General features: G+C 59.7%; 220 protein-coding genes, 7 tRNA genes, 1 other RNA gene, 2 pseudogenes and 1 riboswitch (2 of these 231 cut by a window edge). Of the genes and pseudogenes, 68 read left to right on the forward strand and 162 right to left on the reverse strand.

The annotated features are described in order from the left end of the window. Nucleotides 1-4540, reverse strand: the 5' portion of a protein-coding gene (locus tag AAGW23_RS06880) for an NAD-glutamate dehydrogenase (protein WP_342405699.1). It extends 308 nt beyond the left edge of the window; only the first 4540 of its 4848 coding nucleotides appear in the window; its start codon is at nucleotides 4538-4540; its stop codon lies beyond the left edge, outside the window. Nucleotides 4541-4850: 310 nt separating this feature from the next. Between AAGW23_RS06880 and AAGW23_RS06885 the strand changes: the two genes are divergently transcribed. From AAGW23_RS06885 to AAGW23_RS06955, 15 genes are all read left to right on the forward strand, one after another. Continuing rightward, nucleotides 4851-5810: a MoxR family ATPase gene (locus AAGW23_RS06885; protein ID WP_342405700.1), complete on the forward strand. Its 960-nt coding sequence runs from the start codon at nucleotides 4851-4853 to the stop codon at nucleotides 5808-5810. Then, entirely contained in the window at nucleotides 5810-6781 is a 972-nt protein-coding gene (locus AAGW23_RS06890) for a DUF58 domain-containing protein (RefSeq protein ID WP_342405701.1), read from the forward strand. The genes AAGW23_RS06885 and AAGW23_RS06890 overlap by 1 nt, the downstream gene beginning before the upstream one ends. Next, nucleotides 6778-7278 carry a DUF4381 domain-containing protein gene (locus AAGW23_RS06895; protein ID WP_342405702.1) on the forward strand — a complete coding sequence of 167 codons (501 nt, stop codon included), beginning with the start codon at nucleotides 6778-6780 and terminating at the stop codon, nucleotides 7276-7278. The genes AAGW23_RS06890 and AAGW23_RS06895 overlap by 4 nt, the downstream gene beginning before the upstream one ends. Beyond that, complete coding sequence (locus AAGW23_RS06900; protein ID WP_342405703.1) at nucleotides 7271-8284, forward strand: VWA domain-containing protein; 1014 nt, start codon at nucleotides 7271-7273, stop codon at nucleotides 8282-8284. Before AAGW23_RS06895 ends, AAGW23_RS06900 begins: the two co-directional genes overlap by 8 nt. Next, nucleotides 8281-10008, forward strand: a complete 1728-nt coding sequence (locus AAGW23_RS06905; protein ID WP_342405704.1) for a VWA domain-containing protein — start codon at nucleotides 8281-8283, stop codon at nucleotides 10006-10008. Before AAGW23_RS06900 ends, AAGW23_RS06905 begins: the two co-directional genes overlap by 4 nt. Continuing rightward, nucleotides 10005-11627, forward strand: coding sequence for a BatD family protein (locus AAGW23_RS06910; protein WP_342405705.1), 1623 nt, complete (start codon nucleotides 10005-10007; stop codon nucleotides 11625-11627). Before AAGW23_RS06905 ends, AAGW23_RS06910 begins: the two co-directional genes overlap by 4 nt. A gap of 186 nt (nucleotides 11628-11813) precedes the next feature. After that, nucleotides 11814-13034 (forward strand): CmpA/NrtA family ABC transporter substrate-binding protein, encoded by a 1221-nt coding sequence (locus tag AAGW23_RS06915; protein WP_342405706.1) that lies wholly within the window; start codon nucleotides 11814-11816, stop codon nucleotides 13032-13034. 14 nt (nucleotides 13035-13048) lie between these two features. Further along, the gene (locus tag AAGW23_RS06920; RefSeq protein ID WP_342405708.1) at nucleotides 13049-13627 is read left to right on the forward strand and encodes an ANTAR domain-containing response regulator; all 579 of its coding nucleotides are present in this window, start codon (nucleotides 13049-13051) and stop codon (nucleotides 13625-13627) included. Nucleotides 13628-14204: 577 nt separating this feature from the next. After that, nucleotides 14205-15578, forward strand: coding sequence for a CmpA/NrtA family ABC transporter substrate-binding protein (locus tag AAGW23_RS06925; RefSeq protein ID WP_342405709.1), 1374 nt, complete (start codon nucleotides 14205-14207; stop codon nucleotides 15576-15578). 50 nt (nucleotides 15579-15628) lie between these two features. Continuing rightward, a complete protein-coding gene (locus tag AAGW23_RS06930; RefSeq protein WP_342405710.1) occupies nucleotides 15629-16618 on the forward strand; it encodes an ABC transporter permease in 990 nt (329 codons plus the stop codon). 9 nt (nucleotides 16619-16627) lie between these two features. Further along, the gene (locus tag AAGW23_RS06935) at nucleotides 16628-17422 is read left to right on the forward strand and encodes an ABC transporter ATP-binding protein (RefSeq protein ID WP_319297656.1); all 795 of its coding nucleotides are present in this window, start codon (nucleotides 16628-16630) and stop codon (nucleotides 17420-17422) included. Between the two features lie 38 nt (nucleotides 17423-17460). Continuing rightward, nucleotides 17461-18009: a hypothetical protein gene (locus AAGW23_RS06940; protein WP_342405712.1), complete on the forward strand. Its 549-nt coding sequence runs from the start codon at nucleotides 17461-17463 to the stop codon at nucleotides 18007-18009. Beyond that, on the forward strand, nucleotides 17934-18569 hold the full coding sequence (locus AAGW23_RS06945; RefSeq protein WP_342405713.1) for a methyl-accepting chemotaxis protein: 636 nt from the start codon (nucleotides 17934-17936) through the stop codon (nucleotides 18567-18569). The genes AAGW23_RS06940 and AAGW23_RS06945 overlap by 76 nt, the downstream gene beginning before the upstream one ends. 2 nt (nucleotides 18570-18571) lie before the next feature. Beyond that, nucleotides 18572-19267: a hypothetical protein gene (locus AAGW23_RS06950; RefSeq protein ID WP_342405714.1), complete on the forward strand. Its 696-nt coding sequence runs from the start codon at nucleotides 18572-18574 to the stop codon at nucleotides 19265-19267. A 118-nt stretch (nucleotides 19268-19385) separates the two neighbouring features. Then, entirely contained in the window at nucleotides 19386-19829 is a 444-nt protein-coding gene (locus AAGW23_RS06955) for a thioesterase family protein (protein WP_342405715.1), read from the forward strand. On the opposite strand, the gene AAGW23_RS06960 is transcribed toward AAGW23_RS06955, so the two are convergent. Further along, the gene (locus AAGW23_RS06960; RefSeq protein WP_342405717.1) at nucleotides 19798-20769 is read right to left on the reverse strand and encodes a 1-phosphofructokinase family hexose kinase; all 972 of its coding nucleotides are present in this window, start codon (nucleotides 20767-20769) and stop codon (nucleotides 19798-19800) included. The two genes, AAGW23_RS06955 and AAGW23_RS06960, sit on opposite strands and share 32 nt — an antisense overlap. Before the next feature lie 349 nt (nucleotides 20770-21118). Between AAGW23_RS06960 and AAGW23_RS06965 the strand changes: the two genes are divergently transcribed. Further along, the gene (locus AAGW23_RS06965) at nucleotides 21119-22330 is read left to right on the forward strand and encodes a nitrate/nitrite transporter (protein WP_342405719.1); all 1212 of its coding nucleotides are present in this window, start codon (nucleotides 21119-21121) and stop codon (nucleotides 22328-22330) included. An 86-nt stretch (nucleotides 22331-22416) separates the two neighbouring features. Further along, entirely contained in the window at nucleotides 22417-24090 is a 1674-nt protein-coding gene (locus tag AAGW23_RS06970; RefSeq protein ID WP_342405720.1) for a bifunctional protein-serine/threonine kinase/phosphatase, read from the forward strand. A 14-nt stretch (nucleotides 24091-24104) separates the two neighbouring features. On the opposite strand, the gene AAGW23_RS06975 is transcribed toward AAGW23_RS06970, so the two are convergent. Then, a complete protein-coding gene (locus AAGW23_RS06975) occupies nucleotides 24105-24425 on the reverse strand; it encodes a class I SAM-dependent methyltransferase (RefSeq protein WP_342405721.1) in 321 nt (106 codons plus the stop codon). Nucleotides 24426-24909: 484 nt separating this feature from the next. Here AAGW23_RS06975 and nirB point away from each other — a divergent pair, with 484 nt between their 5' ends. The 5 genes from nirB to AAGW23_RS07000 all read left to right on the forward strand — a co-directional run bounded on the left by nirB (nucleotide 24910) and on the right by AAGW23_RS07000 (nucleotide 31595). Further along, complete coding sequence (nirB, locus tag AAGW23_RS06980; RefSeq protein ID WP_342405722.1) at nucleotides 24910-27360, forward strand: nitrite reductase large subunit NirB; 2451 nt, start codon at nucleotides 24910-24912, stop codon at nucleotides 27358-27360. A gap of 49 nt (nucleotides 27361-27409) precedes the next feature. Continuing rightward, nucleotides 27410-27736 (forward strand): nitrite reductase small subunit NirD, encoded by a 327-nt coding sequence (nirD, locus tag AAGW23_RS06985; RefSeq protein ID WP_342405724.1) that lies wholly within the window; start codon nucleotides 27410-27412, stop codon nucleotides 27734-27736. Nucleotides 27737-27780: 44 nt separating this feature from the next. Continuing rightward, the gene (locus tag AAGW23_RS06990) at nucleotides 27781-30486 is read left to right on the forward strand and encodes a molybdopterin-dependent oxidoreductase (protein ID WP_342405725.1); all 2706 of its coding nucleotides are present in this window, start codon (nucleotides 27781-27783) and stop codon (nucleotides 30484-30486) included. A 65-nt stretch (nucleotides 30487-30551) separates the two neighbouring features. Then, a complete protein-coding gene (cobA, locus tag AAGW23_RS06995) occupies nucleotides 30552-31289 on the forward strand; it encodes a uroporphyrinogen-III C-methyltransferase (protein ID WP_342405726.1) in 738 nt (245 codons plus the stop codon). Between the two features lie 102 nt (nucleotides 31290-31391). After that, complete coding sequence (locus tag AAGW23_RS07000) at nucleotides 31392-31595, forward strand: hypothetical protein (RefSeq protein ID WP_200639397.1); 204 nt, start codon at nucleotides 31392-31394, stop codon at nucleotides 31593-31595. Between the two features lie 82 nt (nucleotides 31596-31677). Here the strand turns inward: AAGW23_RS07000 and AAGW23_RS07005 are convergent, their stop codons facing one another. From AAGW23_RS07005 to AAGW23_RS07040, 8 genes are all read right to left on the reverse strand, one after another. Beyond that, entirely contained in the window at nucleotides 31678-34032 is a 2355-nt protein-coding gene (locus AAGW23_RS07005) for an RND family transporter (protein ID WP_342405727.1), read from the reverse strand. Between the two features lie 12 nt (nucleotides 34033-34044). Beyond that, a complete protein-coding gene (locus AAGW23_RS07010; protein WP_342405728.1) occupies nucleotides 34045-35136 on the reverse strand; it encodes a WD40/YVTN/BNR-like repeat-containing protein in 1092 nt (363 codons plus the stop codon). 285 nt (nucleotides 35137-35421) lie between these two features. Continuing rightward, nucleotides 35422-38079: an aminopeptidase N gene (pepN, locus tag AAGW23_RS07015; RefSeq protein WP_342405729.1), complete on the reverse strand. Its 2658-nt coding sequence runs from the start codon at nucleotides 38077-38079 to the stop codon at nucleotides 35422-35424. Between the two features lie 238 nt (nucleotides 38080-38317). Then, a complete protein-coding gene (locus AAGW23_RS07020; RefSeq protein ID WP_342405730.1) occupies nucleotides 38318-39151 on the reverse strand; it encodes a DUF2797 domain-containing protein in 834 nt (277 codons plus the stop codon). Further along, on the reverse strand, nucleotides 39151-39426 hold the full coding sequence (locus AAGW23_RS07025; protein ID WP_342405732.1) for a YeaC family protein: 276 nt from the start codon (nucleotides 39424-39426) through the stop codon (nucleotides 39151-39153). The genes AAGW23_RS07020 and AAGW23_RS07025 overlap by 1 nt, the downstream gene beginning before the upstream one ends. 79 nt (nucleotides 39427-39505) lie before the next feature. Beyond that, the gene (locus AAGW23_RS07030) at nucleotides 39506-40372 is read right to left on the reverse strand and encodes a rhomboid family intramembrane serine protease (RefSeq protein WP_342405733.1); all 867 of its coding nucleotides are present in this window, start codon (nucleotides 40370-40372) and stop codon (nucleotides 39506-39508) included. Next, a complete protein-coding gene (locus tag AAGW23_RS07035; RefSeq protein ID WP_342405734.1) occupies nucleotides 40373-41332 on the reverse strand; it encodes a metallophosphoesterase in 960 nt (319 codons plus the stop codon). Further along, nucleotides 41332-42219, reverse strand: coding sequence for an NAD(+) kinase (locus tag AAGW23_RS07040; RefSeq protein ID WP_045426155.1), 888 nt, complete (start codon nucleotides 42217-42219; stop codon nucleotides 41332-41334). The genes AAGW23_RS07035 and AAGW23_RS07040 overlap by 1 nt, the downstream gene beginning before the upstream one ends. 212 nt (nucleotides 42220-42431) lie before the next feature. On the opposite strand from AAGW23_RS07040, the gene AAGW23_RS07045 reads away from it, so the two are divergent. Both AAGW23_RS07045 and chrA read left to right on the forward strand, forming a co-directional pair. Then, nucleotides 42432-43364, forward strand: a complete 933-nt coding sequence (locus tag AAGW23_RS07045) for a DUF1853 family protein (protein WP_342405735.1) — start codon at nucleotides 42432-42434, stop codon at nucleotides 43362-43364. A gap of 90 nt (nucleotides 43365-43454) precedes the next feature. Then, the gene (gene chrA / locus AAGW23_RS07050) at nucleotides 43455-44672 is read left to right on the forward strand and encodes a chromate efflux transporter (protein ID WP_342405737.1); all 1218 of its coding nucleotides are present in this window, start codon (nucleotides 43455-43457) and stop codon (nucleotides 44670-44672) included. 12 nt (nucleotides 44673-44684) lie between these two features. Here chrA and AAGW23_RS07055 read toward each other — a convergent pair whose 3' ends face one another. From AAGW23_RS07055 to AAGW23_RS07075, 5 genes are all read right to left on the reverse strand, one after another. Next, on the reverse strand, nucleotides 44685-45788 hold the full coding sequence (locus tag AAGW23_RS07055; RefSeq protein ID WP_342405738.1) for a cyclic nucleotide-binding domain-containing protein: 1104 nt from the start codon (nucleotides 45786-45788) through the stop codon (nucleotides 44685-44687). 24 nt (nucleotides 45789-45812) lie between these two features. Further along, complete coding sequence (locus tag AAGW23_RS07060; protein WP_342405739.1) at nucleotides 45813-46751, reverse strand: 1-aminocyclopropane-1-carboxylate deaminase/D-cysteine desulfhydrase; 939 nt, start codon at nucleotides 46749-46751, stop codon at nucleotides 45813-45815. A 19-nt stretch (nucleotides 46752-46770) separates the two neighbouring features. After that, nucleotides 46771-48132: a chromosome partitioning protein ParA gene (locus AAGW23_RS07065; RefSeq protein WP_342405740.1), complete on the reverse strand. Its 1362-nt coding sequence runs from the start codon at nucleotides 48130-48132 to the stop codon at nucleotides 46771-46773. A gap of 189 nt (nucleotides 48133-48321) precedes the next feature. Next, entirely contained in the window at nucleotides 48322-48762 is a 441-nt protein-coding gene (locus AAGW23_RS07070) for a nuclear transport factor 2 family protein (protein ID WP_342405742.1), read from the reverse strand. 64 nt (nucleotides 48763-48826) lie between these two features. Further along, nucleotides 48827-50857, reverse strand: coding sequence for an NADPH-dependent 2,4-dienoyl-CoA reductase (locus tag AAGW23_RS07075; protein ID WP_342405744.1), 2031 nt, complete (start codon nucleotides 50855-50857; stop codon nucleotides 48827-48829). 215 nt (nucleotides 50858-51072) lie between these two features. Here AAGW23_RS07075 and AAGW23_RS07080 point away from each other — a divergent pair, with 215 nt between their 5' ends. Beyond that, a complete protein-coding gene (locus AAGW23_RS07080) occupies nucleotides 51073-52083 on the forward strand; it encodes a carbon-nitrogen hydrolase (protein ID WP_342405746.1) in 1011 nt (336 codons plus the stop codon). Beyond that, a complete protein-coding gene (locus tag AAGW23_RS07085; protein WP_342405747.1) occupies nucleotides 52080-53117 on the forward strand; it encodes an AraC family transcriptional regulator in 1038 nt (345 codons plus the stop codon). Before AAGW23_RS07080 ends, AAGW23_RS07085 begins: the two co-directional genes overlap by 4 nt. Before the next feature lie 278 nt (nucleotides 53118-53395). Here AAGW23_RS07085 and AAGW23_RS07090 read toward each other — a convergent pair whose 3' ends face one another. The 5 genes from AAGW23_RS07090 to AAGW23_RS07110 form a co-directional block, all read right to left on the reverse strand. After that, entirely contained in the window at nucleotides 53396-53554 is a 159-nt protein-coding gene (locus tag AAGW23_RS07090) for a DUF2474 domain-containing protein (protein WP_342405748.1), read from the reverse strand. Between the two features lie 23 nt (nucleotides 53555-53577). Continuing rightward, the gene (gene cydB, locus AAGW23_RS07095) at nucleotides 53578-54585 is read right to left on the reverse strand and encodes a cytochrome d ubiquinol oxidase subunit II (RefSeq protein ID WP_342405749.1); all 1008 of its coding nucleotides are present in this window, start codon (nucleotides 54583-54585) and stop codon (nucleotides 53578-53580) included. A gap of 3 nt (nucleotides 54586-54588) precedes the next feature. Next, nucleotides 54589-56028: a cytochrome ubiquinol oxidase subunit I gene (locus tag AAGW23_RS07100; protein WP_342405750.1), complete on the reverse strand. Its 1440-nt coding sequence runs from the start codon at nucleotides 56026-56028 to the stop codon at nucleotides 54589-54591. A gap of 265 nt (nucleotides 56029-56293) precedes the next feature. After that, nucleotides 56294-57931, reverse strand: coding sequence for a methyl-accepting chemotaxis protein (locus tag AAGW23_RS07105; protein WP_342405751.1), 1638 nt, complete (start codon nucleotides 57929-57931; stop codon nucleotides 56294-56296). 387 nt (nucleotides 57932-58318) lie between these two features. Then, nucleotides 58319-58395: transfer RNA gene (locus AAGW23_RS07110), tRNA-Asp, on the reverse strand. Nucleotides 58396-58550: 155 nt separating this feature from the next. On the opposite strand from AAGW23_RS07110, the gene AAGW23_RS07115 reads away from it, so the two are divergent. Together AAGW23_RS07115 and gspD are read left to right on the forward strand one after the other, a co-directional pair. Beyond that, the gene (locus tag AAGW23_RS07115) at nucleotides 58551-59375 is read left to right on the forward strand and encodes a type II secretion system protein N (protein WP_342405752.1); all 825 of its coding nucleotides are present in this window, start codon (nucleotides 58551-58553) and stop codon (nucleotides 59373-59375) included. A 3-nt stretch (nucleotides 59376-59378) separates the two neighbouring features. Continuing rightward, on the forward strand, nucleotides 59379-61649 hold the full coding sequence (gene gspD / locus AAGW23_RS07120) for a type II secretion system secretin GspD (RefSeq protein ID WP_342405753.1): 2271 nt from the start codon (nucleotides 59379-59381) through the stop codon (nucleotides 61647-61649). A 93-nt stretch (nucleotides 61650-61742) separates the two neighbouring features. Here the strand turns inward: gspD and AAGW23_RS07125 are convergent, their stop codons facing one another. From AAGW23_RS07125 to leuC, 13 genes are all read right to left on the reverse strand, one after another. Beyond that, nucleotides 61743-62954, reverse strand: a complete 1212-nt coding sequence (locus AAGW23_RS07125) for an O-succinylhomoserine sulfhydrylase (RefSeq protein ID WP_342405755.1) — start codon at nucleotides 62952-62954, stop codon at nucleotides 61743-61745. A gap of 44 nt (nucleotides 62955-62998) precedes the next feature. Continuing rightward, nucleotides 62999-64504 (reverse strand): amidophosphoribosyltransferase, encoded by a 1506-nt coding sequence (gene purF, locus AAGW23_RS07130; protein ID WP_342405757.1) that lies wholly within the window; start codon nucleotides 64502-64504, stop codon nucleotides 62999-63001. 84 nt (nucleotides 64505-64588) lie between these two features. Next, a complete protein-coding gene (locus tag AAGW23_RS07135; protein WP_342405759.1) occupies nucleotides 64589-65101 on the reverse strand; it encodes a CvpA family protein in 513 nt (170 codons plus the stop codon). A gap of 115 nt (nucleotides 65102-65216) precedes the next feature. Beyond that, the gene (locus AAGW23_RS07140; protein WP_342405760.1) at nucleotides 65217-65846 is read right to left on the reverse strand and encodes an SPOR domain-containing protein; all 630 of its coding nucleotides are present in this window, start codon (nucleotides 65844-65846) and stop codon (nucleotides 65217-65219) included. Beyond that, nucleotides 65830-67134: a bifunctional tetrahydrofolate synthase/dihydrofolate synthase gene (gene folC, locus AAGW23_RS07145; protein WP_342405761.1), complete on the reverse strand. Its 1305-nt coding sequence runs from the start codon at nucleotides 67132-67134 to the stop codon at nucleotides 65830-65832. Before folC ends, AAGW23_RS07140 begins: the two co-directional genes overlap by 17 nt. Next, the gene (gene accD / locus AAGW23_RS07150) at nucleotides 67131-68024 is read right to left on the reverse strand and encodes an acetyl-CoA carboxylase, carboxyltransferase subunit beta (RefSeq protein WP_342405762.1); all 894 of its coding nucleotides are present in this window, start codon (nucleotides 68022-68024) and stop codon (nucleotides 67131-67133) included. Before accD ends, folC begins: the two co-directional genes overlap by 4 nt. 224 nt (nucleotides 68025-68248) lie before the next feature. Then, complete coding sequence (locus AAGW23_RS07155) at nucleotides 68249-68872, reverse strand: phosphoribosylanthranilate isomerase (protein WP_342405763.1); 624 nt, start codon at nucleotides 68870-68872, stop codon at nucleotides 68249-68251. A gap of 122 nt (nucleotides 68873-68994) precedes the next feature. Next, nucleotides 68995-69864 (reverse strand): tRNA pseudouridine(38-40) synthase TruA, encoded by an 870-nt coding sequence (truA, locus tag AAGW23_RS07160; RefSeq protein ID WP_342405764.1) that lies wholly within the window; start codon nucleotides 69862-69864, stop codon nucleotides 68995-68997. Between the two features lie 2 nt (nucleotides 69865-69866). Further along, a complete protein-coding gene (locus AAGW23_RS07165; RefSeq protein ID WP_342405766.1) occupies nucleotides 69867-72611 on the reverse strand; it encodes a FimV/HubP family polar landmark protein in 2745 nt (914 codons plus the stop codon). Between the two features lie 457 nt (nucleotides 72612-73068). Continuing rightward, nucleotides 73069-74181 (reverse strand): aspartate-semialdehyde dehydrogenase, encoded by a 1113-nt coding sequence (gene asd / locus AAGW23_RS07175; protein ID WP_159968191.1) that lies wholly within the window; start codon nucleotides 74179-74181, stop codon nucleotides 73069-73071. A 186-nt stretch (nucleotides 74182-74367) separates the two neighbouring features. After that, nucleotides 74368-75450, reverse strand: a complete 1083-nt coding sequence (gene leuB, locus AAGW23_RS07180; RefSeq protein ID WP_342405767.1) for a 3-isopropylmalate dehydrogenase — start codon at nucleotides 75448-75450, stop codon at nucleotides 74368-74370. Nucleotides 75451-75514: 64 nt separating this feature from the next. Next, nucleotides 75515-76162, reverse strand: coding sequence for a 3-isopropylmalate dehydratase small subunit (gene leuD, locus AAGW23_RS07185; RefSeq protein ID WP_148926235.1), 648 nt, complete (start codon nucleotides 76160-76162; stop codon nucleotides 75515-75517). 10 nt (nucleotides 76163-76172) lie between these two features. Further along, entirely contained in the window at nucleotides 76173-77600 is a 1428-nt protein-coding gene (gene leuC, locus AAGW23_RS07190) for a 3-isopropylmalate dehydratase large subunit (protein ID WP_342405769.1), read from the reverse strand. A 153-nt stretch (nucleotides 77601-77753) separates the two neighbouring features. On the opposite strand from leuC, the gene AAGW23_RS07195 reads away from it, so the two are divergent. Together AAGW23_RS07195 and AAGW23_RS07200 are read left to right on the forward strand one after the other, a co-directional pair. Further along, a complete protein-coding gene (locus AAGW23_RS07195) occupies nucleotides 77754-78620 on the forward strand; it encodes a LysR family transcriptional regulator (RefSeq protein WP_342405770.1) in 867 nt (288 codons plus the stop codon). 120 nt (nucleotides 78621-78740) lie between these two features. Beyond that, entirely contained in the window at nucleotides 78741-81635 is a 2895-nt protein-coding gene (locus AAGW23_RS07200) for a sensor domain-containing protein (RefSeq protein ID WP_342405771.1), read from the forward strand. 87 nt (nucleotides 81636-81722) lie between these two features. Here AAGW23_RS07200 and AAGW23_RS07205 read toward each other — a convergent pair whose 3' ends face one another. Beyond that, nucleotides 81723-82166 (reverse strand): Hsp20 family protein, encoded by a 444-nt coding sequence (locus AAGW23_RS07205; protein WP_342405772.1) that lies wholly within the window; start codon nucleotides 82164-82166, stop codon nucleotides 81723-81725. Between the two features lie 116 nt (nucleotides 82167-82282). Here AAGW23_RS07205 and AAGW23_RS07210 point away from each other — a divergent pair, with 116 nt between their 5' ends. Further along, on the forward strand, nucleotides 82283-83029 hold the full coding sequence (locus AAGW23_RS07210) for an SDR family oxidoreductase (protein ID WP_342405773.1): 747 nt from the start codon (nucleotides 82283-82285) through the stop codon (nucleotides 83027-83029). A gap of 7 nt (nucleotides 83030-83036) precedes the next feature. Here AAGW23_RS07210 and AAGW23_RS07215 read toward each other — a convergent pair whose 3' ends face one another. The 19 genes from AAGW23_RS07215 to AAGW23_RS07305 form a co-directional block, all read right to left on the reverse strand. Then, on the reverse strand, nucleotides 83037-84011 hold the full coding sequence (locus AAGW23_RS07215) for a tRNA-dihydrouridine synthase family protein (RefSeq protein ID WP_342405774.1): 975 nt from the start codon (nucleotides 84009-84011) through the stop codon (nucleotides 83037-83039). 347 nt (nucleotides 84012-84358) lie between these two features. After that, nucleotides 84359-84826 carry a sel1 repeat family protein gene (locus tag AAGW23_RS07220; protein WP_342405775.1) on the reverse strand — a complete coding sequence of 156 codons (468 nt, stop codon included), beginning with the start codon at nucleotides 84824-84826 and terminating at the stop codon, nucleotides 84359-84361. After that, a complete protein-coding gene (locus tag AAGW23_RS07225) occupies nucleotides 84827-85222 on the reverse strand; it encodes a hypothetical protein (protein WP_342405776.1) in 396 nt (131 codons plus the stop codon). Continuing rightward, nucleotides 85204-85530 carry a helix-turn-helix transcriptional regulator gene (locus AAGW23_RS07230; protein WP_342405777.1) on the reverse strand — a complete coding sequence of 109 codons (327 nt, stop codon included), beginning with the start codon at nucleotides 85528-85530 and terminating at the stop codon, nucleotides 85204-85206. The genes AAGW23_RS07225 and AAGW23_RS07230 overlap by 19 nt, the downstream gene beginning before the upstream one ends. Nucleotides 85531-85670: 140 nt before the next feature. Further along, the gene (locus AAGW23_RS07235; RefSeq protein WP_342405778.1) at nucleotides 85671-86138 is read right to left on the reverse strand and encodes a YkvA family protein; all 468 of its coding nucleotides are present in this window, start codon (nucleotides 86136-86138) and stop codon (nucleotides 85671-85673) included. A gap of 471 nt (nucleotides 86139-86609) precedes the next feature. Continuing rightward, the gene (locus AAGW23_RS07240; protein ID WP_342405779.1) at nucleotides 86610-86927 is read right to left on the reverse strand and encodes a helix-hairpin-helix domain-containing protein; all 318 of its coding nucleotides are present in this window, start codon (nucleotides 86925-86927) and stop codon (nucleotides 86610-86612) included. 126 nt (nucleotides 86928-87053) lie between these two features. After that, nucleotides 87054-88340, reverse strand: a complete 1287-nt coding sequence (flgL, locus tag AAGW23_RS07245) for a flagellar hook-associated protein FlgL (protein WP_342405780.1) — start codon at nucleotides 88338-88340, stop codon at nucleotides 87054-87056. Nucleotides 88341-88351: 11 nt separating this feature from the next. Further along, entirely contained in the window at nucleotides 88352-90424 is a 2073-nt protein-coding gene (flgK, locus tag AAGW23_RS07250; RefSeq protein ID WP_342405781.1) for a flagellar hook-associated protein FlgK, read from the reverse strand. 2 nt (nucleotides 90425-90426) lie between these two features. Continuing rightward, nucleotides 90427-91611 (reverse strand): flagellar assembly peptidoglycan hydrolase FlgJ, encoded by a 1185-nt coding sequence (gene flgJ / locus AAGW23_RS07255; RefSeq protein WP_342405782.1) that lies wholly within the window; start codon nucleotides 91609-91611, stop codon nucleotides 90427-90429. Nucleotides 91612-91622: 11 nt separating this feature from the next. Continuing rightward, nucleotides 91623-92726, reverse strand: a complete 1104-nt coding sequence (locus AAGW23_RS07260; RefSeq protein ID WP_342405783.1) for a flagellar basal body P-ring protein FlgI — start codon at nucleotides 92724-92726, stop codon at nucleotides 91623-91625. Nucleotides 92727-92739: 13 nt separating this feature from the next. After that, nucleotides 92740-93435 carry a flagellar basal body L-ring protein FlgH gene (gene flgH / locus AAGW23_RS07265; protein ID WP_342405784.1) on the reverse strand — a complete coding sequence of 232 codons (696 nt, stop codon included), beginning with the start codon at nucleotides 93433-93435 and terminating at the stop codon, nucleotides 92740-92742. 29 nt (nucleotides 93436-93464) lie between these two features. Further along, the gene (gene flgG, locus AAGW23_RS07270) at nucleotides 93465-94250 is read right to left on the reverse strand and encodes a flagellar basal-body rod protein FlgG (RefSeq protein WP_046162214.1); all 786 of its coding nucleotides are present in this window, start codon (nucleotides 94248-94250) and stop codon (nucleotides 93465-93467) included. A gap of 46 nt (nucleotides 94251-94296) precedes the next feature. Further along, entirely contained in the window at nucleotides 94297-95037 is a 741-nt protein-coding gene (flgF, locus tag AAGW23_RS07275) for a flagellar basal-body rod protein FlgF (protein ID WP_342405785.1), read from the reverse strand. 189 nt (nucleotides 95038-95226) lie between these two features. Continuing rightward, nucleotides 95227-96549: a flagellar hook protein FlgE gene (gene flgE / locus AAGW23_RS07280; RefSeq protein ID WP_342405786.1), complete on the reverse strand. Its 1323-nt coding sequence runs from the start codon at nucleotides 96547-96549 to the stop codon at nucleotides 95227-95229. 31 nt (nucleotides 96550-96580) lie between these two features. Then, nucleotides 96581-97261 carry a flagellar hook assembly protein FlgD gene (flgD, locus tag AAGW23_RS07285; RefSeq protein ID WP_342405787.1) on the reverse strand — a complete coding sequence of 227 codons (681 nt, stop codon included), beginning with the start codon at nucleotides 97259-97261 and terminating at the stop codon, nucleotides 96581-96583. Nucleotides 97262-97278: 17 nt separating this feature from the next. Beyond that, on the reverse strand, nucleotides 97279-97722 hold the full coding sequence (gene flgC / locus AAGW23_RS07290; protein WP_019342809.1) for a flagellar basal body rod protein FlgC: 444 nt from the start codon (nucleotides 97720-97722) through the stop codon (nucleotides 97279-97281). Between the two features lie 14 nt (nucleotides 97723-97736). Further along, a complete protein-coding gene (flgB, locus tag AAGW23_RS07295) occupies nucleotides 97737-98141 on the reverse strand; it encodes a flagellar basal body rod protein FlgB (RefSeq protein WP_342405788.1) in 405 nt (134 codons plus the stop codon). Nucleotides 98142-98343: 202 nt separating this feature from the next. Beyond that, the gene (gene cheR / locus AAGW23_RS07300) at nucleotides 98344-99168 is read right to left on the reverse strand and encodes a protein-glutamate O-methyltransferase CheR (RefSeq protein WP_342405789.1); all 825 of its coding nucleotides are present in this window, start codon (nucleotides 99166-99168) and stop codon (nucleotides 98344-98346) included. Between the two features lie 37 nt (nucleotides 99169-99205). Further along, a complete protein-coding gene (locus AAGW23_RS07305; protein WP_342405790.1) occupies nucleotides 99206-100138 on the reverse strand; it encodes a chemotaxis protein CheV in 933 nt (310 codons plus the stop codon). Between the two features lie 165 nt (nucleotides 100139-100303). On the opposite strand from AAGW23_RS07305, the gene flgA reads away from it, so the two are divergent. The 4 genes from flgA to AAGW23_RS07325 all read left to right on the forward strand — a co-directional run bounded on the left by flgA (nucleotide 100304) and on the right by AAGW23_RS07325 (nucleotide 102828). Beyond that, a complete protein-coding gene (gene flgA, locus AAGW23_RS07310) occupies nucleotides 100304-101056 on the forward strand; it encodes a flagellar basal body P-ring formation chaperone FlgA (protein ID WP_342405792.1) in 753 nt (250 codons plus the stop codon). A gap of 104 nt (nucleotides 101057-101160) precedes the next feature. Further along, the gene (flgM, locus tag AAGW23_RS07315) at nucleotides 101161-101490 is read left to right on the forward strand and encodes a flagellar biosynthesis anti-sigma factor FlgM (RefSeq protein ID WP_342405793.1); all 330 of its coding nucleotides are present in this window, start codon (nucleotides 101161-101163) and stop codon (nucleotides 101488-101490) included. Between the two features lie 44 nt (nucleotides 101491-101534). Next, the gene (locus tag AAGW23_RS07320; protein WP_342405794.1) at nucleotides 101535-102005 is read left to right on the forward strand and encodes a flagellar protein FlgN; all 471 of its coding nucleotides are present in this window, start codon (nucleotides 101535-101537) and stop codon (nucleotides 102003-102005) included. Between the two features lie 73 nt (nucleotides 102006-102078). After that, a complete protein-coding gene (locus AAGW23_RS07325; RefSeq protein WP_342405955.1) occupies nucleotides 102079-102828 on the forward strand; it encodes a flagellar brake protein in 750 nt (249 codons plus the stop codon). A 560-nt stretch (nucleotides 102829-103388) separates the two neighbouring features. Here AAGW23_RS07325 and AAGW23_RS07330 read toward each other — a convergent pair. Further along, a tRNA-Arg gene (locus AAGW23_RS07330) sits at nucleotides 103389-103465 on the reverse strand. A 500-nt stretch (nucleotides 103466-103965) separates the two neighbouring features. Between AAGW23_RS07330 and AAGW23_RS07335 the strand changes: the two genes are divergently transcribed. Both AAGW23_RS07335 and AAGW23_RS07340 read left to right on the forward strand, forming a co-directional pair. Then, the gene (locus AAGW23_RS07335; RefSeq protein WP_342405795.1) at nucleotides 103966-104148 is read left to right on the forward strand and encodes a PA3371 family protein; all 183 of its coding nucleotides are present in this window, start codon (nucleotides 103966-103968) and stop codon (nucleotides 104146-104148) included. A 215-nt stretch (nucleotides 104149-104363) separates the two neighbouring features. Then, nucleotides 104364-104690, forward strand: coding sequence for an Arc family DNA-binding protein (locus AAGW23_RS07340; RefSeq protein ID WP_342405796.1), 327 nt, complete (start codon nucleotides 104364-104366; stop codon nucleotides 104688-104690). Nucleotides 104691-104877: 187 nt separating this feature from the next. Here AAGW23_RS07340 and AAGW23_RS07345 read toward each other — a convergent pair whose 3' ends face one another. The 4 genes from AAGW23_RS07345 to mgtE all read right to left on the reverse strand — a co-directional run bounded on the left by AAGW23_RS07345 (nucleotide 104878) and on the right by mgtE (nucleotide 109657). Beyond that, nucleotides 104878-106014 carry a sodium ion-translocating decarboxylase subunit beta gene (locus tag AAGW23_RS07345; protein ID WP_342405797.1) on the reverse strand — a complete coding sequence of 379 codons (1137 nt, stop codon included), beginning with the start codon at nucleotides 106012-106014 and terminating at the stop codon, nucleotides 104878-104880. A gap of 10 nt (nucleotides 106015-106024) precedes the next feature. Next, nucleotides 106025-107806, reverse strand: coding sequence for a sodium-extruding oxaloacetate decarboxylase subunit alpha (gene oadA, locus AAGW23_RS07350; protein ID WP_342405798.1), 1782 nt, complete (start codon nucleotides 107804-107806; stop codon nucleotides 106025-106027). A gap of 22 nt (nucleotides 107807-107828) precedes the next feature. After that, nucleotides 107829-108071 carry an OadG family protein gene (locus AAGW23_RS07355; RefSeq protein ID WP_342405799.1) on the reverse strand — a complete coding sequence of 81 codons (243 nt, stop codon included), beginning with the start codon at nucleotides 108069-108071 and terminating at the stop codon, nucleotides 107829-107831. Between the two features lie 137 nt (nucleotides 108072-108208). Then, nucleotides 108209-109657 carry a magnesium transporter gene (gene mgtE, locus AAGW23_RS07360; protein ID WP_342405800.1) on the reverse strand — a complete coding sequence of 483 codons (1449 nt, stop codon included), beginning with the start codon at nucleotides 109655-109657 and terminating at the stop codon, nucleotides 108209-108211. A 316-nt stretch (nucleotides 109658-109973) separates the two neighbouring features. Here mgtE and AAGW23_RS07365 point away from each other — a divergent pair, with 316 nt between their 5' ends. Further along, entirely contained in the window at nucleotides 109974-110465 is a 492-nt protein-coding gene (locus tag AAGW23_RS07365; protein ID WP_342405801.1) for a DUF4124 domain-containing protein, read from the forward strand. Between the two features lie 47 nt (nucleotides 110466-110512). On the opposite strand, the gene AAGW23_RS07370 is transcribed toward AAGW23_RS07365, so the two are convergent. The 12 genes from AAGW23_RS07370 to rnd form a co-directional block, all read right to left on the reverse strand. Next, nucleotides 110513-110589, reverse strand: a tRNA-Arg gene (locus AAGW23_RS07370). 70 nt (nucleotides 110590-110659) lie between these two features. Continuing rightward, a tRNA-Arg gene (locus AAGW23_RS07375) sits at nucleotides 110660-110736 on the reverse strand. Nucleotides 110737-110846: 110 nt separating this feature from the next. Beyond that, nucleotides 110847-110937 (reverse strand) — tRNA-Ser (locus AAGW23_RS07380). 62 nt (nucleotides 110938-110999) lie between these two features. Next, nucleotides 111000-111185 (reverse strand): carbon storage regulator CsrA, encoded by a 186-nt coding sequence (gene csrA / locus AAGW23_RS07385; RefSeq protein WP_003283978.1) that lies wholly within the window; start codon nucleotides 111183-111185, stop codon nucleotides 111000-111002. Between the two features lie 179 nt (nucleotides 111186-111364). Continuing rightward, the gene (locus AAGW23_RS07390) at nucleotides 111365-112600 is read right to left on the reverse strand and encodes an aspartate kinase (RefSeq protein WP_342405812.1); all 1236 of its coding nucleotides are present in this window, start codon (nucleotides 112598-112600) and stop codon (nucleotides 111365-111367) included. A 151-nt stretch (nucleotides 112601-112751) separates the two neighbouring features. Further along, nucleotides 112752-115376, reverse strand: a complete 2625-nt coding sequence (gene alaS, locus AAGW23_RS07395; RefSeq protein WP_342405813.1) for an alanine--tRNA ligase — start codon at nucleotides 115374-115376, stop codon at nucleotides 112752-112754. Nucleotides 115377-115555: 179 nt separating this feature from the next. Next, entirely contained in the window at nucleotides 115556-116560 is a 1005-nt protein-coding gene (ltaE, locus tag AAGW23_RS07400; protein ID WP_342405814.1) for a low-specificity L-threonine aldolase, read from the reverse strand. Between the two features lie 60 nt (nucleotides 116561-116620). After that, the gene (locus AAGW23_RS07405) at nucleotides 116621-117847 is read right to left on the reverse strand and encodes a hypothetical protein (protein ID WP_342405816.1); all 1227 of its coding nucleotides are present in this window, start codon (nucleotides 117845-117847) and stop codon (nucleotides 116621-116623) included. Nucleotides 117848-117899: 52 nt separating this feature from the next. Next, nucleotides 117900-118349 carry a YcgN family cysteine cluster protein gene (locus AAGW23_RS07410; RefSeq protein ID WP_342405818.1) on the reverse strand — a complete coding sequence of 150 codons (450 nt, stop codon included), beginning with the start codon at nucleotides 118347-118349 and terminating at the stop codon, nucleotides 117900-117902. A 125-nt stretch (nucleotides 118350-118474) separates the two neighbouring features. Beyond that, on the reverse strand, nucleotides 118475-118885 hold the full coding sequence (locus AAGW23_RS07415; protein WP_342405819.1) for a hypothetical protein: 411 nt from the start codon (nucleotides 118883-118885) through the stop codon (nucleotides 118475-118477). 84 nt (nucleotides 118886-118969) lie between these two features. Continuing rightward, nucleotides 118970-119263, reverse strand: coding sequence for a YcgL domain-containing protein (locus AAGW23_RS07420; protein WP_342405820.1), 294 nt, complete (start codon nucleotides 119261-119263; stop codon nucleotides 118970-118972). Beyond that, the gene (gene rnd, locus AAGW23_RS07425; RefSeq protein WP_342405821.1) at nucleotides 119260-120384 is read right to left on the reverse strand and encodes a ribonuclease D; all 1125 of its coding nucleotides are present in this window, start codon (nucleotides 120382-120384) and stop codon (nucleotides 119260-119262) included. The genes AAGW23_RS07420 and rnd overlap by 4 nt, the downstream gene beginning before the upstream one ends. A gap of 146 nt (nucleotides 120385-120530) precedes the next feature. On the opposite strand from rnd, the gene AAGW23_RS07430 reads away from it, so the two are divergent. After that, on the forward strand, nucleotides 120531-121376 hold the full coding sequence (locus AAGW23_RS07430; RefSeq protein WP_342405823.1) for a sulfurtransferase: 846 nt from the start codon (nucleotides 120531-120533) through the stop codon (nucleotides 121374-121376). A gap of 174 nt (nucleotides 121377-121550) precedes the next feature. Then, nucleotides 121551-122873, forward strand: a complete 1323-nt coding sequence (locus tag AAGW23_RS07435; protein ID WP_342405824.1) for an OmpP1/FadL family transporter — start codon at nucleotides 121551-121553, stop codon at nucleotides 122871-122873. 38 nt (nucleotides 122874-122911) lie between these two features. Here the strand turns inward: AAGW23_RS07435 and AAGW23_RS07440 are convergent, their stop codons facing one another. After that, a complete protein-coding gene (locus AAGW23_RS07440) occupies nucleotides 122912-123460 on the reverse strand; it encodes a glutathione peroxidase (RefSeq protein ID WP_342405825.1) in 549 nt (182 codons plus the stop codon). Nucleotides 123461-123613: 153 nt separating this feature from the next. Between AAGW23_RS07440 and AAGW23_RS07445 the strand changes: the two genes are divergently transcribed. Genes AAGW23_RS07445 through modC form a run of 4 tightly spaced genes read left to right on the forward strand, consistent with a single transcriptional unit; the run spans nucleotide 123614 to nucleotide 126968 of the window. Then, nucleotides 123614-124426, forward strand: coding sequence for a TOBE domain-containing protein (locus tag AAGW23_RS07445; RefSeq protein WP_342405827.1), 813 nt, complete (start codon nucleotides 123614-123616; stop codon nucleotides 124424-124426). Between the two features lie 8 nt (nucleotides 124427-124434). Beyond that, entirely contained in the window at nucleotides 124435-125187 is a 753-nt protein-coding gene (gene modA / locus AAGW23_RS07450; protein WP_425540814.1) for a molybdate ABC transporter substrate-binding protein, read from the forward strand. Nucleotides 125188-125190: 3 nt separating this feature from the next. Further along, nucleotides 125191-125880 (forward strand): molybdate ABC transporter permease subunit, encoded by a 690-nt coding sequence (gene modB, locus AAGW23_RS07455; RefSeq protein WP_342405828.1) that lies wholly within the window; start codon nucleotides 125191-125193, stop codon nucleotides 125878-125880. Continuing rightward, nucleotides 125877-126968, forward strand: coding sequence for a molybdenum ABC transporter ATP-binding protein (gene modC / locus AAGW23_RS07460; protein WP_342405829.1), 1092 nt, complete (start codon nucleotides 125877-125879; stop codon nucleotides 126966-126968). Before modB ends, modC begins: the two co-directional genes overlap by 4 nt. Nucleotides 126969-126977: 9 nt before the next feature. Here modC and AAGW23_RS07465 read toward each other — a convergent pair whose 3' ends face one another. The 12 genes from AAGW23_RS07465 to btuB are packed head-to-tail and all read right to left on the reverse strand — an operon-like array spanning nucleotide 126978 to nucleotide 138283. Further along, nucleotides 126978-127709, reverse strand: a complete 732-nt coding sequence (locus tag AAGW23_RS07465; RefSeq protein WP_342405830.1) for an adenosylcobinamide-GDP ribazoletransferase — start codon at nucleotides 127707-127709, stop codon at nucleotides 126978-126980. Further along, the gene (gene cobC / locus AAGW23_RS07470; RefSeq protein WP_342405831.1) at nucleotides 127694-128287 is read right to left on the reverse strand and encodes an alpha-ribazole phosphatase family protein; all 594 of its coding nucleotides are present in this window, start codon (nucleotides 128285-128287) and stop codon (nucleotides 127694-127696) included. Before cobC ends, AAGW23_RS07465 begins: the two co-directional genes overlap by 16 nt. After that, nucleotides 128284-129333, reverse strand: a complete 1050-nt coding sequence (gene cobT / locus AAGW23_RS07475) for a nicotinate-nucleotide--dimethylbenzimidazole phosphoribosyltransferase (RefSeq protein WP_342405832.1) — start codon at nucleotides 129331-129333, stop codon at nucleotides 128284-128286. The genes cobC and cobT overlap by 4 nt, the downstream gene beginning before the upstream one ends. After that, nucleotides 129330-129851 carry a bifunctional adenosylcobinamide kinase/adenosylcobinamide-phosphate guanylyltransferase gene (gene cobU, locus AAGW23_RS07480; protein ID WP_342405833.1) on the reverse strand — a complete coding sequence of 174 codons (522 nt, stop codon included), beginning with the start codon at nucleotides 129849-129851 and terminating at the stop codon, nucleotides 129330-129332. Before cobU ends, cobT begins: the two co-directional genes overlap by 4 nt. Continuing rightward, nucleotides 129844-131316 carry a cobyric acid synthase gene (locus AAGW23_RS07485; protein WP_342405834.1) on the reverse strand — a complete coding sequence of 491 codons (1473 nt, stop codon included), beginning with the start codon at nucleotides 131314-131316 and terminating at the stop codon, nucleotides 129844-129846. The genes cobU and AAGW23_RS07485 overlap by 8 nt, the downstream gene beginning before the upstream one ends. Then, nucleotides 131313-132305, reverse strand: coding sequence for a threonine-phosphate decarboxylase CobD (gene cobD / locus AAGW23_RS07490; RefSeq protein WP_342405835.1), 993 nt, complete (start codon nucleotides 132303-132305; stop codon nucleotides 131313-131315). Before cobD ends, AAGW23_RS07485 begins: the two co-directional genes overlap by 4 nt. Beyond that, entirely contained in the window at nucleotides 132298-133209 is a 912-nt protein-coding gene (cbiB, locus tag AAGW23_RS07495; RefSeq protein ID WP_342405837.1) for an adenosylcobinamide-phosphate synthase CbiB, read from the reverse strand. The genes cobD and cbiB overlap by 8 nt, the downstream gene beginning before the upstream one ends. Next, nucleotides 133206-133856, reverse strand: a complete 651-nt coding sequence (gene bluB / locus AAGW23_RS07500) for a 5,6-dimethylbenzimidazole synthase (protein WP_342405838.1) — start codon at nucleotides 133854-133856, stop codon at nucleotides 133206-133208. Before bluB ends, cbiB begins: the two co-directional genes overlap by 4 nt. After that, nucleotides 133853-135148, reverse strand: coding sequence for a cobyrinate a,c-diamide synthase (locus tag AAGW23_RS07505; protein WP_342405839.1), 1296 nt, complete (start codon nucleotides 135146-135148; stop codon nucleotides 133853-133855). Before AAGW23_RS07505 ends, bluB begins: the two co-directional genes overlap by 4 nt. A gap of 43 nt (nucleotides 135149-135191) precedes the next feature. Continuing rightward, a complete protein-coding gene (gene cobO, locus AAGW23_RS07510; RefSeq protein WP_342405840.1) occupies nucleotides 135192-135803 on the reverse strand; it encodes a cob(I)yrinic acid a,c-diamide adenosyltransferase in 612 nt (203 codons plus the stop codon). After that, nucleotides 135800-136369, reverse strand: a complete 570-nt coding sequence (locus tag AAGW23_RS07515) for a hypothetical protein (protein ID WP_342405841.1) — start codon at nucleotides 136367-136369, stop codon at nucleotides 135800-135802. Before AAGW23_RS07515 ends, cobO begins: the two co-directional genes overlap by 4 nt. A gap of 39 nt (nucleotides 136370-136408) precedes the next feature. Continuing rightward, a complete protein-coding gene (btuB, locus tag AAGW23_RS07520) occupies nucleotides 136409-138283 on the reverse strand; it encodes a TonB-dependent vitamin B12 receptor (RefSeq protein ID WP_342405842.1) in 1875 nt (624 codons plus the stop codon). Nucleotides 138284-138393: 110 nt separating this feature from the next. Continuing rightward, nucleotides 138394-138611, reverse strand: a riboswitch (cobalamin riboswitch). A gap of 158 nt (nucleotides 138612-138769) precedes the next feature. Here btuB and AAGW23_RS07525 point away from each other — a divergent pair. Further along, nucleotides 138770-139573 (forward strand): metallophosphoesterase, encoded by an 804-nt coding sequence (locus tag AAGW23_RS07525; protein ID WP_342405843.1) that lies wholly within the window; start codon nucleotides 138770-138772, stop codon nucleotides 139571-139573. Nucleotides 139574-139622: 49 nt separating this feature from the next. Here AAGW23_RS07525 and nhaD read toward each other — a convergent pair whose 3' ends face one another. The 17 genes from nhaD to ffs form a co-directional block, all read right to left on the reverse strand. Beyond that, complete coding sequence (nhaD, locus tag AAGW23_RS07530; protein ID WP_342405845.1) at nucleotides 139623-140888, reverse strand: sodium:proton antiporter NhaD; 1266 nt, start codon at nucleotides 140886-140888, stop codon at nucleotides 139623-139625. A 160-nt stretch (nucleotides 140889-141048) separates the two neighbouring features. Then, entirely contained in the window at nucleotides 141049-141369 is a 321-nt protein-coding gene (locus tag AAGW23_RS07535) for a hypothetical protein (RefSeq protein WP_342405846.1), read from the reverse strand. Between the two features lie 104 nt (nucleotides 141370-141473). After that, nucleotides 141474-142004 carry a C40 family peptidase gene (locus AAGW23_RS07540; protein WP_342405847.1) on the reverse strand — a complete coding sequence of 177 codons (531 nt, stop codon included), beginning with the start codon at nucleotides 142002-142004 and terminating at the stop codon, nucleotides 141474-141476. Nucleotides 142005-142087: 83 nt separating this feature from the next. After that, nucleotides 142088-142735 (reverse strand): C40 family peptidase, encoded by a 648-nt coding sequence (locus AAGW23_RS07545; protein ID WP_342405848.1) that lies wholly within the window; start codon nucleotides 142733-142735, stop codon nucleotides 142088-142090. Between the two features lie 206 nt (nucleotides 142736-142941). Continuing rightward, nucleotides 142942-143268, reverse strand: coding sequence for a cyd operon YbgE family protein (locus tag AAGW23_RS07550; RefSeq protein ID WP_342405849.1), 327 nt, complete (start codon nucleotides 143266-143268; stop codon nucleotides 142942-142944). Beyond that, nucleotides 143234-143359: a cytochrome bd-I oxidase subunit CydX gene (cydX, locus tag AAGW23_RS07555; RefSeq protein WP_102836409.1), complete on the reverse strand. Its 126-nt coding sequence runs from the start codon at nucleotides 143357-143359 to the stop codon at nucleotides 143234-143236. Before cydX ends, AAGW23_RS07550 begins: the two co-directional genes overlap by 35 nt. A 56-nt stretch (nucleotides 143360-143415) precedes the next feature. After that, nucleotides 143416-144558 carry a cytochrome d ubiquinol oxidase subunit II gene (gene cydB / locus AAGW23_RS07560; protein WP_342405850.1) on the reverse strand — a complete coding sequence of 381 codons (1143 nt, stop codon included), beginning with the start codon at nucleotides 144556-144558 and terminating at the stop codon, nucleotides 143416-143418. 10 nt (nucleotides 144559-144568) lie between these two features. Continuing rightward, a complete protein-coding gene (locus AAGW23_RS07565; protein ID WP_342405851.1) occupies nucleotides 144569-146209 on the reverse strand; it encodes a cytochrome ubiquinol oxidase subunit I in 1641 nt (546 codons plus the stop codon). Beyond that, nucleotides 146206-146715 carry a cytochrome oxidase putative small subunit CydP gene (gene cydP, locus AAGW23_RS07570; protein ID WP_342405852.1) on the reverse strand — a complete coding sequence of 170 codons (510 nt, stop codon included), beginning with the start codon at nucleotides 146713-146715 and terminating at the stop codon, nucleotides 146206-146208. Before cydP ends, AAGW23_RS07565 begins: the two co-directional genes overlap by 4 nt. A 49-nt stretch (nucleotides 146716-146764) precedes the next feature. After that, nucleotides 146765-147319 carry a putative natural product biosynthesis protein gene (locus AAGW23_RS07575; protein WP_342405853.1) on the reverse strand — a complete coding sequence of 185 codons (555 nt, stop codon included), beginning with the start codon at nucleotides 147317-147319 and terminating at the stop codon, nucleotides 146765-146767. Between the two features lie 102 nt (nucleotides 147320-147421). Next, nucleotides 147422-147787 carry a DUF2946 domain-containing protein gene (locus AAGW23_RS07580; protein WP_342405854.1) on the reverse strand — a complete coding sequence of 122 codons (366 nt, stop codon included), beginning with the start codon at nucleotides 147785-147787 and terminating at the stop codon, nucleotides 147422-147424. A 149-nt stretch (nucleotides 147788-147936) separates the two neighbouring features. Then, a complete protein-coding gene (locus AAGW23_RS07585) occupies nucleotides 147937-148608 on the reverse strand; it encodes a DNA-3-methyladenine glycosylase I (RefSeq protein ID WP_342405855.1) in 672 nt (223 codons plus the stop codon). 96 nt (nucleotides 148609-148704) lie between these two features. Continuing rightward, nucleotides 148705-149775 (reverse strand): 3-deoxy-7-phosphoheptulonate synthase, encoded by a 1071-nt coding sequence (locus tag AAGW23_RS07590; RefSeq protein ID WP_342405856.1) that lies wholly within the window; start codon nucleotides 149773-149775, stop codon nucleotides 148705-148707. A gap of 271 nt (nucleotides 149776-150046) precedes the next feature. Next, on the reverse strand, nucleotides 150047-150175 hold the full coding sequence (locus tag AAGW23_RS07595) for a hypothetical protein (protein WP_342405857.1): 129 nt from the start codon (nucleotides 150173-150175) through the stop codon (nucleotides 150047-150049). Between the two features lie 379 nt (nucleotides 150176-150554). Then, on the reverse strand, nucleotides 150555-151121 hold the full coding sequence (gene efp / locus AAGW23_RS07600) for an elongation factor P (RefSeq protein ID WP_342405859.1): 567 nt from the start codon (nucleotides 151119-151121) through the stop codon (nucleotides 150555-150557). Nucleotides 151122-151254: 133 nt separating this feature from the next. Then, a complete protein-coding gene (earP, locus tag AAGW23_RS07605; protein WP_342405860.1) occupies nucleotides 151255-152430 on the reverse strand; it encodes an elongation factor P maturation arginine rhamnosyltransferase EarP in 1176 nt (391 codons plus the stop codon). Between the two features lie 283 nt (nucleotides 152431-152713). Further along, nucleotides 152714-152810, reverse strand: an RNA gene (gene ffs / locus AAGW23_RS07610) — signal recognition particle sRNA small type. Between the two features lie 303 nt (nucleotides 152811-153113). Here ffs and AAGW23_RS07615 point away from each other — a divergent pair. Then, entirely contained in the window at nucleotides 153114-154100 is a 987-nt protein-coding gene (locus AAGW23_RS07615; RefSeq protein WP_342405861.1) for an NAD(P)/FAD-dependent oxidoreductase, read from the forward strand. 75 nt (nucleotides 154101-154175) lie between these two features. Here the strand turns inward: AAGW23_RS07615 and AAGW23_RS07620 are convergent, their stop codons facing one another. After that, on the reverse strand, nucleotides 154176-155105 hold the full coding sequence (locus AAGW23_RS07620) for a ZIP family metal transporter (protein ID WP_342405862.1): 930 nt from the start codon (nucleotides 155103-155105) through the stop codon (nucleotides 154176-154178). 242 nt (nucleotides 155106-155347) lie between these two features. Here AAGW23_RS07620 and AAGW23_RS07625 point away from each other — a divergent pair, with 242 nt between their 5' ends. From AAGW23_RS07625 to AAGW23_RS07655, 7 genes are all read left to right on the forward strand, one after another. Beyond that, complete coding sequence (locus AAGW23_RS07625; protein ID WP_342405864.1) at nucleotides 155348-156532, forward strand: efflux RND transporter periplasmic adaptor subunit; 1185 nt, start codon at nucleotides 155348-155350, stop codon at nucleotides 156530-156532. A 5-nt stretch (nucleotides 156533-156537) separates the two neighbouring features. Beyond that, on the forward strand, nucleotides 156538-157758 hold the full coding sequence (locus AAGW23_RS07630; RefSeq protein WP_342405866.1) for an ABC transporter permease: 1221 nt from the start codon (nucleotides 156538-156540) through the stop codon (nucleotides 157756-157758). Next, nucleotides 157751-158482, forward strand: a complete 732-nt coding sequence (locus AAGW23_RS07635; RefSeq protein WP_342405867.1) for an ABC transporter ATP-binding protein — start codon at nucleotides 157751-157753, stop codon at nucleotides 158480-158482. Before AAGW23_RS07630 ends, AAGW23_RS07635 begins: the two co-directional genes overlap by 8 nt. A gap of 177 nt (nucleotides 158483-158659) precedes the next feature. Further along, nucleotides 158660-159523, forward strand: a complete 864-nt coding sequence (locus tag AAGW23_RS07640) for an MBL fold metallo-hydrolase (protein WP_342405869.1) — start codon at nucleotides 158660-158662, stop codon at nucleotides 159521-159523. Nucleotides 159524-159545: 22 nt separating this feature from the next. Continuing rightward, entirely contained in the window at nucleotides 159546-161294 is a 1749-nt protein-coding gene (locus AAGW23_RS07645; RefSeq protein ID WP_342405870.1) for a bifunctional protein tyrosine phosphatase family protein/NAD(P)/FAD-dependent oxidoreductase, read from the forward strand. Continuing rightward, the gene (locus AAGW23_RS07650; protein WP_342405871.1) at nucleotides 161291-163066 is read left to right on the forward strand and encodes a SulP family inorganic anion transporter; all 1776 of its coding nucleotides are present in this window, start codon (nucleotides 161291-161293) and stop codon (nucleotides 163064-163066) included. The genes AAGW23_RS07645 and AAGW23_RS07650 overlap by 4 nt, the downstream gene beginning before the upstream one ends. Further along, nucleotides 163063-163443: a rhodanese-like domain-containing protein gene (locus AAGW23_RS07655; protein ID WP_342405872.1), complete on the forward strand. Its 381-nt coding sequence runs from the start codon at nucleotides 163063-163065 to the stop codon at nucleotides 163441-163443. The genes AAGW23_RS07650 and AAGW23_RS07655 overlap by 4 nt, the downstream gene beginning before the upstream one ends. 84 nt (nucleotides 163444-163527) lie before the next feature. Here AAGW23_RS07655 and AAGW23_RS07660 read toward each other — a convergent pair whose 3' ends face one another. The 3 genes from AAGW23_RS07660 to AAGW23_RS07670 are packed head-to-tail and all read right to left on the reverse strand — an operon-like array spanning nucleotide 163528 to nucleotide 164598. After that, a complete protein-coding gene (locus tag AAGW23_RS07660; RefSeq protein ID WP_342405873.1) occupies nucleotides 163528-163728 on the reverse strand; it encodes a DUF2892 domain-containing protein in 201 nt (66 codons plus the stop codon). A gap of 13 nt (nucleotides 163729-163741) precedes the next feature. Then, the gene (locus tag AAGW23_RS07665; RefSeq protein WP_342405874.1) at nucleotides 163742-164161 is read right to left on the reverse strand and encodes a DUF6691 family protein; all 420 of its coding nucleotides are present in this window, start codon (nucleotides 164159-164161) and stop codon (nucleotides 163742-163744) included. Nucleotides 164162-164163: 2 nt separating this feature from the next. Next, complete coding sequence (locus AAGW23_RS07670; protein ID WP_342405875.1) at nucleotides 164164-164598, reverse strand: YeeE/YedE family protein; 435 nt, start codon at nucleotides 164596-164598, stop codon at nucleotides 164164-164166. Nucleotides 164599-164927: 329 nt separating this feature from the next. On the opposite strand from AAGW23_RS07670, the gene AAGW23_RS07675 reads away from it, so the two are divergent. Continuing rightward, a complete protein-coding gene (locus AAGW23_RS07675; RefSeq protein ID WP_342405876.1) occupies nucleotides 164928-165218 on the forward strand; it encodes a metal-sensing transcriptional repressor in 291 nt (96 codons plus the stop codon). A 195-nt stretch (nucleotides 165219-165413) separates the two neighbouring features. Here the strand turns inward: AAGW23_RS07675 and AAGW23_RS07680 are convergent. Next, nucleotides 165414-165489 (reverse strand) — tRNA-Gly (locus AAGW23_RS07680). 6 nt (nucleotides 165490-165495) lie between these two features. Beyond that, nucleotides 165496-165571: transfer RNA gene (locus AAGW23_RS07685), tRNA-Glu, on the reverse strand. Between the two features lie 214 nt (nucleotides 165572-165785). Between AAGW23_RS07685 and AAGW23_RS07690 the strand changes: the two genes are divergently transcribed. Then, nucleotides 165786-166553, forward strand: coding sequence for a hypothetical protein (locus AAGW23_RS07690; RefSeq protein ID WP_342405877.1), 768 nt, complete (start codon nucleotides 165786-165788; stop codon nucleotides 166551-166553). Between the two features lie 92 nt (nucleotides 166554-166645). Continuing rightward, nucleotides 166646-167329, forward strand: a complete 684-nt coding sequence (locus AAGW23_RS07695; protein WP_342405878.1) for a glutathione S-transferase family protein — start codon at nucleotides 166646-166648, stop codon at nucleotides 167327-167329. A gap of 223 nt (nucleotides 167330-167552) precedes the next feature. Here the strand turns inward: AAGW23_RS07695 and AAGW23_RS07700 are convergent, their stop codons facing one another. The 3 genes and pseudogenes from AAGW23_RS07700 to msrB all read right to left on the reverse strand — a co-directional run bounded on the left by AAGW23_RS07700 (nucleotide 167553) and on the right by msrB (nucleotide 169408). Then, complete coding sequence (locus tag AAGW23_RS07700; protein WP_342405879.1) at nucleotides 167553-168431, reverse strand: ATP-binding protein; 879 nt, start codon at nucleotides 168429-168431, stop codon at nucleotides 167553-167555. 61 nt (nucleotides 168432-168492) lie between these two features. After that, entirely contained in the window at nucleotides 168493-168975 is a 483-nt protein-coding gene (locus tag AAGW23_RS07705) for a glutathione peroxidase (protein WP_342405880.1), read from the reverse strand. Nucleotides 168976-169008: 33 nt separating this feature from the next. Next, a pseudogene (msrB, locus tag AAGW23_RS07710) lies at nucleotides 169009-169408 on the reverse strand (peptide-methionine (R)-S-oxide reductase MsrB). Between the two features lie 190 nt (nucleotides 169409-169598). On the opposite strand from msrB, the gene AAGW23_RS07715 reads away from it, so the two are divergent. The 4 genes from AAGW23_RS07715 (at nucleotide 169599) to AAGW23_RS07730 (ending at nucleotide 173008) form a co-directional block, all read left to right on the forward strand. Continuing rightward, a complete protein-coding gene (locus tag AAGW23_RS07715; protein WP_102836097.1) occupies nucleotides 169599-170810 on the forward strand; it encodes a pyridoxal phosphate-dependent aminotransferase in 1212 nt (403 codons plus the stop codon). Between the two features lie 6 nt (nucleotides 170811-170816). Next, the gene (locus AAGW23_RS07720) at nucleotides 170817-171260 is read left to right on the forward strand and encodes a hypothetical protein (protein WP_342405881.1); all 444 of its coding nucleotides are present in this window, start codon (nucleotides 170817-170819) and stop codon (nucleotides 171258-171260) included. 114 nt (nucleotides 171261-171374) lie between these two features. Further along, nucleotides 171375-172247, forward strand: coding sequence for a protease HtpX (htpX, locus tag AAGW23_RS07725; protein ID WP_102836095.1), 873 nt, complete (start codon nucleotides 171375-171377; stop codon nucleotides 172245-172247). Nucleotides 172248-172363: 116 nt separating this feature from the next. Next, on the forward strand, nucleotides 172364-173008 hold the full coding sequence (locus AAGW23_RS07730) for a DUF2959 domain-containing protein (RefSeq protein WP_342405882.1): 645 nt from the start codon (nucleotides 172364-172366) through the stop codon (nucleotides 173006-173008). 107 nt (nucleotides 173009-173115) lie between these two features. Here AAGW23_RS07730 and AAGW23_RS07735 read toward each other — a convergent pair whose 3' ends face one another. The 15 genes from AAGW23_RS07735 to ccmA form a co-directional block, all read right to left on the reverse strand. After that, complete coding sequence (locus AAGW23_RS07735) at nucleotides 173116-173778, reverse strand: thiopurine S-methyltransferase (RefSeq protein ID WP_342405883.1); 663 nt, start codon at nucleotides 173776-173778, stop codon at nucleotides 173116-173118. 67 nt (nucleotides 173779-173845) lie between these two features. Further along, on the reverse strand, nucleotides 173846-175252 hold the full coding sequence (locus tag AAGW23_RS07740; RefSeq protein ID WP_342405884.1) for a sigma-54 dependent transcriptional regulator: 1407 nt from the start codon (nucleotides 175250-175252) through the stop codon (nucleotides 173846-173848). A gap of 4 nt (nucleotides 175253-175256) precedes the next feature. Beyond that, nucleotides 175257-176447, reverse strand: a complete 1191-nt coding sequence (locus AAGW23_RS07745; RefSeq protein ID WP_425540816.1) for a sensor histidine kinase — start codon at nucleotides 176445-176447, stop codon at nucleotides 175257-175259. Between the two features lie 125 nt (nucleotides 176448-176572). After that, entirely contained in the window at nucleotides 176573-178042 is a 1470-nt protein-coding gene (locus AAGW23_RS07750) for a sigma-54 dependent transcriptional regulator (protein ID WP_342405885.1), read from the reverse strand. Between the two features lie 401 nt (nucleotides 178043-178443). Further along, nucleotides 178444-178740, reverse strand: a complete 297-nt coding sequence (fliT, locus tag AAGW23_RS07755) for a flagellar protein FliT (RefSeq protein WP_342405886.1) — start codon at nucleotides 178738-178740, stop codon at nucleotides 178444-178446. Nucleotides 178741-178866: 126 nt separating this feature from the next. After that, nucleotides 178867-179298, reverse strand: coding sequence for a hypothetical protein (locus AAGW23_RS07760; protein ID WP_342405959.1), 432 nt, complete (start codon nucleotides 179296-179298; stop codon nucleotides 178867-178869). Between the two features lie 27 nt (nucleotides 179299-179325). Then, nucleotides 179326-180543, reverse strand: coding sequence for a c-type cytochrome biogenesis protein CcmI (gene ccmI / locus AAGW23_RS07765; RefSeq protein WP_342405887.1), 1218 nt, complete (start codon nucleotides 180541-180543; stop codon nucleotides 179326-179328). Next, on the reverse strand, nucleotides 180540-181013 hold the full coding sequence (locus tag AAGW23_RS07770) for a cytochrome c-type biogenesis protein (protein WP_342405888.1): 474 nt from the start codon (nucleotides 181011-181013) through the stop codon (nucleotides 180540-180542). Before AAGW23_RS07770 ends, ccmI begins: the two co-directional genes overlap by 4 nt. Continuing rightward, nucleotides 181010-181540 carry a DsbE family thiol:disulfide interchange protein gene (locus tag AAGW23_RS07775; RefSeq protein WP_046162282.1) on the reverse strand — a complete coding sequence of 177 codons (531 nt, stop codon included), beginning with the start codon at nucleotides 181538-181540 and terminating at the stop codon, nucleotides 181010-181012. Before AAGW23_RS07775 ends, AAGW23_RS07770 begins: the two co-directional genes overlap by 4 nt. 1 nt (nucleotide 181541) lies before the next feature. Then, a complete protein-coding gene (locus AAGW23_RS07780; RefSeq protein ID WP_342405889.1) occupies nucleotides 181542-183515 on the reverse strand; it encodes a heme lyase CcmF/NrfE family subunit in 1974 nt (657 codons plus the stop codon). Continuing rightward, nucleotides 183512-183979: a cytochrome c maturation protein CcmE gene (gene ccmE, locus AAGW23_RS07785; protein WP_342405890.1), complete on the reverse strand. Its 468-nt coding sequence runs from the start codon at nucleotides 183977-183979 to the stop codon at nucleotides 183512-183514. The genes AAGW23_RS07780 and ccmE overlap by 4 nt, the downstream gene beginning before the upstream one ends. Beyond that, nucleotides 183976-184152, reverse strand: coding sequence for a heme exporter protein CcmD (ccmD, locus tag AAGW23_RS07790; RefSeq protein WP_102836083.1), 177 nt, complete (start codon nucleotides 184150-184152; stop codon nucleotides 183976-183978). The genes ccmE and ccmD overlap by 4 nt, the downstream gene beginning before the upstream one ends. Then, the gene (locus AAGW23_RS07795; protein WP_342405891.1) at nucleotides 184149-184904 is read right to left on the reverse strand and encodes a heme ABC transporter permease; all 756 of its coding nucleotides are present in this window, start codon (nucleotides 184902-184904) and stop codon (nucleotides 184149-184151) included. Before AAGW23_RS07795 ends, ccmD begins: the two co-directional genes overlap by 4 nt. Before the next feature lie 155 nt (nucleotides 184905-185059). Further along, nucleotides 185060-185731, reverse strand: coding sequence for a heme exporter protein CcmB (gene ccmB, locus AAGW23_RS07800; RefSeq protein ID WP_102836081.1), 672 nt, complete (start codon nucleotides 185729-185731; stop codon nucleotides 185060-185062). Continuing rightward, the gene (gene ccmA / locus AAGW23_RS07805; RefSeq protein ID WP_342405893.1) at nucleotides 185728-186363 is read right to left on the reverse strand and encodes a cytochrome c biogenesis heme-transporting ATPase CcmA; all 636 of its coding nucleotides are present in this window, start codon (nucleotides 186361-186363) and stop codon (nucleotides 185728-185730) included. The genes ccmB and ccmA overlap by 4 nt, the downstream gene beginning before the upstream one ends. Nucleotides 186364-186489: 126 nt before the next feature. On the opposite strand from ccmA, the gene AAGW23_RS07810 reads away from it, so the two are divergent. Both AAGW23_RS07810 and AAGW23_RS07815 read left to right on the forward strand, forming a co-directional pair. Continuing rightward, a complete protein-coding gene (locus AAGW23_RS07810) occupies nucleotides 186490-188013 on the forward strand; it encodes a flagellar hook-length control protein FliK (RefSeq protein WP_342405894.1) in 1524 nt (507 codons plus the stop codon). Next, nucleotides 188010-188333, forward strand: a complete 324-nt coding sequence (locus AAGW23_RS07815; protein ID WP_342405895.1) for an EscU/YscU/HrcU family type III secretion system export apparatus switch protein — start codon at nucleotides 188010-188012, stop codon at nucleotides 188331-188333. The genes AAGW23_RS07810 and AAGW23_RS07815 overlap by 4 nt, the downstream gene beginning before the upstream one ends. Here AAGW23_RS07815 and AAGW23_RS07820 read toward each other — a convergent pair. The 15 genes from AAGW23_RS07820 to flhA all read right to left on the reverse strand — a co-directional run bounded on the left by AAGW23_RS07820 (nucleotide 188314) and on the right by flhA (nucleotide 203122). Continuing rightward, nucleotides 188314-188754 (reverse strand): rhodanese-like domain-containing protein, encoded by a 441-nt coding sequence (locus tag AAGW23_RS07820; RefSeq protein ID WP_342405897.1) that lies wholly within the window; start codon nucleotides 188752-188754, stop codon nucleotides 188314-188316. The genes AAGW23_RS07815 and AAGW23_RS07820 overlap by 20 nt on opposite strands. Nucleotides 188755-188898: 144 nt before the next feature. Continuing rightward, nucleotides 188899-189312 (reverse strand): DUF2802 domain-containing protein, encoded by a 414-nt coding sequence (locus AAGW23_RS07825; RefSeq protein WP_342405898.1) that lies wholly within the window; start codon nucleotides 189310-189312, stop codon nucleotides 188899-188901. 3 nt (nucleotides 189313-189315) lie between these two features. Next, nucleotides 189316-189795: a chemotaxis protein CheW gene (locus AAGW23_RS07830; RefSeq protein ID WP_019340623.1), complete on the reverse strand. Its 480-nt coding sequence runs from the start codon at nucleotides 189793-189795 to the stop codon at nucleotides 189316-189318. An 85-nt stretch (nucleotides 189796-189880) separates the two neighbouring features. After that, nucleotides 189881-190702, reverse strand: a complete 822-nt coding sequence (locus AAGW23_RS07835) for a CheW domain-containing protein (RefSeq protein ID WP_342405899.1) — start codon at nucleotides 190700-190702, stop codon at nucleotides 189881-189883. Between the two features lie 86 nt (nucleotides 190703-190788). Beyond that, nucleotides 190789-191577: a ParA family protein gene (locus AAGW23_RS07840; RefSeq protein ID WP_342405900.1), complete on the reverse strand. Its 789-nt coding sequence runs from the start codon at nucleotides 191575-191577 to the stop codon at nucleotides 190789-190791. A gap of 90 nt (nucleotides 191578-191667) precedes the next feature. After that, the gene (motD, locus tag AAGW23_RS07845; RefSeq protein WP_342405901.1) at nucleotides 191668-192495 is read right to left on the reverse strand and encodes a flagellar motor protein MotD; all 828 of its coding nucleotides are present in this window, start codon (nucleotides 192493-192495) and stop codon (nucleotides 191668-191670) included. A 141-nt stretch (nucleotides 192496-192636) separates the two neighbouring features. Then, nucleotides 192637-193377, reverse strand: coding sequence for a flagellar motor protein (locus AAGW23_RS07850; RefSeq protein WP_342405902.1), 741 nt, complete (start codon nucleotides 193375-193377; stop codon nucleotides 192637-192639). Continuing rightward, a complete protein-coding gene (locus AAGW23_RS07855) occupies nucleotides 193377-194480 on the reverse strand; it encodes a chemotaxis response regulator protein-glutamate methylesterase (RefSeq protein ID WP_342405903.1) in 1104 nt (367 codons plus the stop codon). The genes AAGW23_RS07850 and AAGW23_RS07855 overlap by 1 nt, the downstream gene beginning before the upstream one ends. A gap of 49 nt (nucleotides 194481-194529) precedes the next feature. Further along, complete coding sequence (locus AAGW23_RS07860) at nucleotides 194530-196725, reverse strand: chemotaxis protein CheA (RefSeq protein ID WP_342405904.1); 2196 nt, start codon at nucleotides 196723-196725, stop codon at nucleotides 194530-194532. A gap of 11 nt (nucleotides 196726-196736) precedes the next feature. Continuing rightward, nucleotides 196737-197531: a protein phosphatase CheZ gene (locus tag AAGW23_RS07865; protein ID WP_102836070.1), complete on the reverse strand. Its 795-nt coding sequence runs from the start codon at nucleotides 197529-197531 to the stop codon at nucleotides 196737-196739. A 23-nt stretch (nucleotides 197532-197554) separates the two neighbouring features. Then, entirely contained in the window at nucleotides 197555-197929 is a 375-nt protein-coding gene (locus AAGW23_RS07870; RefSeq protein ID WP_172830728.1) for a chemotaxis response regulator CheY, read from the reverse strand. A gap of 116 nt (nucleotides 197930-198045) precedes the next feature. Then, a complete protein-coding gene (fliA, locus tag AAGW23_RS07875) occupies nucleotides 198046-198771 on the reverse strand; it encodes an RNA polymerase sigma factor FliA (protein ID WP_102836069.1) in 726 nt (241 codons plus the stop codon). 14 nt (nucleotides 198772-198785) lie between these two features. Further along, on the reverse strand, nucleotides 198786-199616 hold the full coding sequence (gene fleN, locus AAGW23_RS07880) for a flagellar synthesis regulator FleN (protein ID WP_102836068.1): 831 nt from the start codon (nucleotides 199614-199616) through the stop codon (nucleotides 198786-198788). 91 nt (nucleotides 199617-199707) lie between these two features. Beyond that, a complete protein-coding gene (gene flhF, locus AAGW23_RS07885; protein ID WP_342405906.1) occupies nucleotides 199708-200985 on the reverse strand; it encodes a flagellar biosynthesis protein FlhF in 1278 nt (425 codons plus the stop codon). A gap of 16 nt (nucleotides 200986-201001) precedes the next feature. Beyond that, complete coding sequence (gene flhA / locus AAGW23_RS07890) at nucleotides 201002-203122, reverse strand: flagellar biosynthesis protein FlhA (protein ID WP_342405907.1); 2121 nt, start codon at nucleotides 203120-203122, stop codon at nucleotides 201002-201004. Between the two features lie 203 nt (nucleotides 203123-203325). Between flhA and sodC the strand changes: the two genes are divergently transcribed. Then, complete coding sequence (gene sodC / locus AAGW23_RS07895) at nucleotides 203326-203847, forward strand: superoxide dismutase family protein (RefSeq protein ID WP_102836065.1); 522 nt, start codon at nucleotides 203326-203328, stop codon at nucleotides 203845-203847. 250 nt (nucleotides 203848-204097) lie between these two features. Here the strand turns inward: sodC and flhB are convergent, their stop codons facing one another. From flhB to fliE, 18 genes are all read right to left on the reverse strand, one after another. Further along, entirely contained in the window at nucleotides 204098-205234 is a 1137-nt protein-coding gene (gene flhB, locus AAGW23_RS07900) for a flagellar biosynthesis protein FlhB (RefSeq protein WP_342405908.1), read from the reverse strand. A 36-nt stretch (nucleotides 205235-205270) separates the two neighbouring features. Then, on the reverse strand, nucleotides 205271-206050 hold the full coding sequence (fliR, locus tag AAGW23_RS07905) for a flagellar biosynthetic protein FliR (protein ID WP_342405909.1): 780 nt from the start codon (nucleotides 206048-206050) through the stop codon (nucleotides 205271-205273). A 36-nt stretch (nucleotides 206051-206086) separates the two neighbouring features. Then, entirely contained in the window at nucleotides 206087-206356 is a 270-nt protein-coding gene (fliQ, locus tag AAGW23_RS07910) for a flagellar biosynthesis protein FliQ (RefSeq protein ID WP_045425749.1), read from the reverse strand. Nucleotides 206357-206374: 18 nt separating this feature from the next. After that, complete coding sequence (gene fliP / locus AAGW23_RS07915; protein ID WP_342405910.1) at nucleotides 206375-207151, reverse strand: flagellar type III secretion system pore protein FliP; 777 nt, start codon at nucleotides 207149-207151, stop codon at nucleotides 206375-206377. Next, complete coding sequence (gene fliO / locus AAGW23_RS07920; RefSeq protein ID WP_342405911.1) at nucleotides 207151-207570, reverse strand: flagellar biosynthetic protein FliO; 420 nt, start codon at nucleotides 207568-207570, stop codon at nucleotides 207151-207153. Before fliO ends, fliP begins: the two co-directional genes overlap by 1 nt. A 1-nt stretch (nucleotide 207571) precedes the next feature. Beyond that, on the reverse strand, nucleotides 207572-208042 hold the full coding sequence (gene fliN, locus AAGW23_RS07925; protein ID WP_102836059.1) for a flagellar motor switch protein FliN: 471 nt from the start codon (nucleotides 208040-208042) through the stop codon (nucleotides 207572-207574). Nucleotides 208043-208082: 40 nt separating this feature from the next. Further along, the gene (gene fliM, locus AAGW23_RS07930) at nucleotides 208083-209054 is read right to left on the reverse strand and encodes a flagellar motor switch protein FliM (protein WP_102836058.1); all 972 of its coding nucleotides are present in this window, start codon (nucleotides 209052-209054) and stop codon (nucleotides 208083-208085) included. A gap of 12 nt (nucleotides 209055-209066) precedes the next feature. Beyond that, a complete protein-coding gene (gene fliL / locus AAGW23_RS07935) occupies nucleotides 209067-209597 on the reverse strand; it encodes a flagellar basal body-associated protein FliL (protein WP_342405912.1) in 531 nt (176 codons plus the stop codon). 198 nt (nucleotides 209598-209795) lie between these two features. Beyond that, nucleotides 209796-211034 carry a flagellar hook-length control protein FliK gene (locus tag AAGW23_RS07940; RefSeq protein ID WP_342405914.1) on the reverse strand — a complete coding sequence of 413 codons (1239 nt, stop codon included), beginning with the start codon at nucleotides 211032-211034 and terminating at the stop codon, nucleotides 209796-209798. 123 nt (nucleotides 211035-211157) lie between these two features. Then, a complete protein-coding gene (locus AAGW23_RS07945; protein ID WP_425540817.1) occupies nucleotides 211158-211466 on the reverse strand; it encodes an Hpt domain-containing protein in 309 nt (102 codons plus the stop codon). 76 nt (nucleotides 211467-211542) lie between these two features. Then, entirely contained in the window at nucleotides 211543-213246 is a 1704-nt protein-coding gene (locus AAGW23_RS07950) for a fused response regulator/phosphatase (RefSeq protein WP_342405917.1), read from the reverse strand. Beyond that, the gene (locus AAGW23_RS07955) at nucleotides 213246-213551 is read right to left on the reverse strand and encodes an STAS domain-containing protein (RefSeq protein ID WP_342405918.1); all 306 of its coding nucleotides are present in this window, start codon (nucleotides 213549-213551) and stop codon (nucleotides 213246-213248) included. The genes AAGW23_RS07950 and AAGW23_RS07955 overlap by 1 nt, the downstream gene beginning before the upstream one ends. Before the next feature lie 174 nt (nucleotides 213552-213725). Continuing rightward, nucleotides 213726-214178: a flagellar export protein FliJ gene (fliJ, locus tag AAGW23_RS07960; RefSeq protein ID WP_102836052.1), complete on the reverse strand. Its 453-nt coding sequence runs from the start codon at nucleotides 214176-214178 to the stop codon at nucleotides 213726-213728. Between the two features lie 3 nt (nucleotides 214179-214181). Further along, nucleotides 214182-215540 (reverse strand): flagellar protein export ATPase FliI, encoded by a 1359-nt coding sequence (gene fliI / locus AAGW23_RS07965; protein WP_342405919.1) that lies wholly within the window; start codon nucleotides 215538-215540, stop codon nucleotides 214182-214184. Beyond that, on the reverse strand, nucleotides 215530-216318 hold the full coding sequence (gene fliH, locus AAGW23_RS07970; RefSeq protein ID WP_342405920.1) for a flagellar assembly protein FliH: 789 nt from the start codon (nucleotides 216316-216318) through the stop codon (nucleotides 215530-215532). Before fliH ends, fliI begins: the two co-directional genes overlap by 11 nt. Before the next feature lie 15 nt (nucleotides 216319-216333). Next, complete coding sequence (fliG, locus tag AAGW23_RS07975; protein WP_102836049.1) at nucleotides 216334-217350, reverse strand: flagellar motor switch protein FliG; 1017 nt, start codon at nucleotides 217348-217350, stop codon at nucleotides 216334-216336. Further along, nucleotides 217343-219130: a flagellar basal-body MS-ring/collar protein FliF gene (gene fliF / locus AAGW23_RS07980; RefSeq protein WP_342405921.1), complete on the reverse strand. Its 1788-nt coding sequence runs from the start codon at nucleotides 219128-219130 to the stop codon at nucleotides 217343-217345. The genes fliG and fliF overlap by 8 nt, the downstream gene beginning before the upstream one ends. Before the next feature lie 16 nt (nucleotides 219131-219146). Continuing rightward, nucleotides 219147-219476: a flagellar hook-basal body complex protein FliE gene (gene fliE / locus AAGW23_RS07985; RefSeq protein WP_073301514.1), complete on the reverse strand. Its 330-nt coding sequence runs from the start codon at nucleotides 219474-219476 to the stop codon at nucleotides 219147-219149. A gap of 302 nt (nucleotides 219477-219778) precedes the next feature. On the opposite strand from fliE, the gene AAGW23_RS07990 reads away from it, so the two are divergent. Beyond that, nucleotides 219779-220975 carry a benzoate/H(+) symporter BenE family transporter gene (locus AAGW23_RS07990; protein ID WP_342405923.1) on the forward strand — a complete coding sequence of 399 codons (1197 nt, stop codon included), beginning with the start codon at nucleotides 219779-219781 and terminating at the stop codon, nucleotides 220973-220975. A gap of 13 nt (nucleotides 220976-220988) precedes the next feature. Here AAGW23_RS07990 and AAGW23_RS07995 read toward each other — a convergent pair whose 3' ends face one another. Further along, entirely contained in the window at nucleotides 220989-221750 is a 762-nt protein-coding gene (locus tag AAGW23_RS07995; protein WP_342405924.1) for an SDR family oxidoreductase, read from the reverse strand. Here AAGW23_RS07995 and AAGW23_RS08000 point away from each other — a divergent pair. After that, nucleotides 221743-221934: a hypothetical protein gene (locus AAGW23_RS08000; RefSeq protein ID WP_342405925.1), complete on the forward strand. Its 192-nt coding sequence runs from the start codon at nucleotides 221743-221745 to the stop codon at nucleotides 221932-221934. The two genes, AAGW23_RS07995 and AAGW23_RS08000, sit on opposite strands and share 8 nt — an antisense overlap. A 30-nt stretch (nucleotides 221935-221964) precedes the next feature. Further along, nucleotides 221965-222969 (forward strand): NADP-dependent oxidoreductase, encoded by a 1005-nt coding sequence (locus AAGW23_RS08005; RefSeq protein WP_342405926.1) that lies wholly within the window; start codon nucleotides 221965-221967, stop codon nucleotides 222967-222969. A gap of 48 nt (nucleotides 222970-223017) precedes the next feature. On the opposite strand, the gene pyrF is transcribed toward AAGW23_RS08005, so the two are convergent. Next, entirely contained in the window at nucleotides 223018-223713 is a 696-nt protein-coding gene (gene pyrF, locus AAGW23_RS08010) for an orotidine-5'-phosphate decarboxylase (RefSeq protein WP_342405927.1), read from the reverse strand. Between the two features lie 161 nt (nucleotides 223714-223874). On the opposite strand from pyrF, the gene AAGW23_RS08015 reads away from it, so the two are divergent. Beyond that, nucleotides 223875-224042, forward strand: coding sequence for a DUF2897 family protein (locus AAGW23_RS08015; protein ID WP_064503180.1), 168 nt, complete (start codon nucleotides 223875-223877; stop codon nucleotides 224040-224042). A gap of 429 nt (nucleotides 224043-224471) precedes the next feature. After that, nucleotides 224472-224891, forward strand: a pseudogene (locus AAGW23_RS08020) (EAL domain-containing protein); the annotation flags it as partial. 15 nt (nucleotides 224892-224906) lie between these two features. Here AAGW23_RS08020 and AAGW23_RS08025 read toward each other — a convergent pair. After that, nucleotides 224907-225410, reverse strand: coding sequence for a hypothetical protein (locus AAGW23_RS08025; protein ID WP_342405928.1), 504 nt, complete (start codon nucleotides 225408-225410; stop codon nucleotides 224907-224909). 19 nt (nucleotides 225411-225429) lie between these two features. Further along, a protein-coding gene (locus tag AAGW23_RS08030) for a PLP-dependent aminotransferase family protein (RefSeq protein WP_342405929.1) crosses the window boundary here: on the reverse strand, nucleotides 225430-225887 show its 3' portion. Its footprint extends 973 nt past the window's final position; only the last 458 of its 1431 coding nucleotides appear in the window; its start codon lies off the right edge, out of view; its stop codon occupies nucleotides 225430-225432.

A 225887-nucleotide genomic window follows, 5' to 3' on the forward strand; every position in this document is an offset into this window, starting at 1 on the left:
GCAACTCCAGCGCACCGCCCACAGCGAAGTAAGCCGCTGCGACTTCAGCAGGTGGCTGCCCGGTTTCATCGGCGGCCTCCAGTATCGGCAACAACGTGTACAGATGATTGGTGCCCGCTACCATTCGGGCCAGCAACTCGGGCACCCCGGCGTCGGTGTAGCGCTCGTAGCGCGCTTGCCAAAGCTCGCGGGTTCCGCCCTGCAACAGCGCATCGAGTTTCAAACCGAGCGCTGCGACGCGCGGCCCGAAGTGCCCGACGTCACGTGCCGCATCCAGCTCACTGCGACGATTGCGCAGGAACCAGCGGGTCGCTCTCCGCCCCAGCCGCATCAGTTCATCCATGAGATTGAGCTGCAGTTCAGACGGAACCTTGTAGTCCAACGCTTCGATCTGGCGGAACCAATGTGGCAGATGGAAGATGTCCCGCACGATCACGTAAGCGCCCGCCACGTTCGCGGCACTCAGGCCGGTAGCCTCTCTGAGGCGCTGAACGAAGGTGATGCCCATGTTGTTAATCAGGTCGTTGGCGATCTGCGTGCTGACGATCTCGCGTTTGAGACGGTGCTGCAGCATCGCCGGGCGATACTGCTCGGCCAGCAGCTGCGGAAATGCGCTTTCCATTTCGCGCGCCAGGTAGGCATCGTCCGGCACGCGAGATTGCAGCAACGCCTCCTTCAGCTCGATCTTGCTGTACGAAATCAGCACCGACAGCTCCGGTCGCGTCAAGCCCTTGCCCAGATTCGCGCGCTCAGCCAGCATTTCATCGCCAGGCAGGAACTCAAGCGCGCGGTCCAGCAGACCATCCGCTTCAAGGGAACTGATCAGGCGCTTGTACTCACTACCCCCCTCATGAGCGCGATGCTCAGCCTGCGACAGCGCCTGGGTCTGCTTGTAATTGTCGTGCAGCACCAATTCGGCCACAGCGTCGGTCATCTCGAACAGCAACTGGTCACGCTGCTTGCCGGTCATGTCCCCGGCACTGACGATCTCATTCAGCAGAATCTTGATGTTGACCTCATGGTCGGAGCAGTTCACCCCGCCAGCGTTGTCGATGAAGTCGGTGTTGGCGGCGCCGCCATGCAAGCAGTACTCGACGCGTCCCAGCTGAGTGATGCCCAGGTTTCCGCCTTCGCCGATGACCTTTGCTCGCACCTCGTTGCCGTTGACCCGCAGGATGTCGTTGGCCTTGTCGCCCACGTCTGCATGAGTTTCCGCGGTGCTCTTCACATAGGTTCCGATGCCTCCGTTCCAGAGCAGATCCACCGGCGCCTTGAGCAGCGCGTGAATGAGCTCGGCCGGGGTGAGCTGATCCGCCTCGATCTCAAAACGGGCCTTCATCTGCGGCGTGATCGCGATACGCTTGGCCGAGCGAGGGAATACGCCGCCTCCAGCAGAGATCAGCGATGCATCGTAATCGGTCCAGGATGAGCGCGGCAGATCGAACAGGCGCTGGCGCTCGACAAAGCTACGCGCAGCGTCCGGATCGGGATCGATAAAAATATGCAGATGGTTGAACGCAGCCACCAGCTGCAAGGTTTCGGACATCAGCAAGCCATTGCCGAAAACGTCCCCAGCCATGTCACCGATGCCGATCACGCTGACGTTGTCGCGCTGCACATCGATGCCCCGTTCGCGGAAGTGCCGCTGCACCGAGACCCAGGCGCCCTTGGCGGTGATACCCATTTTTTTGTGGTCGTAGCCGGCCGAGCCACCGGACGCGAAAGCATCGCCCAACCAGAAGTCGTACTCCGCAGCGATGCCGTTGGCGATGTCGGAAAAGGTTGCGGTGCCCTTGTCGGCCGCCACGACTAGATAAGGATCGTCCTCGTCGTAGCGAAGCACGTTGGCCGGCGGTACGACGTTGCCATCCTTAAGATTGTCAGTGATGTCCAGCAGGCCGCTGATGAAGATTCGATAGCAGGCAATGCCCTCGGCCAGCACCTCGTCGCGGGAGCCGTTGGTAGGCAGACGACGTGGCACGAAACCACCCTTGGCCCCTCCGGGCACGATGATCGCGTTCTTCACCTGCTGCGCCTTGACCAGCCCCAGCACTTCGGTTCTGTAGTCCTCTTCACGATCAGACCAGCGCAAGCCACCGCGCGCGACCTTGCCGCCACGCAGATGAACGCCTTCGACGCGGGGCGAATATACAAAGATTTCGAATTTTGGCGCCGGACGCGGCATCTCGGGTATCGATCGCGGGTCGAGCTTGAAGCTGAAGTAGCTCTTCGGCTTGCCGACCGCGTCCATCTGGTAAAAATTCGTTCGCAGCGTCGCTTTGATCAGAGCCAGGTAGCGACGCAGGATGCGGTCTTCATTGAGCACGGCCACGTCATCCAGCGCCGTGATGATCGCCTGTTCGAGCCGCGCCTGCTTGTCGGCAAGGTCTTCTTCGCCGAGTTTGCGTGCCAGGTAGAAGCGCATCTTGAACAGCCGCACCAGCTCACGAGCGATGTCGGTGTGGTTGAGCAAAGCGCTGGCGATGTAGCCCAGGTCGAAGCCCATGCGGATCTGCTTCAGGTAGCGCCCATAGGCGCGTAACAAAGCAACCTCGCGCCAGGTCAGCCCTGCGGTCAGGACCAGCCGGTTGAACGCATCGTTCTCCGCCTGACAGTTGTTGATCGCGATGAACGCATCCTGCAGCGGCTCATTGATCTCCATCAGATCAATCTCGAGCCCCTCGGCGTAGGTGAACGCAAAGTCATGAATCCAATATTCCCGGCCATCCTTGCGCCGCAGGTGGAACGGAAACTCACCTAGCACACGTAGCCCGAGGTTCTCGAGGATCGGCAACATGTCAGATAACGGCAGCGGCGTGTTCAGGTGATAGAGCTTGCAGTGCAAGCGGTTCTCCACCGCCGTGATCGGCTGGTAGAAACTCATCACCAACGGGCGCTGCTCGCTGAGACTGAGCACGTGCTGCATATCCACAGCCGCCGAGTGCGGCGCGAAACGCTCACGGTATCCCGCGGGGAAGCCTTTCGGAAAATCAGCGAGTATCCCGGTGCCCTGGGCTTCGCCGAAACGCTCGATGACCACGCTCGAGTAGTCGTCCTGCCAGGTTCGGCAGGCCTGGACTACCTCGTTTTCCAACTGGACCGGATCGAACTGCACCTGTTTGCTCGGGTCCAGACGCAGCAGAAACTGCACGCGGATCAGTACGGACTCGGAGAAGTAGGTGGAAAACTCACAGCCGCTGGCTTCCAGTCGGTCTACCAGAACCTGCTGAATGCGCAAGCGGGTCTCGGTCGAATAACTGTCGCGGGGGACGTACGCCAGGCAATAGCAGAAGCGTCCATAGGGATCGATACGCAGGAACAGGCGCAGCTTGTTGCGCTCCTGGATCTGTACGATGGCGATGGCTGTGCTGAACAGCTGGTCGAGCGTCATCTGAAACAGTTCATCGCGTGGCAACACTTCGAGGACTTGAGTCAGCTCCTTGGCCAGATGCGCTGAATCATCGAAATGCGAACGCTGGATGACCTCTGCCACCTTACTGCGAATGTAGGGTATCCGACGCACGCTCTGGGTATAGACCGAGGAGGTGAAGAGCCCGAGGAAGCGGCATTCCCGGGTCACTCGACCCTGCTCATCGAATTCGCGTATGGAGACAAAATCCGGATATGCCGGCCGATGCACCCGGCTCGGAGTAGCCGCCTTGGCGAACGACAGCAGCAGCGGCTCCTGCAGATAGGCAAGCGCCGGCGGCATGATCAGTTGATCGTCTGCTTCAAGGCCGGTGCGCAGGTTTCTCGACAGCCCCAACAGGGACGCCTCGTCATAAATGATGCGGCCGCCCTCACCCTGTTCGACAACCGTGAATTCCTCGTACCCCAGGAAGGTGAAATGGTCTTCGGCCAACCAGCGCATGAAGTCCATGCTTTCAGCCAGCTGGGCGTGATCGGCCGGTTGCAGCATGGCCAGACGCGCATGATGCTCTTCGGCCTTCGCTTTCATCGCGGGAAAATCGCTGACGGTCAGGCGGACGTCAGCCAGAACGCCGTGCAGCGACTGCTCCAGTTCGTGCAAAGCCGCCGCACTGGCGCAACGATCGACCTCGACGAAGATCAGCGACTCGGCTCCGCTGCCTTCACCTGAGCTGCCCTTCGGCAGCAATTCGACCAAGCTGCCGTCACCGTCCCGGCGGACCTGCAATACGCTGTTCTGCAGGGTGTGAATGGCATAGCCACGACGGGTAAGCTCCATGCGCACCGAGTCGACGAGAAACGGCATATCCGGGTGCAGCACCTCGACCACGCTGTGGGTCGATTGCCAACCGTGCTTTTCATAATCGGGGTTGAATACCTGAACCACAGGACTGCTTGGATCGAAGCGCTCCAACAACCGCCAGCTGGCCAGCGTCGAGCCGACCAGGTCGGTCATGCGCCGCTGAGTCAGCTCGGGTAACGCGACGATTCCGAAAAACTGTTCGGCGAAGAGTCCCACTTGTGGCAGGAGTTTCTCGTCGACATGCTGTGCCAGGGCCACTTTCAGTTGTTGCTGAAAATCGGCTTTGCTGGCAGCTGTAAAGAACGCCATTTTTTCGCTCCATTCTGGCTTGGAATTCGACTAGGGCAGTCGCGGGACCTGACCGGCAACGCAACCTGTAAGTTCAACGTTAGTTCAGCGGACCGGGAATGCACCCCGTCAGGCCTCCTTAAGTCTGGCGCCGCCAGCGACCGAGCAGTCACATTTAATTGTGTTGCATGACCAAAAGAGCTTGGCGCCGGCCATCCCCAACGCTGCGTGACGAACTTGCCGAGCCGCGCATAGCCTGCCCCTCGCTAATGAATTAAAGTCGTGCTGGTCGAGCGCCCGCCCCGACACGCCCCTGCAGAAGAGCTCAGCGATGGACCACCGTGAAGCCATAGTCGCGCTGCGACAATTTCTTTCCACCCAGATTCTCGGCCAGGAACGGCTGATCGAGCGCCTGCTGATCGCTTTGCTCGCTGACGGCCACCTGCTCGTCGAAGGCGCCCCAGGGTTAGCCAAAACACGGGCAATCAAAGAGCTTGCAGGCGGCATCGAGGCGGAATTTCATCGCATCCAGTTCACGCCGGACCTGCTGCCCGCCGACATTACCGGGACTGAAATATACCGACCGGAAACCGGCAGCTTCGTCTTTCAGCAAGGCCCCATCTTTCACAATCTGGTGCTGGCCGATGAGATCAACCGAGCGCCTGCGAAGGTGCAGTCGGCGCTGCTCGAGGCCATGGCCGAACGGCAGGTCAGCGTAGGTCGCAGCACCTACGACCTGTCACCACTCTTTCTGGTAATGGCCACGCAAAACCCCATCGAGCAGGAGGGCACCTACCCTCTTCCCGAAGCGCAACTCGACCGCTTCCTGCTTCACGTAAAGCTCGGCTTCCCCGATGCGTCGGTGGAACGACGCATTCTGCAACAGGCGCGCGGCGAAGCGATCAACGGCGAAACCGCCCCGGAACACCGCGTCTCCCAACAAGCGATCTTCGCTGCGCGCAAGGAAATTCTCGGCCTGTACATGGCGGATGCGGTGGAGGAGTACCTGGTGCAGTTGGTCATGGCGACCCGCACCCCGGCCAAATTCGACGCTGAGCTGGCGGGTTGGATTGCCTACGGCTCCAGTCCGCGCGGCTCGATCTCGCTGGATCGCTGCGCCCGCGCTCATGCCTGGTTGGCGGGACGGGATTTCGTCAGCCCGGAGGACATTCAGGCGGTGCTATTCGACGTGCTGCGCCACCGTTTGATCCTCTCGTTCGAAGCGGAAGCAGCCGGTATCGATCAGGATCGCGTCCTGCAGCGCATTCTCGACGTGGTCGCGGTGGCCTGATGCAGCCCTCGCGGCCCACCGACAACGGTTCGGTGCATTCAAAGCCCGGCGATGGCGTCCGGGTAAGCCTCGCCGAGCTGATCGACATGCGTCATCGAGTCCGCGAAGTGCCCTTGTTTTCCAGCCCGCATCGGCGCAGTCAGTTGGTCGGCCTGCACCATTCGAAGTTGCGCGGACGTGGGGTGGATTTCGATCAAGTGCGCATCTACCAGGCCGGTGACGATGTTCGCACCATTGATTGGCGAGTCACTGCACGAACTCAGGAGCCGCATACCAAGCTATTCCACGAAGAACGTGAGCGACCCATTTATTTACTGGTCGAGCAGAGCCCGCGGTTGTTCTTCGGTAGTGCTCGGGCCTTCAAATCGGTGGTGGTTGCCCAAGCCGCCAGCCTGGTGGGATGGGCCGCGCTAAGCCACAACGATCGCGTCGGGGGCCTGGTATTCGGGCACGGCGATCAGCACGAGATCAAACCCCGGCGCAGCAAGCAAAGCCTTCTGCAATTGCTGGACCGTTTGGCGCGCGCCAATGCCGGCTTGCAAGCCGACCAGCCTGACGATCCAGAGGCCTTCGGCCTGGCCCTCAGACGCGCACGTGAAACGCTGCGTCCAGGTAGCCTGGCGGTCATCCTCTGTGATGAGCGCGCCCTGGGCGACGCTGCAGAACAGCAGATGAGCCTGCTCGCGCGCCACGTCGACTTGTTGCTTATTCCTGTCTATGACCCACTCGACCACGCGCTACCAGCAGCTGGATTGTTGCGCTTTGCGCAGTTCGGCGCTCGGCTCGAACTGGACACCCATGACGCCGCGCTGAGACAAGCCTACCGGCTGCAAGGCGAAGCCCGAAGTGCGCGCTGGAAGCGTCTGGCCGACCGTTTGCGCCTGCCATTGATGCCGCTTGATACACAGCGCGAACTGGTAGAGCAGATGCGTGAGCACCTCATCGGGCAGCACCAAGGCGCCCTCAGATGAATGCGCTCGAGCTTGAACCCCTGATCACCCCAGCGGCCGTGAGCTGGTGGCCACTGGCGGCTGGCTGGTGGTTTCTCGCTGCCCTTTTGCTCAGCCTCGTTCTGCTGCTGAAACTGCAGCCCTGGAAAAGACTTCAGCACGCTAAGCGAGAGGTGACCGCCCAAAACGAACAACTGCTCGACCCGCAGCGTCAGACGGCTCTGCTTGAACTCGCCCAGTTGAGCAAGCCATACAATGGCCAGCCAGCCAGTCACTGGCTGCAGCAACTCAATGCGCTGCTGAAACGCCTTTGCCGGATCCGCTATCCAGACGATCATCCCCATACATTGAGCGGGCGTGCCTGGCTGGCCTTTCTCGACAATCGGTGTCCGGCCGCGGGATTGACGCGCTGGATGGTACTGGTCGAAGGCGCCTACCGCGCCGAGTGCCGCTTGGACGACAAGGCCATCCAGGGCCTTGAACAGTCCGTGCAGATCTGGATTCGCAAGCATGTTTGAGCTGGCCTGGCCGTGGGTCTGGCTACTGTTGCCGCTGCCCTGGCTATTACGCTGGGTCTTGCCCGTATCGGAAAGCGGCGACGCGGCATTGAAGGTCGGCTTTCTGGCCGAGCTGGAAACGCTGGCTGGCCGCCGCGCCGCGATCGCCCTACCAGCCTGGCGGCAACAGCTCCCCTATCTGTTCATCTGGTGTCTGCTGCTGCTCGCCGCCGCTCGCCCGCAATGGCTCGGCGAACCGCTGCCGCTTCCTACCAATGGCCGCGACCTGTTACTGGCGGTCGACGTGTCCGGTTCCATGGACTATCCAGACATGCAGTGGCAAGGCGATGAGGTCAGCCGGCTGGAACTGGTCAAGCACTTGCTCGGCGACTTTATTGCCGGGCGAAGCGGCGACCGCGTCGGGCTTATCCTGTTTGGCAGCAAGGCCTACCTGCAGGCGCCGCTGACTTTCGATCGACAAACCGTTCGCACCTGGCTTGATGAAGCTGCGGTCGGCATCGCTGGAAGCAACACGGCCATCGGCGACGCCATCGGCTTGGCCGTCAAGCGCTTGCGCGAACGCCCAGCCAACAGTCGCGTACTGGTACTGATTACGGACGGCGCGAACAACGGTGGCGAAGTCGAGCCGTTGATCGCGGCTCGGCTCGCTGCGGCCGCAGGCGTCAAAGTGCATACCATCGGCATCGGTGCTGAAGCGGATGACAGGCTGCTCAACCGGTTCAGTTTCAACCCCGGCGGCGATCTGGACGAAACGACCCTTCGCGCGATTGCCTATGAAACCGGCGGCGAATACTTCCGAGCGCGTACAAATGAAGAGCTGGAAGCAATCGGCGCCGCCCTCGACGAACTCGAGCCGGCCGCCCAAGAGCCAGCTCAGGCACGCGTCGCCACAGCGCTTTACGCCTGGCCATTGGCTGCAGCACTTTTGTTCAGCTGGCTGTTGGTCGCGCGCAGCGTCTTGCCTTTGTCGCTGCGTCAACTGGGCGCTCGGAGCAAGCGATCATGAGCGAACTTCTGCCCTACTTGCTCAGACCGCTCTGGTTGATCGTATTGCCGCTACCGATATGGTTGATGTGGCGTTTATGGCATCGACAGCGCCAGACCGGTCGCTGGCAGCGCCTGTTGCCCGAAGCTTTTCATACCGCTCTGCTCACTCGCGGCAGGCTGCGTAACAGCAAGCTCCCTTGGATCCTGCTCGGCAGCGCCTGGCTGTTGGGTTGTCTGGCGTTGCTAGGGCCAAGCTGGCAGCAGGTCGAGCAACCCAGCCTGACACGCGCGGACCCGCTGGTCATCTTGCTGGAGACCACCCCGGCGCTGCTGGCAACCGACGTGCGGCCGAGCCGACTCGAGCAGGCCAAGCGCAAGATCCTCGATCTGCTGCAGACCCGCCAGGATGCCCAAACCGCTGTGGTGGTCTTCGCCGGCAGCGCTCACACCCTGGTGCCCTTGTCCAACGACATGGCCACCACGCAAAACCTTCTGGATGCATTGCAACCCGATCTCATGCCCGAACCCGGCCACCGGTCTGACCTCGCGGTAACGCAAGGCATCGCCCTGCTGCAACAAGGCGCCAATGGCGGTGGTCGCCTCCTGCTGATCGGCAGCAGCCTGAACGAGCCCGAGCGCGCATCGATTGAGCAGCAGTTGGAGGAAAACGAGCAGTCGCTGCTTCTGTTAGGCATCGGCACCGAGCAAGGTGCTCCTATTCCTCGTGAGGACGGCAGCTTCCTCAAGGATGAAAAAGGTTCCATTGTCATTCCCCGGCTGGACGACAATGCCATGCGGCGTTTCGCCAGCCAGATCGGTGGTCGCTATCAGCAGGCTCGAGTCGATGATGCGGACCTGCGCAACCTCGGCTTGCTCGAACGCAACGGACAGCTTGTGGCTCAAGACGAGACCACCCGTCTCGACGCCTGGCAGGACCAAGGCTACTGGCTGCTACTCCCTCTGGTGTTGCTCGCCGCCTTCGCCGGGCGCCGGGGTTGGCTGTTCTGCTTGCCGCTCGTCCTCTTCGTCCCGCAACCCGCCAGCGCCCTGAGCTTTGACGACCTATGGCTGCGCCCCGATCAACAGGGCATGCGCCTGCTGGAATCTTCTCGCCCAGGCGAAGCCGCGACCCGCTTCGAAGATCACCAATGGCAGGGCTATGCCCGCTACCAGGCCGGTGACTTTGCCGGCGCCGCCGAGCAGTTCGGCAAGGGCGACTCCGCAGCCGATCACTACAACCGAGGCAATGCCCTGGCCCGCAACGACGAGCTGCAAGCCGCCATCGAAGCTTATGAACAAGCCCTGGAGCTGGATCCGGGCCTGGACGTCGCGCGGCGCAATAAAACCAAAGTCGAAGAGGCCCTACGAAAAAAAGAGGCTCAAGCTGATGCCGATCCCGACGCGTCGCCACCCCAGGAATCGACATCCGAAGCCGAGCAGCGCAAGCAGCCTCGTGGAAGCAAAGCGCCAGACACCTCGTCGGACTCGACAGATCAAACCACGGCACAGGCCCCGCCCGAGCCAGCTGGCGAGGTGTCGAGCGAAACACTGAACGAGGGCCCTCCCGAGTCCGAGCCAGTCGCGACCGAACAGCAGATGGCACAGGCACAGGAAGTGCCGGTCGATCCCGAGCAGGATCAGGCAATGAACCAATGGTTGCGCAAGATCCCGGACGATCCCGGCGAGCTGTTACGGCGCAAGTTTCTTTATGAGCAACGCAAACGGCAGGAATTGAATCAATGATGCGCTGGATGACACTGGTGTTTCTGCTCCTGCTGGGCTTGCAAACCCACGCTGCTACCTTGGTAGCCCGGGTCGACCGTACCGAGCTGAGCCTGGACGAAACTGTGGAGCTGACTCTGGAAACGGCCGACGGCACCGCATTTGGCAAGCCCGACCTGCAGCCCCTCGACAGCCTGTTCAAAGTATCCGGGACACGTCAGAGCAACCAACTTGCCGGGACCAACGGCGATGCACAGGCGATTACCCAGTGGCAGGTCACGCTCCAGCCGCTGCAGACCGGCTATGTCGTCATTCCGCCGTTGCAGCTCGGCGATGCCCGTAGCGAGCCAATTACCTTGCATGTCACCGAGCCCAGCGCCAGCGACAGCGACCTGCTTGCCCCCATATTCATCGACGCCAGTCTTGATCAGGAGGTCGCCTACGTGCAGGCGCAGGTGCTGCTGACGCTGCGTATCTACCACTCCGTATCGCTGTACGACGACAGCACCCTTTCACCGCTGCAGATGAACGATGCGCTGGTGCAGCGGCTGGGCGAACCACGCACTTATGAAAAAGACATCAATGGCGTCCGTCACGGGGTGATTGAAATCCGCTATGCGCTGTTCCCGCAGAAAAGCGGCGAGCTGACAATTCCCGCACAACTGTTCAGCGCCACGGCCGTGGCACCGTCGACCGGTGATCAGTATGGCTCGAGGTTCGGACGTTCGACCCAGGTCAAATCACCCACCATCCCGTTAACTGTAAAGCCCAAGCCAGCTGACTATCCCGCCGACGCCGCCTGGCTGCCGGCCCGCAGCCTGACGCTGGTCGAAGCCTGGAGTCCGGAACCCGGGGATGCTCAGCTGGGCGAAGCCCTGACCCGCAGCTTGCTCTTGAAAGCTGACGGTTTGACCAGCAGCCAGCTGCCTCCAATCGCCTCAACCAAGCTACCGGGACTGCGCAGCTACCCCGACCAGCCGACCCTAAACAACGAAGTCACTGCCAACGGTGTCAGCGGCAGTCGCGAACAGCGCGAAGCCCTGGTCGCGACGCGCACTGGGGAGTTCCAACTCTCGCCCGTGGAAGTGGTCTGGTGGAACACCCTGGAAGATCGCCTGGAGCGCAGCACGCTGCCTGGTCGCAACCTGCAGGTCGCCGACAACCCGGACCTGCAACAGCCCGCCATCGAGACGGCGGACATGCCGGAACAGCGAGAGGCGAGACGGCTATGGCCCTGGCAGCTAAGCAGCGCATTGCTGGCATTGACGACCCTGCTCGGCTTTGGCTTGTGGCTGCATGCGCGCAGGCAGCCAGCGGTGATCCGCACAGTGCCGACCGGCCCGACTCCGCGCAGCCTGCTCGATGATCTGAAACGCGCCTGCTTGGCCAATGACACCCAGGCCACCCGCCATGCGCTCGATGCCTGGGCGCGGCAGCAGCCTGAAACGCTGGCCGATATGGCGGCCCGTTTCGAGCCGTTGTCCGATGCCCTCGATGGGCTTAATGGTGCGCTGTACAGCGAGACCGGTCAGCGCTGGCAAGGCGAAGCCTTGTGGCAGGCCATTCAGAACCTGCCCGCAGGTCAGGCTGGCGATGCCGAACGCGAAGCCAGCGCGCTGCCGCCGCTGTATCCGCGCTGAGCTGAAGGACTTCCCATATCCGGACGCGATCAGCCGTCTTGCCCTTTGCTGCGAGCTCGTGCACCAGTTAGAGGCGTCTTGCACCGTCCTTGGCATGTGGCTTGCTAACCCTGAACCAGACATCCCGCTTCGCACCGGTTCCCTCCCGGACGGTGCGCGCTTCGCATGGCAAAGGTTTTCCTCAGCATGACCGATCTCTCCCCTTCGCTCCGCCCTGACGCCAAAGCCTGGGTCGCCGGCAGCGACGCGCCAGAAAAGCACGTCGTGAACCTTGGTTTCATGGCGCTGACCGACGCCGCATCGCTGATCGTCGCCGCCACCCAGGGCTTTGCGCAGCCCTACGGCCTCACGCTCAACCTGCAACGGCAGAGCTCCTGGTCCAGCGTGCGAGACAAGCTTGTGGAAGGCGAACTGGATGCCGCTCACGGTCTGTACGGGCTGATATACGCCGTGCATCTGGGGATCGGAGGCAGCGCGCGTAAGGACATGGCCGTACTGATGGGACTGGCGCAAAACGGGCAGAGCATCAGCCTCTCCAGTGAGCTGAAAGCAGCCGGCGTGACCGATCCCGATGCGCTCGGCAAATGCGTGCGCCAGAGTGGTGCAAAACTCACGCTTGCTCAGACATTTCCCACCGGTACTCATGCGCTCTGGCTCTACTACTGGCTGGCCGCCCACGGCATCCATCCGCTGACTGACGTACGCACAGTGGTGGTGCCGCCGTCGCAGATGGTCGCCCATCTACGGGCGCGACGCATCGACGGCTTCTGCGCCGGCGAGCCCTGGGGCGCCCAGGCCATTGAAGAAGACATGGGTTTTACCATCGCAACAAGCCAATCGATCTGGGCCGACCATCCCGAGAAAGTGCTCGGCTGCACGCGCGAATTTGTCGACCAGTACCCCAACACCGCCCGAGCGCTGGTCATGGCCATCCTCGAGGCCAGCCGCTTCATCGATGAGAGCCAGGAAAATCGCCGCAGTACTGCACAGCTGATTGCCGGCAGCGACTATGTCAATGCGCCCGTTGCGTCCATCGAATCGCGCTTTCTGGGTCAATATGAGGACGGCCTTGGCCATGCCTGGCTGGACAAGCACCCGCTGCGTTTCTTCGGCAACGGCGAAGTGAACATGCCCTACCATTCCGACGGCCTCTGGTTCATGACTCAGCTGCGCCGCTGGGGTCTGCTGCGTGAAGATCCGGATTACCTTGCGGTGGCGCAGAGCGTCCAGCAGACCAGCCTCTACCGCGATGCAGCGAGCGCTTTGAGCATCGCCGTACCCGACTCCCCCATGCGCAGCGCCATGCTCATGGACGGCAGTCGCTGGGATGGCAGCGATCCGGCGGGATACGCGCGCAGCTTCGCGCTGCATGCCCTGGGCGACACCGCACCACACCCCAAGCCTTGAGAAGGGAGACAGTCATGCTTCGCGTTCTCCTGATCGACGACACCCCGCGCAAGGTTGGTCGCCTGCGCACCGCTCTGATCGAAGCCGGCTTCGAGGTGATCGAGGAATCCGGTTTGACCATCGACCTGCCCGAGCGGGTCGAGGCGATTCGCCCCGACGTGGTGCTGATCGACACCGACTCCCCCGGCCGCGACGTGATGGAGCAGGTGGTGATGGTCAGCCGTGACCAACCACGGCCCATCGTCATGTTTACCGACGACAGCAACCCCGACGCCATGCGCAGCGCAATCCGTGCCGGCGTCAGCGCCTATATCGTCGAAGGCATCCAGGCCCAGCGCCTGAAACCCATTCTCGACGTGGCCATGGCCCGCTTCGAAAGCGACCAGGCAATCCGCGCGCAGCTCCACGCACGCGACCAGCAACTGGTCGAACGCAAGCGCGTCGAACTGGCCAAGGGCATGCTGATGAAAATGCGCAGCTGCAACGAGGAAGAGGCCTACACCTTGATGCGCCGCCAGGCCATGAGCCGTCAGCAGAAACTGATCCAGGTTGCTGAACAGATCATTGCGATGAACGACCTGCTGGGTCAGTGATCCGAAAGTCTCAGCGCGCTGGTCTCGGCGAGGCCCAGACGGGGCTATTAGCCGAGCGGATGCCTGCTGTGAACCTTGCGGGACTCAAGTACCGATCGTTTTCGACTCTCGACCAGGCCCAACGAGCCTGTTGCTCGCCGACACAGCACGTTGCGCTAGCCACCTCCTAACCACTCCAGTCCGGCCTGAATGAAGGACGTAACCTGCGCCCGCCATTTCCAACTAGCTCTTCCCTGCAAACGAACCAAAACGGAGCCAAAGATTGAAATGGGTGCACGGCTATTGCACCGAGCAATCGCCAGGAGTGCCAAGCCCGCACGTCCAACGCATGTTCAGCCTGGCCGGTTGTTTCAGACGTAAGCCGTTGTATTACATAGATCTTCCTAAAACCCTAGTCGCCAAAAAAATCTCAGATTAAGAATTGGCAAGCCCCTTGCAATCCCTCTGCTACCACGTCTTCAGGTCGCCAACGGCGGTGATCGGGACGAATTGACAAAGGCGTCAACGGTGCTCGCTCTGCTCATGCAGAGGGTGCTTCCGTTACGCCTTTTTTCGTTTCGCGATTGAGGGATAGATCATGCGCAAGACCCGCCGTACCTTCTTGAAAACGCTGGTGGCCAGCATTGGCTGCTCTGCCCTGCTGCAACTGGTGCCGATGGCCGCCTGGGCGGCCGAGCCAGAGAAGGAGGAACTCAAGCTCGGCTTTATCAAGCTCACCGACATGGCGCCACTGGCGATTGCCTATGAGAAAGGCTTCTTCGAGGACGAAGGGCTCTACGTCACGCTCGAAGCCCAGGCCAACTGGAAGGTGCTGCTGGACCGCGTCATTGACGGCGAGCTGGACGGTGCGCACATGCTCTCCGGCCAGCCGATCGGCGCGACCATCGGTTTTGGTACCAAGGCCGACATCATCACGGCCTTCACCATGGACCTCAATGGCAATGCCATCACCATGTCCAACGCGATCTGGGAGCAGATGAAGCCCAACGTGCCGATGGCAGACGGCAAGCCGGTGCATCCCATCAAGGCCGATGCGCTCAAACCCGTGATCGAGCAACTCAACGCCAGCGGCAAGTCCTTCAACCTGGGCATGGTGTTCCCGGTCTCCACGCACAATTACGAGTTGCGCTACTGGCTTGCTGCCGGTGGCATTCACCCCGGTTACTACGCACCGAAGAAAGGCGACATCAGCGGACAGGTCGATGCCCAGGCGTTGCTCTCCGTTACGCCACCGCCGCAGATGCCTTCGACCATGGAAGCCGGCACCATCCATGGCTACAGCGTCGGAGAGCCATGGAACCAGCAGGCCGTATTCAAAGGCATTGGCGTACCGGTGGTGGCCGACTACGCGATCCGCAAGAACATGTCGGAAAAGGTCTTCGGCGTCTCCAAAGCCTGGGCCGAAGCCAATCCGGAAACCCACAAGCGTCTGGTCAAGGCGCTGATCCGCGCAGGCAAGTGGCTGGATGAAGACAACAACGCCAACCGCCAGGAAGCGGTGGAAATCCTCTCGCGACCGGAATATGTCGGCGCCGACGCCAAGGTCATCGCCAACTCCATGACCGGCACCTTTGAATTCGAGAAAGGCGACAAACGCGAGGTGCCGGATTTCAACGTGTTCTTCCGTTACAACGCGACCTACCCCTACTACTCCGATGCCATCTGGTACCTGACGCAGATGCGCCGCTGGGGCCAGATCGCCGAGGCCAAGCCGGACAGCTGGTACCTGGACATGGCCAAGCAGGTCTATCGCCCGGAAATCTACCGCGAAGCTGCAGCGGCACTGATCGAAGACGGGCTGATGACAGCCGAGGACTTCCCCCCAGCAGGTGAAGACGGCTTCCGCGAGCCACTGGCGGACACCATTGATGGCATCGCTTATGACGGCCACACGCCCAACGCCTATCTCGAACAGTTCGCGATCGGCCTGAAAGGCGATACCACGCTCTGATTCCGCCTACGGGAGCCATGCGCGGCTCCCACCTTTCGGAGGACATGTCGATGAGCAATCCAGCCGTCGTGCAGAACATAAATGAAACCCTTAGAGCTGGCCGTCAGGCCCGCATCAAGCGCTGGCTGCCGCAAGTGATCATGCCGTTGGTGGGCGTCTTTGCCTTCCTGCTGTTCTGGCAGTTGGTGGCCTCGAACATCCAGACCAGCCTCGGTCAGTTTCCCGGCCCGAGCCAGGTAGCCGAGCAGCTCAATGGGCTGGTCGATGCGCATATTCAGTCGCGGGAAAAAGCCGAAGCGTTCTACCAGCGTCAGGAGGACCGTAATGCCGCCAAACTGGCCAAGAACCCCGACGCCGAGGTGAAGATTCGCCCGTACACCGGCAAGCCGACCTTTTTCGAGCAGATCTTCACCAGCCTCTATACGGTGATGACCGGTTTTGCCATCGCCTCGCTGATTGCCGTGCCGCTGGGCATCGTCTGCGGGTTGAGCAAGACGGTGTATAGCGCGGTGAATCCGCTGATCCAGATCTTCAAGCCGGTGTCGCCGCTGGCCTGGCTGCCGCTGGTGACCATGGTGGTCAGCGCCGTCTACGTCAGTGACGACCCGCTGATGGCGAAATCCTTCGTCACCTCGGCGCTGACCGTAGCGCTGTGCTGCCTGTGGCCGACGGTGATCAACACCACGGTGGGCGTGGCCAACCTCGATAAGGATTTGCAAAACGTCAGCCGCGTGCTGCGCCTGTCACCGCTCAGCCATGTGCACCGGATCGTGCTACCCGCTGCGATTCCGATGATCTTCACTGGCCTGCGCCTGTCGCTCGCAACCGGCTGGATGGTGCTGATTGCTGCCGAGATGCTGGCGCAGAACCCCGGCCTCGGCAAATTCATCTGGGACGAGTTCCAGAACGGCAGCTCCAACTCGCTCGGCCGGATCATGGTTGCAGTGGTCGTCATCGGCCTGATCGGCTTCGCCCTGGATCGCATCATGCTGATGCTCCAGCGCCGCGTGAGCTGGGACAAGAACGCAGACCTGCGCTGAGGAAATCACATGAACAATGCCCATCTCGAACTCACCGGCGTCGGTATCAGCTTTCCCACTGACAAGGGGCTCTACTGCGCGCTACAGAACGTCAACCTGCGCATCGCCAAGGGCGAGTTCGTTTCGCTGATCGGCCACTCTGGCTGCGGCAAGTCAACGGTGCTCAACATCGTCGCCGGCCTCTATCAGGCCACCACTGGCGGCGTGATTCTCGACGGCCGTGAGGTCAACGAGCCCGGCCCGGAGCGCGCCGTGGTGTTCCAGAACCACAGCCTGCTGCCCTGGCTTTCCTGCTACGAGAACGTTGAGCTGGCGGTGCGGGAAGTTTTCAAAGGTCAGAAGAGCAAACGGGAGATGCGTGACTGGATCGAGCACAACCTCGAGCTGGTGCACATGACCCATGCCCGCGACAAACGCCCCAGCGAAATCTCCGGCGGGATGAAACAGCGCATAGGTATCGCCCGCGCGCTGGCCATGCAACCCAAGGTGTTGCTGATGGACGAGCCCTTCGGCGCCCTCGATGCGCTGACCCGCGCGCATCTGCAGGACTCGCTGATGGAGATCCACGCCGACCTTGGCAACACCGTAATCATGATCACCCATGACGTTGACGAGGCCGTGTTGCTCTCGGACCGCATCGTGATGATGACCAATGGCCCCTCGGCAACCATCGGTGAGATTCTGCCCGTCGAGCTCAAGCATCCTCGCGACCGCATGACCCTGGCCCACGACGCCCAGTACCACGCCTACCGGGCGCAGGTTCTGGAGTTCCTCTACCAGCGCCAGCAGCGGCCTGCGGCCTGACAGGCCACCAGGAAGCTAATCGAGAAAGGATCACGAGCATGGACAGAGCCTTGAACGCCACGCGCCCAACGCACGCCGTACAGCAAGCCACCACCGCGGCGCTGCAGTCGTACATGGATTGGCTATTGCTCGCCGCCTGGGCCATGGCCTGTATGGCTGGGCTGTGGCAGCAGCAACTGCTGTCGCTGGCCCTCGCCTGTATCGCCGCAGGTCTGCAACTGACCCAACAGCGCAAACACCGCGAGCATCAGCGCCACAGTGAGCATTTGCTCGCCGTGCTCGGCCAGCAGCAGGGGCTCAACGAGTCTCGTGAGGATCTGGTCGCCGCCTTTGGCGCTCAATCGCTGCGCAGCGAGCGTTTACGAAGTGAAGTGCAGTTCGCCAGCGATGCCCTCGAGCGCATGGCCGCAACCGCCGAGCACAGCAGCATCGGCCAGGGCGAGCGAGTGCTGGCGATGACCGAAGCCAGCAAGGCGCTGAGCCACAGGTCAGCACGCTGGGCCAGCAAGCCATGCAAGCCTTTGCCGACACCCACCGGCAAAGCCAGGCCGGCCGCGACAACGCGATGTCGGTCAGCACCCGCATGACCGAGGTACGCCAGAGCATGCAGCGCACCTCGGATGCGGTCGGCCAACTGTTGCAGGACACGGCTGCCGTCGGCAAAGCCGCCCTGAGCATCCAGAACGTCGCCAAACAGACCCAGTTGCTCGCCCTGAATGCGTCCATCGAAGCAGCGCGAGCCGGCGAGCACGGTCGCGGTTTCGCGGTGGTGGCCGACGAGGTCCGCCAGCTGGCGCTGACCAGCGACTGCGCCGCCCAGGACATCACCAGCGTGGTCGCCACGACCGGCAACGCAGTTCGCCGCGTAGAGGCTGAGGTCGTCCAGCACCAGCAATTGCTCGAGCAAAGCGGCGAGCAAAGCAGTGCATTAGCCGCCGAACTCGATCAGTTAGCGCGGCGCAGCCAGCTGAGCCTTGCCGAACTCGATCACCTGCAAACAGCCCTCGAAGAACAGCGACAGGGCAACCGCCTGTTGCGCGATCAGCTCAATCAGGTCGAGACCGGCGTCGAGCGCCAACGCACCCAGGCCGAAGAGCTGCACAGCCTGACCCTCTACCTCACTCGTCTCAGCCGTACGGAAGCCTGACCATGGAAGTATCGATCGCCCTGATCCTGGCCGCCGGCCTGGTGCTGCTCGGCAACCATCTCAGTGGCATTGCTGCCGAGCGACATCGCAAGCGTCTCAGCGCAACCGATGTCCAGGCGCTGCAGCATGCGCTGGAAGTTCTTCAATTCGTGCAGAAACACCGTGGCCTGGGCGGTCAACCTGATGCCGCAGCCGCCACGCAGCGGTTGGAGATTGCGAGCCATATCGATCGGCTCTGGCAGGAGTGGAAAGGTGAGGAAAACCGTCCGCCGATGCGCGCTTTGTGGCAGCAGATCCGCCGGACGCCAGCGGATTTCGAGCCGCACTGCATCCTGATCGAGCAATTGCTCGAAAGCATCCACGTGCTTGAGCTGCGCCTTGTCTTCCAGGGCAATCCGCAGGTATTCGGTATGTGCGAGGCCTGTCGCGCATTGGAAGACCTCGGACGTTTGCGCGGCCTGGCAGTGCGTGCAGCCAACTTCGAAAAGTGCCCTTTGGATATGCAGATCCAGATGCGCTATCTCTGCCTGCGCCTCACCGACCCGATCAGCGGCGACAGCCTGCGCAACCTCATCGAACACCTGGAGTGCAACCTGATCGACGCACCGCGGGTCAGCCTGGCGCCAGCCGAATGCTACGCGCTGATCACCCCGATCATCGATGAGCGCCTGCAAGGCATTCGCCATAGCATCGCCTGACACCGCGCACGCGATATCAACAGGCCGGATCAAGCTTGGTGCTGACGTGCAGAGGCGTACAATCCGCCTCCGCACGTCGCGCTGCCAACCAGCGCCAAACACAAGCAACGAGAGCATCATGGCCCGCCTGACCCTGCAGTTTCCCGAAGATCAGTTCTGCTTCAGCACCCAGCTGACCGTTCGCATCACCGATATCAACGCCGGCAACCATCTTGCCAACGACTCGATGATCTCGATGATTTCCGAGGCCCGTGCGCGCTTCCTGTTCGCCTATGGCATCGCCGAGACCAGCAAGGATGGCGGCGGCATCATCGTCACCGACCTGGCCACCACCTACAAAGCCGAAGCCCATGCACGGGACGCCCTACTGTTCGAAGTCGGCGTCATGGATTTCAACAAGTACGGCGGCGACATCACCTTTCGTATCACCCGGCCGGCGGACGGCACGCTGATCGCCATGGCCAAGTCCGGCTTCGTCTTTTACGACTACGTGCAGAGCCGCGTTGTCGCTATGCCAGAGGCATTTGCCGTCAAATTCCCGCGGGTGAACCGGATCGACTAGATAAACCGCTACCATCACCGAGCTGCAGCAGTCGCTGCACATCCTCGCAGTGGCAGAGCTCGGTACCGGGGCGCATCACGGTGGCGGCTCCGGCGGCGATACCGTAGCGCACGGCCTCGTCCAAGCTGCGCCCTTCGGCCAGCCCCAGCACGATGGCACCGAGCATGCTGTCGCCGGCGCCCACCGCACTGACCGCTGGAACCTGTGGCGAGCGCAGCCGCTGCAACTGCTCGCCGCAAGCGACCAGCGCCCCATCAGCGCCCAGCGACAGCACGATGATCTGCGCACTGCCCCTCGCCATCAGGCCGCGCAGCGCTTGCTCCTGCTCCAGTTCGCTGGTGATCGGGCGACCGACCAGGGTCGAAAGCTCGTTGAGGCTCGGTTTCAGCAGGTATGCCCCGCCCTGACGTGCCGCGTAGGCCAAGGGCTCGCCAGACAGGTCGACGACCAGCCTGGCGCCGATGCGGCGCGTCAGGCTGAGCAGATCATCGTAGAACGTAAGCGCCACACCCGGCGGAAAGCTCCCACTCAGCACCAGATAAGCCGGCACCGGGTCCAGCGAGGTCAGTGCATCGAGACAGCGGGCCAGCTCCTCGGAGGACAAGGAGGGCCCAGGCAGTACAAAACGGTACTGCAGCCCGGTCTCAAACTCGTCCACCGTGAAACTTTCACGGGTGTCGCCAGCGATCGGCACGGGTCGGTGCGCCAGGCCCAGCTCATCCAGCGCGCGCGTGAGCAGATCACCGAACGGACCGCCCGCGGGATAGACGGCCACCGCCTCGCCACCCAGCGTGTCGACCACCCGCGCGACGTTGATCCCGCCGCCACCCGGGTCGTGGCGCGGCAGCGAGCAGCGTAGCTTTTCGGTGCTGGTTACCCGCGCAGTGCTGACGGACAGATCCATTGCCGGGTTCAGGGTCAGGCTGGCAATAACGGGCATCAATCACTCCTAGAAGCTTGGCAGGTAAAGCCTAACAGCCGACGTCAGGACAAGGACAAGGACAATCGGCAAGACATTGCCCTGAAATGGCGCCCACCGCACAACGGCTGTGCACCCGACGTCGACCGTCCGTGCAAGGCCAGCGACACGAGCCGCATGAAACGGGGCCGCAGGCTGACTGGCACGTTAGATGCTTCGCAATCGACACGGTAGGCCAACGGCGGTCTCCACCCTAGACAAAGGCGTCGCACCATTCCTGCTCCGGCAGGCGTGATGCGGCGCCTTTTTGTTTTCGCCTCGAAGTTGGGGCGGCCTCTTTTGCACAAGACGAATGCCTGGAGCCCACCCGATGAATACCAGTTTCTGGAAAGCCGGCCACACGCCGACCCTGTTATCCGCCTTTCTCTATTTCGACCTGAGTTTCATGGTCTGGTACGTGCTTGGCCCGCTTGGCGTGCAGATTGCGGCCGACCTGGGCCTCACCACCCAGCAGCGTGCCTTCATGGTCGCCACGCCGATCCTTTCCGGCGCCGTGCTGCGCCTGGTGCTGGGCATGCTGGCCGACCGCACCTCCCCCAAGACCGCCGGGCTGTTCGGTCAGGTCGTGGTGATCGCTGCGCTGTTCGTGGCCTGGCTCCACGGCATTCACAGTTATGAACAAGCCCTGCTGCTTGGCCTTTTCCTTGGCATGGCGGGGGCCTCCTTCGCCGTCGCCCTGCCACTGGCTTCGCAGTGGTATCCACCGCAGCATCAGGGAAAGGCCATGGGCATTGCCGGTGCGGGCAACTCCGGTACGGTGTTCGCGGCGCTGTTCGCACCTGTGCTGGCGACGATGTTTGGCTGGAGCAATGTGTTCGGTCTCGCGCTGATTCCATTGGTCCTGGTGCTGATCATCTTCGCCACCCAGGCGAAGAATGCCCCGAATCGTCCGGCGCCCAAGTCCTTTACCGATTACATGAAAGCCCTGGGCGACCGCGACAGCTGGTGGTTCATGTTTTTCTACAGTGTCACCTTCGGCGGCTTCCTCGGTCTGGCCAGTACCCTGCCGGGCTATTTCCATGATCAGTACGCCTTCGACCCGGTCAAGGCCGGCTATTACACCGCCGCCTGCGTCTTCGCCGGCAGCATGCTGCGCCCGCTCGGCGGTGCACTGGCCGACCGAATCGGCGGCATCCGCTCGCTGCTGGTGATGTACACGGTTACTGCCGTGTGCCTGTTCGTCGTCGGCTTCAATTTACCGAGCTCGACAGCTGCACTGGCCTTGTTCGTGGTCGCGATGCTCAGCCTGGGAGCGGGCAACGGCGCCGTGTTCCAACTTGTGCCACAACGCTTTCACAAGGAAATCGGCGTGATGACCGGCCTGGTCGGCATGGCGGGCGGCATTGGTGGTTTCCTGCTCACCGCAGGGCTCGGCGCCGTCAAGCAGGCCACGGGTGACTATCAGATGGGTCTCTGGCTGTTCGCCAGCCTGGGTGCGCTGGCGTGGTTTGGCCTCTATGGTGTGAAGCGCCGCTGGAGAACCACCTGGGGTTCTGCCGCGATGACTGCCGCCCGCGTCTGAGTTCACCCAGGCAACACTTGGAAGGCAGGCCTCAGGGCCTGCCTTCGTTGTTCGTTTTTGCAGGCGCGCCAACTGGAGTTTCGCCCATGCCCTTGCAGCTGACGTTTGGTGAAGCCACTGCCACCGGCCCCCGCGAAGAAAACCAGGACGCCCTGCGGATCGTGACGCCGACCCCGACCCTGGCTGCCAGCAAGGGGGCGATGTTCGCCATCGCCGATGGCGTCAGCCACTGCGCTGACGGCGGCCTCGCCGCGCGGGCGACGCTGCAGGCATTGGCGACGGATTACTACGCCACGCCGGAAACCTGGAGCGTCGCGCAATCGTTGGACCGACTGTTGGTCGCGCATAATCGCTGGCTACAGGCCAATGGCGGCGGCCAGCCGCTGCTCACGACCCTGACCGCCCTGGTACTCCGTGGGCGTCGCTTCACCCTCGCCCATGTCGGCGACTGCCGTGCCTACCGCTGGCATGACGATGCACTACAGCGGCTGAGCGAAGACCACGTCTGGGAGCAGCCGAACATGCAGCACGTGCTCAAGCGCGCCATGGGGCTGGACCAGCACCTGGTGGTGGACTATCTCGACGGCGAGCTCAGACTCGGCGAATGCTTCGCGCTGCTGAGCGACGGCGTCTGGGCCAGCATCACCGAGGGCGATATCCAGAACATCCTGCAAGCTGAGCCGGATCTCTCGCGCGCCGCCCATGCGCTGGTCAATCTCGCCCACCAGACCGGCAGCCAGGACAACGCCAGCGCGCTGCTGCTACGGGTCGACGAGCTGCCGGAAGCAGCGCTGGCCGACTCCCTCGCGCAACTGGCGGACTGGCCGCTGCCGCCAAAGCTGCGAGCGGGGCAGCTGTTCGAAGGCTGGACCATCACCGCATTGCTGGCCGAATCGCGGCAATCGCTGGTTTACCGGGTCAGCGATCAGCAGGGGCAAACTTGGCTGTTGAAGACCTTGCCGCCAGGTCGTCATGATGAACCTGAAGCCGGGCCGGCACTGCTGCAGGAAGAATGGTTTCTACGCCGTGTCGCGGGTCGACACTTCCCGGAAACCCACGGCCTGCCGCAGCGCCAACACCTGTATTACGTACAGCGCGAGTACAGCGGCCAGACCCTCGCCCAGCAATTCACCCAGCAGGGCCCGATGGAGATGGTCGACTGGTTGCAGCTGACGCCCCGCCTGATTCGCGCGCTGGGCATGTTGCATCGGCGCAATATCCTGCACCGCGACATCAAACCGGAAAACCTGCACAGGGATGACGCCGGTGAGCTACGCCTGCTGGATTTCGGTCTTGCCTACTGCCCGGGCCTATCCCAGGATCAACCGCACACCCTGCCGGGTACGCCGAGCTATATCGCCCCGGAAGCCTTTGCTGGTGCACTGCCAAGCCGGGAACAGGACCTCTACGCAGCCGGTGTCACGCTCTATTATCTACTTACAGGCCACTACCCCTACGGCGAAATCGAAGCCTTCCAGCGGCCGCGTTTCGGCAACCCGGTGCCGGCCAGTCGCTATCGCCCCGACCTGCCCCAGTGGCTGGACGACATGCTCAAACGCGCCGTCGCGGCTGATCCCGCACAGCGCTTCGAAACGGCGGAAGAATGGCTGTTGACCCTGGAACAGGGCGAGCGCCTGATAGGCGCTGCACCCAAGTTGCCGCTGCTGGAGCGTGAACCCTTGAAGGTCTGGCGCAGCCTGGCCTTGTGCTCACTGCTGCTGAATCTGGTCATGCTCGTCTGGTTGGCGAAAGGCGCTTAGCGATCAACTCGCCGTCAAAGGCTGACGCGTCGGACGATCAAGCCTTGCCGAGAGACGCGCGTCAGCTGCCGCACACACTCCTCCAGACGCTCTGCGCTCGGCGCCTGGACCACCGCCAGGTCAAAACTGTTGGAGGCGAAGTGCGCCAGCGACTCATCAGCTCCGGTGAACTGAACGACAAAGGCGCGCGGCCTGCCCCAGCGCTGCGGCCAGCCGTCCAGATAGCGCAGAAGCGAGGGTTGATGGCTACCGCCAAGGAGGATTTTCGGATTGCTACGGACAAGCCCGCTAGTGATCGGGGCCAAGCGTAGAGGAGCGCGTTGCAGTGCATTCATTGGGAGAAGTCCCGCCTCAAGAATTCCGCTGGGCAGCGGTGGGAGGCGACACCGAACCAGCGCTTTAGCGGTATTTCGAAGCCTTCGGCTCCAGGCGCCCCGCAAGTAGCTGACTAAATCGGCGCATGGGCTGAACAATAGAAAAGCGGCACGCCGGCTGTCAACGGCCAATTTCCGGCAGGCTTGGGTGCCGGCCTGCACCAGTGCTGCGCAGAGCGCTTCATCGGGGTGCAATAAATCGCCAATTGCGTTCGCATAACGGCAGCTAAACCGCTGAAAACACTCAAAAGTCCGGTTGGCACAGCCTCTGCATTACCTGCCTTACATAGGCCAGACCTTCAACGTGGAGGGTCGGCTCCGAATACGGAAGCAAAGGACAAAGGCGTCCTCACTGGGAGATCAGTGGGACGCCTTTTTTCGTTTTGGATTTTTACAACGGCACGGCCAGGCAGTTATCGACTGGTCGGTCTGTGGGGAGAACGGCATGAAGAAACTCAAGCTGGTGATGATCGGCAACGGCATGGCAGGGGTACGCACCCTGGAGGAGCTGCTGAAACTTGCACCCGATCTTTACGACATCACCGTGTTCGGTGCCGAACCGCATCCCAACTACAACCGCATCCTGCTGTCCCCCGTGCTGGCCGGGGAGCAGACCTTCGACGAAATCGTCCTCAACGATCTCAAGTGGTACGCCGACAACAACATCCGCTTGATGCTGAACCGCAAGGTGGTCGAGATCGACAGGGTCAAGCGCCGTGTGATCGCCGAGGATGGCAGCGAGGCGGAGTACGACCGACTGCTGATCGCCACGGGGTCGAATCCTTTCATCCTGCCGGTTCCCGGCAATGATCTGGAGGGCGTAATCGGTTATCGCGACATCGCTGACACCCAGGCGATGATGGACGCTGCCAAGACCCACAAGCACGCCGTGGTGATCGGTGGCGGGCTGCTCGGACTGGAAGCCGCCAACGGCCTGAAGCTGCGCGGCATGGACGTCACGGTTGTGCACATCGGTGAGTGGCCAATGGAGCGTCAGCTCGACAAGACGGCCGGCACCCTCCTGCAGAACGCCCTGGAAAGCCGCGGTTTGAGCTTCAAGATGAAAAAGCAGACCGCCGAGCTGATCGGTAACGAAGCCGGCCGGGTCAAGGCCGTGCGCTTTGCCGATGACGAGGTCATCGACGCCGATCTGGTGGTGATGGCCGCCGGTATCCGACCCAACAGCGCGTTAGCCGAGAAAGCCGGCATCCCCTGCGACCGCGGCATTCTGGTCAACGACACCCTACAAACCTACGATCCACGGGTGTATGCCGTCGGCGAGTGTGCCAACCATCGCGGCACCGCCTACGGCCTGGTGGCGCCGCTGTTCGAGCAAGCCAAGGTTTGCGCCAACCACCTGGCGATGCTCGGTTTCTCCCGCTACCTCGGCTCGGTGACCTCGACCAAGCTAAAGGTCACCGGCATCGATCTGTTCTCCGCTGGCGATTTCCTCGGCGGCGAAGGCACCGAAACCATCACGCTCTCCGACCCCATAGGCGGGGTGTACAAGAAGCTGGTCATCAAGGACAACATCCTCGTGGGCGCCTGTCTTTACGGCGATACGGCCGACGGTGGCTGGTATTTCCGCCAGGTGCGCGAAGGCCATAACGTCAGCGAGATTCGCGACCATTTGATGTTCGGTGAGGGCGCCATCGGCGACACCGGTCATCAGGGCCAGAACAAGGCCATGGCGATGCCTGACAGCATGGAAGTCTGTGGCTGCAACGGTGTGTGCAAGGGCGACATCGTCAAGGCAATTCAGGAACACGGGCTGTTTTCCGTTGACGACGTGAAGAAGCACACCAAGGCGGCCAGCTCCTGCGGCTCCTGCGCCGGGCTGGTGGAACAGATCCTGATGAACACCGTCGGCGGCGCGGCGGACGTAAAGCCCAAGAGCGAAAAAGCCATCTGTGGGTGCACTGATCTTCCGCATGGACAGGTGCGCAAAGCCATTGTCGAGCAGCACCTGATCAGCATTCCGGAGGTGATGAACTACCTGAACTGGCGCACGCCCAACGGCTGCGCCACCTGCCGCCCAGCGTTGAACTACTACCTCATATCCTCCTGGCCGGGCGAAGCCAAGGACGACCCGCAGTCGCGCTTCATCAACGAACGCGCCCACGCCAATATCCAGAAAGACGGCACCTATTCGGTCGTGCCCCGCATGTTCGGCGGCGTGACCAACGCCGCCGAGCTGCGCCGCATTGCAGATGTTGCCGACAAGTATCAGGTACCGATGGTCAAGGTCACCGGTGGCCAGCGCATCGACCTGTTGGGCATCAAGAAAGATGACCTGCCGAACGTCTGGCAAGACCTGGACATGCCGGACGGCCACGCTTACGGCAAGTCAATCCGCACCGTAAAGACCTGCGTTGGCAAGGAATTCTGCCGTTTCGGCACCCAGAACTCGACCGCGCTGGGCATCGATCTGGAGAAAGCGCTGTTCGGCATGTACTCGCCGCACAAGGTCAAGTTGGCCGTCTCCGCCTGTCCGCGCAACTGCGCAGAATCGGGCATCAAGGATGTCGGCATCATCGGTGTGGACTCGGGCTGGGAACTGTATGTCGGCGGCAACGGCGGGATCAAGACCGAGGCCGGTGAGTTCTTCGTCAAGGTCAAGACCGCGGACGAAGTCGCCGAATACAGCTTCGCCTTTCTTCAGCTCTACCGCGAAGAAGCGTTTTATCTCGAGCGCACCGTGCACTACATGCAGCGTGTCGGCCTGGAATACATCAAGAAAATAGTTCTGGAAGACGAAGCCCGGCGCAAGGCGCTGGCCCAGCGGTTGATGTTCTCGCTGAGTTTCGAGGGCGACGGCTGGAAGAAAGCCATCGCCGAGCAGTCGCTGAAGAAAGAATACGAGACCCTGCAGTTGACCCCGATCGAGCCGGCATGAGTGGCCGCCGTCAGCTCCAGCCGATCACCCCATCGCGAGGAAACACTGCATGAAATGGTTCGATATCTGCTCCCTGGACGAGATCAATCCGCTCGGTGCACGCATCGTCGCCGGGCCGAAAGGTGACATCGCGGTGTTCCGCACCGCCGATGACCAGGTGTTCGCGCTGGATGACCGCTGCCCGCACAAGGGCGGCCCCCTGTCCCAGGGCATCGTATTCGGCAAGCAGGTCGCCTGCCCATTGCACAACTGGCAGATCAACCTCGACAGCGGCGAAGCCGCCGCGCCCGATGTGGGCTGTGCCCATCGCCATGAAGTCCGCGTCGAGAATGGTCGCGTGCTGCTTTCGCTGAACAGCGCAACCGACCGCACCTGAGTGATCCGGTTAGCGAAAATCATCCTACAAAACGGAGCGACGGCATGACCCGGCCGACCCAGACAATCGCCTCGACCTGCTGCTACTGCGGCGTGGGCTGCGGCGTGCTGATCGAGCACGACGGCGAGCGCATCCTTGATGTCACAGGCGACCCCTGCCACCCAGCCAACTTCGGCAAGCTGTGCAGCAAGGGCTCGACCCTGCACCTGACCGGCGACCTCGATGCCCGCGCGCTCTACCCCGAGCTGCGCTTGGGTAAAGGCCTGGCCCGTACACGTACTGGCTGGGACAGCGCGCTCGATCATGCTGCCAATGTATTCGCCGAGACCATCGCCGAGCACGGGCCGGACAGCGTTGCCTTCTATATCTCCGGGCAGTTGCTGACCGAGGATTACTACGCGTTCAACAAGCTGGCCCGCGCGCTGGTGGGCACTAACAACATCGACTCGAACTCGCGCCTGTGCATGTCCTCAGCCGTGGTTGGCTACAAGCGCAGCCTCGGTGCCGACGCGCCACCCTGCAGTTACGAAGACATCGAGCGAAGCGACTGCGTGCTGATCGTCGGCAGCAACATGGCCTATGCGCACCCGGTGCTGTTTCGCCGTCTCGAAGAAGCCAAAGCAAAACGACCCGAGATGCAGGTCATCGTGGTCGACCCACGTCGCACCGACACCGCCGAGTTGGCCGACCAGCATCTGGCGATTCTTCCGGGTACGGACGTCGCATTGTTCCACGGCCTCCTGCACATACTGCTGTGGGAGGGCTGGATCGACCGCGATTTCATCGAAGCTCACACCGACGGTTTCGAGGACCTGAAGCGCCTGGTACGCGACTACAGCCCGGCCCTGGTCGCGGACCTCTGCGGTATCAGCGTGGCCGAGCTGCAGGATTGCGCACGCACGATCGGCAGCGCGCCGAGCTTCCTCTCGCTCTGGTGCATGGGTGTCAACCAGTCCACGGCCGGCAGCGCCAAGAACAGCGCGCTGATCAACCTGCACCTGGCTACCGGGCAGATCGGCAAACCTGGCGCCGGCCCCTTCTCCCTGACCGGTCAGCCCAACGCCATGGGCGGCCGCGAGACGGGCAGCCTGTCCAACCTGCTGCCCGGCCATCGCGAAGCGGGCAATGCTGAGCATCGTGCCGAGGTCGCCAACTATTGGGGCGTCCCGGCGCTGCCGGAAACCGCGGGACTCTCGGCCATCGAGCTGTTCGAAGCGGTGCGCAGCGGAAAGATCAAAGCACTGTGGATCGCCTGCACCAACCCCGCGCAATCGATGCCGGACCAGCAGAAGGTTCACGAAGCCCTGGCGGCTTGCCCGTTCGTGGTGGTGCAGGAAGCCTTCTTTACCACTGAAACCTGCCGCTACGCCGACCTGCTATTGCCCGCCGCCAGTTGGGGCGAAAAGGAAGGCACGGTGACCAATTCCGAACGCCGCGTCAGCCATGTGCGCTCGGCCATCACCGCACCGGGTGAGGCGCGTGCCGACTGGTCGATCACCTGCGATTTTGCTCGGCGCCTGGAAAGCCTGATGCGTCCCGGTCAGGCCAGCCTGTTCGACTTCAACAACCCAGCCGCGCTGTTCGAGGAATACAAGCTGCTCACACAGGGCCGCGACCTTGACCTGTCCGGCCTCAGCCATGCCGTGATCGACCGTCTCGGCCCGCAGCAATGGCCCTTCCCCGCCGGTGCTCGGCAAGGCACGCCGCGACTCTACGAAGACGGCGTGTTCCCGACCGACAACGGCCGTGCACGTTTCCTCACCGAGCACTATCAGGCGCCGAAGGAGAAACGCGAGGCGCGCTTTCCGTTGACCCTGAACACCGGCCGCCTGCGTGATCACTGGCACGGCATGAGCCGCACCGGAACCGCCGCGCGCCTATTCGGCCACGTCGAAGAAGCACTGCTCAGCATGAACGGCGATGACATGCGCCGTCGTCGCCTGCTCGATGGCCAACTGGTCAAGGTGCGTAGCCGCCGTGGCGAGCTGCTGTTGCCGGTTCACAAGGACGACAGCCTACGTCCGGGCCAGGCTTTCCTGCCGATGCATTGGGGTGACCGCTTCCTCAAGGGCTTCGGCGTCAACAGCCTCACGCTGCCGGCCTTCGACCCGATTTCCAAGCAACCGGAACTCAAGCACGCCGGGGTCGAGGTGGAAAAGGTTGAGCTGCCATGGCAGTTCTTTGCCCTCGTCGAAGGCTCCGTGCAGAAACGCTTCGAAGCGCTGCGCCCGCTGTTCGAAGGCTTCGCCTACGCCAGCTTCAGCCTGACCGGCCGCGAGCGGCCAGCGCTGGTGATCAGCGCGGCATGCAACGAGCCGCCTAGCCGCACGCAACTGGCGAAACTTGAGCAACTGCTCGGCCTGGATGAAGGCCCTGTGCTGGTCTATGACGACCCGCGACGCAGCGTCGGCAAGCGGGTGCGTATCGAGGATGGCCGCATTGTCGCCCTCAGTCTGTCCGGCGAAACCGCCGCGCGCGACTGGCTCAAGCAACTCTGGCACGACGGCAAGGCCGACCAGGCACTGCGCCGCTGGTTGCTCGCGCCATTGAGCACGCCGCCAGGCGGCGACGTGCGCCGCGCCAAGACGCTGTGCAATTGCATGAACGTCAGCCAAGACGCGATCTGTTCAGGCATCGAGCGGGGCCTGGATCTGAATGGCTTGAAGCGGGAGCTGGGTTGCGGCACCAGCTGCGGCTCCTGTGTACCGGAAATCAAGCGGCTGTTGGTGAAACAACCGGCAGTGGCGTGAACATCAACAGCTGGCAATGCATGGCGCATCGCCGACGTGGTTACCGCAACAGGTGAGGTGGATACATGAGCGCAAAAGTCTGGCTGGTTGGCGCGGGGCCCGGTGATCCGGAGCTGCTGACACTCAAGGCGGTACGCGCCATGGGTGAAGCGCAGGTCGTACTAATCGATGACCTGGTCAATCCCGCCATGCTCGAACACTGCCCAAACGCGCGGGTGATCCCAGTGGGCAAACGCGGCGGTTGCCGGTCGACACCACAAGCCTTCATCCATCGGTTGATGCTGCGCTATGCGCGGCAGGGCAAATGCGTGGTGCGCCTGAAAGGCGGCGATCCGTGCATTTTCGGCCGCGGTGGCGAAGAAGCCGAATGGCTGGCCGAGCGCGGCGTCGAGGTCGAGCTGGTCAATGGCATCACCGCCGGCCTGGCCGGCGCCACACAGTGCGGTATCTCGCTGACCCAACGCGGCGTGGCACGCGGCGTAACGCTGGTCACCGCGCACACGCTCGACGGCAGCAGCCCCGAGTGGCATGCGCTGGCGCAAACCGGCACCACCCTGGTCGTCTACATGGGGGTGAGCAGCGTGCAGCAGGTTCAGCTCGGCCTCATGGAAGGCGGCCTGTCGGCCAGCACCCCGGTGGCGATGATCGAAAACGCCTCACTGCCCCAACAACGCGAATGCCGCTCGCAGCTCGGTGCAATGTGCAGTGACGCCGCAACTTTTCAGCTCAAAAGCCCAGCGATCCTGGTCATCGGTGAAGTTGCGGCGCAGGCCGTAACGCAGGTTTTGAGCCGAATCGCATAGCCTGCGTGCATTGGACTCACACAGGCGTTTGATTGGCTTGGCGGCCATGATGGCAATGTGATGATAGTTTCCGCGCCCCACATTTAGGCACGGAGCCAACCGATGAAAACGCCCGCATATTTCGCAGCCCTAGCTGCTGCAGCCTTGCTGACAGGCTGCGTGGTGCAAAGCACGTACACCAAGACCGTAACGGTGACAAAAGACCCGAGTGGAAAAGTGTTAAACATCACCGAGACCGAAACCGTGGTGCAGCCTGCCCAGGGCTATCCAGTCAAGTTGCAACTGATCAAGGACGTTCAGCCATAACTGGGTGCGTCATTTGCAGGTCCAGCGGGATATAAAAAAACCGCGACCCGGGGGTCGCGGTTTTTTTGTCACGGCTCGAGCATCACGCCTTCTGCCGCAGCTTCTCCGGTTTGATCAGGAAGCGCGCCAATGCAGGCAGCAGCCAGATCGCGCCGACCATGTTCCAGAGGAACATGAAGGTCAACATCAGGCCCATGTCAGCCTGGAACTTGATCGCCGAGAACACCCAGGTGAACACACCGATGGCCAGGCAGATGCCGGTGAAAACCACCGCCTTGCCTGTCGACTTCAGGGTTTCGTAATAGGCATCCTGCAGCGTCATGCCCTGGCGTAGGTAGGACTCCAGACGGCTGTAGATATAGATGCCGTAGTCCACACCAATACCCACCCCGAGCGCGATCACCGGCAGCGTCGCGACTTTTACGCCAATCCCCATGAAGGCCATCAGCGCGTTGCCTAGGATGGAGGTCAGCACCAGCGGCAGGACGATGCAAAGGGTCGCAGCGACAGAGCGGAAGGTCAGCAAGCACATGAAACTCACTGCGGCGTAGACCGCAATCAGCATGGTGGTTTCGGAGGCGGCGATGACTTCGTTGGTCGCTGCTTCAATACCAGCATTGCCTGCAGCAAGGACGAACTCTAGCCCTTCGCGGTTGTTTTCCTCAGCGAACTCGCGGGCCGCAGACACAACATGCTCCAGCGTCTCGGCTTTGTGGTCATTGAGGAACACCAGCACCGGCGCGAGCGAGCAATCGCTGTTGTACATGCCTTCGGCGCGAGCGATGGAGCTGTTCAGCACGAACTGGTTACGAGACAAGGTCTCCCACTTCAGGCTGCCCTCGTTCATGCCCTTGATGCTTTGCCGCGCCACGGTGACCATCGACACGGCCGACTGCACACCCTCGGTGTTCTCCATTTTCCACATCAGCTCGTCCATGGCGGCGAGCGTGTCGTAATGGGCGCAGCCTTCGGGGGCCGTTTTCACCATCACCACCAGCACGTCCGAACTGGTCGAGTAGTTGCTGATGACGAAGTCGTTGTCGAGGTTATAACGCGAGTCCGGGTGCAGTTCCGGTGCGCCCTGGTCGAGGTCGCCGATCTTCAGATTCTGTCCATACCAAAGTCCACCACCCACGGCGAGCAGCGCAATGACAATGGAAATCGGTGCGACGATCGGGTTGGCAAAGTTGGACAGCAGACGCCAGAACGGGTGGTTACGCGCGGCCTCCTCTCGAGCCTGCTTGACGGCCCGCTGACTGATGCCCATGTAGGAAATCGCCACCGGCAGCAGGATCAGGTTGGTCAGAATAATGACCGCCACGCCCAGCGAAGCACCGATCGCCAGTTCGCGGATGACCCCAATATCGATCAACAGCAGGGTCACGAATCCGACGGCGTCGGACGCCAAGGCCACCATGCCGGGAATGAACAGTTGGCGGAATGCCATCCGTGCTGCAGCTAACGGGTCGTCGGTTTCGCCGGAAGCCATGGCGATACCGTTGATCTTCTGCACGCCATGGGAGATCCCGATAGCAAATACCAGGAACGGCACCAGCATCGAATAGGGATCGAGCCCGAAGCCAAGGGTGTGCAGCAGACCAAGCTGCCAGGCCACGGCAATCAGGGTCGTCACCACTACCGCGATGGTGCTCTTGAAGCAGCGGGTGAACCACAACAGCAGCGCCAGCGTGATGCCAATGGCGACGAAGAAGAACAGCGCGACGCCGACCAGACCATCAATCAGGTCACCGACCTTCTTGGCGAAACCGATGATGTGAATCTCCACATTCGGGTTCTGCGCCTCGTACTTGTCGCGAATCTTCTCTTCCAGCTCGTGAGAGAACTTCTGGTAGTCGAGCTTAATCTGCTTGCTGCGATCTTCCGGATCCGAGTAGGACTCCATCAGCGGCACGTCGATGATGCTGGACTTGAAGTCGTTGGCGACCAGACGCCCAACCTGACCGGATTTGAGGATGTTGCTGCGAAGGTCATCGAGGCTTTCCGGCGACCCGTCATAGGTCTGCGGAATGACCTCACCGCCGGCGAAGCCTTGCTCGGTCACCTCGGTCCAGCGAACGCTTGGACTCCAGAGCGACTTCATGTTGGAGCGATCGACACCCTGGATATAGAACACTTCGTCATGGATCTGACGCAGCGTTTCCATGTAGTCCTTGGCGAAGATGTCACCGTCCTTGGCTGCCACGGAGATCCGCACCGTGTTGCCCAGGTTGGCCAGATCGTCGCGATGCTGGAGCATGTTCTGAATGTAGGGATGCCCCAGCGGGATCATCTTTTCGAAGCTTGTCGAAGGACGAACCTGGGCTGCTTGGTAGAACAGGAACACGCTGATCAACAGGCAGACAAGGATCACTGCCGGTCGATTGTTGAATATCAGGCGTTCGAGAAAGGACGCCGGCTTCTGCTGATGCTTGGTCATGTTGGCTCCGGCTTATTGTTGTTGTACAGGCAGGTTGGCGCCGGTCGGCGAAACGATCCTGACACCGCTCTGCCCGACGAGGATCAGGTTGCCGTCCGGATTGGACACGACGCCCGACAGGGAGCGTCGGTCAGGTCGGCTGAACAGCGTGAAGCTCTTTCCGTTGTCCTCGCTGCTGAGCACGGTGCCACCGTGGCCAACCACGACGATGCGTCCATCGGCCAGCCTGTTGCCATCAGCCAGTCCCGACTCGACGGTGTCACCATCGTCCAACAGCTCGATCGCTTGCCAGCTGTCGCCAAAATCGGTTGAGCGGAACAGGTTCCCGCGCAGGCCAAACACGACCACGACCCCCGGTTCGCCACCGCCAACGACGCCGAAGAACGAGCCCTGGTAAGGAGACTCGACGCGCTCCCAGGTCTCACCCATGTCGGCGGAGCGAAACATGCCGCCCATCTCGCCAACGATGAACAGGCCGGATCCAGGAATCTCGGCGATGGCATTGAGGTGGAAGCCATCCTCGTTGTCCAGGCGATCAGCAACGTCTTCCCAGTTCTTGCCGCCGTCGGTGGTTTCCAACAACACGCCGTAAGCGCCGGTGGCGAAACCGTGCTGGGCATTCTCGAACCAGACGTCAAGCAGCGGCACTTCACCCTCGCGGTTTTCGTACTGCTGCGTCCAGGTCTGACCGCCGTCCGTGGTGCCGAGAATCAGCGCGTCGTGGCCGACCGCCCAACCGTGCTGTTCGTCAGCGAAATACACCGCCGTCAGCAGCTGTCGAGTGGGGACCTTGGCCTGCGTCCAGGTGGCGCCACCGTCATCGGAATAGAGAATGTGTCCGCGATCACCGGCCGCTACCAGACGCTTGCCGGCGTGGGCAATATCGAGAAGCAAGCTGGTGGCGGCTTTCTGCGATTCGATCGCGTAACGAACGCCTGGCTCGGCAGGATTTTGGGCCTGAGCAGGCGCGGCTAGAAACAGGATGGAGAGAACACTGCAGAGCGAGAGCGTTCTTGCCAGCGGCGATTGACTACGGAACATCGGCGTGCGTGTCGTTTTTTCCACGCGGCCAACCGGTGTGCGCCACATGACGGGCTCACTCATACATACCCCCTTTATTCTTATTAGGTAAGGCCTGCGTAGGAAGGCAGGCCAGGCCATGCTATAGGGCTTTCGAAAGCGGCGGCAATTGGCTGGACGTTATGTTTTGTTAAGCATGGCTCAATGATGTTGCGTGATAGGTATGCCTTATGGCACGGCGCTTGGCGCTCTTCTCCTCCGGCACTGGAGGGGGATGCCTGATCGCGACCGGCTAGCACTTATGAAAACGAAAAATCCCGCGGCAAGCGCGGGATTTTCGACAGTCATTACCTCCAATCGCAACTCTGATCAGGCAAGGCTCTTGCTCACCACCTCGTAGACATCACTCGACAACTCCCCGGACGCCAGGATGCGCTCCAACTCTGATTTCATCAGGCCCTGACGACCAGCATCGTACTTGCGCCAGCGGGTCAGAGGCGCCAGCAGCCGTGATGCGATCTGCGGATTGAGCTTGTTGAGTACGATGACCTGGTCAGCGAGGAAGCGGTAACCCGCACCATCGCCCCGGTGGAAATTGACCAAATTCTGATTGGCGAAGGCGCCGATCAGTGCACGCACCTTGTTCGGGTTCTTCAGCGTAAACGCCGGATGCTGCATCAGCTGCTGGACGCGCTCCAAGCCACCCGGTTGCGTATTGCCGGCCTGGACGCTGAACCACTGATCCATGACCAGCGGGTTGTCCTTGAAGTGCTCGGCAAAGGCTTCCAGTGCCTTGGCGCGCTCGGCCTCGAAGTCCGAATTGACCAATACCGCCAACGCCGTCAGGCGCTCGGTCATGTTATCGGCCTGCTCGAACTGGTCCACGCACGCGGCCACCACGTCCGGCTTGCTGCTCAGCATCAGGTACGACAGCGCGATGTTCTGCAAGGCACGCCGGGCGAAGTGAGTGGCCTCGGCAACATAGGGCGTCTGACGCGACACCTCGCGATTGGCCTGATAGCGCTTCCAGAGCAGATCGAACAGCGCGCTCGTAATGCCCTGGCGGGCGAAATCTCGTGCTGCGTGAATGGCATCGACGTCAGCCACCTCACTGATTTCGGTGAGGTAGGCCTCACTCGGCAGTGACAGCATTTCGGCCACCATGGCCTGATCGAGACTCTCGTCCTCCAGCTGGCTGCGCAGCGCAGCAACGAGCCGTTGATCCAGCTGCAACGCTTCGCCGCGCTGGTGTTGACCGATCATCTCCTGCAGCACCTGAACCGACAGCTGCTGGCCCGCTTCCCAGCGGTTGAAGCCATCGGAATCATGCTGCATCAGGAACATCAGCTGATCGCGGCTGTAGGGGAAGTCGAGCTTCACCGGCGCGGAGAAACCGCGCAGCAGCGACGGCAGTGGCTGCTCTGGCACGTCGACGAAGGTGAAGGTTTGCTCAGGCTGGTCAACTGCCAGCACGCGGGTGGTGCCAACTGCAGCGTCTTCGCCTTGCAGGCTTAGCGGAATTTCGTTGCCCTGCCCATCCAGCAGGCCCAGCGAGACCGGGATCACGAAGGCCAGCTTCTCGCTCTGCCCGGGTGTCGGCGGGCAGCTCTGGCGGAACGTCAGGCTATAGGTATTTGCAGCAGCGTCATAGTGCTCGCTGACAGCCAGACGCGGCGTGCCGGCCTGGCTGTACCAGCGCTTGAATTGGGTCAGGTCGGCGCCGTTGGCGTCTTCCATGGCTTTGACGAAATCGTCGACGGTGACCGCTTGGCCATCATGCCGCTCGAAGTAGAGGTCGCTGCCTTTGCGGAAGCCCTCCTCGCCCAGCAGCGTCTGTATCATGCGAACCACTTCGGCGCCCTTCTCGTAAACGGTCAGGGTGTAGAAGTTGGAGATTTCGATGAAGGATTCCGGACGCACCGAATGCGCCATCGGGCCGGCGTCTTCTGCAAATTGATGAGTGCGCAGGTAGGACACGTCCTCCACACGCTTGACGGTCGGCGAGTTCATGTCCGCGGAGAACTGCGAGTCGCGGAATACTGTGAAGCCTTCCTTCAGCGACAGCTGAAACCAGTCGCGGCAGGTCACGCGGTTGCCGGACCAGTTGTGGAAATACTCGTGAGCGACGATGGCCTCGACGCGCTGATGGGCAGCGTCGGTGGCCGTTTCGGCGCGCGCCAGCACCGCGCTGGAATTGAAGATGTTAAGCCCCTTGTTCTCCATGGCGCCCATGTTGAAGTCGTTGACCGCGACGATCATGAAGATGTCCAGGTCGTATTCACGGCCGTAGGCTTCTTCGTCCCACTTCATGGACTTCTTCAGGCTGTCCATGGCGTGCTGGCACTTGTCGATGTTCTCCGGCTCGACGTAAATGCGCAGCGCCACGTTGCGCCCAGTCATGGTGGTGAAGCTGTCCTCAACGCACCAGAGGTCGCCCGCCACCAGGGCGAACAGATAGGCCGGCTTCTTGAACGGATCTTCCCAAGTTGCCCAATGTCGGCCGTCGTCTTCATCGCCGCTGGCCAGCGGGTTGCCGTTAGACAGCAGGATCGGATAGGCCTGCTTCTCGGCGCTGACCGTCGTGGTGAAGGTGCTCATCACATCCGGGCGGTCTAGGTAATAGGTGATCTTGCGGAAGCCCTCGGCCTCACATTGGGTGCAGAACATGCTGCCGGATTTATAGAGGCCCTCCAGCGCCGTGTTGCTTTCAGGGTGAATCACCACGGTGCTGTCGAGGGTAAAGTTCGCCGCATCGGGTTGTAGCGTCAGGCTTTCTTCGCCGATTTCATAATCACCCAGGCCGAGCTGACGGTCGTTGATTGACAGCGAGAGCAGCTCGAGATCCTGGCCATCCAGCCGCAGAGGCGGCAGGCCGGCACCGGCCTCCGGGTTGCGCCGCATGACCAACTGCGCATGGACCACGGTGCGGTCCTCGAACAGCTCGAAGGTCAGGTGGGTTTCATCGATCAGGTAATCCGGCACCTGATAATCCTTGAGATGAATGACTTTCGGTTGTTCGGTGCGCATCGGCTGGGCCTCTTCGAGGCAGCTAAAAGCGGCGAGCTTGAAGCTGCAAGTGAATAGCATTCGTTGGATGGATCGTCATGCATGATCCAACAAGTAGATGCATGATCGATCCGTAGGGTGGAGGTCGCTTTCTACATCCACCAATAATCTGCCGCTGTGTTCATTCGGGTGGATCGCCACCCGGTGGATCGCCACCCGGTGGATCGCCACCCGGTGGATCGGTGAAGCGTGATCCACCCTACGCCGCGCTGCTTGCAGCTACCTGATACGACGTGAACTTTCGAACGTTGATAACGCCGGTATCGAGAATCAGATATTGACCCTTGATGCCCCGCAGGGTGCCTTCGACCACCGGCGTCTTTTCCAGATCCAGACTGACGATCTTGGTGGGGTAGGCCTCAACGGGGTAGCGGATCTCCAGCACCTGGGCATCGGCCACTGGCTGGATCGCTTGTAGCCCGTAGCGCTGCTGCAGCTCCCGCAGCCCTTCGGCGCAGGCATCGAAGATCTGTTCACGGATCTCGATCAGATCGATGGGTTCAGCATCGCCCTTGAGCAGCGCGCGCCAGTTGGTGCGGTCAGCCACCTGACTGCGCAACAGGTCTTCGACCATACCCGACTGCTGGCGAGTCGCGACGCGCATGATCGGCAGCGCCTGGCTGGCGCCCTGATCGAGCCAGCGCGTCGGCAATTGTGTAGCCCGTGTGATGCCGACCTTGATGCCCGACGAGTTGGCGAGATACACCACGTGGTCGGTCATGCAGAAGTCCATGCCCCACTGCGGATCGCGGCAGGTGCCGAAGTCGTGGTGGCATTTTTCCGGGCTCATGATGCAGATGTCGCACTGCGGCAGTTTCTTGAAACAGGGATAGCAGTAGCCCTGACTGAAGCTCTTGTTGGTCTTGCGACCACAGTGGCTGCAATGGATGGCGCCCAGGTATTCCAGCCGAATCGTCTTGCCGATCAGTGGATTGACCGGAACAAGCGTGTCGTTCAGGCGGAAGGAATACTGGGCCTGATCACCCAACTGAATCGACATCTTGCTCAGCGCGCCGCGTCCCAGCTCGAGCATCAGTGCCGGGTCCCGGAAGCGGGTGCAAACAGGCTGGTATCGATAGGCGCCTTGTTCTTGTTCTTGGAGGCGCATTCCTGGCCACCCATGTAACCGGTGCGTTCCTCTTCCGGCAGATTCTTCATCTCCCAGGCAATCATTGCGCCGAGGCAGGTTTCTTTTTGCTCGGGCGTCAACTTGCGGCCGTCGCTCCACTTGCCCAGCTCGACGGCGGTCTTCAGGTTTTCGTAGATTTCAGGGGTGATGTTTTCGATGGCTTCGATAAAGGACGACATGACCGGCTCCCAGGGAAACGAGGGCGCATTCTACCGAGCGGCGCGGTTTTAGGGAAAACCGATCAGCCGTTGTGCTGCACTAGACCGCGGCCCTGCGGCGCGACAGCAGCCCCCCTAGAATGCCCGTCAAACAGCCAGCAACCAGACCGCCAACATGCGCCGCGTTGGCGATCGCCAAGGCACCGAAGCTGACCACTTCGATCACGCCCGTCAGGCAGATCACCAGCCAGACCAGCATCAGCACCACAACGCCCGGGGGCAACCGGTAGGCCTCGTCGGGCGACAGTTTCTGGAACAGCCAGCAATGCCCTAGCAGTCCGTACAAGACACCGGATAGGCCCCCAAATAGGCCCGGGCCACCGTAGGTGTATTGCGCCACATTGGACACGACACCGAAAACCAGCGTCAGGCCAAGCAAAATTAGCGCGCCTTGTCGATATTCGATACGCCGTCCAAGCTCCCAGTACCACATGGAGTTCATGGCCAAGTGCAGGAAGCCGAAATGTACGAAGATGGGCGTCACCAGTCGCCACCACTCCCCGGTGGCCAGCGTCTGCTCGAGGGTCGCAAAGTAGGCGTACTCACCGTCGATGCGGAAGTCACCGAAGCTGAACCAGCGGATGGTCTCGAAGTTTTCACCCAGCATGGTGATCGCGGCGGCAATCATCGTCAGTAGCAACACGGCTGCTGTCAGCGGGCTGTGACGAAGGCTGGCGACAAAACCGCCGCCCCGGCGTGCCGGTTGTTCGGCCACCACCGCGCCATCGCCCTGGGGATAGCGCTGATACAGCTCTCGAACCTGTTCCGCGGTTGCCGCCGGCACCCGCAGCACCTGCTCGCCGGACTCTTCAGAGACCCGGCAAGGGACCTGCAGGCGACGCAACAAGGCGATAAATCCGCTCAGGTCTTCTGACAATGGCAGGCGCAGCGCCTCAACGATGTTCATCTATCGCTCCACGTCTACCCAGACGAACTTCGCCGGGTCGAGTCTGGTTTCCTCATCGAGCCGGTAGGCGACGAGCTTGCCGTATTTCACCGCGCTGTAATCAAGACAGGCGAGGTTGGGCCGGATCGGCGCCGGCGTTCCGCTGCGCCAGTAATGCCCAACAAACAACAGCGGGTCATCGGGGCCATAGAGAAACAGCTGGCTCTTCTGGCTTTCGCTGAGCGGCATCCGCGCAGCTTTCTCCGGCAGCCCGTCGGGCTGAAAGACGATATCGCCGTAGGTCTGGGGGTTCTCTTCCCAGAATTTCGTCCGGAAAAAACTGCGAGTGAAGCCTTCAGCACTGGTCAAGGTCAGGCCTTCCGGCAGTGGCATGTCGGTGCCGCGCAGGAGCCGGTCCAGCGCCTTGGCAGCGAAGCCTTGGTTGAACGCGGCGTCACGCAGAAAATCCAGATCGACGCGCCCCTGGCTCAACCGCTGTCGCAGCTGACTGATCACGGCGTTGTCCCAGCACGCATGCACGACGCGAAAACGTTCGCTTTCGAGGTACAGCGGCAATGTCATGAACCATTCGCGGAAGGCGCGCCACTCTTCCGAATATTGCTCGAACTGCTGGAAAGTATGCTGCAACAGCATGGCGTAACGCGGCGTGTGCTCACGAACGAAGGTCTTGCCGCTCTCGGGCGGCGCCGGGGTATACCAGCCCAGCGCGTTGAATTCGTGATTGCCCATGATGCAATGGGCCTGCCCCGCTTCGACCATTGCATGGACCACATGCAGTGCCTCGCGAATTCGAGGGCCGCGATCGATGATGTCGCCAAGAAAGATCACTTGCCTGCGTGGATGTCGCCACACATCCCCGTGCTGGCGATAGCCCAGCTGCTCGAGCAGGCGGGTCAAGGTGTGGGCACAACCATGCACGTCCCCGATCAGATCGTAGCTGCGCTCCGGGTCGACAAACACTATTCCCCTCCACCGAGTCGGCTGCCCCAGCCAAGTTTGGTGCGGCAGACCTCGTAATAGTTGTGGTCAAGCGGGTGGATCAGGTGAAGCTTCTGCGGTTTCTTGCGCACCGTGACGGTATCGCCTGGCGCACAGGTGAAATGGTTCTGGCCATCACAGGAGACCTGCGGATAGATCTGCATGTTCGGTGAAACGACGATTTTCAGTTCGCTGTTGCCGTCCACCACGATCGGCCGGCTGGACAAGGTGTGCGGGTACATCGGAACAACCACGATCGCATCCAGGCGTGGGTGCATGATCGGCCCGCCGGCGGACAGCGCATAGGCCGTAGAACCTGTGGGAGTGGCAATGATCAGCCCGTCGGCCTTCTGACTGCAGACGAACTGGCCATCGATGTACAGCTCGAACTCGATCATCCGGGTCGACTTGCCGGGATGCAGCACCACGTCGTTGAGCGCGTCGCCTTCACCGATGGACTCTTCGAAGCGCCGCACCTGAGCTTCGAGCAGGAAGCGATTCTCCAGCGTGTATTGCCCACTGAGCACCTCGGCGACCTTCTCTTCCAGCTCATCAGGGCGAATATCGGTGAGAAAGCCAAGGCTGCCTCGGTTGATTCCCAGCACCGGGACCCGATGTTTGGCCAGCGCCCGCGCCGCGCCCAGCAGGCTGCCGTCGCCGCCGACCACAATCACCAGATCGCAGGAATCGCCGAGACGCTGCCGCGACGAGGTCTGCATGCCATGGCCAGGCAGCACCTCGGCAATGTTTTCTTCGAGAATCACGTGCAGGTGGCGCTCCACGAGGAATCTCTTCAACCGGCGAATGGTATCCAGCACCTGGGAACTGCCCAGGCGGCCGATGATGCCGATATTGCGGAACTGATCCATTGAAGCTCCCTGTAGGCGAGACGGGTGACAAGCAATTGCGCGACAGAAGAAACACCGACCGGCCGAAGCTTAACAGGCACTGATTTGGTGTCGCGCACGCGCGTTCAAGTTCAACACCCTGTGATGATCTGGATTCCCAGTCACGATGCAGCCGGCGAATTATGGGCGAAAGCTGGAAGTGGCAGCAAACCAACCTCGGCTATGCTGCTTGCATGAATCTTCCTTGTCTTGGTGATCTGCTTCCTAGCCTGCAGCACCCCGCCGTGCGAGATCTCGCGTGGGCGCTGCTTTCGCCACCATTGCTGAGCGAAGCCCCGGCACCGCAGCGGCACCCGCTCACGGCCAGCCGCTGGGCTGAGCAGCCCGATGAACTGACGGATTGGCTGCGCCTGCTTGACACGCAGCCGGGCGTTCTTGAGGCCTGGCTTGCACAGTGCAATGTTCGACGGCTGGGCCTTTATTACGAGCGGCTCTGGCAATTTGCGTTGTGCCAGGCGCCGGGTATCGATCTGCTGGTGGCGAACCTGCCGATCCGTCAAGGCGGCCAAACCCTAGGCGAACTGGACCTGCTCCTACGCGACCAGGAAGGCGTCCATCACTTGGAACTGGCCGTCAAGTTCTACCTTGGACTGGAAGGCGACAGCGCACGGCACGATCGCTGGCTGGGTCCCGGCAGCCACGACCGGCTCGATATCAAGCTGCGGCGACTTTGCGATCATCAACTACGGCTACCGTCGGAGCCCGCCGCGCAGCTGTTGCTCAGCGAGCTGACCAGTGCCCAGATCAGCAGCGCCCTGTGGCTGGGCGGCTACTTATTCCTGCCAGTGGCAAACGCGTGCTCTGCACCTGTTGGCGCCGACCCGAGGCACTTGGGCGGGCGCTGGCTGCGTCACCACGACTGGCCGAGCTTCGCTGGACATGACGACCGCGCCACCTGGCAACCGCTACCCCGACATGCTTGGCTGGCACCTGCGCAGATGCCGCCGGATGCCGTCTGGAGGCGGCCCAATTTCGATCGTTGGCTTAGCGAAGTTGAAGGTCAGCGCCAGGCGAAAATGCTGGTGCGCCTGGAGGCCCAGTCAAACGGACACTGGCTCGAACAGGAGCGTCTGTTCTTGGTTCCCCGCGCCTGGCCGGCCCACTGAGTCGCAGCTGACGTGAAAACGTCATCCGCATCCTGCAGACTCGAGCGGCGACAGCAGCGCCACCTCATTTCACCGCAAGGGTCAGCCTTGATGAGCTCGCACCAGCTCCATTCAATCGCCCCGGAGCACTCGAATCCATGGGCAATTTTTCTGTTATTCCTGCGTCTAGGCCTGACCTCATTCGGCGGGCCAGTGGCGCACCTGGGCTATTTCCGTGAAGAATTCGTTCACCGCCGGCGCTGGCTCGACGAGCAAGGCTATGCGGATCTGGTAGCCCTCTGTCAGTTTCTCCCCGGCCCGGCGAGCAGCCAGGTCGGGATCGCCATAGGGTTACTGAGGGGTGGCTATCGCGGTTCGCTGGCGGCCTGGACGGGATTCACTCTGCCGTCAGCGATCGCGCTGGCATTGTTCGCTCTGGGCGTCGGCCGCTGGGGGGACAGTCTGCCAGACGGATTCCTCCATGGACTGAAGATCGTCGCGGTCGCGGTCGTGGCTCAGGCGGTATGGGGAATGGCGCGCAATCTGTGCACCGATGGCCCGCGTATCGCTATCGCCCTGCTGGCTGCATGCGCTGTTCTGCTGTTGGCCAGTGCCTGGGCGCAACTTGTCGTCATTGCCATCGCCGGTCTGACGGGACTGCTGTTGTTTCGTCCAGCTTCGGCGTCCGGCCAGACGCCCTCGCAGCCTCGCGTGGGGCGGACAGCCGGCGTATTGGCGTTGCTGCTGTTCTTTGCCTTGCTGCTGCTGCTTCCAGCCTTGGCTGCTGTCTCGACCAACCAGCTGGTGGCGATGGTCGACAGTTTCTACCGCGCCGGCGCCTTGGTCTTCGGGGGAGGCCATGTGGTGCTGCCGTTACTGCAAGCCGAAGTCGTGCCCAACGGCTGGGTCAGCAACGACACTTTTCTGGCCGGTTATGGCGCAGCCCAGGCAGTCCCAGGGCCGCTATTCACCTTCTCTGCTTTTCTCGGGGCCTCAATCGGCGGCGGCGGCAGTCTGATCAACGCCGCGATGTGCCTGATTGCCGTGTTCACCCCGTCGTTTCTACTGGTATTTGGCGCTATGCCTTTTTGGGATCGGCTGCGCGCCAATCGACGGATGCAGGCTGCACTGGGCGGTGTGAATGCAGCGGTGGTCGGGCTGTTACTTGCTGCGCTGTACGATCCGGTGTGGACCAGCGCCATTTTTGGCCCGGGAGACATTGTCTTGGCAGCGACCGCTCTGGCAGCCCTGATGATGTGGAAGTTGCCGCCCTGGCTGGTGGTGATGGTGGGCGGCATCGGCGGCTGGCTACTTGTCATGCTGAGGTAGGATCACATCGACTTAGCCGCTGAGTTCGGTGCGCCCGCCGGAACGTGCGAGGTAACCGTTACCCTGCTCACAGAGCAACGTCGCGTAATCCTCCGCTGACAGCCCGTCGAGGCCACCCCGCAGCGGATAAGCGCTGAAACCCAACTGCGTCAGCAGAAACACCGCGCTGGCGCTGCGTTTGCCGCTGTCGCAGTAGCACAGGTACAACCGATCCTGCTTCAGCAATCGCGTCTTCAGCCGCAAAAGGTGCAGAGGCATCGTCAGCGCTTGCTGGGCATGCCCCTGTTCGTACTCTTCCAGCAGCCGCACATCCAGCCATTGAGCACCCTGTTCAATCAGCGCGTTGGCCTCCTCAAGACTGAGCTCGTCAACAACCGGCGCTTTCAATAGCGCAACGAAGTTCTCGCGTCCCAGTTTCAGCACGCAGCCATCCTCGATCAGCGTAACGGTGGCGTTGCGCGGTGCGTCGGTCAGCAGCGCCTCTTCCCCAAAGCAGGCTCCGACGTCGAGCTCCGCCACTACCTGGCTGTCGCTGCCAAGGCCAGTCATGACTTCGGCGCGGCCGCTCTTCAGAAAGTAGCAACAGTCGCCGGCCTCACCTTCACGCAGCAGCACGTGGCCGGCCGGAAGGTCGATGGTTTCGAGTCTGGTAAGCATGTCGCGTATGTTTGCTGGGGGCACTTTGGCGAACAGCGGATTTTCAAGCAGCGCTTCGAGCCAGTCGGTCAGCTCACCTGCCGTTGCCAACTCCAACAGCAGATCGGCGTTGGCATGCTGCCATGTCACAAGGCGCTCGAGCTGCGCGCTATCGATGCACAGCACGCTGGCATCCTCCAGGGCGAAGACTCTGCTCAGCCGTACGCCGGACGTGAAAACATGGCGACTTTCGGACGAGCCTGCAACCAAGGAACGCTCGCCGTCCGGCGTCAGCAGCGACAGGGTGCCGCTTAGCAGAAAATAGCTCAGACCCGACCGTGTCTGCTCATCGAACAGCATGTCGCCTGGCGCGAGGGCACGTGGTACCAACTGATGACGAATTTCCTGCAGATACCGATACGGCAGCGTGTTGAGCGGAACCAGGCGGTGGAGCAGATCCGAAACTAGCGGCTTGTTCATCCATGAATTCCAAAGGGCGAGAGGTCAGCGCAGCAGCACCTCCAGTTGCGCGTCGGCAGCTCTCCTGCCCTGCAGACCACCGGTGTGCACGAAGATGAGCCGCGTACCAGCGGCAAAATAACCGCCCTGCACATTAAGGCGCAATGCCATCATCGCCTTGGCCGTGTAAACAGGCTCCAGCGGCACCCCCGATATCGCTTCGGTCTCCAGCAGGAACCGAGCCAGCAGCTCGTCAAATCGACCGAAGCCACCGCGGCAAGCATCGATCAGCTGATACCCGGAATCAGCAGCGCTGGCGTCTCGCAGCAATCGACTCACCGCGTCCGCTACACCATGCGAAGGCGGGCCTGCCAGGGCGCCATGGACCGTTCTCCTGCGCTGCTGCGCCTCACCAATAACCAACCCGGCCAAGGTGGTACCGGTACCCGCGGCAAGCCACCAGCCGTCGTAATCTGCCCAGCCGAGGTCGGCCAGGCGAGTTTGCACGTGATTGACCAACGGAGCGCAACCCAGCGCACCAGCAAGCCCGCCGCCACCTTCAGGCACGCTGTAGTAGTCGGGATACCGATCGCGCCAGGTATCGAAGAAACCCGCGCGGTGCCGGTCGCGATAACCGCCATAACCCAGCCAGTGCAACTGCATGCCGAAGCGCTGCAAATCTTCGACAGTCGCTGTTTGCTGCGGATGGCCGCGCAGCAGCCCAACGCTGCCCAGTCCGTAACGCTTGGCCGCCGCCGCCAGCGCATGCAAGTGATTGGAATGAGGGCCGCCAAGGCTGATCAGCCCCGACGCGCCGCTTGCCTGTGCCGCAGCGAGGTGGTGGACGAGCTTGAACCACTTGTTGCCAGACAGCTCGGGGTCGATCAGATCCAGGCGCAGCACGGCAACCTGAACATCGGCTGCGTGCAGCCAAGGCAAATCCAGCCGCTGCAGCGGTACCGAGGCCAGGCTGGGGATGGACATAGAAATGATAGGGACTCTGTCAGCTACCTGTGCGCAGGCGATCCTGAGACCGGTGCCTGGCGCAACAGTTGGACTCGCCGATCACGAAGCGTGCAGGCGAATCGACCTTGTCCAACGGCATATTGCAGCGTTCGCCCGTCGAGAGACTGGCTACACAGGTTGGTTGCTGATAATGCTGAACCCACTTGCCGTATTGCTCCTCGGATACACCGCATTTGGCGGCGGCATAGGCCAGCGGATTTTCTTGATAACGCGCCATGTCCTGCAGCGCGATGGTCAGGTGCCCGGCGCCTGGATGATAAGCCATGAATATCACGCCGAGCCCCGACAGCCGTTCGAGCATCCGGTCACCAGTCTGCTCGGTCAACACCCCAACCTGCTTCTGCAGCGCTTCGATCTCATCCTGCAGTTGCGCGTCCAGTTCGTTGCGATAAGCCAGCTCGACGTCCCGAATAGCGACCTGCTCCTTGTATTCGGCCACCGCTGCGGCGACTTGCACCTGCACCTCGGTGCTGAAACGCGCCCTTGCAGCGTCAGCCTCGTCGCGACTGTTCTGCTCAACCGCACGCAACTGCTGGCTCATCTCTTCACGGGTCTTCTGGAAGCCCTCGGCCTGCTCTGCGAGCTGAGCGCGAAGTCTCACTGTCTGCTGCTCCTGCTCAAGCAACTGGCCGCGCAATCGAGCCACTTCCTTCTGCAGCGTTGCCTGCTGTTGAGCGGCCAGCTCTCGTAATTTGACAAGGTCGGCCTCACGCAATTGCTCCAGGCTGGCAATGCGCAAACGCTGCTGCTTGATTAACTGAGCAGCCTTGAGTCGTTGTTCCTTTTCAAGCTGCTCGGCGCGGCGAGTGGCGACCTGCTTGGCCGCGTCAGGCGCGTACCAGGTATCTTCGGCCACCATTTGCAGGCGCTCGGCGGGCACGGTTTGCGATGCCTCCTCTTCAACCAACAGCCCCAACTGGTTGCGCTTGATACGATCACGCAACATCACGAAGTGATTCTTGCCAGGCGTCAAGTCAGGGTCCCACAAATGCATCTGGTGCCAGGACACCGGGCATTGGCTACGACAGGCCAGACGAATCGGCCCGGCGCCGAGGTCCGGCCCGCGCCCGGTGCGTTCGGCAAGGCTGCGCAGCGGAATATTCCAGCCGCTGTCGGCTGATCCGTCCTCGTCGAAATCGAGATAAAAGAAAACCGCTGCGCGAATCTGCAGTCGAGGGTTAATCAGCACATACGCGACCCGCATCTGCTGATCGGCAAATTCCCGCATGCTCACCACCCCATCGAGCATGGCCTCGAACTCGGGGTAGAGCATTTCCTTGCAGACGCCGCCATCATTGAAGAACAGTACGGCCTCGACCGTCTGCGGTTTGATCTGCATGCTCGGCTTCCTCAACAACTTGAAACGGCCCGCGGGAATCCGCGCTGCGGGTTCGTGGCGCCCCGCTAGCCCATGGTTGGCGCAAAGTGTAGGGGAAAAAGCGAAACCGGCAATGTGACTGGGTTGGCAGCGACTTCGGCGCCAGGAGCCGCTGTCGAAACACCACCGGTAAAGTGTGAACGGGTCGGACTAAGCCGGTCGGCCTTTCAATGCCGCGAGTTGAGGTGCCAGGCGCCGGCCCATCTCCTCACCGAGCGCCTGCAGCCCGCTCATCGGCCGAACCATCACCTCGAAATCGGTGATCAGCCCCGCTTCATCGAAGCGAATCATATCGATGCCCTTGAGTTGGCGGTCACCGACGCGCGCGCTGAACTCCAGCACGACATCTGCCCCATCGGCGCTAGCCAACTCGCGGTGATAGGCAAAGTCTTCGAACACCGTTACGACTGTATTCAGGATCAGATTGACCGCTGCCGCACTCTCGTAGGGCACGAAAGCCATCGGCGAGCGGAATACCGCCTGCGGATGCAAGAGCTCCGGTAGCCGGCTCAGATCTCCGGCTGCAATCATCTGATGCCACCGCGTCAAGGTTTCGCCAGCGGCCGGTTGTAGCGCAAGGGATGTACTCACATCGTCGCTCCTATACGAAAAAGTCCCGCCAAACAGGCTGTATGAGAAGCGGGACTTGTCTGGATCAGACATCGGCGGCTAGCCGCGAACCCTGGTTGATGGCGCGCTTGGCATCGAGTTCTGCGGCGACATCGGCCCCACCGATCAGGTGAACCTGCCGCCCGGCCGCCTCGAGCTCGGCCTGCAATTCACGCAACGGGTCCTGACCGGCGCAGACAATGACCGTATCAACCGGAAGCACCTGGGGCTCACCATCGCCCACACGGATATGCAGGCCTTGATCGTTGACCGCCAGGTATTCGACGGCACTGATCATCTGAACGTGCTTGTTCTTCAGGCCCGTGCGGTGAATCCAACCGGTTGTCTTGCCCAGGCCATTGCCGACCTTGGATTTCTTGCGCTGCAGGAGATAAACCTGTCGTGCCGGAGCGTGCGGCTCCGGCCGAACACCCGCCACTCCCCCCCTAGCTTCCAGCGCGAGATCGATACCCCATTCACGCCAGAACGCCTCTCTGTCGAGACTGGTCGAGAGGCCGTTGTGTGTGATGAATTCCGACACGTCGAAGCCGATCCCACCGGCCCCGATCACGGCCACATGTTGCCCAACGGGCTTGCGTTGCAGGATTGCGTCGATGTAGCTGATCACCATTGGATGATCAATGCCCGGGATATCCGGTGTGCGCGGCGCAATACCGGTTGCCAGGATGATTTCATCGAATCCGCCGGCCAGCAGGTCAGCCGCACTGACGCGGGTATTCAGACGGACGTCGACGCCAGTGCTCTGCAGCTTGCCTTTGAAGTAGCGCAGGGTTTCGAAGAACTCTTCCTTGCCCGGCACAAGTTTGGCGATATTGAACTGACCGCCAATCTCACTCGAGGAGTCGAACAGCGTCACCTGATGGCCACGCTCCGCCGCTACGGTAGCAGCCGCCAAGCCAGCCGGGCCGGCACCCACAACTGCAATCTTCTTGATCATGGTGGTGGGGATGTAATTGAGCTCGGTCTCATAGCATGCCCGTGGGTTGACCAAGCAGGTGGTCAGTTTGCCGCTGAAGGTATGGTCCAGGCAGGCCTGGTTACAGCCGATACAGGTGTTGATGGTGTCGCTGCGGTCCGCCGCCGCCTTGTTGACGAAATCCGGGTCGGCAAGAAACGGACGCGCCATGGACACCATGTCCGCATCACCCTCTGCCAGGACCTGCTCGGCGACTTCCGGCGTGTTGATGCGGTTGGTAGTAACCAGCGGAATGCCAACTTCACCGCGAAGTTTTGCCGTTACCTTGGTAAAGGCCGCGCGAGGCACCTTTGTGGCAATTGTCGGAATGCGGGCTTCGTGCCAGCCAATTCCCGTGTTGATCAAGGTGGCGCCGGCTTGTTCAATGGCCTTTGCCAGCATCACTACCTCGTCCCAAGTGCTGCCGCCTTCCATCAGATCGAGCATCGACAGGCGATAAATGATGATGAACTCGGGACCGACCGCTTCGCGTACGCGACGGACAATTTCAACCGGCAGACGCATACGGTTTTCGTAGCTGCCGCCCCAACGGTCGGTGCGGTGGTTGGTGTGAGCTACCAGGAACTGGTTAATGAAGTAGCCTTCCGATCCCATGATCTCAACGCCGTCATAGCCAGCCGTCTGAGCCAGACCTGCGCAGTTGACGAAGTCACGGATCTGCTTTTCGATGCCCTCTTCGTCCAGCTCGCGCGGCGTAAAGGGGTTGATCGGTGCCTGGATGGCGCTAGGTCCTACCAGCTGCGGACTGTAGGCATAACGCCCGGCGTGGAGGATCTGCATACAGATCTTGCCACCCGCCTCGTGCACTGCCTGGGTGACCACCTTATGCTCTTCCGCTTCCTCCGGGCTCGATAACTTGGCTGCTCCGGCGCGTACCGAACCTTCCTCGTTCGGCCCGACCCCACCGGTGACGATCAGGCCTACGCCTCCACGGGCCCGCTCGGCGAAGAAGGCGGCCATCCGCTCGAAACCGTTGGGCATCTCTTCCAGGCCGGTGTGCATCGAGCCCATCAGTGTTCGGTTACGCAACGTGGTAAAACCAAGGTCTAGCGGAGCCAGCAGATGCGGAAAAGCAGTCATGTTCGTTCCTCGATCAGGCGGCACAGCCAGTGCCAGAAATACTTCGGTCGGTCGCCACGCCTCTGCTGGGCGCAGTCGCAATGCCGTGAAGATAAACAGCACCTGCCGCGCGCTCAATGACCGGAAATTACAACTATCTGACTGAAAAGCGCAAAACGCTTGGCAAACGGCAGCACGATGCTAGGCTCTGCCCTACACCTTCAGTTCTGTATCCCATGCGCCCCTATAGCAAATTGCTCGGCGTCGCCGTTCTCGCCCTGGCGGCGCTCATCATCTACCTCGACTGGACCCGTGATCGTCGCAGTGGACCTTTGCTGTCCGATCTGCGGATCTTGCCAATCGAGAGTCAGGGCCAGCCGAGTGAGACCGGCAACCTGCTCGGCATCGAGACCCGACTGATGCCGGCGGACTACCAGAGCCGCGAACGATTGCGGTTGAAGTTCGCCACCTACCTGGACCAAGCGCGAGGAGCCGGACTGCTGAATGACCGAACCGTCGTAATTCTGCCCGAGCATGTCGGCACCGGCTTGTTCGCCCTCGGCGAGAAGCCTGAAGTCCAGCAGGCCCGTACGCTACGCGACGCCATGCAATGGATGGCGCTAAGCAACCCCTGGGACTACCTGCGGGCATTGCTGGATAACGAAGGTGATGATCGCCGCACCGAAGCGGTTCTGAAGCTCAAGGCAGGGGAAATGGCCGATGATTATCAGGAAATTTTCGGAGGTCTGGCGAAAGCGTACGGCGTAACGCTCGTCGCTGGCTCGATCGTGCTGCCCGAACCCTATCTGGACAAGGGTCGCCTGCGGAGCGGTAGCGGGCCGCTTCGGCAGGTCAGCCTCACGTTTATGCCGGACGGCGATGTGCTGGGCCCGCTGCAGTACAAGAAGCATCTGAGTCGCTACGAGCGCCGTTACAGCGAAGCGCCTGTGTACCCTGAGCCATCGGTGCTCGAGACACCTGCTGGGCGTTTGATCGTGCTGCTTGGCTGCGACGGCTATACACGGCACGTCTCAGACGAAGCCGAGTTGCTGGCCGTACCGGGGGCACGTAACGACCCGCTGAAGACCTGCGGAGCGCACCTGAGCACAACGGCAACACTCGCGCGGATGGAGGTGCAAACCCTCGGGCTGCCCTGGAACCTCGTGGGTTCACCTCGCAGACCGACAAGACACCTTCATGGCGAGCCGGTGCGATTGAACAACCTGTGGTTGCCAAGTCGACCATGAATCGTCAACGGGTTCGCCTCGGTGATCTTTCGGTCGGCTTCGTGCACAGCCTGATCAGTGCCTTGCAGGAACAACACATCGACCCCCAACCGCTGCTGGATGCGTACGGCCTCGACCATGCGCGGCTGTCGGAGCCGCGAGCGCGACTGTCCATCCCCCGCTACATGCGGCTGGGTCATGCGGCTATGCAAATGGCGGGAGATCCTGGGCTTGGGCTGGAAATGGGGCGGCTACGCAAGGCCGGTCACCTTGGACTCGTCGGGGTGACCTCAGCCCAAGCCCCTACGGTGCGCGAAGCTGCACGTGCGCTGATTCGCTACGAGCCGCTCTATGCGAGCAACTACCGAGGCGCCTCAGGATTTCATGAGGATGCGACCGGCGCCTGGCTCAGGTTCTATTCGATCAGCCCGTACAACAGCTACAACCAGTTTGTCGTAGACACAGTATTGGCGAGCTGGGTTACGCAACTGGGTGCGGTCGCGAGCCAACCGCTCACTCCGGTTGCGGTACAGATCGAGTTTCATCGCCCCAACTACGCCGTGCGTTACGAAACGTTTTTCGGAAAACCCGTCGAGTTCGCAGCCGAGCACAATCAGCTGCGGCTGGATCAGGCGACGCTGGCGCTCCGTAACCCGGAACACTGCCCGGGCACCTGGCGCCAGCTTCTCGAGCTTTGCGAAGCTGAACTGGAGCTCCGCACCCGCACCCGCAGCCTCCGCGAGCGCGTGGCTCAGCTGCTCGGGCCAATGCTCAAGGGCCAGGAACCTGATCTGCAGCAGGTCGCAGGAAGGTTGCAACTGCCGCCCTGGACACTGCGAAGAAAGTTGGATGAAGAAGGCACCAGCTACCGCGCCATTCTCAATGACACTCGGCGAGATCTCGCAATGGCTTACATCCGCGACACCGAATCGGCGTTCGGCGAGATCGCCTGGTTACTCGGGTTTTCTTCCGCGGAAGCCTTTCAGCGGGCATTCAAACGTTGGAGCGGACAGACGCCGGGAGAGTACCGGCGCGCACAACGGCGAGCCGAGTGATCTGTCAAAGCTCGAACGCGTCGTCAGCAGGCTCTGGCCCATCCTGCTCAGATGCATGCAATTCGAGTATTTCGTCTTGATAGTCGTCCATAGAAACGATCCTCTTATCAGGTTTGCCTAGTTCTGCTTTTCAAAGTCCATGCCAGCGAAACTAACCTGCATACATGACGGAAACATGAAGCACTTCACAGCGCGGATGACCATTAAATAGCCTGAGCAGGCTGTAGCCACAACGCGCCATATCGCCGCACGTTCGCTCATAGGCTCTAGCTCGGTGATCAGGGCGAGGTCAAGCCCGCTGCAGTCATCGCCTGGCGCAGCAGCCAAGCCACTACTCCCAGGGCGAGTACGCTTGCTGACCAGATCAGAACCAACCAGGTCATGCGCTTCCACAGCGGCTTGGGCTCGGCTGCACCGCTTTCGTGCTTGTTTTGCATATATCGCTCCGTGACGGCCCGTTTCAGTGATAGCCGTCGTCTGCACTGACCTTTCCGCGAAACACGTAATAGCTCCAGGCGGTATACATGAGGATCAGCGGAATGATTAGCAGCGCCCCGACCAAGGTGAACCCCTGGCTCTGGGGTGGCGCAGCAGCGTCCCAGATGGTGACCGATGGTGGAATGATGTTTGGCCAGAGGCTGATCCCGAGTCCGCTGTAACCCAGAAAGATCAGCGCCAGGGTAAAAAGGAACGGAGAATAATGGGCATAACGCTTGATTGATCGCAGCAGTCCGAAGGTGCATGCCAGCACCAGAATCGGCACCGGCAGGAACAGGATCAGATTTGGCATGCTGAACCAGCGCTCAGCGATATCAGGATGGGTTAGCGGCGTCCAGATACTGACGATGCCGGTAACGGCCAGTACCGCCCAGACCAGCGGAATGCCGATGTCATGCATGCGTTTCTGCAGGTCGCCGGCGGTTTTCATGATCAGCCAGGTGCAGCCAAGCAAGGCATACGCAACGATCAGGGCCAGGCCGCAGAACACCGAGAATGGCGTCAGCCAGTCCAGCGGGCCACCGGCATAAGCGCGATCAGCCACAGGGAAGCCATGGATGAAGGCACCCAGTGCGACCCCCTGGAAGAACGTCGCGGCCAGCGAGCCACCAACAAAGGCCTTGTCCCAGACGTGCTGTCGGGCTGCGCTGGCCTTGAAGCGAAACTCGAACGCCACACCGCGAAAGATCAACCCCATCAGCATGAAGATGATCGGCAGGTACAGCGCCGAAAGCACGACCGAATAAGCCAGCGGGAACGCGGCGAACAGCCCTGCCCCACCCAAGACCAGCCAGGTCTCGTTGCCGTCCCAGATCGGCGCCACGGTGTTCATCGCGACATCGCGCTCGGAAGTATCGGCCAGAAACGGAAAGAGGATGCCAATACCCAGATCGAACCCATCCATCACCACGTACATCATGATGCCGAAGATGATGATGACGGCCCAGATCAGCGAAAGATCAATACCCATAACTCAGTTCCTCTCGCCCAGTTGGTCACCATGATCGTGAGGGATCGCCTCGTCTGCAGCGGACAGCGGCCGCATGGGTGTGCGCTTCTCTCCCGGCCCACCGGCGCCCTTCTCGTTGCCTTCATTGATGATTGGCCCTTTGCCGATCAGACGAAGGACGTAGACGAAACCAATGCCGAACACCGCAAAGTAGATCAGGACGAACATCGCCAGGGTCAGCCCCAGTTGCCCAGCGCTATGGTTGGATACCGCATCGGCGGTCCGCATGATCCCGTACACCACCCAGGGCTGTCGCCCAACCTCGGTGGTGAACCAACCGGCGAGAATGGCAAGGATCCCCGACGGGCCCATCAGCAATGCGAGACGCAAGAAGGGTTTGGAGTGAAACAGCCTGCCACTGCGGCGCAGCCAAAGACTCCAGAAACCGGTGAGAATCATCAGCAGCCCCAACGCGACCATGATCCGGAAGGTCCAGAAGACAATGGTTGAATTGGGCCTGTCCTCCTTAGGGAAGTCCTTCAGCGCGGGGATCTGCTCGGTCAGGCTGTGCTTGAGAATCAGACTGCCCAAATAAGGTATTTCGACCTTGTAGCGCGTTTCTTCCCGCTCCATGTCCGGCCAGCCAAACAACAGTAGCGGCGTTGGCTCACCTGAAGCGTTATCCCAGTGACCTTCCATAGCGGCGATCTTGGCGGGCTGATGCTCTAAGGTGTTGAGGCCATGGAAATCCCCCACCACTGCTTGGATTGGCGCAACGATCAGCGCCATCCACATTGCCATGGAAAGCATCTTGCGCACTGCGGGGTTGTCGTTGCCGCGCAGCAAATGCCAGGCGGCAGAGGCGCCTACCATGAAGGCCGTCGCAAGAAACGCGGCAATCGCCATGTGGGTCAGACGGTAAGGGAACGACGGGTTGAAAACGATGGCGAACCAGTCCACTGGAATCACGATGCCATCGATAATCTCGTGACCCTGCGGGGTATGCATCCAGCTGTTGGATGCCAGGATCCAGAAGGTCGAAATCAAGGTGCCGATTGCGACCATCAACGTCGAAAAGAAATGCAGCCCGGCGCCGACGCGGTTCCAGCCAAACAACATGACTCCGAGGAAACCGGCCTCGAGGAAGAACGCGGTGAGCACCTCATAAGCCAGCAACGGCCCCGTGACGCTTCCGGCAAACTCGGAATAGGCACTCCAGTTCGTGCCGAACTGGTATGCCATGACGATGCCGGAGACAACCCCCATACCGAAGTTGACGGCAAAAATCTTCAGCCAGAAATGGTAGAGATCTCGATAGACCTGACGCTTGGTTTTCAGCCACAAACCTTCCAACACCGCCAGGAAACTCGCCAAACCAATAGTGATCGCCGGAAAGATAATGTGGAACGAAATTGTGAAAGCAAACTGGATCCGCGCAAGCTCAAGCGCTTCCAAACCGAACATTAACCACCCCTCGTCAGTAAGCCACCAGCCCCTGGCTTGTTAGTCAAAGCACGCATTACTGACAGCATTAAACCGCAAGGGTGCGTCGATTACCCCGTTACAGGTTGACGCAGGTCAAGGTAACTACTCGAAGATTGTGGTCAGGACACCCACTGGCGCTTTGCTGTTCCGGCATGTGCAGCACCGATCACGCCTTGAATGGCAGCGCACCAGAACGTCGGAAAGCACGTCATGGTTTGCGTCAACAAGGCATCACCACCCAGCATCAGCCCCGGAAGTAACCCACCTTGCGATTCAACTCCTGAGCGAGCGTCGTGAGGTCTCGACTTGAGGCTGCGACTTGATTGGAGGCAGCAGAACTGGCGACGGCCGAATCATGGATGCGCGTGACGCTCTGGTTCACCTCCTCGGCCACCGCACTCTGCTCTTCAGAGGCCGTTGCGATCTGGGCGTTCATTTCGTTGATCGAGCCAACCTCTTGGCGAATCTTCGACAGCGCCCCCTCTGCCTCGTGGGTTTGCTCAACCGTCTGTTGCGCCATTCGCCTGCTGGCCTGCATCACCTCTGCCGCCTTGCCTGCTCCAGCCTGCAAGGACTCGATCATTTCACTGATCTCGCTCGATGACTGCTGAGTTCGGTTAGCCAGCGATCTCACCTCGTCAGCGACGACCGCGAACCCTCGGCCGTGCTCCCCGGCGCGCGCCGCCTCGATGGCAGCATTCAGAGCCAAAAGGTTGGTCTGCTCTGCAATGGCCGTGATGACCTGGAGAATTTTTTCGATGCTGCCGCTTTGCTCGGAAACCTGGCTAACCGTTTCGGTGGCCTCCTCAAGCACCTTGGCCAAATTGTGAATCGATATCGCCGTTTCACCCACCACACGGGTTCCAGTTTCGACTTGCTCGTCGGCACTTTTGGCTGCAGTCGCCGCGCGGGCAGCGAAGTTGGCGACTTCACTGACGGTAGCTGCCATCTGATTGATGGCGGTCGCCACCTGCTCGGCCTCAGCGGACTGCTGCTGGATCTGCTGATTGCTGTTGGACGATGAGGTCAGCAGTTCTCCTGACGCCACGCCAAGCCCGTCTGCGGCCGCACGAACTTCGGCGATGATGCCGGTCAATCGGCTGGCCATTTTTGCAGTCGCACCCATGACGCTGTCAGGATAGCGGGTGAGAATCACCTGGCCGAGGTCGCCATCGGCGAGATTACCGATCACTCGAGCCACTTCATCTGGTTCTGCACCAAGGGTTGATCGCAGCTTGCGGATGATCAGCGCTGCGATCGCCGTGCCCAACAGAATGGCTATGCCAGTGACAGTGACAATGAGCATGAGAAAGCCGCTAGCCGTATCTCGTACCACGGTCACTTGCTGATTGATGGACATCTCCTGATGATCGATAAAGGCATTGATCAAACGCAGCCACTCGTTGTAGCCGCCCGCGACGTTTTCCAGGAGAAAGGCGTAGGCTCGTTCCGAGCCTTGAGCGAACCGCATGTCGACGACTTGCCGGGTCAGGTCGTTGGTCTTCGCTTCAACCGCTTCGATCTGCCCCATCAGTTGAAGCTCGATGGGGTCAGCGCTGCGCTGGGCCAACATTGACTTCATCGGACCGGCCGAGTCGGCATACATTTTTGCAAGGCGGTCGATTTCAGCTACCCGATTACGCGCAAAACTCGGGTCTGCCGCGCTTACCGCGTCGCGCACTGCAATCGCCCGGTCATGAACGCTTCCTCGGAAGTTGATCGCGTAGCGCTGCTTCAAACCTGCCTGAGAACTGATGCTTTTCATGGTCTGATCAATGGTATCGACCTTCAACGCACTGATCATCGCGACAACCGCCATCAACGCGAGAACGACGAAAAAACCAAGACCGAGGCGCCTGGACACTGACATATGCTTGTTCATGATGAGTCTCTGTATGGGAGCTGTTAGGCAGCCGGCGATGTAGATCGTTACGGCGCTCCATCAGAAAACCTGAGCAGACCATAACCTGTACAGGAAGATGGCATATTGATATAGCCTTGTACAAGTATTTCGCTTTTTTCCACCCGAACGGACTTTGATGCAGCCTGTAAACAACATACTAAGCGCGCAAATCCTTCACGCAGCGCCTTGCATGTACAAGTTTTTTTAGAATTCAGCTTGAAACAATACGCGAGCAGGCCCACAGGGCAGATGCTTGCGCATGGGTGAGGCAGATGAAATGACAGAATTGAGCATGAGGAAGTTAGAAACGAAAAAAGCGGCCCTAAGGCCGCTTTTCGCGTGGCTTCCGCAAATGGGAAGCAGATGTGGCGCAGCGGACGGGACTCGAACCCGCGACCCCCGGCGTGACAGGCCGGTATTCTAACCGACTGAACTACCGCTGCGCGTCGGCCGGACTTTCGTCCGATTCGCAAAACTTCAACGTTCAACCGTTGTGACTAGTGGCTGATCGCCCTGCGAGGCGCGCAATTTACGCATCCCCCATAACCAAGTCAACACTGTGCCGCGATTATTTATAAAAAAATAACGGCGAACCTCAATGGTCACTGTAACTGACCGGCCGTTCGGCACCTTTTGCCTGAAAAACAGTCAGTTGCACTGGCATACTCAAGTGCTTGTTTGTCACGGTCTGGGTCTACACTGCCAGCCAGGCCCGCCGCTTGCAGCTTCCGGGATCCAAACAAGCGGTCACGATCATCAATTACTTGGTTTCATGGAGCGCCTAAGCTTGGCTTCCCCCGCTGCACTGCAGAAAGTTCGCCAGTACGCGCCCCTGGTCGTTAGCGCAGTCGTCGTCGTGCTATTCGGCCTCTATCTGGCAGGCCAGATCATGACCTGGCTCAGACTGACTCAAACGCCGCCTGCCGCTATGTTGGACGATCGCCGACCTGCCGGGGCCGCACTTGACCTCGAGCGAATGGAGCAGCTATTTGGAGCTCCTCCTTCAACCGGCCAGAGTTATAGGCCCAGCGAATCGAGTTCTAATCTAACCTTGCTAGGCAGCTTCGTTCATGCGGACCCGGCTCGGTCGACCGCAATCATTCAGCTGAGCAGCCAAACGCCACAGCTTTACCGTATTGACCAGGAGCTTGAATCAGGGGTGCGCCTGTACAGCGTTCACCCGGACAGAGTCGAAGTGAAGCGTGGTGGGCGTATCGAGAGTTTGTTTTTCCCAAGCGTTCGCTCCCCCACGGCCGCGCTCGATAGCCTGCCCGACTATAGTGAGCCAGCGGAGGAGGAAGTACTCGATCCGCAAGCAGAGATGCTTCAACAGCAGATGGAAGCACTCCGGCAACAAATGGAAGGGACGACAAGCCCGCCAGAAACCATGCCCTCCGACGAACAAACCACGGAAGACAACTGACCGATGCTGCCATTTTCCTCCCGCCCGCTTATTGCGTTACTCGCCGCCGGTCTGCTCTCCGCTCCCCTGCCTCTGTACGCCGCCGACCCAGGAATCGAGCCGAGCGAGACACAACAGGACGGCTGGACGATCAACCTCAAGGATGCAGATATCCGGGCCTTCATCGACCAGATAAGTCAGCTGACCGGGCAGACATTCATCGTCGATCCTCGAGTAAAGGGACAAGTGAGCGTCGTGTCGTCAACGACCCTCTCGCTTGAAGAAATCTACCAGCTCTTTCTTTCAGTCATGGCCACCCACGGCTTCAGCGTGCTCACTCAGGGTGAAGTCGCTCGAATTGTGCCCAATGCTGAAGCCAAGTCGGAGGCTGGCGGGGGGCCGACCGGTGGAGATCTACTGGAGACCCGCGTCATCCAGGTCCAGCACACTTCTGCCACTGAATTGATTCCATTGATCCGTCCCCTGGTGCCGCAATATGGACATCTTGCGGCTGTCAGCTCGGCCAACGCGCTGATCATCAGCGACCGCAGCGCCAACATCGCGCGCATCGAAGACCTGGTACGACAGCTCGACAAAGCCCAAAACGACGATTACTCGGTGGTGAATCTGCAATACGGCTGGGCCGTCGACATCGCTGAGGTTCTGCGTAATACCTTGGCGCGCGGCGAAGCCAAAGACACCGCCGGTGCACAGATCATTGCCGATTCGCGCACCAACCGCCTGATCTTTACCGGACCGGAACTGGCGCGTCAGAAGTTGGCCAGCCTGGCCAAGACACTCGATTCGCCCAGCACGCGCTCCGCCAATACACGGGTGATTCGCTTGCGCCACAATGACGCCAAATCGCTTGCCGAGACGCTCGGAGACATTTCCGAAGGGCTCGCCACGCCTGGGGATGGCGAAACCCAGAGTGGACGCCAGCAGAACATACTCATACGCGCAGACGAGAGCCTTAACGCTCTGGTCATGCTGGCCGAACCGGAACTGATCTCGACGCTCGAATCGATTGTTCGCCAGCTTGACGTACCACGGGCGCAGGTGATGGTGGAAGCTGCCATCGTCGAAGTATCAGGTGACATCACCGACGCGCTTGGCGTGCAGTGGGCCGTGGATGCGCGGGGAGGCACTGGCGGAGCCGGTGGCGTCAGCTTTGGCAACACAGGTCTCTCTATCGGTAGTGTACTGAACGCCATCAATGACAATGAGATCCCAAGCAATCTGCCTGACGGCGCCATCATCGGCGTTGGCACGCGTAGCTTTGGTGCACTGATTACCGCCCTGTCTGCCAACAGCAAGAGCAACCTGCTCTCCACACCAAGTCTGCTGACGCTAGACAATCAGGAAGCCGAGATTCTGGTTGGCCAGAACGTGCCGTTCCAAACCGGCACCTACACAACCGACGCGTCTGGCGCGAACAATCCGTTCACCACGATCGAGCGAGAGGATATCGGCGTCACACTTAAGGTGGTTCCGCATATCAACGAGGGCGCCACGCTGCGCCTGGAGATAGAGCAGGAGATTTCCTCAATTGCACCGTCCGCGAGCCTCTCAGCGCAGGCCGTGGATCTGGTGACCAACAAGCGATCAATCAAGAGCACCATCCTCGCTGAAGACGGCCAGGTTATCGTACTGGGCGGTTTGATTCAGGACGACGTGACCCGCACCGATTCCAAGGTCCCGCTGCTCGGCGATATCCCGCTGTTGGGTGCGTTGTTCCGCTCCACCCAGGAAAGTCATATCAAACGCAACTTGATGGTGTTTCTTCGCCCGACAGTGATTCGCGACCGTGCCGGCCTGGCCGCGTTGTCCGGCAAAAAGTACAGCGACATCCGAGTCATTGAGACCAGCCCAGGCAGCCCGAGTATCCTGCCAGCCACGCCAGAAGGTCTGTTCGATGGGCAGGGACAGCCGGCCCCGGCAATCGACCTGCGCTCCAACGAGCCCAGCCAGCGTAGCCGTATGCCCGCTACACCGGCAACACAGCGCGCGCCACAGAGCTTCACTCCACAACCGCAGCCCCAGGCTCAGGCGCCAGTTCGCTCAGGCTGGGCAGTGCAGCTGGCGAGCCTGCAAAATGGCGACAGTGCGCGGGCGCTGGAGAGCAAGCTGCGCGAGGAAGGTTTTGAGGTCTACCTGCGCATCACCGGGCGCACGCACCGGGTGTTCGTGGGCCCGATAGAAAGTCGGCAGGAAGCCAGCCGGATTCGGGACCAACTCGCGGTCGAACAGCGGCTTGATGGTTTCGTGGTGAATTTCGAACCGAAGAAGAACTGAACAACTGACACTCGACACCAAAGGTTGCCTCGGCCTCCTACACGCAATAAAAGAACCCCGCTTTAAGCGGGGTTCTTTTATTGCGGCATCGATCTAAAGCGCGGCCAATCCTCGCCCGAGATCGGCTTGCAGGTCAGACACGTCCTCAAGCCCCACAGCTACACGAATCAAGCTATCACGGATCCCTGCTTTGGCTCGGTCTTCGGCAGATAGCCGCCCGTGGGTGGTGGATCCGGGATGGGTAATGGTGGTTTTGCTATCACCCAAATTCGCCGTGATTGAGATCAAGCGAGTGGCATCGATGAAACGCCAGGCGCCCTCTTTGCCCCCGGTTACTTCGAAGCTCAGGACTGCGCCGAAGTCTTTCTGCTGACGCTTGGCCAGTTCGTGTTGCGGATGGCTAGGCAACCCTGCGTAATAAACTTTCTCGACGCCCGGTTGATGCTCCAGCCACTCCGCCAACGCGCGCGCACTGGCACAGTGGGCCTGCATACGCAGGCGCAACGTTTCCAAACCTTTGAGAAATACCCAGGCGTTGAACGGGCTCAACGTCGGTCCTGCTGTACGGAGGAACCCCACTACTTCCTTCATGTGTTCGGCGCGACCAGCAACCACACCGCCGAGACAGCGGCCTTGGCCATCAATGTATTTCGTGGCGGAATGAATGACGATATCGGCACCCAATGCCAGTGGCTGCTGCAAGATGGGCGTGCAGAAGCAATTGTCCACCGCGAGCATGGCATCATTGCTGTGACACAGCGCTGCCAGCTCGGCGATATCCACCAACTCGGCCAACGGATTTGAGGGGGACTCGACGAAAACCAATCTGGTATTGGGCTTGAATGCTGGCGCCCAGTCGGCAAGATCGGTAAGCGGTACATAATCGACCAGCAGACCGAAGCGCTTGAGGTATTTCTCGAACAACGAAACCGTAGCCCCGAAAACGCTGCGCGATACCAACACATGGTCGCCGGCAGAGCACAGGCTCATCACCATGGCCAGAATCGCGGACATCCCCGACGCGGTCGCTACGGCCTGCTCGGCGCCCTCCATGGCTGCAATACGCTCTTCGAATGCTCGCACGGTGGGGTTGGTATAGCGTGAGTAGACATTCCCCGGCACCTCACCAGCAAAACGCGAAGCTGCGTCAGCCGCACTTCGGAACACATAGCTGGACGTGAGGAACAACGCTTCGCCATGCTCCCCCTCAGGCGAGCGGCGCTGGCCCGCTCGAACAGCCAGCGTATCCATGCTCACACCGGACAAATCACTGTCCAGACGGCCTGCGTCCCAGTCGGTTGTCATAGTCATTTCCACCCTGGACCGTAGCGGCAAAGCCGCCGGGTCGATCAGTTGTTATACAGGTCGATGATGGCGCTGCCGGCGACACCCTTGCTCTTGCTCAGGTCATTGCGAGCCTGTTCGATCTTGTGCAGATAGACGTCATCGATGTCGCCGGTCACATACTTACCGTCAAACACTGCGCAATCGAAGTTATCAATCTTTACCTTACCGCCGCCAACAGCCTCGATCAGGTCCTGTAGGTCCTGATAGATGAGCCAGTCGGCCCCAATCAGCTCAGCGACCTCTTCGGTGCTGCGATTGTGCGCGATGAGTTCGTGTGCACTGGGCATGTCGATGCCATAAACGTTCGGATACCGAACTGCTGGCGCGGCAGAACAGAAATAGACGTTTTTTGCCCCAGCTTCGCGAGCCATCTGGATGATTTGCTTGCAGGTCGTACCGCGGACGATGGAGTCATCCACAAGCATTACATTCTTGCCACGAAACTCGAGGTCGATGGCATTGAGCTTCTGCCGTACTGACTTCTTGCGCGCGGCCTGACCGGGCATGATGAAGGTCCGACCGATGTACCGATTCTTGACAAAGCCTTCGCGAAACTTCACGCCAAGCCGGTTCGCCAGTTCCAAAGCAGCCGTGCGGCTGGTGTCGGGAATAGGGATGACCACGTCGATGTCGTGTTCGGGACGCTCCCGGAGGATTTTGTCAGCCAGTTTCTCGCCCATGCGCAGGCGAGCCTTGTATACCGACACGCCATCCATCAGCGAATCCGATCGCGCCAGATAGACATGTTCGAAGATGCAGGGGGCGTAGAGCGGGTTCGGCGCACACTGACGGGTGTGCAGCTTGCCATCTGCCGTGATGTAGACGGCTTCGCCTGGGGCGAGATCGCGAATCAGCGAAAAGCCCAGTACATCCAGCGCGACGCTCTCAGAAGCGATCATGTACTCCACACCCTGATCCGTGTGACGCTGGCCGAACACGATTGGCCGTATTGCATGCGGATCGCGAAAGCCAACGATGCCATAACCGGTGACCATGGCCACTACGGCATAGCCGCCCACGCAACGCTCATGCACCTTTGCAACGGCGGCAAAGACATCCTCCTCGGTGGGCTGCAACTTGCCCCGCACTGCCAGCTCATGGGCGAAAACATTGAGCAGCACTTCCGAGTCTGAATTGGTGTTCACATGGCGCAGGTCGGACTCGTAGATTTCCTTGGTCAACTGGTCGACGTTGGTCAGGTTGCCGTTGTGCGCCAGCGTGATGCCGTAAGGGGAGTTCACATAAAATGGCTGCGCCTCTGCCGAGCTCGAGCTGCCCGCGGTGGGATAACGCACATGACCGATACCCATGTTGCCTACCAGCCGCTGCATATGGCGCTGCTGGAAGACGTCCCGTACCAGCCCGTTGTCCTTGCGCAGAAACAGTTTGCCGCTGTCACTGGTCACGATTCCGGCGGCGTCCTGCCCACGATGTTGCAGTACGGTAAGCGCGTCATATAACGCCTGGTTGACGTTCGACTTACCGACAATGCCGACAATGCCACACATGCAAGGAACCTCTCAGTTGTTACAGGCTGATCCGGACATAGCACAGGCTTTAGCCTTGACACGTCCTTCTAATGATTGCTCGCCTCAGTTTGAAGCATCGAGCGAGCCGGCCACCCACTGACTTCCAAACCCGAGAATCAGGTTTTTCGACCAGTCAGCAACCAACAGAAAATGCGGTAGCAGTGTCGACTCTCGCCACCAGGGATCCTGCTGGACAGGGGCAAGACTGAGCAGGCCAACCAATACCACGACCAACAGCCCGCCTCGGGCCGCGCCGAATACCATGCCAAGGAAACGATCAGTACCGGAAAGGCCAGTGACCCGCACCAATTCTCCGATGAGGAAATTGACCAGTGCTCCAACTAACAAGGTCAGCACGAACAGAATCACGCACGCCGCAATGACCTGAAAGGAAGGTGTGCTGATGAACTCCGCGAGGTAGTGCGAGAGCGCGCCACCAAACATCCAGGCAACAACCCCGGCGATGATCCAGGTGAGCAGGGAAAGCGCCTCCTTAACGAAGCCCCGTTTCAAACTGATCAGGCTGGAAATGACCACAACGGCGATAAACGCCCAATCGACCCAGGTGAATGCCACAGGGTTTCCTGCAAAGGAGAAAGGCGGCGTATTTTAGCAGAGCGCCCGCCTGGGAGTAAGCACCGTGAAGGCGCCCTCCCGACTGGCGTTTAAACGAGGTGGAGCACCATTAAAATCAGCGTTGCTCTGGTTTAAAACGTACTACGAATCCGTCGAGTTTATGCTGTCGTTGCAATTGATCACGCAAGCGATTGGCCTCCGCCCGCTCCACCAAGGGCCCCACGAATACTCGATTCATCCCGTCCGCAGAGCGTATATAGGCGTTATAGCCTTGAGACCGCAGAGTTTTCTGCAACTTCTCGGCGTTCTCGCGACTGGAAAGGCTGGCCAGTTGCACCGACCAACTAACCGGCAAGTTGGCAGTATCCAGCCGCTGCTCTTCCGCATTTTCCGGCATGAGCGGTGGGGCTTCGGTGACTGCCTGCTCGGGAGCTCCCGGAGCAGGCTGTGCCTCCGCTGGAACTGCATCGATCGGATTAGCGGGAATACCGGATTCGGCGACAGAGTCTTCTTCGATAATCTCGTAATCTTCAGGGATGGCTTCGACCGCTGGCTCGGGGACCTCTACAGGCTGGGTCTCAATAATCGGCGCAGCGGGTGTCTCTGGCATTGCTGGAGCATCAACAGCGATCTGCTGGTCGACATCATCTCTATTGAAAAGGATCGGTACGAATATTACCGCCAGCGCAACAAGCACCAACGCGCCTACGATACGCTGCAACAATCTTCTATCTACCAAAAGCATGCCCTCCATTCGATGCGTGCTGATCAAGCCAAGCCAGCGCCTCGGCCACACAGTAAAATGATCCAAACACCACTATCTCGTCACCCGTGCGCGCCAGCTCACACTGCTGCTGGAGCGCCTCGGATATTCCAGAACAGATAGTGACTGCCTCGCCTCGCTCCATCAATGCCGCACTCAAGTCGTCTGCCGTTCGCGACCGAGGGGTCGCCAAGGGCGCAACGGCCCAGGTGTCGAAAACGGTCTTCAGCGCATCGATGACACCCAAAAGATCCTTGTCAGCCAAAAGGCCGAAGACTGCTAGGCGGCGACCGGACGCCAGCTTCTGAAGCAGTTGACCTGCTAGATAGTCAGCAGCGTGCGGGTTATGCCCAACATCAAGCATGATCGTCAGCTCAACACCGCGCCAGCAGATAGTGCGCCGATCCAGGCGACCGGTAACACGAGTGTCTTGTAGCGCCTCGACGAGTTGTTCCGGCTGCCATGACGGTTCAAGCAACGCAACGGCTTGCAACGCTAACGCAGCGTTGTCCAGTGGCAGAGACAGCATCTGTAGATCTAGCAGCTCTAGGCTACGCCCATCGGCGGCGTGCCCACGCCAATGCCAACGGCCCGCCTCCTTGATCAGATCGAAATCGCGCCCACGGACAAACAAAGGCACAGCGGAACGGGACGCGCTTTCCAACAACGATGCTGGCGGGTCGAAGTCGCCACATACGGCCGGCTTTGTAGGGCGAAATATCCCGGCTTTTTCAAAGGCCACGCTTTCGCGGGTCGTACCAAGCCATTCGGCATGGTCCAAACCGATATTGGTAACCACCGCTACGTCCGCATCGACTAGATTTACTGCATCTAGACGCCCGCCTAACCCGACTTCAAGGACCACAGCATCAAGTGCTTCGCGCTCAAAGAGCCAAAAAGCAGCCAATGTACCCATTTCGAAATAGGTGAGGGAAACAGTGCCTCGCGCTTGCTCCACCGCCTCGAATGCTTCGCATAACGCCTCGTCCGTTGCATCCGCATCGTTAAGACGGACCCGTTCGTTGTAGCGCAACAGATGCGGCGAGCTGTAAACCCCAACCGCCTTACCCTGCCCTGCCAGCATTCGAGCAATGAAGGCGCAAGTGGATCCCTTGCCATTGGTACCCGTTACGGTAACGACCTGGCGAGCCGGGCGTGTCAACCCTAGCCTGGCGGCGACTTCGCGGCACCGTTCAAGGCCCATATCAATGGCAACAGGATGCAGCTGTTCCAGATACTCGAGCCAGCCCCCCAGGCTCCGCTCAGTCATGCGTCGGCCGTAACCAAAGCGGTTTCGCCCGGAGTCGGCAGCTGCTGAAACTGGGCCAGAAGACGCGATAGACGAGCGCGCAATTCGGAACGAGGAATGATCAAGTCAATCGCACCATGGTCAAGCAAGAATTCACTGCGCTGGAAACCTTCAGGCAGTTTCTCACGCACGGTCTGTTCGATAACCCGCGGACCGGCAAAGCCAATCAGCGCTTTAGGCTCTGCGACAATGACGTCGCCCAACATGGCGAGACTTGCCGATACACCTCCATAAACTGGGTCGGTAAGAACGGAGATGAAGGGCAATCCCTCCTCGCGCATACGGGCCAATACTGCAGATGTCTTGGCCATCTGCATAAGCGAAATCAGCGCCTCTTGCATCCGAGCCCCCCCGGACGCTGCAAAGCAGACCAACGGGCAACGTTGCTGAAGCGCAGCGTTCGCAGCACGCACAAAACGCTCCCCGACGATAGCCCCCATGGAACCGCCCATGAACGAAAACTCGAATGCACAGGCCACAACCGGCATATGCATCAAGGTCCCACTCATTGCGATCAGGGCGTCTTTTTCTCCGGTTTGCTTCTGGGCAGCGGAGAGGCGGTCCTTATATTTCTTACTATCCCGGAATTTCAGTCGATCGACTGGCTCGAGGTCTGCAGCAATCTCTTCACGGCCTTCCTTATCGAGGAATATATCCAGGCGAGTTCGCGCGTCGATCCGCATGTGATGCTGGCACTTCGGACAGACATCCAGGGTTTTTTCCAGCTCCGGGCGATAGAGCACCGCCTCACAGGACGGGCATTTATGCCAAAGCCCCTCGGGTACTGAACTTTTCTGCGTTTCCGAGCGCATGATCGAGGGGATCAGCTTATCTACCAGCCAGTTGCTCATGCTTTTTGTTCTCCACAGTTTGTCAGTCCCGCGCGTAGCGACTGCACGCACCGGCAAAATTCACGTTTGCGACCAGTGTCCAACCGGAGTCACTGCGTCGCGTCGGCACTATTCACAAAACGCTGCCACTGACAATTGCCCCTAACCCCACCAATGGCAGCTCATCATTGATGGGCCTGGACAATCCAGCCAATGGTAACTGGACGGCAAGCAACCTCCGTTCGTCACATCGACGCCCTTACCAACCGAACGAACTCCTTCACACTCGCGGCATCTTTGATGCCCTTGCTAAGTTCCACTCCCCCACTCACATCCACGGCGAACGGCCGCACCTCAGCTACGGCCTGCTGGACGTTTTCGCAAGTCAGCCCGCCGGCAAGTATCAAAGGCTTAGGGAGGTCAGCGGGTATGAGCGACCAGTCGAAAATCTCGCCAGTCCCCCCAGGAACGCCAGCAACAAAAGTGTCGAGCAGAATGGCGCTGGCACCAGCATAGCGTGCAGCCTGCCGCTGAACGTCCTCGCCCGTCTGGACGCGGAGCGCCTTGTACCAGGGCCGGCAGAAACCTTCGCAGTCGGCGGGGCTTTCATCACCGTGAAACTGAAGCATATCCAAGGGCACGGTATCGAGCGTTGTGCTGATGTCGCTACGCGATGCGTTGACGAACAAGCCGACGGTTGTGACGAAGGGTGGCAGAGCAGCAACAATATTCAAGGCCTGCTGCACGCTCACTGCCCGCGGACTTTTGGGGTAGAACACTAGACCGATTGCGTCCGCCCCGGCTTCAGCCGCAACAAGCGCGTCCTCGACGCGGGTAATTCCACAGATCTTGCTACGAACGATAGGCAACGGCGGGCACCTGCGAAAGAAGACCCCGGATGGTAACAAAAGCACCAGAGGCTGCAACCTGCATCACCCAACCCGCCGACATCCTGCACCGCCCCAGGCCCGTACGAAATTGGCCTTTTGCTTCATTGCACAAGCGCACGAACATCCGGCAGCCCTGACAGGAAGTGAGGCCCTAAAAAGCGTTCTGGTAACTGGAACTGCTCTGGGTAATCCACCTGAACGAGATACAACCCGTACGGATGAGCTGTTACCCCACCAGTACGCCTCACCCGCGACTCAAGTACCTCCCGAGCCCAATCCACGGGCCGTTCACCGGCGCCAATTGTCATGAGAACACCGGCAAAGTTACGCACCATGTGGTGCAGAAAGGCATTGGCCCGAACATCGATGACGATAAGCCTGCCGTGTTCGAGTAACTCAAGGTGATGGATTGTTTTGATCGGCGATTTCGCCTGACATTGGCGAGCTCGGAAGGCACTGAAGTCATGAGTTCCGACGAACGCTTTAGCTGCCTCACGCATGCGTGCGATGTCTAGAGGGCGGTGATTCCAGGTTACCTCTTCCGCCAGATGGGCAGGCCGTATGTGGTCGTTGTAGATCACGTATCGGTAACGACGAGCCATGGCGCTGAAACGTGCATCGAAGCTTTTCGGCATCTCCTTGGCCCAGGTCACGCTTATATCACTGGGCAGGTTCTGATTCGCACCCATGACCCACGCGTGCATGGATCGCTTCATTGGCGTATCGAAATGCACGACCTGGGCGCACGCGTGAACGAGCGCATCGGTACGCCCGGCACAACTCAACGTCACCGGGTGACCGCCAGCAACTTTGCTCAAGGCGTTTTCCAACGAAAGCTGAATGGAGGGTACGCCATCACGCTGTCGCTGGAAGCCCCGATAACGGGCACCCTTGTATTCGACCCCAAGGGCAATTCTGAAAACGTCAGCGGCAGCCGAATTGGCTGCCGCTGGGCGTACTGCTTCAATCATAGTCAGGCTAGTTTAGCGAGCATCTCTCGCGCCTCTTGCTGCTGGTTGTCACTTCCTTCACTCATCACCTCGTCCAGAATATCGCGGGCGCCCTCAGCATCACCCATGTCGATGTAAGCACGCGCGAGGTCCAGCTTGGTGGTGGTCTCATCAGTATCGGCAAAGAAATCGAAATCGTCATCAAGCGCCTCAGGTGTCGAGGCGACTGGTTCAGTCGGGTCAACCGCTCCAGTCTCCATTGCTGGCGACTGATCAAGCGGCTCATTGAAGTCGCGTGACAAATCTTCTAGCTCCGACCCGACCACCTCCAGCTCAGAGGAGAATGTCTCCGGCGCAGGCTCCGTAACAGGCTCGTCGTCCAAAGACAGATCAAACTCGTCCGGCATGTCCCTGGGCTGCTCGGGGTCAGCAAGTCCAAAGTCAAACTCATCCACTGACTCGCTCGAGGCCGGCTTCGTCTCGTCTGCAAGACCCAGCATCAAATCATCGTCAGGCGTCGGACTGGAAGATGGCTCATCTAGATCGAGGGAGAAGCCAGCCAGCTCATCATCCAGGGAGACATTGCTGGAAGTTGCCGGCTCGTCTAGATCAAACGAAAAGTCATCTGCAGCCTTGTCCTGTGCTGCAGCATCCAGGCCCGCCTCGTCGAAGTTGACGTCATCCCGCTCCACGGCGGACCCGCCGACAGGCGTAACGGAGAGGTCCGTCAGGTCATCTTCCAGTTCGAGATCATCAAGGCTCAGATCAAAATCATCATCCGCCTGTTGCTCCGCCAAGGGGGCAGGCTCTTCCAACTCAAGATCATCCAGACTGAAACTGTCGAGGTCGTCGCTCGCGGAGACAGACGCAGCCACCGCGCCAAAACCTGCGGCCGCCATTGCTGGATACCTGGCCTTGGTTTGCTCGATTTCCGCAGACGAACCACCTATTTCCCGTAGTTCTGCTTCCTGGCGGGCAAACCCCTCTCGATCACCCAGCTCGGCATAGACCTCCATGAGCTTTAGGCGCAGGTCGCTACGTTGTGGCTCGTCATTCAGAGCGTTCTGAAGCAGCTCGGCTGCCTGATTAAAACGACCGTAGGCAATATAGATGTCTGCTTCCGCCAAGGGATCGCTGCTCGTACCAGCCAGCGAGTCAGCAGAAACCTGATCAGCATCGTGAGAGGCACCCAGATCAGCAGATTCAGTGTCGGACGAATCGAGCTCATGCTGCGCAACATAAAAGCTATCAGTCGGATTGTCGGCCAGAAGACTTTCATGCAACTCAGCCTCTCTCATCGCGTTACGACGAGAAAGTACCATCAACCCGACCAGCAGAAGCAACAACGCGCTGCCACCCAAAACCCCGAGTAGAACGGGGCTACCCAACAACTCATCAACATAGCCGTCAGCTTGCGGTTCTTGCGGAGCGGAAACCGGTGCCGCGGGAGCAGCAGGCGCCTGAACATCCGGCTCAGGAGCTTCTGACTTCTCACTCTCGGGAGGCTGAGGCGCGGCGCTCGGAGCAGGATTGGCCTCAGTAGCGACTTCAGGGACAACCTCGGCCGCTTGCGTCACAGGCGTAGCGCTGGTGTCGGCTTCGTCGACCGAGGGAGACGACGAAGCAGCCACGTCAAGACCTGCCTGTGCCCCGGACGCCAGCTGTGCCTGCAACTTGGCGAGCTGGTCGTCTTTTAGCTGCATCAGGCGCTGCAGCTTATCCAACTGCCCCTGCAGATCATTTAGACGATCCTTCAGGTCGAGATTTTCTCGACGACTGGAATCAAGACTTTCTTCACTGACGGCCAGCTTGTCGCGCAACGCCGCCGCATCAGCGCCGTCCCCGCCATCGCTGCCAACGGTAGACTTACCGGCCTCTGGCGCAACCAGGCGGAGGTTATCGCCTTGCTCGCTACGCGAGGGTGCAGCATCGGCTGAGCCACGCTGGGTTGCGTCGAGCTGACGAGCAGCCGGCGCTCCAGGGCCCGAAGCCTGTCGCCAACTCGCATTCTGCTGGGCAACTTGCTGAATCGCTTCTGCTTGCGAACGACGGCCAATCTGCTCGGCGCTGGGCAAGCGAAGCACTTGGCCATTCTTCATCCGATTGATGTTGTTGCCAATGAACGCGTCGGGATTAATATCCTGAATGGCCAACATAGTCTGATGAACGGTGCCACCCAGACGGGCACGCTCTGCAATCTCCCAAAGCGTGTCGTTAGGTGTGACCTTATATTCGCCACTCTGCGACGCAGGAGTCGTGGAAGACGGAGATGTAGGCCGGGACGCGACCTGCGGGGCGGCGGGTGGCCGGGACACCGGAGCGGCGACCGGAAGTTGCGGCGCGACCGAAGCCGCAATTTCCGGCGAATACAGTGGCGGATCCAGAAGCAACGTGTACTCACGCAGAAGACGACCGCTTGGCCAGAGCACCTCAATCAGAAAATTCAGGTAGGGTTCGCGAACCGGTTTGGTCGAAGACACACGAATGACGCTTTTGCCGTCTGGGCGTAAAACCGGGGTAAAGGTCAGGTCAGTCAGGAAATACTGGCGATCAACACCTGCACGATTGAAATCTTCAGCGGACGCCAGAACCGGCACAACTTCACCGGGCGCCAGCGTCTTTGCATCCAGCAGTTCGATTTCGGCCACCAGCGGTTGATTCAGCGCAGACTTCAGCGTGACCTCGCCCAAGCCCAGCGCATAAGCCATTTCGGAAGTCAGCGCGGTAGCAGCCGCGATTGCCAGCACCAGATTGCGAACCCGAACCATTGTGTAAATCCTTGTTTTTTAACTTTTCTCGGATCTTCGAGAGGGTCTTATAGTCACTGCCTGCGCCCGCCAGGTGGCGGCTCCCCGTCAGCGATAAGCCTAAACAGCGTTGTCAGCTAGACTAATTCTTCAAACTTCCAGCAAGTATCTTTTACAGATAGTGTTTTATCAACAACTCACCAGACCAGCTGGCGCTGCTCGCCACGCCTTTTAGCGTGTTATCAGACCCAATCCACAAATTAGCTCGACGCGCAAAACTCGAGCCAAAGGATTAATCAACTGCACGACATCTCAGATGCCACTTCCACGGCATACCTCCGGGCGCGTTACCGTATAGGGAACAAACCCATCTCCATGCCCCTAGACTTAAGCCGACGAAGCGGATTGTTTGACATCGTCACGGCATAAAAAAAGCGCCGCGGAATCCCGAGACGCTTGTGATTTGACTTTTCGGGACTTATCGCTCGAGAAGAATGCGCAGCATGCGCCGCAAAGGCTCTGCAGCACCCCACAGCAGTTGGTCGCCCACAGTGAATGCGCCGAGATAATGCGACCCCATATTCAGCTTGCGCAGGCGACCGACCGGAACACTCAATGTGCCAGTTACCGAGGTCGGACTCAGTTCCTGCATACTCGCGTCTCGATGATTGGGAACGAGCTTCACCCAGGGGTTGTGCTGGCTGATCATGCCTTCGATATCCGAAATGGGCACATCCTTGTTCAGCTTGATGGTCAATGCCTGGCTGTGGCAACGCATCGCGCCGACACGTACGCAGATACCGTCAACCGGAATCGGGCTCTTGAAACGCCCTAGAATTTTGTTGGTTTCCGCCTGTGCCTTCCATTCTTCGCGGCTCTGGCCGTTCGGCAGCTCTTTGTCGATGTAAGGAATCAAGCTGCCCGCCAGTGGAACGCCGAAATTGTCTACTGGAAACGCTTCCGAGCGCTGGCATTCGGCGACCTTGCGATCGATGTCCAAGATCGCGCTAGCCGGATCAGCCAGTTCATTGGCAACCGATGCGTTGATGCTTCCCATCTGCTTGATGAGCTCGCGCATATTCTGCGCGCCAGCACCGGACGCAGCCTGATAAGTCATTGCGCTCATCCAATCGACCAACCCATGCTCGAACAGGCCACCCAGGCCCATCAGCATCAAGCTGACCGTGCAGTTGCCCCCGATGTAATTGAGGGTGCCCGCGTCCAGTTGGTGATCGATGACCTTGCGGTTGACCGGATCGAGAACAATAACGGCGTCATCGTGCATACGCAGCGTCGAGGCAGCATCGATCCAGTAGCCCTTCCAGCCAGCTTCCCGCAGCTTGGGGAAAACCTCGCTGGTGTAGTCACCACCTTGGCAGGTAAGAATTACATCGAGGGATTTCAATTCATCGATGCTGTAGGCGTCCTTGAGCGGCGCTATATCCTTGCCAATCGAAGGGCCCTGACCGCCAACGTTGGAAGTAGTAAAGAACACCGGCTCGATCAGGTCGAAATCCCGCTCCTCCAGCATCCGCTGCATGAGCACGGAGCCAACCATACCGCGCCAACCGATCAGACCTACACGTTTCATCGCAACTACACCTATATATATGGGACCCGCGTGACGGGCCGTCGACTAAGAAATACGCTTTCGGGTTCGAAAGCGCGGGCGCGCTGTCCATTTATGGCTGACACCACGCCTCGCACTCCTCGGCGTTTCCGCCTAGCCGTCGCCCACAAGCTCTATCAACGGCTGGTGCAAATGGGACCGGAGAGATTACAACTTCGCGAGCGCCGCGACTACCGCATCACCCATCGCCTGGGTATTCGCCTTTTCACACCCCTCAGACCAGATATCACCCGTTCGCAGGCCCTGGTCCAGCACGTTACTAACCGCCTGCTCGATCGCATCTGCTGCAGCGACCTGGTTGAAGCTGTAGCGCAGCAGCATCGACACCGAGAGGATCGTTGCCAGCGGATTGGCGATACCCTTGCCTGCAATGTCCGGTGCCGAACCGTGACAAGGCTCGAACATACCTTTGTTATTCGAATCGAGAGAAGCGGACGGCAGCATGCCGATTGAACCTGTCAGCATGGAAGCTTCATCCGACAGGATGTCGCCAAACATGTTGTCGGTGACGATTACATCGAACTGCTTCGGTGCGCGCACCAGCTGCATTGCGGCGTTATCGACATACATATGGCTAAGTTCAACGTCCGGATAGTCCTTACCGACCTCCTCCACCACTGCGCGCCATAGCTGACTGGATGCCAGTACGTTGGCCTTGTCCACCGAGCAGAGTTTCCTGTTGCGCACCCGAGCCATGTCGAAACCGACCTTGGCGATCCGGCGGATTTCGCTCTCGCTGTAGGGCAGCGTATCGAAAGCCATACGCTCGCCATTTTCCAGCACCTTGCTCTCGCGTGGTTGACCGAAGTAGATTCCCCCGGTCAGCTCGCGAACGATGAGGATATCCAGGCCGGACACGATCTCCGGCTTCAGGCTGGAGGCAGCTGCCAGTTGCGGGTACAGCAAGGCCGGACGCAGATTGCCGAACAACCCCAGCTGCGAGCGAATCTTCAACAGACCACGCTCAGGCCGGATAGCAGGGTCTATTGCGTCCCACTTCGGCCCGCCAACGGCACCCAGCAGGATTGCGTCCGCAGCACGAGCACGCTCGAGCGTCTCGTCAGCCAATGGCACGCCGTACTTATCAACCGCCGCCCCACCCAACTCGTCGTAGCTCAGCTCCAGGTCGAGCTGAAACTTGTCGTTAGCCAGCTTTAGCACCTTGACCGCTTCGGCCATGATTTCAGGACCGATGCCGTCGCCAGGAAGAACCAGAATCTGTTTAGACATTTAAAGATTTCCTTCTAAAAGCTGAAAGCCGCGTGTAAACCACCCTGGCTCCCAACTTCTTGTTTTATTTGATCGCGCCGAACAACCAGGGCTGGCTCTTTTGATGACCTGCTTCGAACGCCTTGATGGCCTCAGCATCCTGTAAAGTCAGGCCGATGTCGTCCAAGCCGTTCAGCAGGCAATGTTTGCGAAACGCATCGACTTCGAAGCTGTACTGCACACCGTCCGGACGGGTGACCGTTTGCGCTGCCAAGTCCACGGTGAGTTGATAACCCTCTGCAGCCTCGGCCTGTTCGAACAACTCGTCGACTTCTTCTTCTTTCAACACGATTGGCAGCAAGCCGTTCTTGAAGCTGTTGTTGTAGAAGATATCGGCAAAGCTCGGCGCGATAATCGTGCGAAAACCGTACTCTTCCAATGCCCAAGGCGCGTGCTCACGCGAGGAGCCGCAGCCGAAGTTTTCCCGAGCAAGCAAAACGCTGGCGCCCTGATAGCGCGGAAAGTTCAGCACGAACTCCTGATTCACCGGACGATGCGAGCAGTCCTGATTAGGCTGCCCGACGTCCAGATAGCGCCACTCGTCGAACAGGTTCTGACCAAAGCCAGTACGCTTGATCGACTTGAGAAATTGCTTGGGGATGATCTGATCGGTGTCGACATTAGCGCGATCGAGCGGCGCGACGAGACCGGTATGCTGGGTGAATGCTCTCATGGTGGTCTCCTCAGGCCTGCATCAATTCACGAACGTCAACGAAGCGACCAGTCACCGCAGCCGCAGCAGCCATTGCCGGACTGACCAGATGCGTTCTGCCACCGGCACCCTGGCGCCCTTCGAAGTTGCGGTTGGACGTTGACGCGCAATGCTCGCCACTGCCCAATTTGTCGGGGTTCATTGCCAGGCACATCGAACAACCGGGCTCGCGCCACTCAAAGCCCGCCTCTACAAAAATTTTGTCTAGTCCCTCAGCCTCGGCCTGTTGCTTGACCAGTCCCGAACCCGGCACCACCATCGCCTGCTTCACCGTTGAGGCAACCTTACGCCCCTTGGCCACTTCCGCGGCAGCGCGAAGGTCTTCGATACGCGAGTTGGTGCAGGAGCCGATAAAGACGCGATCAAGCTGGATGTCGGTGATCCGTTGATTGGCCTGCAGCCCCATGTATTTCAGCGCACGGGTTATGGAGTCACGCTTGACCGGGTCAGCTTCAACCGCCGGATCAGGCACGCTTTGATCAACAGCCAAGACCATCTCAGGTGACGTCCCCCAGCTGACTTGCGGCTTGATGTCTTCTGCCTTCAACTCAACGACCGTGTCGAAAACCGCGTCCTCATCCGAAACAAGTGTCTTCCAGACCTCGACAGCCTGGTCCCAGTCGGCGCCTTTGGGTGCGAAAGGCCGGCCTTCGACATAGGCGATGGTCTTCTCGTCCGCAGCCACCATGCCCACGCGGGCACCCGCCTCGATGGACATGTTGCAGATCGTCATGCGTCCTTCCATCGACAAGTCGCGGATGGCGCTGCCGGCAAATTCGAGCGCATGACCATTGCCACCCGCGGTGCCAATCTTCCCGATGACCGCTAACACGATGTCTTTGGCGGTCACGCCGAAGGGCAGCTTGCCTTCAACGCGCACCTGCATGTTCTTCATCTTTTTCGCGACCAGACACTGTGTTGCAAGCACATGCTCGACTTCCGAAGTGCCGATGCCATGGGCCAGCGCACCGAACGCGCCGTGCGTCGAGGTGTGCGAGTCGCCGCAGACCACGGTCATGCCTGGCAGGGTTGCGCCCTGCTCCGGGCCGATGACATGAACGATGCCCTGACGAATATCATTCATCTTGAATTCGAGGATGCCGAAGTCATCGCAGTTCTCGTCCAGCGTTTGCACCTGGATGCGGGAAACCTCGTCTGCAATGGCTTCCAGGCCACCCTGACGCTCGCCCTTGGTAGTCGGCACGTTGTGATCCGGAGTGGCGATATTGGCATCGATGCGCCATGGCTTGCGCGCTGCCAGGCGAAGCCCTTCGAATGCCTGTGGCGAGGTCACTTCGTGCAGGATATGACGATCGATATAGATCAGTGACGAGCCATCATCACGGCGCTTGACCTCGTGCATTTCCCAGAGCTTGTCGTAGAGCGTTTTGCCAGCCATCGGACTTTCCTCATCAGTGCGTTGGGCAATAGCCCTTTTGCTTATACGGTCATGCTACGGACCTACCACGGATTACTCAAATTCATATTTTTCATCACAATCATTCCGCTGTGGAATACTAAAGCGAAGCCAAGCAAACTACTGGAACCGGACATGGACCTCGCCAACCTCAACGCTTTCATAGCGGTCGCCGAGATGGGCAGCTTCTCCCAGGCCGCCGAACGCCTCCACCTGACTCAGCCGGCGGTAAGCAAACGCCTGGCTTCATTGGAGTCACAGCTGAACGTGCGATTGTTCGATCGGCTAGGCCGCGAGATCGGCCTGACCGAAGCCGGCAGAGCGTTGCTTCCTCGCGCATATCAGATCCTCAATGTCCTGGACGACACCCGCCGCGCCCTGACCAACCTCAACGGCGACGTCAGCGGGCGACTGACCCTGGCCACGAGCCATCACATCGGCCTGCATCGCCTCCCCCCCTTGCTGAGGCGCTTCACTCGCGCATACCCGAACGTGAATCTGGATATCCGCTTCCTCGACTCTGAGGTGGCTTACGATGAAGTCCTGCATGGGCGCGCCGAGCTTGCGGTGATCACCCTGGCGCCGCAAACCGCAGCGCCCATTCGTGCGGTCATGGTCTGGGAAGATCCGCTGGATTTTGTGGTTGCCCCCGAGCACCCTTTGGCACGCATGGGCGAAATAACCCTGGCTGATGTCGCCGGCTATCCGGCCGTGTTCCCTGGTGGGAATACCTTCACCCACCATATTGCCCAGCGGTTATTCGAGCGCGAGGGGCTGACACCCAATATCACGATGAGCACCAACTACATGGAGACGATCAAGATGATGGTGTCCATTGGGATCGCCTGGAGCGTGCTTCCACGCACGATGCTTGATGATCAGGTGGTGCGCTTGCCGCTGCCTGGCGACCAACTGGCGAGGCAGCTCGGATATATCACGCATACCGAGCGCACCCTGTCTAACGCAGCCAAGGCCTTCATGTCTTTGCTGGATGCCGACTAAGCGACTTGCACTTTGCCATCAGCTACGGATAAGTTCGGGGCACAACTACAAAATCAAAGAGAACCATGAGCACCGCCTGCCATCGACACCTTCAGCAGACCCAGCCCACCGAGGCCGCCCATGTTGCCGCCTGACACGAAGCCAGAGTCCTCACCAAGCGCAGCACCCAAACCATGGCAAGACGTAGCTCGCCTGCTATCCGTGCTCGACGGAGCGGAACTCGGCCTGTGGTCGTGGGATGTCCAACGCGGCACCATGCACTGGTCGCTCGGCACAGGAAAACTGTTCGGCCTGGATACCCCGCTGGTAGAACTATCCCCAGATCAGTATCTGAACCTGATCGTTGCTGAGGATCGCCCGCATATCGAAGCAGCTGCATATTCGGTGCTTGCCGGCCCAGAACCGCGCTTCAGTTTCAGGCACCGGGTTTGCTGGCCTGACGCTAGCGTGCGGTGGCTGGAGATCGATGGCCAACGGCAGATCAGTGACGATGGCAACACGATTCTGGTTGGCGTCATCCGCGACATCACCGATCAGCACACTCAGGCGCAGGCGCTGGAAGACAGCCAAGAGCGCCTTGAGTTGGCATTGGCCTCCGCCGAGCTGGGCAACTGGGAATGGCACATACCAAGCGACCGCCTATATGCCTCTTCCAGAGCGTCCGAACTGCAAGGCCTGATAGAGGGCCCATTCGATGGGTCGTTTCGCGAGTTTTTTCGCAGCGTCGCTGCCAATGACCGCAAGACGATGCGCACGGCATACAGCGACTTACTCGCCGGGCGCCGGCAAACCTATCAGGCCACGTATCAGGCCATCCATCTAGACGGCACCATTCGGCATCTTGAAAGTACCGCCAAGCTCTACCGAGACGAGCATGGCGCGCCATTGCGCATGGCAGGGATCATCATCGACGCCACCGAACGGGTCCTGCGCGAGCAACACCTGGCAGCCTCGGAAGCTAAATTCTCAGCTTTGTTTCAAGGCAGTCCGGATCCTATCTCCCTGTCCCGCATCCGCGACGGGGTTTTCATGGAGATCAACCCCAGCTTCAGCGTCGTATTTGGTTGGAACAGTACCGATATCGTGGGGCGCTCTGCTCCTGAAGTGGGCATCTGGCGGGACGAGCGGCAGCGAAAATCGCTGTTCGAGCAGCTAATGCGTGATCAGAGACTGGAGAACGCCGAGGCAGAGTTCCGCACCCAGGCAGGGCAGATAGTCACCTGCGTGGTTTCCAGCAGGTTCATCCGCGTCGACCGCCGCCTCTGCATCGTCACCACTTTTCGTGACATTACCAAACGACAACAGGCCGAGGCAGCGCTGAGGGCCAGCGAGATCAAATTCGCCAAGGCGTTTCATTCGAGCCCTGACGCCATCATCATCAGCGAGCGCAGCACTGGACGATTCATCGAAGTCAACGAGGGCTTTCACCGCCTCTCTGGTTACCGTCCGGAGGAAGCCATAGGCAAAACCTCTTCCGAGCTGGGCGTCTGGCCCAGCACGCAACGCCAAGAGATCCTCGAACGGCTCGAACGCGATGGCCGGGTGACAAACTGGGAGATGGTCGGCCAGGATCGTCACGGTCGCCTCAAGCAGATTGAGGTGTCGGTAGAGCCGATCGAGCTGAACAACATCGATTGCCTGCTGTTATCCGCGCGCGACATCAGCCAGCTCAAGGCGGCCCACGCGCAGATCCATCACCTGGCCTATCACGACCCGCTGACTAACCTGCCCAACCGTACGTTGTTGATGGATCGCCTGACGCAGCAGACGGCCCTGCACAAACGACACAACCTTCGCGGTGCGTTGTTGTTTCTCGACCTCGACCACTTCAAGCACATCAATGACTCGCTGGGTCACCCGGTCGGCGACGCGGTCTTGAAGATGATCACTGCGCGCCTTGAAGCCAGCATCCGCCAGGAGGACACCGTTGCCCGCCTGGGAGGCGACGAATTCGTTGTGCTGCTGACCGGCTTGACCGGCAAGCGCTCGGAAGTGACTCGCCATGTTCGCCAGATTGCCGAAAAACTTCGCACCCTTCTCGCGCAGCCTATGGTGTTCGAAGGCAATAGACTGCAGGTGACACCCAGTATCGGCATCGCCCTGATGCCGGATCACGGCGAGACACCTGCCGATCTATTGAAGCGAGCCGACATCGCCCTTTATCGCGCCAAGGATGCCGGGCGCAATGCAATCCAGCTCTTTCGCACGACCATGCAGCAAGCCGCCAGTGCGCGCCTGCAACTTGAAAGCGAGCTGCGCCTGGCGCTACAGCGCAACGAGTTCGAACTGCACCTTCAACCGCAGGTAGATGCGCGCTCCGCCAGGGTGATCGGCGCCGAAGTTCTTTTGCGCTGGCATCATCCCGAGGATGGCGTGCGCTCGCCAGCTCAGTTCATCGACGTGCTTGAAGAAAGCGGCCTGATCGTGGATGTCGGCAACTGGGTCATCAAGGATGCCTGTCGTATTGCCGCCTCGCTATTGACAAGCGGACTCGTACGCTCGGACAGCTTCAGCCTTTGTGTGAACATCAGCCCGCGCCAGTTCCGCCAAAGCGAATTCGTCGAACGGATTCTCGAGGCGCTCAAGGCCGCCGCGCTTCCCCACAGGATGATCAAGCTGGAAATAACCGAAGGCATCGTGATTCAGAATCTGGAAGACACCATCGCTAAAATGCGCCGTCTGTGCCGGCAGGGTGTGAGCTTCGCCATGGACGATTTTGGTACCGGCTATTCTTCGCTCACTTACCTGAAGCGACTACCGGTAGATGTCCTCAAGATCGACCAGTCGTTCGTCCGCGATGCGCTGGACGACCCAAACGACGCCGAGATCATTCGCGCCATTGTCGCAATGGCGCGAAGCCTCGGTCTGGAAGTGATTGCCGAGGGTGTTGAACAGCAGGCACAGCTCGACCTGCTCCAAGCGCAGGGCTGCCACCTTTACCAGGGATATTTGTTCAGCCACCCTCTTCCGCTGGCGGATTTCGGAACACTGCTGGAAGCCCATTCAGCGAGCTGAATGGCTCTTACGTGCAAAGAGAAACCCCGCTCGCAGGCGGGGCTCTCTCTCAAGCTAAAGACGTATCAGTATGCGCGAGCTGGCCGATCAGCCCTCCAACGCCAAACGCTCACCATTGATCGGGATGCGCTTGGGCTTGGCCTCCTCCGGCACGACACGCTCAAGCTCGATGCTCAGGAGCCCATTGTTCAGCCCGGCACCTTTCACTTCGATATGGTCGGCTAGGCGGAACGAGAGCTTGAATGCACGCTGGGCAATGCCCTGGTGCAAATAGGTCACGTTTTCGCCACCGCCCTCACGCTTGCCGCCACTCACGGTCAGCACGCCTCGCTCGACCTGCAAATCCAGGTCGGACTCCTGGAACCCGGCGGCTGCTACGATGATGCGGTACTGATCATCGCCATGCTTTTCCACGTTGTAGGGTGGAAACGAGCCGTTTGCATCATTGCGCAGCGCGGACTCGAACAGGTCGTTGAACCGGTCGAAACCAATGGACTGACGAAACAGTGGAGCCATCGAAAAACTAGTCATGTTGCTATCTCCTGAAATTCAGCGAGTGGTTCTGACAGGGCCCGAATTCGGCGCCCTGTGATGCCCTAGATAGGAGCTGCTAGCTTGTTTTCAAGACCGTTCGTCGAGGAATTTTAATGTCCAAAGTGATGTTGATAACAGGCGCCAGCCGCGGCATTGGCGCAGCCACGGCCAGGCTCGCAGCGGCTGCAGGTTACGCGTTGTGCCTGAACTTTCGACAGCGTCGCGACGCTGCAGAGCAGCTGCTAAAAGAACTGCGCAGCCACGGAGCGCACGCGATCGCTATCGAGGCAGATATAGCGGACGAATCACAGGTCGTGCGACTGTTCGGAGCCATTGACGCAGAGTTCGGCAGGCTCGACGCATTGGTTAATAACGCCGGCATTCTTGAACGCCAAATGCGCCTCCATGATATGGACAAGGCACGCTTGGAGCGCGTATTCGCGGTCAACGTGTTCGGCAGTTTTCTCTGCGCACGCGAGGCGGTCAAGCGCATGTCGACTCGCTACGGCGGTACCGGTGGCGCCATCGTCAACGTATCGTCAATTGCTGCCAAACTCGGCTCGCCCAACGAGTACATCGACTATGCAGCCGCCAAAGGCGCAATAGACAGCATGACCCTTGGGCTGGCCAAGGAAGTCGCAGCGGAAGGCATCCGGGTTAATGCCGTAAGGCCTGGCGTGATCTATACAGAGATCCATGCCAGCGGTGGCGAGCCAGACCGCATCGAGCGCATCAGGAGCAGCGTCCCCATGGGCCGAGGGGGTGAAGCGTTAGAGGTGGCACAAGCAATTCTCTGGCTGGTCAGCGACAAGGCCAGCTACACCAGCGGCGCTCTGCTCGATGTAAGCGGCGGACGTTAGCAGGCGACTAGAGCGCCGCTTCTAAACTCAGTGGGGTCTCGTCTAAGCCCAACAGCGCGTCCAGCCGCTCGCAATCATTTTCCCGCCTTACCTGAGTGAACATCGTAACGGCTTGCGGATAACTGCGTGTCAGCAGAGATATCCACTGTTTCAAGCGCCCAGGGGCATAACGCGGAGACATTTTGCGTCGCGCCTGCCTCCAGAAATCAGCCAGTAATGGCTGCAAATCTTCCCAACTCATCGGCTCAAGCGGCTCACCGGCTTCTGTCGCCGCGATCTGCCGGGCTAGATCTGGCCGACAGACCAGGCCGCGACCTAACATGATGTTCTCGACACCACTGACTTCTCGGCAACGGCGCCAGTCATCCACCGACCAGATATCGCCATTAGCAAACACTGGCACATTGACGACGTCCTTCACCCTTGCCACCCACTCCCAGTGAGCGGGCGGCTTATACCCCTCGACCTTGGTCCGCGCATGCACCACCAGCTGCTGCGCGCCACCGTCAACCAGCGCGCGAGCACAATCAAGTGCACCCTCCTTACTGTCAAAACCCAGACGCATCTTGGCGGTCACGGGAATCGACGCCGGCACCGCCTTGCGTACCTCATGAAGTATGGAATGCAGGAGTTCTGGCTCGTTGAGCAGGATGGCACCGCCGCGCGACTTATTGACAGTCTTGGCCGGGCAGCCAAAGTTGAGGTCGATTGCCGGGGCGCCAAGACTGCACGCATAAGCAGCGTTATCAGCCAGACAATGGGGATCGGAGCCCAGCAGTTGCACACGCAATGGCGTGCCCGCGCGAGTAGCGGCTCCGCACTGAAGCTCAGGCGCCAGTCTGTGAAAGCTGGACGCCGGTAACAGACGATCCGAAACCCGAATGAACTCGGTCACGCACCAATCGACGCCACCGACACTTGTGAGCACGTCGCGCAGGATGTCATCAACGAGCCCTTCCATAGGTGCTAAGGCGATCTGCATCAGAAACGACCCAACCGAAAAAGGCTGCATTGTACGGACGTAAGCATCGGTACGAAATCTGCGTATTACACCCAGCCGGCAAACTGTAATGAGCAGGCACATCATTCAAACCGCCGAACACTGTTATCGGATAACGATGCCTACCTCAGCGGTTACGGCTCGCGTGATCAGCGCCCAACTGTTAGGTGGAAATCAATGATTTCGAGCGCTCCAGGACCTCATCGGCCACGCGATGGGTGTAACGCTCCTGCCGGGCGGACCGCTGCCGCGATGGCGCTGGAGCGCCCTGTACCGGTCTAGAGCAAGCAGGTCTGCACAGACAGAGCACACTTGCCCGTCGCAGGCGATCACAGACCAAGTCTGGCAGCGCTGGCCTTGTAATGGTCAGCCTGCTGAGTGTCTCGAGCCAGCCCATGGCCACCAGCCATATACAGCTGGGCCAAGCGGGTCGCAGCTAACGGATGCCCAGCCTCGACGGCAAGCTTCCACCAGTGCGCGGCCTTTGCACCGTCTGGGCCGTGGGTAGCATCTTCGCCTAGGCAGATGACACCCATCTGGTAGGCAGCCTTGGCATCGCCTTTCTCAGCCGCCAGGCGCAGCAAACGTATGCCTTCCTGTCTTGCACCGTAACCCTGACCACGGAACAACAGGATATGGCCATAAAAACTCTGCGCTTTGATATCACCAATCGCGGCCATACGCGAAAACTGGCCCTCCATCCAACGCCACATTTTCGGTTGCCGAACAACCCGTCGAGAGCTCATCAGTCTGCGCGCAACCAGATAGCCGACTCGCGCCCGAATGTTGTTCAGCATCTAAGGAATCCCCGGATAATCAAACTCGAACACTCGCGCAACCTCGCCCGCATGCCAAGATGCGGCGGCAGGACCATCTGCCGGACCAGAAAAGCGCCCGAGGCGCGTCGCACACTCGAAAAATCCTGTTCTTGGTAACCGACTGGCACCTTGACTGACGACCAATGCACTACGTAGCGGCCTATCAGCATGAGCATCCAAAGAGGCCAGATGCTCCAACGCGGCTGTCAACGTTTGCATGGCGGGCGCGGGTAGCTGGAGGCGTTCGATCAACGCTCGGTACGTGACCAAATGGCGTTGTCGTCGGACTTCAGCTAACTCGTCCATCAACGCCTGCCAGTGCGGACGACTGATGCGAATTGACGCTGCGGTGCCTGTTACGCCTCCTGCTGCCATCCTTCAATCTCCAATGCACGGGCAAGTGCGCGACGTATTACATCACCGGGTTCACGATCGCCCCGCTCGATTAGATCCAGGTACGCAGGGCTGATGCCGACAGAGCGCGCCAGCGCTTCCAGAGTCAATCCTTTGGCCTCTCGCAACACCGGCAACGTATTGAACTTCGGCAGTGCGCCTGAAGTACCGGCTCCCACTGGCACCGCGGCACTCACGCTACGCCCGCTGCCTAACAGAGCTTGATACTCATCCCAAGGAAGCACGGCATACTCCGGCATACCGTCCCGCATGATGACCTGAATACTCATCCGCTACCCCGACCGTAGTCTCAAATTCAAAACAAGATCTTATCAGCCCCGGCGACAAATCAATCATCATCAAAAGGCCGCACTAAAGAGTGAGGGGGCGATGCTGAGTAAGCAGTCGAAAGGATTAAGCCGACCAACTTCTAGAATTTGGGATTACGCCCTCTACCGACATCACCGCCGTCTGATTCGTCGATGGAAGGCAGCTGATCGATATTTGCCCGCACATCCGCCGACTGGCTGTCTCGCCAGGTGCGAAACGCCTGCAACTCGCCAGACCATTTTCGGATTATCCAGCCCAATACCGCTAGATCATCGACAAATCCGAGACCTGGAATCCAGTCCGGTATGGCGTCCATCGGCGACAGGAAATACAACAGACCAGCGACTGCAGCGACCAGCGCAGGCCTGCTGACCTGCCGATACTCACCTCGCCACCACGCCAAACACAGCCCTTGCAACAGCGTGAGATCTTCACGCAAACCTTTTACCAAGCCACCCCGAGCGGAGCGTTTTCTCGCGACCGCAAGTAGTACCATCGGTAACCTTCCTCGAGCGAGAACGCCTCGTGCCACCGGTAGGTACTTAAAGAAATTCCAAGGTGCTTTCATCGAATGTCTCCCGCTAAAGCTGCTTTGCCACTGTCGGAAGAAATATCCACAAAACCTGTGGATAAGCCTGTGAGCAGTTGCTGGATGACTGGCTGAAACGCCCACGCGACGCGGCCTATGAACAGATCGGCGGCTTTTTGCCCAAAGCGAATAACGCCTTTTAAATCAGCAACTTAAAAAAATAGCGCCGTTCGCTTAGTGTATTTGCAATGACTCTCCGGCCTCATATGGATAACTGTGAATAACCGTAACATGTCAATGCCTTTTTAAGGCCAATTGCGCTTGAAAACAGGTTGCTAAAGCCGAATAAGCGTTCTAACAAAGACAATGCCGGCCAGTCCACGTTCCTGCCCAACCGTCAGTCGACGCCAAACAGCCGACACGATTGGAGAGCAAGCGGCCAGCATCCTAAAGTTACGGGCACTAAAAAGCCGGTCGAAGGACCGGCTCAGTTGAAGGATTTTTTGATTGTCAGTTCGCGCTCAACTTGGCTCTATTTTTTTCCAATGTAGCCGCGCCTATTCCTTTGACTTCGAGCAACTGGTCGACCGAGCTGAATGGACCATGGGCATCGCGGTAGGCGACGATAGCCTTGGCCTTCGTAGCGCCTATCCCCTTGAGTTCGCGGGTTAGGGTTTCGGCGTCGGCTGAATTGATGTTGATCGGCGCTACCTGTTGGGCCGCTGCGACCATTACGGGGTCAGCCGATTTCGTCGGGCCAGCAAAACTACCGAAAGAGACGCTAGCGAGCAGAGTGAATAATGAAGCGGATAGCAAAGACTTAAGCATTGTTCATGTCCTTATGGATGTCGGATTAACGACGCGGTACTCCATGCGCCGCAATGACACTCTAAGTCGCACCAAGATCAAGTCAAATCGCGGTGCTTATTCTGTGAACCGTGCCCGCCGGGCGGCTCAACGCATCACGTTGAACAGACTCAATCCTGCGATCTTTACATAACTCTGCTGGGCTGCCTCAAGCACCACCGTTTGCATGGATAGCCGGGACAGCGCCTCGGCATAATCGAGCTCGCGCAGTTCTGCCTGGACGCCTTTATTGACCAACGCAACATCTTCGTTGTCGGTTTGCGTGGTTTCGATGACGTTGAGTCGAGCACCGATATTTCCGCGCGCCTGGTCCACGCTGACCATGCCGTGGTCAAGGTTGGTTAGGGCGACGGCAACGGCGTCTCGTACTTCTCCGTTGTCGGTGGAGGGGTCCTCCAAGGCCATACGCAAGCTCGCAATTGTGTCGAGAATGCCCTGTTTGTTTGCCACTGGTCCGGTCGTTATCGTTCCGGTCGCGGTATCGACATTGACCTTTCCGGGCAGCACTACTGCCCGCTCGCCACCCGCCGGCGTGCCGTCCAGCTGCAGCGCGACGCCGGCAAATACCAACTTATCCGGCTTGCCCGCATCTTCATCCATTCTGCCCGTTGCGAGGGGCGTCGCAGTGCTTGTGTCGGCGCCATACTCGTAGACGTTATATGTCCGCTCATCAGGGGCATTGTTAAAGACCACCTCAACCCCGCCGCTCGGAAAAGCGGCGAATGCAACTTCGTCTTGCACAAGCGGAGCAGACACCCGAAGCGTTGATCCAATCGGCGTAGTTGCCAGCGCACTATCCAGCCGCCCAGCATTCGTTACGCTCTCGAAGATTGATTTACCGTTATCACTGATGGGTACGTTCAGCGAACTCGCAACTTGTAACTTCCGCTGCCCCTCATCCCCTTGATAGCTGTAGCTGCCGTCTGCACCTCGAACAAATGGTTGGGTCTTGCCTTGGAAGCCCGAAAACAAGTACTCGCCGCGCGCATTGCGGGTATTCATCAACGAGAGAAGCTCGTCCTCGCGCTCGCCTAACTCAGCTGCGATTGCCTTACGATCCTGCGGGTCGAGGGCGCCGTTGCCTGCCTGTACAGCCAGCTCTCGGACTCGCTGTAATACGGTATTAACGGAGTTCAGCGTGACCTCTTCTTGAGTCAGGCTGTTCTTCGCTGCAGTGAGGTTGGAGTTGTACTGGCTCAGCACGTTCTGCTGTTGTTCAAGTTGCAACAAACGCACCGACGCAACCGGATCGTCAGCTGGGGTGAGGATTCGGTTACCCGTGCTGATCTGCTCCTGCGTGCGAGTTGCATTGGAGTAGTTGCGCTGAATACCGGCTACGCCGTTATTAAATGCTTGCAGAGTCGAGATGCGCATGGGCGGGCCTGTTACCTGAAGGTATTGATCAATGTATCGAACAAGGAGCGGGCAACTTGAATGATCTGAGCCGAAGCGTTGTAGTACTGCTCGAACTTGATCAGGTTGGCTGCTTCCTCATCGAGATTCACCGCTGACAGTGAGTCGCGGTTATCCGTAGCCTGCTTGAGAATCGCGCCAGTCGCTTCGCTGTCCATGCGGGCCTGAGCCGTCAAGGTGCCGACGCGCTCGACCAGTTCGCCGTAGCCGTCGGTAAAGCTGAAGCCGGAGCCTGCTGAGCCAGCATCAACTCCAACGGTCTGCTTCGTCTGAAGATCAACAAGTTTCAACGCATTGCGATTATCGGAAACCCCGCCTTGGTTATAAGTCAGCGAAAAACTATCGTTTGTCTGAGGTCTTCCGCTGACATTGAAGTCGAACTGATAAGTCCCCCCTGGGGTGGCCGTGTACGCCAACCGGACGGTATTGGTCGTACCGGACTGGAGTACCGGTGAGAGGGGATTGCCGCTACCGTCAACAAGAGGGTCGCCCTTCGCATCCACGTATGCCCAACCGGTGGGCAGGGAGCCAGCATCGGTCAATGCAAAAGTCCCGTCCGAGTTCGCGGTAGCGGTGAGGTTTAGCCCACTACCAAATGCCATCTTGAGGTCGTTGAGGTCGATTGGCGATGGTGCCGATGCCATATCCGGTTGGCTGATAGCACCAGTGCCTGCATTCTGAAGATTACTCTGTCCGCTTGCTACCGCAGCGAAAGCCAATTGATCGGCCTGGTCCAGCGTCACCCTCACGTCCGCTGCACCCCGACGCGTAGGCTGAAGGCTGAACTTGTCACCAGCAGCCGGCAACGCGCTTCCCAACTCAACCTGGAAACCCTGATCGCGACCATCCTTGTCGGTAAAAGACAAAGGGCCACTCGGAGCGCCAGACACGGTCATCGTCTGATTGTCGCTCAGTCGACGGACCTTATAGGCAGTACCGTCGTACTCCATGAGGTAGTCGCTGACGGTCAAGGCACTCGAGTTGGTGATGTTCAGCAGCGGCTGTGCATTAGAGCTATTGCCAGCAAAAGCGGTGACCCTGAGCTGTGCTAAGGCCGGAGCGTTGAAATCGCCAAACAGCGCTTTCCCTACTTGGCCCTTCAGGTCGAGTCCCTGCCCCAACTGAGTATTGACTTGGTCGCTTACAGCCAGCGCTAGCCGTCCCAGCGAGTTCATTGTCGAATCCAGCACTTCGCTGCGGTAACGGATAAGACCGCCCAGTTCACCGCCAGTGATCTGTGACGTAATACCCTGGCGCGAGCTGCCGCTGACGAACTGGATTTCATGACGATTGGGATCGCCTTGACCTGGCACGATCTCGAGGCGACTAACCGTGCTGCCCACGACGAGCGGCTGACCAGTTCCAACGGAAATATTGAAGCTGTTGTCGTCCTGAGGGGTCACCGTGACGCCAATGTACGTAGAAAGTTGGCGCACCGCTTCATCACGTTTGTCGAGCAAGTCATTGGGTTTCTGGCCGTTAGCCGAGGCAATCGCGATGGCATTATTCAAGCTGCCAATACTGCCAGCGAGCCGATTAACCTGATCGGTTACCGCCGCCATCTGCTTGTTGGTGAAGTTGTTCTGCTCGGTCAGGCGATCCGATACCGTATTGAAGCGCCTCGCCAAGCCTTCGGCTTCCGCCAGCACCAGCTGGCGCGCCGGAATATTGGCAGGGTCTTCAGCAGCGGTTTGCAATGCCGAGAAGAACTTCTGCAGTGCTGGCGTGATACCCGTCGTGCTGCCGGCCAGCAAGGAGTCAAGCTGGTCGATCTGGCTTTTGTAGGCTTCAACGTCGCTGCTCAGCGAGGTGCTGCTGCGCAGCTGACTGGTCAGGAACTCACTGTAGCTACGGCGAATTTCCACAAGCGTCGTGCCCGAGCCCACATAGCCCGCGCCGCTGAATTGCGGTGTGCGCGTCGCCTGCGAGGCATCCTGCCGGCTAAAGCCCGGCGTGTTGACGTTGCTGATGTTATGGCCAGTAATGGACAGCTGGCTCTTGCTGGCACTCAGGCCGGACAGGCCAATATTCAGTAGATCAGCCATGTTTAACCTCTAGTCCGCACAGCGGGCGACGTGCTGGCGTCGGCAATTGTCTGATAAGTCTGCACTTTGCGAGCGATCTGGTTGATCTTGCGCGCGTACTGCGGGTCAGTGGCATAACCTGCCCGCTGCAGCTCGTTGACGAATCGTTCGGAGTTGCCAGATGCACTGGCCACCTGAAGGGCTGGCTTGTAACGATCATTGTTTTCCAACAGCCGGACGTAATCGTTAAAGCTGTGTTCGAACGAGTCATACGCCCGAAACCCGGCGACCTCTTTGGTTGCCTTGCCATTGACGTACTCGGTCGTGGTGACCTTCGCGGACGCACCGTCCCACCCCGTGGCTTTAATGCCGAACAGGTTGTGGCTGTTGGTGCCGTCCTTCTGCTTGATGATCGATTTGCCCCAGCCAGTTTCCAGCGCGGCTTGTGCCACGAGGAAGCGCGGCTCGACACCTAAGCGCTTCGCCGCCTTTTCGGCCATTGGCAACATGGTGGCGATGAATTCTGCAGGTGAGCTGAAACGCGTCTTGCTCGGCGCGGTCGTCTCAACACCGTTGATCGTCAACGGTGCGTCCTGAGGCGCTGCGAAAGCGGTAGCAGGCTTCCAGTCAAGATCGACCAGCGGCTGAGCTGTACCCGTCTGACTAACTGGATCCGCCTGGGTATTTGCAGTTGCCATCTCAGCATGAGCCCGCTCGGCTAGCCGTCCCGGCAATGCCAGGCGACGTTGGTTGAGCAGCTGAGAATCGTTGCGCGCGGGGTCCACAGCAGCAATCTTCGAGTTGGGATTGCTCGACCACTTGGCCCCTTCAGTCTGTGCCACTTGGGCGAAAGGGTTCGGCTTTTCGCTGGGTTCCTGCTGCTTGCTCAGCTGACGGATCAGCACGTCGGCAAGCCCGATACCACCGCCTTCCTTGGACAGCGTGACCGAGAGCTGCTGATCGTGCATGTCCTGGTACTGCTTACTTGCCTGGCTGTTGAACGGGTTGTCTTTCGACATGACCTCGGTTGCCGAACGCATCGACTTGAGCATCTCGTTCATGAACAGAGACTCGAACTCCTGCGCAACCTTGCGCACGTTCTCGGCACCGTCACGGTCTTTGCCAACCTTGAGTTGATTCAGACGATTGAGGTCAGAGTAGCTACCGCTGTCAGGTGTGCGTCGACCCAGCCCCAGACGATTTTCCATTATCCCAGTCCTCAAATCACAATCAGGTCTGCTTGCAGAGCACCGGCCTGCTTCAAGGCCTCGAGGATCGCCATGAGATCACTCGGCGCCGCGCCTACCTGATTCACCGCCCGAACGATTTCGTCCAGAGTCGTGCCCGGGCCGAACTTGAACATCGGTTTGGCTTCTTGCTCTGCCTTGACCTTGGAGTTGGGAACAACCACGGTCTGCCCGTCAGAAAGCGGATTTGGCTGGCTCACCTGAGGATCTTCGGAGATGGTCACGGTCAGGCTTCCGTGCGTCACCGCCGCTGGCTGAACGCGTACGTTCTGGCCGATGACGATGGTTCCGGTTCGCGAGTTGATGATGACCTTGGCCACCGCCTGCCCCACGTCCACTTCCAGATTTTCCAGGATCGACAGGTAGTCCACTCGCTGGCTTGGATCCAGCGGGGCGGTGATGCTGATCGAGCCGCCATCGAGTGCCTGAGCGACGCCCGGGCCAAGCAGCTCGTTTATGTGGTCTACGATGTTCTTGGCGGTGGTGAAGTCCGGTCGATTGAGGTTCATGGTCAGGGTGGTGCCCTGGTTGAAGGCTGTAGGCACCGGTCGCTCGACCGTCGCCCCTCCAGGGATTCGTCCTGCAGAGGGGATGTTAACGGTGATGCGCGAGCCATCAGCGCCGCCGGCATCGAAACCGCCTACGACCAGATTGCCTTGAGCAATCGCATAGACATTGCCGTCTATCCCTTTAAGCGGCGCCATCAACAGACTCCCGCCGCGCAGGCTTTTGGCGTTGCCGATCGACGATACGGTGATGTCGATCGTCTGGCCAGGCTTGGCGAACGGCGGAAGCTCGGCATGTATCGAGACAGCAGCCACGTTCTTCAGCTGGACGTTGCCGCCCGCAGGCACCTTGATACCAAACTGCGCCATCATGTTATTGAAGGTCTGCACTGTGAAAGGCGTCTGGGTCGTCTGGTCGCCGCTACCGTTCAAGCCAACCACAAGACCGTAACCGATCAGCTGGTTGCTACGTACACCCTGAATGGTCGCGATGTCCTTCAACCGCTCGGCATGGGCCGGAAGCACCACCACACAGAGCAAAGCAACCAATATCGAGCTGAACAGTTTCATTGCCTGCACCTGCTTAGAACGGCCACAACGGGCTGATGAAGAAACGATCCAGCCAACCTGGCTGGCTAGCATCGGCGAAGGCGCCAGTACCGGAGTAAGTGATACGGGCATCAGCAATACGGGTCGACGGGACGGTGTTATCGGTGGCGATGTCGTCCGAACGTACCAGTCCGGCAATTCGCACCAACTCATCGCCAGTGTTGAGCGTCATCCATTTTTCACCGCGGATCGCGAGAATACCGTTCGGCAGTACATCCGAAACGGTCACGGTGATCGAGCCGGAGAGGCTGTTGCTCTGCCCCGCCTGACCGGAACCAGAGGTGTCCCGTGACGCTTCGTATTCAGCGCCCAACGTCATCTTGTTGTCGGTCAGCGGATTAACCATCGATACGGCACCGCCGAACAGCGAACCCAGACCGATGTTGGCACTGCTGTCCTTGGCGATTTTCGAATTGGAATTCTTGCTCGCCTGAGTTTTTTCGTTGAGCGTGACGGTGATGATGTCGCCGACCCGGTATGCCTTACGATCGTCGTAAAAATTGGTCTCGAAGCCCGCCTGATAGATCGCCCCATTGTTCTGCGCGGCCGGCAGTGGCGTGCGCGGTAGAACTGGCGAGTAATAAGGATCGTTGGGCTTCGGAGCCGGCGCCATGCAACCGGACATAACCACGGCGGACACTAGTGGGACGACAATCAACAAGCGGCGCATATTCACCTCAATCCAGCGGCTGACGGCAGTTACAGCTGCTGGGTGACAAAGGACAGCATCTGGTCGGCCGTGGAGATGACTTTCGAGTTCATCTCATAGGCGCGCTGAGTGGTGATCATGTTCACCAACTCCTCGACCACGCTGACGTTGGAGTTTTCCAGGGTGTTTTGCAGCACGGTACCCAGGCCATTGAGACCAGGTGTACTGACTTGTGGCGCACCGCTTGCGGCGGTTTCCAGAAACAGGTTGCTGCCCATCGCCTGCAGACCGGCCGGGTTGACGAAGTCGGCGGTCTGGATGTTGCCAATGATCTGGGGCGCCGGGTTGCCCAGCGTTGTAACGGAAACAGTACCGTCCTCGCCCACGGTGAAGGTCTGCGTTTCCGGCGGCACGACAATCGCCGGCTCCAGTGAGTAACCGTTCGAGGTCACGATCTGGCCTTCAGCGTTCAGATGGAAACTGCCGTCACGCGAATACGACACGGTGCCGTCTGGCAGCAGCACCTGAAAGAAGCCACGGCCATTGATGGCCATGTCGAGCGGCTGCTCGGTGGTCTGCAGGCTGCCGGCGGTGAACTGCTTCTGCGTACCGACGATCCGCACACCGGTACCCAATTGCAGACCCGATGGCAGCTCACTGTCCTGGCTGGACTGGCCACCAGGCTGGCGGCGGATCTGATACAGCAGATCCTGAAATTCGGCCCGATCTTTCTTGAAGCCGGTGGTCGAGACGTTGGCCAGGTTGTTGGAAATGGTGGTCAGGTTCATGTCCTGCGCGGACAGACCGGTCTTACTCACCCACAGTGCTGGAAGCATGTCGTTCTCCTATGGCGCCGGAATCTGGTCGCGCCGACTAGTTTGATTAGCTGATCTGCAAGACTCGGGCCGCAGCGGCACCATCTTCTTCGGCAGTACGCATCATCTTCACGTGCAGCTCGAATTGCCGGGACAGCGCGAGCATTGAGGTCATCTCGGCAACGGCGTTGACGTTGCTCGCTTCGAGGAAGCCTGAGGTCACACGAACCGCGGCGTCAGCCTCGACAGGCTGTCCATCCTTCAATCGAATAAGGCCGTCGGCACCCTTCTCCAGCTGCTTTGGATCGGGATTGACCAGCTTCAAACGATCGACCGTAACTACCACATTTGGATCTTCACCGAGCGCGCGGATACTGATCGAGCCGTCAGCTCCGATCTCCACTTTCTCCTCTGGCGGCACGGCGATCGGCCCGGCATTGCCGAGCACCGGCAAACCGTCGCCGGTTCGGAGCATGCCAAGCGTGTCTATATTCAGGCTGCCAGTCCGGGCATAGGCCTCGCTGCCATCCGGCGCTTGCACGGCTATCCAGCCATCTCCCTCAACCGCTACGTCAAGGTCCCGACCGGTTTCCTGCAGAGTGCCGGAGCTGAAGTCTGTACCTGGTCGCTCGGTCATGGCGTAGACACGTGCTGGGAAGCTGTCTCCGAACACTTGCATCGAGCGCGCTTGCTCAAAGTCCCGCCGGAAGCCCGTGGTCGAGATGTTTGCCAGGTTGTTGGCATGTGCCTGCTGGGCTTGAGCGTTCTGGCTCGCTCCCGTCATGGCCACATAGAGCATCTTGTCCATTGAACCTCCCCACGCGAATTGACACTGATTGAACTCTTATCAGCTGTCAAAGCAAGGGATATGCCAAACAACGAACGCACACCTAACACGCTGAAATATAAGGAAATTGCCAATAAAAAAAAGGCCCCAAAGGGCCTTCTGAAAACGAAGCGGCAGTTTCCCGCCGCCCCGCGCAGTGCTAGGTAACGATTACCGAAGATTGATGATCGTCTGGGTAATCGCGCTTTCGGTTTCGATCGTCTTGGCGTTCGCTTGGTAATTACGCTGCGCCACGATCAGGTTTACCAGCTGATCTGAAAGCTCAACGTTTGAGTCTTCAAGAGCGCCAGCCTGCAACGAACCGAGGGTGCCACTGCCAGGTGGGTTGCGCACTGGCTCACCTGACTCGAACGACTGGACCCACTGCGTCTTACCGACTGGTGTGAGCCCCTGAACGTTGGCGAAGTTAGCCAGTATTATCTGGCCTTGCACTTTGGACTGACCATTTGTGTAGCGAGCGAAAATCGCGCCGGTTTCGCTAATCTCTAGGCCCGCCAACTCGCCAGTTGTGTATCCGTCCTGGCTAACACTGTTGACGGCGAACGCGCTTGCATACTGGGTGGATCCGCGCATGTCGATCGATACGTCCAGACCGCCTGCCGGCGCGGCATTATTCAGCGCCCAGGTGCCATCAGTGTTCTTGACTGCCGGCTGCCAGCCGGACACGGGTGTGATTCCTCCGGTCGGAGTAAGCAACGCACCCGAGGGACTAAAGGTCAACTGTGTAGAGCTTGGCGTCGTCGCAACAACCGGATTCGCATCAGCTGGCTGCTGAGGGTTACGACCATCAATGAGGACGTGCATCGTCCAGGTATTCGGAGTGTCGGTAGGCGGGGTGCCGCCATCAGTCGGGGTTTTCACAAAGTACTGCGTCATCACATGCGCATTACCCTGCTGGTCATAGATATTTGTCGACGTCGAGGAGTTATAGCTCAACGGGTCAGCTGGATTGAACGGCGTGTTTATCGGCTGGACGTTTGTTGAGTTCAGATTGAAGCCCTGAACAACTTTCGTAGTCGCTTTAGGTTCTTGGCTGGCTGTCTGAATCTTCAAATCGCTCACCTGCCCCGTCTGGATATTGCCGTTTCCGTCAACCGAATATCCCTGAAGGTTATAGCCGAAATTGTCGACCAGATTGCCTTCTTTGTCCGTACCGAAATACCCGGCGCGGGTATAGCTCAACGCACCATTGTTACTGACCTGGAAAAAGCCATTGCCGTTGATCGCGAGATCCAGCGCATTCTGGGTGTAGTTGATGTTGCCCTGGTTGAACTGCTGGGACACGTTGGCCAGCAGGACGCCACTGCCCTGCGGGTTCTTGCCAGTGCCCAAGACTGACGAGGCATAAACGTCCGCAAACTCCGCCCGCGACTGCTTGAAGCCCGCCGTGCCCGCGTTGGCAATATTGTTACCCGTGACATTGAGGTCTTTGCTGGCGGCACGCATGCCGCTGAGGCCGATATTGAACGACATGAACTGCTCCTGTTACCGGACGCGCCGGCAGTTACTGACCGATAACCTGGACTTGAGACAGCCCGATGCTGCCGACACCGGCCAGATTGAGCTGAAGCTCACCGCCGTTTTGTCCAAGCGTGACGCTGTCTACGTTGGCAGGAAGCAAGGTATACAAGCCCTTCGTCTCGCCTTGATAAGTGGCTTGCGCCTCGAACCGATAAGTACCCGGCGGCAAGATTTTGCCGCCTGAGTCCTTGCCATCCCACATGAATGAAACGTTGCCAGCTTGCTGCTGACCCATGTTGATCCGATTGACCACCGTGCCCGCACTATCGTAAACGTTGACTGCCACGTTGCTGCTCGTTGTTGGGAGAACGATGCTGGCCTTGAAGGTTTCGCTGGTGTCCACGACTGCTTTATCGGTCGGCACGATGACTTTTCGGCCAACCAGCGAAGAGGCTTGCAGCGCCTGGGATGACTGATAGCCGGACAGCATGGTTTCCATGCTCGAGTTCAGCTTTTCCACACCTTCGACGGTGCTGAACTGCGCGAGCTGGGCAATGAACTCGCCGTTTTCCTGGGGCTCCAGCGGATTCTGGTTGTTCAGCTGCGTCACCAGCAGCTCGAGAAACTCGTTCTTGCCGAGGTCGTTGCTTTTAACTTCGCGATCTTTGATCTGGTATTGGTCCAGTACCGAGCCGGTACCGCCGACGCCGCCTGTCGTGCTCATGGCAATTTCTCGTTAGGTTACTGGCCCAGGGTCAGAACTTTCTGCAGCATGGTTTTGGCCGTGTTCATCAACTCGGCATTGGTTTGGAACGAACGGCTGGCAGAAATCATGTCGGCCATTTCTTCCACCACATTGACGTTTGGGTAGTAAACGTAGCCCTCGGCGTTCGCCGCGGGATGGTTGGGCTCATAGCGGGCTTGAAGCTCGCTCTGATCTTCCACGACACCGAGCACCTGAACGCCGGCACCTGCCTGATCCTGTTCGGCGAACAACGACTCGTTCGGTGACCCGTTGGCCTGCTGCAGCATGGTCGCGAACACCGGGTGACGCGCACGATAAGTCTGGTCGACGCTGGACGAGACGGTTTCGGCGTTGGCGATGTTGCTGGAAATGGTATTCAGACGAGTGCTCTGGGCACTCATGCCACTACCGGCGATATTGAAAACACTGCTAAGGGACATGGGGAACGCTCCTTCTATTCGCCGCGCAGGGCGCTCATCAGCCCCCGGAACTTACTGTTGAGCAACGTAAAGCTTGCCTGGAAGTCGATGGCATTCTCGGCGTAGGCCGCCTGTTCAACCTGAGCATCTACGGTGTTCTGATCGAGCGAAGCGTGCGCTGGCGTACGGAAGCGCAAGCCAGGATCGGCAATTTCCATCCCTTCGGCAGCGATATGTTTGCTGCTGGTAACGGCCACACCGAACCCACCCTGATTCTTGCTGTGTTGTGCAGCAAGCACCGAGCTGAAATCCAGATCACGCGCCTTGTAATTGGGTGTGTCAGCGTTGGCAATGTTGTTGGCCAGCACTTCGGCGCGCTGAGCGCGAAAGCCGAGCGCCTTCTCGTGGATGCCAAGTGCCTTGTCGAAACTGATGCTCATGGATCTGGCCCTCTGCCGGATACAAGTCTGCTTAGCAAACTACGAGCAAAGCTCATGCCATTTTTTTAAATCACTGATCCATAAGGATTTTTTTAAGAGGGGATCGGATTGCGCGTCAAAAGCGGCAAAGCGTGACCATGCTTTTGCCGCTTAGCCAGTCCGAAGCGACAGATTCCTGCCGCTAGCCTGGCAAAGGTTAGGGTTACTTGGCTTTATAGATAATGCCCGGACTGCACTGGACCATCTGATACAGCTCGGGAAGGCCGTTCAGCGCTTCAGATGCTCCCAGAAACAGGTATCCGCCTGGCTTCAGCGTTGCGTGAATCCGCTTGAGGATGTCTTTCTTAACATCGGCGGAGAAATAGATAAGGACGTTGCGGCAGAACACAACGTCGAACTTGCCGAGCACCGCATAGCTGTCGAGCAGGTTTTGCACACGAAATTCGACGCGGCTGCGGACTGCTGGTTTGACTACCCAACGGCCCGGACCTTTCACATCGAAATAACGCTGCAGACGCTCGCTGGACAACCCTCGAGCAATGGCGAGACTGTCGTACTCAGCCGCTTTGGAGGCCGCAAGCATGGCCCCTGACAATTCAGTGGCCACTATCTGTACGGCCGTTTTCGGCTGGCTAGGGCTGCTGCGTTCGTACTCATCGATGGTCATCGACAGTGAGTAAGGCTCCTGCCCCGACGAACAGGCTGCAGACCAGATACGCAAGCGCTGACCCGGTGAGCCTTTCAAAAGCTCAGGCAGAACCCGGCTCCGCAGCACCTCGAACGGATAGGTATCTCGAAACCAAAGCGTTTCATTGGTCGTCATCGCATCCACAACCTGCTCGCGCAGACCGCTCCGCGGCTGAGCCTGGATCTTCCTGACCAAATCACCGAGGCTCTTGAGGCCCTGCTGCTCCATCAGCTTGTTTAACCGGCTCGACACCAGGTACTGCTTGTTGCTACCCAGCAGGATGCCGCAGGTCTTCTCGAGAAAGACACGAAACTGATCGAAATCGGGATCAACAGACACTAATACTGCCCACCAGTCGAATTGAGAGGACGAGGCCTCATTTCTTATCCGTTGTCCGGATCCGCTCTATGACCCGATTGGCCAGATCATCCGCCTGAAACTTGGCGAGAAAATCGTCCGCACCGACACGCTTGACCATGCTCTGGTTGAACACCCCGGAAAGCGAAGTATGCAGGAGAATGTGCATGTCGCGCATCGCAGGATCCTGACGCACTTCGGTCGTGAGTGTATAGCCATCCATCTCTGGCATTTCGATATCTGAGATCATCATGACGAACTCTTCAGACGGTTTTTTGCCATCCGCTACCAACTTTCGCAGATACGTAAGCGCCTGCCTTCCGTCGTTGTGCGCAACAACTTCGATCCCAAGATTCTGTAGACAACGCATGATCTGCTTTCGCGCGACAGACGAGTCGTCGACAATTAACACTCGACTGGTTGACGCTTTATTGCTGGTCGCCTCATCTGCAATGCTAACTGAGAGCACCTCTGACACTGGTGCCACTTCGGCAAGCACTTTTTCAACATCGATAATCTCGACCATTTGCTGGTCAACATGGGTCACTGCCGTCAAATAATGATCGTGCCCAACACCCTTAGGTGGGGGAAGGATATCTTCCCAATTCATGTTGACTATCCGCTCTACCGAGCGGACCAGGAAACCGAGCACCTTCGTGTTGTATTCAACGATGATGGCAAAGCTGTTTGGCAAGTCCTGTAATGCCGGCTTTCCGGTGGCAGCGGATAGATCAAGGATTGAAAGCGTACTTCCCCGAATGTTCGCCACCCCTCTTACAACGGGGCTCGACCGAGGCATGACCGTAAGCCGTGGGCACTGCAGCACCTCCTTGACCTTGAATACGTTGATACCATAGAGCTGCTTGTCGTCCAGCCTGAACAACAGCAGCTCCAAACGGTTCTGCCCCACCAGCTGGGTACGCTGGTTAACCGAATCCAATACACCGGCCATGCCAGTTTCCTCTTGCGTGTGAGATGGGTAGGCAGACATCTGTAGCTCAGACAATCTGGCGCGCAGTGCCTTGCTTTGACAACGAAGTTTCTGATTCCCCGTATTGCCTGCCCGAGCCATTCCTAAATGACCGGCAAACGGCACGCCCCTTGCTTCGAGCAAGCCATGAACAGACAGACGACTTTTTTCCGGCATCCATGCAAGGCGCTTTGCATATTGGCTCCATTGGCAACCCTGTGCCTGCTGAGCCAGCTGGCCGTTTCAGCGAGCTTCACGCGTCCTGAACAGCTTATCGACGCGACCCGCGCTTTTCTTGAGCATGAAGTCACTGACTATTTACAGCGTAGCCAAATCGAGGCGCGTCATGAAATTGAACTGAACAGGCTTGACCCGCGCCTGCGCCTGGCAGCCTGCGATCAAGAATTGACGACCAGACTCGAAAGCCCGGCACAACCCGTTGGTCGCGGCACCGTGCGGGTTAGCTGCGAAGGCACGTCACCCTGGTCCGTTTTCGTCCCTGCTCAGGTGCACTTGTTCCGCGAAGTAATCGTAGCCAGAAGGCCCCTGGCGCGTGAAAGCGTCGTAGAGCTCGCTGACGTCACCCTTGCCGAGCGCGACGTCGGCTTGTTGACCCAAGGCTATCTGACATCTTTCGATCAAGTGCTGGGCAATAAAATCACCCGCAGCGCCCTGCCCGATCAGGTATTGCCGCCCACTTACTTATCCGCGGCTGAAGTAGTTCGAAAGGGTGACCAAGTGGTAATCAGCGCGAAAAACTCTACGATAAATGTAAGAATGCCAGGCGAAGCCCTTTCCGACGGCGCACTTGGCAGCCAGATCCGAGTCAAAAACCAACGATCCGGACGAACTATCAAAGCCCGTGTCACTGGCGCAGGACAGGTGGAAGTGGCGATGTGAAGACGGGCGCTGAGGCGTCAGCTCTTGGCATGAAAAAAGACTAAAGTTTCATGAGGATTTGCCGAAAAGCAGGCAAGCGTCCTGACTTATTCGAGGTTTCGATCATGGTTATCGATTTCAACCGGCCTAACAGCGCCGTCAATTCTTCAAGCAATGGGCGGAGCAACAGCGTCCAGAACACAGAGCGACCAACGGCGCAGCAGGCTCCTGCTGACGAAGTGAAGACCGCGGGTAACAGCTCGGTATCGGGAGAAAGCGTTCAGCTTAGCCCCGAAGCCCAGCGTCTTCAGCAGACAACCGAAAAGCTGAGTCAGCAGCCCGCCGTTGATCAGGAGCGTGTCGCTCAGATCAAACAAGCGATCGCCGATGGCAGCTATCAAGTCGACAGCCAGCGAGTAGCATCGAAGCTGCTGTCGTTCGAAAGTCAGCGCTGAGCCGGGCACCAATGCGAGCAGGCTTGAGTGCAACAGAGGCCACTATGCTAGATTCCGAATTGCTTCAGCAGCTGAGTGACGATATCGGCACCGCCCGAACACTCCTCGAGCTCACCGATGCAGAATACCTGGCGCTTGCAGAGCGCAATCTCGCGGAACTGGAGCAGCTGCTGACTCAAAAGCAGGCACTGTTAGCACTTCTGGGCCAACACGGCACCCTACGCAGCCAGGCACTGGCTAAGGCGCAGCTAAGCTCCGACCGGAACGGCTTGGCGAAGCTTGCGGCAGGCTCGGCAATAGGCGATGAGATCCTGATCCAGGCGGAACAGCTGGAGGGCATTCTCGACGACTGCCGCAAGGCCAATGAACGCAACGGCAAACTTATCCGCGCCAACCAGAGCGCAATAGGCACCATGCTGCAGGTCTTGCAGGGCACCACCAAGACCCCGGACCTATACGATCGCCGCGGAACCGCAGCCAAAAGCACTCATCATCGTCCGCTCAGCCAGGCCTGAACCATCCGCAGCACAATAACATCATAGTGCTATCATGCGGCTGACGTCATTTTATGCCGGAGAGCAACGCCAAGTGTCTAGTCCTTTCGCTGAGGGTGAAGGCCCTCAGCCTCCTCAGATACTCAAGACTCCAGTCGAAGTTCAGGCGAATTTACGCCCCCTGCTGGACAACCATATCCCGCTGCAGCTTCGCTTTGCCGAGCGCACCCAGCGGTACCAGACTTACCTGATTGAGATAAATCGCGAAAAGGGCTGGCTGGCGTTAGACGAGCTGATACCCAGTGATGGCGAGCGGCTGATGGGGTCAGGAGAAGCTTTCCAAATTGAAGGTTTTTATGAAGGCGTGCGGATTGCCTGGAACAATCCACACCCAGCACATATCGGCGAACTGGACGATGCGCGCTGCTATTGGGTCCCCCTCCCTGATGAAATTCTCTACCACCAGCGGCGGAACGCCTATCGCGCCACGTTGAGCGGGCAGAGCATCGCTGCCGAACTGAGCGGCAAGATGATCAAGAAGTATCTTGCCGGCAAGGTGCTGGACATGTCAGCAACGGGTTGCAAGCTGAGCTTTCCAGGCAATCTGCAATCAAACCTCCAGTCAGGGCAGGTATATGATCAGCTCCGTTTGGAGCTACCTTTTGGCGTTGTGACAACTGCAGCTGAGCTAAGGCATGTAGTGTTTGACGAGAAACTTGATCTGACATTCTGCGGAATGCGCTTTTACCGCATCAGCGGCCTTACGCAACGGCAGGTCGAACGATTCGTCTATCAACTTCAGCGCGAAGCCCGGCGCGACCAAATCACCGACCGATTTAGCTGATACAGCTGAGCCTACAGCCTTAGGATAAACCTAACGGTAAGGCTCTCCGAGCACACAAAACGCCGATGCACTTCGAGTAGGTCAACCCTCCTACGGGTCAACTCCGTAGCGACTCAAATCCGCTTGGCAACCTCAGACGCAGACGGCCCCGTCAAACCACCTCGCGGCCGCAAAGGCTGCGACCGGGACAAGCCACTGCCTGGACATGTGTCTCTGACAACAAAGCCAGCCAAGAAGGGCTGAGCCGTCCGCCATGAACCTGCATCGCCACCAGACCAGCCGCTGAAACAGAGAACGAACCCATCGGCTGAGCCTGAGACGGGAGCTATCTCGCGGCGCCCGATGCTTGTCAGCAACATATTAATTCGCTGCTGTAACGAATCCTTAGGTGCGCAGTTTCCATATGATTCCCACTCAGCGACAGAGATGCGCATCCGGGCATAGCTTGGAATGCGGAAGCGGGAATATCGCAACTCAAACGGCTAAAAGCAGCGGGGGGAAACAAAGCAAAGGCAGCAGAAATTGCCCCAGAGCTGCGGCGGACAAACTGTTCTGATATTTGGCGTCCCAGGCGAGGTTCGAACTCACAACCTTCCCCTTAGGAGGGGGATGCTCTATCCAATTGAGCTACTGGGACACATGGGCGGCAGCATGTTAGCGAGCATTGGCGCATTTGTCATGCTGTCCAGGCGCATCAGACAACTACATCCAATGGCGAGCCGAGCCAGCATCACACACCTTGCAATTTGCATGGCCTTGAATCAAACAATCTTGCAAAGCGCATCAAGCACCTTTGGCAACCATTCGTATATCCTTGATTTACAACGGTTTTATTTCCAAAAAGCATTGGCACGGGAGATGCTTAATTACCTGAAAGTTAAGCGAAGGAGACGCCAATGCTACGTCCAGCCTACCTACTCAGCACTGCCGTCTTGGCCGCTGCCGCGATCCCACTGCTAGAGAACATCCCAGTAACCGGCCCTATACAAACGCTGTCGACAACCTCCCAAGCGACCACTCCAAGGCTTTCGGTGCCTGCAAGCACCATCAGCAGCAACGCGCTGAGCAAACCTGCTCAAACACAACGCTGGGTCTTTTAAACGTAGATTGCTGCACGCGGCTTTAAGGAGAATAAAAGTGTCGATTTATGGATATCTATTCTTGGTGCTCGGCGTGCTGTGCGGTGCGCTTAGTATCGGGTCTACCCTTCCGGACTTATGGGATACGCTTGTCACGGCCGGTTCGGTGGTATTCGCAGTGCTGTTTGCTATTACGCTACTTTTAGGTCGGCGCATCAAGTTCGATCCAGTGCTGCGCTAGCGATGGATTACGGAGGCGGAAAAAGCACTGGATCACATAAAGGCCATTAGCCAGCACAAACGGCTTTACTACTTTTTTGCCCGTCGTATAATTGGCGCCATTAAGTTGTCCAGCAACTTTTTCGCAGGTCGTGGAACAGCATGTGCTGTTTGGTGTCAGACCGGTGACTAGAACGGCAATAAGCCACCATCGCCCACCTGACTATCCGGTTTAATATGCGCCCAATGAAGCAGGCAGTTTACTCCAGCCGCACGGCTGACAAATTCGTGGTTCGCCTTCCAGACGGAATGCGAGAGCGTATTGCAGAGGTTGCGCGGAACCATCATCGCAGCATGAATTCGGAGATCATTGCCCGGCTAGAGCAAAGCCTTCTCCAGGAAGGTGCGCTTGACGACGACTCGGCAATACGCCTAGACAGCCCAGAGCTGACGCTACATGAGCGCGAGTTACTACAGCGTTTTCGTCAGCTGGCCCACCGCCAGCAAAACGCTTTGATTGCACTCATAGCGCAGGATGCCGAAGCTGCAAAAGAAGAAAACTGATCCGCTCAGTACTGACGAGCAGCATAAATTGCCCTGACAGCAGTCAGGGCAATTTCATTTGGTAAAACCCACTACCCTATTAGGCGATACTGTGGGCTTGTACTGGCCCTGAAGACACAAGATGCCTGCGCTTTCAGCACAGGCATCCAGCTTTCGTCCTGCCCACAGCTATACATCAACCGAAGTGCTAGCCAACAAAGCTGAGCAGAATTCCCGCAGCGACCGCCGAGCCAATAACCCCCGCTACGTTCGGTCCCATGGCATGCATGAGCAAGAAGTTCTGCGGGTTCGCCTCTAGCCCCACCTTATTTGACACTCGCGCTGCCATTGGCACCGCCGACACACCGGCCGACCCAATCAGCGGATTGATCTTGTTTGTGCTGAAGATGTTCATGACCTTCGCCATCAGCACACCCGCCGCCGTACCGCCACAGAAGGCGACCATACCAAGCAGCAGGATCCCGAGGGTCTTCATCTGCAGGAAGGCTTCAGCGGACAGCTTGGAGCCGACGGTTAGCCCCAGCGCGATGGTCACGATGTTGATCAGCGCATTACGTGAAGTGTCGGCCAGACGATCCACGACCCCGCACTCGCGCAACAGGTTACCAAAGGCGAACATGCCCACCAGCGGCGCGGCATCCGGCAATAGCAAACCAACCATAAGAGCGAGCATGAGCGGGAAGACTATCTTTTCTGTCTGACCGACATGGCGCAGCTGCGTCATGACAATGGCACGTTCCTCCTTCGTCGTCAGGGCGCGCATGATAGGCGGCTGAATCAACGGAACCAGCGCCATGTAAGAGTAGGCCGCGACAGCAATCGGTCCCAGCAGATGCGGCGCGAGCTTTGCCGTTACGAAGATCGAGGTCGGGCCGTCCGCACCGCCGATGATTGCAATCGAAGCAGCCTCCCGCAGCGTGAACTCCATGCCTGGAATCCCCATTGCGGCCAGTGACAACGCACCAAGCAAGGTGGCAAAAATACCGAATTGCGCCGCCGCGCCGAGCAGCAGCGTCTTCGGATTCGCCAGCATTGGTCCGAAATCGGTCATGGCACCGACGCCCATAAAGATCAACAGCGGGAACACACTGGTCGGCAAACCGACTTCGTAGAAAAGATGGAGGATCCCTGCCCCCTCGGCCATGTTGGCGACGGGAATATTAGCCAGCACCCCTCCAAATCCGATCGGGATCAGCAGCAAGGGCTCGAACCCTTTGCGAATGGCCAGATAGATCAGTCCCAGGCACACCACGATCATCAGCAGCTGACCAGGCTCAATGTGGTAAAGACCTGTGCTGTGCCAAAGCTTGAGCAACTTATCCATGCAGTGCTCCTTAAGCGATGGTCAGCAGGCTGTCGCCCACGGACACCGCGTCGCCGACCTTGACGTTCACACCTGAGACGGTGCCGGCTTTGAACGCACGTATTTCAGTCTCCATCTTCATGGCTTCGAGGATTATCACTAGGTCCCCCTCCTGAACCAGCTGACCGGGCTGCACGAGGACCTTGAAGATGTTGCCAGCCAACGGAGCCGGCTGAGGCTCGCCTGTACCGGAGACCGGTGCGCCTGCAACTGTTGGTGATACGCCTGCCCCACCTCCAACTGGCTTGATCCCCTCAATATCGCCACCCTCGTTGACCTGGACGACGAACGACTTACCGTTAACTTCGACGGTATAGGTTTCAGGCACGCCTGCTGCGCGCGGCGCCTGTTCCCTGCCAGTTGGCACCGGCTCGAAAGCAGAGGCGATGCCCCGGTTTTCAAGGAACTTGAGGCCTATCTGAGGAAACAATGCATAAGTGAGGACATCATCGATCTCGTTCGAAGCAAGCTTGATGCCTTTCTCATGGGCCAGTCCTTTCAGCTCCGCCGTCAGCTTTTCCATTTCGGGCTGCAGAAGATCAGCAGGGCGGCAGGTGATCACTTCACTACCATCAAGAACGCGCTGCTGCAGCTCGGCATTGAAAGGGGCTGGTGCGGCGCCGTATTCGCCTTTGAGGATGCCTGCGGTTTCCTTGGTGATGGACTTGAAACGCTCACCGGTGAGCACGTTGATGACTGCCTGGGTACCGACAATCTGAGAAGTCGGCGTTACCAGCGGAATGAATCCGAGATCTTCTCGGACACGCGGAATCTCAGCGAGCACCTCATCAAATTTGTCGAGAGCTCCCTGCTCCTTTAATTGGCCTTCCATGTTGGTCAGCATGCCGCCTGGCACCTGCGCCACGAGAATGCGCGAGTCGACACCCTTGAGCGTGCCTTCAAACTTTGCGTACTTCTTGCGCACCTCCCGGAAGTAGGCCGCGATCTCTTCCAGCAGCAGCAGATCAAGCCCGGTGTCACGCTCGGTGCCCTGAAAAATTGCCACCACCGACTCGGTTGGCGAATGCCCATAGGTCATCGAGAGCGAGGAAATGGCCGTATCGACGTTATCGATGCCTGCCTCGACAGCCTTTAGAATAGCCGCCGTAGACAGGCCCGCCGTGGCGTGACACTGCATATGGATCGGAATAGATAGACTTGCCTTCAACCGCGAGACCAGCTCGTAGGCCATATATGGCGTAAGAATGCCGGCCATGTCTTTGATTGCCACCGAGTCGGCGCCCATGTCCTCGATCTGCTTGGCCAGCTCGACCCACATTTCCAGGGTATGCACCGGGCTGGTCGTGTAGGAAATAGTGCCCTGTGCGTGCTTACCCTGCAGCTTCACCGCTCGCAGAGCGGTTTCCAGGTTTCGCGGATCGTTCATCGCATCGAACACGCGAAACACGTCAACACCATTAATCGCCGCGCGCTCGACAAACTTCTCGACCACGTCATCAGCGTAATGTCGATAGCCCAGCAGATTCTGACCACGCAGCAGCATTTGCTGCCGGGTCTTGGGCATGGCTTTTTTCAGCTCACGGATCCGCTCCCAGGGATCTTCACCAAGATAGCGAATGCACGCATCGAAGGTCGCCCCACCCCAGGACTCGACAGACCAAAAGCCAACCTGATCGAGCTTGCCAGCAATTGGCAGCATGTCTTCAAGACGGACACGGGTGGCCAGGATAGATTGATGCGCATCACGAAGCACCACATCGGTAATGCCGAGCGGTTGTTTGACAGATGTCATGAGGGGAACTCCCTGTTCTGAATCAACCACGACGAGCGCGGTGCTGATGGATAGCGGTCTGGATTGCCGTAATGACATCGGCATCCACTTCAGCCGCAGCGGGTTTGCTGGAAGCCAACTGGGCGGTGGGCGCACTGTCGAAGCGGGCGATCACAGCAGACATCAGGCGAATGCAGGCAATCAACAAAACGAGGAAGACAAAAACGGAACCTAAGCCGAACAGCATAAGTTCGACGCCTTCAAGGAGGAGTTCGCTGGGGGTCATCGGGATTCCCTTTCTATCAGCGGCTCGAGCCGCCTGTTATTCGCTTCGAGTTAGAGACTTCGCTAGTGCGAAACCTCAGAACAGTAGCCCGAACAACCGGCGCAAGGCAAACGCCAAGTCGCCGCAGGAGGGGACGGTCAGAGAAGAAATATCGTTGCGAGCCCGAGAAATATAAAGAAACCACCACTGTCAGTTACGGCTGTGATCATGACACTGGCGCCCAGCGCCGGGTCTCGCCCCATTCGCGCTAAAGTCACCGGAATCAGCACGCCCATCAAGGCCGCCAGTAGAAGATTGAGCGTCATCGCAGCGGTCATGACCACGCCCAGTGACCAGCTTCCGTACAGCCAGTAGACCACGACGCCGATCACTCCACCCCATATCAAGCCATTCAGCATCCCGACACCCGCTTCCTTGCGCAGCAAGCGGGCGCTGTTGCCGGTACCCATTTGATCCAGGGCCATTGCCCGAACAATCATGGTGATTGTCTGATTACCTGAATTACCGCCTATGCCTGCGACTATTGGCATCAGCGCAGCCAAAGCAACCAGTTTCTCAATCGAGCCATCGAATAGCCCGATCACGCGTGAAGCAACAAAGGCCGTAACGAGATTAACTGCCAGCCAGGCCCAACGGTTACGCAGCGACTTCCAGACGGAAGCGAAGATATCTTCTTCTTCACGCAGACCCGCCATGTTGAGCACTTCGCTTTCGCTCTCCTCACGGATCAGGTCAACCATCTCGTCAATGGTCAGGCGCCCGATAAGCTTGCCGCTTTTGTCTACTACGGGTGTCGAAACCAAGTCGTAACGCTCGAAAGCCTGGGCCGCCTCATACGCATCCTCATCCGGATGGAATGTCACTGGATCACTGGCCATCACCTCGGCCACATGCCGCTCCGGATCATTAACCAGCAATCGCTTGATGGGTAGAACGCCCTTGAGCACGCCGTCGTAATCGACTACGAATAACTTGTCAGTATGGCCAGGCAGCTCCTTCAACCGCCGCAAGTAGCGCAGCACTACTTCAAGGCTTACGTCCTCGCGGATCGTGACCATCTCGAAGTCCATCAGAGCACCAACCTGATCCTCCTCGTACGACAAGGCCGAGCGGACACGCTCACGCTGTTGCGCATCAAGCGTTTCCATTAGCTCGTGAACGACGTCTCGGGGCAGCTCGGCCGCTAGGTCCGCCAGTTCGTCGGCGTCCATTTCCTTGGCCGCAGCGAGGAGCTCGTGATCGTCCATGTCTGCGATCAACGTCTCGCGGACCGCGTCGGAAACCTCGAGCAGAATGTCGCCATCGCGATCGGACTTGACCAGTTGCCAGACCGTCAGACGGTCATCAAGGGGCAAGGCTTCGAGGATGTGAGCAATGTCAGCGGGGTGGAGCGCATCCAGCTTGCGCTGCAGTTCGACGAGGTTCTGGCGATGCACCAGATTATCGAGAAGATCCTGATGCTGCCCTTCCTGACTCTGACGATGCGCAAGATCCTCGACGATCCTGTGCCGGTGGAGCAACTCGACGACCTGCGCCAGACGATCCTGGAGACTTTCCTGCGGCTTTTTTACTTCAACTTCAGTCATGGCGCACTCCACCCCCAGCGGTTGGAGCGCGCCAGGGGATCAATCATTCAAAACGTGATTGGCAAGCGAGGGTTTGATACGACTACTGGGCAAATCCATGAGGCGGATCCAGAAGCCCAAACGGGCGGACAGCGCAATAATACCACCGCAACCGTGATGCACGACCGCGAAATACAGGCAATACAATCGCTTGCGCTTCGCTGCCGAAGGATCGCGCTATCAATGTGGACGCATTCACATCGCGGAAAGGCACCGCTGCGAGAGAGGCTGTATTTGGCTAGGCTGATTCGACCCATCGTCAAGGAGGACGACCCTAATGAACAAACTCATCGCAAGCAGCTGCTGTGCCCTGCTCCTTTCTTCTGCCCCTGCATCGGCTACGAGCATCTATCGCTGCAGTGATTCCGCAGGCAACATCACCTTTACTCGACAGGGTTGTCCGATCGATCACGCCTCTCAGATTCAAGAAGCGGTCAATCCGACACCCAGTTCCGGCAAGGCCGTACCCCTGGCCAAACCCAAGAAACAGCGCAAGACACAAAAGGAGGAGCCGACTCAAGGCATTACCGTTGTTGGCGCACAGGATGATGGATGCGGAAACCGCATAACCGGGAGCGCTAGGCGAGACGCCTTGATCAAACAGCAGATTCTTCCCGGCATGACCCGCACCGATATAGAAAGCACCTTCGGCACACCTGACACGGTGACCAGTCGCAATGGCCAAGTTCTGTACCGCTACAGCAAGCATAAGGGCAGGACGAGGACCGTCACTTTCGACGAAAGCGGCTGCGTCAGAGGCAAGCGCTGAAACCGTAAATAAAAAAGGGCCTGCATCGCTGCAGGCCCTTTCGTTTTTGGTGCACTCAGGAGGATTCGAACCTCCGACCGCTCGGTTCGTAGCCGAGTACTCTATCCAGCTGAGCTATGAGTGCATAAGCGATTGATAAACCAGATCACCGCTGGGCTACAACAAAGAACCACACTGCTGTGGTTCTCTAAATATGGTGCACTCAGGAGGATTCGAACCTCCGACCGCTCGGTTCGTAGCCGAGTACTCTATCCAGCTGAGCTATGAGTGCACTTGAGGGTGCGCATTATAAGTTTGTGAATCTGCCGGTCAAGCTCTTTTAGCTCAATGTTTACCATCAAACCGCACCGCAAAACTGACCCACAACCAAACTATGCAAAATGGCGGAGAGGGGGGGATTCGAACCCCCGACACCCTTTTGAGATGTACTCCCTTAGCAGGGGAGCGCCTTCGGCCACTCGGCCACCTCTCCGCAACACGGGGCGCATGATACCCATCTTCGCCCCGCTTGCAAAGCCAAAAATCACATAAATATTAATGGCTTGGTTCTTGATCTTTTTCTTTCTGGATCCGTTGATAAATCTCCTCGCGATGCACCGCTACCTCTTTGGGTGCATTCACTCCAATGCGCACTTGATTTCCTTTGACACCCAGCACAGTGACAGTCACATCGTCACCCACCATCAGGGTCTCTCCGACCCGGCGAGTCAGAATCAGCATTCCTTTCTCCTTAAAACGGATTCAATTCAGTAAACAGTCTGCAAAGATAAAGACGGATAATGTTCCGTGAAACATCGACCTAGAGCCTTTCACCAGCTATTGACCAGTAACAACGACTCTAAAGTTCCTTCAGCCCCGGCGAAATCGACGGAAGGCTCGAATCAGTCGCACTTAGTGCGTCATTCTCCCTTGCCCGCAGGCGCATCCAGCTCGAACGCGGTATGCAGCGCCCGCACCGCCAGCTCAAGGTACTTTTCCTCGATCACAACCGACACCTTGATCTCAGAAGTAGAGATCATCTGTATGTTGATGTTTTCCTTCGCCAGCGCTTCAAACATGCGGCTGGCCACGCCAGCATGAGAGCGCATGCCTACGCCGACAATCGACACCTTGGCAATCTCGGTATCGCCTATGACTTCGCGAGCGCCCATATCGCGAGCAATGCCTTCCAACACTTGCAGCGCGTTGTGATAGTCATTGCGGTGAACAGTGAAGGTGAAATCCGTGGTGTTATCGTGCGCGACGTTCTGCACGATCATGTCGACCTCGACATTCGCTGCGCTGATCGGCCCGAGAATCTTGAAGGCCACCCCCGGGGTATCCGGCACGCCACGAATAGTCAGCTTGGCTTCGTCACGGTTGAAGGCGATGCCGGAAATGATGGGCTGTTCCATGGATTCCTCTTCATCAAGGGTAATGAGGGTTCCTGGACCCTCTTGAAAACTGTGCAACACACGCAACGGTACGCTGTACTTACCGGCAAACTCCACGGCACGGATCTGCAAGACCTTGGAACCGAGACTCGCCATCTCGAGCATCTCTTCAAACGTGATCTTGTCCAGACGCTGAGCCTTGGCAACAACACGCGGGTCAGTCGTGTAAACCCCATCGACGTCGGTATATATCTGGCACTCGTCAGCCTTCAGCGCAGCGGCCAGCGCTACGCCGGTGGTATCTGAGCCGCCACGGCCAAGGGTGGTGATGTTGCCGCTTTCGTCCACGCCCTGGAAACCGGCCACGACGACGACACGCCCGGCCTTGAGCTCTTTCTGAATCTGTTGCGAATCGATCTGGAGGATGCGCGCCTTGGTATGGGCGCTGTCGGTCAGAATACGGACCTGGCTGCCTGTATATGACACGGCAGGCACACCGATCTTGATTAGCGCCATCGCCAGCAGAGCAATAGTCACCTGCTCCCCTGTAGAGACCATCACGTCCAGCTCGCGGGCCACAGGTTGCTCGCTGATCTGCTTAGCCAGATCAATGAGCCGATTCGTCTCGCCACTCATGGCCGAGACCACCACGACAATATCGTCGCCCTTATCGCGAAATTTTTTTACCTTCGCCGCCACTTGCTCGATGCGCTCAACGGAGCCTACCGAGGTACCTCCAAACTTTTGTACGATCAAAGCCATCTCATCGCCGCCTAAGCCCGTCAAGGGCGCTTGTTAATCATTCCAGCCAGCATCACGTAGTGCTAACGACATCGGCCCGACCAGGCTCAGATTCGACGCAGGCACCGAACCAACAGCCCCTTGCGGCCAGGCGAACCTGGCACTCCCCTGCTTACAAGCCGTGCGCGACGAACTCCTCGGCGATGGCTAATGCTTCGTCGAGTCGACTCACATCGCTCCCACCGCCTTGTGCCATATCCGGACGACCGCCGCCTTTGCCGCCAACAACCGCAGCAGCCTGCTTCATCAGTTCGCCAGCCTTCAAACGGCCGGTGAGATCCTGAGTAACGCCAGCCACAAGCACAATTTTTTCATCCTGTACGCCGCCGAGCAGAATGACGCCACTGCCGAGCTTGTTTTTCAATTGGTCCACCAAGGCCAGGAGCGCCTTGCCGTCCAAGCCATCGATGCGCGCGGCCAAGGTTTTCACGCCTTTAACGTTCACGGCGGCGCTGGCCAGATCATTACCAGTAGCACTGGCCGCTTTGGCCTTGAGCTGTTCCAATTCCTTTTCCAGCTGGCGGTTGCGTTCGAGCATTGCGCCCAGCTTGTCTAGCAAATTGTCACGGCTGCCTTTTACCAAGCCGGCAACCTCTTTCAACTGCTCCTCGGCCCGGTTCAGATAGGCCAGCGCCTGCTCGCCAGTGACCGCTTCGATGCGCCGAACGCCTGCAGCCACACCGCTTTCACTGACGATTTTGAACAAACCTATGTCGCCGGTCCGTTTGACATGAGTCCCGCCGCACAGCTCGACAGAGAAACCGCCCCCCATGGTCAATACGCGAACCTGATCGCCGTACTTTTCGCCGAACAGGGCCATCGCGCCCTTGCTCTTCGCCGTTTCGATGTCGGTTTCCTCAGTCTCAACTGCCGAGTTGTTACGGATCTCGGCGTTGACCTTGTCTTCGAGCGCCTTCAGCTGTTCGGGCTTGATTGCCTCAAAATGGCTGAAGTCAAAGCGTAGTCGCTGACTGTCGACCAGCGAGCCTTTCTGACTCACGTGCTCACCAAGCATCTGGCGCAGTGCTGCGTGCAAGAGGTGCGTCGCAGAGTGGTTCAGCGCGGTGGACTGGCGCACTGAAGCATCGACCGTCGCATCCACGGTTGCCCCCACCTGCAGGGTGCCGCTGTCCAGGATGCCATGATGCAGGAACGCACCACCGGCCTTACTGGTGTCGCGCACATCGAAGCGCAGGCCTTCCGCCGAAAGGTATCCGCAATCGCCGGCCTGTCCGCCGGATTCGGCGTAAAACGGCGTCTCGTCGAGAACGACCACACCCTCTTCGCCTGCCGACAGGCTCTGTACTGCAATGCCCTCCTTGAACAACGCCAATACCTTGCCGCTGCCGGAGGTACCCATATAGCCCGTGAAGCGCGTTTCACCCTCGACCTTGACCAGACTGTTGTAGTCCATGCCGAAGGCACTGGCCGAACGCGCCCGATCACGCTGCGCCTCCATTTCACGCTCGAACCCTTCTTCGTCGAGCGTCAACTCGCGCTCACGCGCAATGTCGCCGGTCAGGTCGACCGGAAAGCCGTAGGTGTCATACAGCTTGAAGATCACATCGCCAGGTATCACGGAGCCCTGAAGGTCAGCCAGATCCTGCTCGAGAATTTTCAGGCCCTGCTCAAGGGTTTTGGCAAACTGCTCTTCCTCAGTCTTCAGCACGCGCTCGATGTGCGCCTGCAGAGTTCTCAATTCTGAAAAGGCATCGCCCATTTCCGCAGCCAACGCAGCGACGAGCTTGTAAAAGAAGCTGCCCTTGGCGCCGAGCTTGTTGCCATGGCGACAGGCACGACGAACGATACGGCGAAGCACGTAGCCGCGACCTTCATTGGAAGGCGTCACGCCGTCGGCGATGAGGAAGCCGCAGGAACGAATGTGATCGGCCACAACCTTGAGCGAAGCCTGACCCTCGTTGCTGCAGCCAATAGCCTGAGCAGCGGCGTTCAAAAGACTCTGAAAAAGGTCGATCTCGTAGTTCGAATTGACGTGCTGCAGCACAGCACTGATGCGCTCAAGCCCCATGCCGGTATCGACACTCGGAGCCGGCAGCGGATGCATCACACCATCGGCGGTGCGATTGAACTGCATGAATACGTTGTTCCAGATCTCGATGTAACGGTCGCCGTCTTCTTCTGGCGAACCCGGCGGGCCGCCCCAGATGTGGTCGCCGTGGTCGAAGAAAATCTCGGTACAGGGACCGCATGGGCCAGTGTCGCCCATGGCCCAGAAATTGTCGGAGGCGTACGGTGCCCCCTTATTGTCACCGATACGGACCATGCGCTCGGCCGGGACGCCCACTTCCTTCGTCCAGATGTCATAGGCTTCGTCGTCGCTGGCGTAGACGGTGACCCAGAGCTTTTCTTTGGGCAGGTTCAGCCACTTGTCAGAGGTCAGAAACTCCCAAGCATAGTTGATCGCATCGCGCTTGAAATAATCGCCAAAACTGAAGTTGCCGAGCATTTCGAAGAAGGTGTGATGGCGCGCGGTGTAGCCGACGTTCTCCAGATCGTTGTGCTTACCGCCGGCGCGCACGCACTTCTGGCTGGTGGCGGCGCGGGTGTAGGCGCGTTTTTCCAGCCCGAGGAAGCAGTCCTTGAACTGATTCATGCCGGCATTGGTGAACAACAAGGTCGGATCGTTCGCGGGAATCAACGAACTGGAGGCCACACGGGTGTGGCCCTTCTCTTCGAAGAAGCGGAGGAAGGCTTCACGGATTTCTGCGCTTTTCATAGATCTCTTCCAGAGGACTGCGGCCGAACGGCTGCAAAACGACGCGGCGAGGCGGCACCGGGAGCCGGTTCACAGCTAACCATACGGATAGCCGGCAAAGGGCCGCATTATATCGGCCCTTTGCCCCGCGCATAGAGGATAAATAAGATTGAATCAAGCTATTCGACAGCGATTAGAACCTATGCCTTGAGGAAGGCGGCGAAGGTTTCGAGAATAGGCTCGACATGCTCGGACAATACATCCATGTGTGTGACCAGCCGCAACCGAGGCGCCGCCGTGAGGACGATCCCGCGCGCCAAGCAAAACGCTTTGAGCGACGCCGCACGATCGCCCAAATCGACGTAAACCATGTTGGTCTGGACCGGCTCGACGCTATAGCCCAGCGCGACCAAGCCTTTCGCGATGTCTTGCGCTCGCTGGTGATCCTTGGTGAGGCGCTGCACCTGATGATCCAGCGCGTAAAGTCCTGCCGCTGCCAGCACGCCGGCCTGACGCATGCCTCCGCCGACCATTTTGCGCAACCGCCTTGCCTTGGCGATAAAGGCTTCCTCACCGCAAAGTACAGAACCGACAGGTGCACCCAACCCCTTGGACAAACACACCGACACCGAATCGAAATGGCGGCCGATGTCTTCAGCCGTGCAACCCAACTTCACCACCGCATTGAACAGTCGAGCGCCATCCAGATGAAGAGCAAGTCCACGTTCATGCGTAAAAGCTCTGGCCTCTGCCAGGTAGGCGAGCGGCAGGACTTTGCCATGCATTGTGTTTTCTAGAGCTAGCAATCGCGTGCGGGCGAAATGGAAGTCATCCGGCTTGATCGCAGCCGCGACACGCGCCAGATCCAACGAACCATCCGGTTCCATCTCGACAGGCTGCGGCTGGATCGAGCCAAGCACCGCGGCGCCGCCCGCCTCGTACTTGTAAGCATGGGCCAACTGTCCGGCGATGTATTCGTCGCCCCGCTCGCAATGCGCCATCAGCGCCAATAGATTGCTCATGGTCCCGCTGGGGACAAACAACCCAGCCTGCAATCCGAGCTGCGCCGCCAGCCTCTGTTCCAGCTGGCGTACCGTGGGATCCTCGCCATACACATCATCGCCGGTGACGGCACCCAGCATGGCCTCGCGCATCCCCGAGGTGGGCTGCGTGACCGTATCGCTGCGAAGATCAATCAGATTCATCAAAGATCCTTACCCGAATGAATTCGTCCCCAGGTCACCGCCTGTGCTGCATGGATGACCTTAACGCAACAACCGAGTGTCCAGAACCTTCGAGCCACCACCCAACATGGTTTCAGTAATATTGATGAAGTCTTCGGTGTTTACCCGATCCAGGCGCATCAAGCCCCGCGCAACGTCATCCAGCGAGTGGCGGCCCTTGCTGCGCTGGCGGATTTCCCGGTCAAGCTCCTGTAGCAACAGCACAGCTCTGGCTGTGACCGGACCACTGGATCGCTCGGTACGCAGACTGTCGACTTTGCGACTCCATTTGGTCAGGTGGTCCCTGACCGCCTGGTAGCGGTCCTCGCTCATGCCGCCGGCGCGGCGCATCAGTTCGATTGCGTAGTACTCGGCCAGCCCCTCACTGATCCAGTCACTGCGGTCGGCATCGGAGATTCGGCTGAACACATGAACCAGCTCATGCACCAGCGAACTGGTGCCATTCTCACTGACCAACGGCCGGTCGGCGTGCATGAACAGCGAGTTGGGGCCAGACAATCCGCCCCGCCACATCGGGTCACCGGCGCCGGCAACCAATAGTTTTCCGGGATCGCGCGGGAATACATTCTGCATTTCAGGCCAGACGAACGTCAGCAAAGTGAGGATATCCATCCTGCGCAGCCCCTCGCCCACTGGACCTGACACCGACACATCAGTCTCGCCCAGTCGGGCACGGCGGCTGCCAAGCTTGCCGGCAAGAACCCAGCCGGTCGGACGATCAAAAAGGCGCTCGGGATTGTCGATGCGGAAGCGATTCTTGCCGATACGAGGCCAGCCAGTCTCTACGCTTTTCCAACCTGCCGGCAGCTCGAACTGCAGTCGAGAAACCAGTCTGACGCCATCCTGCTGATCAAGGCGACCGGCAGGCACCAGATCATCTCCGCGCAGCAATGCCCAGTCGTCGGTCATTCGCGCATCGAAGCGGCCGCTTTTGCGCTGATGACTGATCTTGACACGGTAATTCAGCCGCGCTTTGCCAGCTGCGGGTCGCCAGACACCGCGACCACCCTGCTGCTCCCAGCTGCTTTCGCCATCGGTTTGGAAATCGCTGTACGCACCTTCACCGCCGAGATTCAGATCAAGGGACTTAACGGCGCTGCCATCCTCGAGGAGAACCTCCACTTCTGCCGCATCCTGTTCGGGAACGAACCTCACGGTGTAGTCCAGATCGACCCGTTTGGCCGCTTGAAGTGGCGCAACGAATGAAAGCAACAGAACGGCAAGCAGCGGTAACTGACGGCGGGGCATCGAGCGGCTCCAGATTGGGTTCAGTGCTATGACGACGCGAGTTGAAGTAGATTCAACCGGCCCGGAATATCAGGTGATTTTCCCAGTCATCGTCAGCCACGGAGCCTTCCGCGATCATCCGGCCCGACTGAGAAATCCGCTCAGCATGTACGGCATCCGGATCACCACACACCAGATGATGCCAAAGCGGAAGATCCTTGCCTTCAGCTACGAGGCGATAACCGCAAGTTGGCGGCAACCATTTGAATTGCGCAGCGTCTTCAGCTGTCAGCTGGACACAGTCAGGAACGCTAGCGCGGCGATTTGAATAGTCGGTGCATCGACAACTTTTCAGATCAAGCAGTTTGCAGGCGATCCGGGTGTAATAGACGCTGCCATCCTCTTCATCCTCGAGCTTTTGCAGGCAGCACAGGCCACAGCCGTCGCACAGCGACTCCCACTCGGCCGCATCCAGCTCGGCCAGAGTCTTACGCATCCAGAAGGGTTCGACTTTTGCTGCCATGAATAGCCATCTCGGAAACGTGCGAGTCTAGCTGGCAGGAGACGGCCGGCCAATAGCAGATGGCCTTCCGGTGGACGGACGACATGCAAGGCCGCCCATGACTACCAGGGCGGCCGTGGCAGGCATCAGGTTTTATCCAGCAGGTTCCGATGACTGCGCATTTGCTCGAGCATCTGTTCCATATGCTCGATGCGTAGATCCAGCATTTCCTTGGAAGGCTGCGCGCCCATCATAGGACCGCCGCTCATCCCGCCCTGCATACCCTTGCCTCCGGACTTGCCCATGCCGCCGCCCGGCCCACCCATCTGGCAGCCATCCATCATTCGAAACCCGGACTGCATGCTCTGCCAGTGCTGATCACGAAGCTTCTGCCTCTCATCAGGGGTTTTTGCCCCCTCCCAAGCCTGACGGTACTCCTGCATCTGCTGCCAGTGTTGCTGCCAGGCTTGCTCATCAACGTCTGGCGCTTGTTGAGCCTGGGACGAAAATACCAGCCCCGCAAGCACGGGGCCAATAATCCAAGAGCGAATGTTCATGTGCCATCTCCGGTTGGTTGATGTCACTTGAGCATAGGCCCGCCCCTGGCATTGTTCCTTGTCGCTCGTCAGTGATAAGAGGGGTTATACCGGGTCGTTCCTGCGTAATAATTCTTCAGGCAAGTGCTCGACATAGTCCTCTTCGGGTGGCGGCATCTGCAGGTGATAGCCTTGTTTCTCAAGGTTATCGAGCACCATCGCAATGTCTTCCTGCGCCAGCTTGCGTTCAGGCGTAAGGACGATATCGAAGGCAAGCTGCGGTGGACCGAAGGCAGCAAGCAGAGCTTCCGGGACGCGCGCGAGCGCTTCACTGCGCTCTAAGTACAGGTACATCCCATTCTTACGCGGGCTTCTATAAATGGAGCAAATGCGTTTCATGATTTCTCTTCCAACACTTCGAGAAGGGCCTGCCCCATTCGTTCGCGACGCCAACCACGCAGCGAATCAGGCAGTTCATAAGGACCGTCGGGATATCCGGTTTTCAACAAGGCTTCCAGCACCTTCTTGCGCAGCATCAGTTCCGGTGCGATATCCATGACTTGGGCTTCCCGTTGACCGACAGCCCGTAATTTCTTTAGCAGTCCCGATGCATCGAGTGGCAGTGGCTCAGGTAACGATTCCGGCCAATCCTGCTCGGGCATGGCGGCGGCCGTACGGATCAGCTCGAGCAAAGTCTCGCCATCCTGGCGCACCGTGCGCGGGTGCATGTCATCAATACGCGCCAGGCTTACCAGATCGGTTGGCTGGGTGCGCGCCAGCGGCCACAGGCTGTGCTCACGCAGCACCCGATTGCGCGGCTGATTGCGTGCTCGCGCCTGCCGCTCACGCCAGGCCGTCAGAACTCGCAGCACTGCAAGCTGACGCGGCTTGAGGCGCCAGGCCTGTTTGACGTCACGGTAAGCTTCGTCAGGATCGGTTTCACGCTGTAGATTGGCGACCAGCTCCGCACCGTCCGCCATGACCCAAGCACGTTTCTCGTCGGACAACTTTGGCAGCAGCGCCTCGTACAACTCCGCCAGATGCTGTGCGTCTTCGGCTGCATAGCGCACCTGCATCTCACTCAGTGGCCGCTGAAGCCAATCGGAACGGGTCTCACCTTTTGGCAGCTCGATGCTCAGTACGCTCTGCACCAGCCGCGAGTAGCCCATTGAGAATCCAATGTTCAGATAGCCGGCGGCAAGTTGCGTATCGAACAACGGCACCGGCAGGCTACCGGTAAGTCGCCAAAGAACTTCCAGATCCTCGCTGCAGGCATGCAGGACTTTCACGACCGACGGGTCCGTCAGCAGACCCGCGAACGCAGACCAATCGGTAATCAGCAATGGGTCGATCAGATAGGCACAACGCCCGTCACCGACCTGCAGCAGCGCGGCGATCGGGTAAAACGTATCGACCCGCATGAACTCAGTGTCCACCGCTACATAAGGCAGCTGGCGCCACTCGGCACAAAGTCGGGTCAGTTGCGCATCATCCAGCACCCATTGAGTTTCGATGGCCACTAGGCCCTCCTTGTTGTTCGGCGTTACGACCGACGAGCGGGCGAAAAGGCACGCAGTATATATCGCGCCTCGTATTCGCAGCGCTTTGATCGGCCAGGCCGGCCTGCGTGATAACGTTCCCTCCAAAATACGCACGGAGACCTGCCATGCCGCTTGCTCAACTGATCGACACCGCCGAACTGACCGCACGACTCTCGGAGCCAAACCTGTGCATTCTGGATTGTCGGTTCGCGCTCGAAGACGCTGATCAAGGTAGGCGCAGCTATGAGCAGGCGCATATCCCCGGGGCGCGCTTTCTCGATCTGGAAAAGGATCTCTCAGGCCCAGTAGTTCGTGGTCAGACCGGTCGACATCCGTTGCCGCAGCCGGAGCATTTGATCGCGCGCCTTCGCGCTGCAGGCTTGAACAACGACAGCGAGGTGGTGCTCTATGACGACGGCCCTGGCGCCTTCGCCGCGCGGGCATGGTGGCTGCTGGCGTGGCTAGGCAAACGCAGCGGTGTTTATGTGCTGGATGGCGGATTCAAAGCCTGGTCTGAGGTTGGCGGACCTGTAACCGAAGAATCGGCAGATCCTCAGCCTGGCCAGTTCGATGGCACGCCCGACGGCGACCTGCTGATCTCTGCACTACAGCTGACGGAACGCCTAGGGCAGCCAGGACTTACCTTAATTGATGCTCGCGCCTTACCCCGATTTCTCGGCGAGCACGAACCGATCGACCCCGTGGCCGGGCATATTCCTGGCGCTCGCTGCGTGCCGTTCTCTGAAAATCTTGACGCCATGGGGCACTTTCTCTCCCCCGACCAGCTGCGCTCTCGATTTGATCGACTACTGACCGATCAGCCAGCAGCGACCGTGGTGGCTTATTGCGGATCTGGCGTAACGGCCTGTCATAACCTGTTTGCCCTCTGTCTGGCCGGCTACCCACTGGCCAAACTGTACCCAGGCTCATGGAGCGAGTGGATTACCGATCCTGGACGACCCATGGCCTGACCCAAGCAGCGAAATATGACTGATCGGTCAATTTAAGCCATTTGGCTTTTATCGACTATTTAACCTTTTATCGGCGCCGATCGTCGCGATTTACGAAAAATTGCACTCTTTCGTTTGCGACGAATCAGAGAAGCTTGGTAGGGTCCGAGCCGCTTTTTCCCCTGGAGTACAACAATGAATAAAACATGGTTGAAGACCGCGATTGCAGTAGCCGTAGGCGCCCTTTCCACTCAGGTCATGGCTGCCGGCTTCGCGCTTAACGAACAGAGCATCAGCGGCATGGGCACCTCATTCGCCGGTCGCTCTTCTTCTGCCGATGACGCCACCACCGTTTTCGGAAACCCTGCAGGTATGGCGCTCCTCGAGCGCGAGCAGGTGAGTTTGGGAATGGCGGCGATCCATGCCAAAACTGACATAAGTGATAGTTCCGGCTCTTTTTCTGGCCCAGCCTTAGGTGGGGCAACTTTGCCTTACGGTGGAAGTAGCGACGGGGATATGGTCCCATTCACTGCTGTTCCGATGGGTTACTACGTTAAACCAATCGACGAAAAATGGGCCGTTGGGGTTGGCATCTATGTGCCTTTCGGTCTGGTGACCGATTATGAAAGCGGCTTTCAGGGACGCTATTTTGGCGATTACAGTGAAGTGCGCGTGATCACAGTGCAGCCCACTGTTAGCTATCGCTTCAATGAAAAGCTGTCGGTAGGCTTCGGGCCGACCATCAACCGTATTGACGGTGAGCTGCAAAGCAAGTCTCCCAACGCCGTCGGCCCGCTGGGCTCCAATGACGGTCGGGTCAAGGTGACTGGTACTGACACTGCGCTGGGCTTCAACGCCGGGGTCTTGTACGAATTCACACCGCAAACCCGCGCAGGCGTAACCTATCACTCTAAAGTCGCTTATAAGCTCGAGGGCGACACCGAGCTTTCCGGTGGCAGCTTTGCTCTGACAGGTGCAGCGGGCGACTATGACGCGTCGCTTGAACTTGACACGCCTGAATCGGTTGACGTGTCGCTTACACATGAGCTCAACGATCAGTGGACGTTGTACGGCGGGGCAATGTGGACACGCTGGAGCCGTTTCGAAGCAATCATCATCGAAAACGACGGTATTCCCGCTCCCCTACAAGGCAACCTAGCACCTATCGTCGAGGAGCAGGATTGGCATGACACTTGGTCATATGCCATCGGCGCAGCGTACAAGCTGAACAGCGAATGGACGCTGCGGACCGGTTTGGCTTTTGATCAGAGCCCGACCAATAACACCCATCGTTCTCCACGCATCCCAACGGGCGACCGCACTGCAATCAGCTTGGGCCTGGCATGGAATCCGACCGAAGACGTAACCGTTGACCTTGCCTACTCGTACCTGCGCGAGGAGGAGGTAGAAATCAGCCGCGACCGTTCCTATTCAGGTGGCCTGCTGGAAGCCAACTACGATGCTAGCTACAAGAACAGAGCCCACGGTTTCGGCGCTGCCATGACCTACCGCTTCTGATGCACCCGCCCCGACCGCTCGGTCGGGGCCTCCCTCCGCTACTTTGCCAACGCCTTTTTCACCGCAGCGATCAACTCTGGATCGTCCGGCTCGACTTTGCTCGAGAAATAGTCCACCACCTTGCCGTTGCGATCGACTACGTACTTATAGAAGTTCCAGCGCGGGGCCCCGCCCGCCTGCTCAGCCAACTCGCGAAACAGCGGAACGGCGTCGCCGCCACGCACAGGCTGTGTCTGCGTCATTGGGAAGGTCACGCCGTAATTGACATAGCAGACCTCAGCGGTCTCTGCCGCATCGTCCGACTCCTGAAAGAAATCATCGGACGGCACCCCAAGAATCATCAGCCCATCATCTTTGTAGCGCTGATACAGCGCCTCTAGCCCTTTGAATTGAGGGGCAAAGCCACAAAAGCTGGCTGTGTTAACCACAACCAATGCCTTCCCCTGAAACTGCTCACAGAGATCAATGGTTTCCTTGGATCTCAGCTTCGGGAGTTCATGCTGCAGCAGCGCCGGGCACTGTTCGGCCGCTGCGGGACCAGCGACCAAAAGCAGCGCTATTGAGGCGGCAATCCATTCGATTTTCATAACAGAGCTCCAGATGGAATCGAAGCCACGCTACTCCCGCGCCAAGCCGGGAGCAACGGTGGTTATTGCCAAGGATAAGCGCCCACCCCAAAACGCTATATACAACTCTATATAACGCTTGCCAGAATGGTCACCCCACCACCGGAACCCAACATGAGCGATCCGAGACAATTCGAGCCATTGCGCATTGACGGGCAACTCTGGTTCAACCGGGGCGAGAAAGGCTATCTCGGCGGTAAACGCATCGAGCTGCTCGAACAGATCGAGGCAACCGGGTCCATTACAAGCGCGGCCAAGGCCATCAAGCTCAGCTACAAGGCGGCATGGGATGCAGTGGATGCAATGAACAACCTTTCCGAACGCCCGCTGGTAATGCGCACCGCCGGCGGTGCCAAGGGCGGCGGGACACAACTGACGGATTTCGGTCGAGAGATGCTGCACATCTGGCAGCGTATGCAGCACGAATACGAACGCTTCCTGGCGCAGATCGCCCTCGGTATCGACGGATTCGAAGACTTCGACAAACTGCTTCGGGCAATTGCGATGAAAACCAGTGCGCGAAACCAATTTCGCGGCCGCATCACGCGGGTTGAAAGAGGCGCGGTGAACGGCAGCGTCAGCTTGGATATCGGTGAAGGGCAGACCATGACCGCTACGCTGACCAACGACAGCATCGACGAGCTTCAGCTCACGACGGGCAAAATCGCCATGGCGCTAGTCAAAGCGAGCTTCGTCCTGCTGTCGCCTGATCCCGACGTGAAGATCAGCGCTCGCAACCGCCTGAGCGGGACAGTCAGCGGGATCACGCCGGGCGCGGTCAGCTGCGAGGTCAAGCTGCAGCTTCCCGGCAACCGCACACTGAGTGCGGTCGTCACCAACGACAGCATCGAGGCGCTAGGGTTGACGGTTGGCCAGCCCTGTACGGCCCTGATCAAAGCCTCGCACGTGATCATCGCTGTAGATTGAGGAGCATGATGAATCGGATCCGTATGACACTCATCGCCGCGCTGGCTGCACTCACCCCCTGGATGGGGCGTGCCGAAGAAGTCCAGGTGGCGGTCGCGTCGAATTTCACCGCCCCCATGCGCGTCATTGCCGAACAGTTCGAGCGCGACACGGGGCATAAAGCGCTGCTGGCTTTCGGCTCGACCGGAAAGCTCTACGCACAAATTCGTAATGGTGCGCCTTTCTCGGTGCTGCTAGCAGCCGATGACGACGTCCCAGCCAGGCTGGAAGACGAAGGCCTAGCCGTCGCTGGAAGCCGCTTCACCTATGCCATCGGCACCCTCGTGTTGTGGTCAGCCAAAGAAGCCTTCATCAATGACCGACCCGAGGTATTGAGGGAGCAGTCGTTTCGCCATCTGGCCGTGGCCAATCCCAAAACCGCCCCTTATGGCGCTGCGGCCATGGCGACGCTGACGAAGCTGGGCCTATCTGATTCGGTCCGGGACACGCTGGTACAAGGTGAAAACATCACACAAACGTATCAGTTCGTCGCCAGCGGCAACGCCGAACTCGGCTTCGTTGCCCTTTCGCAGGTCGTTGATGATGGTGTGATACGTCAAGGCTCAAGCTGGGTGGTACCGGCTGCCTACCATCCACCGATTCGCCAGGACGCCATTCTGCTGAACAAAGGTCAGGAAAACCCCGCGGCCCGTGCACTGCTCGAGTACCTGCAAAGCACAGAGGCAGCGAAAGTGATCAATGCCTACGGATATGATCGGTAGGTGATGGAATTGCCCACCCTGGATGACGCCAGCCTCTCTGCCATCTGGCTGACACTCAAACTCGCCAGCGTCACCACCCTTCTGCTGTTATTACTTGGCACGCCCATCGCGTGGTGGCTGGCGCGGACGCACTCACGCCTGAAAGGGCCTATTGGCGCCGTGGTGGCACTGCCTCTGGTGCTTCCACCGAGTGTGCTCGGCTTCTATCTGCTGGTCGCGATGGGACCCAACGGGCCCATAGGGCACATGACCCAATCGCTCGGGCTAGGTGTTTTGCCGTTCACCTTTGCCGGCCTGGTTGTAGGATCAGTTTTTTACTCGATGCCCTTTGTCGTGCAGCCGTTGCAAAACGCCTTCGAAGCCATTGGTGAACGCCCGCTCGAAGCCGCGATGACCTTGCGCGCGGGGCCACTGGACACCTTCTTCAGCGTCGTGCTGCCGCTGGCTCGGCCAGGTTTCGTGACCGCCAGCATTCTCGGCTTTGCCCATACAGTCGGCGAGTTCGGTGTAGTGCTGATGATCGGCGGCAACATTCCGGAGCGGACCCGCGTGCTGTCCGTTCAGATCTACGATCACGTCGAAGCCCTGGAATATACCCAAGCGCACTGGCTGGCCGGTGGAATGCTCCTGTTTTCCTTTCTTGTACTGCTCACGCTCTATGCGAGCCCCATTCGGCAGGGGTGGCGCGGATGACCAGCAACCCGAGCGGCATACAGGCACGCCTGCGCCTGGTCCATCCTGGCTTCACCCTGGACGTGGATGTAGAACTCCCAGGGCGTGGTGTTACCGCCCTGTTCGGCCCCTCAGGCTCGGGCAAGACCAGTTGCCTGCGCTGCATCGCCGGACTCGAACGCAACAGCACAGGCGCACTGGTGGTCAACGGCGAGTGTTGGCAGGACTCAAGCCGTCAGCTGTTCATACCCCCGCACCAGCGGACCATTGGCTACGTGTTCCAGGACGCCAATTTGTTTGCCCATCTGTCCGTCAGAGGCAATCTCGCATTCGGCATGAAGCGCATCCCGACGCAGCACCGGCGCGTCGCCTGGGATCAGGCAGTCGAGCTGCTCGGTATCGCGCAGCTTCTGGAGCGCATGCCAGAGAGACTTTCGGGTGGCGAGCGCCAGCGGGTCGGGATCGCTCGCGCCCTGCTTACCAGCCCACGCCTGTTGCTGATGGACGAACCTCTGGCTGCGCTCGACGTGAAACGCAAACAGGAGATTCTGCCTTACCTCGAACGCCTGCATGACGAGCTGGATATCCCCGTGCTTTATGTCAGCCACGCGCCAGACGAAGTGGCACGACTGGCCGACCACCTGGTCCTGCTCGATGAGGGCCAAGTCGTCGCTCAGGGTCCGCTGCATGAAACCTTGGCCCGCCTGGATCTGCCGACGGCCTTCGGCGAGGAGGCCGGTGTCGTCGTCGAGTCGGAGGTTGCCGGGCATGATAGCCACTACCACCTCACTCGCCTGCGGTTTCAGGGTGGAGAGGTGCTGGTGGCGCAACGGAATGAAGCGGTCGGACATCGGCTACGCTTCCGCGTCCATGCCCGGGACGTCAGCCTGACGCTGGAACGTGCAGAGGGCACCAGCATCAGCAACCTGCTACCGGTGCGGGTGGATGAAGTGGTCAGCGCCGACACGCCCGCGCATGTCCTGGTTCGCCTGGACGCTCAGGGCACGCCACTGCTGGCTCGCATTACGCGGCGCTCGGCCGATCAGCTTGGCGTCACTCAGGGCAAGGCGCTGTGGGCACAGATCAAGACCGTCGCGCTGCTGGGCTGAGGTGTCGATCTAGCCCAGCAGTGCCAGGCCGATCAGCACTGCACACTCGACCAGCTCTAACAACGCTCCGGCCGTGTCGCCGGTGGTCCCGCCAAGACGCTGGACCAGACTGCGGCGCACCAGCACCCCGACTGCCGCTGCGATCCCCAGCGCAATCCAGCCACTCACGCCCATCGCGACACCCACAAGCAGGATCAGTCCCAACACCATGCGAGCTGCTGATCGCGGCATGTGCTCGGCCAAGGCTTGTCCCAAACCGCCCGGGCGTACATAGGCTGTGGTGAGAAACAACCCCAACATTGCGCTTCGCCCAAGCACCGGTACCGCCAATACCATCCATAAGTTGCCCTGCTCGAGCAGCGTCCATAACGCGACGCACTTCAGCAGCAGCAATAGCACCAGCACGGCAACCGCAACCGGACCGCTGCAGGGGTCTTTCATGATCGCCAGGGTGCGCTCCCGATCGCCGAAGCCGCCCAGCCAGGCATCTGCGCTATCAGCCAGGCCATCGAGGTGCAACGCACCGGTCAGCCAGACCCATGCGGTTAACAGCACAGCGGCTTTCAAGGGCGTCGCCGCGTTACCCAGCGCCATGCCAAGTAAACAGAGCATGCCGCCCAGCAGCAGCCCCACCAGCGGGTAATACAGCAACGACCTGCCGATCAACCGTGGCTCGGGCATGCTGTGTAGCCGTATGGGGAGGCAGGTCAGAAACTGCAGTGCAATCAGAAAGGGCTGCATCGTTCTTCCAGCCAGAGCGTAGCGTCGTTAAAGCCGGTTCTGAGCCCGAACAACGCGCCATGACTGACCTCGACCTGCAACAGACATTCGCGCGGCAGACCACGGGCCTCTGCCAGCAACAGCCGCATCACGCCCGCATGGGTAACGAGCAATACACGTTCGCCCGCGCAGCGATCAGTCAGACGCTCGATTGCCGCCAGCACGCGCTTATCGAAGTCCGCGACGGGCTCCGCACCGGGCGGAGTGAAGCTGTACGGGTCGTTCCAGAAGCGGCCCAGGGCTTCGCTCTGATCGATCATCAGGTCGGCCGCGGTGCGCCCCTCCCAATCGCCGAAGTCCAGCTCGCGCAAGTCAGGCTCAAGATCGAGTTCAAGGGATTGTTGCTCAGCGAGCTCGGCTGCGAAGTCCGCGCAGCGGCGCAGCGGCGAACTGATGATGCGATCCCAAGGCCCCGAGCCGACGACGGCTGAGCGCATCTGCTGCCACCCCTGTGGGGTGAGCGCATCATCCAGCCGCCCCCGAAATCCGCCGCCGGATTCAGTTTCGCCATGGCGCAGCAATTCAAGCTGAATGCTCATGAGTGCTTCGCCGCGACGGCCGCTTCGTCGAACGTGGCCATGCCGTCGTGAAGCGCGCAGGCCAGCCGGAGCAGCGGAACCGCCAACGCCGCGCCGCTGCCCTCGCCCAGCCGCAGACCAAGGTCCAGCAGCGGCTGTGCAGCCAAGGCTGCGAGTACAGCGAGGTGCCCCGGCTCGGCCGACCGGTGCGCAAACAGCAACCAGTCACGACAGTCCGGGTTCAAACGCACTGCACACAGCGCGGCCACACTGCAGATGTAACCGTCGACCAGCGCGACGAGGCCTCGCTGCGCACAGGTGATATAGGCGCCGGTGAGCGCCGCCAGTTCGAAACCACCGACCCGCTGCATCCAGCCGTAGGTATCGTGCGGCCCCGCATGCAGCGCCAGTGCCCGCTCGATGACGGCACATTTATGCGCCATTCCGGCAGCATCCAAACCGGTGCCTGGTCCAGCCAGTTCTTGCGGCGCGCAACCTAGCAAAGCGCAGGCCAGCGCTGCCGCAGTGGTGGTGTTGCCTATCCCCATTTCGCCGCCAATGAACAGCTCGCTGCCTTGCTGTTGCGCCCGCAGCACACTGTCGCGCCCAGCTTGCATAGCACGTTCGCAGGCTTCCGCGCTCATGGCCGATTGTTTGGTGAAATTACAGGTGCCTGGACCCAGCGCAACCTGGCGTACGCCAGGCAGCGACTGCGGAGTGGCCACACCCAGATCGATCACCTCCAACGTCGCCTCGAGCTGTTTGGCGAGGACGCTGATCGCTGCGCCGCCGTTGACGAAGTTGCCAAGCATTTGCCCGGTAACCGATTGCGGGAACGCCGAAATACCTTCCTCGGCAACGCCATGATCGCCCGCAAAAATGGCGACAAAAACACGCTCCACTGACGGCCGCTGGCGTCCCTGCAAAGCCGCCAGCAGGGGGATCAGCGCGTCGATACGCCCCAGCGCACCCGCCGGCTTGGTCAGCTGCACATCGCGATGCCGTGCCGCCTGGCGTGCCGTTTCGTCCGGTACCCGGCAGGGTTCCAGCCACCATTGATTGTTCAAAGCGCCGCTCCTTTGAGGGTCATGGGCAAGCCCGCCACGGTAAAGACCACCCGCTGGCAACGCTCGGCGAGGGCTTGATGCAACAAGCCGGTTTCATCGACATACCGGCGGGTCAGCTCGCCCAGCGGCACCACCCCCAACCCCGTTTCGTTGCTCACCAGCAGCACGTGCCCCGGCAGTTCAGGAAGGCATTCGAGCAACGCATCGCGTTCTTCAACTAAGCGCGTCTCGTCATCAAGCATCAACAGATTCGTGAGCCACAGCGTCAGGCAATCCACCAACAAGCAACGATCCGCACGGGCGTGTTCGCGCAAAGTTGTAGCCAGCGCCAGCGGTTCTTCGATGAGCCCCCAGCCAGTAGGACGCCGGGCACGGTGATGAGCGATGCGCTCGCTCATTTCCCCATCCAGAGGCTGGCTGGTGGCGATGTAGATGACTGCCAGGCCGCTTTCAACCGCAAGCCGCTCGGCCAAACGACTTTTGCCGGATCGCGCCCCGCCAAGGATGAGCTCAATCATGCCCCATCTCCTCTGATAGCCCGCAGAGCGCCCTGAGCTGCGAGAGGTCCAGATGCTTGTCCACCAGATCTGCCAGACGTTCGATATCGCGTTCTCGCAATGCCTGGTAGTCGACCCGCAGCGCCCGCTCCAGCCCCGCCCAGCGCAACAGCGACTCGCAGGCAGCTGGTGACTCGAACAGGCCATGGAGGTAGGTGCCGAGCACCTGACCGTCCTCGCTGATCGCGCCATCCGAGCGGCCATCGTCGAGTCGTACCGCAGCACGCTCCAGTGCCGGCCCGTCACTGATACCTGCATGGATTTCGTAGCCGCTGATCTCGACGTCATCGATTCCCAGTCGTCCATGCACGTTGCGCAACTGCTTGTGCGCAGCCAGCGTTGTGGAGAACCGAAGCAGTCTTAACCCCTCACTCTGCCCAGCCGTCCCTTCCAGACCGAGCGGATCAGCTATGCATTCGCCAAGCATTTGCAGCCCGCCGCAGATTCCAAGCAGCTTGCCACCATAGCGCAGATGCCGTTGGAGTGCGGACTCCCAACCTTGCTCGCGCAGCCAGGCGAGGTCCGCGCGCACGCTTTTTGAGCCCGGCAGGATGATCAGGTCCGCCGGCGGAATCGCTTGTCCGGGCCCGACAAAGCAGAGATCAACCTGAGGATGCAGACGCAGCGGGTCGAAGTCGGTGTGATTGCTGATACGCGGCAAGATCGGCACCACAACCTTCAAGGTCTGCTCGCTCTTCGCCGACTGCCGTACGTCGACGGCGTCCTCTGCTTCGAGGTGGAAATCCATCAGGTACGGCAGCACCCCGAGAACGGGCTTGCCGGTGCGGCGCTCGAGCCAATCGAGGCCCGGCTGTAACAGGCCGATATCGCCGCGAAAGCGATTGATCACGAAGCCTTTGACCCGCGCCTGCTCAGTTGGGCTGAGCAGCTCCAGCGTGCCGACCAGGTGTGCGAACACGCCGCCCTTGTCGATATCGGCGATCAGAATCACCGGGCAATCGACGTTCTCGGCAAACCCCATGTTGGCAATGTCGTTGGCGCGCAGATTGATCTCGGCCGGCGAACCCGCGCCTTCGACCATGACCACCTGATAGGCCTCGCTGAGGCGCCGGTGCGAGGCCAGCACCGCCGCCATGGCCACGCGTTTGTAGTCATGGTAAGCGACCGCGTCCATGTTGCCGATGGCCCGACCGTGAATGATGACCTGCGCGCCCACGTCACTGTTGGGTTTGAGAAGGATTGGATTCATGTCCGTCTGCGGCGGCAACCCTGCGGCCTGGGCCTGTACCGCTTGAGCGCGCCCGATCTCGCCACCGTCGGCGGTAACCGCGCTGTTCAGCGCCATGTTCTGCGGTTTGAACGGCACAACGGTGACGCCCTGCCGCTTGAGCCAGCGACACAGCGCGGTCACCAGCGTGCTCTTGCCGGCGTCGGAGGTTGTGCCCTGAACCATCAAGGTGCTCATGTGCGCATCGCCTGATAATGAGTCAGCGCCCGCGTCAGCCGTGCCCATCCCGATTCGTCCGCGGGCAGCCCGAAGCGCACGCTCGGCGGATACAGAAAGCGACGCACCAGAATGCCTTGGCAGGCCAGAAACTCGCGAAGCATGGTCGCCTCCTCTGTCACTACCCAGTGAAAAAGCCCACAGCCTCCGGTGGGCGGCAGGCCCTGCTCTGACAGCAGCTGCGCCAGGCGCTCGCTATCGCTTCGCAAGCGCTCGCGTTGGCGATGCTGCCCCTCACGATCACCAAGCAATAGGGTGCCGATAAAACGTGACGGGCCAGCAATCGGCCATGGCCCAAGGGCATCGCTGAGTGCGCGCAGCAAGCCTTGCTCCGCCAGCACGAAACCCAGCCGCGCACCGGCCATGCCGAAAAACTTGCCGAACGAGCGCAAGACGATAAGCCCTGGTAAGTGGCTATGCGGGGCCAGGCTGTGAGACGGGGTTGGGTCCATGAAAGCTTCGTCGACGATTAACCAGCCACCCCGCTCGGCGAGACGCCCATGCCAGTCGAGCAACTGCTCCGGCGGCAGCAGACGCCCAGTGGGGTTATTCGGGTTGACCACAATCAGCACGTCGACCCCATCTAGCGCACGCGGCACGCTGCCCTCGCTGAATTCGCTGAGGCGGTGCCCTACGCGGCGCCACGCCTCGGCGTGCTCGGCATAACAGGGCGAGACGATCCCGACCTGCAACGGCTTGCGCAACCGCGGCAACATCTGGATCGCGGCCTGAGAGCCCGCTACCGGTAACAACGAGGCGACGCCGTAGTAGTCACGTGCAACCACTTCCAGCTCGTCGTCGGGTTCCGGCAGGCGCATCCAGGCTTCGCCCGGAATGGCTGGCAGATCGAAACCGTAAGGCGCAATGCCAGTCGACAGATCCAGCCAATCCTGGAGCGGAATATTGAAATGCTCGGCCGCCCTGCGCAGCCTTCCGCCATGCTCAAGCACGCAACCAGCCTCCTAACAACAGCGCCAACAACCACAGACCGACGCCCGCCCAGACCATATCCAGTGCGCGTTCGATGTCGCGCGCCCGAGGCGCTTCGCCTTCTCCGAGAACGGGTCTGTGGTGCAGCTCGCAGTGGTAGACCGCCGAACCGCCCAGCGCCACGCCCAGTGCCCCTGCCCCGGCAGCCATCACCGGACCGGCGTTGGGGCTGTCCCACAGCGGCGCCTGGGTACGCCAGCAGCGCCAGGCAAGGCGTGTCTGGCCCAGCAAGGTGTAAGTCAGTGCAACCAACCGGGCAGGTATGAAGTTGAGCACGTCATCGATACGCGCCGCGGCCCAGCCGAATCGCTCGAAGCGCTGGTTGCGGTAGCCCCACATGGCATCGAGCGTATTGCTCAGTCGATACAGCACCACACCCGGCGCGCCCGCCACCACGAACCAGAACAACGCGGCGAATACCGCATCGCTACCGTTCTCCAGTGCCGACTCGGTCGCGGCACGGGCGATGCCCTGCTCGTCCAACTCACGCGTGTCGCGACTGACGATGAATCCGACACGCTGTCGCGCCTCAGCCAAGTCCCCCTGGCGCAAGGCTCGCACAACCGGCAGCAGATGGTCGCCAAGGCTGCGCAACCCCAGCGCCATGTACAGCAAAACGATCTCAGCCAACCAGCCGATGCTCGGCAACGAAGCGAGCAGCCACGCCAATCCCGTTGGCGGTAGCACGGCGAGAAACCAGGCCGTTACGCCATGACTACGCCAACCGCGACCGTCAGGCCCATTGAAGTAACGCTCGAGCCGATCGGCCAGCCCGCCGAACGCAACCAGCGGGTGACCGCGTCGCGGCTCGCCGAGTAACGCATCCAGCGCCACAGCCGCCAGGCAGCTCAGGGCCACAGTCACGACGGCTGATCCCAGTAATTATCGAACAGCAATTCGGACAGGGGACGCGGCTGCGCCCAAGCTTCGAGCGCAAGCATCGGTTCCGGGTAGAACTCAACCACTGGGCCCAGACAGAGCACTGCAATGGGTTTGGCTCCAACGGGCATTTGCAGCAGGTCGGCCAACTGCTGAGGGTCGAACAGCGATACCCAACCCATACCCAGCCCTTCAGCGCGGGCAGCAAGCCAGAGATTCTGGATCGCGCACGCGGCCGACGCGAGGTCCATTTCCGGCAGCGTGCGGCGGCCAAACACGTGAGCCTCGCGACCCTCTATCAGCGCGACGACCAGCAGCTCAGCGCAATCGTGAATGCCCTCGACCTTGAGCTTCATGAACGCCTCACCCCGCTCGCCCAGCGCCGCAGCGGTCAGGACTCGCTCCTCCTCAACCAGCGCGGCAATGGCGTTGCGTAATTCCGGACGGCTGATGCGAAGGAACCGCCATGGCTGCATCAAGCCCACACTGGGCGCCTGATGCGCGGCTTCGAGCAGGCGCACCAGCAGCGCCGGAGCGACCTCGCCTCCGCTGAAATGCCGCATGTCGCGGCGTTCGCCAATGGCTCGGTAGACCCCGGCGCGCTGCTCGTCAGTGAAGGCCGAATCGCTCATGGGCAGAGCATCGCCGCAGCCGCGCGGAAGTCGGACGGCATGTAGAAATGGATATAGGAAGCCGTCAATCGACCCTTTCGGTACACCGCCTCAGCCGTTCGTTTGTAGTTCGGGCATTCGCCTCTCGCCAGTGGCTGCATTGGTGATTCAAGCGAGGAATGGTGGAAGGTGTGGCCACGCAGGCGCCCTTCCGGAAGCTGCACGTCCTGCAGCGCCAATGCGGTAAAGCGCTTCTGCATCTGCGCTTCGCCAGGTATCAAGCCAAGCATGCTTTCTCGAATTCCGTCCTGGCCGGTCAGGCCGTCGAGCAAATAGAGCATGCCGCCACATTCGGCGAGTATTGGCTTGCCCGCCTGGTGATGGGCGCGTATCGCCTCGGCCATCGCATGGTTGCGGCTCAACGCCCGCAGGTGCAGCTCTGGGTATCCTCCCGGCAGATAAAGGCTATCCACAGCAGGCAAACGGGAAAATCGCAGCGGCGAGAAGAACAGCAGCTCCGCGCCTAGCGCTTGCAACAGATCGAGGTTGGCTTGATAGACAAAGGAGAAGGCGGCGTCACGTGCCACACCGATACGCACCCCATTTAACAGTTTAGGCAGCGTCTCAGGTACCGGCGGCGGAAAGCTGATCGCTGCTGGCAGGCTGCAATCGGCGCTCGCCGCCAGGGCGTCGGCAGCCGCGTCGAGTCGAGCGTCCAGATCGACCAGCTCCTGCGCCTGTACGAGACCCAGATGGCGGCTGGGAAGGCCAACAGATTCAGCGCGCGGCAGGGCGCCAAACCAGCCAAGATTCTCAGGCAGACAGTCCCGAAGGATTTCACCGTGTCGGCTGCTACCGACCCGATTGGCTAACACACCGGCAAACGGCAGATCCGGCTGATAGCTGGCCAAACCGTGGGCCAGCGCCCCGAAGGTCTGCGCCATAGACGAGCCATCGACTACCGCCAAAACCGGCACTCCGAACTGGCGCGCCAGATCCGCTGCTGACGGCGTGCCGTCGAACAGCCCCATCACGCCTTCGATAAGGATCAGATCGGCGTCGCGCGCCGCCTCCCATAGCAGACGGCGACTGTCGGCCTCGCCCACCATCCATAGGTCGAGCTGATAGACCGGGTGGCCGCTGGCGCGCGCCAGCACCATGGGATCCAGGAAATCCGGTCCGCACTTGAAAACACGCACCTGTTTACCTTGGCGGGTGTGCAGGCGCGCCAGGCCAGCTGTTACGGTGGTTTTTCCCTGACCAGAGGCAGGCGCGGCTATGAGTAAGGCCGGGCAACGATGCGAGGTGTTCATCGCCCGTCCCCGCCTGCAGCAGCGCAAACCCTTAGCTCAAGCGTCAAAATTCGATGCCCTTCTGCGCTTTCACACCCGCTTTGAACGCATGCTTGACCAAGCTCATTTCAGTCACGGTGTCAGCGGCTTCAATCAACCCCGGCGGCGCGCCGCGACCAGTGACCACCACATGCTGCAACAGCGGTCGCGACTCGATATCAGCCAGCACCGGATCCAGCTCCAGGTAGCCATATTTGAGCGCGATGTTCAGCTCATCCAGCACCACCAGGCCAATCTCAGGATCGGCCAACAGTTGAGCCGCGACGTTCCACGCCTCCTTTGCTTTGGCGATATCACGCTGGCGGTCCTGGGTCTCCCAAGTGAACCCCTCGCCCATCACGTGATAGCTAACCTCGCCGGGAAAGCGTCGGAAGAAGCTTTCCTCGCCGGTGCTGGCCGCACCTTTGATGAACTGCACCACGCCGACTTTGATGCCGTGGCCCAGAGCACGAGCCACCATGCCAAAGGCGGAGCTGCTCTTGCCCTTACCATTGCCGGTGTGGACCAGCAGCAGACCGTACTCGTCCTGAGCTTCGGCAATCTTCTCGTCTACCACGGCCTTTTTACGCTGCATGCGCGCCTTGTGGCGGGCATCGCGCTCACTGGACTCACTCATGCGCGAACGCCTTCACGCTGTGCCGTCCAGGCACGCAGCCCGACGAACAAGACCGCAGCGGTGCCGACATACAGCGCCAGATTGCCCAGGTAACGGGGGTAGTAGGTGCCGATGCGTTCAGCCATCTGCGCCAGGCTCGGATCGGGATAGCGCCCGGAGAAAAAAAGAAAGCCACCGCCGGAGAACAGGTAGCAGACGAAGGCACTGAGCACCACGACGCCCGCCAGCAAGGCCAGGCTGCTCAGCTGATCACGGTGCAACCGCGCGTACATCCGTCCGCCGAACCACAGGGAGCCGTAGGCAGGCACCAGCATCCAGTAGGCCGGTGACATGCAATAGCTGCTCACGCCCTGCCATTGGATGGCGGCGAAATCCAGCAGCGACGCTTCGACAAACAAAGCCGGAAACACCCAGCGCGGCGCCAGCAGCACACCCGCCAGAAAGAACACCGCCCAGGATGCACTTGGCAGGTTCACCGAGGCAAAGTGTTGGCCACGGGTCATTGCCATCAGCATCATCAGCGCAATACCGACGCCCAGCTGGGCTCTTGGGGACAGTTTTATCATCGATGTTCTCCTTTGGGGCAACACGCCAGCGGGCGCGATTTAGAGTGCCTGATAGCGGACCGTGAAATGGATCGCGCGGCCGGGCTGTTCATAGGTCTGGGCAGTTTCGTAATCGCGGTCGAACAGGTTGCTCAGCTTTGCCTGCAGTCGCCAGGCATCATCGAGACGATATTCACCACGCAGGTCAACCAGGGCGTAGCCAGGCAACCGCTCGGCTTCGGTATTGCTGGATTTGTCGAAGCGCTCGCTCGCTGCGTACAGCGTTGTGCCGACAGCAAAGCGGCCAATGGCACGGTCCAGGTCGATGTTCAACGACCGTTTGGCGCGTCGCGGCAGCAGATGCCCATGATTGGCCTTGCTGCGATCCTGCGGGTCAAGGACCGTCACCGAGCTGACGACATCCCAGCCCAGCAATTCAGTGCCGACTACGCCTTCGATCCCGCGAATGCGCGCCACATCGACGTTTTGCGGCTGCATCGGGCTGCTGCCGCTCCAGATGATCAGGTCGTCAATCTGGTTTTCGAACGCGTTGAGGCTCCACTCGCCCCACTGCTGCTCTCCTTTCAGGCCCAGCTCATAGCTTTGCGACTCTTCCGGCTGCAGGTCGGGGTTGCCGGCCGTAAAGCCCGTGTTCGGCGCATAGAGATCGTTGAACGTGGGCGCCTTGAATGCCGTGCCGTAGGAAGCACTCAGTACTAGGTTGTCACGCAGGTCATAGCTCCAGCCGAGATTGCCGGTGTCGTGGTTGCCGAACTGCTCATTGTCATCGCGACGCAGGCCGGCCAGCACGCCATGACGGCCGAAACGACCCTGATACTGCAGGTAGGCGCCCTTGTTATCACGAGCGTCCACCGCATAGTCGTCCGTCACGTCGATGCGGTCTTGCTGGTAGTCGAAACCAAGCGTGAGCAGCTGATCTTCAGCCACGCTGAAGTCATTCTGCCAATTGAAAGAATCGCGCTTGGTATCGAAACGCGAATAGAAACGACCGTCGCGGAAGTTGTCCGTGTTGTCTTCGCTATGCCCGGCCTGCAGGGTGACCAGCCATGGATCGATCGGCGTGAATCGTGCCCGGCCGCCGATGACTTGCTGGCTGCCGTCGCTATAGGCAAAGCGGCCAGTTGCTCCTGAAGTGGAACGAGAGTCGTAGTCGCTATGGGTGTCGACGTGCAACAGGCTGCCATCCAGAACCAGTCCATTGTCGAAGCGGTAGCCGCCGCGCAAGGCGCCTGACAGCTCACGATAACCGTCGGCATCAGCTTCATAGGCACGAGGCGCGGTTGGCCGATAGGCCCGCGAATTGATGCCGTCGGTTGATGCGCTCGCCACACCGAGATTGAACCAGCCGGCACCCTGGCTTCCAGAGAGGCCGGCGGTGCCGTCAAAGCTGGAGCGACTGCCCGCCCCCGCGGAAAAATAAGGTTTGAGCCCTTCGCCTTCCCCACGCCGCGTGAAAATCTGCATGACCCCGCCCACCGCTTCCGAGCCGTACAGGCTCGAGCGCGGCCCACGGACCAGTTCGATCCGCTCGATCTGCTCGACCGGTATGTTCTCAAGCGACGCACCGCCCGATGTGGCTGATCCGATTTTCACCCCATCAACCAGAACAAGCAGATGCTGGCTGCTGGTACCACGCACATACACGGAAGAGGTTTTGCCGCGTCCGCCGTTGAAAGCGACGTTGACGCCCGCCAGGCCGCGCAGCAGTTCAGGAACGCTCTGAACCTGACTGCGCACAATCTGCTCGCGGGTAATGACGCTGGTGGAGGCTATCGGACTGAGCACCTGCTCGGTGCGTGTGGCCGTGACCACCTGTTCGTTGAGGTTCAGCGGCTGTACCGGCTGAGCATGGGAAAGCGAAACATAGCCAAGCAGCACGCACGCTGCCGAAGTGTTGAGGATCTTGCAGGTCAAGTTCAGGTCTCCGTCGTGCCCGCCGCACGACAACAGTCGATAAGGGCAGACGGAGAATGCGAAGGGAGCGCAGGTGCAAGCAGCCGCACCCCGATCAGCGCCCGCCGCACTGCCGTGGAATGCGACAGGCCGGTCTCCGGGCTTGCGAGCGGATGCCTTGCATCCTGGAACCGCGGCCTTCCCATGCCTGTGGCACAGTGGCTGTGAGCGGTGTCCTGTCTCGCCTACCGTTGCGGGGGCAGCGCCGGAATCTTCATCGAATGAACCGGCTTCCCTGTTTCACCCCTCTGGCGTTTCGCCAGGGGGCACCTGAAGCAGCGCGGAGGGTAGTCCAAGGCCCTGCGCAGCGCAACCGAAAGCGATCAGCACCCGAGCCAGGGCACGTTTCGGGAGCGCTGCCTGCGATTTACCGGAACGCCGGGCGCCGAATGGCTTCGAATGCAACAATGCCCCCGTCACGCACACCAGACGAGAAGACGCCCACCCATGACCAGCATCGTGCAGATCTCCGACACCCACTTCGGCACCGAACAGGCCGCCGTCGTACAAGCCATGGAAGACCACGTGCGCGAGCACGGCGCGGACCTGCTGATCTTTTCTGGCGACATCACACAGCGCGCCAGAGCCGGACAGTTCGCCGATGCCCAGGCCTTCGTCCAGCGCCTGCATGGCCATGGCATCCCGAAGGCGCTGGTGATCCCGGGGAATCATGACATCCCGCTGTATAACGTCTTTGCGCGTTTGTTCATGCCCTACCGCAACTACCGTCGCCACTTTGGTGACGATCTGGAGCCGACCTTCGAAAACGACGAGATGTTGGTCATCGGCCTCAACACCACCCACCCCAGACGCCATAAGGATGGGCTGGTGACCGGCGAACAAGTGCAAGCCGTTGCCAGGCGCCTCAAACAGAGCGACCCGAACAAGGTCCGTATCGTGGTGGCGCACCAGCCCTTCGGCGCGATGGTGCTGAGCGATCTGAGCAACCTTCAGCACAATGCAGACACTGCGCTGCACCGCTGGGCCGATGAAGGGTTGGATCTGGTGATGGGCGGGCACATCCATCTGCCCTATGTATTGCCCTTGTCCAAGCAGTACACCGCGCTGTCTCGCGAAATCTGGATGGTCCAGGCGGGCACCACCCTCTCATCACGCGTGCGAGGTACGTCGCCGAACTCGTTCAATCGTATGAAGCTGCACTCGGGCGTCGACAAGAAGGTCTGTGTCGAACGCTGGGATTTGCTGGATGATCAATTCGTGCTCGGCTCGCACTTCAACCTGCACTGGTAGGCGCAGCAGCTCACCCAGCGGTTATGAGCTGCCGCGCTCCGAGTGCGGCTCAGCCCACCGCCCCAGCCACAGCCAGCCCGGTCAGATACACGCCAGCGAAGCCGAGATTGAATGCAACGAACAGGTACAGGCTGTATTTGAGGTAGCTACCGAAGGTCAGCCCCGGCACCTTGCTCATGGCCACGATGCCGGCTGCGGAACCGATGACCAGCAGCGAACCGCCGACGCCCACCGCGTAGGTCAGGACCATCCACTCGGCGATGCCCATTTCAAGTCCGGACTTCAGCAGCGCGGCGGTCAGCGGTACGTTGTCGATCGCGGCAGACAGGATACCCATCAGGTAGTTGGCGACCACGGCGGGCACCTGGTCATAGATACGCACCAGGCCGTCGAGCACATGGATTTCCTTGAGCATGCCGACCAGCAGCAGGATGCCGAGGAAGAACAGCAAGGTTTCGAACTCGACCTGGCGGACGTATTCCAGAATTGGATCGGTTTCGATGTCGTCGCTGAAGAAGCGCGCCACCAGAAACATGATCGACAATCCGGTCAGGAAGGTCAGCACGGGCGGAATCTGGAAGAAGAAGTTGCCAGCGATGGTGCACAGGATGGTGCCGAGAAAGATCAGGGCGATGGCGATATCGACCCGGCGTACATCGGTGCGGTGGCTTTCCACCACGACCTGTCCGCTCATACCCAGCGAAAGCATCGCCGCCAGCAGCATGACCGCCAGAAAAGCCGGAAGCGCGAGCAGCAACAGCTGCAGGATCTTTACTTTTCCAGCGAGGAAGATCATCAGGGTCGTCACGTCACCGGTGATCAGCGCCACACCGCCGGAGTTCACTGCAAACACCACCAGCGCCGCGTATTTGATGGTCTTCTCGGCGCTGAGCTTGAGCGACATGATCAACGTGATGGAGACCAGCGTCGCGGTAATGTTGTCCGCGAGCGACGAGAACACAAAGCAGAACGTCGCCGTCAGGAACAGCAGCTGCCGCTCGCTGATCCGCTTTGGCAAAACCAGGTAGATCAAGTTTTCGATCAGGCCTTTCTTGTTCAAGTAGGCGACAAAGGTCATCGCCGCCACCAGAAAGATCCACAATCCGGCGATCTCCGCGATGTTCTCGTTGAGGCTGATGAGCACCAGGTCGCGTTCGGTGCCCTGCGGGGAAAAGATGAACAGCAGCATCCACGCCAAGGTGCCGAAGAACAGCGTGACCTTGGCTTTGTTTACATGGGTAATTTCTTCAAGAACGACACCGAGCAGAGCGGCCACGGCGAGGCCGATCAGCACGTACTGAAGTATTTCAGGCATGGGGCACCTAACGTATAAGGAGGGACGGTTCGTGCGCGGATGCGCACCCGAGAAGTTGGGGCGCCGATCATAGCCAAAGTGCGACAATTCGACACCTGACAAATGTCAATTCGAAGATATTTCGAATTATTCCACTGCACTGGCGCGGCTTTGCAGCCGTTTAATGGCGCGGCACGAATCCGGCAGGCTTGGCCGATAACCAGTCGACAAAGGTGCGCAGCCGAGCATCGGCCAGCAACGCGTCGCGGCTGTTGAAGCTGAGCGCCAGCTCCTTCTCTGTAAACAGGCGATGGATCTGGTTGTGGCAGGGCCGGCAGACCCACAGCGTGGCTGTAATACGCTCCTCACGAGGGAAGCGCTTACGGATGTATGTTTTGCCGTGCAAGGCTTTGGGAATCAGGTGATGGCGGGTCAAAGGCGCCTGCCGCAGGCACAGCTCGCACGCATCAGGCGGGTCGGGCAAACGCAGGAGTGGCGCCATCTAACGACCTCTCAATCGCAGCGTCTGAAATCCGCACCAACTCGGCGTCGCGGGGAGCAGAGAAAGTCAATGCCGGCGCCTATCATGTTCGACTCTCGCCAGCGTTAGGGGTTTTGAGCGAGACGGTCACTGTCCAGCACGCGCTTGGCGCTGAGGTAGCTTTTCTGCCAATAGCTGTTGGAAAGGCTGTCCAGGCGTACCGTTCCGCCGGTTGAGGGTGCATGGACGAAACGCCCTTCGCCGACGTAGATAGCCGCGTGGCTGACACGACGCCCGCCGCTGGTGGCAAAGAACAACAGATCACCTGCTTTCAGGGCATCACGCCTGATGGTGGCGCCTCGCATGGCGTTCATCTCACGCGTCGTACGCGGTAATGCCACGCCGGCTGCGCCTCGGTAGACATAGGTAATCAGACCACTGCAATCGAACCCGCCATCAGGGGTATTGCCGCCGTAGCGATACGGCGTACCCACCAGCCCCAGCGCCGTGAACAGTACGTCTTCAGCAGTGCCGGGAAACTCGTGCGGTGTTGGCAGAGGCGCGACGACTACCGGTTCGACCGGCGCTTGACTGGAACAGGCAGCAAGCAGTATCGCGGTCAGCAGAACAGCTGTAGAACGAGCCAGAAGAGGCATGGCAGAGCAGTCCAGGCAAATGAGCCATCACTCTGCCGGCATGCAGAAATGGATGCAAGCCCGATGCAGACCTATCTCAGCACTCAGTGATGAGTGGAAACAGCGCTTGAGTTATGGGCAAGGACCAGAACCCGTTTGGCTTGCATGAAGCTGGAACGCCAGTACTTGTCATCGAGGCTGTCGACGCGGACGCCGCCGCTACGACTACTGGACGAGTGAATGAACCGGTCACCGCCGATGTAGATACCGGCATGGCTGACCTGGCCACGCCCCCGGTTGTTGAAAAAGACTACGTCGCCCGGCTCCAGGTCGCTGCGTTTGATCTTCGGTGCTTCCAGATTGATCATCTCGCGGGTTGAGCGTGGTAGCTCGATGCCGGCCTCCTTGCGAAACAGAAAACTGACGAAGCCACTGCAATCAAAGCCGGTTTTCGTGGAGCTACCACCGTAGCGGTACGGGGTGCCTACCAGCGTGAAGCCGCGCTCAAGCACGCTATCGGCCAGAGCCGGCAACACGTAGCTCTCCTCATCGGCTAGCTCACGAAGTTGCTGCTCGGTGGGTTCGTCTGTTAGGGCTTGAGTGTCGGCATCAGCCTCTGATATCTCAACCGGGAAATCGAACTGGAACCCCTGCGACAGCAGCGAACTTTCGGTCTGCTCCGGCTGCGCGGCGCAGGCCGCCAACAACGTAACGAGAGCAAGGGGCAACAGGGGTGCGAGGCGTTGGCGCATGGCACTGACAGGTCGGGAAGTCGAAAGTGGCGAAACTATGCCTGCCGTCGCGCCGATGAGCAAATTCTATTGCCGCAAATGTGACCGACTCGCTGCGGCAAAACGTCTGGGTGGCTTTCATTTAGCGAGATAGCGAGTCCACCTTGTCGCCGCGTCTCTGATCGGTGGCGCAGGTTGCGCATGGGGATCGGCAACGTCGGGTCGACTTAACCCGACATCAGCCCTGGCGCCCCGTCGGGCAGCAGCATCAGGTACCCCTGCCCCATCAACAGCCAAGCAGCCGCTGGATGGACCAGCAGACGCCATAGCCATTGCTGCGGCACGAAGCCGACGCCATGAATGAAGCCCGCTGATAGGCCCCACATCACCAGCATCAGCTGCGCGTGGCTGTAACCTCCTGCTCCGTCGAGCATCACCGCGGGGTGAATCAGCAACAGCAGGGCCAGCGGCGAGGCCAGCAGTAGCGAGAGCATGCAGCCGGGCCTGCGGTAGAGAATGCTATTGACCGAGCCGATCACGGCCTGGCTCCGCATCGAGATCCTGGGTCGCTTCGAACCAGAGCGCGCTGATGATGCCGAAGCTGCAAGCCAGCAGTACGCCGAGAATCCAGGTGAAGTACCACATGATGATTTCTCCGTAGGGACGTGCGGGGCCAGGCGCGTTGGCGCTTGGACAGGGGTTCAGTACAAGCCGTGCGGGTTGGCTTCGATGCTCTGATCGTTGAGCCGACCCCACATGCGGACATAGCTCCACAGCGTGTAGCAGAGGATCAGCGGCACGAAGATGCAGACCACCACGAACATGATGCCCAGCGTCTTGTAGCTCGATACGGCGTCCCACAGGGTAAGACTGGAGGCCGGGTCGAGGCTCGACGGAAAGACGAAGGGAAACAGGGCGAAGCCGGCGGTGCAGATGCTGCCGACAATCATCAGACTGGTACCGAGGAAGCTCACCCCGCCGCTGTTACGGCTGGCACCCAGCAGCGCTATCAGCGCGCCGATGATTCCGGCTATTGGTGCAATCAGGGTGCTTGGGTAGCGGCTGTAGTTGCCCAGCCAACCCGCATTGCTTTGCATCACCTGCTTATCCAGCAAGGGATTGAGTGCCGCCCCAGGATCGGTGACAGACAGCTGGTTAAAGCCCTGAATGCCGAACGCCAGCCACAGCCCCGCCCCGACGAAGCCAATCAGGAATACCAGCGTGCACAGTCGGGTTGCCAGACACGAGCGCTCGCCCAGCGCGCCTTCAGTGCGCATCATCAGCCAGGCACCGCCATGCGCGCAGAGCATGCTCAGGCTGACGATGCCGCACAGCAACGCGAAGGGGTTGAGTAATTGGAAGAACGAGCCGTGATAGCTGGAGCGCATCAGCTCGTCGAGCTGGAACGGCAGGCCGAGGAACAGGTTGCCGAACGCCACACCAAACACCAGCGCCGGCACCGCACCGCCGACGAACAGGCCCCAGTCCCACGCACTGCGCCAGCGCGGGTCTTCGATCTTGCTGCGGTAATCGAAACCCACCGGCCGGCAGAACAGCGCGAAGAGCACCAGCAACATGGCCCAGTAAAGCCCTGAAAACGCCACTGCGTAGACCATCGGCCAGGCCGCGAACAGCGCGCCGCCGGCGGTGATGAACCACACCTGATTGCCATCCCAATGCGGCGCGATGGTATTGATCGTCACGCGCCGCTCGTTGTCGGTCCTGCCAACGAAAGGCATCAGCGCCATGGCGCCCATGTCGAAGCCGTCGGTCAGGGCAAAGCCGATCAGCAGCACACCAATCAATACCCACCAGATGAGTTTGAGCACTTCGTAGTCGAACATCTTGTTTACCTCACACAGGGGTCGGTTCGATGGGTGCGTCGTTTGCTGCTGCCGGAACGGCAGCAGCGTCGCGGGGCTTGCGAATGTGCTCCGGGGTGACAGGTGCGAGCTCAAAGTGATAGCGGCCGGTGTGCAGGCTGCTTGGCCCGAGGCGGGCGAAGCGGATCATCAGGAACATTTCCACCACCAGCAGCAGCGTGTAGAAAGCCACCAGCGCCACCAGCGAACCCCAGATATCCCCCGCGGCCAAGGTCGACGCGGACAAATGCGTCGGCAGCAGTTCGGCGATCGACCAGGGCTGACGGCCGTGCTCGGCCACGTACCAGCCGGTCTGCGCGGCGATCCAAGGCAGCGGCAGGCTGAACAGGGCGAACTTGAGTAACCAGGGTTTGTTCTCCGCATTGCGTTTGATCGAAGCCCAGCTGGCCAAACCAAACAGCAACAGCATGAGGAAGCCCGCCAGAACCATCGCGCGGAAGGTCCAGAACAGGCTGAACACGTCGGGAATCGTATCCAGCGCGGCCAGGCGGATCTGCTCGTCACTGGCGTCAACCACCTTGTCGGTATAGCGCTTGAGCAGCAGACCGTAACCCAGATCCTGCTTGACCTCGTTGAACGCGGCGACGGCCTGCGGCGACTTGTCCCCGCTCCGGAGTACTTGCAATCGTTGATAGGCAAGCATGCCGTTGCGAATGCGCAACTCGTGCTCGGCGACCAGCTGCTTGATGCCCTTGACCTCCTCGTCCAGCGAGCGCGTCGCGATCAGCCCCAGCGCATAGGGAATCTTCACCGCGTAGTCGGTACGCTGTTCCTGCTGATTGGGCAGACCGAACAGGGTGAAGCCGGCCGGTGCCGGGTGGGTTTCCCACTCGGCCTCGATGGCCGCCAGCTTGACCTTCTGCACATCGCCAATCTCATAGCCGGACTCGTCGCCGAGGATGATCACGGAGAGAGTCGAAGCCAGGCCGAACACCGCCGCGATGGCAAACGAGCGCCGAGCGAAGCCAAGGTCACGTTTCTTCAGTAGATAGAAGGACGAAATCGCTAAAACAAAGATCGCCCCAGTGACATAACCGGCCGACACCGTGTGGACGAACTTGACCTGGGCGACCGGGTTGAACAGCAGCGCGCCGAAATCGACCAGTTCCATGCGCATGGTTTCGAAGTTGAACTCCGAGCCCACCGGGTTCTGCATCCAGCCGTTGGCGATCAAGATCCACAATGCCGACAGGTTCGACCCCAGCGCCACCAACCAGGTGACCGCCAGATGCTGCACCCTGCTCAGGCGATCCCAGCCAAAGAAGAACAGCCCGATAAAGGTCGACTCCAGGAAAAACGCCATCAGGCCTTCGATTGCCAACGGCGCGCCAAAGATGTCACCCACGTAGTGGCTGTAGTAGGCCCAGTTGGTGCCGAACTGGAATTCCATGGTCAGCCCGGTGGTGACACCGAGGGCGAAATTGATACCGAACAGCTTGCCCCAGAACTGGGTCATGTCCTTGTAGACCTGCTTGCCGGTCATGACGTAGACCGACTCCATGATGGCCAGCAGGAAGGCCAGGCCCAAGGTCAGCGGCACGAAAAGAAAGTGGTACATCGCCGTCATGGCGAACTGCAGGCGTGACAGATCGACAACGCTTTCCGAGATCATCTCGGTCCTCCCTCAGGGATCGAACCCCGTGAATCAAGCAAATACTCGGCAATCCGCGCCGAACCGTTTTCCGGAGTACTGGGCGCATCGAACCAGATCGTTTTTATGGTTATGAGGATCGCAAGCTTGACCAGCAGAACCAGCGCGATGTCCCGTCTGAGCGATGACCTAAGCATGCCTAGCTCTCCTTGCACATCAGTGCCGAAATCCGTTCGAGCGCATCGGACTCCGACCTCATGAGGCGATTGCAGCCCCCTTTGGGGAGGGGGCCAAAACCCGGTTTTCGCGGCCCGGGCCCAATCGCTACACCTCGAACCTACCGTGGAACTCTGCTCGGATCCGAGGCAGGGGAAAGTGTCCGGCGTGACCGTCTTACCAACAACTGCGACAACCTGCCCCGCCCCACCGACACTGCCCACTGCAACCACGTCGTTGCACGCTAGATCAGCGATACGGCGCCCCGCGCAGAGCATCGCGGGAACTTGCGCCTGCACCACGCGCCGCATCGACAACCTGGCTGGTCGAGGACAGCACGTCCGCGGCGCACTGTCGCAGTCAGGGCACCCTCAACCAGCGCCGAAAACCGCTGCCACTCGTCGTGGCAAGCGGGCTCCAGGCAAAGTCCCAAGGCGCCGGAGGAAGCTCTTCCTGCTCGGCCGCAAGTGGCCGCGCGCCCTGGCGCACGTGTGATTTCCAGTCGAACACGTGCTGATTGCCGCCTTGCCAGCCAAGCACGACGCCGATTGCCGCGCTGTCGTCGCTGGCTACCCAGCGCGCGGCAGCGGCGATCATCATGGTTTCGATATGCTCCGGCGCGACCAGATCCCGGTAACCGGAACTCATCAGCCAGCGGCAGACGCCGAGGTGAAACGTCCAACCCAGCGCCAGCTGGCAGCCGTAGGCCCACGTCATGAACTGGCGGAAGATGTCCAGGCCATCCGGCGGATCGAGCTTGAGCAATCCCGGGCAAACGTCGAATAGGGCATGCCAATAGGGCAACAACCGGGCGTCCAGATGGACAAAACTGCGGGCATTGCTGGGGTAATCCGGGAAGGGAAGCCGATAGCCGATACGGCCCTCGGTACGAGCGAATTTTTCCATCATGGCCATGGTGAAAGCCCCTGTATTGACCGAATCGTCGGGACACCGACGATGTTTTCGTCCGATCCACAGCCTGGCTGCGGCATTCGGACGGCTAGGGAGGTCGGGGCCTCAGGGGCCGCAGGGATTCAGAGAGGGCCAGTGTTCACGAGCATTACGCAGTGCCGGTTTAGGTCGGGGCAGCCGCACCGGCGCCTTAACCTGCAGCCAACCCAGTGCGAACAACATCGCAATGGCGAGAAAGGCCGAGCTGCATAGCGGGCAATCAAGCCCCTGCGCAGCCAGCTCATGAACACCGGCAGGGAACGCATCGCCGCCGGCTGATGACGCGTCGCTGGCGCAAAACGGCTCCTGCCCAATGGCAAGCTCGAAGCCCACATGCGAGCCATGGTTCAAGCTGCAGCCAAAAGCGTTGAGCAGGATGCAGGTGAACAGCACCCATACAATCTGGCTCTGTTTGTCTTTGACGATGGTCATGTTTTGACTGTACACCCCCCTGAGCGGGCAGCGCTGCGCCAAACCGCCGCAGACTGTCAGGCAACGCGCGGCTTGCTGTCACAAGCGGCATCGCGGGTCCGCGATGCCAGCCAGGGTCCGTCCGACAACCGGCCAGTAGACCGAGCCCGTCAGTGGTTGACTGTAAACGCCAGCATCGCCGAGAGCTGAGACATGGGACGGCCGCTGTCGCTGTGCCATTGGTTGAACGCCGACTGCACGGCTGCCTGGTCCCGCTGGCTGCTGGGCACCTTGTCCACCACCTTCTGCGCCTTGAGCGCAGCGACCACGTCATTACTGGGAACGAAGGTATCCTTCCCCGCCATGCGCAGCAGGCGCGGCGCTGAAAGGCCTCCCAGTTGGGTGCCGTGCTTGGCCAGATAGCGCCATAGGCCGACTATATCGGTGACCGGCCAATCGGCGATCAGGTTGCCGAAACTCCCCTTTTCTTTCGCCACGTCAAGCACGAACTGAGCGTTGCGGGGCACGCTCTTGAGCTTACCCAGATGACGGATGATGCGGGCATCCTGCATCAGCCGCTCAATGTGTTCGCCCCCCATCAATACCAGCTTCTCAGGATCGAAACGAAAGAAGACCTCTTCGAACGCCGGCCATTTGGCGTCGACCAGGCTGTGCTTGAGTCCGGCGCGGAAGATACGCAGGCTGATTAACGAGAGGTAACGGTCATCCGCAACGGCGCGAAGCTCATCGGGACTATTGGGTTGTGGCAGGCGGCTCTCCAGCGCTGCGGCCGAGCCGAAACGATTGAGGCAGTATTCGTGCATCCATTTGTAGTCGCGCATGCAGGTCCTGAGTCATCGATCGAAACGAGCCGCACAGGTTGCCCTTGCCAACCCGACGTCGCAAGCCCGGCCGTCGCAGCCGGGCTCGTTCACTCTTTAGCGCCGCAGGCGGTCCGCTTCGCCAAGCAGCATCTGCTCGGTTGCACTCCAGCCAAGGCAGCCATCGGTAATGGAAACACCATATCTCAGCTCGCTGGACAGGGGCTGGCAGCCGTCGAACAAGTGGCTCTCGAGCATCACGCCGCGCAGACTCGAATCGCCAGCCATGCGTTGATCTACCACGGACGACAGTACTGCTGGCTGTCTCAGCGGGTTTTTACCGCTGTTGGCATGACTGCAGTCGACCATGATGCGCTGGGCAATACCATGACGCTGCAACGTGTCTCGAGCCTTTGCGACACTGTCCTCGTCAAAATTCGGCCCCGAGTGTCCGCCACGCAACACCAGATGGGTATCCCGATTGCCGCGCGTGCTCAGCAGCGCTGGGTGCCCCAGCTCGTCGATCCCGAAGTGCTGATGCGGATGCTCAGCCGAGCGCATGGCATCACAAGCAATCCCGAGGTTGCCATCGGTCCCGTTCTTGAAACCCACCGGCAGGTCGAGCCCGCTGACCATCTCGCGGTGAATTTGCGACTCGCTGGTACGTGCACCGATTGCCGCCCAGCCAAGCAGGTCATCGAAATAGCCCGCTGCCAGGGGCTGCAGCAGTTCGGAGGCGACTGGCAGCCCGCACGCCAGGATCTCCAGCATCAACCGCCGCGATAGGTGCAGCCCTTCAGCCATGTCTCCGCTGCCATTGAGCTGCGGATCGTAAACCAGCCCCTTCCAGCCGACGGTAGTACGCGGTTTCTCGACATACGCGCGCATCACTAGCAGCAGCTGATCGCTGACCTGCAGGGCCAGTTCAGCCAGCCGCGCGGCGTATTCCAGCGCGGACGCCGGATCGTGCAATGAGCAAGGGCCCACCACCACCAGCAGGCGGGGGTCATCGCCATTAAGCACGGCACGAATGGCCTTTCGGTCATCTCGGACGCGCTCGTCAAGCGATGCGCTGAGGGGCAGCCGTTGCCGCAGCAAAGCGGGACTCGGTAACGGAAGAGCGCTACGTCTGGCTGGGGCGGATGACGTCTTGCAGCTAAGGGCAGAGGCGTTGATTGGTGCATTCATGACTGGCGGTCCTTTGGCCGGCGCGGCATCTGTGCCGCGTCGGCGCTAGCTAAGTGTTCGGTCTACGCGTGTAGGTGCGGCGGCAGTGAAGCGGCTAAATCGCCAGTCGTAGCGGTAAGTGCGGTAAGCGTTGGTGTAGGGATACATGGTGCTGTCCTCGGTATGTAAGGCCTTCTCAGGCCAGAAAAAACAAAACCCCCGGTCGGGTGGCCGACCGGGGGTTCGAAAACTGTCTGGTGGCGTCCCGGGTTGCTAGGGCGCCTGTGGGGTATCAGGCGCGCCGATGGCTAAACCAATACCCAAAATAATCACCGTCAGTCGCAATCGCCTGACCACGCTGCAACCCCGCGCACATGGCGTCGGAGTTTGCAGGGATCGCGGAAATCAGATTGAGCGGCATGCTGTTCTCCAAAGAATGTCCGAACCATACTCCAGCGCAACGACTCGTTTCAACCGGGAGTGCAGTTGATTTGCTGGGCATGCTTGAGCTCATGCTGTCACAAGGTTGTTCTTAGGCTGGGAGCTGAAGACGTATCTGAACGCCCTAACTACAGGACGAGTGGACGCAACCTTGCAACGCGCCTCTCTCATGCAAGATCTTAGCGTTCAAAAGAAACGTATTGCCTGACGCTGCGTTTGCCGCTTACCACGATTAATGCAGGCACCGCGCGGGAGGCCATGAGTCATTACCAGCCCCAGAAAAACGAAACCCCGCAATACGCGGGGTTCGGTCTCAGCTAACCCGGCGCCAGGCCGGGCTTGTCCGCGCACGGCTGTAATCAGGCCTTGATGCGGGACTTGTACTCGCCGGTGCGGGTGTCGATTTCGATCGAGTCGCCGATTTCGCAAAAAGCGGAAACCTGCAGCTCAGCGCCATTCTTCAGGCGCGCAGTCTTCATGACCTTGCCGGAAGTGTCGCCACGAACGGATGGCTCGGTGTAGACGATTTCACGAACGATGGTGTTCGGCAGTTCGACCGAGATCACCTTGTCGTTGTAGAACGTGGCTTCGCAGACGTCAGTCATGCCGTCTTCGATGAAGGTCATCACGCCTTCGAGGTCATCTTTTTCGATTTCGTACTGATTGAACTCGTCGTCCATGAAGACGTACAGCGGGTCAGCGAAGTAGGAATAGGTAACTTCCTTGCGCTCGAGAATGACCGGTTCCAGCTTGTCATCAGCCTTGTACACGGTCTCGGTCGCCGAACCATTGAGCAGGTTCTTCAGCTTCATCTTGACCACGGCACTGTTACGACCGGACTTGTTGAACTCGGCTTTCTGGATGATCCAGGGCGCGCCGTTGATAACGGCCACTTGGCCGGCACGGAACTCTTGTGCGGTTTTCATACGAATATCCGAATGGAATTAGAGACATAAAATCAGGCCGCGTATCATAGGGTCTGTTCCCATTTCGTCGCAAGCCGCGTTACTGCGACTGATGGCCCCTTTGTCGCCTCATATTGGCAGCCTTTCCGAACGATCAAACCGGAGCAGCCAGGTGTCGTGCCGTAGCAGGTCCTAACCAGTCCGCGTAAAACAGCATCAGCTTCCCAGCCAGATCCCCGTTGGCGACCTGCTTGTGTGTCCAGCGGTCCGCATGCGCCTGCAGCTCTGCCTCATGTTCCAGCATCGCGGTCCAGGCGATGCCGCTGCCTATACCCTCGTTCCAGGATCGCCAGAACGCACGTAGCGCTATCGCAGCCGGTGGTGAGAGGCCGCGGACATACAGATCCAGATAAGCGTTGAGTTTGTCCCAGTGCGCATCTTCTTCCTGTGGATAGATATGCCAGACCAACGGCCGCCCTGCCCACTGCGCCCGAATGAAGGATTCCTCGCCGCGCACGGCGTTGAAATCGCAGCACCACAGCAGCATGTCGTACTGGTTCTGGGTCATGAAAGGCAGCACGGCAATCTGCAGCGCACCACGCGCGTGACGATCACCAGCTCGCAGCTGCTCAAGCCCCAGCCAGGCCGCCACGTCGCCCAAGACACGCCCCTCAGGCACCAGTAACTGTGATGGGCGCGCATCAACAGCCAGCACATCAAGCCATCCGGCAACGGCGCGATTTTCATAGGCGAACACTGAGAGCAAGCGCGCGTTGGCCGGCACGGTCAGATCGAGGCTCTGCAGAAAGGCTTCACGTAGCACCGGGTTGGCTTGAAACGCCTCCCGGCGTGCCAGCAGATCGCCCTCGCGAATCAAACCGCCGGTGCCCTGCTCGAACCCTGGAAAGAAAAAATACTTCTGCAAGCCATCGGGCTGCATAGAAGGCAGCGCATGGCAGCCCACCACCCAGTCTTCTGCACTGAGGTATTCGAGGTTGAGCCAGAGGATGCGGCGCCCACTGCAAGCCATTGCCTTTATATAGGCGTCGGGAAGCTGGCAAGCAAAAGCCTCAATCACCACTTCCGCCGGCTCTGCGCCGGGCCACTCGGGTGCCCAATGACGCACCTCGACACCTTCATGCCATTGCTGAGCGGAGGTGGTGCTGGCGCCTGGGCAAAGCCGAGCGAAGGTATCTAGATCATCGACCCACAACCGCACGCATTGGCCGTACTCGGCCACCAACTGCCGCGCCAACCGCCAGGTCACGCCAATATCACCGTAGTTGTCGACGACGACGCAAAAGATGTCCCAGCTTGTTTTAACTGACAAACGAAACCCCTCGAATGTGCCGTTTCGGGCTAATTAGTCTGCAGGATGTCAGCAGAAGAACACTTGACCAGGGCGCTCCAACCACACTCATCGCCGGTTGCGTGTTCAACAATGCCAAGGGCGCTCGACTGCGTAGCTCTGGGCGAGCTTCAGTTCTTTCGAGCACTGCAGTCTGAAGATCTCGCCCGTCATCCCGATAAGCGGGCGTGACAACATGCTCGGACTCGCAGGGAGCCGATGCTTGGCAATATAAAGGGGGAGATAATATCGTCATGGAGGCGAACCCTACCAGCCACACCCCGGCACACAATGTCACCGCTGCGGCTGCTCCCTTCCGGGCCTGACCGGGTTCACGGCTGATCGTTGCGGGGGGACCGGCAGGGCCCACCATGACAAACTCGCCTGGCGGCGAGCGGCGCCATTGTACCGGCTTATCTGCAACTTACAACCACTGCATGCGGACGCCGGAAATACTGATCGTTTGATCATTTCGAGGCGGACAAGACCGCCGGTCAGCAACGCCACGAACCTCTAAGCCGTTTGCCGCATTGCGTCGAAACCCACTAGCCAAAGACGAGCGTCTGTCCGAGGATGGGGAGGCTAAGCGCTATCGAACGTTTGTCATGAAATCATGCCGCAACCAATGGTTTGTGCGGCAGATGGCATCAGCACACGAGGTAATCATGAGCAAGGCTCCAATCGCCATCATCGGTACCGGAATCGCGGGACTTTCCGCAGCCCGTACACTTCACGATGCCGGGCAGCCCGTACACCTGTTCGACAAGAGCCGCGGCAGTGGTGGTCGGATGGCCAGTAAACGCAGCGATGCTGGTTCGCTCGATCTGGGCGCTCAGTATTTTACCGCGCGGGATCGCCGCTTCACCGACGCTTTGCGCCAGTGGCACGCCGAAGGCTGGGTCGATCAGTGGGCGCCGAACCTGTACCAGGCTCGCGACGGACAGCTGACGCCTTCTGCCGACGAGCAAGTGCGCTGGGTTGGCAAGCCGACCATGAGCGCAATCACCCGCGGTTTGCTGGGCGACCTACCGGTCACCTTCAGTTGCCGCATCACCGAGGTGTTTCGCGGTGAGCAGTTCTGGACATTGGTCGACGCCTCAGGCGCCAGCCATGGCCCCTTCAGCCAGGTAGTGGTTGCGGTTCCGGCACCTCAGGCCGCGGCGTTGCTACCAAGCGCCCCGAAGCTTGCAGCCGTTGCGGCGAGCGTCGCGATGGAACCGACATGGGCGGTTTCGCTGGGTTTTGCCACACCGCTGAGCACCCAGTTGGAAGGATGCTTCGTCCAAGACGATGCCTTGGACTGGGTGGCACGAAATCGAAGCAAACCGGGTCGAGACGGCGGGCTAGACACCTGGGTGCTGCACGGCACCAGCAATTGGAGCCGCCAGCATCTCGATCTATCAAAGGAAGCGGTAATCGAGCGCCTGCATGGCGCGTTCGCGGAGCTGATCGATTGTGTAGTGCCGGCGCCGGAGTTCACGCTGGCGCATCGCTGGCTGTATGCCCGACCGGCCCAAGCCCATGAATGGACGGCACTGGCCGATGCCCGACTAGGCCTGTATGCATGCGGCGACTGGTGCCTATCCGGCCGGGTTGAAGGTGCCTGGCTCAGTGGACAGGAAGCCGCCCGCCGGCTGCTGGAAAACCTCTAAGCAGAGTCATGGCCCCCTTCGCGCAGTGCTGCATGACTGCGGAACGCGGGGCCGCTCAGCGCCGCACAGCTGCATTCAACCCAGCGCAGTGTCTAGAAACATCATTACAGCGAAGCCCAGCATCAGCCCGAGCGTGGCCGGCGTCTGGTGGCCGTTGCGGTGGGTCTCAGGTATGACTTCATGGGAAACCACGAAGATCATGGCGCCCGCCGCCAACCCGAGGCTGACCGGGTAAGCAATGGCAAAGCCGCTGGACATGCCTATGCCGACCAGCGCCCCGATGGGTTCCATCAGCCCGGAAGCTGCCGCAATCAGCACGGACGTCCGCGCAGACAAACCGGTGGTGCGCAGTGCGAGCGCGACCGCCAGCCCTTCCGGGATGTCCTGTATCGATATCGCGGTGGTCAGCGGCAACCCGACACTCAAGTCGCCAGTGGCGAAACTCACGCCGATGGCCATCCCTTCGGGAATGTTGTGCAGCGCGATGGCCAGGACAAAGAGCCACACCCGATTGAGCCGCGCGAATTCGGGGCCGCGGGGTCCGGTACTTTGGTGCTCATGCGGTGTGAAGTGGTCCAACCCGAGCATCAGCAAAACGCCGAGGCCGAGCCCCACCACTACGGTCAAAGCCGCAGCGGGCCCGTTGCCGAATAGCTCACGCCCGGCTTCCAGTCCCGGCAGGATCAACGAAAATGCACTGGCTGCCAGCATCATCCCAGCCGCGAAACCCAACATGCTGTCCTGCGTGCGAGTGGAGAGGTCGCGCAGGCCGATCGCCAAAAAAGCGCCAACAGCCGTGGCAACGAAACCGGCGCTTCCCCCCAACATGGCGTAGCGAACGTTACTGGACTCGTTATTGAAGGCGTTGACGCCACCGGCCACCAGCAGTAGCAGGACAGCCACCGCCGCTGCGGCAAGGCTGAAGGTAATCCACGGACTGGCCTGGGCCTGAGCGAGCCAGACGGCGCGCAAAGTGGCAGCGGGGCTTTGAGCGGTTGACGCCATGATCAGCAAATCCTGAAAGCGGGAACGTGGATTGTACGCAGCCCCTTCTAAGGGCGAGGCTATCGCTGTGATAGTCCCCTACCACGAAGGGGCTCACTCTTTGAACCCAAGAGCCTGCCGATGATTCAACGCGGTTATGGTGTCTCTGCCGAGTGATACCCGCGCTGTACCCTTGGCGGGTGATTATCCGTAAGCTTGTCACGTCCGATGGTCGTCATGTGCCGCACAGGGAGTGGTCCGTTTTGCCTGCCGCCAAATCAATCCGCCGCGCGTTCCTGTTTCTCATTGTGCTGCTGTTGATTGCAGGCTGGCTGGGCTGGCGTCAACTGCAAGGGCCGGAATTGCCAGGTTACCGCCTGGAAACAAGACCATTGGTGCAACGCGTGGTCGCCAGTGGCGAAGTGGACACCCAGTCGCTGGCCCAGGTCGGCAGCGAGATCACTGGCGTGATTGCCGCGCGGCATGTGCGTGAAGGCGACGCAGTAAAAGCCGGTGATCTGCTACTGGAATTGCGCGATGACGAACAGCGTGCCCGTTTGCGCGAAGCCGAAGCGGCGCTGCAGCAACTGATCGATTCCGCTCGCCCACAGGCAGAGGCGACAGCGCGCGAGGCCCAGCACAATCTCGAGCAGGCAAGCCGCGAGCTGAAGCGCCGGAAAGCACTGTTCGACCGCAAATTGCTGGCTTCCGAGCCGCTCGAACAGGCGCGCCGCGCGGAACTGACGGCGCGCGCTGTGCGTGATCGCGCACGCTTCGCCGCTGCAGCGCTGGCCGAGGGCGGCAGTGAAGAGCGGGTGCAGCAACAGCGCCTGGAAGCGGCACGCGCGACACTGGCCAAAACCCGTATTCACGCGCAGGTGGATGGCATCGTCCAGACACGGGACGCCGAACCCGGCGATCTGGTGCAGCCGGGCCGCACACTTCTGACTGTCGCGCGCTCCGGCAGCAGCGAAATCCTCCTTCCTCTGGACGAGAAGAACCTGGCGCCGGTCGAGCTCGGCCAAGATGCCAAAGTGATCGCCGACGCTTATCCCGGGCGGGTGCTGAAAGCACGGGTAAGCTTCATAGCGCCGAGTGTCGATACCGCACGCGGCACCATCGATGTCCACCTCGACCTGCAGGAGCCAGCCGATTTCTTGCGTCAGGGCATGACGGTATCGGTGAACATCGAGACCGGACGCCGTGAACAGGCGCTGGTGCTCCCCAACGATGCCCTGCTCGCCCACAACGGCACTCGCGCTCAGGTGCTGCGAATAAACGAAGGTGTCGTAGAGCGCGTCGATGTTCGCCTGGGTCTGCTGGGCACTGCACTGAGCGAAGTGATAGAAGGCCTAGCGGCTGGCGACCTGGTGCTGGCCGCCGAAGCGGAAGCTGGCCAGCGCGTGCGGGTTCGCGAACTACCGACACCCCGCGGCATCCGGGATTGACCGCGGTGCGCCTGGCCGACTCTCTTTGGACCGAATGGCTGATTGCCCTGCGCTTCCTGATGGACAACCGCATGCAATCCCTGCTGATCATCTTTGGCATCGCTGTCGGTTCCGCAGTCATCGTGTTCATCACAGCGCTGATCACCGGCCTGCAGGCCAACGTCATCGAACGGACCTTGGGTACACAGGCGCATATTCGTATTCTGCCGCCCGATGAGGTCAACCGCGTTCTGCCTCCCGATCATGGCAGCTGGTCGCTGGTGTTGGAGAGCCCACGAGCGCAACGTCTGCGCTCGATCATCAACTGGCAGGACATTCGCGACGTGCTTGACGAAGACCGGCAGGTACTTGCGGTTTCACCGGTCATCAGCGGTCCGGCTATCGCCCGGCGCGGTGTGGCGCGTGCATCCGTCGCGCTGCTCGGCATCGATCCGGTGCGCTATCAACAGATCATTCCACTGGCCAAGGATCTGATAGCCGGCCAATTCACCGTCGGCGCCGGTCATGCAGTGATCGGCAATGAACTCGCCCGCGACCTGGGCCTTGGCATCGGCGACAAGCTAAGACTGGACGCAGGCGAAGGCCGCGAAGCCGTGGTCGACATCGCCGGAATCTTCGAGCTAGGGGTGCGCGAGTTGGATGCGCGCTATGTCTACCTCGACCTGAAGCAGGCTCAGACCCTTCTCGACCTGGCTGGAGGCGTCACTGTGATCGACACCACGGTCGGCGAAATATTCGAAGCCGATCGCATCGCCGAACGCCTGGCCCGCCTGACCGGACTGCGCGCCGAGAGCTGGATGCAAACCAACGGTCAACTGCTCAACGCCCTCAGTTCGCAAAGCATGACCACTGAGATGATCCGCGTGTTCGTCGGGGTCTCGGTGGCCTTCGGCATCGCCAGCGTGCTGGCGGTAAGCGTCGTCCAACGCACCCGCGAGATCGGCATCCTGCGGGCCATGGGCAGCCCGCGCGGACAGATACTTCGAGTGTTCCTGTTGCAAGGTGGGTTGCTCGGTTTGCTTGGCTCGGCCTGCGGCGGCGCTGTCGGCTGGGGCTTGGTGCAGGTCTTCAATCTGGCCGGGCCACGCCTGTTCTTCATTCCGGTCGACCCGACGCTTGTTCCTCTGGCAATGCTGGTCGCAACCATTACCGGCGTATTGGCCGCCGCCATGCCGGCACGCCGCGCAGCGCGCTACGACCCTGCCGTGGCGATCCGCTATGTCTGAGTCCGCTGCCAGCCCCAACGTCGAAGAGGTTCTGCGTCTCGAACAGGTACGTAAAGCGTTCAACCTCGGCACCCCGCTGGAAACGGAAGTGCTGCACGGCATCGACTTGCGCCTTTGCCGCGGTGAACTGACGGCGCTCATCGGGCCATCCGGTTCCGGCAAAAGCACCCTGCTCAACCTGATCGGGCTGCTCGATGCGCCCAATTCAGGCGAGCTGTACCTGCTCGGCCAGCCCACCCGCAACAGCGATGATGAAACCCGCACCCATCTGCGCAACCACGCCATCGGTTTCGTGTTTCAGTTTCACCATCTGATTTCGGCGTTCAGCGTACTGGAGAATGTGCTGATGCCATTGATGATCCGCCACGGCAAGCCGTCGAGTGCGGATATCGAGCTGGCTCGCGGTTTGTTGGATGAAGTCGGTCTGGGCGCGTTTGCCGACAAGAAACCCACGCAGATATCCGGCGGTCAGCAACAACGGGTCGCCATTGCCCGCGCACTGGTCACCCGCCCTCCACTGCTGTTGGCCGACGAGCCCACCGGCAATCTCGACACTCGCACTGCGCAAAGCGTCTTCGAGCTGTTCCACCGTATCAATGTGCAGTTCGGCTGCGCGGTACTGGTGGTGACTCATGATCCGCGACTGGCCGCCGACTGCGCACGAACCATTCAACTGGTGGACGGACGTATCGTCAGTGACCAATCCGGCACCGAAACACGCTGACCCTTCTCCGGCGAACCGCCCAAAGCTCTCCCTAACCTCCTCAGTTTCGCCTTGAAACACCGCAGAATGGGTTCGCGCCAGCTAATAACTATTAAGTCTAAACATATAACCTTGTCTAAGGCTAATATCCCTTCAGGCATACCCCCACCCGTATCAAGCCAAGCGAAGGAGCAAGCCATGAATGCCCGCGTTGAAGCGTTCTTCGATCCCGCGACCTTTACTTACAGTTATGTTGTCAGCGACCCGGAAACGCGTCAGTGCGCACTGATCGACTCGGTGCTGGATTACGATCCGGCGTCGGGCCGCACCTCACATGTCGGGGCTGAGCGCTTGGTCGACTATGTGCGCGAACACGACCTTGAGGTGCAATGGCTGCTCGAAACCCACGTGCACGCCGACCACCTGAGCGGCGCGCCGTACCTAAAACAGCGGCTTGGCGGGACGCTGGCGATCGGCGACCAGATCACTGTCGTACAAAACACCTTCGGCAGCCTGTTCAATGCCGGTAGCGAGTTCGCCACGGATGGCCGTCAGTTTGATCGTCTGTTTCACGACGGTGATGTCTTTCAGGTCGGTCACATTCAGGCGCGGGCTATTCATACGCCAGGCCACACGCCGGCCTGCATGACCTACGTCATCGGCGACGCCGCGTTCGTAGGCGATACCCTGTTCATGCCCGATTACGGCACCGCGCGATGCGACTTCCCGGGTGGAAATGCGCGGACGCTGTACCAGTCGATCCAGAAACTGTTCACGCTACCAGCCGAAACCCGCGTGTTCATGTGCCACGACTACAAGGCACCGGGCCGCGAAGAGTTTCGCTATGAGACGAGCATTGCAGCCGAACGAGAGTGCAACATCCACGTGCACAGCGGCATCAGCGAGGACGATTTCGTCGCCATGCGCACCGCGCGAGACGCCACCCTGGCGATGCCCACGCTGATCCTGCCGTCAGTGCAGATCAACATGCATGGCGGTGAGCTACCAGCGCCTGAAAGCAACGGCACCCGTTATTTGAAGATTCCTTTGGACGCGCTGTAGCTGCCTGTGTGGAGGACGTCACATGCAAACCTTAAAACGCCTGACACCCTTCATCTCGGTGGCCGCCCAATTGGATCCGGCCGATATGGCCCTGCTGGCGGGAAGCGGCTTTCGTTGCGTCATCAACAACCGTCCGGACAACGAGGGCGAAGGCCAGCCCTCCAGTGATGCTATGCGCGTTGCAGCCGAGGAATCGGGGCTCGAATACCATCACCTTCCAGTAGTTTCCGGGCAGATCAGCGACAGCGATGTTGCTGCCTTTCGCGCACTTCTGGAGCGGATCAAAGGTCCCGTGCTGGCGTTCTGCAGGACCGGCACCCGTTCAGCATCGCTCTGGGCGTTGGCCGAGGCTCATCATCTTGCCCCACACGAGCTCATCCAAACGGCTCGACAGGCCGGTTACGATTTGACCTCCCTGCGACCGCGCCTGGACCAGTATTGGCAATCTGCAGCGGAGGGTCCGCTGAGCCCTGCACCCACGCTCGCCGCCACGCCACGTTATGACGTGCTGGTTGTCGGTGGCGGTGCGGCTGGCTGCGCCGTGACGGCCAGTTTGCTCAAGCGAGCCCCCGATCTGAGCATCGCAATCATCGAACCACGCGAACAGCATTACTATCAGCCAGGCTGGACGCTGGTCGGCGCCGGGGTGTTTGATCGCGCTAACACCGAACGCGCCATGAGCCGTTGCATCCCGACAAAGGCGCAGTGGATTCACGCAGCCGTGGAAACCTTCGATCCGGAACATCAACAGGTGGTGCTCGAAGATGGTAGCCGCATCGGTTACCGCTCGCTGGTGGTCTGTCCGGGCCTGAGCCTCGACTGGGATGCCATTGAAGGCGTGCGCGACAGCCTCGGAAAATATGGCGTGACGTCCAATTACGCCTTCGAGCTGGCACCTTATACCTGGCAGCTGGTGCAGCATCTGCGTCGCGGCAAAGCCCTGTTCACCCAGCCACCCATGCCCATCAAGTGTGCCGGGGCGCCGCAGAAGGCCATGTACCTGTCCTGCGACCACTGGCTCAAGAAAGGCATCCTGAAGGACATACATGTGGACTTCTGTTCAGCTGGCGCTGTGCTATTCGGCGTTGCCGAGTTCGTGCCTGGCCTGATGCACTACGTTGAACGTTACGGCGCCACGCTCAACTTCAATAACAACCTGATCGCAGTCGACGGTCCGGTGCAAAAGGCCTGGTTCAAAGTGTCCAACGGAACCGGCCAGAGCAGTACGGTCGAACGTGAATTCGATCTGCTGCATGTCGTACCGTCCCAGCATGCACCGGATTTCATTCGCCAGAGCGCACTGAGTAACGCTGACGGCTGGTTCGAAGCTGAGCATGAAACTCTCCGCCATCCACGCTTCGGCAATATCTTCAGTCTCGGTGATGTTTGCTCTGCACCGAACGCGAAGACCGCTGCAGCGGTGCGAAAGCAAGCACCGGTGGTAGCGGAGAAAGTATTGAGCGTGCTAAGCGGCAAGGGACCGCAGGCCATCTATGACGGCTATGGCTCCTGCCCCTTAACTGTCGAATTCGGCAAAGTGATCCTCGCTGAGTTTGGATACGGCGGCAAACTGTTGCCGACTTTCCCGCTCGACCCCAGGGTGCCTCGGCGCCTGGCCTGGAAGCTGAAAACGCGGTGGATGCCCTCGATCTACTTCGACATGATGCTTAAGGGCCATGAATGGCTGGCCGAACCGAAACATCTGGACTTCGAGCCGCGGCCGGCCGAGGCGCTCAACGCCTGTGATTTTACTCAGGAGAAGAAGGGATGATGCAGCGGCTCGCCCGCCACCTACCGTGCCTGGAATGGGGGAAACAGTACAACAAGGCTGCTGCGGCCAAGGACAGTCTGGCCGCGCTGATCGTAACGCTCATGCTGATCCCGCAGAGCCTGGCCTACGCGATGCTTGCCGGACTGCAACCGGTAGCGGGCCTTTACGCCAGTATCCTGCCACTGATCGCTTACACGCTTTTCGGCACCAGCCGAACCTTGGCGGTTGGCCCCGTCGCCGTGGTATCGCTGATGACGGCCGCCGCCCTCGGCCCTTTGTTCGCTTACGGCAGCGCCGCGTATGCAGGCGCTGCACTGCTGCTGGCAATGATGTCCGGCGCGATCCTGCTGGCCATGGCGGTTCTGCGGCTGGGTTTCCTGGCCAATTTCCTCAGTCATCCGGTGATTTCAGGGTTCATCAGCGCCTCGGGCATTCTTATCGCAATCGGTCAACTCAAGCACATCCTTGGTATCTCAGTCACCGGCGAAAGTGCTGCTCAGCTGCTGCAGGGATTGATCCAAGGCCTGCCAGAAACGCACATGCCCACACTCACCATCGGAACCACCAGCCTGGTTTTCCTGTTTCTGGTACGCAGCCGCCTTGGCCGCTGGCTGCAAGGGCTAGGCATGGCGCCCCGCACAGCCGGCACGCTCACTAAAGTCGGCCCGGTCGTGGCCCTGCTCCTGGCAATAGCGGCGGTCAGTGGCTTTCAGCTCGCCGCTACAGGCGTGCGCGTGGTTGGCGAAGTGCCCAAGGGCCTTCCTTCTTTGAGCCTGCCCCCACTAGACCTCGCGCTAATCATTCAACTCCTGCCAGCGGCAGTTCTGATCAGCCTGGTGGGCTTCGTCGAGTCAGTTTCGGTAGCGCAGACCTTGGCGGCCAAACGTCGCGAACGCATCGAACCCAATCAGGAGCTGGTCGCCCTGGGCGGCGCCAATATCGCCGCTGCCCTGAGCGGAGGTTTCCCGGTCACCGGCGGTTTCGCCCGCTCGGTGGTCAACTTCGATGCTGGCGCCCAGACGCCGCTGGCTGGCGCACTCACAGCTGCCGGCATAGGCCTGACGGTATTGTTCTTTACACCGCTGTTTCACAACCTGCCACACGCTGTGTTGGCCGCGACCATCATCGTCGCGGTACTCAGCCTGGTCGACCTTACCGCGCTCACGCGCACCTGGCGTTATTCCCGCCAGGACGCCGCCGCCATGGCCGCCACCATGCTCGGCGTGCTGCTGATTGGCGTCGAGACTGGCATCATCATGGGGGTGGGGTTATCGCTGTTGCTGTTTCTCTGGAGAACCAGCCAACCGCATATTGCGGTGGTAGGACAGCTACCTGGCAGCGAGCACTTTCGCAATATCGAGCGTTTCGCCGTGGTACAGAGCCCCAGGGTGCTTTCGGTGCGCGTCGATGAAAGCCTCTACTTTCCCAACGCTCGCTTTCTCGAGGACCGCATTGCCGAACTGTTGGGCCAATACCCGCACGCCGAGCATCTGGTGCTGATGTGCCCCGGAGTCAATCTGATAGATGCCAGCGCACTGGAAAGTCTCGAAGCCATCTCCGCGCGCCTTCACACGGCCGGCGTCCAGCTTCACCTCTCCGAAGTGAAGGGACCGGTGATGGACCGGCTGCGCCGCACAGATTTCCTCGAACATTTCGGCGGACAAGTGTTCATCAGCCAGTACGAAGCACTGCTCGCCCTGGATTCACAGACCACTCGACACGCACTTGAGCGGCAGCGTTGCAACGGAACCAGCATGGGAGACTGCAAATGAAAAACGCACATGACCTCGTCGAACAGGCCCGAGCCCGCATACAGGAAATACCACTTGGCGATGCCGAAGCGGCAATCAAGGCCGCGGATGTCGTGATCGATGTACGCGAAGCCGATGAGTTTCACGAAGGCCATATACAGGGCGCCACGAACATTCCGCGCGGCCTGTTGGAGTTCAAGCTCAGCGGTACGCCCGAGCTAGGCGCACGGGATATGAACATCGTGCTTTACTGCAAGACCAGTGGCCGCGCAGCGCTGTCAGCTGCATCGCTACAGGACATGGGCTATCTGCACGTAAAATCGATCGCCGGCGGCTTTGATGCCTGGACCGAAGCCGGCAAGCCGGTAGCGAAACCGAGCCTGCCGAGCTTTGAGTAGCCACGCAAAATCAGCATATCCATAAAGCGGAAAACCGACGTCGCCGTCGGTCTTCTGCCGGATGATCTCGCCTCTGCATCCTGTTCAGGGCTTGGGACTGCATGCCTTGCAAGTCTTGATGCCAAGCAGCGTATAAGCCGGGCAAAAGCGGAAAAGCCCGGTGGCGAGTGCTAACAGCCCGATCCATCCCCACACCCCGATTAACCCGGCCAGCGTCAGGCCGATGAGTGCGAGGCCGATGACGATCCGAAGTGTGCGGTCGATGGTTCCAACGTTGGTTTTCATAATGACCTCCCGGTCAGCAAACGCGCCGGCGTTCCAGCACGGAGAACAGCAACATCCCGCCAAGCATGGCAAGGACAAACAAGAGCACCTGCCAGTGTCCACTGAGCAACACGGCGATCGCCGGGCCCGGACAGATACCGGCAATGCCCCAGCCGATACCGAATAGCAGACTGCCGCCAATCAGGCGCCCGTCGAGCTCGCGTTTGCTGGGCAATTGCATCGGGGCGTCGAGCAATGAGCGCCGGCGCGCCTTGGCCAAACTGAAAGGCACCAGCGCCGTACCGATCGCACCAACCATGACCAACGCCAGCGACGGATCCCAGGCACCGAACAGATCGAGGAAACCGATTACCTTAACAGGGTTGGCCATACCCGAAAGCAACAACCCCAGTCCGAACAACAGGCCAGCGGCAAACGAACTCAGCTTGCGCATATTCAGCCCCCGAGGAGATGACGAAGGACAAAGACTGTGGCGAAACCCGCAGCCATGAATGTCAGCGTCGCCACGATCGAGCGAGGTGACAGCCGGGAAATGCCGCACACTCCGTGGCCACTGGTGCAACCGGCGCCGTAGCGGGTGCCGATACCGACCAACAACCCGGCCGCCAGTAGTCCAAGCCAACCCGACTGAAATTCCAGGGCCGGCAAAGCGGTAAACGAAACCCACAACATCGGCGCCAGCAATACGCCAAGAATGAATACGAACTTCTCCCCTCGCCCTTCGGCATCGCGCTCCAGCAGGCTGGCCAGCAGACCGCTAATACCAGCGATACGGCCATTGAGGAGCGCGAAGAGCCCGGCCGCCGCACCAATCAGCACGCCGCCGGCCAGCGAGGTCCAGGGAGTGAAGTTGCCCCAATCGATCGTCATAACTAGCTGGTTCCGAAATAAGTAGCCGTGGGACGTAATCTCGATCAACCCCACCGGAAACCGGCTGTTCTATGGGGCTGTTCGCTGTAACGCCTAACGCCGAGAAATGTCCTCAACAGCTTTTAGGGCTTGTGAGATCCACCGGCGCCGACGGCATTAGTTAACCGCAATACAATATATTTTTCAATATATTGTCGGATTTAATGGATCGAAAGAAGTTGGCCGTACGCAGTGGCATCGTTAGCATGCACCGACCGGTATGCCCGGCTGACAAATGCTGATGACCGAGCTTGTCAGCAGACGCCCTTTCCGTGACGCCAGGTATCAGCATGAATGATCAGACGACCACCGCCGAAGCCCTACAGCTGCAGGAACAACAGCAGGCCATGTTGAAACGGCTCGCGAGGGTGGAGGGACAGGTGCGGGGTATTCAGGCGATGATCAAACGTGGCGAGGATTGCGAAGCGATAGCCCAGCAGTTCTCTGCCGCTCGCAGCGCGCTGGATAAAGCCTATCGGCTGATGCTGACTTGCCTGATCGAAGAGGCCATGCACGATCAGACTCAAGACACGGGCGAGACGCTGGCGCGTGTGCGCAGCATTTTTACAAAGTACACCTGACAGTAAGGTACTCGCAGGCCGGGCCTGTGGCCCAAGGTCTCGAGCGCTAGTAAGCGTCAGTAGGCGAACCCCTAACGCTCCAGATTCTGCAGAGGCTATGGACAATCGACTGATTGAATGGGCATAAACGAAAAGAGCGACCCGTAGGTCGCTTTTTCGCGCTTCGAAATCTTTTGAGAAGACTCGAAGCAAATTTGGAGCGGGAAACGAGACTCGAACTCGCGACCCCGACCTTGGCAAGGTCGTGCTCTACCAACTGAGCTATTCCCGCAAATAATGGCGTCCCCTAGGGGACTCGAACCCCTGTTACCGCCGTGAAAGGGCGGTGTCCTAGGCCACTAGACGAAGGGGACGCTGCCCGGAAGCTATTGCTTTATCCGGCTTTCAACGTTTCAGCTTTAGAGCTTCACGCTGCAAGTGGCGCGCATTCTATGGACGTCTAACAAGGTCGTCAAGCACCATCTGCAAATATTTTATGTAGCCAACGTCTAGCCAGCGTTGAGCTATCAGCTTGCCATCCAACGCTCTACACTCGGAAAAAATCGCTCGGTCAGAGAGGTGCGTTTCGTGTCCCCAGTTCTGATTACTGGATTGGTCATCGCCGGCCTGTTCATCCTGATTGCAATCGGCGTCATCAATCAGATCGTTGAAAAGAACAGTCTTGAAAAGGCGCGCATACGCGCCGAGCTCAGCGACCGTATGCGCCGCTGCGCCAATCTCTCAGCGAGTTTCCCAGGCCAGATGATGACGCCGGAGCTCAAGCTGTTGCTGACCCGTCTGGAGCTGGGCCTGACCGAACAACTTCTTCCCCTAGACAAGAAGAATGCCACACTCGAACCTCGGGTAGCCGCTCTGCGCACCGCTGTCGCCAAGGGTGAAGATATCCCTGTGGAAAACGCGCCAGTCAGGATCGCCACCGAAGCCCAAGCGAAGGAGATTCGCTTGCTGATGGAAGACCTGCATACCCAGATCGTCTGGGCCGCCAAGCAGAACCAGCTGGAAACGACTGCCGCCAAGCGCTGGATCCAACAGATTCAGCGGATGATGGTGATGTTGCATGTCGAATACTTCAGCAATGTTGGCCAGCAGGCGCTTCAACAGGGCAGCGCGCACAAAGCACGACTGGCTTTCGAGCGCGGCATCCAGCATATCCGCAAGCAGCCCAACCCGGCCGATTATCAAGCCCAACTGAGCAAGCTCGAAGCAAGCTACAGCCACGCCAATAAGCTCGAGCAGACACAACAACAGCCGAAGCTTGACGAGCCGAGCGAGCTGGCCGAAGGTTTGAAGAGCCTCGAAAGCGAAGACGACTGGAAGAAAAACAACATCTATTAGGCACTGACCGGACGAATAGAGACGGCGCGCCCGCGCCATTCACTTGCTCCTCTCTCGTCTGGCGGTTGCCTCCCTGCCGTGGAGAACTCGCTATGCCCATAACCGTATTCGGTGCCCCCCTATCGCCCTTCGTTCGCAAAGTACGCCTTTGCTTACAGGAAAAAGGATTGGACTATGGGCTCGAACTCGTCATGCCGTTCACCCCACCGGAGTGGTATCTGCAGCTCAACCCACTGGGCCGCATTCCTGCCATGAAGGATGGAGAACTCTGTCTTGCTGACTCCAGCGTGATCTGTCAGTACCTTGACGAGGCCTACGAACAAACCGTGCGGCTGTACGGCGACAACCCGGCCGGCCGGGCACAAATACGCTGGCTGGAAAAATACGCCGATTACGAACTCGCACCGCTGACGACGTTCGGGGTTTTCCGCAACCGCGTGCTGAAGCCCAGTTCCGGCAAGCCCTGTAACGAGGAAACCGTGCAGGCCGCCTTGAACGAGAAGCTGCCACCGCACTTCGACTACCTCGAACGCCAGCTGGGGGAGAGCGCCTTTTTCACTGGCGAGCAACTGTCGATGGCGGACATCGCCGTTGCGTGCCAGCTGATCAACATGGAACACGGCGGCGAGGTGGTAGACGCAGGTCGTTGGCCAGCGCTTGCCGCGCACTACTCGCGAATGAAGGCACGCCCGTCTGTTGAGAACGTGTTGCCCGGGGAGCAACGCATTGCCGCAAAGCTCATCGACATGGGAAAAACGCCAACACCCGCCAACTGAGGCTGACCTGCGCCGCCTGGTTGTCACTAAAAGTGGCTACCACTGGGCGGCCCTTCAGCAAAGCCGCCCACTCCAGGGCAAAAATCAACAAGCCTTGCCTCGTGGCCATCTGATACATCCGTTGTGCTATAGCTATGGAGGCGCATCTCCAGGCAAGTCGTCTAGGCTGAGCTCATCAGATCGGGCCGCCTTCACAACGAATGCGACAAGGCTTGCCAATCCCTCAGAGCAAGCGAACACCCACCCATTGCCGAGCGAACTGGTAAGCGCAGCGACCGTTGCGATTGCCACGCGCCGTGGCCCATCGCACAGCCTCCTTCTCGAGCTCATCATCCCAACGCCAGCTCAGCCCCGCCTGCGTAGCCAGCGAACCGATCCAATGTCGCACCACGTTCAGGTAATGCTCCTGGCTGAACGGGTAGAACGACAGCCAAAGTCCAAAGCGATCTGACAGCGCAATCTTGTCCTCGACCGCCTCATTCGGATGCAGCTCCCCATCAACCATCTGCCAGTTATCGTTGTCGCTCTGCCGCTCTGGCACGAGGTGTCGGCGATTCGAAGTGGCATACAGCAGAACGTTGTCGGGCGCGCGCTCCAGCGAGCCGTCCAGCACGCTTTTCAAGACCCGATAGTCACCCTCACCCGCTTCGAACGAAAGGTCATCACAGAACACCACAAAATGCTGCGACTGTCCGGCAAGCTGATCGACCAGTCTGGGCAGATCAGCCAGATGATCGCGCTCGATTTCTATCAGGCGCAGTCCTTGTGGCGCATGTTCAGCCAGCAGCGCTCGGATCAATGAGGATTTGCCCGTACCGCGGGCGCCCCAGAGCAGGACATGGTTTGCTGGCAGGCCAGTCACGAACTGACGGGTATTACGCGATAACAGCTCACGCTGCCGATCGATACCAATCAGGTCGTTCAGCTTCATGTCGAGCGACACATTCAGCGCCTGCAGATAGCCACCCGCCCCTTCACGGTGCCAACGTGCGGCCAAGCTCGCTGCCCAATCGATTGGTGCCCGCCGCGCAGGCAGCAAGGGCTCCAAACGCGTCATCAGCGCATCGGCGCGCTGCAAAAAAACCTTCAGCTCGGCATCCATTCAACGGCTCCAGAACGATCGCACCCGCTACAGGCAAAGCGCTGTAGCGACGAATTAAAGGTTAAAGGTGAGCTTCGAGATGCGCTACCAGGGCGTCCGGCGAAGTGCGCGAAGAAAAACGCTCGACCGAGCGCCCCTGATCGGTCACCAGAAACTTGGTGAAATTCCACTTAATCGCTTTGCTGCCTAGAAAACCGGGCGCACGCTTCTTCAATTCGGCGAACAAGGGGTGGGCATCGTTTCCGTTGACCTTGACCTTGGCAAAGAGCGGAAAGCTGACACCAAAATTGCGATCGCAAAATGCAGCGATCTGCGCCTCGTCCCCCGGTTCCTGATGACCGAACTGATCACAGGGGAACCCGAGCACTACTAGCCCCTGATCGCGATAGCGCTGCCAGAGTGCTTCCAGTCCTTTGTACTGGGGCGTGAAACCGCATTTGCTAGCTGTATTGACCACCAGCAGCACCTTCGCATCGTACTCACCCAGAGAGACCTGCCGCCCATCAAGGGTCATGCAAGTAATATCCAACATTGGATCATGCATGATCGGACCTCACTGCCACGTTTCGAACCATATTCAGGCCTCGCTCGGCTTATGGTTCAAAGAGGCAGAATTGATGCAGTAGCGCAGCCCGGTCGGTGCCGGACCATCCGGGAATACATGGCCCAGATGGGCATCACAGCGAGCACATTTAACTTCGATGCGGTGCATGCCATGGCTGAAGTCGTCGACGCTGGAAATGGCCGTATCGCTGACCGGCTGAAAGTAGCTCGGCCAGCCGCAGCCAGAGTCAAAACTTGGCAGCCGAATCAAACAGCGGCGCATCGCAGCAGACACAATGATAGATGCCTGGGGTTTTCATATCGTTGTACTGGCCGGTGAATGGGCGCTCGGTGGCACCCAGGCGACAGACCTGAAATTGTTCGTCGGAGAGCTCTTCACGCCAGGTTTCCAGCGGTTTCTCTAGCTTGTCCATCGGTACACCTCGTGATCTCAAAAAAGGCGGATCTGTACCTTTTCCGGTAGTCGGGCCGCACGTATGATGCGTTGCTCTTAGACGCCTAGTCTGGCAGCGGGGTTTCAGACTGCCAAGGCGCCCGGGTTCATGCCAAACGTCGCCAGCCATCGAACGCTGGGCGCGTCTTCACTTCGGGACACTCAGGATCATGCAGGTCAGCAAATCGAACAAGCTCGCCAATGTCTGCTACGACATCCGTGGGCCAGTGCTCAAGCACGCCAAACGCCTGGAAGAGGAAGGCCATCGCATCCTCAAGCTGAACATCGGCAACCCGGCACCGTTCGGTTTCGAAGCGCCGGAGGAAATCCTCCAGGACGTGATCCGCAATCTGCCCACTGCGCAGGGCTATAGCGACTCCAAAGGTCTGTTCAGCGCACGCAAGGCGATCATGCAGTACTACCAGCAGAAGCAGGTAGAAGGCATCACCATCGAAGACATCTACCTTGGCAACGGCGTGTCCGAGCTGATCGTGATGTCCATGCAGGCCCTGCTCAATAACGGCGATGAAGTACTGATTCCGGCGCCTGACTACCCTTTGTGGACCGCCGCCGTGAGCCTGGCTGGCGGCAAACCGGTGCATTACCTCTGTGACGAACAGGCCAACTGGTGGCCAGATCTAGCCGACATCAAGGCCAAGATCACGCCGAACACTAAGGCGCTGGTACTGATCAACCCGAACAATCCGACGGGTGCAGTTTACCCGCGCGAAGTGCTGGAAGGCATGGTCGAGCTGGCTCGTCAGCACAAGCTTGTGCTGTTCTCCGACGAGATCTACGACAAGATCCTCTATGACGATGCGGTGCACATCTGCACCGCATCCCTTGCTCCGGACGTGCTGTGCCTCACCTTCAACGGACTTTCGAAGTCCTACCGGGTCGCTGGTTTCCGCTCCGGCTGGGTCGCGATCTCCGGCCCCAAGCACAAAGCGCAGAGCTACATCGAAGGTATCGACATTCTGGCCAACATGCGCCTGTGCGCCAACGTTCCGTCCCAGCATGCCATTCAGACAGCCCTGGGCGGCTACCAGAGCATCAACGACCTGGTGCTGCCACCGGGCCGACTGCTGGAGCAACGCAACCGAACCTGGGAACTGCTCAACGACATTCCCGGCGTCAGCTGCGTCAAGCCAATGGGTGCGCTGTATGCGTTCCCTCGAATCGATCCGAAGATCTGCCCAATCCACAACGATGAGAAATTCGTCCTTGATCTGTTGCTGTCAGAAAAACTGCTGATCGTTCAGGGGACAGCGTTCAACTGGCCTTGGCCGGATCACTTCCGGGTAGTCACCCTGCCCCGAGTCGATGACCTCGAGCAAGCCATCGGCCGCATCGGCAACTTCCTCAAGACCTACAGCCAGTAGGATACGATGGACCTGCACATCGACGACTTCTACCGGGACGCCGCGGCCGGGCTGCTGATTCTTTATCAGGCCTTTCCGCGGAAGGTTGCGCTGTACGTCGAGGATCTCATCGGTCATGAAGAACCCGATGAGTTCGGTTTGCCCAGCAAGCGCCACCAAGGCTGTCTCGGCGCCCTGATATGGCTCGCCGAGGAAGGCTATATGCGATTCGAGAGCACCATTCATTTCCAGGCACTGGACCAGGCGGCGCTCACCGAGAAGGCATTCATGCGACTGACACGCAGCGTTCCCAGCGTCGGCACATCTCATGAATCACTGCCGGCGAGTGTTCGTCGGGTCCAGTCCACCCTGGCGCATCAGTTGCGCGAGGCGTTGCGTGAAGGCGACAGCGAGCGGCTGGCAAAGCTGACCCGGCAGCTGTTCGATAGCGCCGTGATTGAGCACCGCTGAGCGCGACCGCCCCGAGGGCGACATAGCTTGAAATAGTCGCTCGGTTGAATCGCATCGGCCCGCCCCTTATATAGCCTATCGTTCTTTACTGTTCCCCTTGGAGTCTGCCGCAACATGATGCGCATTTTCTTGTTCCTGGCCACCAACCTGGCTGTACTGGTAGTTGCCAGCGTCACCCTCAAGCTACTCGGGGTCGACCGCTACACCGGTCAGAACTATGGCAGCCTGCTGGCTTTCTGCGCCGTCTTTGGTTTCGCTGGCGCGCTAATTTCGCTGTTCATCTCCAAATGGATGGCGAAAATGAGTACTCGTACCGAGATCATCAGCCAACCGCGCACGCGCCATGAGCAGTGGTTGCTGCAAACAGTCGAGCAGCTTGCCCGTGAAGCCGGAATCAAGATGCCCGAAGTGGGTATCTTCCCCGCTTACGAAGCCAACGCCTTCGCCACCGGCTGGAACAAGAACGATGCGCTGGTCGCGGTCAGCCAGGGCCTGCTCGAGCGTTTTTCCCCGGACGAAGTCAGGGCTGTACTGGCTCACGAGATCGGCCATGTATCGAACGGCGACATGGTCACGCTCGCCCTGATCCAAGGTGTGGTGAACACCTTCGTCATGTTCTTCGCACGCATCTTCGGCAGCTTCGTTGACCGGGTAATTCTGAAAAACGAAGATGGTCATGGAATCGGCTATTTCGTTGCGACGATCTTCGCCGAGCTGGTCCTTGGCATTCTTGCCAGCATTGTCGTCATGTGGTTCTCGCGCAAACGTGAGTTCCGTGCCGACGAGGCGGGCGCACAGCTGGCCGGCACCAGCGCCATGATCGGTGCCCTGCAGCGTCTGCGCGCGGAACAGGGCGTCCCAGTCGACATGCCAGACAGCCTCAAGGCATTCAGCATCAACGGCGCCCTTCGCAACGGCTTCGCCGGCCTGCTGATGACCCACCCGTCGCTGGAAGACCGCATCGAAGCCCTGCGCCAGCGAGGCTAAGCGAGCGAGCCAGAACAAGGGCGGCAATAGCCGCCCTTTTTTTCGTCCAGATTTTGCACGTAGTGGCTGTATGCCTGTCGAAGCAAGCGCCTTCTTTGAATAGGGATATGCCTAATATGCGACGCTTTCTTTTACTCGCCTTCGCCTTGCTCACCCTTGCCGGCTGCCAGAGCGCCTACTTCTCGGCCATGGAAAAAGTTGGATTGCATAAGCGAGACATTCTTGTTGACCGCGTCGAGGATGCGCGCGACTCCCAGCAGGACGCCAAGGAGCAATTCAAGGACGCCCTGGAGCGGTACCGCAGTGTGGTACAGGTCGACGGCGGCGAACTCGAGGAGCGCTACGAAGCTCTGAACAGTGAATTCGAGGCCAGCGAGAACAGCGCTCGTGAAGTCCGGGACCGGATCGATGCTGTCGAAGATGTCGCCGAGGCGCTCTTCAAGGAATGGAAACAGGAACTCGACGAGTACAGCAACGCAAGCCTGAAGGCGACCAGTCAGCGAAACCTGGAGCGCACCCAGAAAGACTATCGTGTCCTGCTGCAACGGATGAATGCAGCGGAAAAACGCATCGACCCGGTGCTTGATGTGTTGCGCGATCAGGTGTTGTTTCTCAAGCACAACCTCAATGCCCGTGCCATTGGCGCTCTCAAGGGCGAATACCGCACGCTCGAAGGGAATGTGGATCAACTCCTGGCCGAGATGCAAAGGGCCATAGACGAAGCCGACGTGTTTATTCGTCAACTTCAGCGCAGTCAATGACCACGCTACCCAGTCGGGCCGCCGTCATGCTCGTCGCGTTAGACACGCAACGGGCGCGCTGCTGAACGACCACTGGGTTCCTGGCTGGGACACGGCTTCGAGGGGTGCTAGGCTAGGTCATCGAGCCGATAGCAGCGCTCATCCAGGCGTGTGAGCCCGCGCTGGAGAAATTTCCAATTGCTTTCGTTCAATACGTCTGCAAGCTCTAGCAATTCGATTTTCCAACGCGCGCCCAAAAGATCTCGAACCTCAGCATCGCCTACCGCGAACGGCGGACCCGACATCTGCTCCTGCGGGTAGTCCAATGCAATCAGCAACCCCTGGCAGCCAGGCGCGAGGATGCTGGCGAGATGGTTGGCGTAACGCTGACGCATATCGGAAGGCAATGCGATAAGGGCAGCCCGGTCGTAAAGTGCTCGGCAGTCAGCCACATCATCCGGCGTCATGGCAAAAAAATCGCCACAGCGGATTTCAACGTTACCCGCTCGGTAAACCTTGAACTCACCCTGAACGCTGACATCTGGAACTAGCCCGTGCTCGGCAAAGAAATCCTCGGCTGCGCGCTCACTCAGCTCCACTCCCAGGACGGCGAAGCCCTGATCGGCGAGCCAGGTCATGTCCAGGCTTTTGCCACACAACGGCACCAGGACGCGCCCGCCTGGGGCCAAGTCCAAGCTGGGCCAATGGCGGCGTAGATAAGGGTTGACCTCATTCAGATGAAAGCCGATTTCGTTACGTGCCCAGCGACGCTGCCAGAACGCTTCATCCATGTTGAGACCCTCTTGAACGATGTTGGTCTAGGAGCTTATCAGAGCCGTATTCGCCCGAAACACCGCTTCAGCCGGAGCGCAGCGCTGCCTCCGGGTCCATACCGGCGTCGCGCATCTGAGCGAGCTTGTAACGCAGGGTACGTGCACTGATGCCTAGACGGTCAGCCGTCTCCTTACGGCGCCCGCGCTCGGCACGCAGGGTATCGAGGATGAGCTCGAATTCGCGACGTCGCAGGTCTTCGCCCAAGGCACCGGTAATTTCGGCCGGCGCAGAGACGGCCAAGGGTCCGGACGGAGTGAGCATGGTTTCACTCGCCTGGGCTTGCGCCAATGAAGCGAAACCGGCAGCAGCAGTCAGACAAAGATCGTCTGGCCGGATCATCCCGCCCTGCTGCAGGATCAACGCGCGCTGAATAGCGTTGTCCAGCTCGCGCACATTACCGGGCCAGGCATGCCCGAGCAGACACAGGCGCGCCTCGGATGTCAGCCTTGCGACCGGCTGGCGCATTTTCGCCGAGTGACTGGCCAGCAACCGCTCGGCGAGCGGCACGATATCCGCAGGCCTGTCACGCAATGCAGGCCAGGCGAGCGGGAAGACCGAGAGGCGGTAGAAGAGGTCTTCCCGGAAACGCCCACTGCGAACCTCTTCAGCCAGATCACGATTGGTTGTGGCGAGGATACGTATGTCGAGCGGTATCGGCTTGCGCCCACCAACGCGCTCGACCTCACGCTCCTGCAACACTCGCAGCAACTTGGCTTGCAATGCCAGCGGCATCTCGGAGATCTCGTCGAGCAACAGCGTGCCATGATCGGCCAGCTCGAACTTGCCAGGCTGCATGGCGATAGCGCCAGTGAAGGCGCCTTTCTCATGACCAAAAAGCGTCGCCTCCAGCATGTTGTCTGGAATCGCAGCGCAGTTGATCGCCACGAACGGCTTGTCCGCTCGCGATGATTGTTGATGAATAAAACGCGCCAGCACCTCCTTGCCGGTCCCCGACTCCCCGGAGACGAGCACGGTAGAATCGCTCTGGGCCACCCGGGCCGCCAATGCCAGCAATTGCCGACTCGCTGGCTCGACCGCCACAGGACCCTGCATGTCGCCAACCCCAAGCTGGCCGCACGCATGGCGGCCGACCAGGTCGAGCAGCACTTTCGGCTCGAACGGCTTGACCAGGTAGTCCACTGCCCCTTGACGCATGGCCTCGACGGCGCGCTCGACCGCCCCATAAGCTGTCATGAGCAAGAAAGGTGTCTGCGGATACCGTTCGCGCACAAGCGCCTGCAAGGCGTGACCATCCATACCAGGCATGTTCACATCGCTTACAAGCAGGCCGAAGCTTTCCTGACTCAGCGCGCGCAAAGCGGCCTCAGCGCAATCAACAGCGCAACAGGAATAGCCACCCAGCTCGAGGGTATCGCCTAGCGCTTCGCGCAAAGCACGGTCGTCTTCGACGAGTAAAACCTTTACGCCCATGGTGCTACTCCGTAAGACCCAGAGAAGAAGCCGGGAGCAGCGGCAACTGCAAGGTGGCGCAGGTTCCTCTGCCTGGGCGGGAGCGAAGCTCAAGCGCACCTGAATGGGCCCGCGCGACCGCGTTGACGACAGCCAGCCCGAGGCCCGTCCCGGTCGCCCGTGTAGTGAAAAATGGCTCGCCGACCCGGGACAAGCTCCCGGCATCAATCCCGACGCCGTTGTCGCTGATGCTGATGCGCAGTACGGCACCGCGTGAAAAGAGGTGAATCTTCAGCCTGGTATCGCCGGCCGCTGCCTGGAGCGCATTTTCAATAAGGTTTAGCAATGCACCAATCAGGGTGTCGCGATTGCACAACAGAGCGCCCGTGTGGACATCGCATTGCCAGCGAACGGCTATGCCTTCCAACTTGGCCTCGGCCGCTGCACGAAGTGCTGCAAGCAACTCGGCGGGCATCAGCCGGTCTTCAAGCGGCAGATCACCGCGGGCGAAAACCAGCATGTCACGGACCTGATGCTCCAGCTCGTTCAGCCGGTCCTTAAGACGACCGGCAAACCGCTGCTGGTGCTCGGCCGACAGCCCGCCCTGCTCCAGATGGCTTGCATACAGCAGGGCTGACGATAACGGCGTACGGATTTGATGAGCCAACGAGGCTACCATCCGGCCAATCGCAGACAAACGTTCATGACGCGCCAGTTGCTCCTGTAGCCGTCGCGTTTCCGTCAGATCGGTCAACAGTACTAGCTGCCCAGGCTCACTGTTCAAGGAACGTGTAGCGATTGAAACGCGACGCCCATCCTTCAATGAAATCTCGTGGCCATCATCGCGGCGCGGCGAGAAACTTCGCGCAATCACCTCGCGCCAGAGCACTCCTTCGAGCGGTGCACCTAGCAGCTCAAGTGCTACTGGATTGGCTTCGCGGACCCTGCCCTGGCCATCGATAACGATCACACCGCCAGGCAACAGGTCAAGCAGGCTCTGCAAGCGGTTCGCCAAGCGCTCTTTTTCATCGAACTCTTGCAGGCGCTGCGCAGCGCTCTCTGCCAGCTGATCCTTCAGCTCGGCTACTCGCGCCTGCAACATACACTCGGACTCACCCAACTGGCCGGATATGTCACGGAACAGCGCGAGCGACTGTTCGAGCTCATCGCTTGCGCCGGCCGTTATCGGACATTTCACTGGGTCGGGAGAGCATATCGCTGAAGTCACGGGCACACGTATCCGTCAAAAGATGGTCGGTAACCTGTGCATCAGCAAGGATCATGCCCGTGATGGCAGCCCCTGAGGGCCACGCCGCAAGCAAGGGCGGCGCGGCAAACGAATCACTCGTCGAGCTCGTCTTCTCGACGGTTCATTCCATATTTACGCATTTTCTCCACAAGCGTTGTACGCCGTACCCGCAAGCGCTCCGCAGCGCGCGCCACAACGCCGCCCGCATCTTCGAGTGCCTGCTGAATAAGCCCTTGCTCGAGATTGCCTAGATAATCTTTCAGATCAAGGCCTTCCACGGGGAGCATGGCGTGCGCATCCGCCGCAATGATTGGAGCGTTTATCGCAGCACGTTCTTCCATTTCGTCGTGCATGCTGGTCGCGTACTGCTCATCGTCGTCATCGACATGGCGGAATTTCTTCGGCAACTCCATCACACCGATCACGCCGTACGGGTGCATGATGGCCATGCGCTCGACGAGATTGGCCAGCTCCCTTACGTTACCCGGCCAATCGTGCCTACACAGGGACATGATCGCGGCCGAGTTGAAGCGGATTGAGCCACGCTTCTCGTGCTCCATGCGCGAGATAAGCTCATTCATCAGCAGCGGAATATCTTCGATACGCTCGCGCAGCGGCGCCATTTCGATCGGGAACACGTTTAACCGGTAATAGAGATCCTCGCGGAAGCTGCCATCCACGATCATCTTTTCCAGGTCTTTATGCGTGGCTGCGATGATGCGTACGTCGGCGTTCTGCGTCCTATTGCTACCCACTCGCTCGAAAGTGCGCTCCTGCAGGACGCGCAGCAACTTAACCTGCATAGGCAGCGGCATGTCGCCGATCTCGTCGAGGAACAGCGTTCCGCCTTCGGCCAGCTCAAAACGCCCCGCACGTGAAGTAATCGCGCCGGTAAACGCACCCTTTTCATGACCGAACAGCTCGCTTTCCAGCAACTCTGCCGGAATCGCCCCGCAATTGACCGGAACGAAAGGTCCATTACGGCGCTTGGAGTGGTAGTGCAGGTTGCGTGCAACAACCTCTTTGCCGGTTCCCGACTCACCAAGAATCAACACGCTCGCTTCGGTGTCAGCAACCTGCTGCATCATCTGACGCACGTGCTGGACTGCACGACTGGTGCCTACCAGACTGCGAAACAGGTTGGGCTCGCGCTGTCGGCCACGTGCCTTCGCCTTATCGTTCATGTCCCGATAGATCTGGGCGCGGTGAAGGGAGTCGAGCAGCTTGTTGTAGCTTGGAGGCATTTCCAGGCTGGTCAGCACACGCTGACGCAGTTCATCTGGCCATTCGGCCGGCGTCGGCTCGCCAATCAATAGCAACGGCAGGTTTTCATCCCACTTGCTGATCTGCTTGAGCAACTCTACGGCGCCGCCCTTGGCTGCAACGTCACCAAGCATTACGCCGAGTATGCTGCGGCTTGACTCCAGTGAATCGACCGCAGCCTGCCATTCGCTGCTGGCGCATGACAAATGATCTTCGCTGAGAAAGTTCAGAATGACCGTCAGATCCCGGCGACGATCCTGATCGTCGTCTATCAACAAAATTTTGGTTTCACGCCACATCTTGTTTATAGCTCTAGAGGCTGAAAGAAAGCCCGCGCCCGTCCTCGGCAGAACGGCAACGTCATTGGCAGATAGGCGGTAGTTAATTAAAAAAAACGGCCTGAGTCAAATTTATGACGTGATTCAACGACAAAATAGCAAGGAATGCATTTTGTTATTGACTTAGAGCAACTCGCTAGCAACGAGTCGGAAGATATCTGGTAGGACTTGGCTCGACTGTACCGGCCTGAAAGATAGGGGGCAAAAGCTCCATATTTCGGGCGGAAAGGCCCACCGTACGGCGAAAAACGATGCTGATGAGGTAAGGACTCCTCACAGCACCGACTGAACGACGTCAGCTGCACACTGCCGCACACGCCAAGTACAAGCGCGACCAGTGGTCGCCTTGTATTGCGGAACCCTCAACCAAATAACTTATAAACATTAGCGCCTTGCTGGGAGTGGTTGAGCTGAATCAGCTCCCCTGCCACACGCTGCTTCTCGCTCTGACAGCAAGTGACCAGTTCACGGTAGAGACTTACCAGCTCCTGCAAACGCTGCCGAATCGCTGAGTCGTCCTCACGAGGCTCGACCATAGCAGCCTCAACAACTTGACGGCATTGCAGGTCAAGCACGCTGATCGCTGTCCAGTCCTGCTGAGCCATGGCGTCACGCAAGGCGTTGCCGGTTTCCTCAAGACGTTTGACTGCTGCACTCATGAATCCGCTCCGAATGAACTGGCAACAAGGCCGAACCGATACCGCCTGAACCGCTGTCCGCGGCGCCTGATACTTTATCGGCTACATCCACGTCGCCTTTAATTGCCACAGCGGAAAAATGTACGGTCAGTGCAGGCTGCGCAGCCCCGTTGGAACGCTAGGTGGCGCCACCGGCTCCCAGGGACCACCAGGCCGACCGGCGCAATACCAGTCGCCATCCCAGCGGTAGTAGAGACGCTCGCGATAGAACAAGTCCTGCCCCTCCAGAACGTAGACGCCCAGACGGTTGTCCCAATGCGCAGCAGCATGAGGCGGCGGCGCATAACGTGGATGGCTTTTCTGGGTGGCCGGCGGGCGCGGCGCCGGTGGGGTGCGCACTGGGGGAGGCGTAGCAACCGGTTCGCGAGGCGGCGCCGATGCGGGCGGCGCCGGGTCGCGTGTCGGCCCGGACGCCTGGTAAGGATTGCCCGCACAGGCCCCAAGCAGCAACGCCAGCGTTACTACTGCGCTGACTCTGGCCAGGCGCTGAAACCTTGTTAAAACCCGCTCCTCCAGCATGATCACTCGTCTCCCGAACCCCTGCGATCAGGGTGCTACAGGTTGGTCGATAGTCAGCTTGACCGCCTCCGCATCACCCGGCGCCAACGGCTCGCTACTGCCTTGCCACTCACCGCGAGTAGCGTTCCCGTCTCGGGATACGCGGGCAAACAATCTGACTTGTTCAAAGTTGGACAATCGAAGCTGTGGAGTCATTGCATCTGCGTCACTCAAGTTAACCGTCGTGGGTAAATCGGCAACCGTTATACGTTTCACGGCCAAGGGCATCGGCGGGCCGGACAATGCACGGGCGAAGATGAATACGGCATCGGTCGGTCGAACCTTGTCGGCCACTTCGCCAGCCAGTTGCACTTCAACAGTTAGTCCCGCCCCGGTCTCGGCAACCCTGTCGCCGGCCGGTTTGGTCACGCTCGCCGGAGCCGACTCGCCGAGCTGCTCGCGCGCACGTGCGATACCGCCCTGAATGGCATCACGCGATGGATCTTCAGCAGGCAGCGTTGCCACCAACCGCTCCCAAAACCCTATCGCCTCCGCGAATCGTTCTTCTTCGTAGGCCGCGATCCCCAACAGCCCGAGGCTAGTGACCTCATGTGGATCACCGCGTAATGCCTCGTCGGTCAGCTGCTGAAGCAGCTTGGACCATTGACGGTCACCAGCGAAATAGAGCGCCTGCGCCCACTGACCCAGGAGTTCCGGCTGACGCCCCGCCAGCTTGACGACCTGCTCGAAAGCGGTAGCAGCATCCGCAGGGCGCTCTCGGTTCATATAGGTCTTGGCGAGGAAATACCAAGCCTCGGCGGACTCGGGCTGAGCCTTCACGGCGCGCTCCAGCCGTCCAACCATCTCTTCCATCGTCGCGGGTTGCTCGGTGAACTCCCGCGCCAACTGCAGTTTGTCGCTCGCGCCCCAGTGCAGGTAGAGACCATATCCAACCAACGGCACAAGGATAGCCGCGATCAGCGGCACAGCCCGACCCAAATGGTTATTACGGCGAGTGGTGGTGCCCTCGGTGTCATCAAGCAACTCGCGCGCCGCATCGGCGCGCCCGGCCTCGAGCTGTTCTGAATCAAGGGTTCCGGCCGCCTGTTGCGCCGCAAGCTCTCCAAGCCGCTCCTGGTAAAGCGCGACATTCAACGCCGTCCGGTCTTCCTCGGCCTGTACACCACGCCCACGCAACAACGGCAGCAGAAGGAACGCCAGGGCGGCCAGCAGCAACAGGCCTGCACCTATCCAGAAATCGATCATGGTTCTTTTCTATCCAACAACGTGGCCAGGCGCTCGCGCTCGGCCTCGGAAAGGGTGTTCGACGCTGGCTTATCGGACGCACGGCGACGACGTATCAGGATGAACGTCAAGACGGCGAATCCAATCACCAGCAGGACAATCGGTCCATACCAGAGAACAAGCGTTTTGGCATTGACGGGCGGTTTGTAGCGAACGAAGTCGCCGTAACGGGCGACCAGATAGTCAATAATCTGCTCGTTGCTCTGTCCTTCTTCCAGCATGCGGTAGATTTCACGGCGCAGGTCCATGGCGATCGGCGCATTGGAATCGGCAATGTTCTGGTTCTGGCACTTCGGACAGCGCAACTCTTCCACCAACGTCCGGTACCGCTCGCGCTCGGCCTCGTTTTTGAACTCGTAGGCATCAATCGCCGCCGACGCGCTGCCCAGCAGACACAGCGTCAGCAGAAGCCCCTGAATCAGCTGCTTCATTCGTCCACCAGTTGTTGATAAAGCGCGGCAAGCTGTTCACGCCAAACACGCTCGTCTATGACGCCGACATACTTGTGACGGATGATGCCCTGCTTGTCGACGAAGAAGGTTTCGGGCGCACCATATACACCCAGATCCAGCCCCAAGCTGCCCTGCTCGTCGCGAATGTTCAGCTGGTAGGGATCGTGAAAGTCTTTAAGCCATTTCTGCGCTGCGGCATTGTCATCCTTGTAATTGACGCCATGGATAACCACGCCCTGCTCTGCAAGCTTGTTCAACACTGGATGTTCGACCTTGCAGGCGACGCACCAGGTTGCCCAAACGTTAACCAACGCTGGCTTGCCCTTAATGTCCTCGGCGGTAACGACCCTCTGGGGATCCTCGACCGAGGGCAGCGAGAACGAAGGCAGCGGCTTGCCGATCAACGCCGATGGCAACTCGGTCGGGTCCAGAAACAGACCGCGATAAAGAAACACGGCGACGAGCAGGAAGATCGCCAGCGGTAGCAACATCAACAATCTTTTCATCTCAGGCTCCTTGCTGCGCCAAACCGAGCGCCTCGCGTACACGGGTCCTGACCTTCACCCGGTAACGTTTGTCGCTCACCGACAGCACGCCCCCCAGCGACATCATCAGCGCACCTAACCAGATCCAGCGCACGAACGGCTTGATATGCACCCGGACCGCCCAAGCACCGTTTTCCAGCGGCTCACCCAACGCCACGTAGAGATCCCGAGTGAAGCCCGCGTCAATGCCCGCTTCGGTCATCGGCATCTGTTGCACGGTGTAGAGGCGTTTCTCCGGGTACAGTGTCGCCACCTGCTTGTCACCTTCGAAGACGCGAATGGTGCCTTTGTCAGAGGTGAAGTTGGGACCTTCGAAGTGCTTAGCACCGTCGAACACGAAGCTGTAACCACCCAGCTGCAGCGACTCGCCTGGAGCCAGACGCAGATCGCGCTCGTCGCTCTGCTGACTCGTCAACACCACACCCAACGCGCAAACCACCAGACCGAAATGCGCTAGCTGCATGCCCCAATAACTCGGCGCAAGGCTCCGCAATCCCTTGAGCAATCCCTTGTGGCGGGTCTTGTCGAAGATATCGCGCACGCCAGCGCTCACCACCCAGCCGGCAAGCAGGCATACAGCCAGCACAGCCCAGTGGAAGTCACCGAAGAGCATCGAGCCCAGACCGCCAAGAACGGCACTGGTGATCAGCACGGGTGTCAGCATGCCGATCAACCATTTGACCGGTGTGTTCTTCCAGCGCACCAGCACGCCGACACCAAGGGCGAGCATCAGGGCGCCGATCAGTGGCAGGAACATCGCGTTGAAATAAGGCGGGCCGACCGAAAGCTTGGTATCGGATAGTGCGTCTAGCAGCAGCGGATACAAGGTACCCAGCAGGATCATCGAGGTGGCAACGACCAAGAGCAGGTTATTTACCAGCAGCAGCGTTTCACGCGACCACAGGCCAAAACCGATCTGGCTCTTTACAACCGGCGCACGCAGTGCGAACAGCGTGAGCGAGCCGCCGATCACTACCAGAAGAAAAGCCAGAATGAAGACACCGCGCGCCGGGTCAGTGGCGAAGGCATGTACCGACGTAAGCACCCCAGAGCGGACCAGAAACGTGCCTAGCAAGCTGAGCGAGAAGGCAGCGATTGCCAGCAAGACGGTCCAGCTCTTGAACACGCCACGCTTTTCCGTCACCGCCAGCGAGTGGATCAAAGCGGTGCCCACCAACCATGGCATGAATGAGGCGTTTTCCACTGGATCCCAAAACCACCAGCCGCCCCAACCCAGCTCGTAATATGCCCACCAGGAACCGAGGGCGATACCCGTTCCCAGAAAGGCCCAAGCGATCAGCGTCCAGGGACGCGACCAGCGCGCCCAGGCCGCGTCGAGACGGCCGCCCAGCAAGGCGGCAATGGCGAACGCAAAGGCAACTGAAAAGCCGACATAACCCATATAAAGCATGGGTGGATGCACTACCAGACCGAAGTCCTGAAGCAATGGATTCAGATCTCGCCCATCCATCGGCGCTTGTGGCAACAGCCGCTCGAAGGGATTGGACGTAACAATCAGGAACAGCAGAAAGCCTATGCTGATCAGCCCCATCACGCCCAGAACCCGCGCCAGCATATCCTCGGGCAACTGTCGCGAGAAGATCGACACAGCAAAGGTCCAGCCTGCCAGGATGAATGCCCACAGCAACAGCGAGCCTTCGTGTGCACCCCATACGGCGCTGAACTTGTAGTACCAGGGCAAGGCGCTGTTGGAGTTCTGCGCGACATAGACCACGGAGAAATCATCCACCATGAAGGCATAGGTGAGGCAGGCGAAGGAAAACGCCAAGAAGGAAAACTGACCCCAGGCGGCAGGTTGAGCCAGGCCCATCCATTGGCTGTCGCCGCGCCAAGCCCCGATCAGCGGGAGCGTGCCCTGTACCACGGCCAGACACAGCGCCAGAATCATTGCCAGGTGACCAAGCTCAGGAATCATTTCGCGTCCTCCGGCGCGCTAACGCTGTAAGGCTTGCTTTTGCCACTTTTCTCCAGCGCTGCGGTGACCTCTGGCGGCATGTAGTTTTCGTCATGTTTGGCTAGGACTTCATCAGCAACCAGGACGCCATCGGCATTTACACGCCCCAGGGCAACGATACCCTGCCCTTCACGAAACAGGTCGGGAAGAATGCCCTGGTACTGGATAGTGACCGCTTCGGCATAGTCAGTGACCCGAAAGCTCACCGTCAGGGAATCATTACTCCGCTGTACCGAACCCTCTTCCACCATGCCGCCAGCACGAATCCGCGTGCCTTCCGGCGCTTCGCCTGCCGCGATCTGCGTCGGTGTGTAGAAGAGGTTGATGTTCTCTTGCAGGGCGGATAACGCCAGCGTAACCGCAACACCGACGCCAGCCAGAATGGCCAGAATGATGAACAGACGCTTCTTGCGCACAGGATTCACTTCATTTCCTCCCGGCGCAAACGACGCGCCTCGTCTTGCAGATAACGCCGACGCGCCATCATTGGCAGCGCCACGTTGAGAACCAGAACCGCCAGGCTGATGCCGTAGGACGTCCAGACGTACAGACCATGGTTACCCATGGCGATGAATTCTGAAAATGACGAGAAGTTCATGATGCTTTACCCACCTGTTCTTTCACTTCCGCTTTGACCCAACTGCTTCTCGACTCGCGGCGTAGCACCTCGAGACGCATGCGCATGAGCAGCACCACCGCAAAGAAGCAGTAGAAGCCCAGCACCATGACCAATAGGGGCGCCCACATTTCCACGGGCATGGCCGGCCTTTCCGTCACGGTGAAGGTCGCCGGCTGGTGAAGGGTGTTCCACCACTCGACGGAATATTTGATGATCGGAATGTTCACCACCCCGACGATTGAAAGCACAGCGCAAGCCTTGGCCGCGCTGTCACGATTACTGATGGCCTGACCCAAGGCAATGATGCCGAAGTACAGGAACAGCAGAATCAGCATCGAAGTCAGACGCGCATCCCACACCCACCAGGCGCCCCAGGTGGGCTTGCCCCACACTGCACCGGTGACCAGCGCGATGAAGGTCATCCAGGCACCAATGGGCGCAGCCTGCTGGAGGGCGACATCGGCCAGCTTCATTTTCCAAACCAACCCGACCAGCCCCGCCACCGCCAACATCACATAGATAGACTGCGCCAGAAACGCAGCCGGAACATGGATATAGATGATTCGGAAACTGTTGCCCTGTTGGTAATCTTGAGGAGCAAATGCCAAACCCCAGACCAACCCGACGCCAACCAGCAGCAATGCGGCCCAGGCCAACCAAGGCAGCCAGCGACCGCTGATACCATAAAACCACTTAGGCGAACCCAGCTTGTGAAACCATGTCCAGTTCATAGAGCCTGCCTCACGCCTGCTTCGTATGCCGATACTGCGCCATAACCGGTCAACCGCCGCTTGTTTGCGATCATCAAATTCATCGTGGCGATAACCGCTCGTCTCGCATCGGCCAACTGCGTTCCGCTATTGGATAGAAACATTCTGCCAATCCGTCATTCGCCGACACTGATTCTCAGGCCGGCCGCTATTGCAAAGGGTGTCAGAGTAACTGCCAAGGCAGTCAGGCTGGAAAGCCATAATAGATAACCGAGCGCAGGCAGCCCCTGCAGCGCTGCCTGCAGTGCCCCACTGCCCAGAATGAGCACGGGGATGTACAGCGGGAGAATAAGCAGTGCCAACAACAGCCCGCCTCGCTTGAGCCCGACTGTCAAGGCGGCACCGACCGCGCCCAACAGGCTCAGAACTGGCGTACCCAGTAACAGCGACATCAGCAGTACCGGCAATGCGCTGACCGGCATACCCAGCATGAGTCCCAGCAGCGGTGCCAGCAGCACCAGCGCCAGGCCGGAGAACAACCAGTGTGCCAGCACCTTGGCGAGAACCAGAAGCGCCAACGGGTGCGGCGAAACGACCCACTGCTCCAGCGAGCCATCCTCAAAATCGCTGCGGAACAATCCGTCCAGAGAAAGCAACACAGCCAATAACGCAGCGACCCAGATCAGGCCGGGCGAAATGGTCTGCAGCAGCTGCGTCTCGGGGCCGACCGCCAAGGGAAACAGTGCGATCACAATGGCAAAGAACACCAATGGATTGGCCAGCTCTGCCGGCCGGCGGAACAACAGCCGGCTTTCGCGAGCCAGCAACAGCGTAAAGACGTTGCTCATGCGGCTCGCTGTCCCAGATCGATCGCGCGAAAACCCGCCGGCATTTCAACAAGCGAATGATGGGTGGTCAGCACGACCATGCCGCCTTGCTCGCAGTGAGTCGCCAGGTGCCGCTCTAGCTGTGCCACGCCGCCCTTATCGAGCGCCGTGAAAGGCTCATCGAGAATCCACAGGGGCGGCGGCGACAGATACAACCGGGCCAGCCCAACCCGGCGCTGCTGACCGGCTGAGAGTGTCTGGCAGGGCACATCCTCGAATCCTCGCAGCCCTACGGCCTCAAGCGCCTGCCAGATCGCATCACGCGACGCCGGCTGATGCAAGGCACACAGCCAGGTGAGATTTTCCTCGGCGCTCAGCAATCCTTTGATGCCGGCAGCATGACCGATCCACAACAGATTGCGGGCCAGTTCGCCGCGCTGGCTTTCCAGCGTTTCGCCCTTCAGCAGTACCTCTCCGGAGGTTGGTTGCATCAAGCCTGAAAGCAACCTCAGCAGGCTTGTCTTGCCACTGCCGTTGGGGCCGGCGATCTGCAACATTTCCCCTTTTACGATCTGCAGGTCTAACCTCTCGAAAAGCAGGCGCCAGTCTCGCTCACAGGTAAGCGCCACAGTTTCTAGAAAGGGGCTGGACACGCTAGGGCTACCTCAAGATGAAAGGAGCCCGGCCGCTACAAGATCGGGCGGGCGGCGGAATTATACATGCCGAACCCGGACGCCAAAGACCACAACGTAGAAAGGTTGTAAGAGCATTTAAGTAAGATGACCGAGATCAAAAGCACTCAGGCAATTCCCGCCGCCAGCCCTTCTCGCCCGACAGCGGCGCCGGCTGACCTGGCGTTGAAATTGCTGCAGCCAATGCAGGGATTGCTGGCCGCAGGCGAGAGTGCCGAAGCGGAAATCATCAGCATCAAGGAGGCACTGCAGAGCTTTCAGTTGACGCTGCGCCTGACCCTGACCAGTGGCCGACAGGCAACGGTCGAAACCACCAGTCCTAAAGCTGCCCCGCCAGGAGCCGCTCTATTCATCACCGCCGTCTCCGACTCACGTCTGATGGCTGCGCTGCAGCCCAACAATCGCCAGCCGCAGAGCAGCATCGATCTTGCGCAGTTTCCAACGGGCAGCGTGGTACAAGGCAAGGTTACAGCCAGCCAGCAGACTCAGCAGGACGGCAAGCTTCTGTTCAAGGTCGTAATCACTTTGCTCAATTCGCCGCTCGCTGGGCAGAAACTCAACGTCGAATCCGCCATGCCGCTTGCGCCAGGCAGTCTGATTACTGCGCGCGTCCAGGGCGACCAATCGTTGGCCTTCCTGCCCCTGAGCAGCCGCCTCGACCAGTTGATGCTGGGTCAACAACTGACCGCACAGCATAGTCGCCAAGGCTCGATCGAAGGGCTGCTCAGCGCGATCACACCCAGCTCGGCACTCCCCGAGCAATTGCGCGGTGCGGCCGAACGCCTGCTCAACCTGGTGCCGGACATGCAACAGCTTGGCGATGCCAAGGCCTTGGCACAGGCGCTGGCGCGCAGCGGGGTCTTTCTGGAAGGAAACCTCCTGCGCGGCGACGCAAATGACCTGCCTGCTGACATGAAGGCCACCCTGCTTCGCCTGATCGCGCAACTGCCGGGCTTGCCGGGTGGGGGAGCGCTAGCAGCGGCGCAGGCAGGTGCCAGCCTCGGCCAGGCTCTGCCGGCCTTCGCCCGCAATGCGCTCGGAGCGCTCGGCCAGGCAAATCCACGCCAGCTGGCGCAAAATTTCCCGTTGCCGAGCCGTTTAGTACCGAACACGGACGAAGAGCCTGATCTTGAGCTGTTGCTCAAACTGGCAGCAGCGGCAGTGTCGCGCCTACAGACACATCAACTGTCCAGCCTTGCCCAGACCCAGACCAGTCCGGACGGTACCCAGGTCACGACTTGGCAGCTCGAGGTACCGATGCGCGACCAGCGCGATATCGTCCCGCTGCAAGTGAAACTCCAACGCGAGGATGAGCCCCAACAAAACCGCAAGGAAAAACCGGAAACGCTGTGGAAGGTCGAGCTGGCGTTCGACGTCGCGCCGCTCGGCCCGTTGCAAGTCCAGGCACAACTGCTGCAGGGTCGTCTTTCGAGTCAGATCTGGGCCGAACGCAGCGGTACCGCCGAGCTGATCTCGGCAGAGCTCGAGCACTTGCGTCAGCGACTGGTCACAGCTGGATTGAATGTTGGTGAGCTGGCCTGTCGGCAGGGCACGCCGCCACAAGGACCTCGCACGTCACTGGATCAACGCTTTGTGGATGAAACCGCATGACAGCTCAGACACCTCGCCAAGCCATTGCTCTCACCTATGATGGCGCTGCCGCGCCTACCCTCTCAGCCAAAGGCGACGATGAACTGGCTGAAGCGATTCTGGCAATCGCACGCGAACACGACGTGCCGATTTACGAAAACGCCGAATTGGTAAAGTTGCTGGCGCGACTGGAGCTGGGCGATGCGATTCCGGAAGCGCTTTACCGAACCATCGCAGAGATCATCGCATTTGCCTGGTACCTAAAAGGCAAATGCCCGCCAGGCTTTAGTGCTCATAAGGACCCATCGTCAATTCCGCTGCTCAATGGGCCTGAGCGCTGAGCGTCGTGACGCCATCTATATGGCCCTTCTCCTGCGGAAGATCAGCCAGCATCCAGGCGAAGTAGCCTTCGCGGAAGTAAAACACCTGCTGGTAGCCCCATACGACCGCGAGGCGCACGGCCTCGGCACTCGCCGGGCAAACGTCACTATTGCAATAGATCACCAGAGGCACGTTTCTTGGCCACTCGGTCCGCGACAGCCCGAAGAATTCATGTGCCAGACTCATGTGCACCGCGCCCTCAACATGCCCCCAGGCCCACTCACGCCTGGGGCGCACATCGATGAACACCGCGCCGAGCGCATGAAGTTGCCGTGCCTGATACACGTTGACGGTCATTGCGCCGTTCACATGCGCCGGCGCTTCCGCTGCGCAGAGCCAGGCGGGGCTCGCCAGCAGGCACAGCATCAGAATGCGCAGCATCACATCCTCCCTGCCCTCGGGCACAGGTCTTCATCAGGCATGGCGAAACCTTGTCCAGATTTGAGGAAGCAACAGTCATATCGTTCAATGTCACGGTCAGCAGACCGAGTTCGTCAGCCGAGCACGGCGACGAAATTCTGCACGTTAGTTGGGATCGCGGCGTGCCTGATGCAACTTGCGCATCAACTCCGCTTCAGATTGGGACAAGCCGCAGGACTGCGTCAGATCATCGACGCTGGCGCCCATACCGACCAGTTTGGCCGCCTGGGAAAAGGAGAAATTGTTTGGATCGCGCTGTTCAAGCTGGCCCAGCTTTTCCGGCAATGGCGCAACGGTGCGCGACAGATCTTGCAGATCCTTGCCCATCCGCACATTGCTTTCCAAATAGTTATCAAGCCGAGCGCTGAGCGCCTTGATGCGTTTGTCACGGATAGCGTCTTCGCGCGCTTGCGTTTCGGCCTGCTGGCGCTGGCGGCGAAACAGCCAGATGCAGCAGCCGAGCAATGCGAGGCAGCACAAGGCAAGCGCAACGACCGCCGCTACCAGCGACGCAATCATGTTTCAGATGCTCTCAAGTTCCGCCCATTCTTCTTCGCTCATCATCTTGTCCAGTTCGACAAGAATCAACAGCTCATTGTTCTTGTTGCACACGCCCTGGATGAATTTCGCAGATTCATCGTTGCCGACGTTCGGCGCAGTCTCGATTTCCGATTGGCGCAGATAGACCACCTCAGCCACGCTGTCGACGAGGATGCCGACGACCTGGCGGTCAGCCTCAATGATGACGATACGGGTGTTGTCTGATACCGGCGCCGTGTCGAGACCAAAGCGCTGGCGCGTATCGATCACCGTAACCACGTTGCCACGCAGGTTGATGATGCCCAGCACATAACTGGGAGCACCCGGCACCGGGGCGATTTCGGTGTAACGCAGCACTTCCTGGACCTGCATCACGTTGATGCCATAGGTCTCGTTGTCCAGTCGGAAGGTTACCCATTGCAGGACCGGATCATCGGAACCCTGTGCGGAAGTCATCTTCATAGCCCACCTCTTCATGTACCGCACTGGCGGTTGATTCTATCGGTTACTCGGGGCGCTTGTGTGCCCCTGTGTCTGTTCTATTCGTTTACGACGGGACGCCCTTGAGATGCCGGGTCGCACCGCTGGCGATCAGCTCGGCGAGCGCGGCCACGTCCACCAGAGCACACATGTGGTCGATCACCGTACCGGCTAGCCAGGGCCGCTGAGTGCGCTGAGTTCGCCACTTCACTTCTTTCGGGTCCAGACGAATCGAGCGACTGACCTGATGCACTGCCAGCCCCCACTCATATCCCTGTACCGAAATCACGTACTGAAGTCCGTCGCGGAAATCGTCGCGATACCGTTCAGCCATGACCCAACGTGCTGTGTCCAGAACTTTCAGATTGCCAGCCTGGCTCGGCAAGATACCGAGAAACCAGGCGGGCTGGCCGAAAAGAGGCGTGAGCTCTTGTCCGGCAAGCGGGTAGATCGAGCCGAGACTCACCAGCGGCACCGCCAGCGTCAGCCCGGCCACATCGAACAACAAGCACTCGAACGGCTCCTCACCCCACTCCGGCTGACTGCTAGGGATCGCGGGAGGGCCAACCGGAGCCTGCCCCTGCGGCTCGAAAATCGCAATCGGCTCGACCGGTGCAGGCGGTGCTTCCACGGGCAATTCGGGCGGCAATTCGAGTAACGCCTGAGCCTCGACTACCGGAGCGACCATAGTTTCGGGGTCAGGCAGAGCAACCGGTCGCAGGGCAACCACCCGCTGTGTATCGCGTTGTTGCTCCTCGAGCACGGCAGCCTGAAACTCGTCTGGACTGACCGATTCGGTCAATCCGATGACAGCGTCCTGCAACAGGGCGTCGAGATATGACTGCAGCGTCTGTTGCGATCGGCTTTCTTTAAGAACGGTACGACTCATGGAACCAACTCGTGCGAACCCACTGAATAGGCTATCGGCCGCACCCAGGGCGAACTTGAACTGCCGACGCGGCCGTACGTCGTCATTCAGGCGACCTCTGGCGACGCTTGCGCCGCCAGCAGTGTTTTGAGCAGCGCGCGATAGGCAAGCACGCCTCGGCTACTGGGGTCATGCTGCGATGGCGTAAGGCCGGCGCGACTGGCATCACGCAACCGTGTGTCAATCGGAATGAACGCTTGCCAGAGGTGATCCTGATAGCCGTTACGCAAGACTTTGAGGGTATTCATCGACGCCTGGGTGCGACGATCAAACATGGTCGGCACGATGGTGTAAGGCAAGGCCTGTCGGCGCGACCGGTTGATCATACTCAGCGTGCTGACCATGCGCTCCAGCCCCTTCATTGCCAGGAATTCGGTCTGCACTGGAATGATCAGCTGCTGGCTGGCGGCTAACGCGTTGACCATCAGCACACCAAGCAGCGGCGGGCTGTCGATGATGGCGTAATCGAAATCCTGCCAGAGCTGCGAAAGACTCTTGGCGATGACCAGGCCGAGACCGTTCTGGCCCGGTGACTGGCGCTCCAGCGTCGCCAGCACCGTACTGGACGGCAGCAAGGAGAGACGCTCATGGCTGGTTGGCAGCAGCAACTGCCAGGGCAGCCCCTCGGGAACGGTTCCCTGATGCTGGAACAGGTCAAAGACACTGTGATCGAGATTATCCGGATCATGGCCGAAATAGCTCGTCATCGAGCCGTGGGGATCGAGATCCAGCGCTACGACCCGCTTACCGGAATCGGCCAGCAAACCGGCAAGTGCAATGGAGGTAGTGGTCTTGCCCACTCCGCCTTTTTGGTTGGCTACAGCCCAGACTCTCATAACTCTTTTTCCATCCGGATCGAACCAGACCGGGACCGGCCGTCTCGGCTTTGGCCAACGACGGAGAATTGACGACGCCGCGAGCGGCACCTAACGATCAGAGGGAGCAGCACGTTGTGTGCCAGTTTGGGCACTGCCCACTACCGGTCGGGCATTTGCGCTTCCAACCCCACTGACGCTGCGACGCACATCGAGATTTCGGGAGATGACCAGGATCACACGACGATTACGCGCCCTGCCCTCAGCGGTGGAGTTGTCGGCGATAGGCTGAAATTCGCCGTAACCCACCGCCGCCATGCGCGCCGGGTTGACGCCGTCCGCAGCCAGCATCCGCACCACACTGCCAGCCCGTGCGGCGGACAGCTCCCAGTTGGTCGGATACTTCGCCGTGTTGATAGGAAGGTTATCAGTGAAGCCCTCGACGTGAATCGGGTTATCGAACGGTGCCAGAATCCCGGCGACCTTTTCCAGAAGATCGAACGCATGGTCGTTGGGCAGCGCATCGCCACTGGGGAACAGCAGGCTCGAGTTCAGCTCGATTTCCACCCAAAGCTCATTACCGCGAATGGTCAGCTGATTGGAACCGATAAGATCGGCGAAGGCCGCCTGCATGCTTTGCATGATGCTCTGCAGCGGATCGATTGGCTGCTGCGATGATTGCGACTCATCGATCTGGGATACGTCCGGCAGTGTAGTTCGCGGCCGCTCTTCACCAATCGGAATCGGCTTTACGGCTCGGTCGACCTGATTGAAAACGCCTACCAACGAGTCGGACAAGATTTTGTATTTGCCCTCGTTGAGCGAGGAGATCGAATACATCACTACGAAAAAGGCAAACAGCAGTGTGATGAAGTCCGCGTAGGAGACCAGCCAACGCTCATGATTCTCGGGCTCTTCGTGAGTGCGGCGACGAGCCATGGTCAGATCACCACACACCAGGCACAGCGAATGAAAAGGCTCGCCGTGGCGACACTTGGGCGAAACATCGTAATTGAAGCCTTAGCCATGTTCATTCCCAGGTCCGTAGCGCCAAGCGTACGCAGCGCTGCCCGTGTGCCATTAATCAATGAAACCCTGAAGCTTCATTTCGATCGAGCGAGGGTTCTCCCCTTCAGCGATCGACAGAACCCCTTCGAGCAACATCTCGCGGTAAGCGGTCTGCTTCTGCACCACGCTCTTGAGCTTGTTGCCCATTGGCAACACCAGCAGGTTGGCAAAGGCCACGCCGTAAATGGTGGCCACGAATGCAACCGCAATACCGCTGCCCAGCTGACTGGGATCGGCGAGGTTGCCCATGACATGGATCAGCCCCATCACGGCGCCGATGATGCCTACCGTGGGGGAATAGCCGCCCATGCTCTCGAATACTTTCGCCGCCCTGAGATCGCGGGTTTCTTGGGTGTAGAGGTCAACCTCAAGAATGCTGCGAATCACTTCCGGCTCAGCACCATCGACCAGCAGCTGCAGGCCCTTGCGGGCATAGGGGTCAGGCTCGGTTTCAGCGATCGGCTCAAGACCAAGCAGCCCCTCCTTGCGCGCCGTGGCGCTCCATCCCGTGACCAGATTGATTCCACGAACCATGTCGATGCGCGGCGGGAAAAATATCCAACCCATCACCGACATCGCGCGCATGAAAACCGCCATGGGCGTCTGCAGCAACACGGCTCCGAGTGTGCCGCCGAGAACAATAAGCGCAGCCGGCCCGTTGAGCAGCGCCGAAACATGCCCACCCTCGAGGAAATTACCCCCAACAATGGCGACGAATGCGAGCACCAGCCCAATCAGGCTGAGTACATCCATTAGATGCACGCCTCGCTCAAGTGACGACCAATGTCATCGAGCCCGTAAACGGCGTCGCTGAGGTTGGCCTTGACCACCGCCATCGGCATGCCATAGATCACACAGCTGGCCTCGTCCTGGGCCCACACCTGGCTACCGCTCTGCTTGAGCATCCTCGCCCCTTCGCGGCCGTCAGCACCCATGCCGGTCAGCACTACGGCCAGCACCTTATCGCCGAACGCCTTGGCGGCAGAACCGAACGTTACATCCACACAAGGGCGATAGTTGAGTCGCTCGTCGCCCGGCAATATGCGCACCGCGCCGCGTCCATCGACCATCATCTGCTTGCCTCCAGGCGCTAGCAAAGCCAGGCCCGGCCGCAGCAGGTCACCGTCCTCAGCCTCCTTGACACGGATATTGCAAAGCTTGTCCAGACGCTCAGCGAAGGCCTTGGTGAAGGCGGCCGGCATGTGCTGGATCAGCACGATAGGCGCCGGAAAATTACCGGGCAGCTGCGTCAGTACGCGCTGAAGCGCCACCGGTCCACCGGTCGATGTGCCAATGGCTACCAGCCGGTACGACTTGCGACGAGGCGCCGAAGCTGAAGCCGTATGGGTCGGCGCCGAAGGCCTCGCATGAGAGGTGATAACCGATGGGCTGCCGCCAGCCGGACGCGCTGCGTGGGGCGCGGCTGCAGAAGCGGTGACAGTGCTGCTGAAACGGCGATTGCTACGCGAGATGCTATGAACCTTTTCGCACAGCAGCTGCTTGACCTTATCCGGGTTTCGCGAAATGTCCTCGAAGTTCTTGGGCAGAAAATCAACGGCCCCCGCATCCAGCGCATCGAGCGTGACCCGAGCGCCTTCATGGGTGAGCGAGGAGAACATCAACACCGGCGTTGGGCAGCGTTGCATGATCTGCCGGACCGCGGTGATACCGTCCATCATCGGCATCTCGTAATCCATGGTGATGACGTCCGGTTTCAACGCCAGCGCCTGGTCAATTGCCTCGCGCCCGTTGGTCGCGGTTCCGATCACCTGGATATTCGAGTCTGAAGAAAGAATCTCCGATACACGGCGGCGGAAGAAGCCGGAATCGTCCACCACCAGGACCTTGACTGCCATAAAACAACTCCTAGCGACAGCGGTCCGAGGAAAAACCGCTGCCTACTGATCAGATCCGGCGCGCGTAACGCTTGAGCATGCTCGGGACATCCAGGATCAAGGCGATACGACCATCGCCGGTGATAGTCGCACCGGACATTCCCGGAGTGCCCTGCAGCATTTTGCCCAACGGCTTGATCACCACCTCCTCCTGCCCCACCAGCTGATCGACGACGAAGCCGATACTTTGATTGCCGACGTTGAGGATCACTACGTGCCCTTCACGCTGCTCTTCAAGCTCGGCTCCGTGCACCAGCCAGCGCTTGAGATAGAACAACGGCAGCGCCTTGTCGCGGACTATCACGACCTCCTGACCGTCAACTACGTTGGTACGGGATAGATCGAGGTGGAATATTTCATTGACGCTGACCAGCGGGAAGGCGAACGCCTGGTTGGCAAGCATGACCATCAGGGTCGGCATGATCGCCAGCGTCAGCGGCACCTTGATCACGACGCGTGAGCCCTGCCCCTTGTTGGAAAAGACGTTGACCGTTCCGTTAAGCTGCGAAATCTTGGTCTTGACCACATCCATGCCGACGCCGCGGCCGGACACATCGGAAATCTCGGTCTTGGTCGAAAAGCCCGGCGCAAAAATCAGGTTATAAGATTCCAGATCGCTCAGTCGGTCGGCAGCGTCCTTATCGAGCAAGCCTTTCTCAACCGCCTTGGCGCGCAGGACGTCCGCATCCATACCTTTGCCGTCATCGGTGATCAGCAGCAGGATGTGGTCGCCTTCCTGTTCAGCGGAAAGCACAACCTTGCCGGTACGCGGCTTGCCTGCAGCTTCGCGCTCTTCCGGCGTTTCGATGCCGTGGTCCACAGCGTTGCGCACCAAGTGCACCAACGGATCGGCCAGCGCCTCGACAAGGTTCTTATCCAGGTCGGTTTCTTCGCCGACCAGCTCCAGATTGATCTCTTTCTTAAGGCTGCGAGCCAGATCGCGAACCAGACGCGGGAAGCGGCCAAAGACCTTTTTGATCGGCTGCATGCGCGTTTTCATCACGGCACTTTGCAGATCAGCGGTCACCACATCGAGGTTGGACACGGCCTTGGCCATGGCCTCATCGGCACTGTTCGAGCCCAGCCGCACAAGGCGATTACGCACCAGCACCAGTTCACCAACCATGTTCATGATTTCATCGAGTCGCGCAGTATCGACTCGAACGGTTGTCTCCGCCTCGCTCGCAGGCTTCTCCGGTGCGGCGGCAGGCTTGGATGCAGGCTCCGCTTTAGCTGGAACAGCGGCTTTGCTCGCTACGGCGCTTGCAGCAGGCTTCGCTGGCGCGGCCTTCTTTTCCGCAGGCGCGGCGACCGGTGCAGGCTTAGCAGCGGGTACAACTGCAGCCGCAGCTGGAGCAGCCGCGTCGGGCTCAAACTTCCCTTTGCCATGCAGCTGGTCCAGCAGCGCTTCGAACTCGTCATCACTGATGTCGTCACCGCCTGCAGCTACAGGTTTGGCCACCGCCTCAGCGGGTGCGGCGGCCACAGGCTCGGCGAACTGGCCTTTGCCATGCAGCTGGTCGAGCAGCGCCTCAAATTCGTCGTCGGTAATCTCGTCGCTGGCAGTCTGTCCTGCCACCGCAGCAGGAGGAGCGACCGGAGTCGATTGTTGGTCAGCAGCAAACTGACCCTTTCCGTGGAGTTGATCAAGCAGCGATTCGAACTCCTCGTCGGTGATTTCATCCGGGGCGTTTGAAGACGGCGCCTCGGCTGATTCGTCCAGTGCGCCAAGAAACTGCTCGAACTCGCTGTCGGCTGTTACCACAGGCTCCGGCTCAGCCTCGAAAGGGGCTTCGACCGCCGGCTCCTGCGCGTCGGCCGGCTCAGCCAAACGGGCCAGCGCTGCCAGAAGCTCAGGGGTCGCCGGGGTAACCTCGGTACGCTCGCGCACCTGGCTAAACATTTCATTGACGGAGTCGAGAGCCTGCAGCACGACATCCATCAATTCCGAGTCGACGCGACGCTCACCCTTACGCAGGATGTCGAAGACGTTTTCGGCGATGTGGCAGCACTCCACCAGCTCATGCAGCTGGAGAAACCCGGCACCGCCTTTTACCGTATGGAAACCGCGAAAAATCGCATTGAGCAAGGCTGTGTCATCGGGGCTGCTTTCCAGCTCCACCAGCTGCTCTGACAATAGTTCGAGAATCTCGCCGGCCTCTACCAGGAAATCCTGGAGGATTTCTTCATCGGCGTCGAAGCTCATATTTACTTCCCCTAAAAGCCCAGGCTCGAAAGCAGATCATCGACATCGTCCTGCCCGGAAACGACGTCTTCACGTATATCGGCATGCATCTGCGGACCTTCACCATTGGAAGGCTGTTTTTCTTGTTTTTTTAGTTCCTGCTCGGCGCGCATCGCTTCGCGGTCATGCTGGATGCCCGCCACGCGGTCAACCTGGCCTGCCATCAGCACCAGATTAAGCAGGTTACTTTCGAGTTCGGTAATGAGCCGGGTCACCCTTTTGATCACCTGACCGGTAAGGTCCTGGAAATCCTGGGCCAGCATGATTTCGCTAAGGTTCTGCGACAGCTGACTGCCATCGTTCATGCTGCGTTGGAGAAACTGATCGATGCGTTTGACCAGGTCGCGGAACTGTTCAGCGTTCATATCGCGACGCATGAAGCGCTGCCAGTCGGCAGTCAGGCTCTGGGCTTCGTAGCTGACGTAGTTCACCAGCGGCGCCGACTCCTCAACCAGGTCCATGGTGCGGTTGGCCGCTTTTTCGGTCATCTCCACCACGTAGGACAACCGGTCTGTGGCGTCGGTAATTGGCGACGGATCGCCCCCCGTGGCACAGGTGTCCATTTCGAGCTTGACGATCGCGTTGTGCAGCTCACGCGTGAGTTTGCCAACTTCCTGATACAGCCCCAGGTTGCGTGCCTGATTGAGCTCGTTAAACATCTGCGTCGCTTCTTCGAAGCGGCCTTGCTGCAAACTTTCAATCAATTGGGGTGCATGAGCCCTCAGAGTCGCTTCGAACTCTGCCAGGCCTTGGTCTGCTTGCGTCATAGTGCCCTCGCGGCGTTACTGCTTCAGCCGTTGACGCGCTCGAAGATCTTTTCGATCTTTTCTTTGAGCACTTGAGCCGTGAATGGCTTGACGACGTATCCGTTAACGCCAGCCTGCGCGGCCTCGATGATCTGATCGCGCTTCGCCTCAGCGGTCACCATCAGCACCGGCAGATGCTTGAGGCGCTCGTCGGCGCGCACAGCGCGCAGCAGGTCGATGCCGCTCATGCCGGGCATGTTCCAGTCGGTGACGAGAAAATCGAAACTCCCGCTTTTCAGCATTGGCAAAGCAGTCGTGCCGTCGTCCGCTTCGGCGGTATTGGTAAAGCCCAGATCGCGCAAGAGGTTCTTGATGATCCGTCTCATGGTCGAAAAATCGTCGACGATGAGGATTTTCATGTTCTTGTCCAAGTACACCTCCGTAAACCCGAATCCGAGACCTGCTCACGGTCTGTTTGCGGGCCTCATGAATGAAGCTCGTAAGCGGTCTCTAATGCTTTGTTGCAAACCGGTCGTTAACGCGCGCGCCACTCGCCAAGACGAGCCCGCAGACGTGCCGCGCACTGACTGTGCAACTGACTCACCCGCGATTCACTGACGCCCAGTACCTGACCGATTTCCTTCAAGTTCAACTCTTCGTCGTAATACAGCGAAAGCACCAACTTTTCACGTTCGGGCAGGTTGCCGATGGCTTCAGCCAAGGCCTGTTGGAAACGCTCGTCTTCGAGATCGCGGGACGGTTCCGGATGGGTGCTGGCAGCATCCTCCTCGAACTCCCCATGCTCGCCTTCCTGAAGCAGATCATCGAAGCTGAACAGGCGGCTGCCCAAGGTGTCGCCCAGAATGCCGTAGTACTCATCGAGACTCAATTTAAGTTCGGCCGCAACTTCCTGATCTTTAGCGTCGCGTCCTGTTCTGGCCTCAATTGCCCGAATCGCCTCACTGACCATGCGCGAATTCCGGTGTACCGAACGCGGCGCCCAATCTCCCTTGCGCACCTCGTCGAGCATTGCACCGCGTATGCGAATACCCGCGTAAGTCTCGAAACTCGCACCCTTTCCAGCGTCATATTTCTTTGACGCTTCCAGCAAGCCGATCATCCCTGCCTGCATCAGGTCGTCGACCTGCACGCTCGCCGGCAAACGCGCCAGGAGGTGGTAAGCAATGCGTTTGACCAACGGCGCGTATTGGTCGATGAGTTGGTACTGCGAGTCTTTAGCCTGAGCTTTGCTGTAATACATACCGAATCCAGCCGCTATTGTTCGTTAGGCTCTGCGGCGGGCCTGACGAGGCGCTCCACAAAGAACTCCAGATGACCGCGTGGCGTTGCCGGCAACGGCCAGGTGTCAACTTTCTGCGCGATGGCCTTGAACGCCAGCGAACATTTTGCACGGGGGTAGGCTTCATACACGGCGCGCTGCTTCTGCACGGCCTTGCGCACCGACTCGTCGTATGGAATCGCGCCTACATACTGCAGCGCCACATCCAGGAAGCGCTCAGTCACCTTGGTCAACTTGGCGAACAGATTGCGGCCTTCCTGTGGCGCATGGGCCATGTTGGCCAGCACCCGGAAGCGGCTGATGCCGTAGTCGCGATTGAGCAACTTGATCAGCGCGTAGGCATCGGTGATCGACGTGGGCTCGTCGGTCACCACCAGCAGCACTTCCTGTGCGGCGCGCACAAAGCTCACCACACCGTCACCAATACCAGCGGCGGTGTCGATGATCAGCACATCGATGTCATCGCCGATGTCGCTGAACGCTTGGATCAGGCCGGAGTGCTGCAGTGTCGATAGCTGCACCATGCTCTGCGTACCGGATGCCGCCGGCACGATGCGGATGCCGCCCGGCCCCTGGATCAGCACGTCACGCAGATCGCACTCACCTGCAATGACATCAGCCAGGGTGCGTTTGGTCGTCAGGCCGAGCAACACATCGACATTGGCCAGACCAAGGTCGGCGTCGAGCAACACGACCCGACGCCCGAGATCGGCCAGCGCCAAGGACAGATTGACCGACACATTGGTCTTGCCGACGCCACCTTTGCCGCCAGTCACTGCAATAACCTGTACGGGATGCATACCCATTTTCACACGCCTATCTCTTGCTGGAGCCCTAGGGCCATCGATGCGTTCAGCCCGAACGCGTCTTCTTTGTGTGTCTCACGTAGCAAAGCGTTCATCCGACCTTCCGAGAACCGTTGTAAAGATCGGAGAACATGTCTGCCATGGTTTCCTCGCTCGGACTCTCTTCCGACTGCAAGCTCACCGCACGACTGACCAACTGGTGACTGCGAGGCAGATGCAGGTCGTCCGGAATACGCGGCCCATCGGCGAGGTAAGCGATAGGCAGATGCTGACTGATGATAAGCCCCAACACATCGCCAAGACTGCCCGCCTCATCCAGTTTAGTCAGGATGCAGCCAGCCAGCCCGCAACGGCGGTAATTGTGCCAGGTCGCCTTGAGCACCTGGCTCTGGCTGGTCGCCGGCAGGACCAGGTAATTCTTCGCTTTGATGCCACGGTCCGCCAAGGCTTCGAGCTGCACCTTCATCATCGAGTCACCCGCTGGCAGGCCGGCGGTATCGACAAGAATCAGGCGCTTACGAGCCAGCGGCGCCAATGTCTTGCTGAGGGGTTGATTCGGGTCCAGCTGAACAACCGGAACGTCGAGAATCCGACCGAGGGTTTTCAGCTGTTCCTGAGCGCCGATGCGGTAGTTGTCCATGCTCGCCAGGGCGATACTCTGCGGGCCGTGCTTGAGCACGTAACGTGCAGCGAGCTTGGCCAGTGTGGTGGTCTTGCCGGCACCGGCCGGGCCGACCAGAGCGATCACCCCACCTTCTTCCAGCGGCTCGACCTTGGTCACCTTGATCGATTGCGCCAGATGCGCCAACAACATCCGCCAGGCCTGGCGTGGCTCCGATACGGTGGAGACTTTTTCAAGCAAGGCGCGAGACAGTTCGGCCGGCAAACCGATGCGCTGCAGGCGGCGCCAGAGGCCAGCCTGTTGCGGACGGCGGCTCTGCTCCTGCCCCCAGGCAATAGAACCGAGCTGCACTTCGATCAGTTCACGCAGGCCCTGCAGTTCCGACTGCATCGCCTCGACCGCACGTGATTCGAACGACGGGCTCGCGGCGCCGGGGGTTGCCTGGGGCGCAGCTGCGGGCTTCTCGTCAAGCAGCTGACGATCCTGACCGGCCGAACCGCGCGCTGGCGAACTGATTTCAGCGTGGGCACTGGCAAGTCGCGCCTGAGTCTTGCGCAGCTCGGCTTCGAGAGCCGGATTAGGCTGCTTCGCCACAGCCGATTCCATCGGATAATCAAGCACAGCGGTCAGCTCGACGCCGCCAGCGACCCGACGGTTTCCCGTGATCACGGCGTCAGCGCCCAGCTCGTCACGAATCATCTTCATGGCGATACGCATGTCGGCTGCGAAGAAACGTTTGACCTGCATGGCCTGTAGCCCTCAGTTAATTCTGACCCACCGTTGAAACGATGGTGACCTGCTTGTTATCCGGTATTTCCTGATAGGCCAGGACATGAATGTTCGGTACGGCGAGCCGGGCAAACCGCGACAGCATCGCGCGGACTGGACCTGCCACCAGCAGAATCGCCGGCTTACCTAACATTTCTTGACGCTGTGCCGCTTCTACCAGAGAACGTTGCAACTTTTCGGCCATTCCCGGCTCGAGGAGAATGCCATCTTCCGAGCCTTGCCCAGCCTTCTGAAGGCTATTGAGCAATATCTGTTCCAACCTGGGCTCAAGGGTGATCACAGGCAGCTGCGGCTCAAGCCCGACAACGTTTTGCACGATTGCACGAGACAGCGCGACACGCACCGCCGCTACCATTGCGGCGGGATCTTGACTCTTGGCGGCGACGTTGGCGATGGCCTCGGCAATGGTACGGATATCACGCACCGGCACCTGCTCCTGCAGCAGCGCCTGCAGCACCTTGAGCAACGTGGACAAGGAAATCATCCCGGGCACCAGCTCCTCGGCGAGCTTGGGCGAGCTCTTCGCCAGCAATTGCAGAAGCTGCTGGACTTCCTCGTGACCGAGCAATTCATGGGCATGCTTGTGCAGTATCTGGTTGAGGTGCGTCGCCACCACAGTACTGGCATCGACCACCGTGTAGCCGAGCGATTGAGCCTGATCGCGCTGGCTGGCTTCAATCCATACCGCCTCCAAGCCGAAAGCCGGGTCCTTGGCGGCGATGCCGTTGAGCGGGCCGAACACCTGCCCCGGATTGATTGCCAGCTCACGATCTGGATACACCTCGGCTTCCGCCAGGCTGACGCCCATCAGCGTCAAGCGATAGGCGTTGGGCAGCAGGTCGAGATTGTCGCGAATGTGCACCGACGGCATCAGAAAGCCGAGATCCTGGGACAGCTTCTTGCGCACGCCCTTGATCCGGGCCAGCAGCTGTCCACCCTGATTACGATCAACCAGAGGGATCAGCCGATAGCCAACCTCCAGGCCGACCATATCCACTGCTGTCACATCATCCCAGCCCAGTTCCTTGGTCTCGGCGGCCCGCTGGGCTGGGAGCATTTCCTGCTGCTTCTGCACCTCCTGCTCGGCCTGTTGCGAGACCTGCTTCTGCCGGTGCCAGATCCAGTAGGCGCCACCTGCAGCCACCGCCCCAAGGCCGAGAAACGACATGTGGGGCATGCCCGGCACCAGGCCCATGGCGATCATGATGCCCGCCGACACCGCCAGCGCTTTGGGCGAGGCGAACATCTGCCGGTTGACCTGCTGCCCCATGTCCTCGGAACTGGTAACGCGGGTCACCATGATGGCAGCGGCCGTCGACAGCAAGAGCGAAGGGATCTGCGCCACCAAGCCGTCACCGATGGTCAGCAAGGCATAAACCTGCCCCGCTTCACTGAAGCTCATGCCGTGCTGCGCCATGCCGATGCCGACGCCGCCGATGAGGTTGATGAACAGAATCAGCAGGCCGGCGATGGCGTCGCCGCGAACGAACTTGCTCGCACCGTCCATCGAACCGTAAAAGTCTGCCTCGGAGGCGACCTCGACCCGGCGCAACTTCGCTTCGCTTTGATCAATCAGACCGGCGTTGAGGTCGGCGTCGATGGCCATTTGCTTGCCTGGCATGGCATCAAGGGTGAAGCGCGCGCTGACTTCGGAAATACGCCCGGCACCTTTGGTAACCACGACGAAGTTGATGATCATCAGAATCGCGAAGACGACGATACCGACGACGTAGTTGCCGCCGATCACCACGTTGCCGAAGGCCTCGATCACGTGACCAGCCGCTGAGCCGCCTTCATGGCCATTGATCAGCACTACCCGTGTCGATGCCACGTTGAGCGCGAGTCGCATCAGCGTGGCGACCAGCAGAATCGTCGGGAATACGGCAAAGTCCAGCGGACGCAGGGCGTAGACGCTGACCAACAGCACGACAATCGACAAGGCAATATTGAAGGTAAACAGCAGGTCCAGAAGGAACGGCGGCACCGACAACATCATCATGCCCATCATAACCAGCAACAGCAGCGGCACCCCGAGGTTGCCCCGCCCTGCGCCCGCTAGGCCGTTGCCGAAATTGATGAGTTGCGTGCGATCCACGTAGACCCCGCCAGACAAGAACAAAGAATTGACGCAAAACGCGTCCTGTCCGGGCTATAGCAAGAAGAGGTCCAGTTTTGGTCGAGCCTCTATACAGCCATGCGAGGCTATGGCAGGCCAATCGAACGCGTCTGGGCCGAGGCAGTCAGACAGTCGACGGGTGGCGTAACGCTGCCCCACTTCAGTCAGAACAGGAGCGTGCTATGAAACAGTGGTTAATCGCTGCAATGGCCGGCTGCGCCGCAATGGGCGTACAGGCCGAAACCCTTACGGTCGAGATGAACAAGGTCAACGACCAGGGCATCGCCAGCGCCGTCGGCACCGTGAAGATCGAAACCACCGATCAGGGCCTGGTATTTCGCCCCGACCTGTCTGGCCTGAATGCCGGCGCGCACGGCTTTCATGTCCACGCCAATGGCAGTTGCCAGCCCGCAGAGAAAGACGGCAAACCGGCAGCAGCGGTTGCGGCTGGCGGTCACTGGGATCCCAAGAACGCCGGCAAGCATGGCGAACCCTGGGGTGAAGGCCACATGGGTGATCTGCCGGTCCTGGTGGTTGACGCTGAGGGCAAGGCCAACCAACCGGTACTGGCGCCACGCCTGAAAAGCCTCGGCGATCTCAAAGGCCACGCTTTGATGGTTCATGAAGGCGGCGACAACTATTCGGACGAGCCCAAACCGCTCGGCGGTGGCGGCGCACGAGTAGCCTGTGGGGTAATCGAGTAACGCCACTTGCGGCTTAAGCCATAAGGCAGGCTGGCCTTACCGGCCAGCTTCAGGCCCGCAAAGGTTGGCTGAAGCCCACCCTACGGGGCCCTGCGCGCGGTTTGACGGATGCAGGGTGGGCTTCTGCCAAAGAGGAAGAAAGAACCTGTCCTAGCAGGCCAATCAATATCCCTCTGGATGCGCATCCCCATTTTTGCTCCCTCCGCGAGGCGCCAGGTTCGCGCTTCACGCCAAGCGTATTCCCATTCGATCATTCATCGCGGCGCAAGTCCGGCGGAATCGGCAAGCTGCTCAACGGATCCGGCCGTTTGCCCTTGCCGGAGCGGTACTGGCGTAACTGGTAGACGTAGGCCAGGACCTGAGCTACCGCAAGATACAGGCCCGCCGGAATCTCCCGGTCGAGCTCAGTCGAGTAGTAAACCGCTCGCGCCAGAGCCGGTGATTCGAGCACCGTCACCTGATGTTCGTTGGCGATTTCGCGAATCTTCAGGGCGACGAAATCCCCACCCTTGGCTACCAGCATTGGTGCCCCACCCTTGCTGCCGTCGTATTTGAGCGCCACGGCAAAGTGCGTCGGGTTGGTGATGACGACGTCCGCTTCCGGCACCGCCTGCATCATTCGCCGCTGAGCCGCATCGCGCTGCAACTGGCGAATCCGCGATTTGACTTCTGGCTTGCCCTCGCTGTCCTTGTACTCGTCGCGCACTTCCTGCTTGGTCATCATCAGCTTCTGCTTGTTGTCCCAGAGCTGAAAAGGCACGTCCACCGCAGCGATCAGGATCAACCCGCAGGCCATCCAGAGCGCAGACCAGCCAACCACCTCCACGCTATGCATGATTGCCAAATCCAGCGGCTGTTTGGCAATGGACAGCAGATCGTCCTGATAGGCGCTGAGGACCGCCAGCGCCACCAGAAGCACCACGAGAAACTTGCCCAGTGCTTTCAGCAGCTCGACCAGCGCCTTGGTCGAGAACATCCGCTTGAGGCCGGGGCCGGGATTCATACGGCTGAATTTAGGCGCCATCGCCTTGGCTGAGAACAGCCAGCCGCCCAGCGAGATTGGCCCGATGATAGAGACAAGCAGCAGCACGATCAGCAGCGGCATGGTGGCTTCCAACGCGATCATGCCGCTGCCCATCAACAGCCTCACCATAGAGCCTTCGTCCAAAAGCGTTTCGCGGCTCAATTCGAAACTGCCCTGCATAATAGCCATCAGGCTGCCGGCCAGGCTGCCACCAGACGCCAATAAACCGCCAATACCACCCAGCGTCACCGCCACCGTATTCAGTTCGCGGGAACGGGCCAGCTGGCCTTTTTCGCGCGACTCACGGATGCGTTTCTCCGTGGGTTCCTCGCTTTTATCAGCGCCGCTTTCGCTCTCAGCCATGTCCGGCCTCCGGCAGCGTTAGGGAACAAATGAGCATCAGCGTAGGCCGATCAGTTCGCGCAGCATCGCCAGCGCTTCACTGACGAAGGTCTGGTACTGCGCAAGAATGTCGGCCATGCCAATCCAGACGATGATCAGACCAAGCACCAGCGTCAGCGGGAAACCGATCGAGAAGATATTCAACTGCGGCGCGGCGCGGGTCATCAGGCCAAACGCAAGGTTAACTACAAGCAGCGCGGTGATCGCCGGCAGCACCAGGAGCAGGCCGGCACCCAGCACCCAGCCAAGCTTGCCGGCCACTTCCCAGAAGTGGTTGGTGCCAACCAACCAGCCGCCGATGGGCAAGGTCGTGAAGCTCTCAGTGAGGATTTCCAGCACTACCAAATGCCCGTTCATGGCGAGGAACAGCAGAATCACCAGCATGTTGAAGAACTGGCCAATCACCGGCACCGAGACGCCGTTGGCCGGGTCGACCATCGACGCGAAGCCAAGGCCCATCTGCATGGCGAGCAGCTGACCGGAGACTATGAACACCTGGAAGAACAGCTGTAGCACGAAGCCCAACATGACACCGATCAGGATCTGTTCCGCAATCAGCACCAACGCCTGCCCGCTCAACGCCTCTACCACTGGCACCGCCGGCAGCCCAGGCACAAGGACGACTGCAATCGCAACCGCCAGGTAGAGCCGAACCCGCATTAGCACCAGCTGGGTGCCGATGATCGGCATGCTCATCAGCAGTGCCGCAATGCGAAACAACGGCAGCAGGAATTGCGCAACCCACGCCCCGATCTGAGCATCGCTAAGCTCAAGCACTGGCGCACCGCTTGCGAGAGGGTTCGATCATCATGGCTAGCCGATGATCAGCGGAATGTTCTGAACTAGACCTTGGGTGTACTCCATCAGCTCACGAACCAGCCAGGGTCCCGCCCAGATCAATGTCAGCAACATCACCAACAGGCGCGGCAGAAAGCTCAAGGTTTGTTCGTTGATCTGGGTAGCCGCCTGGAACATCGCCACCACCAGGCCGACCAGCAGGCTGGGCACGACCAGCACGCCGACAATCATGGCGGTCATCCAGAGCGCTTCGCGAAACAGGTCAACCGCGACTTCGGGTGTCATGCGTGTCTCCGTATTGCCCTAGAGCGTGCCGAAACTGCTGGCGAGCGTACCGATGATCAAACCCCAGCCGTCGACCAGCACGAACAGCATGATCTTGAATGGCAACGAGATGATCAGCGGCGAGAGCATCATCATGCCCATCGCCATCAGTACGCTGGCAACCACCATGTCGATGATCAGGAACGGAATGAAGATCATGAAGCCGATCTGGAAAGCGGTTTTAAGCTCGGACGTCACGAAGGCGGGAACCAGGATGGTCAGTGGCGCCGAATCTGGCGTCTGAATATCGGTCCGCCGCGACAGTCGCACGAACAGCTCCAGATCGCTTTCGCGGGTCTGGGCGAGCATGAAGTTCTTCAACGGCACCTCGGCGCGTGAAATCGCCTCCGGCGCCGACAGCTGCTGATTCAGGTAGGGCTGTACCGCCTCGTTGTTAATCCGCTCGAACACCGGCGCCATGATGAACAGCGTCAGAAAGATGGTGAGGCCGACAAGGATCTGGTTCGACGGTGTCTGCTGCAGGCCCAGCGCCTGACGCAGGATGGAAAACACGATGATGATCCGGGTGAAGCTGGTCATGAGCATGACAAACGCCGGGATAAAGCTCAGCGCTGTCATGATCAGCAGAATCTGCAGGCTGACCGAATATTCCTGCTGCCCTTGAGCGTCCGTGCTCAGGGTAATGGCCGGTATCGACAGGGGGTTGTCACCCTGGCTGATCAGCCCTCCCGCATCCTGGCCGACGGCAAACGGGGCGGCCAGGATCAGCAGGGCCGCCAACAACAATCGAAGCATCAGGGCTTGTCCTTATTGTCCCGCCCAAGCAGCTCCATCAGGCGCTGGGCAAACTCCGGGTTGGCAGGCTCGGCATCCGGCAGGTGTACCGGTTCCTCAAGCACATGCAATGGGGTGATCCGCCCGGCACTCAGGCCAAGCAATACCTGTTCACTGCCGACCTGCACCAGCACCAGCCGCTCGCGAGGGCCAAGCGCATGACTGGAAATCAGCTTGATCGCCTGATTGCTACGCGGGTTCAGTTGCTGCATGCGGCGCAGCAGCCAGGCAAGCAGGAAGATCAGCCCGATGACCAGCAGCAGGCCAAGCAGCAACTTGGTCATCTGCGTTCCCATGCCGCTGCCGCTCATGCTTACCGCAGGCTCGGCGGCCATGGCTGGCAGCGCCAGGAACAACAAAGGGAAGGCCAGGCCGCGCATGTCAGCGCAACTTCTTGATGCGTTCGCTCGGACTGATCACGTCAGTCAGACGAATACCGAATTTTTCGTTCACGACCACCACTTCGCCGTGGGCAATCAGCGTGCCGTTGACCAGTACATCCAGCGGCTCGCCGGCCAGGCGGTCCAACTCGACCACCGAACCCTGATTAAGCTGCAACAGGTTGCGAATACTGATTTCGGTACTGCCGACTTCCATCGAGATCGACACTGGGATATCCAGAATAACGTCCAGGTTAGGACCTTCCAGGCCAGCGGGCACCGCGGCCGCCTTGGGGCTGCTACCAAACTCCTCCAGCGGCGCACGAGGCGGCGCTGGCGCTGCCGCCGGCCCCTGATTCAGCAAGGCATCGATGTCATCCTGATTGGCGTCACCAGCCTCAGCCAGCGCCGAAGCCCATTCATCCGCCAGTGCCTGCTCGTCGGCGGAAGTGTTTTCGTGTTCGTCTGCCATCGCTAATCCTCGACCGGCGGGTAATTGAATAAAGACTGAATCAACGTGGTCGCAATACGGATTCGAGCACTTGCAGGGCCAGGTTGCCCTTATGCGCACCCAGCTTGACCTTGAAAGCCGGCATGCCATTGGCGCGCATAATCATGTCTTCGGGCATTTCCACCGGGATCACGTCGCCCGGCTGCATGTTGAGAATCTCGCGCAGCTTGAGCTGACGCCGCACCACCGTCGCACTGAGCGGCACATTCACATCGAGCACGTCCTCGCGCAGCGCGTTGACCCAGCGTTCGTCCTGATCACTGACATCGGACTGGAAACCTGCATCGAGCATCTCGCGGATCGGCTCGATCATCGAGTACGGCATGGTGACGTGGAAATCGCCGCCGCCGCTTTCAAGCTCGATATGAAACGTCGACACCACCACCACTTCGCTGGGACTGACGATGTTGGCCAGCGCCGGATTCACTTCCGAATGCACGTACTCGAAGTTCACGTCGAGCACTGCGTGCCAGGCTTCCTTCAAGTCGACAAAGGCCTGATCCAGCACCATTCGCACCACCCGCAACTCGGTGGGGGTGAATTCCCGCCCCTCGATCTTGGCGTGCCGACCGTCACCACCAAAAAAGTTATCCACCAGCTTGAACACCAGCTTGGCGTCGAGGATGAACAGAGACGTGCCACGCAGAGGCTTGATCTTCACCAGGTTGAGGCTGGTCGGTACATACAGCGAGTGTATGTACTCACCAAACTTCATCACCTGCACCCCGCCGACCGAAACATCGGCCGAACGGCGCAGCAGGTTGAACATGCTGATGCGTGTGTAGCGGGCAAAACGTTCGTTGATCATCTCCAGGGTGGGCATGCGCCCTCGAACGATTCGGTCCTGGCTGGTCAGGTCGTAACTCTTGATGCTGCCCGGTTCGGAATCGCTTTCGGTATCGACCAGACCGTCGTCGACTCCGTGCAGGAGCGCGTCGATCTCGTCTTGCGAGAGCAGGTCTTGAACAGCCATCTGGAACGACCCCTATTGCAATACGAAGTTGGTGAACAGCACTTGCTCGACCGCGAGCTTGCCGATTTCCTTCTGCGCCAGCTCCTGAACGCTGGCGGTCGCCTGCTGACGCAGCATTTCCTGGCCTACCGGCGTCGCGAGGCTGGCAAAGTCCTGGCTCGAGAACAGCATGACCAATTGATTGCGTAACAAGGGCATGTGTTCCTTCAATCCGTCGAGCGCCGCCTGATCGCGCGACATCAGCGCAACACTGACTTGCATGTAGCGTTGACGCCCTCCGGCATTGGTAAAGTTGACAATGAAAGCCGGCGCTAGCACTTCGTAGATCGCCGCTTGACGTTGGGGCGCGGCATCCTCGCTTGTAGCCTCGTCCGCCGGCTTGTCTGCCTCACCTCGAGACATGAAGTACAAGGTAGCGCCGACCGAAACCCCGACTGCCAGCAACAATCCGAGAACGATCATGATGATCAGTTTGAGCTTGCCCTTCCCTTCAGTCGCAGCCGCAGGACTCGGGACGTCCGGAGGTCCTTGTTTCTTTGCCATGCCAAATATCCGTCATCACAAGTGTTTTCACTCGCCTCATAACGATGCGAGCAACTGCTGTGCCAAAGTATCGACTAGCGAACAGGCAGCGTAAACGATTGCCATGCTGCGTCCTCTTTTTGCAGACGAATAGTCGGAACCGCAATGAACGCGGAAAAAAACCGGGCGAGAAGCCCGGTTCCGGTCAGCCTGTGGCGGTCACGCGTAGTAATCCACCAAGCCGCGGTCGCCGCTGACACGTGCCGAGCTGATTTCCATGCTGCCCTGCACGACCTCATCTTCCCCTGCAGCCGATACACCGGCTACGCCTCGGTCTCGCGACTCGCCGCCGCCGTCACCGCGCCATCCTCGGGACTGGTCAGAAACGTTTACGTCCATCGTCATCCCCTGCTGGGTGAACATATCGCGCAAACGCTGCATCTGCCCTTCCAGCGCATCGCGTACGCCTGCGTGCGGACTGAGGAAGGTTACCTGGGTCTGATCCTTGGTCATATCAATACGGACCTCCATGCGGCCCAGCTCGGCGGGATCAAGCTGGATCTCGGCCGATTTGAGGTTCTGGCTCGACAACCACATGACCCGATCAACCACCGCTTCACTCCAACCGGACTGCTGCATCTGTACCGGTTGGCCCGGCACCATTGGCGGCTTGAGTATCTGCTGCATCTGGTTTTGCTGCGTGATCGCCTGGGTCAGGGGGTTCAGACGATTGATCGCGGCTTCGCTGGCGCTCGTGCGGCTTTCTTTAGGCGCTTCCAGTTGCTCGAGTAGCTCGGCGAAGCCTTCTTCCGGTGAGCTTTCGTCAGCTTCGTCGACCAGCTTTTCACCTAACAGACTCGTCGAGACTGCCTCCTGGGCATCCAACGTGGGCTCTTCGGCCGGCGCGAGGCTCGTCGCTACAGGGCCCTTCTGAACGGCGGATTGAATGTCCAGCGTCCGCTGGCCAGCCAGCACCGTATCGCCATCTGCCGGAACATCCTCTGCAACCGCTTGTGGCTGCGCCAGACCAACCAAAAACTCACTGCCCGTCAACGGCGGCTCTTCGACCACCGCTTCCGTGCTGACCTCACCCTGCCCGCCCATGCCGAACAGCAGCAACGGATCAACCTCGGCTTCGGCGGTCGGAACGCTGTCATCGACCGTCTCGAGACTGGCCGGCAAATCGTTGCCGGTCTCGTTCGCGACCGGCTTTTCGACGCCACTGGCCTTGTCGGTTTCCTGACTCGGCTTGTCGTCGGCGGCCTTGTTTCGGACTGGCTTCGCCGACGCACCTGGCGCCTCGGCAGGCTTGCCCTGACGCTCTTTTGCGTACACGTTAGCGAAGCTGGAAGCCTCATCCCGACTGGACTGTGGAGCAGGCTTGGGGGATGCGCCCGCCGACTTGGCGACGGCAGTCGGGGCCTTGATATTGAGCAACAGATCGGGGGAAACGGCCATGGATCTTTCCGCTGGGAGTGGGAACGTGTAGATGCCTAAGCAAACTCCGGGCCAGCAGGTAGCAGATGATGAATCAAAGGCAACGTAGCGACCCGCAACGAAATCTGCGGGTACAGGCGCTGATTAGGCAGGTCCGCTCCAACGCTGGCGTTCGGCCCGATAGAGAATGCGCACAATGGCAAATTCGCGCTCGATGCGCTCGATCAGCGCTGGCGCCTCGTCGAGCTGATCGCGCCTGGCGGTTTCCTCCATCTCGCGACAAAGTTCTGCCAGCAGCGCGGCGCCCATATTGCTGCAGCTCCCTTTGAAGCTGTGCGCAGCCTGGCGCAGGCTCTCTGCTTGGCCGCTCCGGCAGGCCGCCTGCAACAGGCGCAGTCGCTCTTCCGAATCGACGAGAAAAGTATCCAGCAGCACCGGGTACTCCGCATCCATCACTTCCTGAAGGGTTCCCAGCACGCTGTTGTCGAGATGTTCGGCCACGGAGATGCTCCTGGCTGTAAACGGCGGATTATGCATGACCGACCCAGTGAAACTCCACGTTGAGCACCTTGCCTTCGGGCTGCCAATAAAAGCGCTCACTTAGCTGGCGAATCATACGCAGGCCTCGCCCACCCAGGTGCTCGCTGCAGTACTGTTGATTCAACGCACGCTGCACATCGAAGCCCGGACCGCTGTCGCGGACAGTGATGCGCAGATATCCGCTGCCCCCTTCAGACTTGACGGTCAACTCGATGGACACGAAGCCTTCCTCAAGTGATTCAAGGCGTCGCTGTCGCTCCCGGTAATAGCTGGCGAAGCCTTCTGCATCGCGCTTGATCGAAGAATCGAGCAACAGCACCCCATGCTCTATGGCATTGGAATAAAGCTCGCTCAACACTGTAAAAATAGTCCCTACCCGGTAGCGTAATGGTGAAATCTGCAGCAGCAGCTGCATCGTCATTGGCAAAGGGTCGGCCGTGCGCAGGCTGTCGGGCCGCAGCTCGAAGCAGGTCGTCCAGTCCCGCGGACGCAATTCCCGGCTTCCCAGCGGATAGACATGGGAAAGGTGAGGTGCAGCCTCCTCAGACTCGGACAACATGCTCACTTCGACGAGGCTCAGGTCGTCAAGTATTTGACCATGAAAGGCCCGAAGCGCCTCCTGAATGTCGTCGAACAGCGTCGCCAGATTGCGGGTGGCCTCAATCAACGCAAGCAATCGCTGTTCGCCAAACAGCTGATCGTCAGCGTTGCGGCTCTCCAACAACCCGTCTGACAACAGCAACAAGCGATCACCCATCGCTAAGGGGAGCGTCTCGAAGCTGTCATCAAATGATGAGGCTTCACGCACGCCCAACGGCAGGTGTCTGGACCGCAAAGGCAACCAATCGCCGTCCGCCTTGAGTAAGTAACCGTCGGGTAAACCACCGTTCCATACACGCAGGATCCCCTGCTCGAGGTTGATATCGAGAAAGGTCGCGCAGCAAAACATTTCGACCGGCAGGATCAGCTTCAACTTAGCGTTGATGTCGCGAAGGATCTGGTTGCTCGAATAGCCCTTGGCCGTCATCCCGTAAAAGGTTTCAGCCAGCGGCATGGCGCCTACCGCGGCCGGCAGACCATGGCCGGTGAAGTCGCCGAGCAGCACGAACATCCTGCCGGCAGGCGCCTGAGCAGCCAGCAAAAGATCGCCATTGAATAGGGCTCGAGGAGACTGCCGGTAGCGAATGTTAGGGGCGTTCAGGCAACCGGCGTGCGCGACCTTGTCGAAAATGGCCTTGGCCGCCCGTTGCTCGTCGAGCAATTGCTGGTTGCGCCGCCCGATGAGATCGCGCTGCTCCAGCACAGTCGCCTGCAATCGCCGTAAGCGGTGCATGGCCTGGATCTTCGCTTCCAGAATGATCGGGTTGTAGGGCTTGGCGATAAAGTCATCGCCGCCCGCCTCAAGACAGCGAACCAGCGCTTCGTTCTCGGTCAGCGAAGTCAGAAAGATGATGGGCACCAGTTCATTGCCAACCAGCTGCTTGATCCGTTGTGCCGCTTCGAAGCCGTCCATCACCGGCATCAACGCATCCATCAACACCAGCTGCGGACGCTCACGTTCGAACAGGCTGATCGCCTCGGCGCCATTGGCCGCCGTGATCACTCGATGGCCCTGACGTCGAACGATGGCCGCCAACAGCATGCGGTCGGCCGCACCATCCTCGGCAATGAGTATGGAGAGCCGACCAGGCATCAGGCTATTGCGAACAATTGTTCGAAGTTGGAAACCGCAAGAACTTTGCGCACATCAGGGTTGCAGTTGACCAGACGAATATCGGCTTTTTCACTGCCGCCGTGATCACGCAGCAAGAGCAACATGCCCAGAGCAGAGCTGTCGAGATAGGTCGCGCCATCGAGGTCGACCACATAGCGTCGGGGCGAGCACCCGACATTCTGATAGGCGTCCCGAAAGGCCTGATGGGTGTTGAAATCGAAGCGCCCCTGAATCGTAATGGTCAGCTCCTGTCCATCTGCCGATAGCTGTGAACTGATGGTCATCTAGCACTCCTGTTTCGAACGAGGTCGTGACCTTTGGCCACGGCTGTCGTTATTGCTGGGTTGGTGCCGGCCCGCCGATTGGCGCCTCGTCCAGCGACTGCAGCTTCAGTTCAAGCCGCACTGTTGTAAAGAAGCTGATGAAGATTTAGCACCCAAAGTCCGGCACAGCAAGCTTCAATCGGGTTTGGGCCGGCTGGACAGTCGCTGGGAAAACTCGTCCAGCAGCTTTTGCTCTCGCTTGTCCGCTGCGGTCCTCGCCTCCTGCAGGTAGCGTTCGACCAGTTTACGCAGACCGTCGAGCCGCGCTCGCCGCTGCTGCCATTGCTCGCGCAGCTTGTCGAGGTTGTTGCGGTGCCAATCCAGGCTGCGCTGCTGTTGTCCGATAGCCGACTCGAGCTGAGAGAGAAAACGCTGGTAGTTCATCAGCCATTGGCCGGACACGCCTTGGCTGCCTTGCGCCATCCACTGCTGCTGGTAATCGGCAAAGTATTGCCGTAACTCGCCCAGTTTGGCTTCGGCCTGTGCGACTTGAGTCTGGCCTTGTCCAAACAGCTTCGCAGCCTCTCGCTCGGCACGCTCGGCCATATCGATCACCGGCGCCAGGCGCGCCGCTCGGCTGGCCGGCAAGGTTTAGCCTGCTGCCTTGGGATTGAATACGCTGGCCAGCAGCGCTTCGCTCTGGGCCAGGTGCTCGGCCTCGTTCAGGCTCTGCCGAAGGTAGCGAACCATCTCTGCCTGCCGAGCGATGGCGAGGTCGGTTTCCGGATCACCACCAGGCACATAGGCGCCGACGCTGATCAGATCGCGGCTTTGCTGAAACCGCGACCAGAGTTGCTTGAAGCGCTGGGCATTGCGCATATGCTCGGCGCTGACCACCTGCGGCATGACCCGACTGATCGAGGCCTCGATGTCGATGGCGGGGTAATGCCCCTCCTCAGCCAAGCGGCGAGAAAGCACAAAATGGCCGTCGAGCACACCGCGCGCCGCATCGGCGATCGGGTCTTGCTGGTCGTCACCCTCGGACAAGACGGTATAGAACGCCGTGATCGAGCCACCACCCTCTTCCGCGTTGCCGGCGCGCTCGACCAGGCTCGGCAGCTTAGCAAACACCGACGGCGGGTAGCCCTTGGTCGCGGGCGGCTCACCGATGGCCAGGGCAATCTCGCGCTGGGCCTGGGCGAAGCGGGTCAGCGAGTCCATCAACAACAGCACGTTCTTGCCTTTGTCGCGGAAATACTCGGCGATGCGCGTGCAGTACATGGCGGCGCGCAGGCGCATCAAGGGCGCATCGTCCGCCGGTGAAGCCACCACCACCGAACGCTTGATGCTCTCTTCGGTGAGAATGTTCTCGATGAATTCCTTCACTTCCCGACCACGCTCGCCGATGAGCCCGACGACGATGATGTCGGCCTCAGTAAAGCGCGTCATCATGCCGAGCAGGACCGATTTACCCACGCCGGTGCCGGCGAAAAGACCAAGACGCTGGCCACGGCCCACGGTGAGCAGGCCATTGATACTGCGGATACCCACGTCCAGCGGCACGCTGATCGGGTGACGTTTGAGCGGGTTGATCACCGGGCCGTCCATCGGCACCCAGTCTTCGGCCTTCATCCCACCCTTTCCATCCAATGCACGCCCGGCTCCGTCCAGCACGCGGCCAAGCATTGAGGTGCCCATCGGCAGGCGCCCGGTGTTGGCCAGCGGCACAACGCGGGCCCCCGGTGCAATGCCAGCGAGGCTGCCGACCGGCATCAGGTAGAGTTTGCCGCCGGAAAAGCCCATGACCTCCGCTTCGACCTGAGTCGGATGGTAGCTGTCCTCGTTGATCACCAGGCAGCGACTGCCAACAGCCGCGCGCAAGCCTTCGGCTTCCAGCGTCAGCCCGACCATACGCAACAACCGACCCTCCAGGATCGGTTGGCTGGGAAGCTTGATCGCCTCGCCGTAGGTTTCGAAGCGCTTGGCGAAACTGGTGCGTTCAAGACGCATCGGGGGTTTTCATGCCTGGTTCCAGATTCAGGTGCAAGTCGGCCTCCGGTGGGCTGGTGGCGTTCTCGCGCTGCTGTTCGAACAACTGCTTGATAGCCTGCCCCAGGCGGGTCTCGACGCTGGCGTCGATGCGGCTTTGCTCGGTTTCGATGCGGCAGCCGCCGGGCAGCAGAGCACTGTCTTCTACGATTTTCCAGGTCTCTTCGTGGCGCTCGCGCAGCGCTTTGACCAGATCGAAATCTTGCGGGTTGATGTAGATGCGCACGTTGCTGGCGCCCATCGGCAGCAATTTGAGTGCTTCGCGCAGCACTTGGCGGATCTGGCTGGAATCGATCAGCAGGTCGCGTTGAATCACTTCGCGGGCCAGCTGACTGACCAGCGTGACCATGGCGTGTTCAAGGTTGCGATCCTGGTCGGCGATGGGTTCGAGCAGCTGAGTCATCAGCTTTTCCAAGCTATCCAGCCTGGGCGAAAGCGCTGCCTCGGCCTCCTGCTTGGCTTTGAGCTGACCGGCGTGAAACCCGTCCTTCTCACCGGTACTGAAACCTTCGTTGTAGGCCTCCTGTCGAATGGCCTCGAGCTCGTCGAGCGTCAGCGGTTTGACTTCTTCGACAGGCACGTCTTCGCTGCGTGACACGTCCTCGTCTTCGACTGGCTCCCCGCCGTTCTCGGGTTCTTCCGGCTCGGCACCCAGTGGGTCGAAGCTCGGCAAAGCCCAGCGATCAAAAACGTTGACGTCTTTCGCGCGGATTACGTCGCTGGGGTTTTCCTTGGACATACGGCTCGCTTAGACCTAGAGCATTTCTTCGCCGCCCTTGCCACCGAGCACGATTTCTCCGGCTTCGGCCATGCGACGGGCAATGGTGAGGATTTCTTTCTGGGCGCCTTCGACTTCGCTGACACGCACCGGCCCTTTGGCTTCCAGGTCGTCACGCAGCAATTCGCCGGCACGTTTGGACATGTTCTTGAAGATCTTTTCCTTGATGGCGTCGTCGGCTCCCTTGAGCGCCAGCACCAGCACGTCCGAGGATACTTCACGCAACAGCACCTGGATGCCCCGATCGTCGACATCGGCGAGGTTGTCGAAGACGAACATCAGGTCCTCGATCTGCGACGAGAGGTCCTCGTCCACATCGCGAATGGCGTCCATCAACTGGCCTTCGACCGAGCTGTCGAGGTAGTTCATGATATCCGCCGCGCGCTTGACGCCGCCCAGTGTCGCCCGCGTGGTGTTGGCGTTGCCGGAGAACTGTTTCTCCAGGATCAGGTTCAACTCCTTCAGCGCCGCCGGCTGCACGGTGTTGAGCGACGACACGCGCAGCACGATGTCGAGCCGTACCTTGTGGTCGAAGTGCGATAGCACCTCACCCGCCTGGTCGGGGTCCAGATAGGCGACGACGATTGCCTGGATCTGCGGGTGCTCATAGCGGATCACGTCAGCGACCGCGCGTGGCTCCATCCACTTGAGGCTGTCCAAGCCACTGGTGTTGCCGCCGAGCAGAATGCGGTCGATCAAGCCACCGGCTTTATCCTCGCCCAGCGCCTGGGTAAGCATCTTGCGGATATAGCCGTCCGAGCCGACCCCGAGGCTGGTCTGGTCGCCAACAATCTCGACGAACTCGCCCATCACCTGCTCAATCTGGTTTTTCTGCACGTTGCGCAATTGCGCCATTGCCGTGCCGACCTTCTGCACTTCCTTCGGCCCGAGGTGACGCAGCACCTGTGCGGCATCGGCCTCGCCCAGCGAGAGCAGCAGGACCGCAGCTTTGTCGACCTTGTTCAGCTTGACGGGATTTCGAGCATCACTCATCTGCGTTGATCCACTCTTTGACAACCTGAGCCACCCGGCCCGGGTCCTCTGCTACCAGATTCTTGATGGCATTCAATTGCGCATCGTATCCCTCGGTCGGGCTCGGCAGCATGATGCTCTGCGGCCCGCTCAGGCTGACGCGGTCGCTCGAAAGCGCACCGTCTATGCCTTCCATGTCACCAAGTTCGGCATCGCCACCCACCGTTTGCAGTTCCTTGCTTTTGCCGGCGTTGGTCAGGTTGTTCAGCACGGGCCTGAGCACGCCGAACACCAACACCAGGATGAACAGGACGCCGAGCACTTGCTTGACGATGTCCCAGAACCACGGCTGCGAATAGAACGGAATCTCGATGAACGTCTCGTCGAGCGAATCAGCAGCGAACGGGGCATTGATCACGCTGACGCTGTCACCACGGCTCGCGTCGAAACCAACAGCATCCTGAACCAGCCGGGTAAAGCGCGCCAGTTCTTCGGCGGTCCGCGGTACCCGAGTCGTGGTTCCGTCAGCTGCAACCGTCGTCTGGTCGTCGAGCACCACGGCAACCGACAGGCGGCGCAGGCGCCCCTGCTGCTGCTTGGTGTAACTGATCGAACGGTCCAGCTCGTAGTTGCGGGTCGCCTGTTCGCGCTTGTCTGCCGGATACGGCGCCAACATCGGTTGGCCGGTTGCCGGGTCCATGACCTGCTGACCGTTGGCATCCAATAGCGGCTGGCCGGAAGCGATGGCACCCGCTGCGCCGGCCTGCCCGGCAACAGCATTCTCGGGCGCAGCAGCAGGTCCCGGTGGCTGATTGCTCAGCGCGCCCGGTACGCCCTGCGGGCCGAGGCTGCTCTGACGCTGCTCGCTAACGCTCTGCTCACTGCGCAGGGCCGGTTGATCCGGGTTAAATGTCTCGGAGGTGGACTCAACCGCGCTGAAATCCACATCGGCAGACACTTCGGCCTTGTAGCGACCGCTGCCCAGCACCGGCTGCAGGATGTTATGTACGCGCTGGGTGTAGAGGCTCTCCATGCGGCGGCTGTAGTCGAACTGCTTGCCGGCCATGCTCAGCTCGGTGAGTTCCTGCTGATCGGACAGCAGGTTGCCCTTCTGATCGACCACGGTAATTTGTGATTTGGTGAGTTCCGGCACGCTGGTCGCGACCAGGTTGATGATCGCCATCACCTGACTTGGCTCGAGATTGCGTCCCGGATAGAGCTCAACCAGAACCGATGCGCTCGGTTTGCGCTCGTCGCGGACGAACACCGAACTCTTAGGAATGGCCAAGTGGACGCGCGCGCCCTTGACGTTGTTCAAGCTGGAAATGGTACGGCCCAGCTCACCTTCGAGCCCCCGGCGGTAGCGGGTGGCTTCCATGAACTGACTGGTGCCGAGGCCTTGTTCTTTATCGAGAATCTCGAAACCGATATTGCCGTCGGTCTGAGCGATGCCGGCGCTGGCCAGCTTCAACCGCGCACGGGCCAGGTCGTCGGCCTTGACCAACAGGGCGCCGGAGTTGGGCTCCACCGTGTAGGAAATGTCGGCGGCGGCCAAGGTTTCCATCACCTGGTTGGCGTCCATTCCGGCAAGGCTGCCCAGCAGTGGGCGATAATCCGGTTGCTGTGACCAAAGCACCACGGCAAAGCCGATGGCGACGCTCGCCGCCAGACCGACCAGCAGCCCGATCTGCCGCAGCATCGACATTTCGGAAAGGTTTTCCAGAAAGGACAAGCCCAGCAGAGGCTTCTTCGGGACTTCCGAAGCAACCGGCACTGGAACTTTGCTAAGCGCGTCAGCCATTGTTCAAAATCCTGCCTTAAACCGGCATCTGCATGATGTCTTGGTACGCCTGAACCAGCTTGTTGCGCACCTGGGTCATCGCCTGAAAGGAGACGCTGGCTTTCTGGGAGGCGATCATGACTTCAGTCAGGTCGATGCCGCCCTGGCCCATCTCGAAGGCAGTAGCCAACTGATTCGATGCCTGCTGGGTTTCGTTCACTTTATTGACGGCTTGGCCGAGCATGTCGGAAAAGCTCGGAGCGCCCACCTCTGGGGCCGCCGTCACGGGCTTGGAGCGCGCCATTGCATCGGTCTGCATGGCCCGCATTTCCAGCATCAAGCGATTGAATTCGATACCCTGACTCATCATTCCTCCAACAGCTGCGGTTTTTTTGACGCCTCGCAGCAGGCATAGGAGTAATAGCAACATCGGTGCCAGTGTCAGCACGGCCATCACAGTGCCTCTCGGCATGGGAGACGAACGGCGTTGAGGAGTGCTGGTGACTGTTACGCTGATCGCGCCATTGGCTGTACCGCGACGCGAAGCGCGTGACGCCCTAGCCTGTCGTCATACCGCTGGAAGACGCCTGTTGAAGCAGGACACCAGTTCACTCGTGAGCCTTCTGCAATTCCTGTGTATCCATTTCCGAACCGGACCCGAAGCCGACGATGACCGCCACCGCCGCTCAACCTTACCGTCTATTCAAGGACAGCTCGGCCTCTACCGTCGTGGCTGGCTTCATCGCCATGCTCACCGGCTATACCAGCTCGCTGGTGCTGATGTTCCAGGCCGGCCAGGCTGCCGGGCTCAGCAGCGCCCAGATCTCCTCCTGGATCTGGGCACTGTCGATCGGCATGGCGATCTGCAGCATCGGATTGTCGTTGCGCTACCGAACGCCGGTGGTGATCGCCTGGTCGACCCCGGGCGCCGCGCTGCTGATCAGCAGCCTGCCTGGCGTTCCGTACGGCGAAGCGATCGGTGCCTTCATCTTCGCCTCAGCATTGATTGCGCTCTGCGGACTCACCGGCAGTTTCGAGCGGTTGATGCGCAAGGTGCCCGCATCGCTGGCAGCCGCGTTGCTGGCGGGCGTCCTGTTCAACATTGGCAGCGAGATTTTTCGCGCGGTTGAAGTCCAGCCAGTGTTGGTGTTGGGCATGTTCTTCAGTTACCTGCTCGCCAAGCGCTTTCAACCCCGCTATGCAGTACTTTCAGCGTTGCTGATTGGCTGCGGTCTGTCGGGAGTGATGGGTCTGCTGAATTTCAGTGAGCTGAGCCTGGAAGCTGCGGCGCCGGTCTGGACCACGCCGGGCTTGTCGCTGGCCGCCATCTTCAGCATCGGTATACCGCTGTTCGTGATCGCCATGGCCTCCCAGAACATGCCGGGCCTGGCTGTGCTTCGAGCTGAGGGTTATCAAGTACCCGCATCACCACTGATCTCGGTGACGGGCATTGCCTCGGTGCTACTGGCGCCCTTTGGTTCCCACGGCATCCATCTGGCCGCGATCACCATGGCCATCTGCAGCGGCCCGGAAGCGCACCCAGACCCGGCGAGGCGCTATACCGCAGCCGTCTGGTGCGGGGTTTTCTATGGCATCGCCGGGATTTTCGGCGCCACGCTGGCAGCCCTGTTCGCATCCTTTCCGGCAGCGCTGGTGTTGTCCATCGCGGCACTCGCCCTGCTCGGCTCGATCGGCAGCGGCCTGACCCAGGCCATGCAAACACCGTGTGAGCGCGAAGCGGCGCTGATTACCTTCATGGTGACGGCGTCGGGCCTGACCCTTTTCGGCATCGGCTCCGCGCTGTGGGGATTGGTCGCCGGTGTGCTGACGCTGTTGATCGTCAGCGCACCCAAGCGATCGGCCTGATCACCCTTTCCGATCAGATCGCCGTGGCACCGCCATCGACCGCCAGTGCGTGGCCAGTGGTAAAGGCCGCGGCATCGCTGCAGAGGTAGAGCACGGCAGCAGCAATTTCCTCGACCTTGCCTACGCGACCGACTGGGTGCATGGCTGCGGCAAACTCGGCCTTACGCGGGTCTGCCTCATAAGCACGACGAAACATGTCGGTATCGATCACCGCCGGACAGACGGCGTTGACCCTGATCTTCTTCTTGGCGTATTCGATCGCCGCCGACTTGGTCAGACCGATGACCGCATGCTTGGTCGCCGAATAGATGCTCATTTTCGGAGCCGCCCCCAGGCCCGCCACCGAGGCCGTGTTGACGATGGCACCGCCACCCTGCGCGAGCATCACCGGCAGCTGGTGTTTCATGCACAGCCAGACCCCTTTGACGTTCACACCCATGATGGCGTCGAACTCGGCTTCACTGCCTTCGGCCAGGCGCCCCTGTTCGATTTCGATCCCGGCATTGTTGAACGCATAGTCGATGCGCCCATAGGTCGACACCGCCTGCTCGACCATCGCCTTGACCTCAGCATCGTGGGTGACGTCACAGCGCACGAACACCGCCTCGCCGCCAGCCTGGCGAATCGCTTCAGCGCATGCTGCCCCACCGGCCTCGTCGACATCAGCCACCACGACCTTTAGCCCCTGCTCGGCGAACGCCAACGCCGTTGCGCGGCCAATGCCCGCTGCACCACCGGTAACCAATGCAACCTGACCGGAAAAACACATGCTCATGCTAGATACCCTGATCGATTTGAAAGAAGGCGCCAGTCCGAATGTGACTACAAGCCAAACGCTGGTCATGGTTATACCGCCATCCTTCACTCCGATTAAGCAGAGGATGGCGATATCACTCACGCGGATGCCAATGCATTCCAGCGTGACCGCCTTACTTGCGGTGCTGCCTCAGGAAGGCTAAACCAAGGGTTTGCACACACAAGAGGCTCCCATGGACAAGACCAATCGCCAGTTCCTACTGGCCAAGCGCCCGGTTGGCGCACCTAACCGCGAAACCTTTGAATACGCGGAGAAACCGCTGGGTGAACTCGGCCAGAACCAGATACTGGTGAAGAACGAGTACCTGTCGCCTGACCCAGCCATGCGCGGCTGGATGAACGATGCCAAGTCGTACATTCCACCGGTTGGCATTGGCGAGGTGATGCGCGCGCTCGGCGTGGGCAAGGTCATCGCCTCCCAGCATCCTGGGTTTGCCGAAGGCGACTACGTCAATGGCGCGCTGGGCGTGCAGGACTATTTCCTCGGCGAACCGAAGGGCTTCTATAAAGTCGATCCGAACCAGGCCCCACTGCCTCGCTACCTGTCTGCGCTAGGCATGACTGGCATGACGGCCTATTTCGGTCTGCTGTCAGTGGGTGAGCCGAAATCCGGTGAAACCGTGGTGATTTCCGGTGCAGCAGGCGCAGTTGGCGGCGTCGCGGGACAGATCGCCAAAATCAAAGGCTGTCGCGTAGTCGGTATCGCCGGTGGCGCCGACAAGTGCCGCTTCCTCACCGAAGAGCTCGGATTCGACGCCGCCATCGATTACAAGAGCGAGGATGTTGCAGCAGGCCTGAAGCGTGAATGCCCGAAAGGCGTCGACGTTTACTTCGACAATGTGGGCGGTGACATCCTCGACGCGGTGCTGACGCGCATTGCCGTAGGCGCGCGCATCGTCATCTGCGGCGCCATCAGCCAGTACAACAACAAGGACGCGGTCAAGGGACCGGCCAATTACCTGTCCTTGCTGGTCAACCGCGGCAGGATGCAGGGCATGGTGGTGATGGACTACGTCTCACGCTATCCAGAAGCCATGAAAGACATGGCGGGCTGGATGCAAAGCGGCGAGCTGAAGAGCAAGGAAGACATCGTCGAAGGGCTGGAAACCTTCCCGGAGACGCTGATGAAGCTGTTCACCGGCGGTAACTTCGGCAAGCTGGTGCTGAAGGTCAGCTAAGCGGATGGTGAATGAGCCGGTCGCAGCCATCGCGACCGGCTTTGTAATTCACGCCAGTTCCGCGACGACCGCTGCCAGCGCTTGAGCCGGATCGGCGGCCTGAGCGATTGGACGGCCAATCACCAAGTAATCAGAACCTGCCTGAATCGCCTGCGCCGGAGTGAGAATCCGCCGTTGATCATCCGCTGCGCTGCCGGCGGGACGAATGCCCGGCGTCACCAGCTGCAGTCCGGCGAACTGCGCCTTCAGTGGTTGCGCCTCCTGAGCGGAGCAGACCAGCCCATCCAGCCCAGCCTTTTCGGCCAGACCCGCAAGCCGCAATACCTGCTGTTGAGGTTGCAGATCCAACCCGATATCAGCCAGGTCCGCCTGTTCCATGCTGGTCAACACTGTCACGCCGATGAGCAGAGGCTTTTGCCCACTCAGCTTGTCCAATGTTTCCCGGCAGGTGACCATCATCCGCAAGCCACCCGAGCAATGTACGTTCACCATCCACACGCCCAGTTCTGCAGCCGCCTTCACGGCCATCGCCGTGGTATTGGGGATGTCGTGGAATTTCAGGTCGAGAAACACCTCGAACCCTTTAGCCTGCAACGCTTCCACCACCGGTGGACCGCAGCGGGTGAACAGTTCCTTGCCCACCTTGACGCGACATAGCGCCGGATCCAGTTGCCCGGCCAAGGCCAGCGCAGCATCACGGGAGGGGAAATCGAGCGCAACGATAATCGGCGTCTGGCAGGGCATGGCGAGTCCTCGGCAAAATTCGGCGCGCATTGTCGCAGAAAAACAACTGTCGAGCGGAGCCGCTCAAGTCACGCCCGCCACGCCGTGTTGAACCGCTCTGGCTTCGTACTGCTGCCCAGCGTAAGGTGGTGAGCATACAGATCAAGCTACTGGAGAAGTCCATGCCCTGGTACATCTGGCTTTTACTAGCTCTCGTCATTGGCACCATAATCGGCGGCCTGCTGATGTTGCGCGCCGGGGCGCGCAAGATTCCGCTGACCGACGAGCAAAAACAGCGTATTGCTCAGCGCAACGCCGAAGCAGACGCCCAGGACGCTCGGGATCGATAATCAGAGCCTTGGCTTAGCGCCGCGTCCGCTGGGTGTGCCAGCCGTAGACCACGAATCCAGAAAAGTACTGCAATAGCGGCGTAAAAACCTTCCGTTAGGCGAGTATTACATCCTCTTTACAGGATGATTGAATGTCAGCGGCTCGCTCCCTCACAAAGGGAACCGGACCAAAGTTCTCGGCTCACCTACCGGTCTGCACGCTTCCAGGTAACCACCGGGCGTGCCGGTCGACTGGATCGGCCGCCTGCCCCTTCGGTCACTGACTAACCGCGTTGAAGGACGGGCTAAGCGGCAAATATAGCGTGCCGCTGCGTTGTAGCTATCACGCCGCTGATGGATGAGAGCGCCACTGCCGGTTGTCTGCGCGAAAGTTCCGTGACGGCAACAGGCTGCTGGAATATCGCGGCACCGCCAGCGATGCCAGCGACGATACAGCTGGAGATCACCGAGACCGCTTTGCTGCAGGAAAACGAGAGCACGTTGGATGTGCTCAATCGGTTGAAGTCACTCGGCTTGCGGCTTGCAATGGATGACTTCGGTACCGGCTACTCGTCACTGAGCAATCTACGGAACTACCCGTTCGACATGATCAAGATCGACGGCAGTTTCGTTGCGGGCATGTCCCATTCGGTTGAGAACCACTCCATCGTCAAAGCCTTGATCGACCTTGGTCATGGTTTGAGCATGCGCGGTACCGCCGAAGGTGTGGAAACGCTCGAACAACTGAATCTGCTACTGGCTGACGGCTGTAGCGAACTGCAAGGATTTCATATGAGCCATCCGCTGCCCGCCAACGAGCTCCACGCTCTACTTAGCACCGCGCGCCTGAGTGACAAGGTGAAACAATAATCCAACGTCAACGGTTCAGCGTTTTAGTTCGAAATTGATCTGCGCGCCATCGATGAGAGCTTCGTCCTGTGCCGCTCCTGGCAGCAACTCGCCGCTCATTTGCAGCGAGCGAGATTCGCTGGACTCGAAGAGCGGTGGCAGCAGGCTCAAGGACGTTGGCTCTTCAGCCGGATCGAGGTTTTCCGTCCAATCCTCCGGAAGGCTCAGGTCGAGGTCTGGCTCAGGCAGTTCCACTTTTTCCAGCTTGGTCTTTGGCACGGAGGCAGAAGGCTTGGCCTTTGGCGCAGGCGCACTGGGTTCGGTCGGGGGCTGTTCCGGGTTCGCTGCCAGGGCCGGCTCGTCTTCAGACTCGATACTCACCGGACCGACCCGCCTATCCAGCTTGGGCTCGGCGACTATCGGCGCAGCTGCGTCAGCTGGCGAAACAGTGACCTTGGGCGGCGTGGGAGTCTTAGGCTGATCCGGAACCTCGTCACAGCCAGCCAGCAGCGACAGCCCTATCAACATCAGCCATCTCATTTTCCGCCCTCCCCGTCATTTAGTTCGATTGCCGACAAAGCTCTCCAGCAAGCTCACCTAAAGTCTTCAATGCTCGCTCCGCCTCGGCCGTCCAAGGCAGCGCGCAGTTGAGCCGGATACAGTGATTGAACTGTTCGGTGTTGCTGAAAATCAGTCCTGGCGCGATGCTGATGCCCCGCTTCAACGCCTGCACGTGAAGCTCCTTAGTATTCACCCGAGCCGGCAAGCTGACCCAGAGAATGAACCCGCCCGTAGGGCGGGTCATCTGTGTGCCCTCCGGGAAGTAGCGTTGCACGGCAAGCTGGAAAGCGCTGAGATTCTTCCGGTACTCGTGGCGAATGTAACGCAGATGGCGGTCGTACCCCCCGTTTTCAAGATATGCCGCAACACCCATCTGCGTCACGCTGCAGGCCGAATGTGTGCTGAAGGTCTGCAGACGCTTTATCTCTTCGCGGTAGCGACCTGGAAGTATCCAGC

The sequence above is a fragment of the Stutzerimonas chloritidismutans genome, from assembly GCF_038562055.1.
Classification (GTDB): Bacteria; Pseudomonadota; Gammaproteobacteria; order Pseudomonadales; family Pseudomonadaceae; genus Stutzerimonas; species Stutzerimonas chloritidismutans_A.

Bases quoted from the DNA above. Each gene is read 5' to 3' on its own strand.
- AAGW23_RS07795 (WP_342405891.1), bottom strand. From the start codon at position 184,904: ATGAACTGGACATGGTTTCACAAGCTGGGTTCGCCTAAGTGGTTTTAT.
- AAGW23_RS07030 (WP_342405733.1), bottom strand. From the start codon at position 40,372: ATGAACATCGTTGAGGCGCTGCGCCTGCCATTGTCAGAAGACCTGAGC.
- nirD (WP_342405724.1), top strand. From the start codon at position 27,410: ATGAAATGGTTCGATATCTGCTCCCTGGACGAGATCAATCCGCTCGGT.
- flhB (WP_342405908.1), bottom strand. From the start codon at position 205,234: ATGGCTGAGAGCGAAAGCGGCGCTGATAAAAGCGAGGAACCCACGGAG.
- AAGW23_RS06915 (WP_342405706.1), top strand. From the start codon at position 11,814: ATGACCGATCTCTCCCCTTCGCTCCGCCCTGACGCCAAAGCCTGGGTC.
- AAGW23_RS07620 (WP_342405862.1), bottom strand. From the start codon at position 155,105: ATGGCGTCAACCGCTCAAAGCCCCGCTGCCACTTTGCGCGCCGTCTGG.
- AAGW23_RS07535 (WP_342405846.1), bottom strand. From the start codon at position 141,369: ATGGCGCCACTCCTGCGTTTGCCCGACCCGCCTGATGCGTGCGAGCTG.
- AAGW23_RS07345 (WP_342405797.1), bottom strand. From the start codon at position 106,014: ATGGATAAGTTGCTCAAGCTTTGGCACAGCACAGGTCTTTACCACATT.
- AAGW23_RS06935 (WP_319297656.1), top strand. From the start codon at position 16,628: ATGAACAATGCCCATCTCGAACTCACCGGCGTCGGTATCAGCTTTCCC.
- AAGW23_RS07430 (WP_342405823.1), top strand. From the start codon at position 120,531: ATGCCGCTTGCTCAACTGATCGACACCGCCGAACTGACCGCACGACTC.
- AAGW23_RS06970 (WP_342405720.1), top strand. From the start codon at position 22,417: ATGCCCTTGCAGCTGACGTTTGGTGAAGCCACTGCCACCGGCCCCCGC.
- leuB (WP_342405767.1), bottom strand. From the start codon at position 75,450: ATGTCTAAACAGATTCTGGTTCTTCCTGGCGACGGCATCGGTCCTGAA.
- AAGW23_RS07665 (WP_342405874.1), bottom strand. From the start codon at position 164,161: ATGCGCAAGCTGAGTTCGTTTGCCGCTGGCCTGTTGTTCGGACTGGGG.
- sodC (WP_102836065.1), top strand. From the start codon at position 203,326: ATGAAACAGTGGTTAATCGCTGCAATGGCCGGCTGCGCCGCAATGGGC.
- AAGW23_RS07670 (WP_342405875.1), bottom strand. From the start codon at position 164,598: ATGACGATCGATTGGGGCAACTTCACTCCCTGGACCTCGCTGGCCGGC.
- AAGW23_RS07235 (WP_342405778.1), bottom strand. From the start codon at position 86,138: ATGAAAGCACCTTGGAATTTCTTTAAGTACCTACCGGTGGCACGAGGC.
- AAGW23_RS07775 (WP_046162282.1), bottom strand. From the start codon at position 181,540: ATGAAAAGATTGTTGATGTTGCTACCGCTGGCGATCTTCCTGCTCGTC.
- AAGW23_RS06920 (WP_342405708.1), top strand. From the start codon at position 13,049: ATGCTTCGCGTTCTCCTGATCGACGACACCCCGCGCAAGGTTGGTCGC.
- AAGW23_RS07825 (WP_342405898.1), bottom strand. From the start codon at position 189,312: ATGATTGCGTCGCTGGTAGCGGCGGTCGTTGCGCTTGCCTTGTGCTGC.
- AAGW23_RS07730 (WP_342405882.1), top strand. From the start codon at position 172,364: ATGCGACGCTTTCTTTTACTCGCCTTCGCCTTGCTCACCCTTGCCGGC.
- AAGW23_RS07365 (WP_342405801.1), top strand. From the start codon at position 109,974: ATGAACAAACTCATCGCAAGCAGCTGCTGTGCCCTGCTCCTTTCTTCT.
- flgJ (WP_342405782.1), bottom strand. From the start codon at position 91,611: ATGGAAAATCGTCTGGGGCTGGGTCGACGCACACCTGACAGCGGTAGC.
- ccmD (WP_102836083.1), bottom strand. From the start codon at position 184,152: ATGAACTTCTCGTCATTTTCAGAATTCATCGCCATGGGTAACCATGGT.
- truA (WP_342405764.1), bottom strand. From the start codon at position 69,864: ATGATTGAAGCAGTACGCCCAGCGGCAGCCAATTCGGCTGCCGCTGAC.
- pyrF (WP_342405927.1), bottom strand. From the start codon at position 223,713: ATGCCCTGCCAGACGCCGATTATCGTTGCGCTCGATTTCCCCTCCCGT.
- AAGW23_RS07435 (WP_342405824.1), top strand. From the start codon at position 121,551: ATGAATAAAACATGGTTGAAGACCGCGATTGCAGTAGCCGTAGGCGCC.
- AAGW23_RS07020 (WP_342405730.1), bottom strand. From the start codon at position 39,151: ATGCTCGAGCTGGGACGCGGCGCGCTGAGCAAGATGTCGATTCAGTTG.
- cydB (WP_342405850.1), bottom strand. From the start codon at position 144,558: ATGTTCGACTACGAAGTGCTCAAACTCATCTGGTGGGTATTGATTGGT.
- AAGW23_RS06930 (WP_342405710.1), top strand. From the start codon at position 15,629: ATGAGCAATCCAGCCGTCGTGCAGAACATAAATGAAACCCTTAGAGCT.
- AAGW23_RS07735 (WP_342405883.1), bottom strand. From the start codon at position 173,778: ATGGATGAAGCGTTCTGGCAGCGTCGCTGGGCACGTAACGAAATCGGC.
- AAGW23_RS07590 (WP_342405856.1), bottom strand. From the start codon at position 149,775: ATGAATGCACCAATCAACGCCTCTGCCCTTAGCTGCAAGACGTCATCC.
- AAGW23_RS06955 (WP_342405715.1), top strand. From the start codon at position 19,386: ATGGCCCGCCTGACCCTGCAGTTTCCCGAAGATCAGTTCTGCTTCAGC.
- AAGW23_RS07655 (WP_342405872.1), top strand. From the start codon at position 163,063: ATGAAAAACGCACATGACCTCGTCGAACAGGCCCGAGCCCGCATACAG.
- AAGW23_RS07440 (WP_342405825.1), bottom strand. From the start codon at position 123,460: ATGAAAATCGAATGGATTGCCGCCTCAATAGCGCTGCTTTTGGTCGCT.
- fliM (WP_102836058.1), bottom strand. From the start codon at position 209,054: ATGGCTGTTCAAGACCTGCTCTCGCAAGACGAGATCGACGCGCTCCTG.
- purF (WP_342405757.1), bottom strand. From the start codon at position 64,504: ATGTGTGGCATTGTCGGCATTGTCGGTAAGTCGAACGTCAACCAGGCG.
- fliQ (WP_045425749.1), bottom strand. From the start codon at position 206,356: ATGACACCCGAAGTCGCGGTTGACCTGTTTCGCGAAGCGCTCTGGATG.
- ccmI (WP_342405887.1), bottom strand. From the start codon at position 180,543: ATGATCGATTTCTGGATAGGTGCAGGCCTGTTGCTGCTGGCCGCCCTG.
- AAGW23_RS07000 (WP_200639397.1), top strand. From the start codon at position 31,392: ATGAAAACGCCCGCATATTTCGCAGCCCTAGCTGCTGCAGCCTTGCTG.
- flgG (WP_046162214.1), bottom strand. From the start codon at position 94,250: ATGCTTCCAGCACTGTGGGTGAGTAAGACCGGTCTGTCCGCGCAGGAC.
- AAGW23_RS07615 (WP_342405861.1), top strand. From the start codon at position 153,114: ATGAGCAAGGCTCCAATCGCCATCATCGGTACCGGAATCGCGGGACTT.
- AAGW23_RS07055 (WP_342405738.1), bottom strand. From the start codon at position 45,788: ATGAACAAGCCGCTAGTTTCGGATCTGCTCCACCGCCTGGTTCCGCTC.
- AAGW23_RS07650 (WP_342405871.1), top strand. From the start codon at position 161,291: ATGATGCAGCGGCTCGCCCGCCACCTACCGTGCCTGGAATGGGGGAAA.
- AAGW23_RS07950 (WP_342405917.1), bottom strand. From the start codon at position 213,246: ATGCCTGGTCGGCTCTCCATACTCATTGCCGAGGATGGTGCGGCCGAC.
- AAGW23_RS07225 (WP_342405776.1), bottom strand. From the start codon at position 85,222: ATGGCAGCAGGAGGCGTAACAGGCACCGCAGCGTCAATTCGCATCAGT.
- AAGW23_RS07410 (WP_342405818.1), bottom strand. From the start codon at position 118,349: ATGGCAGCAAAAGTCGAACCCTTCTGGATGCGTAAGACTCTGGCCGAG.
- cydP (WP_342405852.1), bottom strand. From the start codon at position 146,715: ATGCGGCGCGTGGTGCAGGCGCAAGTTCCCGCGATGCTCTGCGCGGGG.
- AAGW23_RS07565 (WP_342405851.1), bottom strand. From the start codon at position 146,209: ATGATCTCGGAAAGCGTTGTCGATCTGTCACGCCTGCAGTTCGCCATG.
- AAGW23_RS07700 (WP_342405879.1), bottom strand. From the start codon at position 168,431: ATGGATGCCGAGCTGAAGGTTTTTTTGCAGCGCGCCGATGCGCTGATG.
- mgtE (WP_342405800.1), bottom strand. From the start codon at position 109,657: ATGACTGAAGTTGAAGTAAAAAAGCCGCAGGAAAGTCTCCAGGATCGT.
- AAGW23_RS07810 (WP_342405894.1), top strand. From the start codon at position 186,490: ATGACCGAGATCAAAAGCACTCAGGCAATTCCCGCCGCCAGCCCTTCT.
- cydX (WP_102836409.1), bottom strand. From the start codon at position 143,359: ATGTGGTACTTCACCTGGATTCTCGGCGTACTGCTGGCTTGCAGCTTC.
- accD (WP_342405762.1), bottom strand. From the start codon at position 68,024: ATGAGCAACTGGCTGGTAGATAAGCTGATCCCCTCGATCATGCGCTCG.
- AAGW23_RS07060 (WP_342405739.1), bottom strand. From the start codon at position 46,751: ATGTCCATCCCCAGCCTGGCCTCGGTACCGCTGCAGCGGCTGGATTTG.
- flhF (WP_342405906.1), bottom strand. From the start codon at position 200,985: ATGCAGGTCAAACGTTTCTTCGCAGCCGACATGCGTATCGCCATGAAG.
- AAGW23_RS07215 (WP_342405774.1), bottom strand. From the start codon at position 84,011: ATGCAGATCGCCTTAGCACCTATGGAAGGGCTCGTTGATGACATCCTG.
- AAGW23_RS07085 (WP_342405747.1), top strand. From the start codon at position 52,080: ATGAATCGTCAACGGGTTCGCCTCGGTGATCTTTCGGTCGGCTTCGTG.
- ltaE (WP_342405814.1), bottom strand. From the start codon at position 116,560: ATGAATCTGATTGATCTTCGCAGCGATACGGTCACGCAGCCCACCTCG.
- AAGW23_RS07575 (WP_342405853.1), bottom strand. From the start codon at position 147,319: ATGGCCATGATGGAAAAATTCGCTCGTACCGAGGGCCGTATCGGCTAT.
- AAGW23_RS07750 (WP_342405885.1), bottom strand. From the start codon at position 178,042: ATGTGGCGTGAAACCAAAATTTTGTTGATAGACGACGATCAGGATCGT.
- AAGW23_RS07305 (WP_342405790.1), bottom strand. From the start codon at position 100,138: ATGGCCGGTGTATTGGATTCGGTTAACCAGCGTACCCAGCTGGTGGGG.
- AAGW23_RS07545 (WP_342405848.1), bottom strand. From the start codon at position 142,735: ATGCGCCAACGCCTCGCACCCCTGTTGCCCCTTGCTCTCGTTACGTTG.
- AAGW23_RS07990 (WP_342405923.1), top strand. From the start codon at position 219,779: ATGACCGCCACCGCCGCTCAACCTTACCGTCTATTCAAGGACAGCTCG.
- AAGW23_RS07045 (WP_342405735.1), top strand. From the start codon at position 42,432: ATGAATCTTCCTTGTCTTGGTGATCTGCTTCCTAGCCTGCAGCACCCC.
- efp (WP_342405859.1), bottom strand. From the start codon at position 151,121: ATGAAAACCGCACAAGAGTTCCGTGCCGGCCAAGTGGCCGTTATCAAC.
- AAGW23_RS06940 (WP_342405712.1), top strand. From the start codon at position 17,461: ATGGACAGAGCCTTGAACGCCACGCGCCCAACGCACGCCGTACAGCAA.
- AAGW23_RS07715 (WP_102836097.1), top strand. From the start codon at position 169,599: ATGCAGGTCAGCAAATCGAACAAGCTCGCCAATGTCTGCTACGACATC.
- oadA (WP_342405798.1), bottom strand. From the start codon at position 107,806: ATGACATCTGTCAAACAACCGCTCGGCATTACCGATGTGGTGCTTCGT.
- gspD (WP_342405753.1), top strand. From the start codon at position 59,379: ATGCTGCCATTTTCCTCCCGCCCGCTTATTGCGTTACTCGCCGCCGGT.
- AAGW23_RS07525 (WP_342405843.1), top strand. From the start codon at position 138,770: ATGACCAGCATCGTGCAGATCTCCGACACCCACTTCGGCACCGAACAG.
- AAGW23_RS07940 (WP_342405914.1), bottom strand. From the start codon at position 211,034: ATGGCCGTTTCCCCCGATCTGTTGCTCAATATCAAGGCCCCGACTGCC.
- AAGW23_RS07815 (WP_342405895.1), top strand. From the start codon at position 188,010: ATGACAGCTCAGACACCTCGCCAAGCCATTGCTCTCACCTATGATGGC.
- AAGW23_RS07115 (WP_342405752.1), top strand. From the start codon at position 58,551: ATGGTCACTGTAACTGACCGGCCGTTCGGCACCTTTTGCCTGAAAAAC.
- AAGW23_RS07695 (WP_342405878.1), top strand. From the start codon at position 166,646: ATGCCCATAACCGTATTCGGTGCCCCCCTATCGCCCTTCGTTCGCAAA.
- cobU (WP_342405833.1), bottom strand. From the start codon at position 129,851: ATGATTGAGCTCATCCTTGGCGGGGCGCGATCCGGCAAAAGTCGTTTG.
- AAGW23_RS07445 (WP_342405827.1), top strand. From the start codon at position 123,614: ATGAGCGATCCGAGACAATTCGAGCCATTGCGCATTGACGGGCAACTC.
- AAGW23_RS07200 (WP_342405771.1), top strand. From the start codon at position 78,741: ATGTTGCCGCCTGACACGAAGCCAGAGTCCTCACCAAGCGCAGCACCC.
- AAGW23_RS07550 (WP_342405849.1), bottom strand. From the start codon at position 143,268: ATGCGGAGCCAGGCCGTGATCGGCTCGGTCAATAGCATTCTCTACCGC.
- AAGW23_RS07260 (WP_342405783.1), bottom strand. From the start codon at position 92,726: ATGAAACTGTTCAGCTCGATATTGGTTGCTTTGCTCTGTGTGGTGGTG.
- csrA (WP_003283978.1), bottom strand. From the start codon at position 111,185: ATGCTGATTCTGACTCGCCGGGTCGGAGAGACCCTGATGGTGGGTGAC.
- AAGW23_RS07005 (WP_342405727.1), bottom strand. From the start codon at position 34,032: ATGACCAAGCATCAGCAGAAGCCGGCGTCCTTTCTCGAACGCCTGATA.
- AAGW23_RS07780 (WP_342405889.1), bottom strand. From the start codon at position 183,515: ATGATTCCTGAGCTTGGTCACCTGGCAATGATTCTGGCGCTGTGTCTG.
- fliA (WP_102836069.1), bottom strand. From the start codon at position 198,771: ATGTATTACAGCAAAGCTCAGGCTAAAGACTCGCAGTACCAACTCATC.
- AAGW23_RS07485 (WP_342405834.1), bottom strand. From the start codon at position 131,316: ATGAGCACCTTGATGGTTCAGGGCACAACCTCCGACGCCGGCAAGAGC.
- pepN (WP_342405729.1), bottom strand. From the start codon at position 38,079: ATGCGCACCGAACAACCGAAAGTCATTCATCTCAAGGATTATCAGGTG.
- AAGW23_RS07760 (WP_342405959.1), bottom strand. From the start codon at position 179,298: ATGCTGGAGGAGCGGGTTTTAACAAGGTTTCAGCGCCTGGCCAGAGTC.
- AAGW23_RS07195 (WP_342405770.1), top strand. From the start codon at position 77,754: ATGGACCTCGCCAACCTCAACGCTTTCATAGCGGTCGCCGAGATGGGC.
- AAGW23_RS06950 (WP_342405714.1), top strand. From the start codon at position 18,572: ATGGAAGTATCGATCGCCCTGATCCTGGCCGCCGGCCTGGTGCTGCTC.
- AAGW23_RS07075 (WP_342405744.1), bottom strand. From the start codon at position 50,857: ATGACTGCTTTTCCGCATCTGCTGGCTCCGCTAGACCTTGGTTTTACC.
- htpX (WP_102836095.1), top strand. From the start codon at position 171,375: ATGATGCGCATTTTCTTGTTCCTGGCCACCAACCTGGCTGTACTGGTA.
- fliL (WP_342405912.1), bottom strand. From the start codon at position 209,597: ATGGCAAAGAAACAAGGACCTCCGGACGTCCCGAGTCCTGCGGCTGCG.
- AAGW23_RS07100 (WP_342405750.1), bottom strand. From the start codon at position 56,028: ATGTTCGGTTTGGAAGCGCTTGAGCTTGCGCGGATCCAGTTTGCTTTC.
- AAGW23_RS07240 (WP_342405779.1), bottom strand. From the start codon at position 86,927: ATGCTTAAGTCTTTGCTATCCGCTTCATTATTCACTCTGCTCGCTAGC.
- flgM (WP_342405793.1), top strand. From the start codon at position 101,161: ATGGTTATCGATTTCAACCGGCCTAACAGCGCCGTCAATTCTTCAAGC.
- cydB (WP_342405749.1), bottom strand. From the start codon at position 54,585: ATGGGTATTGATCTTTCGCTGATCTGGGCCGTCATCATCATCTTCGGC.
- AAGW23_RS07855 (WP_342405903.1), bottom strand. From the start codon at position 194,480: ATGGCAGTCAAGGTCCTGGTGGTGGACGATTCCGGCTTCTTCCGCCGC.
- AAGW23_RS07505 (WP_342405839.1), bottom strand. From the start codon at position 135,148: ATGAACACCTCGCATCGTTGCCCGGCCTTACTCATAGCCGCGCCTGCC.
- fliH (WP_342405920.1), bottom strand. From the start codon at position 216,318: ATGTCCAAGGAAAACCCCAGCGACGTAATCCGCGCGAAAGACGTCAAC.
- AAGW23_RS07355 (WP_342405799.1), bottom strand. From the start codon at position 108,071: ATGACCCCCAGCGAACTCCTCCTTGAAGGCGTCGAACTTATGCTGTTC.
- flgF (WP_342405785.1), bottom strand. From the start codon at position 95,037: ATGGACAAGATGCTCTATGTGGCCATGACGGGAGCGAGCCAGAACGCT.
- AAGW23_RS07870 (WP_172830728.1), bottom strand. From the start codon at position 197,929: ATGAAAATCCTCATCGTCGACGATTTTTCGACCATGAGACGGATCATC.
- AAGW23_RS07850 (WP_342405902.1), bottom strand. From the start codon at position 193,377: ATGGATGTACTCAGCCTGATTGGGCTGGTGCTCGCATTCGTCGCCATT.
- flgA (WP_342405792.1), top strand. From the start codon at position 100,304: ATGAACAGACAGACGACTTTTTTCCGGCATCCATGCAAGGCGCTTTGC.
- AAGW23_RS06900 (WP_342405703.1), top strand. From the start codon at position 7,271: ATGTTTGAGCTGGCCTGGCCGTGGGTCTGGCTACTGTTGCCGCTGCCC.
- AAGW23_RS06945 (WP_342405713.1), top strand. From the start codon at position 17,934: ATGCAAGCCTTTGCCGACACCCACCGGCAAAGCCAGGCCGGCCGCGAC.
- AAGW23_RS07320 (WP_342405794.1), top strand. From the start codon at position 101,535: ATGCTAGATTCCGAATTGCTTCAGCAGCTGAGTGACGATATCGGCACC.
- AAGW23_RS07820 (WP_342405897.1), bottom strand. From the start codon at position 188,754: ATGCTGCGCATTCTGATGCTGTGCCTGCTGGCGAGCCCCGCCTGGCTC.
- motD (WP_342405901.1), bottom strand. From the start codon at position 192,495: ATGGCTCGTCGCCGCACTCACGAAGAGCCCGAGAATCATGAGCGTTGG.
- AAGW23_RS07720 (WP_342405881.1), top strand. From the start codon at position 170,817: ATGGACCTGCACATCGACGACTTCTACCGGGACGCCGCGGCCGGGCTG.
- AAGW23_RS07675 (WP_342405876.1), top strand. From the start codon at position 164,928: ATGAATGATCAGACGACCACCGCCGAAGCCCTACAGCTGCAGGAACAA.
- cobA (WP_342405726.1), top strand. From the start codon at position 30,552: ATGAGCGCAAAAGTCTGGCTGGTTGGCGCGGGGCCCGGTGATCCGGAG.
- AAGW23_RS07220 (WP_342405775.1), bottom strand. From the start codon at position 84,826: ATGCTGAACAACATTCGGGCGCGAGTCGGCTATCTGGTTGCGCGCAGA.
- fliE (WP_073301514.1), bottom strand. From the start codon at position 219,476: ATGAGTCAGGGTATCGAATTCAATCGCTTGATGCTGGAAATGCGGGCC.
- modC (WP_342405829.1), top strand. From the start codon at position 125,877: ATGACCAGCAACCCGAGCGGCATACAGGCACGCCTGCGCCTGGTCCAT.
- AAGW23_RS07165 (WP_342405766.1), bottom strand. From the start codon at position 72,611: ATGGTTCGGGTTCGCAATCTGGTGCTGGCAATCGCGGCTGCTACCGCG.
- flgC (WP_019342809.1), bottom strand. From the start codon at position 97,722: ATGTCCCTTAGCAGTGTTTTCAATATCGCCGGTAGTGGCATGAGTGCC.
- AAGW23_RS07660 (WP_342405873.1), bottom strand. From the start codon at position 163,728: ATGAAAACCAACGTTGGAACCATCGACCGCACACTTCGGATCGTCATC.
- AAGW23_RS07840 (WP_342405900.1), bottom strand. From the start codon at position 191,577: ATGAGAGTCTGGGCTGTAGCCAACCAAAAAGGCGGAGTGGGCAAGACC.
- AAGW23_RS06895 (WP_342405702.1), top strand. From the start codon at position 6,778: ATGAATGCGCTCGAGCTTGAACCCCTGATCACCCCAGCGGCCGTGAGC.
- fleN (WP_102836068.1), bottom strand. From the start codon at position 199,616: ATGGGTATGCATCCCGTACAGGTTATTGCAGTGACTGGCGGCAAAGGT.
- AAGW23_RS07580 (WP_342405854.1), bottom strand. From the start codon at position 147,787: ATGACCATCGTCAAAGACAAACAGAGCCAGATTGTATGGGTGCTGTTC.
- AAGW23_RS07705 (WP_342405880.1), bottom strand. From the start codon at position 168,975: ATGCATGATCCAATGTTGGATATTACTTGCATGACCCTTGATGGGCGG.
- AAGW23_RS06910 (WP_342405705.1), top strand. From the start codon at position 10,005: ATGATGCGCTGGATGACACTGGTGTTTCTGCTCCTGCTGGGCTTGCAA.
- fliO (WP_342405911.1), bottom strand. From the start codon at position 207,570: ATGCGCGGCCTGGCCTTCCCTTTGTTGTTCCTGGCGCTGCCAGCCATG.
- AAGW23_RS08025 (WP_342405928.1), bottom strand. From the start codon at position 225,410: ATGAGATGGCTGATGTTGATAGGGCTGTCGCTGCTGGCTGGCTGTGAC.
- cobO (WP_342405840.1), bottom strand. From the start codon at position 135,803: ATGAGTGAGTCCAGTGAGCGCGATGCCCGCCACAAGGCGCGCATGCAG.
- AAGW23_RS06990 (WP_342405725.1), top strand. From the start codon at position 27,781: ATGACCCGGCCGACCCAGACAATCGCCTCGACCTGCTGCTACTGCGGC.
- alaS (WP_342405813.1), bottom strand. From the start codon at position 115,376: ATGAAAAGCGCAGAAATCCGTGAAGCCTTCCTCCGCTTCTTCGAAGAG.
- AAGW23_RS07205 (WP_342405772.1), bottom strand. From the start codon at position 82,166: ATGACTAGTTTTTCGATGGCTCCACTGTTTCGTCAGTCCATTGGTTTC.
- AAGW23_RS07465 (WP_342405830.1), bottom strand. From the start codon at position 127,709: ATGCAGCCCTTTCTGATTGCACTGCAGTTTCTGACCTGCCTCCCCATA.
- AAGW23_RS07090 (WP_342405748.1), bottom strand. From the start codon at position 53,554: ATGCAAAACAAGCACGAAAGCGGTGCAGCCGAGCCCAAGCCGCTGTGG.
- nhaD (WP_342405845.1), bottom strand. From the start codon at position 140,888: ATGCCTGAAATACTTCAGTACGTGCTGATCGGCCTCGCCGTGGCCGCT.
- leuD (WP_148926235.1), bottom strand. From the start codon at position 76,162: ATGAGAGCATTCACCCAGCATACCGGTCTCGTCGCGCCGCTCGATCGC.
- AAGW23_RS08015 (WP_064503180.1), top strand. From the start codon at position 223,875: ATGCCCTGGTACATCTGGCTTTTACTAGCTCTCGTCATTGGCACCATA.
- AAGW23_RS07645 (WP_342405870.1), top strand. From the start codon at position 159,546: ATGCAAACCTTAAAACGCCTGACACCCTTCATCTCGGTGGCCGCCCAA.
- AAGW23_RS07585 (WP_342405855.1), bottom strand. From the start codon at position 148,608: ATGCGCGACTACAAATGGATGCACGAATACTGCCTCAATCGTTTCGGC.
- AAGW23_RS06890 (WP_342405701.1), top strand. From the start codon at position 5,810: ATGCAGCCCTCGCGGCCCACCGACAACGGTTCGGTGCATTCAAAGCCC.
- fliT (WP_342405886.1), bottom strand. From the start codon at position 178,740: ATGAGTGCAGCAGTCAAACGTCTTGAGGAAACCGGCAACGCCTTGCGT.
- bluB (WP_342405838.1), bottom strand. From the start codon at position 133,856: ATGAGCGATTCGGCCTTCACTGACGAGCAGCGCGCCGGGGTCTACCGA.
- AAGW23_RS07860 (WP_342405904.1), bottom strand. From the start codon at position 196,725: ATGAGCTTCGACGCCGATGAAGAAATCCTCCAGGATTTCCTGGTAGAG.
- AAGW23_RS07230 (WP_342405777.1), bottom strand. From the start codon at position 85,530: ATGAGTATTCAGGTCATCATGCGGGACGGTATGCCGGAGTATGCCGTG.
- nirB (WP_342405722.1), top strand. From the start codon at position 24,910: ATGAAGAAACTCAAGCTGGTGATGATCGGCAACGGCATGGCAGGGGTA.
- AAGW23_RS06885 (WP_342405700.1), top strand. From the start codon at position 4,851: ATGGACCACCGTGAAGCCATAGTCGCGCTGCGACAATTTCTTTCCACC.
- AAGW23_RS07640 (WP_342405869.1), top strand. From the start codon at position 158,660: ATGAATGCCCGCGTTGAAGCGTTCTTCGATCCCGCGACCTTTACTTAC.
- flgL (WP_342405780.1), bottom strand. From the start codon at position 88,340: ATGCGCATCTCGACTCTGCAAGCATTTAATAACGGCGTAGCCGGTATT.
- chrA (WP_342405737.1), top strand. From the start codon at position 43,455: ATGAGCTCGCACCAGCTCCATTCAATCGCCCCGGAGCACTCGAATCCA.
- AAGW23_RS07995 (WP_342405924.1), bottom strand. From the start codon at position 221,750: ATGAGCATGTGTTTTTCCGGTCAGGTTGCATTGGTTACCGGTGGTGCA.
- fliN (WP_102836059.1), bottom strand. From the start codon at position 208,042: ATGGCAGACGAACACGAAAACACTTCCGCCGACGAGCAGGCACTGGCG.
- AAGW23_RS06905 (WP_342405704.1), top strand. From the start codon at position 8,281: ATGAGCGAACTTCTGCCCTACTTGCTCAGACCGCTCTGGTTGATCGTA.
- AAGW23_RS06975 (WP_342405721.1), bottom strand. From the start codon at position 24,425: ATGAATGCACTGCAACGCGCTCCTCTACGCTTGGCCCCGATCACTAGC.
- modA (WP_425540814.1), top strand. From the start codon at position 124,435: ATGAATCGGATCCGTATGACACTCATCGCCGCGCTGGCTGCACTCACC.
- AAGW23_RS07420 (WP_342405820.1), bottom strand. From the start codon at position 119,263: ATGAAACGCATTTGCTCCATTTATAGAAGCCCGCGTAAGAATGGGATG.
- AAGW23_RS07635 (WP_342405867.1), top strand. From the start codon at position 157,751: ATGTCTGAGTCCGCTGCCAGCCCCAACGTCGAAGAGGTTCTGCGTCTC.
- AAGW23_RS07770 (WP_342405888.1), bottom strand. From the start codon at position 181,013: ATGAAGCAGCTGATTCAGGGGCTTCTGCTGACGCTGTGTCTGCTGGGC.
- AAGW23_RS07865 (WP_102836070.1), bottom strand. From the start codon at position 197,531: ATGACGCAAGCAGACCAAGGCCTGGCAGAGTTCGAAGCGACTCTGAGG.
- AAGW23_RS07340 (WP_342405796.1), top strand. From the start codon at position 104,364: ATGCGCCCAATGAAGCAGGCAGTTTACTCCAGCCGCACGGCTGACAAA.
- AAGW23_RS07080 (WP_342405746.1), top strand. From the start codon at position 51,073: ATGCGCCCCTATAGCAAATTGCTCGGCGTCGCCGTTCTCGCCCTGGCG.
- AAGW23_RS06965 (WP_342405719.1), top strand. From the start codon at position 21,119: ATGAATACCAGTTTCTGGAAAGCCGGCCACACGCCGACCCTGTTATCC.
- flgK (WP_342405781.1), bottom strand. From the start codon at position 90,424: ATGGCTGATCTACTGAATATTGGCCTGTCCGGCCTGAGTGCCAGCAAG.
- fliP (WP_342405910.1), bottom strand. From the start codon at position 207,151: ATGCTTCGATTGTTGTTGGCGGCCCTGCTGATCCTGGCCGCCCCGTTT.
- AAGW23_RS07210 (WP_342405773.1), top strand. From the start codon at position 82,283: ATGTCCAAAGTGATGTTGATAACAGGCGCCAGCCGCGGCATTGGCGCA.
- leuC (WP_342405769.1), bottom strand. From the start codon at position 77,600: ATGGCTGGCAAAACGCTCTACGACAAGCTCTGGGAAATGCACGAGGTC.
- folC (WP_342405761.1), bottom strand. From the start codon at position 67,134: ATGACTGAGCGGAGCCTGGGGGGCTGGCTCGAGTATCTGGAACAGCTG.
- asd (WP_159968191.1), bottom strand. From the start codon at position 74,181: ATGAAACGTGTAGGTCTGATCGGTTGGCGCGGTATGGTTGGCTCCGTG.
- flgE (WP_342405786.1), bottom strand. From the start codon at position 96,549: ATGTCGTTCAATATCGGCCTCAGCGGCATGCGTGCCGCCAGCAAAGAC.
- AAGW23_RS07390 (WP_342405812.1), bottom strand. From the start codon at position 112,600: ATGGCTTTGATCGTACAAAAGTTTGGAGGTACCTCGGTAGGCTCCGTT.
- fliF (WP_342405921.1), bottom strand. From the start codon at position 219,130: ATGGCTGACGCGCTTAGCAAAGTTCCAGTGCCGGTTGCTTCGGAAGTC.
- ccmB (WP_102836081.1), bottom strand. From the start codon at position 185,731: ATGAGCAACGTCTTTACGCTGTTGCTGGCTCGCGAAAGCCGGCTGTTG.
- fliG (WP_102836049.1), bottom strand. From the start codon at position 217,350: ATGAGTGATGCTCGAAATCCCGTCAAGCTGAACAAGGTCGACAAAGCT.
- cobC (WP_342405831.1), bottom strand. From the start codon at position 128,287: ATGAGCATTCAGCTTGAATTGCTGCGCCATGGCGAAACTGAATCCGGC.
- AAGW23_RS08000 (WP_342405925.1), top strand. From the start codon at position 221,743: ATGCTCATGCTAGATACCCTGATCGATTTGAAAGAAGGCGCCAGTCCG.
- AAGW23_RS07540 (WP_342405847.1), bottom strand. From the start codon at position 142,004: ATGCCTCTTCTGGCTCGTTCTACAGCTGTTCTGCTGACCGCGATACTG.
- AAGW23_RS07405 (WP_342405816.1), bottom strand. From the start codon at position 117,847: ATGCCCCGCCGTCAGTTACCGCTGCTTGCCGTTCTGTTGCTTTCATTC.
- AAGW23_RS07595 (WP_342405857.1), bottom strand. From the start codon at position 150,175: ATGCCGCTCAATCTGATTTCCGCGATCCCTGCAAACTCCGACGCCATG.
- AAGW23_RS06925 (WP_342405709.1), top strand. From the start codon at position 14,205: ATGCGCAAGACCCGCCGTACCTTCTTGAAAACGCTGGTGGCCAGCATT.
- AAGW23_RS07025 (WP_342405732.1), bottom strand. From the start codon at position 39,426: ATGTCGTCCTTTATCGAAGCCATCGAAAACATCACCCCTGAAATCTAC.
- AAGW23_RS07835 (WP_342405899.1), bottom strand. From the start codon at position 190,702: ATGAGTCGTACCGTTCTTAAAGAAAGCCGATCGCAACAGACGCTGCAG.
- AAGW23_RS07945 (WP_425540817.1), bottom strand. From the start codon at position 211,466: ATGGATGCGGAGTACCCGGTGCTGCTGGATACTTTTCTCGTCGATTCG.
- AAGW23_RS07740 (WP_342405884.1), bottom strand. From the start codon at position 175,252: ATGGGCGTAAAGGTTTTACTCGTCGAAGACGACCGTGCTTTGCGCGAA.
- AAGW23_RS06960 (WP_342405717.1), bottom strand. From the start codon at position 20,769: ATGCCCGTTATTGCCAGCCTGACCCTGAACCCGGCAATGGATCTGTCC.
- AAGW23_RS07415 (WP_342405819.1), bottom strand. From the start codon at position 118,885: ATGAACATTCGCTCTTGGATTATTGGCCCCGTGCTTGCGGGGCTGGTA.
- flgB (WP_342405788.1), bottom strand. From the start codon at position 98,141: ATGAGCATCAGTTTCGACAAGGCACTTGGCATCCACGAGAAGGCGCTC.
- AAGW23_RS07830 (WP_019340623.1), bottom strand. From the start codon at position 189,795: ATGAAGATGACTTCCGCACAGGGTTCCGATGATCCGGTCCTGCAATGG.
- fliI (WP_342405919.1), bottom strand. From the start codon at position 215,540: ATGCGTCTTGAACGCACCAGTTTCGCCAAGCGCTTCGAAACCTACGGC.
- AAGW23_RS07125 (WP_342405755.1), bottom strand. From the start codon at position 62,954: ATGACAACCGACTGGGACGCAGGCCGTCTGGACAGTGATTTGTCCGGT.
- AAGW23_RS07955 (WP_342405918.1), bottom strand. From the start codon at position 213,551: ATGACCATCAGTTCACAGCTATCGGCAGATGGACAGGAGCTGACCATT.
- AAGW23_RS07010 (WP_342405728.1), bottom strand. From the start codon at position 35,136: ATGAGTGAGCCCGTCATGTGGCGCACACCGGTTGGCCGCGTGGAAAAA.
- AAGW23_RS07140 (WP_342405760.1), bottom strand. From the start codon at position 65,846: ATGCTTTTGGTAGATAGAAGATTGTTGCAGCGTATCGTAGGCGCGTTG.
- modB (WP_342405828.1), top strand. From the start codon at position 125,191: ATGGAATTGCCCACCCTGGATGACGCCAGCCTCTCTGCCATCTGGCTG.
- AAGW23_RS07105 (WP_342405751.1), bottom strand. From the start codon at position 57,931: ATGAACAAGCATATGTCAGTGTCCAGGCGCCTCGGTCTTGGTTTTTTC.
- flgH (WP_342405784.1), bottom strand. From the start codon at position 93,435: ATGCGCCGCTTGTTGATTGTCGTCCCACTAGTGTCCGCCGTGGTTATG.
- AAGW23_RS07515 (WP_342405841.1), bottom strand. From the start codon at position 136,369: ATGATAAAACTGTCCCCAAGAGCCCAGCTGGGCGTCGGTATTGCGCTG.
- AAGW23_RS08005 (WP_342405926.1), top strand. From the start codon at position 221,965: ATGGACAAGACCAATCGCCAGTTCCTACTGGCCAAGCGCCCGGTTGGC.
- AAGW23_RS07040 (WP_045426155.1), bottom strand. From the start codon at position 42,219: ATGGATCAGTTCCGCAATATCGGCATCATCGGCCGCCTGGGCAGTTCC.
- flgD (WP_342405787.1), bottom strand. From the start codon at position 97,261: ATGAGCACGACAGGCGGCGTCGGCGGTACCGGCTCGGTACTGGACCAA.
- AAGW23_RS07065 (WP_342405740.1), bottom strand. From the start codon at position 48,132: ATGCAGATCAAACCGCAGACGGTCGAGGCCGTACTGTTCTTCAATGAT.